This window comes from Amorphoplanes digitatis, assembly GCF_014205335.1.
In the GTDB taxonomy this organism is placed as follows: domain Bacteria; phylum Actinomycetota; class Actinomycetes; order Mycobacteriales; family Micromonosporaceae; genus Actinoplanes; species Actinoplanes digitatus.
In genome coordinates this window covers 3712159-3938390 of the sequence record NZ_JACHNH010000001.1, presented here as the reverse complement: position 1 = coordinate 3938390, position 226232 = coordinate 3712159, and the positions used below count along the sequence as shown (strand labels likewise).

General features: G+C 71.4%; 216 protein-coding genes, 1 tRNA gene, 3 pseudogenes and 1 riboswitch (1 of these 221 running past the window's edge). Of the genes and pseudogenes, 125 read left to right on the top strand and 95 right to left on the bottom strand.

The genetic code is table 11. The features are described from left to right. The first annotated feature begins 144 nt into the window (after positions 1-144). Positions 145-1005 (top strand): poly(ethylene terephthalate) hydrolase family protein, encoded by an 861-nt coding sequence (locus BJ971_RS17070; protein WP_184994255.1) that lies wholly within the window; start codon positions 145-147, stop codon positions 1003-1005. A 50-nt stretch (positions 1006-1055) separates the two neighbouring features. On the opposite strand, the gene BJ971_RS17065 is transcribed toward BJ971_RS17070, so the two are convergent. The 3 genes from BJ971_RS17065 to BJ971_RS41335 all read right to left on the bottom strand — a co-directional run bounded on the left by BJ971_RS17065 (position 1056) and on the right by BJ971_RS41335 (position 3092). Next, on the bottom strand, positions 1056-1397 hold the full coding sequence (locus tag BJ971_RS17065) for an MmcQ/YjbR family DNA-binding protein (RefSeq protein WP_307837345.1): 342 nt from the start codon (positions 1395-1397) through the stop codon (positions 1056-1058). Next, positions 1390-1869, bottom strand: coding sequence for a GNAT family N-acetyltransferase (locus tag BJ971_RS17060; RefSeq protein ID WP_184994254.1), 480 nt, complete (start codon positions 1867-1869; stop codon positions 1390-1392). The genes BJ971_RS17065 and BJ971_RS17060 overlap by 8 nt, the downstream gene beginning before the upstream one ends. A gap of 842 nt (positions 1870-2711) precedes the next feature. Then, positions 2712-3092 (bottom strand): hypothetical protein, encoded by a 381-nt coding sequence (locus BJ971_RS41335; RefSeq protein ID WP_239087193.1) that lies wholly within the window; start codon positions 3090-3092, stop codon positions 2712-2714. Here BJ971_RS41335 and BJ971_RS41330 point away from each other — a divergent pair. Then, positions 3085-3726: a pectate lyase gene (locus tag BJ971_RS41330; protein ID WP_239087194.1), complete on the top strand. Its 642-nt coding sequence runs from the start codon at positions 3085-3087 to the stop codon at positions 3724-3726. The genes BJ971_RS41335 and BJ971_RS41330 overlap by 8 nt on opposite strands. Before the next feature lie 55 nt (positions 3727-3781). Here BJ971_RS41330 and BJ971_RS17050 read toward each other — a convergent pair whose 3' ends face one another. Next, positions 3782-4792 (bottom strand): NADP-dependent oxidoreductase, encoded by a 1011-nt coding sequence (locus tag BJ971_RS17050; RefSeq protein ID WP_184994252.1) that lies wholly within the window; start codon positions 4790-4792, stop codon positions 3782-3784. Positions 4793-4851: 59 nt separating this feature from the next. On the opposite strand from BJ971_RS17050, the gene BJ971_RS17045 reads away from it, so the two are divergent. Beyond that, the gene (locus BJ971_RS17045) at positions 4852-5367 is read left to right on the top strand and encodes a TetR/AcrR family transcriptional regulator (RefSeq protein ID WP_184994251.1); all 516 of its coding nucleotides are present in this window, start codon (positions 4852-4854) and stop codon (positions 5365-5367) included. On the opposite strand, the gene htpG is transcribed toward BJ971_RS17045, so the two are convergent. After that, positions 5364-7229 carry a molecular chaperone HtpG gene (htpG, locus tag BJ971_RS17040; RefSeq protein WP_184994250.1) on the bottom strand — a complete coding sequence of 622 codons (1866 nt, stop codon included), beginning with the start codon at positions 7227-7229 and terminating at the stop codon, positions 5364-5366. The genes BJ971_RS17045 and htpG overlap by 4 nt on opposite strands. A 163-nt stretch (positions 7230-7392) precedes the next feature. Here htpG and BJ971_RS17035 point away from each other — a divergent pair, with 163 nt between their 5' ends. Together BJ971_RS17035 and BJ971_RS17030 are read left to right on the top strand one after the other, a co-directional pair. Next, on the top strand, positions 7393-9558 hold the full coding sequence (locus tag BJ971_RS17035; protein ID WP_184994249.1) for a discoidin domain-containing protein: 2166 nt from the start codon (positions 7393-7395) through the stop codon (positions 9556-9558). Between the two features lie 176 nt (positions 9559-9734). Beyond that, on the top strand, positions 9735-11093 hold the full coding sequence (locus BJ971_RS17030) for a ferredoxin reductase family protein (RefSeq protein ID WP_184994248.1): 1359 nt from the start codon (positions 9735-9737) through the stop codon (positions 11091-11093). A 3-nt stretch (positions 11094-11096) separates the two neighbouring features. On the opposite strand, the gene BJ971_RS17025 is transcribed toward BJ971_RS17030, so the two are convergent. Then, positions 11097-11297, bottom strand: coding sequence for a hypothetical protein (locus tag BJ971_RS17025; RefSeq protein WP_239087195.1), 201 nt, complete (start codon positions 11295-11297; stop codon positions 11097-11099). Between the two features lie 291 nt (positions 11298-11588). Between BJ971_RS17025 and BJ971_RS17020 the strand changes: the two genes are divergently transcribed. Beyond that, positions 11589-11957, top strand: a complete 369-nt coding sequence (locus tag BJ971_RS17020; protein ID WP_184994247.1) for a hypothetical protein — start codon at positions 11589-11591, stop codon at positions 11955-11957. Here BJ971_RS17020 and BJ971_RS17015 read toward each other — a convergent pair. Continuing rightward, positions 11923-12297 (bottom strand): polysaccharide deacetylase family protein, encoded by a 375-nt coding sequence (locus BJ971_RS17015; protein ID WP_184994246.1) that lies wholly within the window; start codon positions 12295-12297, stop codon positions 11923-11925. The two genes, BJ971_RS17020 and BJ971_RS17015, sit on opposite strands and share 35 nt — an antisense overlap. A gap of 98 nt (positions 12298-12395) precedes the next feature. Between BJ971_RS17015 and BJ971_RS17010 the strand changes: the two genes are divergently transcribed. Beyond that, a complete protein-coding gene (locus BJ971_RS17010) occupies positions 12396-13280 on the top strand; it encodes an ABC transporter substrate-binding protein (protein WP_184994245.1) in 885 nt (294 codons plus the stop codon). A 269-nt stretch (positions 13281-13549) separates the two neighbouring features. Here the strand turns inward: BJ971_RS17010 and BJ971_RS17005 are convergent, their stop codons facing one another. Continuing rightward, entirely contained in the window at positions 13550-14329 is a 780-nt protein-coding gene (locus tag BJ971_RS17005) for a CDP-alcohol phosphatidyltransferase family protein (RefSeq protein ID WP_184994244.1), read from the bottom strand. 126 nt (positions 14330-14455) lie between these two features. Here BJ971_RS17005 and BJ971_RS17000 point away from each other — a divergent pair, with 126 nt between their 5' ends. The 7 genes from BJ971_RS17000 to BJ971_RS16970 all read left to right on the top strand — a co-directional run bounded on the left by BJ971_RS17000 (position 14456) and on the right by BJ971_RS16970 (position 20282). Beyond that, positions 14456-15439, top strand: coding sequence for a zinc-dependent alcohol dehydrogenase (locus BJ971_RS17000; protein WP_184994243.1), 984 nt, complete (start codon positions 14456-14458; stop codon positions 15437-15439). Next, positions 15440-15838, top strand: a complete 399-nt coding sequence (locus BJ971_RS16995) for a 6-pyruvoyl trahydropterin synthase family protein (protein ID WP_184994242.1) — start codon at positions 15440-15442, stop codon at positions 15836-15838. Next, a complete protein-coding gene (locus BJ971_RS16990; RefSeq protein WP_203709122.1) occupies positions 15835-16899 on the top strand; it encodes a glycosyltransferase family 4 protein in 1065 nt (354 codons plus the stop codon). Before BJ971_RS16995 ends, BJ971_RS16990 begins: the two co-directional genes overlap by 4 nt. Further along, positions 16896-17699, top strand: coding sequence for a methyltransferase domain-containing protein (locus BJ971_RS16985; protein WP_184994241.1), 804 nt, complete (start codon positions 16896-16898; stop codon positions 17697-17699). The genes BJ971_RS16990 and BJ971_RS16985 overlap by 4 nt, the downstream gene beginning before the upstream one ends. Positions 17700-17760: 61 nt before the next feature. Continuing rightward, a complete protein-coding gene (locus tag BJ971_RS16980; RefSeq protein ID WP_184994240.1) occupies positions 17761-18831 on the top strand; it encodes a lysylphosphatidylglycerol synthase transmembrane domain-containing protein in 1071 nt (356 codons plus the stop codon). A gap of 73 nt (positions 18832-18904) precedes the next feature. Next, positions 18905-19594 (top strand): RibD family protein, encoded by a 690-nt coding sequence (locus BJ971_RS16975; protein WP_184994239.1) that lies wholly within the window; start codon positions 18905-18907, stop codon positions 19592-19594. A 40-nt stretch (positions 19595-19634) separates the two neighbouring features. Beyond that, positions 19635-20282 carry a GTP cyclohydrolase II gene (locus BJ971_RS16970; RefSeq protein WP_184994238.1) on the top strand — a complete coding sequence of 216 codons (648 nt, stop codon included), beginning with the start codon at positions 19635-19637 and terminating at the stop codon, positions 20280-20282. Positions 20283-20286: 4 nt separating this feature from the next. Here BJ971_RS16970 and BJ971_RS16965 read toward each other — a convergent pair whose 3' ends face one another. Both BJ971_RS16965 and BJ971_RS16960 read right to left on the bottom strand, forming a co-directional pair. Further along, positions 20287-20784 (bottom strand): hypothetical protein, encoded by a 498-nt coding sequence (locus BJ971_RS16965; protein WP_184994237.1) that lies wholly within the window; start codon positions 20782-20784, stop codon positions 20287-20289. A 52-nt stretch (positions 20785-20836) separates the two neighbouring features. Further along, a complete protein-coding gene (locus BJ971_RS16960) occupies positions 20837-22348 on the bottom strand; it encodes a carboxylesterase/lipase family protein (RefSeq protein WP_184994236.1) in 1512 nt (503 codons plus the stop codon). Between the two features lie 199 nt (positions 22349-22547). Here BJ971_RS16960 and recQ point away from each other — a divergent pair, with 199 nt between their 5' ends. From recQ to BJ971_RS16930, 6 genes are all read left to right on the top strand, one after another. Next, positions 22548-24386 (top strand): DNA helicase RecQ, encoded by a 1839-nt coding sequence (gene recQ / locus BJ971_RS16955; protein ID WP_184994235.1) that lies wholly within the window; start codon positions 22548-22550, stop codon positions 24384-24386. A gap of 527 nt (positions 24387-24913) precedes the next feature. Then, entirely contained in the window at positions 24914-26146 is a 1233-nt protein-coding gene (locus BJ971_RS16950; RefSeq protein ID WP_184994234.1) for an EAL and HDOD domain-containing protein, read from the top strand. A gap of 66 nt (positions 26147-26212) precedes the next feature. Further along, complete coding sequence (locus BJ971_RS16945; protein ID WP_184994233.1) at positions 26213-27094, top strand: glutathione S-transferase C-terminal domain-containing protein; 882 nt, start codon at positions 26213-26215, stop codon at positions 27092-27094. A 231-nt stretch (positions 27095-27325) separates the two neighbouring features. Continuing rightward, positions 27326-28426, top strand: coding sequence for a hypothetical protein (locus tag BJ971_RS16940; RefSeq protein WP_184998911.1), 1101 nt, complete (start codon positions 27326-27328; stop codon positions 28424-28426). A 104-nt stretch (positions 28427-28530) separates the two neighbouring features. Further along, a complete protein-coding gene (locus BJ971_RS16935; protein ID WP_184994232.1) occupies positions 28531-28794 on the top strand; it encodes a hypothetical protein in 264 nt (87 codons plus the stop codon). Positions 28795-29009: 215 nt separating this feature from the next. Next, a complete protein-coding gene (locus BJ971_RS16930) occupies positions 29010-29831 on the top strand; it encodes a dioxygenase family protein (protein WP_184994231.1) in 822 nt (273 codons plus the stop codon). A 2658-nt stretch (positions 29832-32489) separates the two neighbouring features. Here BJ971_RS16930 and BJ971_RS16925 read toward each other — a convergent pair. Together BJ971_RS16925 and BJ971_RS16920 are read right to left on the bottom strand one after the other, a co-directional pair. Beyond that, a complete protein-coding gene (locus BJ971_RS16925; RefSeq protein WP_184994230.1) occupies positions 32490-32759 on the bottom strand; it encodes a GNAT family N-acetyltransferase in 270 nt (89 codons plus the stop codon). 72 nt (positions 32760-32831) lie between these two features. After that, complete coding sequence (locus tag BJ971_RS16920; RefSeq protein WP_184994229.1) at positions 32832-35702, bottom strand: M36 family metallopeptidase; 2871 nt, start codon at positions 35700-35702, stop codon at positions 32832-32834. A 142-nt stretch (positions 35703-35844) separates the two neighbouring features. Between BJ971_RS16920 and BJ971_RS16915 the strand changes: the two genes are divergently transcribed. From BJ971_RS16915 to BJ971_RS16905, 3 genes are read left to right on the top strand one after another with little or no spacing between them, the layout of a single operon-like run. After that, complete coding sequence (locus BJ971_RS16915) at positions 35845-37293, top strand: FAD-linked oxidase C-terminal domain-containing protein (protein WP_184994228.1); 1449 nt, start codon at positions 35845-35847, stop codon at positions 37291-37293. Further along, positions 37293-38432 (top strand): FAD-binding oxidoreductase, encoded by a 1140-nt coding sequence (locus BJ971_RS16910; protein ID WP_184994227.1) that lies wholly within the window; start codon positions 37293-37295, stop codon positions 38430-38432. Before BJ971_RS16915 ends, BJ971_RS16910 begins: the two co-directional genes overlap by 1 nt. Further along, the gene (locus tag BJ971_RS16905) at positions 38432-39775 is read left to right on the top strand and encodes a (Fe-S)-binding protein (protein WP_184994226.1); all 1344 of its coding nucleotides are present in this window, start codon (positions 38432-38434) and stop codon (positions 39773-39775) included. Before BJ971_RS16910 ends, BJ971_RS16905 begins: the two co-directional genes overlap by 1 nt. A gap of 117 nt (positions 39776-39892) precedes the next feature. On the opposite strand, the gene BJ971_RS42520 is transcribed toward BJ971_RS16905, so the two are convergent. Continuing rightward, on the bottom strand, positions 39893-39985 hold the full coding sequence (locus BJ971_RS42520; protein ID WP_369076791.1) for a rhamnogalacturonan lyase family protein: 93 nt from the start codon (positions 39983-39985) through the stop codon (positions 39893-39895). Between the two features lie 654 nt (positions 39986-40639). On the opposite strand from BJ971_RS42520, the gene BJ971_RS16900 reads away from it, so the two are divergent. Continuing rightward, positions 40640-41359, top strand: a complete 720-nt coding sequence (locus BJ971_RS16900) for a hypothetical protein (protein ID WP_184994225.1) — start codon at positions 40640-40642, stop codon at positions 41357-41359. 582 nt (positions 41360-41941) lie between these two features. Here the strand turns inward: BJ971_RS16900 and BJ971_RS16895 are convergent. The 7 genes from BJ971_RS16895 to BJ971_RS16870 form a co-directional block, all read right to left on the bottom strand. Continuing rightward, positions 41942-43147: a hypothetical protein gene (locus BJ971_RS16895; protein WP_184994224.1), complete on the bottom strand. Its 1206-nt coding sequence runs from the start codon at positions 43145-43147 to the stop codon at positions 41942-41944. A gap of 456 nt (positions 43148-43603) precedes the next feature. Further along, a complete protein-coding gene (locus BJ971_RS42515; RefSeq protein ID WP_369076792.1) occupies positions 43604-44302 on the bottom strand; it encodes a GIY-YIG nuclease family protein in 699 nt (232 codons plus the stop codon). Between the two features lie 113 nt (positions 44303-44415). Next, entirely contained in the window at positions 44416-45447 is a 1032-nt protein-coding gene (locus tag BJ971_RS16890; RefSeq protein WP_184994223.1) for a hypothetical protein, read from the bottom strand. Further along, a complete protein-coding gene (locus BJ971_RS16885) occupies positions 45444-45641 on the bottom strand; it encodes a hypothetical protein (protein WP_184994222.1) in 198 nt (65 codons plus the stop codon). Before BJ971_RS16885 ends, BJ971_RS16890 begins: the two co-directional genes overlap by 4 nt. A gap of 52 nt (positions 45642-45693) precedes the next feature. Next, a complete protein-coding gene (locus tag BJ971_RS16880) occupies positions 45694-46167 on the bottom strand; it encodes a PPC domain-containing DNA-binding protein (RefSeq protein ID WP_184994221.1) in 474 nt (157 codons plus the stop codon). A gap of 50 nt (positions 46168-46217) precedes the next feature. Then, positions 46218-47207: an asparaginase gene (locus BJ971_RS16875; protein ID WP_275411349.1), complete on the bottom strand. Its 990-nt coding sequence runs from the start codon at positions 47205-47207 to the stop codon at positions 46218-46220. Between the two features lie 44 nt (positions 47208-47251). Further along, complete coding sequence (locus tag BJ971_RS16870) at positions 47252-47656, bottom strand: hypothetical protein (protein ID WP_184994220.1); 405 nt, start codon at positions 47654-47656, stop codon at positions 47252-47254. Positions 47657-47723: 67 nt separating this feature from the next. On the opposite strand from BJ971_RS16870, the gene BJ971_RS16865 reads away from it, so the two are divergent. From BJ971_RS16865 to BJ971_RS16825, 9 genes are all read left to right on the top strand, one after another. Beyond that, a complete protein-coding gene (locus BJ971_RS16865) occupies positions 47724-48251 on the top strand; it encodes a DUF6197 family protein (protein ID WP_184994219.1) in 528 nt (175 codons plus the stop codon). After that, positions 48248-48925, top strand: a complete 678-nt coding sequence (locus BJ971_RS42165) for a hypothetical protein (protein WP_307837347.1) — start codon at positions 48248-48250, stop codon at positions 48923-48925. Before BJ971_RS16865 ends, BJ971_RS42165 begins: the two co-directional genes overlap by 4 nt. Further along, positions 48922-50304: a hypothetical protein gene (locus BJ971_RS16855; RefSeq protein WP_184994218.1), complete on the top strand. Its 1383-nt coding sequence runs from the start codon at positions 48922-48924 to the stop codon at positions 50302-50304. Before BJ971_RS42165 ends, BJ971_RS16855 begins: the two co-directional genes overlap by 4 nt. A gap of 94 nt (positions 50305-50398) precedes the next feature. Beyond that, on the top strand, positions 50399-50728 hold the full coding sequence (locus tag BJ971_RS16850) for a DUF4031 domain-containing protein (RefSeq protein ID WP_184994217.1): 330 nt from the start codon (positions 50399-50401) through the stop codon (positions 50726-50728). Continuing rightward, positions 50725-52473, top strand: a complete 1749-nt coding sequence (locus BJ971_RS16845; RefSeq protein WP_184994216.1) for a DNA cytosine methyltransferase — start codon at positions 50725-50727, stop codon at positions 52471-52473. Before BJ971_RS16850 ends, BJ971_RS16845 begins: the two co-directional genes overlap by 4 nt. A gap of 68 nt (positions 52474-52541) precedes the next feature. After that, positions 52542-52811: a hypothetical protein gene (locus BJ971_RS16840; RefSeq protein WP_184994214.1), complete on the top strand. Its 270-nt coding sequence runs from the start codon at positions 52542-52544 to the stop codon at positions 52809-52811. Then, on the top strand, positions 52808-54580 hold the full coding sequence (locus tag BJ971_RS16835; RefSeq protein ID WP_184994212.1) for a replication initiator: 1773 nt from the start codon (positions 52808-52810) through the stop codon (positions 54578-54580). The genes BJ971_RS16840 and BJ971_RS16835 overlap by 4 nt, the downstream gene beginning before the upstream one ends. 52 nt (positions 54581-54632) lie before the next feature. Beyond that, a complete protein-coding gene (locus tag BJ971_RS16830) occupies positions 54633-54821 on the top strand; it encodes a helix-turn-helix domain-containing protein (protein WP_184994210.1) in 189 nt (62 codons plus the stop codon). Positions 54822-54823: 2 nt separating this feature from the next. Further along, entirely contained in the window at positions 54824-56047 is a 1224-nt protein-coding gene (locus BJ971_RS16825) for a tyrosine-type recombinase/integrase (protein ID WP_184994208.1), read from the top strand. Between the two features lie 151 nt (positions 56048-56198). On the opposite strand, the gene BJ971_RS16820 is transcribed toward BJ971_RS16825, so the two are convergent. Continuing rightward, positions 56199-58421: a rhamnogalacturonan lyase family protein gene (locus BJ971_RS16820; protein WP_184994206.1), complete on the bottom strand. Its 2223-nt coding sequence runs from the start codon at positions 58419-58421 to the stop codon at positions 56199-56201. Between the two features lie 189 nt (positions 58422-58610). Here BJ971_RS16820 and BJ971_RS16815 point away from each other — a divergent pair, with 189 nt between their 5' ends. Then, positions 58611-59711: a cellulose binding domain-containing protein gene (locus BJ971_RS16815; protein ID WP_184994204.1), complete on the top strand. Its 1101-nt coding sequence runs from the start codon at positions 58611-58613 to the stop codon at positions 59709-59711. 73 nt (positions 59712-59784) lie between these two features. Here the strand turns inward: BJ971_RS16815 and BJ971_RS16810 are convergent, their stop codons facing one another. Further along, the gene (locus BJ971_RS16810; protein ID WP_184994202.1) at positions 59785-60114 is read right to left on the bottom strand and encodes a putative quinol monooxygenase; all 330 of its coding nucleotides are present in this window, start codon (positions 60112-60114) and stop codon (positions 59785-59787) included. 204 nt (positions 60115-60318) lie between these two features. Between BJ971_RS16810 and BJ971_RS16805 the strand changes: the two genes are divergently transcribed. The 5 genes from BJ971_RS16805 to smpB are packed head-to-tail and all read left to right on the top strand — an operon-like array spanning position 60319 to position 65088. Then, the gene (locus BJ971_RS16805; RefSeq protein ID WP_239087198.1) at positions 60319-61569 is read left to right on the top strand and encodes an ABC transporter substrate-binding protein; all 1251 of its coding nucleotides are present in this window, start codon (positions 60319-60321) and stop codon (positions 61567-61569) included. Next, on the top strand, positions 61566-62519 hold the full coding sequence (locus tag BJ971_RS16800; protein WP_184994200.1) for a carbohydrate ABC transporter permease: 954 nt from the start codon (positions 61566-61568) through the stop codon (positions 62517-62519). Before BJ971_RS16805 ends, BJ971_RS16800 begins: the two co-directional genes overlap by 4 nt. A gap of 2 nt (positions 62520-62521) precedes the next feature. Continuing rightward, on the top strand, positions 62522-63355 hold the full coding sequence (locus BJ971_RS16795; RefSeq protein WP_184994198.1) for a carbohydrate ABC transporter permease: 834 nt from the start codon (positions 62522-62524) through the stop codon (positions 63353-63355). 20 nt (positions 63356-63375) lie between these two features. Next, positions 63376-64548 (top strand): ABC transporter ATP-binding protein, encoded by a 1173-nt coding sequence (locus BJ971_RS16790; protein ID WP_184994196.1) that lies wholly within the window; start codon positions 63376-63378, stop codon positions 64546-64548. A 30-nt stretch (positions 64549-64578) separates the two neighbouring features. Further along, entirely contained in the window at positions 64579-65088 is a 510-nt protein-coding gene (smpB, locus tag BJ971_RS16785) for an SsrA-binding protein SmpB (protein ID WP_184994194.1), read from the top strand. Positions 65089-65100: 12 nt separating this feature from the next. Here the strand turns inward: smpB and BJ971_RS16780 are convergent, their stop codons facing one another. The 4 genes from BJ971_RS16780 to BJ971_RS16765 all read right to left on the bottom strand — a co-directional run bounded on the left by BJ971_RS16780 (position 65101) and on the right by BJ971_RS16765 (position 68179). After that, positions 65101-65436, bottom strand: a complete 336-nt coding sequence (locus tag BJ971_RS16780; RefSeq protein ID WP_184994185.1) for a hypothetical protein — start codon at positions 65434-65436, stop codon at positions 65101-65103. Between the two features lie 78 nt (positions 65437-65514). Beyond that, entirely contained in the window at positions 65515-66009 is a 495-nt protein-coding gene (locus tag BJ971_RS16775) for a hypothetical protein (RefSeq protein ID WP_184994183.1), read from the bottom strand. 34 nt (positions 66010-66043) lie between these two features. Beyond that, positions 66044-67501: an FAD-dependent monooxygenase gene (locus tag BJ971_RS16770; RefSeq protein WP_184994181.1), complete on the bottom strand. Its 1458-nt coding sequence runs from the start codon at positions 67499-67501 to the stop codon at positions 66044-66046. Between the two features lie 69 nt (positions 67502-67570). Beyond that, the gene (locus BJ971_RS16765) at positions 67571-68179 is read right to left on the bottom strand and encodes an acyl-CoA-like ligand-binding transcription factor (protein ID WP_184994179.1); all 609 of its coding nucleotides are present in this window, start codon (positions 68177-68179) and stop codon (positions 67571-67573) included. Between the two features lie 123 nt (positions 68180-68302). Here BJ971_RS16765 and BJ971_RS16760 point away from each other — a divergent pair, with 123 nt between their 5' ends. The 6 genes from BJ971_RS16760 (at position 68303) to BJ971_RS16735 (ending at position 72886) form a co-directional block, all read left to right on the top strand. Then, the gene (locus BJ971_RS16760; RefSeq protein ID WP_184994177.1) at positions 68303-69349 is read left to right on the top strand and encodes a hypothetical protein; all 1047 of its coding nucleotides are present in this window, start codon (positions 68303-68305) and stop codon (positions 69347-69349) included. A 23-nt stretch (positions 69350-69372) separates the two neighbouring features. Beyond that, complete coding sequence (locus BJ971_RS16755; protein WP_184994176.1) at positions 69373-70227, top strand: SCO6745 family protein; 855 nt, start codon at positions 69373-69375, stop codon at positions 70225-70227. Positions 70228-70327: 100 nt separating this feature from the next. After that, the gene (locus BJ971_RS16750) at positions 70328-71044 is read left to right on the top strand and encodes an energy-coupling factor ABC transporter permease (RefSeq protein ID WP_184994174.1); all 717 of its coding nucleotides are present in this window, start codon (positions 70328-70330) and stop codon (positions 71042-71044) included. Next, positions 71041-71388: a PDGLE domain-containing protein gene (locus BJ971_RS16745; protein WP_184994172.1), complete on the top strand. Its 348-nt coding sequence runs from the start codon at positions 71041-71043 to the stop codon at positions 71386-71388. The genes BJ971_RS16750 and BJ971_RS16745 overlap by 4 nt, the downstream gene beginning before the upstream one ends. Next, complete coding sequence (gene cbiQ, locus BJ971_RS16740; RefSeq protein WP_184994170.1) at positions 71388-72149, top strand: cobalt ECF transporter T component CbiQ; 762 nt, start codon at positions 71388-71390, stop codon at positions 72147-72149. The genes BJ971_RS16745 and cbiQ overlap by 1 nt, the downstream gene beginning before the upstream one ends. Beyond that, positions 72146-72886 (top strand): energy-coupling factor ABC transporter ATP-binding protein, encoded by a 741-nt coding sequence (locus tag BJ971_RS16735; protein ID WP_184994167.1) that lies wholly within the window; start codon positions 72146-72148, stop codon positions 72884-72886. Before cbiQ ends, BJ971_RS16735 begins: the two co-directional genes overlap by 4 nt. 19 nt (positions 72887-72905) lie before the next feature. Here the strand turns inward: BJ971_RS16735 and BJ971_RS16730 are convergent, their stop codons facing one another. Both BJ971_RS16730 and BJ971_RS16725 read right to left on the bottom strand, forming a co-directional pair. Next, a complete protein-coding gene (locus BJ971_RS16730) occupies positions 72906-73475 on the bottom strand; it encodes a hypothetical protein (RefSeq protein WP_184994165.1) in 570 nt (189 codons plus the stop codon). A 44-nt stretch (positions 73476-73519) separates the two neighbouring features. Beyond that, a complete protein-coding gene (locus BJ971_RS16725; protein ID WP_184994163.1) occupies positions 73520-74764 on the bottom strand; it encodes a GAF domain-containing protein in 1245 nt (414 codons plus the stop codon). A gap of 190 nt (positions 74765-74954) precedes the next feature. Between BJ971_RS16725 and larE the strand changes: the two genes are divergently transcribed. The 6 genes from larE to BJ971_RS16695 all read left to right on the top strand — a co-directional run bounded on the left by larE (position 74955) and on the right by BJ971_RS16695 (position 79901). Further along, a complete protein-coding gene (gene larE / locus BJ971_RS16720) occupies positions 74955-75758 on the top strand; it encodes an ATP-dependent sacrificial sulfur transferase LarE (protein ID WP_184994160.1) in 804 nt (267 codons plus the stop codon). Continuing rightward, entirely contained in the window at positions 75751-76413 is a 663-nt protein-coding gene (gene larB, locus BJ971_RS16715; protein WP_184994158.1) for a nickel pincer cofactor biosynthesis protein LarB, read from the top strand. Before larE ends, larB begins: the two co-directional genes overlap by 8 nt. Beyond that, entirely contained in the window at positions 76410-77585 is a 1176-nt protein-coding gene (gene larC, locus BJ971_RS16710) for a nickel pincer cofactor biosynthesis protein LarC (protein WP_239087199.1), read from the top strand. The genes larB and larC overlap by 4 nt, the downstream gene beginning before the upstream one ends. Before the next feature lie 67 nt (positions 77586-77652). Next, positions 77653-77988, top strand: a complete 336-nt coding sequence (locus BJ971_RS16705; RefSeq protein WP_184994156.1) for a PadR family transcriptional regulator — start codon at positions 77653-77655, stop codon at positions 77986-77988. Next, the gene (locus BJ971_RS16700; RefSeq protein WP_184994153.1) at positions 77985-78926 is read left to right on the top strand and encodes a permease prefix domain 1-containing protein; all 942 of its coding nucleotides are present in this window, start codon (positions 77985-77987) and stop codon (positions 78924-78926) included. Before BJ971_RS16705 ends, BJ971_RS16700 begins: the two co-directional genes overlap by 4 nt. 9 nt (positions 78927-78935) lie before the next feature. Then, positions 78936-79901, top strand: a complete 966-nt coding sequence (locus BJ971_RS16695; RefSeq protein WP_184994151.1) for an NAD(P)-dependent alcohol dehydrogenase — start codon at positions 78936-78938, stop codon at positions 79899-79901. On the opposite strand, the gene BJ971_RS16690 is transcribed toward BJ971_RS16695, so the two are convergent. From BJ971_RS16690 to BJ971_RS16680, 3 genes are read right to left on the bottom strand one after another with little or no spacing between them, the layout of a single operon-like run. Then, the gene (locus tag BJ971_RS16690) at positions 79891-80736 is read right to left on the bottom strand and encodes a sugar ABC transporter permease (protein WP_184994149.1); all 846 of its coding nucleotides are present in this window, start codon (positions 80734-80736) and stop codon (positions 79891-79893) included. The two genes, BJ971_RS16695 and BJ971_RS16690, sit on opposite strands and share 11 nt — an antisense overlap. Continuing rightward, positions 80733-82322 carry an ABC transporter permease subunit gene (locus BJ971_RS16685; protein WP_184994147.1) on the bottom strand — a complete coding sequence of 530 codons (1590 nt, stop codon included), beginning with the start codon at positions 82320-82322 and terminating at the stop codon, positions 80733-80735. Before BJ971_RS16685 ends, BJ971_RS16690 begins: the two co-directional genes overlap by 4 nt. Then, a complete protein-coding gene (locus BJ971_RS16680) occupies positions 82322-83578 on the bottom strand; it encodes a sugar ABC transporter substrate-binding protein (RefSeq protein WP_184994145.1) in 1257 nt (418 codons plus the stop codon). The genes BJ971_RS16685 and BJ971_RS16680 overlap by 1 nt, the downstream gene beginning before the upstream one ends. A 182-nt stretch (positions 83579-83760) precedes the next feature. Between BJ971_RS16680 and BJ971_RS16675 the strand changes: the two genes are divergently transcribed. Both BJ971_RS16675 and BJ971_RS16670 read left to right on the top strand, forming a co-directional pair. Beyond that, on the top strand, positions 83761-84813 hold the full coding sequence (locus BJ971_RS16675; RefSeq protein WP_184994143.1) for a LacI family DNA-binding transcriptional regulator: 1053 nt from the start codon (positions 83761-83763) through the stop codon (positions 84811-84813). Positions 84814-85067: 254 nt separating this feature from the next. After that, a complete protein-coding gene (locus tag BJ971_RS16670; protein ID WP_184994140.1) occupies positions 85068-86864 on the top strand; it encodes a carbohydrate-binding module family 20 domain-containing protein in 1797 nt (598 codons plus the stop codon). Between the two features lie 24 nt (positions 86865-86888). On the opposite strand, the gene BJ971_RS16665 is transcribed toward BJ971_RS16670, so the two are convergent. Continuing rightward, positions 86889-87812, bottom strand: a complete 924-nt coding sequence (locus tag BJ971_RS16665; RefSeq protein ID WP_184994138.1) for a 2-hydroxyacid dehydrogenase — start codon at positions 87810-87812, stop codon at positions 86889-86891. A 135-nt stretch (positions 87813-87947) separates the two neighbouring features. Here BJ971_RS16665 and BJ971_RS16660 point away from each other — a divergent pair, with 135 nt between their 5' ends. After that, the gene (locus tag BJ971_RS16660) at positions 87948-89552 is read left to right on the top strand and encodes a methyl-accepting chemotaxis protein (protein ID WP_184994136.1); all 1605 of its coding nucleotides are present in this window, start codon (positions 87948-87950) and stop codon (positions 89550-89552) included. Between the two features lie 9 nt (positions 89553-89561). Further along, the gene (locus BJ971_RS16655) at positions 89562-90602 is read left to right on the top strand and encodes a BMP family lipoprotein (RefSeq protein ID WP_184994134.1); all 1041 of its coding nucleotides are present in this window, start codon (positions 89562-89564) and stop codon (positions 90600-90602) included. On the opposite strand, the gene BJ971_RS16650 is transcribed toward BJ971_RS16655, so the two are convergent. Continuing rightward, a complete protein-coding gene (locus BJ971_RS16650) occupies positions 90557-91519 on the bottom strand; it encodes a helix-turn-helix transcriptional regulator (protein ID WP_184994131.1) in 963 nt (320 codons plus the stop codon). The two genes, BJ971_RS16655 and BJ971_RS16650, sit on opposite strands and share 46 nt — an antisense overlap. Positions 91520-91716: 197 nt before the next feature. On the opposite strand from BJ971_RS16650, the gene BJ971_RS16645 reads away from it, so the two are divergent. From BJ971_RS16645 to BJ971_RS16630, 4 genes are all read left to right on the top strand, one after another. Then, entirely contained in the window at positions 91717-94497 is a 2781-nt protein-coding gene (locus tag BJ971_RS16645; RefSeq protein ID WP_184994128.1) for a family 78 glycoside hydrolase catalytic domain, read from the top strand. A 26-nt stretch (positions 94498-94523) separates the two neighbouring features. Next, positions 94524-95828, top strand: coding sequence for an ABC transporter substrate-binding protein (locus BJ971_RS16640; protein ID WP_184994126.1), 1305 nt, complete (start codon positions 94524-94526; stop codon positions 95826-95828). A 67-nt stretch (positions 95829-95895) separates the two neighbouring features. After that, positions 95896-96822 (top strand): carbohydrate ABC transporter permease, encoded by a 927-nt coding sequence (locus BJ971_RS16635; protein ID WP_184994124.1) that lies wholly within the window; start codon positions 95896-95898, stop codon positions 96820-96822. After that, positions 96819-97664: a carbohydrate ABC transporter permease gene (locus tag BJ971_RS16630; RefSeq protein ID WP_184994122.1), complete on the top strand. Its 846-nt coding sequence runs from the start codon at positions 96819-96821 to the stop codon at positions 97662-97664. The genes BJ971_RS16635 and BJ971_RS16630 overlap by 4 nt, the downstream gene beginning before the upstream one ends. Here the strand turns inward: BJ971_RS16630 and BJ971_RS16625 are convergent. Next, positions 97654-98232: a TIGR03086 family metal-binding protein gene (locus BJ971_RS16625; protein WP_184994120.1), complete on the bottom strand. Its 579-nt coding sequence runs from the start codon at positions 98230-98232 to the stop codon at positions 97654-97656. The two genes, BJ971_RS16630 and BJ971_RS16625, sit on opposite strands and share 11 nt — an antisense overlap. A 177-nt stretch (positions 98233-98409) precedes the next feature. Here BJ971_RS16625 and BJ971_RS16620 point away from each other — a divergent pair, with 177 nt between their 5' ends. Next, entirely contained in the window at positions 98410-99870 is a 1461-nt protein-coding gene (locus tag BJ971_RS16620; protein WP_184994118.1) for an aldehyde dehydrogenase family protein, read from the top strand. Here the strand turns inward: BJ971_RS16620 and BJ971_RS16615 are convergent. The 4 genes from BJ971_RS16615 to BJ971_RS16600 are packed head-to-tail and all read right to left on the bottom strand — an operon-like array spanning position 99815 to position 103177. After that, positions 99815-100648 carry an ABC transporter ATP-binding protein gene (locus tag BJ971_RS16615; RefSeq protein ID WP_307837348.1) on the bottom strand — a complete coding sequence of 278 codons (834 nt, stop codon included), beginning with the start codon at positions 100646-100648 and terminating at the stop codon, positions 99815-99817. The genes BJ971_RS16620 and BJ971_RS16615 overlap by 56 nt on opposite strands. Continuing rightward, positions 100645-101412 carry an ABC transporter permease gene (locus BJ971_RS16610; RefSeq protein ID WP_184994116.1) on the bottom strand — a complete coding sequence of 256 codons (768 nt, stop codon included), beginning with the start codon at positions 101410-101412 and terminating at the stop codon, positions 100645-100647. Before BJ971_RS16610 ends, BJ971_RS16615 begins: the two co-directional genes overlap by 4 nt. Continuing rightward, positions 101409-102215: an ABC transporter permease gene (locus tag BJ971_RS16605; RefSeq protein WP_203709131.1), complete on the bottom strand. Its 807-nt coding sequence runs from the start codon at positions 102213-102215 to the stop codon at positions 101409-101411. Before BJ971_RS16605 ends, BJ971_RS16610 begins: the two co-directional genes overlap by 4 nt. Further along, positions 102212-103177, bottom strand: a complete 966-nt coding sequence (locus BJ971_RS16600) for an ABC transporter substrate-binding protein (RefSeq protein ID WP_184994114.1) — start codon at positions 103175-103177, stop codon at positions 102212-102214. The genes BJ971_RS16605 and BJ971_RS16600 overlap by 4 nt, the downstream gene beginning before the upstream one ends. Before the next feature lie 140 nt (positions 103178-103317). Here BJ971_RS16600 and BJ971_RS16595 point away from each other — a divergent pair, with 140 nt between their 5' ends. From BJ971_RS16595 to BJ971_RS16555, 9 genes are read left to right on the top strand one after another with little or no spacing between them, the layout of a single operon-like run. After that, positions 103318-104457, top strand: a complete 1140-nt coding sequence (locus BJ971_RS16595; RefSeq protein ID WP_184994112.1) for a 4-hydroxybenzoate 3-monooxygenase — start codon at positions 103318-103320, stop codon at positions 104455-104457. Further along, complete coding sequence (locus BJ971_RS16590) at positions 104454-105257, top strand: CoA transferase subunit A (protein ID WP_184994109.1); 804 nt, start codon at positions 104454-104456, stop codon at positions 105255-105257. The genes BJ971_RS16595 and BJ971_RS16590 overlap by 4 nt, the downstream gene beginning before the upstream one ends. Next, the gene (locus BJ971_RS16585; protein ID WP_184994107.1) at positions 105254-106012 is read left to right on the top strand and encodes a CoA-transferase subunit beta; all 759 of its coding nucleotides are present in this window, start codon (positions 105254-105256) and stop codon (positions 106010-106012) included. Before BJ971_RS16590 ends, BJ971_RS16585 begins: the two co-directional genes overlap by 4 nt. Continuing rightward, a complete protein-coding gene (pcaH, locus tag BJ971_RS16580) occupies positions 106009-106680 on the top strand; it encodes a protocatechuate 3,4-dioxygenase subunit beta (protein WP_184994105.1) in 672 nt (223 codons plus the stop codon). The genes BJ971_RS16585 and pcaH overlap by 4 nt, the downstream gene beginning before the upstream one ends. Further along, the gene (gene pcaG, locus BJ971_RS16575; protein WP_184994103.1) at positions 106677-107192 is read left to right on the top strand and encodes a protocatechuate 3,4-dioxygenase subunit alpha; all 516 of its coding nucleotides are present in this window, start codon (positions 106677-106679) and stop codon (positions 107190-107192) included. The genes pcaH and pcaG overlap by 4 nt, the downstream gene beginning before the upstream one ends. After that, a complete protein-coding gene (locus BJ971_RS16570; RefSeq protein ID WP_184994101.1) occupies positions 107167-108507 on the top strand; it encodes a lyase family protein in 1341 nt (446 codons plus the stop codon). Before pcaG ends, BJ971_RS16570 begins: the two co-directional genes overlap by 26 nt. After that, positions 108504-109274 (top strand): 3-oxoadipate enol-lactonase, encoded by a 771-nt coding sequence (pcaD, locus tag BJ971_RS16565; RefSeq protein ID WP_184994099.1) that lies wholly within the window; start codon positions 108504-108506, stop codon positions 109272-109274. Before BJ971_RS16570 ends, pcaD begins: the two co-directional genes overlap by 4 nt. Next, entirely contained in the window at positions 109267-109647 is a 381-nt protein-coding gene (gene pcaC, locus BJ971_RS16560) for a 4-carboxymuconolactone decarboxylase (RefSeq protein ID WP_184994097.1), read from the top strand. The genes pcaD and pcaC overlap by 8 nt, the downstream gene beginning before the upstream one ends. Before the next feature lie 16 nt (positions 109648-109663). Continuing rightward, the gene (locus BJ971_RS16555; protein ID WP_184994095.1) at positions 109664-110449 is read left to right on the top strand and encodes an IclR family transcriptional regulator domain-containing protein; all 786 of its coding nucleotides are present in this window, start codon (positions 109664-109666) and stop codon (positions 110447-110449) included. On the opposite strand, the gene BJ971_RS16550 is transcribed toward BJ971_RS16555, so the two are convergent. Together BJ971_RS16550 and pdxR are read right to left on the bottom strand one after the other, a co-directional pair. Continuing rightward, entirely contained in the window at positions 110430-111485 is a 1056-nt protein-coding gene (locus BJ971_RS16550) for a GGDEF domain-containing protein (RefSeq protein ID WP_184994093.1), read from the bottom strand. The genes BJ971_RS16555 and BJ971_RS16550 overlap by 20 nt on opposite strands. Before the next feature lie 142 nt (positions 111486-111627). Further along, positions 111628-113055 (bottom strand): MocR-like pyridoxine biosynthesis transcription factor PdxR, encoded by a 1428-nt coding sequence (gene pdxR, locus BJ971_RS16545; RefSeq protein WP_184994084.1) that lies wholly within the window; start codon positions 113053-113055, stop codon positions 111628-111630. A 59-nt stretch (positions 113056-113114) separates the two neighbouring features. Between pdxR and BJ971_RS16540 the strand changes: the two genes are divergently transcribed. The 3 genes from BJ971_RS16540 to BJ971_RS16530 all read left to right on the top strand — a co-directional run bounded on the left by BJ971_RS16540 (position 113115) and on the right by BJ971_RS16530 (position 117311). After that, a complete protein-coding gene (locus tag BJ971_RS16540) occupies positions 113115-114008 on the top strand; it encodes a DMT family transporter (RefSeq protein ID WP_377885305.1) in 894 nt (297 codons plus the stop codon). 174 nt (positions 114009-114182) lie between these two features. Beyond that, positions 114183-115052, top strand: a complete 870-nt coding sequence (locus BJ971_RS16535; protein WP_184994080.1) for a SemiSWEET transporter — start codon at positions 114183-114185, stop codon at positions 115050-115052. Positions 115053-115076: 24 nt separating this feature from the next. Beyond that, positions 115077-117311 (top strand): putative bifunctional diguanylate cyclase/phosphodiesterase, encoded by a 2235-nt coding sequence (locus BJ971_RS16530; protein ID WP_184994078.1) that lies wholly within the window; start codon positions 115077-115079, stop codon positions 117309-117311. On the opposite strand, the gene BJ971_RS16525 is transcribed toward BJ971_RS16530, so the two are convergent. From BJ971_RS16525 to BJ971_RS16515, 3 genes are read right to left on the bottom strand one after another with little or no spacing between them, the layout of a single operon-like run. Further along, the gene (locus BJ971_RS16525) at positions 117292-117894 is read right to left on the bottom strand and encodes a DUF305 domain-containing protein (protein ID WP_184994076.1); all 603 of its coding nucleotides are present in this window, start codon (positions 117892-117894) and stop codon (positions 117292-117294) included. The two genes, BJ971_RS16530 and BJ971_RS16525, sit on opposite strands and share 20 nt — an antisense overlap. Position 117895: 1 nt before the next feature. Beyond that, a complete protein-coding gene (locus BJ971_RS16520; RefSeq protein WP_184994075.1) occupies positions 117896-119173 on the bottom strand; it encodes a copper amine oxidase in 1278 nt (425 codons plus the stop codon). A gap of 13 nt (positions 119174-119186) precedes the next feature. After that, positions 119187-119933 carry a hypothetical protein gene (locus tag BJ971_RS16515; protein ID WP_184994073.1) on the bottom strand — a complete coding sequence of 249 codons (747 nt, stop codon included), beginning with the start codon at positions 119931-119933 and terminating at the stop codon, positions 119187-119189. A gap of 108 nt (positions 119934-120041) precedes the next feature. Between BJ971_RS16515 and BJ971_RS16510 the strand changes: the two genes are divergently transcribed. From BJ971_RS16510 to BJ971_RS41325, 4 genes and pseudogenes are all read left to right on the top strand, one after another. Continuing rightward, entirely contained in the window at positions 120042-121094 is a 1053-nt protein-coding gene (locus BJ971_RS16510) for an LLM class flavin-dependent oxidoreductase (RefSeq protein WP_184994071.1), read from the top strand. A 22-nt stretch (positions 121095-121116) separates the two neighbouring features. Beyond that, complete coding sequence (locus BJ971_RS16505; protein WP_184994069.1) at positions 121117-121926, top strand: YdcF family protein; 810 nt, start codon at positions 121117-121119, stop codon at positions 121924-121926. Between the two features lie 40 nt (positions 121927-121966). Continuing rightward, a complete protein-coding gene (locus BJ971_RS16500; protein WP_184994067.1) occupies positions 121967-122716 on the top strand; it encodes a DinB family protein in 750 nt (249 codons plus the stop codon). Positions 122717-122921: 205 nt separating this feature from the next. Further along, positions 122922-123113, top strand: a pseudogene (locus BJ971_RS41325) (IS982 family transposase); the annotation flags it as partial. 29 nt (positions 123114-123142) lie between these two features. Here the strand turns inward: BJ971_RS41325 and BJ971_RS16495 are convergent. The 4 genes from BJ971_RS16495 to BJ971_RS16480 all read right to left on the bottom strand — a co-directional run bounded on the left by BJ971_RS16495 (position 123143) and on the right by BJ971_RS16480 (position 127078). Beyond that, on the bottom strand, positions 123143-123934 hold the full coding sequence (locus tag BJ971_RS16495; RefSeq protein ID WP_184994065.1) for an SAM-dependent methyltransferase: 792 nt from the start codon (positions 123932-123934) through the stop codon (positions 123143-123145). 29 nt (positions 123935-123963) lie between these two features. Next, positions 123964-126066: an EAL domain-containing protein gene (locus tag BJ971_RS16490; RefSeq protein WP_184994063.1), complete on the bottom strand. Its 2103-nt coding sequence runs from the start codon at positions 126064-126066 to the stop codon at positions 123964-123966. After that, positions 126066-126668: an RNA polymerase sigma factor gene (locus BJ971_RS42160; protein WP_184994061.1), complete on the bottom strand. Its 603-nt coding sequence runs from the start codon at positions 126666-126668 to the stop codon at positions 126066-126068. Before BJ971_RS42160 ends, BJ971_RS16490 begins: the two co-directional genes overlap by 1 nt. Positions 126669-126769: 101 nt before the next feature. Then, positions 126770-127078 (bottom strand): hypothetical protein, encoded by a 309-nt coding sequence (locus BJ971_RS16480; protein WP_184994060.1) that lies wholly within the window; start codon positions 127076-127078, stop codon positions 126770-126772. Positions 127079-127161: 83 nt separating this feature from the next. Between BJ971_RS16480 and BJ971_RS16475 the strand changes: the two genes are divergently transcribed. Then, positions 127162-127983: a metallophosphoesterase family protein gene (locus BJ971_RS16475; RefSeq protein ID WP_184994058.1), complete on the top strand. Its 822-nt coding sequence runs from the start codon at positions 127162-127164 to the stop codon at positions 127981-127983. Here BJ971_RS16475 and BJ971_RS16470 read toward each other — a convergent pair. Continuing rightward, a complete protein-coding gene (locus tag BJ971_RS16470) occupies positions 127980-128933 on the bottom strand; it encodes a GlxA family transcriptional regulator (protein ID WP_184994055.1) in 954 nt (317 codons plus the stop codon). The genes BJ971_RS16475 and BJ971_RS16470 overlap by 4 nt on opposite strands. A gap of 144 nt (positions 128934-129077) precedes the next feature. On the opposite strand from BJ971_RS16470, the gene BJ971_RS41315 reads away from it, so the two are divergent. Beyond that, positions 129078-129203, top strand: a complete 126-nt coding sequence (locus BJ971_RS41315) for a hypothetical protein (protein ID WP_260415011.1) — start codon at positions 129078-129080, stop codon at positions 129201-129203. A gap of 61 nt (positions 129204-129264) precedes the next feature. On the opposite strand, the gene BJ971_RS16465 is transcribed toward BJ971_RS41315, so the two are convergent. Continuing rightward, complete coding sequence (locus tag BJ971_RS16465) at positions 129265-130095, bottom strand: hypothetical protein (protein ID WP_184994053.1); 831 nt, start codon at positions 130093-130095, stop codon at positions 129265-129267. A 381-nt stretch (positions 130096-130476) separates the two neighbouring features. On the opposite strand from BJ971_RS16465, the gene BJ971_RS16460 reads away from it, so the two are divergent. Continuing rightward, entirely contained in the window at positions 130477-131808 is a 1332-nt protein-coding gene (locus BJ971_RS16460) for a UDP-glucose dehydrogenase family protein (RefSeq protein ID WP_184994051.1), read from the top strand. Positions 131809-131813: 5 nt separating this feature from the next. On the opposite strand, the gene BJ971_RS16455 is transcribed toward BJ971_RS16460, so the two are convergent. After that, positions 131814-132293: a hypothetical protein gene (locus BJ971_RS16455; protein WP_184994049.1), complete on the bottom strand. Its 480-nt coding sequence runs from the start codon at positions 132291-132293 to the stop codon at positions 131814-131816. Positions 132294-132496: 203 nt separating this feature from the next. Here BJ971_RS16455 and BJ971_RS16450 point away from each other — a divergent pair, with 203 nt between their 5' ends. From BJ971_RS16450 to BJ971_RS16435, 4 genes are all read left to right on the top strand, one after another. Continuing rightward, entirely contained in the window at positions 132497-133645 is a 1149-nt protein-coding gene (locus BJ971_RS16450) for a molybdopterin molybdotransferase MoeA (RefSeq protein WP_184994047.1), read from the top strand. A gap of 50 nt (positions 133646-133695) precedes the next feature. After that, positions 133696-134658: an alpha/beta hydrolase gene (locus BJ971_RS16445; RefSeq protein ID WP_203709132.1), complete on the top strand. Its 963-nt coding sequence runs from the start codon at positions 133696-133698 to the stop codon at positions 134656-134658. Continuing rightward, a complete protein-coding gene (locus BJ971_RS16440; protein WP_203709133.1) occupies positions 134655-135866 on the top strand; it encodes an APC family permease in 1212 nt (403 codons plus the stop codon). Before BJ971_RS16445 ends, BJ971_RS16440 begins: the two co-directional genes overlap by 4 nt. A 95-nt stretch (positions 135867-135961) precedes the next feature. Beyond that, entirely contained in the window at positions 135962-136630 is a 669-nt protein-coding gene (locus BJ971_RS16435) for a response regulator transcription factor (RefSeq protein ID WP_184994045.1), read from the top strand. Positions 136631-136654: 24 nt separating this feature from the next. Here BJ971_RS16435 and BJ971_RS16430 read toward each other — a convergent pair whose 3' ends face one another. Continuing rightward, entirely contained in the window at positions 136655-138481 is a 1827-nt protein-coding gene (locus tag BJ971_RS16430; protein WP_184994043.1) for a sensor domain-containing diguanylate cyclase, read from the bottom strand. A gap of 314 nt (positions 138482-138795) precedes the next feature. Here BJ971_RS16430 and BJ971_RS16425 point away from each other — a divergent pair, with 314 nt between their 5' ends. The 3 genes from BJ971_RS16425 to BJ971_RS16415 all read left to right on the top strand — a co-directional run bounded on the left by BJ971_RS16425 (position 138796) and on the right by BJ971_RS16415 (position 142117). Then, complete coding sequence (locus BJ971_RS16425) at positions 138796-140148, top strand: ABC transporter substrate-binding protein (protein WP_239087201.1); 1353 nt, start codon at positions 138796-138798, stop codon at positions 140146-140148. 116 nt (positions 140149-140264) lie between these two features. Then, on the top strand, positions 140265-141206 hold the full coding sequence (locus BJ971_RS16420; RefSeq protein WP_184998903.1) for a carbohydrate ABC transporter permease: 942 nt from the start codon (positions 140265-140267) through the stop codon (positions 141204-141206). Next, on the top strand, positions 141203-142117 hold the full coding sequence (locus BJ971_RS16415; RefSeq protein WP_184994038.1) for a carbohydrate ABC transporter permease: 915 nt from the start codon (positions 141203-141205) through the stop codon (positions 142115-142117). The genes BJ971_RS16420 and BJ971_RS16415 overlap by 4 nt, the downstream gene beginning before the upstream one ends. A 39-nt stretch (positions 142118-142156) precedes the next feature. Here the strand turns inward: BJ971_RS16415 and BJ971_RS16410 are convergent, their stop codons facing one another. The 4 genes from BJ971_RS16410 to BJ971_RS16395 form a co-directional block, all read right to left on the bottom strand. After that, positions 142157-144583 carry a glycogen/starch/alpha-glucan phosphorylase gene (locus tag BJ971_RS16410; protein WP_184994036.1) on the bottom strand — a complete coding sequence of 809 codons (2427 nt, stop codon included), beginning with the start codon at positions 144581-144583 and terminating at the stop codon, positions 142157-142159. 180 nt (positions 144584-144763) lie between these two features. Then, entirely contained in the window at positions 144764-145534 is a 771-nt protein-coding gene (locus tag BJ971_RS16405) for a sensor histidine kinase (RefSeq protein WP_184994034.1), read from the bottom strand. After that, positions 145521-146702 carry a sensor histidine kinase gene (locus BJ971_RS16400; protein ID WP_184994032.1) on the bottom strand — a complete coding sequence of 394 codons (1182 nt, stop codon included), beginning with the start codon at positions 146700-146702 and terminating at the stop codon, positions 145521-145523. The genes BJ971_RS16405 and BJ971_RS16400 overlap by 14 nt, the downstream gene beginning before the upstream one ends. 139 nt (positions 146703-146841) lie before the next feature. Then, positions 146842-147444, bottom strand: coding sequence for a hypothetical protein (locus BJ971_RS16395; protein WP_184994030.1), 603 nt, complete (start codon positions 147442-147444; stop codon positions 146842-146844). Positions 147445-147945: 501 nt separating this feature from the next. Between BJ971_RS16395 and BJ971_RS16390 the strand changes: the two genes are divergently transcribed. Both BJ971_RS16390 and BJ971_RS16385 read left to right on the top strand, forming a co-directional pair. Further along, positions 147946-148578 (top strand): DUF6230 family protein, encoded by a 633-nt coding sequence (locus tag BJ971_RS16390; protein WP_184994028.1) that lies wholly within the window; start codon positions 147946-147948, stop codon positions 148576-148578. 82 nt (positions 148579-148660) lie between these two features. Next, a complete protein-coding gene (locus tag BJ971_RS16385) occupies positions 148661-150235 on the top strand; it encodes a DUF6114 domain-containing protein (protein WP_184994026.1) in 1575 nt (524 codons plus the stop codon). A 24-nt stretch (positions 150236-150259) separates the two neighbouring features. On the opposite strand, the gene BJ971_RS16380 is transcribed toward BJ971_RS16385, so the two are convergent. Both BJ971_RS16380 and BJ971_RS16375 read right to left on the bottom strand, forming a co-directional pair. Beyond that, a complete protein-coding gene (locus BJ971_RS16380; protein ID WP_184994024.1) occupies positions 150260-150649 on the bottom strand; it encodes a DnaJ family domain-containing protein in 390 nt (129 codons plus the stop codon). Between the two features lie 10 nt (positions 150650-150659). Continuing rightward, positions 150660-151436: an isocitrate lyase/PEP mutase family protein gene (locus BJ971_RS16375; RefSeq protein WP_184994022.1), complete on the bottom strand. Its 777-nt coding sequence runs from the start codon at positions 151434-151436 to the stop codon at positions 150660-150662. 140 nt (positions 151437-151576) lie between these two features. Here BJ971_RS16375 and BJ971_RS16370 point away from each other — a divergent pair, with 140 nt between their 5' ends. From BJ971_RS16370 to BJ971_RS16360, 3 genes are all read left to right on the top strand, one after another. Then, positions 151577-153790 carry a carbohydrate-binding protein gene (locus BJ971_RS16370; RefSeq protein WP_184994020.1) on the top strand — a complete coding sequence of 738 codons (2214 nt, stop codon included), beginning with the start codon at positions 151577-151579 and terminating at the stop codon, positions 153788-153790. Positions 153791-153854: 64 nt separating this feature from the next. Further along, complete coding sequence (locus BJ971_RS16365) at positions 153855-154364, top strand: SigE family RNA polymerase sigma factor (protein ID WP_184994018.1); 510 nt, start codon at positions 153855-153857, stop codon at positions 154362-154364. Positions 154365-154378: 14 nt separating this feature from the next. After that, positions 154379-155476, top strand: a complete 1098-nt coding sequence (locus tag BJ971_RS16360; RefSeq protein ID WP_184994016.1) for a hypothetical protein — start codon at positions 154379-154381, stop codon at positions 155474-155476. A 98-nt stretch (positions 155477-155574) separates the two neighbouring features. On the opposite strand, the pseudogene BJ971_RS16355 reads toward BJ971_RS16360, so the two are convergent. From BJ971_RS16355 to BJ971_RS16345, 3 genes and pseudogenes are all read right to left on the bottom strand, one after another. Beyond that, a pseudogene (locus tag BJ971_RS16355) lies at positions 155575-156248 on the bottom strand (helix-turn-helix domain-containing protein); the annotation flags it as partial. Between the two features lie 20 nt (positions 156249-156268). Beyond that, positions 156269-157045, bottom strand: a complete 777-nt coding sequence (locus BJ971_RS16350; RefSeq protein WP_184998902.1) for an SAM-dependent methyltransferase — start codon at positions 157043-157045, stop codon at positions 156269-156271. A 157-nt stretch (positions 157046-157202) separates the two neighbouring features. Next, positions 157203-158930, bottom strand: a complete 1728-nt coding sequence (locus tag BJ971_RS16345) for an L-lactate permease (RefSeq protein WP_184994014.1) — start codon at positions 158928-158930, stop codon at positions 157203-157205. 348 nt (positions 158931-159278) lie between these two features. Here BJ971_RS16345 and BJ971_RS16340 point away from each other — a divergent pair, with 348 nt between their 5' ends. After that, positions 159279-159836, top strand: a complete 558-nt coding sequence (locus tag BJ971_RS16340) for a hypothetical protein (protein ID WP_184994012.1) — start codon at positions 159279-159281, stop codon at positions 159834-159836. 103 nt (positions 159837-159939) lie between these two features. Continuing rightward, positions 159940-160335, top strand: coding sequence for a hypothetical protein (locus BJ971_RS16335; RefSeq protein ID WP_184994010.1), 396 nt, complete (start codon positions 159940-159942; stop codon positions 160333-160335). On the opposite strand, the gene BJ971_RS16330 is transcribed toward BJ971_RS16335, so the two are convergent. Both BJ971_RS16330 and BJ971_RS16325 read right to left on the bottom strand, forming a co-directional pair. Further along, positions 160332-161864 (bottom strand): APC family permease, encoded by a 1533-nt coding sequence (locus tag BJ971_RS16330; RefSeq protein WP_184994009.1) that lies wholly within the window; start codon positions 161862-161864, stop codon positions 160332-160334. The two genes, BJ971_RS16335 and BJ971_RS16330, sit on opposite strands and share 4 nt — an antisense overlap. Positions 161865-161926: 62 nt before the next feature. Beyond that, entirely contained in the window at positions 161927-162565 is a 639-nt protein-coding gene (locus BJ971_RS16325) for a GOLPH3/VPS74 family protein (RefSeq protein WP_184994006.1), read from the bottom strand. 170 nt (positions 162566-162735) lie between these two features. Between BJ971_RS16325 and BJ971_RS16320 the strand changes: the two genes are divergently transcribed. From BJ971_RS16320 to BJ971_RS16310, 3 genes are all read left to right on the top strand, one after another. Beyond that, positions 162736-163623, top strand: coding sequence for a helix-turn-helix domain-containing protein (locus BJ971_RS16320; RefSeq protein WP_239087202.1), 888 nt, complete (start codon positions 162736-162738; stop codon positions 163621-163623). A 59-nt stretch (positions 163624-163682) separates the two neighbouring features. After that, positions 163683-163898, top strand: a complete 216-nt coding sequence (locus tag BJ971_RS16315; RefSeq protein ID WP_184994005.1) for a DUF397 domain-containing protein — start codon at positions 163683-163685, stop codon at positions 163896-163898. A gap of 372 nt (positions 163899-164270) precedes the next feature. Further along, positions 164271-165323 (top strand): type III PLP-dependent enzyme, encoded by a 1053-nt coding sequence (locus tag BJ971_RS16310; protein WP_239087204.1) that lies wholly within the window; start codon positions 164271-164273, stop codon positions 165321-165323. A gap of 166 nt (positions 165324-165489) precedes the next feature. Here the strand turns inward: BJ971_RS16310 and BJ971_RS16305 are convergent, their stop codons facing one another. The 3 genes from BJ971_RS16305 to BJ971_RS16295 form a co-directional block, all read right to left on the bottom strand. Beyond that, positions 165490-165858, bottom strand: coding sequence for a hypothetical protein (locus BJ971_RS16305; RefSeq protein WP_184994001.1), 369 nt, complete (start codon positions 165856-165858; stop codon positions 165490-165492). Between the two features lie 273 nt (positions 165859-166131). Continuing rightward, positions 166132-166803, bottom strand: a complete 672-nt coding sequence (locus BJ971_RS16300; protein ID WP_184993999.1) for a hypothetical protein — start codon at positions 166801-166803, stop codon at positions 166132-166134. Between the two features lie 2 nt (positions 166804-166805). Continuing rightward, entirely contained in the window at positions 166806-167897 is a 1092-nt protein-coding gene (locus tag BJ971_RS16295) for a sugar ABC transporter substrate-binding protein (protein ID WP_184993997.1), read from the bottom strand. A 180-nt stretch (positions 167898-168077) separates the two neighbouring features. Here BJ971_RS16295 and BJ971_RS16290 point away from each other — a divergent pair, with 180 nt between their 5' ends. Both BJ971_RS16290 and BJ971_RS16285 read left to right on the top strand, forming a co-directional pair. Next, the gene (locus tag BJ971_RS16290; protein WP_184993995.1) at positions 168078-169139 is read left to right on the top strand and encodes a glutamate-cysteine ligase family protein; all 1062 of its coding nucleotides are present in this window, start codon (positions 168078-168080) and stop codon (positions 169137-169139) included. 56 nt (positions 169140-169195) lie between these two features. Then, a complete protein-coding gene (locus BJ971_RS16285; protein ID WP_184993993.1) occupies positions 169196-170674 on the top strand; it encodes an IMP dehydrogenase in 1479 nt (492 codons plus the stop codon). A gap of 16 nt (positions 170675-170690) precedes the next feature. Here the strand turns inward: BJ971_RS16285 and BJ971_RS16280 are convergent, their stop codons facing one another. Both BJ971_RS16280 and BJ971_RS16275 read right to left on the bottom strand, forming a co-directional pair. Beyond that, on the bottom strand, positions 170691-171941 hold the full coding sequence (locus BJ971_RS16280; RefSeq protein ID WP_184993991.1) for an MFS transporter: 1251 nt from the start codon (positions 171939-171941) through the stop codon (positions 170691-170693). Continuing rightward, on the bottom strand, positions 171938-172423 hold the full coding sequence (locus BJ971_RS16275; protein WP_184993989.1) for a MarR family winged helix-turn-helix transcriptional regulator: 486 nt from the start codon (positions 172421-172423) through the stop codon (positions 171938-171940). Before BJ971_RS16275 ends, BJ971_RS16280 begins: the two co-directional genes overlap by 4 nt. A 52-nt stretch (positions 172424-172475) precedes the next feature. Between BJ971_RS16275 and BJ971_RS16270 the strand changes: the two genes are divergently transcribed. Together BJ971_RS16270 and BJ971_RS16265 are read left to right on the top strand one after the other, a co-directional pair. Continuing rightward, complete coding sequence (locus BJ971_RS16270) at positions 172476-173396, top strand: LysR family transcriptional regulator (RefSeq protein ID WP_184993987.1); 921 nt, start codon at positions 172476-172478, stop codon at positions 173394-173396. A gap of 58 nt (positions 173397-173454) precedes the next feature. Then, positions 173455-174396 (top strand): DMT family transporter, encoded by a 942-nt coding sequence (locus BJ971_RS16265; RefSeq protein WP_184993985.1) that lies wholly within the window; start codon positions 173455-173457, stop codon positions 174394-174396. Here the strand turns inward: BJ971_RS16265 and BJ971_RS16260 are convergent. Beyond that, on the bottom strand, positions 174326-174940 hold the full coding sequence (locus BJ971_RS16260; protein ID WP_184993983.1) for a redoxin domain-containing protein: 615 nt from the start codon (positions 174938-174940) through the stop codon (positions 174326-174328). The two genes, BJ971_RS16265 and BJ971_RS16260, sit on opposite strands and share 71 nt — an antisense overlap. A 127-nt stretch (positions 174941-175067) precedes the next feature. On the opposite strand from BJ971_RS16260, the gene BJ971_RS16255 reads away from it, so the two are divergent. Then, a complete protein-coding gene (locus tag BJ971_RS16255; RefSeq protein ID WP_184993981.1) occupies positions 175068-175559 on the top strand; it encodes a beta-class carbonic anhydrase in 492 nt (163 codons plus the stop codon). A 46-nt stretch (positions 175560-175605) separates the two neighbouring features. Here the strand turns inward: BJ971_RS16255 and BJ971_RS16250 are convergent, their stop codons facing one another. Genes BJ971_RS16250 through BJ971_RS41305 form a run of 3 tightly spaced genes read right to left on the bottom strand, consistent with a single transcriptional unit; the run spans position 175606 to position 178077 of the window. Then, positions 175606-176418, bottom strand: coding sequence for a MetQ/NlpA family ABC transporter substrate-binding protein (locus BJ971_RS16250; protein WP_184993979.1), 813 nt, complete (start codon positions 176416-176418; stop codon positions 175606-175608). 22 nt (positions 176419-176440) lie between these two features. Further along, complete coding sequence (locus BJ971_RS16245; protein ID WP_184993977.1) at positions 176441-177097, bottom strand: methionine ABC transporter permease; 657 nt, start codon at positions 177095-177097, stop codon at positions 176441-176443. Next, a complete protein-coding gene (locus tag BJ971_RS41305) occupies positions 177094-178077 on the bottom strand; it encodes a methionine ABC transporter ATP-binding protein (protein ID WP_184993975.1) in 984 nt (327 codons plus the stop codon). Before BJ971_RS41305 ends, BJ971_RS16245 begins: the two co-directional genes overlap by 4 nt. Before the next feature lie 141 nt (positions 178078-178218). Further along, a riboswitch (SAM riboswitch) is annotated at positions 178219-178335 on the top strand. A 34-nt stretch (positions 178336-178369) separates the two neighbouring features. Between BJ971_RS41305 and BJ971_RS16235 the strand changes: the two genes are divergently transcribed. Further along, on the top strand, positions 178370-179647 hold the full coding sequence (locus BJ971_RS16235) for an aminotransferase class V-fold PLP-dependent enzyme (RefSeq protein WP_184993973.1): 1278 nt from the start codon (positions 178370-178372) through the stop codon (positions 179645-179647). Positions 179648-179649: 2 nt separating this feature from the next. Here the strand turns inward: BJ971_RS16235 and BJ971_RS16230 are convergent, their stop codons facing one another. Then, complete coding sequence (locus tag BJ971_RS16230; RefSeq protein WP_184993971.1) at positions 179650-181605, bottom strand: putative bifunctional diguanylate cyclase/phosphodiesterase; 1956 nt, start codon at positions 181603-181605, stop codon at positions 179650-179652. Between the two features lie 162 nt (positions 181606-181767). On the opposite strand from BJ971_RS16230, the gene BJ971_RS16225 reads away from it, so the two are divergent. After that, positions 181768-182889: a branched-chain amino acid ABC transporter substrate-binding protein gene (locus tag BJ971_RS16225; protein WP_184993970.1), complete on the top strand. Its 1122-nt coding sequence runs from the start codon at positions 181768-181770 to the stop codon at positions 182887-182889. Here BJ971_RS16225 and BJ971_RS16220 read toward each other — a convergent pair. Together BJ971_RS16220 and BJ971_RS16215 are read right to left on the bottom strand one after the other, a co-directional pair. Continuing rightward, entirely contained in the window at positions 182886-183932 is a 1047-nt protein-coding gene (locus tag BJ971_RS16220) for a sugar phosphate isomerase/epimerase family protein (RefSeq protein WP_184993968.1), read from the bottom strand. The two genes, BJ971_RS16225 and BJ971_RS16220, sit on opposite strands and share 4 nt — an antisense overlap. Before the next feature lie 24 nt (positions 183933-183956). Then, positions 183957-185576, bottom strand: coding sequence for an ArnT family glycosyltransferase (locus tag BJ971_RS16215; RefSeq protein WP_239087203.1), 1620 nt, complete (start codon positions 185574-185576; stop codon positions 183957-183959). Positions 185577-185636: 60 nt separating this feature from the next. Between BJ971_RS16215 and BJ971_RS16210 the strand changes: the two genes are divergently transcribed. Genes BJ971_RS16210 through BJ971_RS16195 form a run of 4 tightly spaced genes read left to right on the top strand, consistent with a single transcriptional unit; the run spans position 185637 to position 187998 of the window. Further along, entirely contained in the window at positions 185637-185906 is a 270-nt protein-coding gene (locus BJ971_RS16210; protein WP_184993966.1) for a DUF2277 domain-containing protein, read from the top strand. A gap of 47 nt (positions 185907-185953) precedes the next feature. Next, positions 185954-186319 (top strand): ArsR/SmtB family transcription factor, encoded by a 366-nt coding sequence (locus tag BJ971_RS16205; RefSeq protein WP_184993964.1) that lies wholly within the window; start codon positions 185954-185956, stop codon positions 186317-186319. Continuing rightward, positions 186312-186944, top strand: coding sequence for an SRPBCC family protein (locus BJ971_RS16200; RefSeq protein ID WP_184993962.1), 633 nt, complete (start codon positions 186312-186314; stop codon positions 186942-186944). The genes BJ971_RS16205 and BJ971_RS16200 overlap by 8 nt, the downstream gene beginning before the upstream one ends. 1 nt (position 186945) lies before the next feature. Further along, positions 186946-187998: an alpha/beta hydrolase gene (locus tag BJ971_RS16195; RefSeq protein WP_221478789.1), complete on the top strand. Its 1053-nt coding sequence runs from the start codon at positions 186946-186948 to the stop codon at positions 187996-187998. Positions 187999-188167: 169 nt separating this feature from the next. On the opposite strand, the gene BJ971_RS16190 is transcribed toward BJ971_RS16195, so the two are convergent. The 3 genes from BJ971_RS16190 to BJ971_RS16180 form a co-directional block, all read right to left on the bottom strand. Next, on the bottom strand, positions 188168-188881 hold the full coding sequence (locus BJ971_RS16190) for a YcnI family copper-binding membrane protein (protein WP_184993960.1): 714 nt from the start codon (positions 188879-188881) through the stop codon (positions 188168-188170). Positions 188882-188993: 112 nt separating this feature from the next. Next, complete coding sequence (locus tag BJ971_RS42155; protein WP_184993958.1) at positions 188994-189878, bottom strand: L,D-transpeptidase; 885 nt, start codon at positions 189876-189878, stop codon at positions 188994-188996. 69 nt (positions 189879-189947) lie between these two features. Next, complete coding sequence (locus BJ971_RS16180; protein ID WP_184993956.1) at positions 189948-190940, bottom strand: LacI family DNA-binding transcriptional regulator; 993 nt, start codon at positions 190938-190940, stop codon at positions 189948-189950. A gap of 87 nt (positions 190941-191027) precedes the next feature. Here BJ971_RS16180 and BJ971_RS16175 point away from each other — a divergent pair, with 87 nt between their 5' ends. From BJ971_RS16175 to BJ971_RS16145, 7 genes are all read left to right on the top strand, one after another. Further along, complete coding sequence (locus BJ971_RS16175) at positions 191028-192194, top strand: Gfo/Idh/MocA family protein (RefSeq protein ID WP_184993954.1); 1167 nt, start codon at positions 191028-191030, stop codon at positions 192192-192194. Between the two features lie 20 nt (positions 192195-192214). After that, positions 192215-193219 carry a sugar phosphate isomerase/epimerase family protein gene (locus tag BJ971_RS16170; protein ID WP_184993952.1) on the top strand — a complete coding sequence of 335 codons (1005 nt, stop codon included), beginning with the start codon at positions 192215-192217 and terminating at the stop codon, positions 193217-193219. A gap of 928 nt (positions 193220-194147) precedes the next feature. After that, a complete protein-coding gene (locus BJ971_RS16165) occupies positions 194148-195407 on the top strand; it encodes a phosphotransferase enzyme family protein (RefSeq protein ID WP_311772760.1) in 1260 nt (419 codons plus the stop codon). 241 nt (positions 195408-195648) lie between these two features. Further along, the gene (locus BJ971_RS16160; RefSeq protein WP_184993948.1) at positions 195649-196314 is read left to right on the top strand and encodes a hypothetical protein; all 666 of its coding nucleotides are present in this window, start codon (positions 195649-195651) and stop codon (positions 196312-196314) included. Next, positions 196215-197036 (top strand): OmpA family protein, encoded by an 822-nt coding sequence (locus tag BJ971_RS16155; protein WP_184993947.1) that lies wholly within the window; start codon positions 196215-196217, stop codon positions 197034-197036. Before BJ971_RS16160 ends, BJ971_RS16155 begins: the two co-directional genes overlap by 100 nt. Before the next feature lie 289 nt (positions 197037-197325). Then, positions 197326-198063 (top strand): hypothetical protein, encoded by a 738-nt coding sequence (locus BJ971_RS16150; protein ID WP_184993945.1) that lies wholly within the window; start codon positions 197326-197328, stop codon positions 198061-198063. Between the two features lie 733 nt (positions 198064-198796). Continuing rightward, complete coding sequence (locus BJ971_RS16145) at positions 198797-199297, top strand: hypothetical protein (protein WP_184993943.1); 501 nt, start codon at positions 198797-198799, stop codon at positions 199295-199297. Positions 199298-199336: 39 nt separating this feature from the next. Here BJ971_RS16145 and BJ971_RS16140 read toward each other — a convergent pair whose 3' ends face one another. The 12 genes from BJ971_RS16140 to iolC form a co-directional block, all read right to left on the bottom strand. Further along, positions 199337-199579, bottom strand: a complete 243-nt coding sequence (locus tag BJ971_RS16140) for a hypothetical protein (RefSeq protein WP_239087207.1) — start codon at positions 199577-199579, stop codon at positions 199337-199339. Between the two features lie 307 nt (positions 199580-199886). After that, complete coding sequence (locus tag BJ971_RS16135) at positions 199887-200744, bottom strand: sugar phosphate isomerase/epimerase family protein (RefSeq protein WP_184993940.1); 858 nt, start codon at positions 200742-200744, stop codon at positions 199887-199889. Next, a complete protein-coding gene (locus tag BJ971_RS16130) occupies positions 200741-201769 on the bottom strand; it encodes a Gfo/Idh/MocA family oxidoreductase (protein WP_184993938.1) in 1029 nt (342 codons plus the stop codon). Before BJ971_RS16130 ends, BJ971_RS16135 begins: the two co-directional genes overlap by 4 nt. After that, positions 201766-202674 (bottom strand): TIM barrel protein, encoded by a 909-nt coding sequence (locus BJ971_RS16125; protein WP_184993936.1) that lies wholly within the window; start codon positions 202672-202674, stop codon positions 201766-201768. Before BJ971_RS16125 ends, BJ971_RS16130 begins: the two co-directional genes overlap by 4 nt. Further along, a complete protein-coding gene (locus tag BJ971_RS16120) occupies positions 202671-203537 on the bottom strand; it encodes an ATP-binding cassette domain-containing protein (protein ID WP_184993934.1) in 867 nt (288 codons plus the stop codon). Before BJ971_RS16120 ends, BJ971_RS16125 begins: the two co-directional genes overlap by 4 nt. Further along, on the bottom strand, positions 203534-204589 hold the full coding sequence (locus BJ971_RS16115) for an ABC transporter permease (RefSeq protein ID WP_184993932.1): 1056 nt from the start codon (positions 204587-204589) through the stop codon (positions 203534-203536). The genes BJ971_RS16120 and BJ971_RS16115 overlap by 4 nt, the downstream gene beginning before the upstream one ends. A 60-nt stretch (positions 204590-204649) precedes the next feature. Further along, complete coding sequence (locus BJ971_RS16110; protein WP_184993930.1) at positions 204650-205648, bottom strand: substrate-binding domain-containing protein; 999 nt, start codon at positions 205646-205648, stop codon at positions 204650-204652. Between the two features lie 32 nt (positions 205649-205680). Then, positions 205681-207177, bottom strand: coding sequence for a CoA-acylating methylmalonate-semialdehyde dehydrogenase (locus BJ971_RS16105; RefSeq protein ID WP_184993928.1), 1497 nt, complete (start codon positions 207175-207177; stop codon positions 205681-205683). A 13-nt stretch (positions 207178-207190) separates the two neighbouring features. Continuing rightward, positions 207191-209050 carry a 3D-(3,5/4)-trihydroxycyclohexane-1,2-dione acylhydrolase (decyclizing) gene (gene iolD / locus BJ971_RS16100; protein WP_184993926.1) on the bottom strand — a complete coding sequence of 620 codons (1860 nt, stop codon included), beginning with the start codon at positions 209048-209050 and terminating at the stop codon, positions 207191-207193. After that, positions 209047-209922, bottom strand: a complete 876-nt coding sequence (gene iolB / locus BJ971_RS16095) for a 5-deoxy-glucuronate isomerase (RefSeq protein ID WP_184993924.1) — start codon at positions 209920-209922, stop codon at positions 209047-209049. Before iolB ends, iolD begins: the two co-directional genes overlap by 4 nt. Beyond that, entirely contained in the window at positions 209919-210788 is an 870-nt protein-coding gene (locus tag BJ971_RS16090; RefSeq protein WP_184993922.1) for a Cgl0159 family (beta/alpha)8-fold protein, read from the bottom strand. Before BJ971_RS16090 ends, iolB begins: the two co-directional genes overlap by 4 nt. Continuing rightward, positions 210781-211740, bottom strand: a complete 960-nt coding sequence (gene iolC / locus BJ971_RS16085; protein ID WP_184993920.1) for a 5-dehydro-2-deoxygluconokinase — start codon at positions 211738-211740, stop codon at positions 210781-210783. Before iolC ends, BJ971_RS16090 begins: the two co-directional genes overlap by 8 nt. A 189-nt stretch (positions 211741-211929) precedes the next feature. Between iolC and BJ971_RS16080 the strand changes: the two genes are divergently transcribed. From BJ971_RS16080 to BJ971_RS42510, 9 genes are all read left to right on the top strand, one after another. Further along, positions 211930-212676, top strand: coding sequence for a GntR family transcriptional regulator (locus BJ971_RS16080; protein ID WP_184993918.1), 747 nt, complete (start codon positions 211930-211932; stop codon positions 212674-212676). Between the two features lie 16 nt (positions 212677-212692). Further along, positions 212693-213271, top strand: coding sequence for a DinB family protein (locus BJ971_RS16075; protein WP_184993916.1), 579 nt, complete (start codon positions 212693-212695; stop codon positions 213269-213271). A gap of 160 nt (positions 213272-213431) precedes the next feature. After that, entirely contained in the window at positions 213432-215000 is a 1569-nt protein-coding gene (locus BJ971_RS16070) for a sensor histidine kinase (protein WP_184993914.1), read from the top strand. Further along, positions 214976-215086: transfer RNA gene (locus tag BJ971_RS16065), tRNA-Tyr, on the top strand. The genes BJ971_RS16070 and BJ971_RS16065 overlap by 25 nt, the downstream gene beginning before the upstream one ends. Before the next feature lie 902 nt (positions 215087-215988). Then, positions 215989-216840 carry an RHS repeat-associated core domain-containing protein gene (locus tag BJ971_RS16060; RefSeq protein ID WP_184993912.1) on the top strand — a complete coding sequence of 284 codons (852 nt, stop codon included), beginning with the start codon at positions 215989-215991 and terminating at the stop codon, positions 216838-216840. An 82-nt stretch (positions 216841-216922) separates the two neighbouring features. Further along, complete coding sequence (locus BJ971_RS16055) at positions 216923-217198, top strand: hypothetical protein (protein ID WP_184993910.1); 276 nt, start codon at positions 216923-216925, stop codon at positions 217196-217198. A gap of 89 nt (positions 217199-217287) precedes the next feature. Beyond that, a complete protein-coding gene (locus BJ971_RS16050) occupies positions 217288-217716 on the top strand; it encodes a hypothetical protein (protein ID WP_184993908.1) in 429 nt (142 codons plus the stop codon). Positions 217717-217782: 66 nt separating this feature from the next. Further along, positions 217783-218292, top strand: coding sequence for a 3'-5' exonuclease (locus BJ971_RS41285; protein ID WP_239087208.1), 510 nt, complete (start codon positions 217783-217785; stop codon positions 218290-218292). Next, a complete protein-coding gene (locus BJ971_RS42510; RefSeq protein WP_369076799.1) occupies positions 218181-218786 on the top strand; it encodes a TetR/AcrR family transcriptional regulator in 606 nt (201 codons plus the stop codon). Before BJ971_RS41285 ends, BJ971_RS42510 begins: the two co-directional genes overlap by 112 nt. A gap of 95 nt (positions 218787-218881) precedes the next feature. On the opposite strand, the gene BJ971_RS16030 is transcribed toward BJ971_RS42510, so the two are convergent. The 3 genes from BJ971_RS16030 to BJ971_RS16020 are packed head-to-tail and all read right to left on the bottom strand — an operon-like array spanning position 218882 to position 221319. Then, the gene (locus BJ971_RS16030; RefSeq protein ID WP_184993904.1) at positions 218882-219631 is read right to left on the bottom strand and encodes a hypothetical protein; all 750 of its coding nucleotides are present in this window, start codon (positions 219629-219631) and stop codon (positions 218882-218884) included. A gap of 40 nt (positions 219632-219671) precedes the next feature. Next, positions 219672-220760: an SEL1-like repeat protein gene (locus BJ971_RS16025; protein WP_184993902.1), complete on the bottom strand. Its 1089-nt coding sequence runs from the start codon at positions 220758-220760 to the stop codon at positions 219672-219674. Position 220761: 1 nt separating this feature from the next. Continuing rightward, entirely contained in the window at positions 220762-221319 is a 558-nt protein-coding gene (locus tag BJ971_RS16020) for an RNA polymerase sigma factor (RefSeq protein WP_184993900.1), read from the bottom strand. Positions 221320-221784: 465 nt separating this feature from the next. Between BJ971_RS16020 and BJ971_RS16015 the strand changes: the two are divergent. Next, positions 221785-222277 (top strand): annotated as a pseudogene (locus tag BJ971_RS16015) (IS5/IS1182 family transposase); the annotation flags it as partial. A gap of 130 nt (positions 222278-222407) precedes the next feature. Here the strand turns inward: BJ971_RS16015 and BJ971_RS16010 are convergent. The 3 genes from BJ971_RS16010 to BJ971_RS16000 are packed head-to-tail and all read right to left on the bottom strand — an operon-like array spanning position 222408 to position 225164. After that, on the bottom strand, positions 222408-222995 hold the full coding sequence (locus BJ971_RS16010; RefSeq protein ID WP_184993898.1) for a GNAT family N-acetyltransferase: 588 nt from the start codon (positions 222993-222995) through the stop codon (positions 222408-222410). Further along, positions 222992-224497 carry an APC family permease gene (locus tag BJ971_RS16005; protein WP_184993895.1) on the bottom strand — a complete coding sequence of 502 codons (1506 nt, stop codon included), beginning with the start codon at positions 224495-224497 and terminating at the stop codon, positions 222992-222994. The genes BJ971_RS16010 and BJ971_RS16005 overlap by 4 nt, the downstream gene beginning before the upstream one ends. A gap of 19 nt (positions 224498-224516) precedes the next feature. After that, complete coding sequence (locus BJ971_RS16000) at positions 224517-225164, bottom strand: GOLPH3/VPS74 family protein (RefSeq protein WP_239087209.1); 648 nt, start codon at positions 225162-225164, stop codon at positions 224517-224519. A 411-nt stretch (positions 225165-225575) separates the two neighbouring features. Between BJ971_RS16000 and BJ971_RS15995 the strand changes: the two genes are divergently transcribed. Continuing rightward, positions 225576-226232 carry the 5' portion of a dioxygenase family protein gene (locus tag BJ971_RS15995; RefSeq protein WP_239087210.1) on the top strand. Its footprint extends 114 nt past the window's final position, so the window shows 657 of its 771 coding nt (coding positions 1-657); its start codon is at positions 225576-225578; the stop codon falls past the right edge of the window.

Sequence of the window (226232 nt, the reverse complement as noted above, 5' to 3'; positions counted from 1 at the left end):
AACGGGATTACCCACCAGTAGCAATAATGACAGAATATTTACATGCCTCGATCGAGGCCGCCGGACTCGTCCACAACGTGCGGGTCACCCTTCCCGCCTTCCCGGGCGACGACGCGATCCCTTCCACCGTAGGGAGCCCCGGAAATGCGAAATCCCATCCCGCGCCTGCTGGGCGCACTCACCCTGGCCGCCGCGCTGGTCGCCGCCCCGGCGCCCGCCCTGGCCGCCAACCCGTACGAGCGCGGACCCGCACCGACAGTGGCCAGCATCGAGGCCAGCCGCGGCTACTACGCCTTCGCCCAGGTCACCGTGGCGCGCTCCAGCGTCTCGGGCTTCGGCGGCGGCACGATCTACTACCCGACCAGCACGGCCGACGGCACGTTCGGCGCGATCGCGATCTCACCCGGCTTCACGGCGTCGCAGTCCAGCGTCTCCTGGCTCGGCCCGCGCCTGGCCTCCCAGGGCTTCGTGGTCATCACGATCGACACCCTCAGCACCCTCGACCAGCCGGACAGCCGCGGCACGCAGCTGCTGGCCGCGCTCACCTACCTGACCGGCACGAGCTCGGTGCGGACCCGCATCGACGCGACCCGGCTCGGCGTCATGGGCCACTCCATGGGCGGCGGCGGTAGCCTCTCCGCGTCCCGGACCCGGCCCAGCCTCCAGGCGGCGATCCCGCTGACGCCGTGGCACGGCACCAAGAACTGGTCCTCGGACACCGTGCCGACCCTGATCATCGGCGCCGAGAACGACACCGTCGCCCCGGTGTCGTCGCACGCCGAGCCGTTCTACACCAGCCTGCCGAGCACCCTCGACAAGGCGTACCTCGAGCTCAACAACGCCTCGCACTCGGCGCCGACCTCGACGAACGTGACCGTGGCGAAGTACAGCATCTCGTGGCTCAAGCGCTTCATCGACAACGACACCCGCTACGAGCAGTTCCTCTGCCCCGCACCGAGCGGCTCGGCCATCCAGGAGTACCGCGACACCTGCCCGCACTCGTAGGAGATCGGAGAACGGGCTCACCACCGGGCGCGGCCCGGTGGTGGGCCTGGCTACCGGTCGATCAGCCCTTTGGGCGCCAGCCGGCGCCAGGCGTCGGTCACCAGCTCGCGCAGCTGCCCGGCGTCGGCACCGGCCAGCCGTACGACGGTCCAGCCCCGCCGGCCCCAGTGGTTCGCCGGCGCCGAGAAGACCGACGGCCGCTCGGCCAGCAGTTCGGCCTGCTCCTCGGGGGTGAGCCGGATCGTCATCCGGTCGCCCTCGGGCGGCAGCGTGCAGAAGATCCGGTTGCGGACCCGGAAGTCGACGACGTCGAAGTGCCCGCGCTGCTCGGCGCCGGGCAGGGAGAGCGCGATGTCGCGGGCCTCGTCGACGGTGACCATGCGCTCAGGCACCGGACCAGACGAAGCGGACGTCCGGCGCCTTCTCCTCGTTGCCCGACCCGTCGGTCCGCTCGGCCACCACGAAGCCGTGGCGCAGGTAGAACCGCTGGGCGGCGGAGTTGGTCTCGAAGGCCCAGAGCTGAAGGCCGCCGGGCCGCAGGGACTTCGCCAGCTCGATCAGGCGCGAGCCGAGTCCCCGTCCGGTCAGGGCGGGGTCGACGTAGAGCTGGCCGACCCAGTCGCCGTCCAGCACCAGCACGGCCAGGGGCTCGCCGCCGGCGCCGTCCAGCAGCCACACCTCCTGCTCGACCAGGACCACCGTGGCGACCCACCCGCGCCACTCGGCGTCGGGGTGCACCGACGGGGGTATCGCCCCGGCGGCGGCCCGGCGGGAGCGGATGAGCAGGTCCGCGACCGCCGGGCCGTCCTCGGCGCCGGCCCGGCGGACCGGCGGGCCCAGCTGCTGAATGTGCCCGGTAGTCATGGCCGCATCATCCGCACCCGCGCGGCCGCCACGCAAAGCAATTTCGGCTACTCAGCGATCCGGACCAGATTCCTGCCGAGTCCGTCGCCCCGCAGCAGCCAGAAACGCCTCCGACGCCCGGGACACCCCTCGAAGATCGTCTCCAGACGCTGAAGGTCGAGGCACCGAACCAGATATTGCCGCCCCGTAGCCCCACAAGGACGCGGCCCCACCCCAAGCCCTATTGGACCCCGCCCGCAACCGGCGCGGTTCGTCCGCCTGACCCACCACCCACCCCGGCCTGCCCGACCGCAACCCCTGCCGCGCCCACAACGCGGCAGCCAGACCCCCACCGCAAGGTGCACACCCAAGCCCCACCAGGCACCCACAGGTGAGCAACCGAGACCCTGGCCCGACAGGCTCCCATGCAAGGTTGGGGCCGGGGGTGACCAAGCACGGCATAGCCGCCTTACAAGCCGTGCTTGGTCACCCCCGGCCCCAACCGTCCCCGCGCAACCAATCCCAAATTTGCGAACAAAATTCACATTCCTGCAAACCTTTGCAACTCCTTGTCATCACATCGACGCTTTTCTATCCTAACCAGGAAAGCGCTTACCTCCCCCACCCCCGAGCGACGGCGCGAAGCACTCCCGACAATGAAGGTGAGACCAGATGAGGCGACCAGTCGCCCTACGGTGGATAGCCGGAGGCGCCACCGCGATCACAACCGCCGCAATACTGCTGACGCTGCCGCAGCCCAACGCCCTGGCCGCCGACAACCTGAGCATCGGCGCCGGCGCCGACGGCTCCAGCAAGGCCAGCGGCACCAGCTACGGCAACGTCATCGACGGCAGCACCAGCACCTATTGGTCGCCGAACAGCACAACCGGATACGTCTCGGTCAAGTGGAGCAGCGCGAAGACGGTGTCCTCGGCCGTCATCGTCCAGGCCTCGGGCGGCGGCTCGATCAGCGCCTGGCGAGTGCTCAACGCAGACTCAGGCTCCGTCCTGACCAGCGGCAGCGGCAGCCCGAGCACCATCTCCTTCGCCTCGACCTCGCTGAAGAAGCTCACCTTCGAGATCACCAGCGCATCCAGCGCGCCGCGAATCGCCGAATTCGAGACGTATTCCAGCGGCGGCTCGACCCCGACCACCAGCCCGACCACCGCTCCGACGCCCACACCGACCGGCGGTAGCGGCACCCCGACCGGCGCGTGGCCGTCCTCGGCCGGCTCGGTGAGCATCAGTAGCACCGTCAACGTCTCCGGGACCTTCGACGGCGGCATGAAGACGTATTGCTGCATCGGTGACGGCTCGCAGAGCGAGTCCCAGGATCCGATGTTCAAGATAGCCAACGGCGGCACCCTGCAGAACGTCATCCTGGGCTCCCCTGCCGGCGACGGCGTGCACTGCGAGGGGACCTGCACCATCAGAAACGTGTGGTGGAACGACATCGGCGAGGACGCCGCGACCTTCAAGGGCACCGGCGGCGGCACCAGCTACGTCATCGGCGGCGGCGCGAGGTCCGGCAGCGACAAGACGTTCCAGCACAACGGAAATGGAACGGTCAGCATCTCCGGCTTCTACCTCAGCGGCTCCGGAAAGCTGTACCGAGCCTGCGGCAACTGCACCACGTCTTACCAGCGCCACGTCAAGGTCGACAACGTCCTGCTGAACGACATCGACATGGTCACCGGGATCAACAGCAACTGGGGCGACACCGCCACCATCACCCGAGTCACCATCAGCAACAGCTCCAGCCCTGTGGTCTGCGGGAAGTACAAGGGCGTCGCCAAGGGCAGCGAGCCGACCTACCTCGGCGAGGGATGGGACGACAGCAACTGCAGGGTCAGCAGAAGCGACATCACCTACAGGTAAGGCCGAGCGGGGCGCTCACCGCAAGGTGGGCGCCCCGTCATCGCGCTGAGCGGCGCTACTCCGCGATGCGGACCAGGTTCTTGCCGAGGCCGTCGCCGCGCAGCATGGCCAGGAAGGCCTCCGGCGCCCGCGACAGGCCCTCGAAGATCGTCTCCTGGTTCTTGATGCTGCCGTCCGCCACCCACGGCGCCATGTCCGCGATGAAGGCCTCGCGCAGGTCGCTGTGGTCGCCGACCAGCATGCCGCGCATCGTCAGGCGCTTGCCGATCAGCGTGGCCAGGTTGCGCGGCGCCGGGGTCGGCTCGGTGGCGTTGTAGACGCTGATCATGCCGCAGACGGTGATCCGGCCGTGGACGTTCAGCGAGGAGATGGCCGCCTCGAGGTGCTCGCCGCCGACGTTGTCGAAGTAGACGTCGACGCCGTCCGGCGCGGCCCGCTTGAGCTGCTCGGCGACCGGCCCGTCGTGATAGTCGAACGCCGCGTCGAAGCCGAGCTCGTCCTTGAGGAACGCGACCTTCGCCGCGGAGCCGGCGCTACCGATCACCCGGGCGGCGCCCTTGAGCCGCGCCAGCTGGCCGACGACCTGGCCGACCGCGCCGGCGGCGCTGGAGACGAAGACGACGTCGCCCGGCTTGAACTCCGCGGTGCGCAGCAGCCCCGCGTACGCGGTGAGCCCGGTCATGCCGAGCACCCCGAGGTACGCGCCCAGCGGTGCGGCCGACGGGTCGACCTTGGCCGCGGAGCGCGCGTTGACCAGGGCGTACTCGCGCCAGCCGAGGCCGTGCAGGACGATGTCGCCGGGCTTGAGGCCGTCGGCGGCCGACTCGACGACCTCTCCGATCGCGCCGCCCTCCAGGGCGTGGCCGACCTGGAACGGCGGCACGTAGGACTTGCGGTCGTCCATCCGGCCGCGCATGTACGGGTCGACGCTCATGAGCAGGTTGCGCACCAGCACCTGGCCGGGCGCGGGGTCCCCCAGCTCGGCGTGTGCGATCTCGAACGTCTCAGCGGTGGGCCAGCCCTGCGGACGGGCCGCGAGGCGGACCTCGGTCGATCGTACGGACACGTGCACTCCCGGTGATCGCGAATGTATACACTGCGCACATTAGGAAGGCGGTGTGTGCAGTGTCAACATCACAGGCGGGTCGGTCGTATCACCATGGCGATCTGCGGACGGCACTGCTCGATGCCGCCCTCGGCCTGCTGGACGACGGTGAGACCTTCTCACTGCGGGCGGTGGCGCGCCGGGCCGGCGTCTCGCCCAACGCGCCGTACCGGCACTACGAGGACAAGGAAGCCCTGCTCTCGGCCCTGGCGGGGTGCGGCTTCGACCGCCTGGCGGACCGCCTGGAGGCGGCACCGGACCTGGCGGCCATGGCCGGGGTCTACGTGGCGTTCGCGCTGGAGCGCCCCGGGCTGTTCCGCCTGATGTACGGCCGCCCGACCGCCAACGCGGCGTGGGCCCGCACCGCCGAGATCCTGGCGAGCCGGGTCGCCACCCCGGCCCTCCGGGTGGGCGCGTGGGCGCTGGTGCACGGCCTCGCCGTGCTGCTGCTCGACGGCAAGCTCGAGTGCGCCGACCCGGACGCGCTGGTCAGGACGACGGTGGCCGCCGTCCTGACCCCCGCGGTGGGCGCCTAGACCGTCCGGGCCAGGCGGTCGGCGAGCAGCTTGGCGAAGCGCGCCGGGTCGGCCAGGTCGCCGCCCTCGGCCAGCAGCGCGGTGCCGTAGAGCAGCTCGGCGGTCTCCGGCAGGTTCGGGTCGTCGGCCCGCTGCTCGTGCGCCGCCCGCAGCCCGCTCACCAGCGGGTGCTCCGGGTTCAGCTCGAGGATCCGCTTGACCGGGGGCACCTCCTGGCCCATCGCCCGGTACATCTTCTCCAGCGTGGGCGTGATGTCGTCGGCGTCGCTGACCAGGCAGGCCGGCGAGGTCGTCAGCCGGGTGGAGAGCCGGACCTCCTTGACCTCGTCGGTGAGCGTCTCGCCGAGCCAGGTGAGCAACGGCGCGAACTCGCCCGTCTTCTCCTCCGAGGCCGGCTCGCTGTCGAGGTCGACGGAGCCGCGCGCGATCGACTGGAGCTTCTTGCCCTCGTACTCCGGCACCGCGTCGACCCAGATCTCGTCGACCGGGTCGGTGAGCAGCAGCACCTCGTAGCCCTTGGCCTTGAACGCCTCCAGGTGCGGCGAGTTCTCCACCTGCACCCGGGTCTCGCCGGTCATGAAGTAGATCTCGTCCTGACCCTCCTTCATCCGCTCCACGTACGCGGTGAGGGTGGTCGGCTCGTCGCCTGCGGTCGAGGCGAACGAGGCGATGTCCAGGATCGCCTTCTGGTCGCCGGGGTCGCCCAGCAGGCCCTCCTTGACCGCCCGGCCGAACTCGCGCCAGAACGTGCGGTACTTCTCCGGGTCGCTGGTCATCAGGTCCTTGACGGTGGAGAGGACCTTCTTGGCGAGGCGGCGGCGGATCAGCTGGATGTGGCGGTCCTGCTGGAGGATCTCCCGGGAGATGTTCAGCGACAGGTCGGCCGCGTCCACCACGCCCTTGACGAAGCGCAGGTGGTCGGGCATCAGCTCACGGCTGTCGTCCATGATGAACACGCGCTTGACGTAGAGCTGGATGCCGCGGCGGCCGTCGCGCTGGAACAGGTCGTGCGGCGCGCGGGACGGGATGAAGAGCAGCGCCTCGTACTCGAAGGTGCCCTCGGCGCGCATCTGGATGGTCTCGAGCGGGTCGGTCCAGTCGTGGCTGATGTGCCGGTAGAACTCGGTGTACTCCTCGTCCTTGACCTCGGAGCGCGGCCGGGCCCACAGCGCCTTCATCGAGTTCAGCGTCGCCGGCTCGCCCTCGGCGGCGGCCAGGCGGATCGGGAAGGAGATGAAGTCGGAGTACCGCTTGACGATCTCCCTGATCTTGCGCTCGTCCGCGTAGTCGAAGAGCGCGTCCTCCTCGTCCTTGGGCCGCAGGTGCACGGTCACCGCGGTGCCCTGCGGCGCGTCGGCGACGGACTCGATCGTGTAAGTGCCCTCGCCGGCCGACTCCCAGCGCGTACCGGAGTCCTCGCCCACCCGGCGGGTGACCAGGGTGACCTTGTCGGCGACCATGAAGGTCGAGTAGAAACCGACGCCGAACTGGCCGATCAGCTCGGCCGACTCCTTCTCCTTGCCGTCCTTGTCCTTGCTGTCCTTGAGCCGGCGCAGCAGCTCGGCGGTGCCGGACTTGGCGATCGTGCCGATCAGCGAGACGACCTCGTCGCGCGACATGCCGATGCCGTTGTCCCGCACGGTGAGCGTCCGCGCCTCGGTGTCGGCGGCGATCTCGATGTGCAGGTCCTCGGGGCTGGCGCCGTCCTCGGCCAGGGCCACGAGGCGGCGCTTGTCCAAGGCGTCGGAGGCGTTCGAGATCAGCTCGCGCAGGAAGATGTCCTTGTTCGAATAGATCGAATGGACCATCAACTGCAACAGCTGCCGCGCCTCGGCCTGAAACTCCAGCGTCTCCGTCATCAAACCCTCCGTGCTGTGTCCGCCATTTCCCGTGGCGATCGTATGACCTCACGGTGACGGTGCGCGCACGGGCACGGCTGACCATCGAACTATTGACATATTTCGAGGCTCGGCTCACGCTCAGAGAGCGCTCTCACGTAACAATTCTGAAACCCGAGGAGTGCTCATGGAAGTAGCTCCCGTCCCCCGCCTCCGCCACCGCGGCGCCCTGATCGGCCTCGTCCTCGCGCTGATCGCCGCACTCACCCTCGCCACACCGCGGGCCGCGCTCGCCGCCGATCCCCTCGTCTCGCAGGGCCGGCCCGCCACCGCGTCGTCGACCGAGAACGGCACCTTCCCCGCCTCCGCCGCCGTCGACGGCAACACCGGCACCCGCTGGTCCAGCGCCTTCAGCGATCCCCAGTGGATCCAGATCGACCTCGGCGCCTCGTACACGATCAGCCAGGTCGTCCTGAACTGGGAGGCCGCGTACGCGACCTCGTACCAGGTGCAGACCTCGGCGAACGGCACCACCTGGACCACCGTCGCCTCGACCACCACCGGCACGGGCGGCGTGCAGACCCTCGCGGTGTCCGGCACCGGCCGCTACGTGCGGATGAACGGCACCGCCCGCGCGACGCCCTACGGCTACTCGCTCTGGGAGTTCCAGGTCTTCGGCGTACCCGTCGGCGGGCCGACCATCCCCGGCGGCGGCGCGCTCGGGCCGAACGTGCTCGTCTTCGACCCGTCGATGTCGACCGCGTCCATCCAGGCGCAGCTCAACAGCGTGTTCAGCCAGTCGGAGACGCAGCAGTTCGGCAACCAGCGCTACGAGCTGCTCTTCAAGCCCGGCACCTACAACAACCTGACCGCGAACATCGGCTTCTACACCTCCATCGCCGGGCTCGGCCGCAACCCGACGGACGTGCACCTCAACAGCAGCAACCTGACCGTCGACGCCGGATGGTTCGGCGGCAACGCGACCCAGAACTTCTGGCGCTCCACCGAGAACTTCTCGGTGACCCCGCCGGCCGGCACCGCGTACGAGCGCTGGGCGGTCGCGCAGGCCGCGCCGATGCGCCGGATGAACATCAACACCCACCTGAGCCTGACCCCGACCGGATTCGGCTGGGCCAGCGGCGGATACATCGCCGACACCCGGATCAGCGGGCAGCTCCAGCCGTTCTCGCAGCAGCAGTGGTACACCCGCAACAGCAGCATCCAGATGAATCTCAACGCGGTGTGGAACAACGTCTTCACCGGCGTCGCCGGCGCGCCGGCGACCTCGTTCCCGAGCCCGCCGATCACCACGCTGGCCACCACGCCGATCAGCCGGGAGAAGCCCTACCTGTACCTGGACGGCGCGAACTACGCCGTGTGGGTGCCGAGCCTCGCGACGAACTCGTCGAACGTCACCTGGCCGAACACGCCGGGCGGCTCCATCCCGCTGACCCAGTTCTACGTCGCGCACCCCGGCGACTCGGCGGCGACGATCAACGCGGCCCTCGCGCAGGGCCTGAACCTGCTCTTCACCCCCGGCATCTACCACGTCAACCAGACGATCAACGTGACCCGGGCGAACACCGTGGTGATGGGCCTCGGCTACGCCACGATCATCCCGGACGGCGGGGTCACCCCGATGGCGGTCGCGGACGTCGACGGGGTGAAGATCTCCAGCCTGCTCTTCGACGCCGGCACCACCAACTCCCCCAACCTGCTCACGATCGGGCCGGCCGGCTCGAGCGCCAACCACGCCGCGAACCCGACCTCGGTGCAGGACGTGTTCTTCCGGATCGGCGGCGCCGGTCCCGGCGCGGCCACCAACAGCCTGCTGGTCAACAGCAACAACACGCTGCTCGACCACATCTGGGCCTGGCGCGCCGACCACGGCGCCGGTGTCGGCTGGACGACCAACCCCGCCGCCAGCGGGCTCATCGTCAACGGCGCCAACGTGCTCGCGCTCGGCCTGTTCGTCGAGCACTACCAGAACTACCAGGTGCAGTGGAACGGCAACGGCGGGCGGACGATCTTCTTCCAGAACGAGATGCCGTACGACCCGCCGACCCAGGCCGCGTGGCGCACCGGCGCCAACGGGTACGCCGCCTACAAGGTCGCGGACTCGGTCACCACGCACGAGGCGTGGGGCGTGGGCAGCTACTGCTACTTCAACGTGAACCCCTCGATCGTCGCGGCCCGCGGCTTCGAGGCGCCCAACCGGTCCGGCGTCCGGTTCCACAGCCTGCTGACGGTGTCACTCGGCGGCGTCGGCTCGATCACCAATGTCATCAACACCACAGGCAACGTCGCGCAGGGCGCGGACACCGTGCCGAGCTACGTCGTCAACTATCCCTGATCCTTCTAAAGCGGTCATCACTCGAAAGGCGTGCGTCGGGATTCCGGCGCACGCTTTCGGTGTCGCTGCCCACTGTGCTGAACTGTCGTCGCCAGGGTGCTGTACAACGTCGCAGTGAACCGGATCGCCGACCGGGCCGTGTGTGACGCAAGGCCCTGCGAACAGGAGATATATCGATGACGGCTGCGAACGAACGGCTGCACGGTGTGCCCGCGCGCACGGCGCTCCCACCGGGCATCCTGGCCCGGCTCGTACTCTGGACCGTCGTCGGCGTGAACGTGCTGATCGTCGAGACCGTGTTCCTCACCGCCGAGCCCGCCAAGAACGCCATCCTCGGCTTCGGCAAGTGGCTGGGCCTGCACCTGGCCCTGATCATGATCCTGCAGCTGATCCTGGTGGCCCGCCTGCCGTGGCTGGACCGGCGCATCGGCATGGACCGGCTCACCTCGTGGCACCGGTGGACCGGCTTCACCCTGTTCTGGCTGGTGCTGCTGCACCCGACGTTCATCCTGCTCGGCTACGCGAGCGAGTACAACAGCACGCCGCTCACCGAGTTCAACAACCTCAAGGGCCAGATGCCGGTCCTGCTGGGCATGCTCGCCGCCGGCATCGTGCTGGTCGCGGCCGGCCTTTCGGTACGCGCGGCGCGGCGCCGCCTGTCGTACGAGGCGTGGCACGCGGTGCACGTCTGCCTGTACGTCGCCGTGGTCTTCGGCCTGATCCACCAGCTCACCGAGGTGTCGACGTTCACGTCCTCGGCGTTCGCGCGGGCGTACTGGTGGGGGCTGTGGGCGTTCGCGCTGGTGTCGCTGGTCGTCGGCCGGATGGTCATGCCGCTGTGGCGCAACGCCCGCCACCAGTTCCGGGTCGCCGCGGTGGTGCCCGAGGCCGACAACGTGGTGTCGGTGCACGTCACGGGCCGCAACCTGGACAAGCTGCCGGCCCGCGCGGGCCAGTTCATGATCTGGCGCTTCCTGGGACACGGACACTGGTGGGAGGCGAACCCGTTCTCGCTGTCGGCGGCCCCCGACGGCCGCAGCCTGCGTCTGACGGCGAAGGCGGTCGGGTCGGGCAGCGCCCGGCTGCGCGACATCCCGGTCGGCACGCGCGTCTTCGCCGAGGGCCCGTACGGCGCGTTCACCTCGCTGAGCCGGGTCCGCGACTCGACGCTGCTGATCGCGGGCGGCGTCGGCATCACCCCGATCCGCGCCCTGCTGGAGGAGCTGACCGGCCCGGTGGTCGTGCTGTACCGCGCGCACACCACCAAGGACGCCGTGCTGCTCGGCGAGCTGCAGAACCTGGCCCGCTCCCGCGGCGCCCAGCTGCACGTCCTGACCGGGCGCACCGGCGCGGGCAACCCGCCGAACAACCCGTTCGAGCCGCAGAACCTCGCCGCCATGGTCCCGGACATCCTGGACCGCGACGTCTACGTCTGCGGACCGGCGGCGATGACGAACGCGGTGCTGCGCAGCCTGCGCTCGCTGCGGGTCCCGTCCAGCCAGGTGCACTCGGAGCGCTTCAGCCTCGCGAGCTGAGCGTCAGCAGCCCGGCCCCGCGGCCCGGCCCCCGACGATCCGGTACGCGGAGATGTCGCCCTTCACGTACGGGCTGAGCTGCTTGATCGTCGTCGGGGCCGTGCCGTGCTGCGCCACGAAGGCGACGACGGCGCCGTCGACGGTGTGGCACGAGGCCTGGTCGGCGACCGTCCGGGTCGAGCCGGAGATTCCGTCGACGTTCAACGCAGCGTAAGAAACGCCGCCAACACTGACAGTGATAGCGGCCGCCATGGCGACTTCGCTCAGGTTCACGGATATCTCCTGCTCACTCCGTCGACGCACGCCGACCCGGCCACCCTAGGCGACGTTACCCGAAGTAGCCAAGTGGCCAAGATCCTTCGTCTGGCCAACTCTCAGTGAGGACGTCACGCACGCGAGTGACAGGAGTGAATCGTTTGAGGGCTTTACGGCCCTCCTGGGGCCTCCGTACCGTGATTACCCAGTGCAACGGCTCAGTAACACCCGGAGGAAGCCATGCGTCGTGCCGCTGTCATCGCCGGATCCGTCCTCGCCGCCCTGTGGATCGCGTCGCCCGCGCAGGCGTTCGCGCACAATGCCGTACACAACGCCAACCTGCACGCCCTGCTCGACGGCCTGACCCTGCTGGTGGCGTCCGCACCGATCTGGACCGCCGTGCTCTGGCGCGGCTCCCGGGCCTGGCTGCTCGCCGCGCTCATCGCGGTGGTCCAGGTGCCGGTCGCCGTCATCGGCTTCGTGCCGATCGTCGACCCCGCCCTGCACCTGACCCTGTTCGGCCTGGCGCTGGCGCTCACCGGGTTCTCGCTCTGGCTGGTACGCCGCTCCCCCGCTACCGCGACGGCACCCGCGCCCGATCGGTCGTGACCCACTGGCCGGTGGGCGTGCGGATCGCCAGCGCGGTCACCGGCGCGTCCGGCTCCTCACCGTCCCGGATGATCTCCACCACCGGGCAGCCCGGCGTCTCCGGATGCCAGAAGCCCTCGGGATCACGGACCGACGAGAAGCGACAGTGCTCCTCGTCGGCCCACCCCCAGGCGAGCAGCAGTTCCCGGCCGTTCATCGAGTAACGGCCGGCGGTCGCCGTCCGCTCGCCCTCGACACGGCGGAAGAACTCGGCGCACAGGCCCGGCACGACGACGCCCTCGAACGTGGCATCGGTGATCGTGCGGTCCGACGTGTAGGTATCAAGATCCGGCAGTGGCACTCGCCGAGGGTGACACGGCCACGACCGGCGCGCCGCCAACAACGCGCACATGAACCTGATCGGGCGACAACGCCCGGCACACGGCAGACTTCAGGACCATGCGCCTCGTCTCGCTCCTGCCCTCGGCCACCGAGATCGTGTACGCCCTCGGCCTCGGCGACGATCTCGTCGGCGTGACGTTCGAGTGCGACGAGCCGCCGTCGGCCCGCGCGGACAAGACGGTGGTGGTCGGCGGGCGCGACACCCGCGGCATGACCCCGGCCGAGATCGACGCGTACGTGCGGGAGCGTATGGCCGCGGGCGACGACCTCTACACGCTGCACGCCGGCGCCCTCGCCGCGCTCGATCCGGAGCTGATCCTCACCCAGGACCTGTGCCGGGTGTGCGCGCTGCCGTCCGGGCAGGTCTCGGACGCGCTCGGCCACCTGGGCTGCCGCGCCGACGTGCTGACGCTGGACCCGTACACCCTCGACGAGGTGCTCGAGACCTTCACCCTGGTCGGCGCCCGCGCCGGCGTGCCGGACCGGGCACGTGACCTGGTCGCGGCGCTGCGCGCGCGGCTGGACGCGGTGGCCGCCGCGGTCGCAGGGCGGCCCCGGCCCCGGGTGGCGATCGTCGAGTGGGTCGACCCGCCGTTCACGGCCGGTCACTGGGTGCCGGACCTGGTGACGGCCGCCGGCGGCACGCCGGTCGCGGCGCGCCCGGGCGCCCGGTCGGTGGAGACCACCTGGGCGGAACTGGCCGCCGCCGGACCCGACATCGTCCTGGTCACGCCCTGCGGATTCCACCTCGACGGCGCCGCCGCACAGGCCGCCGCGGTGGTACCGCACTTCCCGGACGCCGCGATCTGGGCGATCGACGGCGACGCCCTGGTGGTCCGCCCCGGCCCCCGCCTGGTCGACGGCGTCGAGGCGATCGCCGCGATCCTGCACCCGAGCGCGGTACCGCCCGCCCCGCCGGGCACGATCGCCCGGGTGGCCTGACCCGGAAGACGCGCCGCCCCACCACCGCGACCCGGCCAAGGTGGACGAACGCCCAATTCACCAAGATCTACTACGATTCGCCCGGCAGCGTCCCCCGACGGCTCCGACGGCGTCCTCGGCCGTGCCTGCGAGTTCGTCCCCGCCACCGCCGGTAATCGGCTGACCGTCGGGATGTGACGACCGCACGCACGGCGGAGGCCCCGGCTCGATCCCGAGCAGGGGCCTCCGTCCGTCACGAACCACCCGGCGACCGCCCGGGTGGCCTGAGCTCAGGCGCCGGCCGGTGCCGGCGCGGTGCGGGGCCGGGCGACGGCGCGGCGGGCCACGACGCCGGCCCGGACCTCGGCGAAGCGGCGGCGCTGCTCGGTGTCCCAGAGCCAGAGCACGTCGCGGCCGAAGGACCAGATCAGCGACGCCAGGGCGCCGGCTACGGCGGCGAAGGACACGGCGTCCGGCAGCAGGCTCGCGGTCGCGACCACCAGCACCACGCCCTGCACCGCGGCGACGACCTTGCGGGAGAACTTCGGCGGCAGCGCGGCGTTCATCCAGGGCAGGGCCCAGGAGGCGGCGACGAAGACGTAGCGGAACGCGCCGATCGCGATCGTCCACCAGCCGAACGGGCCGGCCACGAAGACGCTCAGCACCAGGATCAGGAACGCGTCGACCTCCATGTCGAAGCGCGCGCCCAGCCGCGACGTCGAGTTGGTGCGGCGGGCCACCTGGCCGTCCACCCCGTCCAGGGCGAGCGCGACGCCGATCAGCGGCACCAGCACCGACAGCGGAACCGGCGTCTGGAACGACGTGACGACCAGGGCGACCACGCCGCCGACCAGCGTCGCGCGGGCCAGGGTCACGGCGTTCGCCGGCCCGAGGGCGCGCATCCCGGTGCGGCGCAGGCCGGTGCCGAGGGCCACGGCCAGGACCACGGCGTACGCCGTGCCGGCCAGCGCGCCGGCGACGCTGATCCCGGTCGTGGCGGCCAGGGCCGTCAGCAGGATCAGGTTCGCGGCCAGGCCGACGATCGGTCCCCGGCTCTCGCGAGCCGTCATCGTGGCGATACTGATAGTCACCGTGCCTCCGGGAGGGCAAGATCGAGTTGCCGCGTATGGTTGCCGCTTGTCGTCACTGAACACGCTAGATCCGCGCGTTCGGTTCAGCTCGGAGGGGAAATACCGATGTCGGGTGACGCACACGCGTTCTGGCTCGCCGAGCCCGGCCGCGGCGAGATCCGTCCGGTCACGGTCGGTGACCCCGGTCCGGGCGAGGTTCTGGTCCGGACCCTGCACTCCGGCGTGAGCCGCGGCACGGAGACCCTCGTGTTCCGCGGCGGCGTGCCGGACAGCCAGCACGCGGCGATGCGGGCGCCGTTCCAGGAGGGCGACTTCCCGGCACCGGTGAAGTACGGCTACCTCAGCGTCGGCCTGGTCGAGCAGGGCCCGCCCGAGCTGCTCGGCCGCACGGTCTTCGCCCTGTACCCGCACCAGACCCGCTACGTCGTGCCGGCCGCCGCGGTGACCGTGATCCCGGACACCGTTCCCGCCGGCCGGGCCGTCCTGGCCGGCACGGTGGAGACCGCCGTCAACGCGCTCTGGGACGCCGCGCCGCTGGTCGGCGACCGGATCGCCGTGGTCGGCGCGGGCATGGTCGGCGCGAGCGTCGCCGCCGTGCTGGCCCGCTTCCCCGCCGCGAAGGTGCAGCTCGTGGACGCCGACCCGGCGAAGGCCGCCGTCGCGGACGCGCTCGGGGTCGGCTTCGCGCTGCCCGGCGACGCGGCCGGGGACTGCGACCTGGTGGTGCACGCCAGCGCCACCTCGGCCGGGCTGACCCGGGCGCTGGAGCTGCTCGCGGCGGAGGCTACGGTCATCGAGCTCAGCTGGTACGGGGATCGCGAGGTCAGCGTCCCGCTCGGCGAGTTCTTCCACTCCCGCCGCCTGGTGGTCAAGAGCAGCCAGGTGGGCGGGATCGCGCCGGCGCGGCGCGGGCGGCGCAGCTACGCCGACCGGCTCGCGATCGCGCTGGACCTGCTCGCCGACCCGATCTTCGACGCCCTGATCACCGGGGAGTCGGACTTCGCGCAGCTGCCCGAGGTCATGCCCCGGCTGACCGACGGCTCGCTGCCCGCACTGTGTCATCTGATCAACTACCCGGCAGGAGAGTGAATGTTCAGCGTCACCGTCCGTGACCACATCATGATCGCGCACAGCTTCTCGGGAGAGGTCTTCGGACCCGCCCAGAAGTTGCACGGCGCCACTTTCGTGGTCGACGCCACGTTCAAGCGGCCCGAGCTGGACGCGGACAACATCGTCGTCGACATCGGCCGGGCGAGCGAGGAGCTGCACACCATCTGCGGCACGCTCAGTTACCGCAACCTGGACGACGAGGCCGACTTCGCCGGGCAGAACACCTCGACGGAGTTCCTCGCCAAGGTGATCGCCGACCGGCTCGCCGGAAAGGCGGAGTCGGGCGACCTCGGCGTGGGCGCGCGCGGCCTGACCGGCATCGCGGTCACGCTGCACGAGTCGCACATCGCCTGGGCGAGCTACGAGCGGAACCTGTGACCGAAGCGCTCCACGTGGTGCTGCCGGGCGCCATCGACGACCCGGCGGCACCGAGCGGCGGGAACACGTACGACCGCCGGGTGCTGACCGGCCTGGCCGCCGGCCGCGACGTGCACGAGATCGCGGTGCCGGCGGCCTGGCCGCACCCGCGGGAGGCCGACGCCGCGGTCCTGGGCCGGGCGCTCGCCGAGATACCCGACGGCGCCGTGGTGCTGCTCGACGGCCTGGTCGGCTGCGCCGTGCCGGAGCTGCTCGAACCGCACCGCGACCGGGTACGGCTGGTGGTGCTCGTGCACCTGCCGCTCGGCGACGAGACCGGCCTGGCACCCGCCGAGGCGGCGGAGCTGACCGCGCGGGAGCGGCGCACGCTGCGCGCCGCCGCGGCGGTCGTGGCGACCAGCTCCGGCGCCGCCCGGCGCCTGGAGACCCTGCACGACCTGCCCGCCGGCAGCGTGCGCGTGGCCGAGCCGGGCGTCGACCCCGCGCCGCCGGCCGCGCCGTCGCCCGCGGGCGGCCGGTTGCTGTGCGTGGCCGCGCTGACCCCGCGCAAGGCGCAGGACGTCCTGGTCACGGCCCTGCGGTCGGTCGCCGACCTGCCCTGGACCTGCACCCTTGTCGGCGCGCTGGACCGCGCACCGGCCTTCACCGACCGGGTCCGCGACCTGATCGCGGCCGCGCCAGAACCCGGCCGGATCCGGCTGGCGGGCACCCGCGGCGGTTCGGAGCTGGCCCGCAGCTACGCCGAGGCCGACCTGCTGGTGCTCCCGTCGCTGGCCGAGACGTACGGCATGGTGGTGACCGAGGCCCTGGCGCGCGGCGTGCCGGTGCTCGGCACCCGGGTCGACGGCGTGCCCGAGGCGCTCGGCGCCGCCGCCGACGGCACCACCCCCGGGGACCTGGTGCCCCCGGGAGACCCCGAAGCCCTGGCCGCGGCGCTGCGCCGCTGGCTGACCGACCCGCGGCTGCGGCAGTCCTGGCGGGCCTCCGCCCGGGACCGCCGCACCGGCCTGCGGGGCTGGGACGAGACGACCCGACGATTGAGCGAGGTGCTGGACGCATGACCGGAGAGTTCAGCTCGACGTGGCTGACGCTGCGCGAGCCCGCGGACGCGGCGGCCCGCGCCGACGACCTGATCGAGGCGCTGCGCCTGCCCACCGGCGGCGAGCTGGTCATCCGCGACCTCGGCTGCGGCACCGGCTCGCTGGGCCGGTGGCTGGCGCCGCGGCTGCCCGGGCCGCAGCGCTGGGTGCTGCAGGACCGTGACCCCGCGCTGCTCGCGCACGCCGCCGCCCACCTGCCGCCGGCGGCCGCCGACGGCAGCGCGGTGACGGTCGAGACCGCGCAGGGCGACGTCACCGCGCTGACCGCGGCGGACCTGGCCGGCACCACGCTCGTCACCTGCTCGGCGCTGCTCGACCTGTTCACCGTCGACGAGGTGACCGCGCTCGCCGAGGTCTGCGTCGCGTCGGACACCCCCGCCCTGTTCACCCTTTCGGTGGTCGGCGAGGTCACCCTCGAACCGGCGGATCCGCTCGACGCCGAGGTCGCCGCCGCGTTCAACGAACACCAGCGGCGGGTCGTCGGCGACCGGATGCTGCTCGGGCCGGAGGCGGTCGGCGCCGCGGCGGAGGCCTTCGCCAGTGCCGGCGCGACGGTCACCGTGCGGGACAGCCCGTGGCGGCTCGGGCCGGAGCAGGCCGAACTCACCGCCGAGTGGCTACGCGGCTGGGTCGGCGCCGCCGCCGAGCAGCGTCCCGAGCTGGCCCTGGAGGAGTATCTGAAGAGCCGGATCGAGGCCGCCGAGGCCGGCCGGCTCCAGGTAACGGTCGGGCATCAAGATCTTCTTGCGCAGAAATTCTGAACCACCTGCCATCGCCCGGACGTATTAGTCGCAAGAGGGTGGAACCTGAGGGGGCGGCGGGATGAACCGATCGATCTGGGCATGGGTGCGGGTACTCGGCGGGGTGGGGATCCTCGCCGTGCTGCTCTGGCGCCTGGGAACCGGTGCCTTCGTCGACGGACTGCGGGTGATAGACGGCCCGGCGCTGGTCGCCGCGTTCGCGATCGGCGTCGCCACCACGGTGTTCTCGGCCTGGCGGTGGTGCCTGGTGGCCCGCGGCCTGGGCATGACCCTCTCCCTGCGGGGCGCGATCGCGGACTACTACAAGGCGCTGTTCATCAACGCGGCGCTGCCCGGCGGGGTGCTCGGCGACGTCGACCGCGCGGTGCAGCACGGCCGCGAGGAGGGTGACGTCGGCAAGAGCGTGCGGGCCGTCGTGCTCGAGCGTACGGCGGGACAGGTGGTGCTGGTGTCGGTCGGCGTGACGGTGCTGCTGACCGTACCGTCGCCGGTCCTGTCGCACCTCGAGGCGCACGCCCGCGGCATCGCCGTCGCGGCCGCGACCACCGCCGGCCTCGCGGCCCTGCTGTTCTTCGCCTTCTCCCGGCTGCGCGGCGGCGCGTCCCGGTGGGCCCGCGCGGCCCGGACCGGTGCCGCGGAGGTGCGGTCCGGCCTGCTCGCCCGCCGCAGCTGGCCGGGCATCGTGCTCGCCTCGACGGTGGTCCTTGCCGGGCACCTGGCGACGTTCGTCGTCGCCGCCCGCGCCGCCGGCTCGGACGCCTCGCTGCTGCGCCTCGCGCCGCTGATGCTGCTCGCGCTGCTGGCCATGACCCTGCCGGTCAACGTCGGCGGCTGGGGCCCCCGCGAGGGCGTCACCGCCTGGGCGTTCGGCGCGGCCGGGCTCAGCGCCACCCAGGGCCTGACCATCGCCGTGGTCTACGGCCTCTTCGCCTTCGTCGCCGCGCTGCCGGGCCTGGTCGTGATCATCGCCCGGGCTCTGGCCGGCGCGCGGGCCAGGTCCGCCACCCGGGCCGCGACCCGGGCCGTCGCCGCGGCGCCCGCGGTCGAGGCGATCACGTACGCCCGGCCGGTGGCCATCCCTGCGCAGATGATCGTGCTGCCGGTGCGGGAGCTGGTCGGAAGCGGTGCATGAAAGTGCCATGCCCTCACGTTCGGATTATGTTGGACGGCGGGGTGACGGTGGTCGCTCGGTAGGAGGGCCATCAGTGCTTGAGCGACCGTACGTGCTGCTCAGCTGCGGAATGTCCATCGACGGATACGTGGACAGCCCCAGCGACGAGCGGTTGCTGCTCTCCAACAGCGCCGATTTCGACCGGGTCGACGAGGTCCGGGCCGGCTGCGACGCGATCCTGGTCGGCGCCGGCACCATCCGGCGGGACAACCCGCGGCTGCTGGTCCGCGACGAGACCCGCCGCAAGGCCCGGGTGGCCCGCGGCGAGCGGCCGGACCCCGTCAAGGTGACCGTCACCAACAGCTGCCGCCTGGACCCGGAGGCGAGCTTCTTCGCCGTCGGCGACGCCGACAAGCTCGTCTACTGCGCGAGCCCGTCGATCCCGAACGCGCGGCGCCGGCTCGGCGAGGTCGCTACCGTGATCGACGGCGGCGACCCGGTCGACCTGTGCCGGGTCATCACCGACCTGCACGGGCGCGGCGTCGACCGCCTCATGGTCGAGGGCGGCGGCACCATACACACCGGCTTCCTCACCGCGGGCCTGGCCGACGAGCTGCAACTGGTGGTCGCGCCGTTCTTCGTCGGCGACTCGCGGGCGCCACGCTTCGTCGGCGACGGCACGTTCCCGTGGGGGCCGGAGCGCCGCGCGAACCTCACCGCGGTCCGTCAGATCGGCGACGTGGTGCTGCTGCGGTACGCGCTCTCCGACCGCTACCGGGACTGACCGGGTGGCCGAGTTGTCTGAAGATCGAAATGGGGGGCGGATGTCCGAGGCGCTGGGCTTGGGGACGATTCCGAAGGCCACGGTACGGACGCGCGTCACCGTCCCGCTGCGCTACGCCGACGGCTACACGACGACGGCGCAGGTGCTGACCTTCGACGGGCTGGTCGACGGCGGGGAGCACCTCGCGCTCGGGCTGGGCGACTGGGAGCGGGCGCTGTCCGCGGCGCCGCTGGTCCGCCCGCACAGCGAATGCCTGACCGGCGACGTGTTCGGCAGCCAGCGCTGCGACTGCGGCCCGCAGCTGCGCGAGGCGGTCGAGCGCATCGCCGAGACCGGCGGCCTGCTGCTCTACCTGCGCCAGGAGGGCCGGGGCATCGGCCTGTACGCGAAGCTGGACGCGTACGCGCTCCAGGACGCCGGGCTGGACACCTACGAGGCCAACGTGGCGCTGGGCCGGGGCGAGGACGAGCGCGACTACACGGCGGCGGCGCAGATGCTGCTGGCGCTGGGCGCGGACCGGATCCGGCTGCTGAGCAACAACCCGGACAAGGCGGCCCAGCTGGAGGCGCGCGGCGTCCGGATCGCGGAGCGGATACCGACCGGCGTGCACCTGTCCTCGGCCAACCTGCGCTACCTGAGCACGAAGGCGTCGCACACCTCGCACACCCTGGAACTGCCGGGCCTCTGACCCGCTATTTCCCCTCCGGGAGCGACGGCGTCGGCGCGAGGACGGCGTACGCGGACACGTCCGATTGGTCTCCGCTCAGGTAGACGGCGACCGACTCCGCGGGCAGTTCGCCGGCGCCGTTGACCGTCGGCGTCCCGTCGCAGGGAATCTCGAAGGCGACGAGCGCGTCGGCGGAGGCGCCGGGCTCGGCGCCGCGCACCTCGACCGACAGCGTCTTCCCGGACGTCGGCGAGGTGCAGGCGGCGTGGACCCAGTACTCCTGTCCGGCACGGGCGCCGCGCCTCACGGTGGTCGTGCCTTGAGGGTGGCCGTCCTTCTCCACGAGCACTCTGCGGGCCACCTCGCCGGCGACGGCCGGGGGCACCTTCAGGCGCACCGGTGGTGTGCTGGTGGCCGAGGCCGAGGGAGCCTGGGACGGCGCGGCCGGCCTCGGTTGCGGTGCCGGGTCGTCCGTGCATCCTGCGAGGGTGACGGTCGCCAGTACGGCGAGAAGCGTGGCCACGCACGATGATCTTGGCATGAGCGCATGATCGCACGCCGGGTTCGCCCACCGGTTATCGAGCGTCCCAGAAGGCGCACTGGTGCTCGGCGGCCAGGGCCGCGTCGCCGATCAGCCGGCTCTCGCCGCCGGCGCGCAGCGACTGCACGCCCCGCGGCGGCCAGCCCGGCGAGCCGGTCCGGACGAACGCGCCCCAGGCCCGCTTCATCTCGGCGGCCAGCCGGCGCTCGTCGCGGTCGAAGGTCGGCGCGATCGGCGTGCCGTTGTCGAAGGACGGGAACAGGTAGGCGAGCTCGGCCGCGTGGCCCGCGCCCCAGACGTACCCCGGTATCGGGGTCAGGCCGGGGCCGGTGCGGTGTGCGAACTCGTAGGCGTACGTCGTGGTCCAGCGGGCGAAATCGTGTGTCAGCGCGCGGTTGGCGCAGCCGCCGATGCCGGCCAGCATCCCGGAGTCGGTCATGATCGCGCCGATCAGGTACGCCGCGGTGAACCGGTCGGGGTTGGCCGGCCACGGGTACCGGGCGAGCACCTCGGCGCCGCCGTTGGCCTGCACCCAGGCCTCGTACTGCTCCCGGGTGGCGCCGATGAAGCCCTGCGCGAACGTCCGGCCCTCGTCCAGGTTGGCGCCGATCACGACCGGCACCCGCGCGAAGTCGCCGGCGGCCACCGCCTGCGCCGGATCGGCCGGCAGCGTCGGCGTGCCGCGGACCAGCGCGAAGCCGCCGGACGGCGCGTCGATCAGCCGGGCCACCGGCGTGGCCCGCAGGCAGGCGACGTTGGTGCAGCCCACGGCCGTCGCCACGGCGGCGCCCGCGCTCTCGGCCGCCGGCTGGGTACGGGTGAGACAGGACCCGCTCTGGATCATCGCCCCGGCCAGCAGCCCGCGGGAACCGGGCGCGACCAGGTGACCGCAGACCGACCAGCCGCCCGCCGACTCGCCGCCGACCGTGACCCGCGCCGGGTCGCCGCCGAACGCCGCGATGTTGCGGCGTACCCAGGCCAGCGCGGCCTGCTGGTCCTGGAAGCCGTAGTTGCCCGACTCGCCGCTCTCGGCGGTCAGCCCGGCCAGGCCGAGGAAGCCGAGCACGCCGAGGCGGTAGTTGAAGGACACCCCGATCACGCCGGTGGCGCGCACCATCGCCGCCATGTCGGCCTGGTTCGAGCTGCCGTTGACCAGGCCGCCGCCGTGGATGAAGACGTAGACGGGGCGGCGCTCGCGGGCCCGCAGGCCGGCCGGGCGCTGCACGTTGACGAACAGGCAGTCCTCGGCCTCGCTGCGGGGGCCGTTCGATCCGGCCGCGGCGGCGCAGCGGGCGCCGTACGCGATCGCGGGCGCGACGCCGGGCCAGGCGGTGGCGGGCAGCGGGGCGCGCCAGCGCAGGCCGCCGACTGGCGGGGACGCGTACCGGACGCCCAGGAAGCTGTCCACGCCGCCGGCGCGCACGCCCTGCACGAGGCCCTTGTCGGTGTTCACCACCGGTCCGCCGCCGCCGTGCGCCACGGCGGCACCCGGCACGGCGAGGACGGCGGCGAGGGTAGCGCCGATCAACGCGGATACGGGTCGCATGTGGACAGCCCACTCCCCGTGACGCATCCATGTCAATGGAATGGCCGAAATGTTTCCCCTTGCGCGGTTTTGGCGGCTCGATGTCCGCGTCCCCGGATCGGGTGACAACCGTGCCGGTTACGGCACCTCACGGGGCGGCCGTTCCCGCGTTGTCCACAGGGCCCGGGCCGGGCCCGGGCGGGGTCACTACTATCGCGGGGTGACTTCCGCCCCCGAGCTCGACCGGTCCGCGGCCACCGAGGTGCTCAACCGGGTCTTCGGCTACTCCGGATTCCGCGGCGAGCAACGCGAGATCATCGAGCATGTCATCGCCGGCGGCGACGCCCTGGTGCTGATGCCGACCGGCGGCGGCAAGTCGCTGTGCTACCAGATCCCCGCGCTGGTGCGCGACGGGGTCGCGGTGGTGATCTCCCCGCTGATCGCCCTCATGCAGGACCAGGTCGACGCGCTGCGCACCCTCGGGGTGCGGGCCGGCTTCCTCAACTCGACGCAGGATTCCGGCGAGCGCCGCCTGGTCGAGCAGGCCTTCCTCGACGGCAAGCTGGACCTGCTCTACGTCGCGCCCGAGGGCCTCGGCGTCCCGTCCACCCAGCGGCTGCTCGACCGCGGCACGATCGCGCTGTTCGCCATCGACGAGGCGCACTGCGTGTCGCAGTGGGGCCACGACTTCCGCCCCGACTACCTCGCCCTGTCGATGCTGCACGAGCGCTGGCCCGACGTGCCGCGCATCGCGCTCACCGCCACCGCGACCACCGCGACACACGGCGAGATCGCCGCCCGGCTCGACCTGACCGGCGCCCGGCACTTCACCGCCGGCTTCGACCGCCCCAACATCCAGTACCGCATCGTCGCCAAGAACGAGCCCCGCCGCCAGCTGCTCGACCTGCTGCGCACCGAGCACCCCGGCGACGCCGGCATCGTCTACTGCCTGTCCCGCGCCTCGGTGGAGAAGACCGCCGACTTCCTGACGCAGAACGGCATACCCGCCCTGCCCTACCACGCCGGGCTCGACTCGCGGGTCCGCGCGGCCAACCAGTCCCGCTTCCTGCGCGAGGACGGCCTGGTGATGGTCGCCACCATCGCGTTCGGCATGGGCATCGACAAGCCCGACGTGCGCTTCGTCGCCCACCTCGACCTGCCGAAGTCCGTCGAGGGCTACTACCAGGAGACCGGCCGGGCCGGGCGCGACGGCCTGCCGTCCACCGCCTGGCTCGCCTACGGGCTCCAGGACGTGGTGCAGCAGCGCAAGATGATCGAGACCTCGGAGGGCGACTTCGCGCACCGCCGCAACCTCGCCGCCCACCTGGACGCGATGCTGGCGCTCTGCGAGACGGTGCAGTGCCGCCGCGCCCGGCTGCTCGCCTACTTCGGCCAGCAGGGCGCCCCCGACTGCGGCAACTGCGACACCTGCCTCAATCCCCCGGAGTCCTGGGACGGCACGATCGCGGCGCAGAAACTGCTCTCCACGGTGCTGCGCCTGCAACGCGAGCGCGGCCAGAAGTTCGGCGCCGGCCAGTCCATCGACATCCTGCTCGGCAAGACCACCGAGAAGGTCACCCAGTTCCGCCACCACGAGCTGAGCGTCTTCGGCATCGGCGCGGACCTGCGCGAGTCCGAGTGGCGCGGCGTGGTCCGGCAGCTGCTGGCACAGGGCCTGCTCGCGGTCGAGGGCGACTACGGCACGCTCGTGCTCACCGACGCCAGCGGCAGCGTGCTCCGCAAGGAGCTCCAGGTCATGATGCGCCGCGAGCCGGAACGCGCCGCCCGCGCACCGAAGGCCCGCTCGGCCAAGGCGGCCCCGCCGGCCGACCTGCCCCCGGAGGCGACGCCGCTGTTCGAGCGGCTCCGCGCGTGGCGGGCCGCCGCGGCCAAGGAGGCCGGCGTCCCCGCCTACGTGGTCTTCCACGACGCGACCCTGCGGCAGATCGCCATCCAGCGCCCGGGCAGCCTGGCCGAGCTCTCCACGATCAACGGCGTCGGCGAGAACAAGCTCGCCAAATTCGGCGACCAGGTCCTCGCGGCCCTCGCGGAAGCCTGACCACCGCCCCACCCCTCACCCACGCCTGTCCGGCCGGGCGAGCCAGGCGCGCGGCGGGCACGGCCACCGGCGCACAGCCCTTCCCGAGGGCCCGACGGCGGGCCGGCGGCGGGCCCGGCCACCGGTGCGCAGCCCTTCGCGAGGGCCCGACGGCCGGCCGGCGGCGGGCCCGGCCACCGGTGCGCAGCCCTTCGCGAGGGCCCGACGGCGGGCCGGCGGCGGGCCCGGCCACCGGTGCGCAGCCCTTCGCGAGGGCCTGACGGCGGGCCCGGTCGGCGGACCGGTCAGGCTCGACGAGTGGCGACCCTCACGGGCCGCCGGTCCTGCCGCTCACCTGCGCCTGTTCGGTCAGGCAGCCGAGGGCGCGGCGGGTCCGGGCGCCGATTCGGAGCGGCTCGGCCGGACGCTATGTGCCGGCCGTCACGCGCGGCCGCGTGGGTTGCGGCGTGGGTTCCGGCGGGGTCGCGATCGCCGACGAAAAACCTCATACGCTTGCTCCCACGGCCGATGAAACAGCCGTGAACCCAATGCTGCCATTTCCCGTGCCGGGCACCCAGCTCGTGCATGTCGGCCGGCAGCCGATCTTCGATGTCACCGGCGATGTGGTCGCCTATGAGCTGCTCTTCCGCGGCAGCATGGACGCGGTCGAGGCCGACCGCCGCGACACCTACGCGACCAGCCAGGTCATCGTCAACACGTTCACCGAGTTCGGCATCGACGAGGTCGTCGGCGACCGCACCTGCTTCATCAACCTGACCCGCGAGTTCCTCATCGGCGAGCTGGCCCTGCCGTTCGGCCCCGAGCACGTGGTGCTCGAGGTGCTCGAGACCGTCGAGATCGACGACGAGGTCATCGAGGGCGTCTCCGCCCTCGTCGCGCAGGGCTACCGGATCGCGCTCGACGACTTCGTCTGGGGCTCGGGCCACGAGAAGCTGCTGCCGCTGGCTTCGTACGTGAAGCTGGACCTGCTGCTGGGCGACCTCACCCACCTGGACGAGATCGTCGCCGCCTGCCGGGCGCACGAGGGCATCCAGATCATCGCCGAGGGCCTGGAGACCGGCGAGCAGCTGGCCCTGAGCAACCGGTACGGCTTCGAGCTGCGCCAGGGCTACGTCCTGAGCCGGCCGCAGGTGCTGACCGCCACCAGCCTCACGCCCTCGCGACTGCGCCGCCTGGAGCTGCTCGCCGCGCTCAGCGCCGCCGACACCGACCTCGAGCGCGTCCTGACGATCATCGCCGGCGACCCGGCGCTGACCATGCGGGTGCTGCGGGCCAGCAACTCGGCCGCCGTCGGCGCGAGCACCAAGATCTCCTCGGTGCGCCAGGCCGTGGTGATGCTCGGCGTCGCACACATCCGCCACTGGGCCATGCTGATGGTCGTCGACGACGTCGCCGAGGCGACCGAGGAGCAGATGGCGGACGCGCTCACCCGGGCCCGCCTCTGCGAGAACGTCGCGTCGGCCTTCAAGGCGAACCCGGACGCGGCGTTCATGGCCGGGCTGATCGGGGCGGTGGCCGGCATGCTCGGCCTCTCGAACGCCGCGATGGCACACCAGCTGCCGCTGAGCCCGGACATCGCCGGCGCCCTCGAGCGGGGCACCGGCCCGATCGGCCAGGTGCTGCGGGTGGTGAACGCGTACGAGCGGGGCGACCTGGCGGAAGTCGCGGCCGCGTACTCCGGTGACGATCTCGCGGGTACCGTGATGGACGCGATGCGCTGGTCGCGGATGGCCGTGCAGGCCACCCAGGGTGCCATCTGACGTTGCCCATCTCCTATAGGCGGGATAGGCTTTGTCGGCCATCTCGCCGCATCCGAGGAGAGGGTCATGGTCAAGATGTCGCCCGCCACCCGGCTGGCCACCCCCGTCGACACCGCGGCATACGGCGAATACCGGATCCCCGACACCCCCGGGCCGCTGCTGCGCTTCACCGGCCGGATCACCGCCGACGGCGACTTCACCGCACGGCCGTTCCGCTACCACGTGTACGGCGGCTGGTTCTGCCCCTGGTCGCAGCGGGTCGCGATCACCCGCGCCCTGGCCGGGCTCGAGGACATCGTCGGCATGTCGTACGTCGACGGCGCCCGTGACGGCCGCGGCTGGGCGTTCCGGGAGCGCTACGGCCCGGACCCGGTCAACGGCTTCACCCTGCTGCGCGAGGTCTACGAGGCTACCGAGGAGGGCTTCGACGGCCACGTCTGCGTGCCGGCGTTGTGGGATCGCGCGAACACGCGCCTGGTCAGCAACGACTGCGCCACCATCGGCATCGACCTGGCCACCCGCTTCCGGCACCTGGCGGAACCGGTGATCGAGACGTATCCGGAGCGGCTGCGCGACCGGATCGAGGAGCTGGACCGCTGGCTGGGCCCGGCCGTCAACCACGGCGCCGGCGCGGCCGGCGGCCCCGGCCCGGCCCGCACCGCCCTGCTCGAGGCGTTCGAGCAGCTCGACGACCGGCTGTCCCGGTCGCGCTACCTGCTCGGCGACGACCTGACCGAGGCCGACGTCCGGCTCTGGGTGACGCTGGTCCGCTACGACGTCGGCGTGAACGCCGAACGGGCCGTCAACCCCGGACTGCACGTGTACCCGCACCTGTGGTCGTACGCCCGCGCCCTGTACCGGATACCGGCGTTCCACGACACCACCGACTTCGACTCCTTCTCCCGCCCGGGCGCGATCCGCCCGGACTGGGACGAACCCACCCACTAGCCTGGCGCGCGACGCACCCGGGCCGACGCCGCGCGCCGGACCACCGGGTCAGCCCGGCGGCGAATCCCTCGGCCCCGGGGACCGCCCAGATCAAACGCCGTCAGCGGCGAAGCCGGGTACTGGCCGGCGGCGTACCGTAATGATTTCGGTTCTGATCTTGATGGCAAATCCTCGCGGCGCGCCTAGTATCGTCCGGTGCGTTTCAAGATTGCCGCGCTGACGTGCGCGCTCATGCTCACCGGCTGCGGCTCCGCGGGCACCGCCGCCCCGGAACCGGCCGCGTCGCCGGCCGCCCGGGCCGCGCCCGGCGCGTCGACGCCGGTCGCGAGCTCCTCGGTCGCGCCGAGCAAAAGCGCACCCGCGAAGCCCGCGGCGCTGCCCAGCCCCGGCAATCCGGCCGGTAAGGCGGCCGTCCCGGCCGAGGCGAAGGCGGTCGACACCAGCAAGCCCGACCGCGTCGTCGGCACCGGCACGCCCGCGAGCTGCACCTCGGCCGCCGTGGTCAAGGCCGTCGCGGCCGGCGGCAAGATCACCTTCGACTGCGGCCCGGCGCCGGTCACGATCACCATGAAGGCCACCGCCAAGGTACGCAACGACCACGGACCCGACGTGGTCCTCGACGGCGGCGGCCGGGTCACCCTCAGCGGCGCCGGCAAGCGCCGGATCCTGTACCAGAACACGTGCGACCAGGCGCAGCGCTTCACCACGTCGCACTGCCAGGACCAGCCGACGCCCCGGCTGACCGTGCAGAACCTGACGTTCAAGGACGGCGACTCGACCGGCGACACCACCGAGGGCGGCGGCGGGGGCGCGATCTTCGTACGCGGCGGCCGGCTCAAGGTCGTCAACTCACGCTTCACCGGCAACCGCTGCGACGCGACGGGCCCGGACCTCGGCGGGGCGGCGATCCGCGCGCTGTCACAGTCCGGGAACCGCCCGGTCTACGTCGTGCACAGCACCTTCACCGGCGGGATCTGCGCGAACGGCGGCGCGCTGAGCAGCATCGGCGTCTCCTGGGCGGTGCTGAACAGCGTCTTCACCGGCAACAAGGCGATCGGCCGTGGCGCCAACCCGGCCCGCGGCGGCACTCCGGGCGGCGGCTCCGGCGGCGCGATCTACACCGACGGCAACACCTTCACCGTCACCCTCTCCGGCACCGTCGTCCGGGACAACCACGCCAACGAGGGCGGCGGCGCGATCTTCTTCGTGAGCAACGACCGCACCGGCACGCTGACGCTCAAGAGCTCGTCGCTCAAGCGCAACCGCAGCGCCGGCTTCGAGACCGCCGGCCACCCCGGCATCTTCTTCCTCGGCGCCCGAATCAGCGGCTGACCCGACCGTCCTTCGAGGCGGGTCGGCCCTCTTCCCGCGGCCCGGTCGAGGGATCGACCACCGGTACGTGCGTCGCCTCGCCCGCCGGAGTGATAATCACGGCTGTGACCAATTGGGAGTATGCGCGACTCGAATACCGTGCGGCCGGCACCTTCGGAGCGGACCGTTTCATGGACTGGACGGCCACGTTCCACCACCCGGGGGGAACCCTGCGGTGGGGCACCGACGAACGCTTCGACGACCTGCGCCACCTGAACCGGGCCGGCGCCGCAGGCTGGCAGGCGTACGACCGGGCCGCGATCCATGTGATCAACGAGCCGCACCGCCTGCACGGCGTCACGTACTCGATGCGCCGCCCGGTCCCATAGGCCGCACCGGATTCCCCTTGCGTGGCGGTCACCGCAGCGGCGACCGCCACGCTCATGCCGGGCTCCACAGTCGACCGTGCCCGGCCGGAAGACATTCAAAGCCCATTCATAGATAGACATGCTTCACTGCCTGCTCAGGATTTGAGACGACGGACCACGGCCACGCCCCACCGGGCGATCCGGCCGTCCGCCGCCTACCACGAGTAGGAGCATCCATGCCAGAACAGCGCGACGAGACCCCGATCGACAACGACGCCTACGTTCGGGAGGTACACGACAAGGGCTTGCAATTCGACCTCCGGACGATGTCCCGCCGTCGGATGCTGACGGCGCTCGGCGGCGCCGGCGTGCTGAGCGCCGTCGGCGGCAGACTGCTCACCGACCAGAGCCCCGCCGAGGCGGCCTGCGTGGCCGAGGTGGAGTCGGAGACCGCCGGCCCCTACCCGGCCGACGGCAGCAACGGCATCGAGATCCGCACCGTCAGCGGCGTCGTACGCAGCGACATCCGCCCGTCGTTCGGCGGCGCGACGGCCGTCGCCGGCGGCATCGGCCTCAACTTCTCCCTGACCGTGCTCAGCCTGAGCTGCGTCCCGCTGGTCGGCGCGGCGGTGTACGCCTGGCACTGCGATCGCGAGGGCCGGTACTCGCTGTACTCCAGCGGCGTCACCAACCAGAACTACCTGCGCGGCATCCAGGCCACCGACTCCACCGGCACGGTCACCTTCAAGAGCATCTACCCCGGCTGCTACGCGGGCCGGTGGCCGCACATCCACTTCGAGGTCTACTCGTCCCTGGCGAACGCCACCAGCGGCCGCGGCCCGATCGTCAAGACCTCACAGATCGCCCTGCCCAAGGACGTGTCGTCCGCCGTGTACGCGACCTCCGGCTACAGCCAGAGCGTGACCAACCTCAGCCGCGTCACCCTCGCCACCGACATGGTCTTCCGCGACGACCTGGCGGCCCGCGAGATGGCCACCGTCACCGGCAACGTGACGACCGGCTACACCGCCCGGCTGACCATCTCGGTCAGAGCCTGACCGACCGGTACAGGTCCGCGCCCGAGGGACGACGCTCTGCCCAACACAGAGCGGCCGGGCGCGGACCCACCCGACCGACGCACGACACCCCGCACGCCTCCGACGCAGGCAGCCACCCGTTCTCCACCTTCAAGATCAGGCCGCCCACCCCTACCTTCAGACGCAGCGCCGCCGGCACGATTCGGCGTCCCGGTGGCCTCGGCGCGGCATCGGCGAGCACGCCATCAACCTCCAAGCACCGCGAACCGGGCCCTAGAAGATCAGTCCTCCGAGCGCCGCGAAACGGCCCAACGGGATCACCTCCGCGCACCGCGAACCGGCCCTAGGGTTCAGTCTTCCGAGCGCCGCGAACCGGCCCTAGGGTTCAGTCTTCCGAGCGCCGCGAACCGGCCCTACGGGATCACCCTCCGCGCACCGCACACCAAACCCACGAGATCACCCTCCGCGCTCCCGCGCTCCCGCGCTCCCGCGCACCCGCGCACCCGCGCACCCGCGCACCCGCGCACCCGCGTAATCACCCTCCGAGGACCGCGCACCACGGACCAACCCCGCTCGAAACCGACCCCGACCATCACGAACCAATCCGCTCGGGACCAACCACGCCAGACCCGACGACTTCTCAACCCGCCTGAGTTGACGCGCCTCAACCACTCAATCAGTAGTTCAACACACCGAGCACGGGACTGGCAGCCTTAACTACGCGACTCGCGGCTGTAAAGATTCAATGCATTCTCGCCTCCCCGACGACACTCACCAGGTCACTAATCGATTCCTCGCCCAGCGCTGGCCGTCTATAAGTTGGCATGATCGACAGCGGATCGAAAAAGGACAATCGGCGGCCGCTCCGGGATAATGAATACATGCGGCAACTTCAATTCTTCACCACCAGTGAGTTGGCCGCTATGCGTGACCGCACCGCATCCCGCAACTATTCCCCCGAGCGCGACGAGTTCCGCCGCGAGCACGAACGACACCGCGCATGGGGCCTGACCCAACGCCACGCTCGGCGCCTTCGCCAACTCCGCAGCCGACACGCCGAGCACCCCACCGCGGGCCCCGACAAGCCGCACCCAGAACGCCCGCAACCCGCACGCCCCACCGGACTCGTCCACACCGAGCCGACACCAGGCGGTGCGGCGGACCGCACCACCCCGACCCACCACAATCAGTCGCCACGCCCACATCAGCAGGACGGCAACCAGGCCGAACTCCCAGACCTGACCGAACCCGCAAAGGCGAACCGGCCAAGCAGAATCGCCGACCCGGCGAGACCCACCAAGACCCAATCGCCCGGCGGGGCCGCCGGCCAGGTGAACCCGCACGGGTGCGGTCGCCCGGGCGGGGCCACTGGCCAGGTCAAACTCGCACAGATGTGTTCGTCGAGCAGGCCTCCCGGCCACGCGGGGCCTGCACGGACGCGCTCGATCAACAAGCCTCCTGGCCTGGAGAAGCCCGTGCCGGCATACCCGCCAGGCAGACCTCCCAGCCCGCAGAAGCCCGTGCCGGCACACCCGCCAGGCAGACCTCCCAGCCCGCAGAAGCCCGTGCCGGCACACCCGCCAGGCAGACCTCCCAGCCCGGAGAAGCCCGTGCCGGCATACCCGCCAGGCAGACCTCCCAGCCTGGAGAAATCCGCGCGTGTGCGTTCGCTAAGCGGGTCTTCCCCGCCAGGCGGGCCTACACGGACGCGCTCGATCAACCGGCCTCCTGGCCTGGAGAAATCCGCGCGGGTGCGTTCGTCGGGTGGGCGTCCTGGCCTGGAAATCCGCCCAGGCACAAATGCGAACCGGGGCCACCGGCCAGGTTGGACCTGTCAAGAGGTGCAAGCCAGGCGAACCGGCCTCCGGATTGGCACGCCGGCAGGCACCGGCCGCGATTCCTGTGCCTGCCGGACACACCGCGCCGGGTCGGCAACCGGAGCCCAGCCGCAGGCTGCGGTGGCGCTGGCGGAGATCGCCAACAGGGCGACATCGCGCCACCCGCGACACTCGCCCGAACCGCACCGACAACCCGGCACCGCACCGACCCGCACCGCACCGCACCGCACCGCACCGCACCGGGCCGACCCTCACCGCACCGCACCGGGCCGACCCTCACCGCACCGCACCGGGCCGACCCTCACCGCACCGCACCGCACCGCACCGCACCGCACCGCACCGGACCGCACCGCACCGGACCGCACCGCACCGCACCGGGCCGGGCCGGGCCGGGCCGGAGGCTGCTGCGAGGTCATGGCGGCGGCCGAGACGAGGTCGTGTGCAAATCCGGAGAATCAGCAGGTCCCATCGAAATCAGTCGAGACATCAACTGGGAACGCAGGAAATCCACCTGCACGGCGATTCCGAACTCAAGCGTTACCGGGGGCCTGCGGGAGAATCTGCCGTCCGCCGACCCGACACACAAACATTCTGGCGGACCAACAAATACATTCTCACCAGCCGATTAGACGACCACAAACCGAGGTCTGCCCGCGGCACGCTACGGGACAGCAACAAAGGCGACGAGCGACTGCGCGCCCAGCACGCGACACGCGCACGCAGACCACGGCGGACACGCACACGGCCCAAGACGGACGCGCGGCCCGCGCCGAGCGCGACACGGTCACGACAAGCCCACCCGACGCGTGGCCCGTGGCGAGTGCGGGCGTGCGGGGTGGGGTCAGTCAGGCGGTTGTTCGCCGCGGAGCAGGCCGAAGACGACGATGTCGCACCGGGCGCCGTCGCGGAATTCGGCTCCGCGTGGGACGCCCTCCTTGCGGACGCCGATCTTTCGGAGTGCGTGTTGTTCGGGCGCGTTCTCCGGCTGGGTTCCCGCCTCGACGCGGTGCACCGGCGGGTGTGCGAACAGGTACCGGCAGAGGTGGGCCTGCGCCCATGTGCCGAGGTCTGATTCCCGCACCGGACGTGGCTCGACAGTGCGGATGTCCATGCCGGCGACGCCGGCGTGCGGTGGCCAGGGGCCCAGGGGAACGGCAGGTGCCCTTCCCCTGGGCCCGGTGGGTCAGCTGCTGAACACCTCGAACTCGGCGGCGACCACGTTGCCCGCCGCGGCCGAGGCCGTCGCGCAGTCGGTGGTGCTGCGCGGGTCGTTCTCCTGCTCGCCCGCGTAGAGCGGGTTGCCCGTGCACTGGTTGGTGAGCACCCGCAGCCGCACGTGCGTGGCCGGGGTCGGGCGGACCTGGAACGACTTCAGGAGCAGGTTCGGCACCTTGGGGCGGAACTGTGCGGTGTCGAAGGCGTTCGCCGCGCTGGCGTACGCCACCTTGTAGCCCGCGTCCGTCGCGCAGTCCGCGCCCGTCGTCGCGTTGCAGGTCAGGATCTCGAACTGGCGGACCGTGCTGTACATCGCCGAGGTGGCCGCGCCGGCGCCGGGGAAGGCGCTGAGCTGTACCCGGGAGACCAGCTTGGGCGCGTCGGTCGGCAGGTCGACGGTGACCTGCCGGCCGGCCGCGCCGCCGGTGGCGGTCCAGGCGGTGCCCTCGGCGTCGTCGGTGAGGCGGCCCAGGTTCGTGCCGTCGCCGGTGATCGTCGCGCCGGAGGCGGCCGATGCCAGGTTCGCCGGCATGACCACGCCGACGTTGGCGGTGACACCGGGGTAGATGGTCTGCGTGAAGCGCTTGTGGCCGTAGCCCGCGCCGATGGCCAGGAAACGGTAGGTGCCGGGCGCCAGCGTCACCGTGGCCGGCAGGGCCGTCGCCGGGTCGGTGTCGGCGACCGGTACGGAGCCGTAGTCGTAGTCGCCGACATAGAGGCGTACCGGCTTGCCGGAGGCCTCGCCGAGCGCCTTGAACGTCACCTCGACGTTCTCGGAGTACGGCGACGCGAAGCTCGGCACCGGGTCGGTGTCCGAGGGGCCGCTCGACGCGCCGGCGCCCATGCCGCGGGCGGCGAACGCGTTCCACAGCAGGTCGGCGTTGGCGCCGTCGAAGCGCAGCGCGTCCGCGGTGATCATGTTGTCGCGCATGTCGAGCATGCTGATCGCGCCGGTCGCGGCGAGCAGGAACGAGTCGAAGACCAGCTGCGCCCAGCGGCGGTTGCCGGGGCATTCGGTGGCCGGCGTGGTGCCGGCCGCGCAGCTCTCCTGGAGCGCCCGGGTGCCCGAGCCGTAGCGGGTGATGAAGGCGCGGCGCACGTCGAAGTTCGTCGCGCTCCAGATCTCGCCGTCGGAGTGCACGGCGGCGCCGCGGTCGTAGCCGTAGTTCGTGTAGTTGAGCGGGCTGTTGCTCATGTCGTAGTTGCGGATGCCGGTGGCCAGGTCGCCGGTCACGTACGCGCCGGTGATGTACGGCGTGCTGCCCCGCGGGGTGTACCCGCTCTCGAACAGGTACTCCATCGCCATGAGGTCCGACCAGCTCTCGCCCATCGCACCGCCCTGCGACGAGGTGATGCCGCCGTCCGGTCCGGCGATCATGCGGTTGCTGATCGCGTGGGTGTACTCGTGGCCGATGACGGTCATGTCGAAGTCACCGTCGACGCAGGGCGGGTAGGCGCTGCCGGCGAACGGCTGCCACATGTACATGTTCGACACCGGCTGCATGCCGTCCGGCGGTGTCGCCTGGTTGGCGTTGTTGCGGGTGGTCGCGGTGGCCGCGCCCTGCTGTGCGTTGCCGCGCTCGGCGTCGGCGCCCTTGCCGTACGACAGGGTATTGGCCTTCTGGAGGTTCCAGGTGGCCTCGGTGAAGCCGAGCTTGTAGGACCAGTCGTGCATCCGGTTGTGCATCGCGAACAGGTTCGCGGTGGCCGCGTCGGCGTCGGCCTGCTCGGGCGAGGTCAGCGTGTTCGGGTCGCACCGTGCGGTGTTCCACTGGTTCGTGAACGGGTAGACGTATTCGCGGTCGGGCCGGGCGGCGGCGGGCACGGCCGGGTTGCCGTTGCCCCAGAGGCGCACCGAGTCGGCGGAGTTGCCGGCCGTGGTGAAGGTGGGCAGGCCGGTGGCCGGGTCGACGTCCCACGGCCGGCCGGTGGCCGGGTCGAGGACCTGCCGGGAGCAGCCGGTTGCCGTCGTCGCGCACCAGGTCTGGCGGGTGTCGGCGCCGTTGGCCGGCGGGGTGGCCGGGAAGACCTTCCAGTGCGGGTCGTCCTCGGCGAAGTTGACCAGGTTCTCGCGCAGCAGCACCTTGCCGTCGCGGGCGTCGATGTAGGTGGTGTAGCCGAGCGGGTGCTCGGCGTCCGCCGACAGCATCACGACCTCGTACGCGGACCGCGGGTCGGCGCCGGGCATCGGCACCGCGACGGGCCGGACCCGGGAGTCGGCCAGCTGCGCCCGGTCGATGCCGGCGTCGGTGAGGGCCGCGGCGAGGGCGTCGTCGGCGGACAGGGTGGCGGCGGCGGGCTTGGCGGTGCGCGGGCTCAGCGACGAGGTGACCCGCAGGACGTCGCCGTCCTTGACCGCGACCGCGACGAGGCCGTCGTGCGCGGCGGGCAGGCCGCCGAACCGCTGGCGCAGCAGGACGACGGCGCCGCCGCCGACCTCGGTCTCGGCGACGGTCTCCAGGTCGTCGACCGCGGCCGACCGCAGGGAGAACAGCCCCACGCTGCCCTTCAGGTAGTCGCGGGCGACCGTCTCCGCGTCGCCCTTGGTCCCGGCGGCGAGCCGGCCCTTGAGAGGCGCGACGGAGGCCGGGGTGCCGAGCCGGTTCCAGCGGATGGCGAGGTTGTCGTCGCGGACCAGGGCGCGCTGGCCGGTGGTGGGTGCGGCGCTGCCGCCGCGGTTGTCGATGAAGCCGTACTCGTCGTCGAGGTGCTCGCCGGTCAGCGGCGTCGCGGCGTGCGACGGTCCGGCGGGAGCCGCCTCAGCGCCGATGGGCGCGGCGGCGATTATGGTGGTTGCGGCGAGGATTCCGGCGATGGCGGACCGTCTGCGTGTACGCACGCATGCCTCCTGAGGTCGGCCTGAAGGATCTCTCCAGACCGTCGAGACATTACGCTCGCATCGACGTTCATAGATTAACGAATTGTTTCAACGGTGTCGGTGGGCGGCGCGCCGGGTTAAGTTGTCGTTCAGGGGGTCGCCGATGACCGTGCTTGACCGTCTAGCCGACGTGCTGCGCTCCGGGCTGGGCCCCGGCCGGGTGATCAGCGACCGGCAGGAGCTGCGCACCTACGAATGTGACGGCCTGGCCCACTACAAAGTCACCCCCGGCCTGGTGGTGCTGCCCCGCGACGCCGCCGAGTGCGCGCGGACGGTCCGGGCCTGCGTCGAGGCGAACGTGCCGTTCGTGGCGCGCGGCTCCGGCACCGGGCTCTCCGGCGGCGCCCTGCCGCACGCGGACGGTGTGCTGATCGTGACGTCGAAGATGCGCGCCATCGTCGAGGTGGCGCCCGACGACGAGCGCGCGGTGGTCGAGCCCGGCGTGATCAACCTGCACGTCACCCACGCCGCGACCCCGGCCGGCTACTACTACGCCCCCGACCCGTCCAGCCAGCAGATCTGCTCGATCGGCGGCAACGTCGCGGAGAACTCCGGCGGCGCGCACTGCCTCAAGTACGGCTTCACCGCCAACCACGTGATCGGGGCGCAGGTCGTCACGCCCGCCGGCGACCTCGTCGAGCTGGGCGGCCGGGCACCCGACTCACCCGGCTACGACCTGCTCGGCGCGTTCGTCGGCTCCGAGGGCACGCTGGGCATCGCGACCCGGGTGACCGTGCGCCTGACCCGGCTGCCGGAGTCCGTGCGCACGCTGCTCGCCGCCTTCGAGACCACCGACCAGGCCGGCGCGGCCACCTCGGCGATCATCGCCGCCGGTGTGGTCCCGGCGGCGGTCGAGATGATGGACGCCCTCGCCATCGAGGCCGCCGAGGCGGCCGTCGCCTGCGGCTACCCGGCCGGTGCCGGCGCCGTGCTGATCGTCGAGCTGGACGGGCCGCTGGCCGAGGTAGAGGCGCAGTTCGCGCAGGTCACCGCGCTGTGCGAGGGCAACGGCGCGTTCGAGCTGCGTATCGCGGCCGACCCGGCCGAGCGGGCACTGTTCTGGAAGGGGCGCAAGTCGGCGTTCGCCGCGGTCGGCCGGATCAGCCCGGACTACATCGTGCAGGACGGGGTCATCCCGCGGACGGCGCTGCCGGAGGTGCTGCACCGCATCGGCGAGGTCTCCCGCGCGCACGGCGTGCGGGTCGCGAACGTCTTCCACGCCGGCGACGGCAACCTGCACCCGCTCGTGCTCTTCGACGACGCCGTGCCCGGGCAGGCCGAGCGCGCCGAGGAGGTGTCCGGCGCGATCATCGACCTGTGCATCGAGTACGGCGGCTCGATCACCGGCGAGCACGGCGTCGGCATGGACAAGGCGAAGTACATGCCGCGGATGTTCACCGACGACGACCTCGAGACCATGCAGCTGCTGCGCTGCGCGTTCGACCCCGCCGGGCTGGCCAACCCCGGCAAGATATTCCCGACGCCCCGGCTCTGCGGCGAGGTGCCCCGGCGGCACAAGGCGGACGAGCCGCGCCCGGCGGAGCTCTTCTGATGGCGCTCTGGACGGCGGCGACCGAGGCGGACACGGTCGGCGGGGTGCCGGCCCGGTTCGTCGCGGCCCCGGCCGACACCGCGCAGGCCGCCGAGGTGCTGCGGGCGGCCGCCGCGGACGATCTCGCGGTCGTGGTGCGCGGCGGCGGCAGCAAGCTGGACTGGGGCATGCCGCCGCGGCGCCTCGACCTGATCGTGGACACCCGCAACCTGACCGGCGTGGTCGAGCACGCCGCCGGTGACCTGATCGTCGTCGTCCGGGCCGGCACACCCCTGGCCGGGCTCGACCTGGGCGATCAGCAGCTCGCCCTGGACCCGGTCCGGGCGGGCGCGACCGTCGGCGGCACGGTCGCGGCCAACACCAGCGGGCCGCGGCGCCTGGGCTACGGCACCGTCCGCGACCTGCTGATCGGCATCACGGTGGTCCGGCCCGGCGGGATGGTCGCGCGGGCGGGCGGCAAGGTCGTGAAGAACGTCGCCGGGTACGACCTGGGCAAGCTCTTCACCGGCTCGTACGGCACGCTCGGGCTGATCACCGAGTGCGCGTTCCGGCTGCACCCGCGCCCGGCCGCGCACGCGCTGGTGGTCCGCACCGCGCCGGCGGGGCAGATCGGCGCACTGCTGGCCGCCGTCCGCGCCGAGCAGGTGGTGCCGGCGGCGGTCGAGATAGACGCGCCCGCCGAGGGCCCGGTGACGCTCGCGGTGCTGGTGGAGGGCACCGCCGCGGGGGTACGGGACCGGGCGGCCACCCTCGAGAAGGCGCTCGGCGGCCAGGCAACCGACGAGTTCCCGCCGTGGTGGGGCGCGTACCCGTGGACCGGGGCCGGGATGAAGCTGACCGCGCCGCTGTCGCGGGTGCCGGACCTGCTCTCCCACGGCGTCGCGCTGCGCGGCTCGGCCGGCACCGGCGTCCTGTACGCCGACGTGCCCGTCGACGCCGCGCCGGCCGTCGTCGAGCGGCTGCGGGCGGCGGCGATCCGCGCCGGCGGCCACGGCGTGGTGCTCACCGCTCCGCCGCGGGTGCGTGAGCAGGTCGACATGTGGGGCCCGGTGCCGGGCCTCGAGCTGATGCGGCGGGTGAAGGACCAGTTCGATCCGGGACACCTGTTCGCACCGGGCCGTTTCGTGGGAGGGATCTGATGGTCGACGCGCCGCGCGACGTGCTGGGGCCGGTCGCCGGCGAACCCGCCTTCGACGATCATCGCCCGCCCCGGCTCGACATCGTCAACGACTGCGTGCACTGCGGCTTCTGCCTGACCACCTGCCCCACGTACGTGTTGTGGGGCGAGGAGATGGACTCGCCGCGCGGCCGGATCCACCTGATGAAGCAGGGCCTGGACGGCGAGCCGATGACCGACTCGATGGTCCGGCACGTCGACGCCTGCCTGGGCTGCATGGCCTGCGTGACGGCCTGCCCGTCGGGGGTGCGCTACGACTCCCTGATCGAGGACACCCGGGCGCAGGTGGAGCGGCGGCATCCCCGCAAAGGCCGTGACCGGGCGCTGCGGGAGGCGATCTTCGCGCTGTTCCCGTACCCGCGCAGGTTGCGCCTGTTGCGGGGCCCGCTGCGCGCGTACCAGGTGAGCGGGTTGCAGCGGCTGGTCGCCCGCAGCGGCCTGCTGGAGCGCCTCGCGCCGACGCTGGCCACCCTGGACTCGCTGGCGCCGCGGCTGCGGCGGGTGCCGAGGCCGCCGGGCCGGGTGCCGGCCCGCGGGCCGCGCCGCGCGGTCGTGGGGATGCTGACCGGCTGCGTGCAGGACGCGTTCTTCCCGGACGTGAACTCGGCGACCGTCCGGGTGCTGGCGGCCGAGGGCTGCGACGTGGTGATCCCGCCCGGGCAGGGCTGCTGCGGCGCGCTGAGCGTCCACAACGGGCGCGAGGAGCAGGCGCGGGGCTTCGCCCGGGCACTCATCGACCGCTTCGAGCGGGCCGGCGTCGAGTACGTGGTCGTCAACGCGGCGGGCTGCGGCTCGTCGATGAAGGAGTACGCGGAGCTGCTGCGCGACGACCCGTACGCCGAGCGGGCGGCCGCCTTCGCCGCGAAGGTCCGCGACCTGTCGGAGCTCCTGGCCGCGCTGGGCCCGGTGGCCCGCCGCCACCCGCTGCCGCTGACCGTGGCGTACCACGACGCCTGCCACCTCGCGCACGCACAGGGCGTACGGGCGCAGCCCCGCGCGCTGCTGGGCGGCATTCCCGGCCTGGAGGTCCGCGAGATCGCGGACCCGGAGATCTGCTGCGGCTCGGCGGGCGTCTGGAACATCCTGAACCCGGGCCCGGCCGCGGAGCTCGGCGACCGCAAGGCGGGCAACGTGCTGGCCACCGGCGCGAGCCTGCTGGTGACGGCGAACCCGGGCTGCCTGATGCAGGTGGCCGCCGCGGTGCGCCGCCAGGGCGGCGCGATCGCGCTCGCGCACACGGCCCAGGTGCTGGACGCGTCGATCCGCGGCCTGCCGGCGTCGGCGCTGCTCACGCCGGCCGGGTAGGTCGCGGGCGGGCCCGCACCGGTACACCCCACCGCGTACCGTGCGGGCCCACCCGCCCGCGGGCGCCGGCGGCGGGCGGACGTCTGCCCAGCTCTCGCCCGCCGCCGCGCCCGCCGATCAGGGCTGGCGAATGTTCGGCCTCGGCGGGGTGGCCATGTTCGCCCCGATGAAGAAGCTCGGGTGCGGCGGCTGGTTGTAGGCGGTGTTCACCCACACATCCTGATCGGTGTGCTGATGGTGGCGCTGCCATGGCCCATTCACCAGGCAATTAGAACGGCAGTGCTAGTCGTCGGCGGTCGACGTTGGTCGTCGTTTGGAGGCCCGGTGACGGCCCAGACGGCCCAGAGACGGCCCCAGATCGACCGTCGAATGAACCGACAACGTCTTGACCCCCAGCATGGTCAACACGATTCGTTGACCAGGACAAGCGTGCGAAAGTCCTGGCTAAACGTGGCTGTGTTAGTTGGTGCTGTGTGGGCTCTTGCGGTATTGATCGCAAGATCGTCTCCCAGACTTCGCCCAATTAGAGGGTGCCGACCAGCGGTAGTGGCATCCCGTCGCGTATGCCTCGCCTTGCCGGGCCGCGCCCGGGTGGTGAAGGTGGAGCGCCCTACTGGACGAACGACCTTCGCCACCCGGGCGCGGTCTGGTCGCCTCTGGTGCGCGAAGGGTCGCGGAGGTGGGGTGGACATCCCAGAGCGGCCGGGGCCCAGGGGCGGAGCCCCGGCCGCCGGAGGCCACAGCCGGGTCGTAGGGCCGGAGGCCCTACCCGCCGGAGGCAAGGTTCTCCGGGCCGGGGAACGGCAACCTTCAGGCACTGACCCGCTTGCTTCTGAGGTGGCGGGGCTCCGGGACAATGAGACTATGAGCGAAATTGGGGATCGTGCCGCCGCGATCGTCCAGCGTGCGGCCGGCAACACCGTCTCACCCGCAGTAGCCGCTCTGATGACTGCAGCTGGTGTCGTCACCGGCCATCTGGAACTCGCAGCTTGGGCCGTGCCGGTCAGTGCACTCGCCGGCTCGGCGACCGAGGAGAGTGTGGCGCTAGTCCGGCGCTTGTGGGTCACAGAGGGCGTTGAGGACTTCGCCGATGCGGTCGAAGCCGAGACCGGGAAACCAATCGAGGATCTACTCGCCGAGGAAGGCGTAACACGGAAGGCACGCCAACTCCTAGGAGAGGCTGTGGCCTCGGCCGCGACCACCGCGGACGAGTGGAAGGTCCGGACTCTCGCCCGCGCGTTCGTTGTCGGCGCGACGGATGGTACGAAGGTTGACGAAATGAGGATCCTCGTACGGCTACTCGAAGACTTCGAGGGCGCTGACGCCCGTTTCCTGGCTGCGGCATTCAACGGCGGCGAAGGCGGTTCTTCATTCACCGCATCGGACCTCAACAAGCGTGACGAAGGGCTCGGGCTTAGCACGCCATTTATCCTTCAGAAGTTGCGAGGTATCCAGCTCATCGAGCTAGTGAAGAGCGGCGCGAACAGGAGCGACAGGCAAGAAACCTTCGGGCTAACGCACAGTGGGCGATGCTGCGCGCTAATGCTGATGCACATCGATGGCCATACCCAGGCGGCCAGCTAGGCGTTCCTCCAACATCAGCATTTGGATCTGCGGATCGGCGCGGCTTCCTAGCCGTTCAGATCAGCTGCCGGGTCGCGCCGTGAGCGCAGCGGCAAGGCGCGACCGGCCGGCAGACTTGCCACGCGCGGCCCGCAGGGCCGCCTTGAAGATGTATAGAAAGTTCTCACACCAGATTCGGCTGTTCAAAATTTCTATACGAGTTCAAGGCGGCCCGCTTCGCAGGCCGCTCGCGCCGCCCAGCAGGGCCGGGCCGGAGGCCCGCCGCTCGGGGACCCCGCGCCCCAGCCTTCGGCGGGCGCACCCCGGCGGTTCCAGCCCGGCGGCAGGCGCGACACACAAAGAAGCCCCGGGCCGCCGAAGTAGCCGGCAGTTCCGGGGCTTACTAGTCCGCGGTGACATGACGCCTCCGGCGGGGAATCTGACCTCTGGGATGGGTGGCGTCATCCCGCCAACCTTCGTCCAGGCGAAGCCGAGCAGACAGGGCCTGCCTGGTCAAGGTCGGTCAGACGTACGGTGCTCCACCTTGACCAGGCAGGCCCTGTCTGCCCCACGGTGTGTGGACCGAAGGCCGACGGGATGGTGCTAACGCGTTCCGGTGCTGGAGGCCGCGGGAGCGCTAGGCACTGACGAATTCGGCGGCGCAGTTGGTTGGCTCGGCTCTGCCGACGCACTTGCAGACGGTGACGGCAAGGTTGCAGGAGCTTTCACAGCTGGAGCCGGCAAATCGGGACAACGCTCATAGAGTGGCTTGAGGTCTGCCCCAACGCGCCAAAGAGTCCTTACTGGAGTCAGGCTAGCCCCATCGGGAGTGCAGATTATCCGCGCACGGATCTGCTTACCGTCAATGGAGATGACAGCCCTATCTTTATCTCGCAACAGCACAAGGGCACGCTCATCATGGCTTAAAACGTATCCCACCCAGCGATCATTGTTTTGTCCGTATACCACCTCAGCGGGCATCCAGGGGCGATCATTATTTACGAGGTGAATGACAATGGGGACCAGTGCTGCGGCAACAACCCCCATGGCGGCAGCCTCAAGCGGTGATCTGCCCGCCTTTACTATTTCCCGTACTCGCTCGCTATATTGCTCTTGCACGCGCTGTGTTTGAGCTGAAATTGCTGATAGCTGTATATGGTCGCCGACTCGCTCGGCCTCTGACTTCGCGCTTGAAAGACTCTTATGCTGCGTGATCAACGAGCGTTGCTCAATGTCGTCGGGTGGATTGGCATAAAGATGCTGCCATGTCACAGTGGTTTGCTTGCGCTTGTCTGGCTTCCGCCTCCACTTGCGCCAGAGCGTGGGCACAGCAAAGAATAGGACAACAATAGTTGCAACACCTAGAAGACTGCTCCAGGAGACGATGTAGGACAACCACACAAGAACGATCGCAAGATTAGCGTACAGCCAACGCTTCTCCCAGCTTAAGAGATCGTCCTGGTTTCTAACGTGAATCATGGCGGCGGTTATGCCAACAGTAAGCAGGGGGGCCGAAGCCAAGATGGATCCTACAACAACTTGGACAACACTCGCCCGCCCCAGCAAGGCGAGTGTAGTGTTGGCGTCGCCATTGGCGATCAAGTTTATCTTAAGAATCATGAACGAGAAAAGAATAAGCGTCACCGCTGCCGGTGCATTGTCGATAACGCGATTTGTAACTGACTCCCGCCTTTGAAATTCCTCAACAAGGTCTAAGGGGGCAGTCGTCGGACGCGCTGACGAGCGAGATGGCGTTGTCGATTGTTTTTGTCTATGCTTATTACGCCCTCTAAATAGCACCGCGGTCACTTACTACTAGTCCGATAGTATCCAGTGTCATTATACGGCTCGCACGCAAGACGAAAATATACCCGTCCATGCTCAAGACGACGGCTTAATGGGGGCAAGTGTTGACCGCCGACAATCCATCTGGCAGCAGGCCAAGCCACTTACTGCCTCCTTCGACCCAGTGCGCATGCATGGCGGCATCCATAGGTCCAGGGTCGCCGGCTGGGCGGGCGTCTGCGATAGGCCCAAGATCATGCCGTTTCCATGCCGTGCGACGTAGACCAGCGGTGACTAGCTTCGACCACCAGTCACCGCTATAAGGGCAGCTCAAGGTCCGTATGGTCCGCTTAGGCTCCGATACGCCCAGGCCCTTGATCAATGCAACGCCAAGTGTGCTGTGCCACGTCAGGGCCTCCCCCACGGTCGTGACCTTGAGGGCGACGGATGAGTCGACCTGTACGCCGGATGTCGGTCGATTCACTGTCGGGCAGGCGTCGCCGTCAGCACGGGAAGACTGCGGGCACCTGCACGTTGGTCGGCGCGCGCTGCCGAGAGATGTTGGTGGAACGCGCAATGCCGATTCTGATCGAGGTTCAAAGGCAGCACCCGTTGCTTGATCATTGTCGCCTCGGCAGTCCAGGGCTCCGCCGTCGTGACCCATGCCACGCGTGCGTGGCCGGCCATCCAGTCTGTCAGCCGGCGCTCTCCCATAGGTCCGAAGGTCATACGGGTTCCGCTCCCCACCCGGCGTAGCTGAATGTCTAGCTCGGTCGCCAGCAGACATCCAAGTGTCAGACGGAGTGTCGAGCCGTAGGCGTTGCCTCGGTAGTGGTACCGAATCCTCTTCCGAATGGTCTGTCGGCTGGGCTGAGTACCGTTAGATGGAGGCGCCTTTGGCGAGATGCCGACATAAAGGAGCGTCCATCCGTCGACCGTGTGACAGCCGTCAATCGGCACGCTGGTCGGAGGTGGGGCGAAGTACCAGGCGTACACACCGGCTGCTGCTGGCACTGGACAGCTGCGGCCCAGCACTTCCGAGGAACTCACAAGGTGGGCCGGCCGCAACAGGGCGTCTTCTATGCTCGACAAGTCGTCCGTCCCTCCCGATAGAGGGGTCAGGCTAACGTCTGTGGTGGTGAGTACAGCACGGAAGTACAGCAACCGACCCGCCCTCATACAGCCGCCCTGAACCAGAGGACCACACCTGGCCTCGCACGAAGCTCCATCCGACCGTCCGGCGTCAACTTGACACGGAGGCGGTCACTCGGCGGCGAGGGTCGAGTCGGATGTCACGCCCGCGGACGCTGGTCCCCGCTTTGGCCGTCAGCGGACCTGCGGTCGGAGGCGATCAAGACCTTGGTACCGGACACCGTGCCGGCGGTGAAGTCACCGCGAGGGTAGCCAGCGACCCAGATCGGACGGTGTTCGCTGATGCTTGGGTGCCACTGATTCTTCCAGTGGCCCCGGACCCAGTGGCCGCGAGGCGGGCCACCTGCGTGGGAATCGCGAGCGGCGTCGAGTTCGTGCTTCCCGTGTTCGGGCCGGCGTAAATAGATCCGGCGAATGGGTGGGTCGGTAAGCCCTGCGCGGGTCGCCTCCCGGCGGGCAGCCTTGGACGCTGGTGCGATTTGATCACGTACCAGCGTGGTGTGGCACAGTGCCGTAAGGGTTTGCAGAAGGCGATGCGGCCCTGCGGCGTCGGCATCAGGGAATACGGCTCCGTATGGGCTTATGGCGTTGCTTGCTGGCCGCAGCCCGGTGTAGCGAACGGCAAACCTGGGCTGGTCGAATTGGTAGACCCCGGCAGCGCGCTGCCAGCCGGTAATGCCCAGCAGTGGCTGGCCGTCCCGTGTCGACCGGCCTTCGGCCCACGAGATGGCGCTTAGCTGTTGGTCAGTTGGATGACCGGCTTCGTCATGCCAGATAACTGGCAGGGTTTTCGCAAAGATGACAATGCCGTCGGGTTGGAGCAGATGATGGTGCTCGATCGCCTCGATGGGGTAGGTGTCGGCGGCTGCGGCTAACAAGTCGACCATGGGCGGATCGCACCAGACAGGGTCGGCCTGGCGCAGCGCTGTCGCGCTGTCGGCGGCTGTCGTTTCGGCGTGCTGCCATCTAGTCGGTTCGTCCGGCAGGCTGGCGGGCCAGTCGCCGTGATAGAAGTCCTGGTAGAACCGGTAGACGCCGCGGACGCCGTCGCCGGTGTCGAACCAGCGGATCAGCTTGACGTATTCGCGGAGCGCGTCATCAACGCTCCAGGTACGGTCTTCGTTTGGTCGGCGGCGAGGGCTGGGCGGTCGGTACTTCCCGGCGCGGCTCATCGGTCGCGGCCGTCTGGCTGGCGGATTGCGGAGGCTCCGTCGAGCATCGCCCGGGCGATAACCAGGTTACGGCTGTCGAAGGATCGCCAGCGAGTGAATTGGTCGTCACCGACGTTGGCAAACGAGTCAGTCGCATCGCCGCCGCAGAACTGACGCACGGCGACGATGCGACCGGTCAGCGTTACGGGGTCCATAGGCTCATCGTGCCCTATCGGGGCAGGGACCGGGTCGTACGTGGCCGTCCATCTACCGCGGCCCTGGGTGGTCGAACGTCAACAAGGGAATGTCGTACAGCTCCGGGTTGGCCGGGCGGGTCATGCTGGGGCTGATGACTTCGACGACCAACATTTCGACGAGGAATTGCACCCTTGCGGAAAGGAGGTGGCTGGTGTAACCAGTCGCGGAGCGGGCCTTCTCGCCCAGTGTGGTGTGAATGTGCGGGACGATGTCGTCGCGTTCATGGTCATAAGCGATGGTCCCGCACCCGAATGCCTCGACGTTGGTCAGATGGACGCGGCTCCACACTGGGGCGTTGGGGTCGTCGATCTTGTCGCATGCGCCCACGATCGTGGCTTCGCTGAGGGCGGCGAGGAACATCGGGATGTAACCCTGCCGGATGTTCCGTGTCCTGCAGAACGTCGACAGCGTGGGAAAGAAGTCTTCGCCGGGGTCGAAAGTGACGCCGAGGGTACGGCCGATGGTCAACTCGGCACTGTGCACAGAATTCTCCCTGAGTGGTATCGGCGATCTGAATGACCTTCGCGACCTACTTAAGCCTGCGTGAAAGCGGTGGCGATGTCGGCGCGGCTGGCGTTTCCGGCCAGCAGCAGGCTCAGCAGGATGCGGGCTTTGTACGGGTCGAGGGCGCCGGCGGAGATGAGCCCTCGGGCAAGGAGATCCTTCTCTGACCCGGGGAACCCGTAGGTGTTGGTATGTACTGATCCGGCACCGGTGCGGGACGCCAGGACGACGGGGATCCGGGCCGCGGTTTCGGCAAGCGTCGGCACCCACGCGGCTGGGACGTGGCCAACGCCGAACGCGGCCACGACCAGTCCATCGACTCGCTCGGCCACGGTGCCCAACAGGTGTCCATCGTCGCTGAGGATGGCTGGGACGACCGCCACCCGCGGCAGCCGATCCTGATCGACGATGGTCGGCTTCGGGCCAGGCTCGGGTCGCAGGAGAATGTGGGCCTCGTCTTCAGCGACGTAGCCGATGGGCCCGGGCCGTGACGTGAAGGCCGTGAGGCTGCTCGCATGGGTCTTGCGGACGTACCTGGCTGCATGGATCTCGTCGGCGAAGACGACAAGGCAGCCCAGACGGCGGGCGCTCGGGCTGGCCGCCACTCGGAGAGCTGCGAGTAGGTTCGCCGGGCCGTCTGCGCTGGCGGCGGTCGCGCTGCGCATCGCGCCGGTGACGATGATGGGGGCGTCGGCGGTGTGCAGCAGGTCGAGCAGGTAGGCGGTTTCTTCGATGGTGTCGGTGCCCTGGGTGACGACGACTCCGTCCACACCATCGCTGATCTGGCGGTCAATATGGTGGGCGAGCTCTATGAGGTCGTGAAATGTGAGAGAGGCGCCGGGCAGCCGACGGAAGTCGTGCACGTCGACCTGGATGCCTGTCTCCGCGAGCCCCGGTATTGCCCCGAGCAGCTCGCTGGCGGAGAGGGCCGGGGCTACTCCCCCACTGGGCTGCGGCGTCATCGCGATCGTGCCGCCGAGCGAGTACAGGGCCACCCGGTCGCGGTGCGCTGAGTTCACGTGGGCCGTTCCTTCCGGAGAGTGCCGGTCATTCGGCGGTCAGGTCAGTGTTCGTTCGACAGCGAGCCGACAAAGGCGCAAGCGGCATCCAGGCCAGCCGGTGAAACCAGGCGGCTTCGTGTGCGGACTAGGCGTGTGGATCCGTGCTGGCTGAGCGCCGCGCACCGGCGGGTCAGCCAGGACCAGTCCAGCTCAAGGTAATGCGCCAACGCCTGGAGCCGAACCGTCGGGCTCAGGCCCTGGATGATCGAGTGGGCGGCTACATCGCCGGCCACTTCGGTGTACTGGCGTACCGCTGTCGCGCGGCCCGTGACATCGACGTGCCACATGCCGTCGCCGCGGACCCAGTTCGCGATGATCGCCTGCTGCGTCGGGGCCACAACGAAGCCTTCCACCGACTCGTACTCGGGATCGGTGGTGATCTGGACGTGGATTCCGAATGACTCCATGAGTGCGATAGCCAGGAAGAGCAGAACGCGCTCGAAGCGCGGCGATTGGCGAACGGCGTTCTCCGGAATGCAGAACGCACGCGAGGCGCAGGCGCTGGAGGAAGCCACCCCGGGTGAGGCACCCGGCACGGTCGCACGCGTCCTGCGCTCCGCCGCCCAGTATCTGGAGCGGCACGGCTGGATCCAGGGCGCCTACTACGACGCCACGTCGGGTAGCTTCACGCCGCCCGCGTGCCTGGTCGGCGCGATCGGCATGGTCTGCTACGGCGGCCCGGTCGACGCCCCGGCGCAACACTTCGACGACCCCGGCTTCCTGGACTTCGAAGAGGCCGTGCTGCACCTCGACCGGTACCTGCTGGCCGAGGACGGCAGCGAGTCGTATGAGTTCAACGACGCCCGCGGTCGTCGGGTCGAGGACGTCTGTCGCGTGCTGCGCGACGCGGCGTCACGATCGGCCGACGAGCTGATCGACGCCCTCCGGGCCATCGACGCGAAAAACGCCGACATGGCTGCGATCGCCGCGCTGCTCACGCCCTGCGGCATCTGGGGCGAGACCGCGACCGCCGTGCCCTCGCAGGGCGGTGACGTCGAATGAGCAAGAACACCGTCAAGCCCGCCTTGACGCCGAAACCACGCACGAAGCGGTCGCGGCGTGAGGTGGAGACTGCCCAGTTCGACGCGTTCGTGCGGCGCATCCTGCGGGCCTACGCCCGTCGGGTCGCCACCGGGGACGTCGAAGCTCTCGCATCGCTGACCGCGTTGTCGGCTGAGGTGGACGCGATGACGCGTCTGGCCGTGGCCGGTCTGCGCGGCAAGCCCTACTCCTACTCATGGTCCGAGATCGCCGACCGGCTTGGCGTGTCCAAGCAGGCGGCACAGATGCGCTACGGCGAGCGGACCGACCGCGGCGCTCTGGACCGCCGGCTTCTCGAAGCCGGGATCGGCGTCACGGTGGCGACCCTCGTGCAGGTGTTCGCCGACCACCACCCCGGTATCCCGGCCGCTTCGGTGTGCCCGGGATGCGGCTACCGCTACCCCGAACAGGTTCTCGACTGTCCCACGAACGCCACCGTGCGTCCGCTGCTGCTGCGGCGGCGTGGAGAGGACCGCGACGCGCTAGCCCGGCTCACCCCTGTGCAGTTCGAAGACCTGCACAAGGCCAACCACACGAAGGTCACCCGCGCGGCCCGACGCGCGAGGCCCGAACCGCCGACATCCGCCTACCGGGCGACGTCGCTGTTCGACCTCGCCGGAAAGGACGCGCTATGAACCTCCACCGCATGATCCCCGGCTGGCTGGCTCCGCTGGCCGAACACCGGGAGTACCTACTGATCGGGCTGCTGATCACCGCAGCGCTGCTGCTGCTGTGGATAGCCCGCAAGGTCCGCAAGATCGCGCAGAGCGACCGGCCGGACGATGCCCTGTCCAACCTGGTCATGCTGATCGGCCTGGGTTGGTCCTCGGAAGCGGTATGGGAGATCACCCGTAACCGGCTGCACTTCCCGCTTGGCCTGACCCTTCTGCTGTTCTTCGTGTTCGAGGCCCTGCTGACCCTGGCCATGATCCGCGCCAAGCGCCACATGCGCGCGTTCGGCTGGCCCGGCCGGTTCGGCACCACCGCCTGGACCGTGGCCGCCTGCATGTCCAGCGTCGCCGCGGTGGCATCACACTCCCTCGCGGAGGCCGTGCTCCGGATCGTCATCCCGCTGCTGGTGGTCAAGCAGTGGTGGGACGGTCTGGTCGGCGGTGCCGCCAAGCGGCCCGTAGGCGTGTCCACCTGGCGGTGGACCCCCCGGCGGCTGTTGCTGGCCATCGGGGCGATCGAACCCGGAGAACGAGACGTCGAGACCGTTCACCGTGAACGGCTCACCCAACAGATGACCGCTCTCTACTACAAGATTCAGCGCGGCTCCGCCCGGCTCCGCGACCGCCGCGCCGCGCGGCTGGCCCGGATGAGCCTGACCGCCGACGACACCATCATCGATGAGGTCCGGCGCCGGGGGGACCGTGCCCTGTGGTTCGAAACCGCGAACCACGTCAAGACCACTCCGAAATCACAATCCCTGTCCGCCCTGGCCCCGACCCCCATCACGGTCCAGGCCCTGACCCCGCCCGCCGTCCCGACGCCGAGCATCACCGCGCGGCGACCGGCGGACAACCCCGCGTCGAGACAGGAACCGGCAGCGACGCCGGAACCCGTGTCGGCCACCCGGACTGACCCCGTGCCGACCCCGGCCGAGGTTGCCGCCCGGCTCACCCCGAGCACGACGAGCATCCCGCCGCGACCGACCGCCACCCGGCCGGCTGCTGGCACCTCGAAGCCCCGGCCCCGCAAGCCGCAGCCGACGACACCGGCCGGATCGCTGGCCGCTTCCGCCACCGACACCCCTGTCACTGAGCCGGAGCCCGCACAGCTGTCCCTGCCGATGCCCGTCGACGCCGGTCTGCTGGTCAAGGCCCGTGAGATCGCCGAGCAGTACCGCACCGAACACGGCTTGCCGATCACCGCGAACCAGCTCGCCGCCCGCGCACGGGTGAACACCGCAGAGGCAGCTCAGGCCCTGGCCGTTCTCGACCTCGCCCCGGACAGCCCGACCACACCGATTCCGACCGTCAACGGCAACCGCCCGAACACGGCGGCCCGGTGACCGTCTCGCCGATTGAGCGTCGTGCCCGAAACACCTGTTTCGGGCACGGCCCCGGCCGACGAGCCGACCCCCAATCTCGACAGGAGAGTTACCCGTGACCGTGTACGTCGACAACTACCGCTGCCCTACTACGGTCGGCCGCCTCACCGGCCGCTGGTCCCACCTCACCGCCGACACCCCCGAAGAACTACAAACCTTCGCCGCACGGCTCGGCCTGCGCCTGGCCTGGTTCCAGGCCCGCTGCCGCTATGCCACCTGCCCTGCCCCTGACGGCGTCTGCGTGCACTTCCACTACGACGTCGTCGACATCATGCGCACCCGCGCCATTCAGGCCGGCGCGATCCCGATCGACATCCGCGACTTCGGCCAGCTCATCAGGATCCGCCGGCTTGCCCGGCAGCGAATGTCGGAGGCTGCGCGATGAGCCTGCGGGTCTACGACGAGTTCTCCGGTGTCGGCGGAACAAGCCACGGCTGGTCGCTGATCCCCGGAGTGTCCATCTCGGCCGGCGCCAACCACATGGAGGACGCGATCGAGTCGTTCGCGCTGCACCACCCGGACGCGCAGGTCTTCCAGGAGGACATCACCAAGCTGCCGGTCGACAAGATGCCGTATGCGGAGATCTTCGTCGCGTCCCCGGCCTGCCCGGCGTGGACGACCGCGAACGGCGTGCGCCGCGAGTTCGACCGGGCCAACGCCGAACAACCGGCCCTGTTCGACCTCGCCCGCCCGCTGACCGCCGCGCAGGTCAAGCGGCAGGAGGACTACCGCCGTTCCCGGCTGCTCATGCGCGAGATTCCCCGCTACCTGGCGGCGATGGCCGAGCGGGGACACCCGGTGCTGGCCGGGATGGTGGAGAACGTCATCCAGGTCCGGCTGTGGCATGAGTGGGACGCCTGGCTCGGCGAGATCCGCAAGCTCGGCTACGACACGCGGGTCATCGCGTTCAACTCGATGCACGCCCAACCGGTCCGGGCACGCCGCGCACCGCAGTCGCGGAACCGGGCGTTCGTCGGCTACTGGCACCGCAGCCTGGGCCGTACCCCGGACTGGGACAAGTGGCTACGCCCGGCCGCGTGGTGCCCGTCCTGCGACCGGCAAGTCCTTGCGGTCCAGGTATGGAAGAAGCCGGGCCGTGACATGGGCAGCTACGGCACCCAGTACATCTACCAGTGCCCGCAAGCCTCCTGCCGGGGCCGCGAGGTACACCCCGAGGTGCTACCCGCCTTGGCCGCCATCGACCCGACCCTGCCGGGGATCCGGATCGGCGACCGGCAACAGCACGGACTCGACCCGCTCGAAGAGGCCACTCTGGGCCGGATCCGGGCCGGGATCCGCCGCTACTGGATGCCGCTGCTGGTGCCGGTGGAAGGACGCGACGGCAAACAGGCCGCCCCCGCCGACCTGCCGCTACGCACCCAGACCTGCCGCAACGAGACCGGATACGCGGTGCCGCCGTTCCTCGTCCCGGCCGGCGGGACCTGGCGTACCCGCCCGCACGCCGGGACCGAGCCGATGCCCGCCCGGACCACACGCGAATGCGACGGCGTGGCCGCCCTGCCGTTCATCACCCCGATGCGCGGCGGCGGCGACCGCGAACGCGCCCGCCCGATCACCGACCCGCTCTCCGCGGTGACCGCGTCGGGTAACCACCACGGCCTCGCCCTGCCACCCCTGATCACCCGGCAGAACACCGCCCGCGACGACGCCGCGTACCTGTCGACCCCCGCCACAGAACCCGTCCGCACCGTCACGGCGCAAGGCAACACATCGGTGACGTTCCCCTCGGGACACGAGCAAATGCTGCTCGTGCCCTACTACGGCACCGCCACCACGGCCCACCCGGCGACCGAACCGGTCGGCACGCTGCCCGCCCGCGACCGGTACGGCCTGGCCCACCCCGACCACCGGCCCGCGGCCGACCGGATCGACATCGACGACGTGCTGTTCCGCATGCTCGAACCCCACGAGATCGCCGCCGCGATGGCCTTCGACCCCGACTACCGCACCGCCGCCCGCTCCAAGCGCGCCAAGGTCCGCCTGTTCGGCAACGCCGTCACCCCACCCGTGGCAGAACTGATCGGCTCCGCCCTGGTCGAGTGCATCACCGGCGAAGACCTGCCCAGGCACGCAACCACCGCCCGCCAGGCGTCGGAGGCGGTCCGATGAACCCGCCTACATCGACCGGCTTGCCTGCGACGTCACCGGCCGCCCCGGACCTGACCGAGGCGAAACGCATGCGTGATCTGCTGAAGCCACTCGCCGGCGACCCGAACGTCTACTGGCACACCATCGTGATGCTGGCGGAGCAAGACCTCGGCGTCCTGGACGAGGTCCACCGCGCCGAATGCGACCGGCCGCCCGGCTCGTGCCGCACCTGCGCCGAGCTCGACCGCGCCTGGGTCATGTACGACGCCCACGACCTCATTCAGCCCTCCGGCTGCGGGTGCCCCGACTGCATCGAGATCCCATACCGGTCCCCGGCCGTCGGAGTGCGCCAGCAATGACTGTCTCGACGCTGCCCGTCACACCCGACGCCGCCACGGCCTCGGGTGCGGCGGCGTGCGCCGAGCCGGTCACCGTCCCGGCCTGGTGGCGCCGCTCCGCCGACCTGGACAAGCAGGCTGTCGCCCGCGCGGCCCGGCCCGACTACGAGGCGTGGCTCGCCCACGTCAAGACCGCCTCCGCGTGCACGCGGCCGGTCCGGCTGGCCGGAACCATCGCCACCATCGAAGCCACCACCGGTCGCCTGCTCGCCGAACGCTCCACCGCGGACATGCCGGACGGGGTCATCTACAAGCCCTGCGGCAACCGCCGCGCCTCGGTCTGCCCGTCCTGCTCCAAGCTCTACCAGAACGACGCCTACCAGATCGTCCGCGCCGGCCTGGCCGGCGGCAAAGGCGTCCCCGAACAGGTGGCCGAGCACCCGGCGGTGTTCCCGACCTTCACCGCACCCTCGTTCGGCCCGGTCCACACCCGCGTCGTCAAGCGGCACACCTGCGCCCGGCGCGCCGACTGCGACTGCCGCCCGGAACCCTGCCACGCCCGCCGCGACTTCACCGTCTGCGTCCACGGCACCCGCCTGGTCTGCTTCGCCCGCCACGGCGCCGACGATCGCAACCTCGGCGCGCCGCTATGCCTGGACTGCTACGACTACGACGCGCACGCGGTGTGGAACCTGATGTCCGGCGAACTGTGGCGACGCACCACCATCGCCGTCGACCGCTACCTGCACCGCCTCGCCCGGGAACGCGGCATCCCCGACGTCGAGATCGTGACCGACAGCAAGGACGGCCGTACCCGTATCCACCGCCGGTCACCGGCCCGGGCGGAGTTCGACAAGGGCGCCGAGATGCAGCGCCGCGCCGCCATCCACTTCCATGTCATCGTCCGCCTCGACGGCCGTGACCCGGACCGGCCCGACACCATCGTCGCGCCGCCGCCCGGCCTGACCGCTCACGACCTCAAGGCCGCCGTCGACCACGCCGCCGCCACTGTCTCATTGACCACCGAACCACACCCGACCCGGCCCGAGGGCTGGCGGATCGCCTGGGGCGAGCAGGTCAAGATGAAGGTGATCACCGCGGACGGCCGTGGCCCGGACGAGATCACCATGGGCCAGGTCTCCTCCTACCTGGCCAAGTACGCCACCAAGTCCACCGACGTCTTCGGCCACATCTCACCCCGGATGACCGAGGAACTGATCGACGTCTACGCCGACCCCGACGGCACCCACACCGAACGCCTCGTCTCCGCCTGCTGGCAACTCGGGGCCCCGCACCGTGACCCCGGCCCGATCCCGGACCGGCCCCGCCCGGACCTGCCCGCGGAGCCGTTCGGCCGGCCGTGGACCTGCCCTGACTGCGGCACTCGCACCCGCTACCGCGCCTGCCCCGTCTGCGTCGCCCGGAACCTGGCCCAGTCGGAACCCCAGCGGCCGCGCCGCAGGCCCGGACGGCGTGACCCGTCGGCCCGGATGCGCCGCTGGGCGCACATGCTCGGCTTCGGCGGCCACTGCTTCACCAAGTCCCGCCGCTACTCGATCACCTTCGCCCTGCTCCGCGGTGAACGTGTCGTCTTCCGCCGGGCACAGAGCAGCGGCCCGGAGACGACCGAACGGGCGGCGGAGCCGACCACGCTGGTCGTCAACTTCCTGCAATTCGTCGGCGTCGGCTGGCAGACACCGGCCGACGCGATGCTCGCCAACACCTCCGCCGCGATGGCCCGAGAACACGCCGAAACCGCCAGGCAGTACCTGGACACCCTGGCCGCGTGAACGGCCGTCAACCGTCAAGCCCGCCTTGACGCCGAATCGACGGAGAGGACCGATGGCAACACCGATAGAGGATCCGCGCTGGACCGTCGAGGACGTGGCGGTCTTCCTGCGTATTCCGGTGGAGACGCTCTACACCTGGCGCAAGCGGCGCTACGGGCCGCCCGCCGCTCGCGTCGGCCGGCACCTGCGCTACGACCCGGCGAAGGTCCGAGCCTGGTACCACGACCAGGAGGCGGCGTAGCCATGGGGCATGTCGAGGACCGCTGGTACAAGACCGTCACCGGGCCGGATGACAAGCTCGTTCGTGTACGGACAAGCCGCTACGGGCAGGGCCTGCGTTATCGGGTTCGCTACATCGCGCCCGACGGCTACGAGCGCAGCAAGTCCTTCCCGGACCGTGCGAAGAAGGTGGCGGAGGAGTTCCTCAACGGAGTGGAGGCGGACAAGAGCCGGGGCAGCTACGTCGACCCGGCAGCGGGGAGAAAGCCGTTCGACGAGTTCGCTAAGCACTGGCTACGCACTCATCGGATGGACGAGTCGAGCCGGGTAGGGGTGCGATCGCGGGTCCGTAATCACCTGATCCCCTTCTTCGGGCAACGGGCGGTCGCCTCGATCCGGCCCAGCACGGTCCGGGAATGGGCCGTGTGGCTGGCCTCCCGGGATCTGGCGGACAACACCCGGGTAGTGCTGTTCGCCCACCTGAGCGCGATCCTGACCGCAGCCGCCGATGACGGTCTCATCGCCAAGAACCCCTGCTCGGCTCGCTCCGTCACGGCACCGACTCGTACGCTGCCCAGGGTGGTGCCGTGGACGGTCGGAGCCGTCGCCGCCGTCCGAGCTGCCGTCTCGCGGCGGTATCGGCCGGTGGTCGACCTCGGCGCGGGCTGCGGCGCTCGCCAGGGTGAGATTTTCGGCTTGTCCGCCGACGACTTCGACGCCGCCGGCGGCTGGCTGACGATTCGTCGTCAGGTCAAGCGGGTCGGATCTCGGCTGGTTTTCGGTCTGCCGAAGAACGACACGGAACGCCGGGTGCCACTGCCGGACTCCGTGGCCCACGCCGTCCAGGCACACGTGCGGGAGTTCCCGCCCCGTGCTGTGGTTCTGCCGTGGGAGGATCCTGTACACGGCCGGGAAGTCACAGTGCCGTTGCTGTTCACCACGCAGCGCCAGACCGCACTGCGTCAGCAGGTCATCGCCGAGCAGATCTGGCATCCGGCGCTCAAGGCTGCCGGGATCGCGCGAAGCCGGGCCAACGGGATGCATGCGCTGCGCCATTTCTATGCGTCCGCGCTCCTGGACGCCGGTGAGAGCGTCAAGGCGGTCGCCGAGTGGCTCGGGCACGCCGACCCGGCGTTCACGCTGCGGGTGTACGCCCACCTCATGCCCGACAGTCCCCGCCGTGCGCGGCTTACGTTGGATGCGCTGCTCGGCGGAGACGGCCCAGAGACGGCCCAGCGCCATGGTTGATCTAAGGCTGGGTGGCGCCGGAGGTTTGTCGGCGGGTGGGCCCGCGGTACACCCCACCGCGTACCGTGCGGGCCCACCCGCCCGCGAGCTCCGGCGGCGGGTGTGCGTCTGCCCAGCTCACGCCCACCGCCGTGCTCGCCGTCCATACCGGTCAGGGCTGGCGGATGCTCGGCCGCGGCGGGGTGGCCATGTTCGCCCCGATGAAGAAGCTCGGGTGCGGCGGCTGGTTGTAGGCGGTGTTCTGCCAGGCCAGCGCCATCCGGTACTGGGAGTCCTGCAACAGGGTGGTGATCCGGCGGTCCGTCGGGGTCGGCGTCGCGTAGACGCGCAGCGCCGTGTTGGCGGTGTTCGGCCAGATCACCTCCTCGCGCCAGTCGCCCCACAGGTCGCCGGAGAGCGACGGTGTCGACTTGGTGCCGTTGTTCGAGTGCACGTCCGCGGCGGTCAGCAGCCGGGTGTCCGACGACGTGCCGTACTTGTCGATGTGGTTGCCGTCCAGCAGCTCACGGACCGGGTCGCCGTCCCACCAGGCCAGGAAGTTCGTCGAGCCGGGCTTGCGGCTCGACACGACCGAGCCGGAGGGGCCGCGCACGCCGTCCGCGGCCGACGACCAGGACTCCGCGCCGGCGCTGCCGGACCAGACGTCGCCGGAGACCCCGCGGCCGTTGTCGCCGTTCGCCGGGGTCGACCAGATCACCTGGCCGGTACGGGCGTCGGCGAACCAGGAGGACGGCTTGCTGGAGTCCTCGTCGACCTTGAACACCTCGATGCCGGACCGGGACGGGTCCAGGTCGCCGACGTGCAGGGCGTCGCCGTGTCCGAGGCCGGTGTTCCAGAGCTTGGCGCCGTTGTCGTCGATGGCGAGCGAGCCGTAGACGATCTCGTCGCGGCCGTCGGCGTCCACGTCCGCGACCGACAGCTGGTGGTTGCCCTGCCCGGCGGTGCCGGAGTTGGTGGAGCTGTTGCTGTCGAAGGTCCAGCGCCGGGTGAGCGTCCCGTTGCGGAAGTCCCAGGCGACGACGACGGTGCGGGTGTAGTAGCCGCGGGCCATGATGACGCTGGGCCGGGCGCCGTCGAGGTAGGCGGTGCCGGCCAGGAAGCGGTCGACCCGGTTGCCGTACGAGTCGCCCCAGGAGGAGACGGTGCCGCGCGGCGGGACGTAGTCGACGGTGGACAGGGCGGCGCCGGTGCGGCCGTCGAACATGGTCAGGAACTCGGGGCCGGTGAGGACGTAGCCGCTGGAGTTGCGGTAGTCGGCGCCCGAGTCGCCGATCACCTGGCCGGTGCCGGAGACGGTCGCGTCGGCGGTCTTCATGGCCACCTCGGCGTCGCCGTCGCCGTCGTAGTCGTACGCCTGGAACTGGGTGTAGTGCGCTCCCGCCCGGATGTTGCGGCCCAGGTTGATCCGCCACAGCCTGGTGCCGTTGAGCTCGTAGGCGTCGACGTAGACCGGGTCGGTGACGCCGGACTGCGAGTTGTCCTTGGAGTTCAGCGGGTCCCACTTGAGGATGATCTCCAACTGGCCGTCGCCGTCGAGGTCGGCGACGCTCGCGTCGTTCGCCGCGTACGCGGAGCTGTTGGGGTTCTGGATCGGCACGTCGAGGTAGCCGGCGGCGAAGTTCAGCGACCCGGCGGACGCGGCCTGCTCGGTGCCGCCGACGACGGCCCGCACCGTGTACGCGGACCCGGCCGCGGCACCGGCGTCGAGGTAGTTGGTCGACGCGGTGATCGGCGTGGCGTTCACCTTCGTCGTGCCGCGGTAGACGTTGAAGCCCACGTCGGCCGGGTCGGCGGCGAGCCAGCGCCAGCTGACCAGGTTGCCGCTGCCGGAGCGGACGCTGATCAGCCCGCGGTCGAGCCGCTCCATCTGCCGGCCGGTGCCGGTGGTCGGCGGCGCGGAGGTCGGCGGTGTCGTCGGTGGCGTGGTCGGCGGTGTCGTCGGCGGTGTCGTCGGCGGCGAGGTGGTCGGGGTGGTGGCGCCGGTGCAGGCCACGCCGTTCAGGGTGAACGCCGTCGGGTCGGCGTTGGCGCCGGTGGTCGCGCCGTTGAAGCCGAACGACGTGGACGCGTTCGTGGCCAGCGCGGCGTTGTAGCCGGCGTCCTTGACGCTCACCGAGGAGCCGGACTGGGTGACGACCCCGTTCCAGAGCTGGGTCACCGTCTGGCCCGAGGCGAAGGTCCAGCCCAGGGTCCAGCCGTTCAGCGGGTCGCCGAGGTTGGTGATCTCGACTGACGCGCCGAAGCCGCCCTGCCAGGTGTTGGTGACCGCGTAGGCGACCCGGCAGCCGGCGGCCGCCTGCGCGTCAACGCCCGTCAGCAGCGCGGCGCCGAGGGCCACGACGCCGAGCCCGGCGATCTTTCCGATGGCCGCCATGGGATCTCCTCACAGTGATACGTATCAATTGGGAGCGCTCCCAAGAGTGCCGCCACGAAATAGTTACGTCAACCCCCCGAAATTTTTATGAAATTAACCTTGGTGAATGTTTCGACTGTTGCTGGGAGCGCTCCCATGACATGATGCCGTCAACTCCCCCTTTCGCGGTTCAGTACCTGAGGTGAGGCGATGTCCCCCAGAAAACTGCTCGCCTGCGTGGCCGCGGCCGCGCTCATCGGAGTCGGCCTGCTGGCCGCGCCGGCGTCCGCCGCGGTCGGCTGCCGCGTCGCCTACACGGTCACCAGCCAGTGGCCGGGCGGCTTCGGCGCGTCCGTCGCGATCACCAACCTCGGCGACCCGCTGAACGGCTGGACGCTGGCCTTCTCGTTCCCCAACGGCCAGACGGTCACCCAGCTGTGGAACGGCGCGGTCAGCCAGTCCGGCGCGGCGGTGTCGGTGCGCGACGCCGGCTACAACGCCGCCGTCGCCACCGGCGCGACCACGTCGTTCGGCTTCAACGGTGCCTGGACCGGCACCAACGGCGTGCCGTCGTCGTTCACCGTCAACGGCGTGACCTGTACCGGCGGCGTCACCACTCCCCCGACCACCCCGACGACCACGCCACCCACCACGCCGGGCACCACGCCACCGCCGACCACGCCCCCGCCGACCGGCGGGACGGTCCGCGTGATGCCGCTTGGCGACTCGATCACCGGATCGCCGGGCTGCTGGCGCGCGCTGCTCTGGCAGCGGCTGCAACAGGCCGGGCTGACCCGGGTGGACTTCGTCGGGACGCTGCCCGCGCAGGGCTGCGGCTTCACCTACGACGGCGAGAACGAGGGGCACGGCGGCTTCCTGGCCACCAACGTCGCCGACCAGAACCAGCTGCCCGGCTGGCTCGCGGCCACCGACCCCGACGTGGTGATGATGCACTTCGGCACCAACGACGTGTGGAACAACCGCTCGCCCGCCACCATCCTGGCGGCGTTCACGAAGCTGGTCGGGCAGATGCGCGCCTCGAACCCGGCGATGAAGATCCTGGTCGCCCAGATCCTGCCGATGGCGCCGAGCAACTGCGCGGACTGCGGCCAGCGGGTGATCAACTTCAACGCGGCGATCCCGGCCTGGGCCGCGTCGACCAGCACGGCGGCCTCCCCGGTCACCGTCGTCGACCAGTGGACCGGCTTCAACACGGCGACCGACACCCCGGACGGCGTGCACCCGAACGACAGCGGCAACCAGAAGATCTCGAACCGCTGGTACCCGGCCCTGAGCGCGGTGGTCTCCTGACCGTGCCCGACTGAACACGACCGGGTGAACGCGGCGGCCCCGGACCTCGCCCGAGGTCCGGGGCCGCGGCGCGTCAGCTGCCCGGCACCGCCATCTCGCCCAGCTCCGACCAGTCGTCCTGGTCGACCGTCTGGCTGACGATCTTCGGCGTCGCCACCAGGTGCGCGGGCAGATCCTGCTGCGCCTGCTTGAAGTGCGCCGAACCGACGTGCGCCGCGCCCGCCGCGCCGTCGCGGAACGCCTCCACCAGGACGTACTCGTCCGGGTTGTCGACGCCGCGGAACCAGTCGAACCACAGGCAGCCCGGCTCGGCGCGGGTCGCGGCCGTGAAGCCGCCCGCGATCTCCGGCCAGCGGTCGGCGTCCGCCGAATTGATCAGGAACTTCGCGGTAATAAAGATCATCGCTGCGCCCTCTCTTGCTAAATCGACACAGTGGGAACGTCCGTCCTGTCACGTTTTCACGGCCGACTTGCCACGGGAAGCACATCGATCACCGCGGAATCAGATTCCCCAGCGGTCGCGCACCTCCCCGATATCTGGCAATGTCGACGTCAGGGCTGTGAGGTGGGCCACAATCTGCCACCAGTCTGCCCGAACGGAGGATCGATGATGATTCAACGACGGTGGACCTCGATCATCGGCGTCCTTGCGCTGTTGACCCCGGTCGCGGCCTGCTCCAGCGCCCCCGACGGCACGGTGATCAACCTCTACGGCGGTGCGAGCGGGCTCGGATTCGACAAGATCATTGACGACTGCAACCAGCAGGCGGCCGGCCGGTACACCATCGTGGGCAACCTGTTGCCAAGCGATGCCGACGGTCAGCGCGACCAGTTCGTGCGCCGGCTCGCCGCCAAGGACGACGGCATGGACCTGCTCGGCATGGACGTCACCTGGACCGCCGAGTTCGCCGAGGCCAAGTGGATCCGGGAGCTGACCGGGGACCAGAAGGCGCAGGCGACCAAGGACACCCTCCAGCCGCCGATCGACACGGCCACGTGGAAGGACAAGCTCTACGGCGTACCACGCACGACAAACGTCCAGCTGCTCTGGTACCGCAAGTCGCTGGTGCCGACGCCGCCGAAGACGATCGACGAGATGATCTCGATGGCCCAGCAGCTCAAGGCGCAGGGCAAGCCCTACGAGATCGGCTTCACCGCGGCCCAGTACGAGGGATACGTGGTGAACGTCAACAACCTGATCACCGCGTACGGCGGGACGCTCGTCAACGAGGACAGCTCGGCGCCCACCATCGACGACAAGACCGTGCAGGCGCTCACCCTGCTGCACAAGCTCTCCACCTCGGGCGTGACCAGCGCGTCGCTGTCGAACGCGCAGGAGCCGGAGGTCTTCGCGGACCTGCAGGCCGGCCGGTCCGCGTTCTCGCTCAACTGGCCGTACGTGCTGAGCTCCATGCGCGAGGCGAACCCGGAGCTGGTCGACGACCTCGGCTACGCGCCGTACCCCTCGGTGGACGGCAGCCCGCCGAAGGTGACCCTCGGCGGGATGAACTACGCCATCAGCACCTACAGCAAGCACCCGGAGGAGTCCTTCGAGGCCGCGATGTGCATGCGCAACGAGAAGAACGCGCTCAGCGCCGCGCTCGACGGCGGCGACGTGCCGGCCCTGGCCACCGTCTTCGAGCTGCCGGAGTTCAAGAAGGCGTACCCGATGGCGGACGTCATGATGACCGAGCTGGAGGCGGCCGTGCCGCGACCGGTCTCGCCGGTGTACCAGAACATCTCGACGCTCGTGTCGACCACCCTCTCGCCACCGCAGAGCATCAACCCGCAGAAGGCGGCCGACAAGCTGCGCGACTCCATCCGGGACGCGATCGACGGCAAGGGGATCGTGCCATGACCATCACCCCGACCTCGGCCGCCGTGGCGGCCGAGGACCAGTTCGAAGACGGCACCCTCCAGATCGCCCGCCAGCGCCACACCGATGCCAAGCGGGCCGAGCGCAAGCTGGGCCTGATGCTGGTCGCGCCGGCCGTGGTGATCATGACCGCGGTGGCCGCCTATCCGATCCTGTACGCGTTCTGGCTCTCGCTGAACAAGGCGGACCTGCGCCGGCCGGACGCCAACGAGTTCATCTGGTTCGACAACTACATCACCGTGCTCTCCAGCCCCATCTGGTGGACCGCGTTCGGTGTCACCATGCTGCTCACGGTGGTCGGCGCGACCCTCGAGCTGGCACTGGGGATGCTGCTGGCGATCGTCATGCACCGCACGATCGTGGGGCGCGGGCTCGTGCGCACCTCGGCACTGGTGCCGTACGCGATCGTGACCGTCGTCGCGGCCTTCTCCTGGCGCTTCGCCTGGACACAGGGCATCGGCTGGCTCGCACCTTCCGACTCGGCACCGCTGACCGAGTTCTGGCCGTCGATCGGGATCATCATCCTGGCCGAGGTCTGGAAGACCGTTCCGTTCATGGCCCTGCTGCTGATGGCCGGCCTGGCCCTGGTGCCGGAGGACCTGCTCAAGGCGGCCTCGATGGACGGCGCGAACGCGTGGAAGCGGTTCTGGATGGTGACCGTGCCGCTGATCAAGCCGGCCATCCTGGTGGCGCTGCTGTTCCGCACCCTTGACGCGTTCCGGGTGTTCGACAACATCTTCGTGCTCACCAGCGGGTCGAACAAGACCAGCTCGGTGTCGATGGTGGCCTACAGCAACCTGATCCGGGGCCTGAACCTCGGCATCGGATCGGCGATGTCGGTGCTGATCTTCCTCACCGTCGGGATCATCGCCTTCCTGTTCATCAAGCTCTTCGGGGCGGCGGCGCCCGGATCCGACGCGGGGAGGCGGTAGCCATGCAACCCGAGACCACCAACCGCAAGCTGATGTGGTGGGGCGTCAACGCGATCGTCCTGCTGTACGCGTTCGTTCCGGTGATCTGGATCGTGTCGCTGTCGGTGAAGGACGACGCGACGCTCAACGACGGGAAGTACCTACCCACCTCGCCGAGCGACGACAGCTACACCGCGATCTTCAGCAACCAGGACTTCCTCAGGGCGCTGTTCAACTCGATCGGCATCTGCATCATCGCCACCGCGATCGCCATCGCGTTCGGGACGATGGCCGCGTACGCCATCGCACGCCTCCAGTTCCCCGGCAAGATGCTGATCGTGGCGGCGGCGCTGCTCGTCTCGATGTTCCCGCAGATCGCACTTGTCACGCCGCTGTTCAAGATCGAGACCTCGATCGGGCTGTTCGACACCTGGGCCGGCCTGATCATCCCGTACGTCGCCTTCGCGCTCCCACTCGCGATCTACACGCTGTCGGCGTTCTTCCGGGAGATCCCCTGGGACCTGGAGAAGGCGGCGAAGATGGACGGCGCGACGCCATACCAGGCGTTCCGCCAGGTCATCACCCCGCTGGCCATGCCCGGCATCTTCACCACCGCAATCCTCGTCTTCATCTCCTGCTGGAACGACTTCCTGTTCGCACTCTCGCTCACCTCGACCTCGAACGCGCGCACCGTGCCGGCGGCGATGAGCTACTTCACCGGCGCCACCACGTTCGAGAAACCGACCGGACCGATCGCGGCCGCCGCCGTGGTCATCACCATCCCCATCGTGATCTTCGTGCTGGTGTTCCAGCGGCGGATCGTCGCGGGGCTCACCTCGGGCGCCGTCAAGGGCTGACCCATACCGAAGGAGCTGACATGGCCGAGATCGTGCTGGAACATGTGGTCAAGCGCTACCCCGACGGTGCCCTGGCGGTCGACGACTTCAATCTCGAGATCGCCGACGGCGAGTTCATCATCCTGGTCGGCCCGTCCGGCTGCGGGAAGTCGACGACGCTGAACATGGTGGCGGGCCTGGAGGACATCACCGCGGGCAAGCTGATCATCGACGGCCAGGTGGTGAACGACAAGGCGCCCAAGGACCGCGACATCGCCATGGTGTTCCAGTCCTACGCGCTATACCCGCACATGACGGTCGGCGAGAACATGGGCTTCCCGCTCCGGCTCGCCGGCATGGACAAGGAGACGATCAAGAAGAAGGTCGCGCAGGCGGCCGACATGCTGGAGCTGGGCCAGCACCTGGACCGCAAGCCCGCCAATCTGTCCGGCGGGCAGCGCCAGCGGGTGGCGATGGGCCGGGCCATCGTCCGGTCGCCGAAGGCGTTCCTGATGGACGAGCCGCTGTCGAACCTGGACGCCAAGCTGCGGGTGCAGATGCGTACCCAGATCGCCCGGATCCAGAAGAACCTCGCCACGACGACCCTCTACGTGACCCACGACCAGACCGAGGCGATGACCCTCGGCGACCGCGTGGTGGTCATGCGCGGCGGCATCGTCCAGCAGGTCGGCGCGCCGGCGCACCTGTACGCGCACCCGGCCAACCTGTTCGTGGCGGGCTTCATCGGCAGCCCGTCGATGAACTTCTTCCCGGGCCGGCTGCGCGGGGACTCCGTGGTGACCGCCCTCGGCGAGGCGCGGCTGCCGGACAAGGTCCGCCAGGCCCTGGAGAGCGGGGAGGGCGAGCGCGAGGTCATCGTCGGCATCCGCCCGGAGCACTTCGAGGACGCCACCCTGGTCGGCGACAAGCCCGGCGCCACGTTCGACGCGGAGGTCGACATCGTGGAGGCGATGGGGTCGGACGTCTACGCCTACTTCACGATCAAGGGCGAGGGCGCGCACTCCAAGGACCTCGACGACCTGGCCAAGGACACCGGCAACGACCTGCGCAGCGGAGGGGTCGACGTGACGGCCCGCCTGGACGCCTCGGCCGAGGTCCAGCGCGGCCGGACGGCCCGCATCTGGTACGACGTCGCGAAGATCCAGGTGTTCGACGTGGCGAGCGGCAAGAACCTGATCGCGGCGACCGACTGAGTCCTCGTTTGCGAAGATGTCGGCGGACGAATGTCCGCCGACATCGAGGGGGCTGCCACGGCCAGGGAGAGCGGGCGCAAGGTCATCGCGTCCAACAAGAAGGCGCGGCACGACTACGCGATCCTGAAGACCTACGAGGCCGGCCTCGTGCTGGCCGGCACCGAGGTGAAGTCGCTGCGCGCGGGCTACGCGTCGATCGTGGACGCGTTCGCACAGGAGCACGAGGGCGAGCTCATGCTCTACAACCTGCACATCGCGGAGTACGGCTTCGGATCGTGGACCAACCACGCGCCGCGGCGTACCCGCAAGCTCCTGCTGCACCGGGTGGAGATCGCCCGGATCCTCGACAAGCTGCGCGAGCCCGGCAACGCCCTCGTCCCGCTGTCGCTGTACTTCAACGACGGCTGGGCCAAGGTCGAGCTGGCCCTGGCCCGGGGCAAGAAGGAGTACGACAAGCGCCAGGCGCTCGCCGAGCGGGACGCCAACCGGGAGATCTCCCGGGCCATGGGCCGGCACCTGAAGGGCCGCACCCGAGGCTGACCGCCGAGGCGCTCAGCCCGGCAGGAGATGCTTGAAGCACTGGAAGTTCTCGGCGTGGTGCATGGTGCGCCAGTACGTGACCTCGACGGAGTTCTGCAGGCAGCCGTCGTGGAAGCAGCGCACCCGCAGCCTGGTGCCGTCCGGCACGAAGTCGGTCTGGCCGGGATGGCGCCGGCAGGTGTGCTCCGGCGTCAGGTCGTTCAGGAAGTTGCGCCAGGAGCAGCCCTCGGCCTGGCACCGCGCCAGCTTGCCGCGGGGGAACAGGGGGCGACGCAGGCCTGGCATGGGCGGTGCGAGCGGAATCGGATCCGGGATGAGGTGCACGGGACCCGGTAGGGACGAGCTCATATCGGCCACCTTCCGGTCAGGGGCTCTGCCCTGGACGCTACGCCGCCCCGGCGCCGGTCACAATCGGATCGCGGCGGTTCATGTCACGTCCTGATCCGGCAGCGGCAGCTCGATCACCTCGCCCGCCGCGGCCGCCTGCGGCGAGTGCGCCGGCGCGGGGCGCTCCGGCTCGGTGCGCCGGGCGTAGCGGCCCTGGTGGCGGGTCACCGGCAGCGGGATCATCCGGATCGGGGCGGGCGGCTCGGCGAGGCGCCCCGGCCCCCAGCGCACCCAGACGGCCACCCGGCCCGCGCCGGCCTCGGCCAGCAGCTTGTCGATGGTGCGCCTGCGGTCGGTGTGGTCCACCTCCACCACGACCGGCGGCGCCCCGGGGCGGGCCAGCGCGACGTCGAGCACCGAGTGCTGCCGGTCCATCGGCGGCGGCAGGGTGACGACGCTGGGAGCCCGCCGGTAGACCCGCCAGCCCTGCGCGTCGCCCCAGGCCGCCACCGCGTCGATGATCCGGGCGGTCACCTCGTCCTGCGTGAGGTCCGCGAAGGTCAGTCGCGCCAGCCAGGCCGCCAGGTCTTCCATTGCGGCAGATTAGCCGCACCCTGCGACAAGGCCGTCAGGGCTTGCCGAACCACCGGCTCAGCGCCTCCTCGAGCCCGTCGGCGGAGGTGCCCTCCCAGGCGACGTAGCAGTCCGGCCGCAGCAGCAGCGCGGTGCCGGTCCCCTCGGTCCGGGCGACGTCCACGCGGTCGGCCCAGGAGCCGGCGTCGAGCCGTCCGGTGGGGTCGAGCAGCAGCGGCCGCCCGGTACGGGTCAGCGCCGCCAGACCCGGCACGTCCGGCGCCCAGCGGCCGACGTGCGGTCCGGTCGCCGTACCCATGTCATAGGTGATGTCGGCGCCCGCCATCAGGGCGGCGATATGCCGCCGGGTCTGCGGCGACTCGAGCAGCTCGCCGAAGAGCTGCCGCAGGGCGGTGATCTCGCCGCCCGGCCCGACCAGCACCGACTGCGCGCGGGTGTGCATGTTCACCCGCTCGCCGACCGGCCGCCGCTCCGACTCGTAGGTGTCCAGCAGCCCGTCCGGCGCGTGGCCGCGCACCTCGGCGGCGAGCTTCCAGCCGAGGTTGATCGCGTCCTGTAGCCCGAGGTTGAGCCCGGGACCGCCGATCGCGGAGTGCACGTGCGCGGCGTCGCCGACCAGCAGCACCCGCCCGGCCCGGTACCGGTCGGCCAGGCGGGTGTTGCCGCCCGCCGTCCGGCGCAGCAGGTGCGGACCGGCTCCGGTCGGCGCGGCGATCGGCAGGTCCGCGCCGAGCACCCGGGCGGCCGCGGCGCGCAGCTCGCCGACGGTCATCTCGGCGTCGCCGGCCTCGGCCCGCTCCGCGACGCTGACCAGGGCGGGCCGGCCTCCGGGGAACGGCGCCCAGGTGATCAGGCCGCGCTCGGTGCGTGTGTGCTGGAACGGCGGCAGCACCCCGAAACCGGGCACGTGCAGCGCGCCGTGCGGGTCGACCAGGTCCGCCGGCACGCTGACGTGCCCGGTGCGCGAGACGGTGTCGTCGGTGGTGACCCCCGGGAAGCCGATCCCGGCGAACCCGCGGACCCGGCTGCGCCCGCCGTCGGCACCGACCAGGTAGGACGCCTCGATCGGCGCCCGGCCGGCGACCTCGATCGTCACCGACGTCCCGTTCTGGGTGACGCCCAGCACCTCGTGCCCGCGGCGGACCTCGACGCCCAGCTCGGCGGCGCGCTCGGCGAGCATCGCCTCGATCCGCGACTGCGGCACCATCAGCGTGTACAGCGGGTTGTCCGGCAGGTCGTGCAGCGGCAGCGGGAACGCGCCGAACATGAAGCGGGGCACGGGCACCGGCGGATCGGGGGTGCCGGTGAGGCGTTCGTAGAGCCCGCGCCGGTCGAGCATGCGCACGACCTGGCCGACCAGGCCGTTGGCCCGCTGCTCGGTGGTCGGCCCGGTCAGCTTCTCCAGGACCAGCGGCCGGATGCCGGCCAGGGCCAGCTCGCAGGCGAGCATGAGGCCGTTGGGCCCGGCACCGGCGATCACTACATCGAACATGGTGGAACCTTCTTTCGGGTACGGGCCATCGGCCCGGCGCCCGCCGGGCTGTCGATGGTCGCGGAGGGGCTAGGGCGGCGGCAGGCCCGCGGCGATCCGGGCGAACGCCTCCGTGAGCAGTGCCTCCATCGAGGCCGTGCCGTCGCCGCGCAGGTAGTGGTTCTGCGCGACGTTGTTCGCGGCCGCGACGGCGGCGGCCACCAGGTGCGGATAGAGGTCGGTCTCGAGATCCGTGCCGGTGCGCTGCGCCACCGCGGCGGCGAACACCGCCTCGGCCCGCGCGCCGGCGCGCAGCCACTCGCCCTGCAACGCGGGCTCGGCGACCATGGTCCGCAGGCCGGCGACCCAGGCACCCCGGTCGGTGACCGGGTGCAACGCCAGCTCGGGGCCGGGCTCGAGCTGGCTCAGCGCGACCTGGGTGATCGACTCCCAGAGCGGTTCGCCGGCGGGCCGCGCCAGCAGCTCGTCGGCGGCGCGCTGGAGGCGGTTGAGGTGGCGGGACGCGATGGCCTCGCCCTTGCTGGAGAAGTAGTTGTTGAACGTGCGGGGCGAGACGCCCGCGGCGGCGGCGATGTCCTCCACCCTGACGTTGTCGAAACCGCGCTCGACGGTGAGGCGGATCGCGGCCCAGCTGAGCGCGCTGCGTGTCTCGGCCTTCTTGCGCTCGCGGAGTCCCATGCGCCCACCGTAGCTCAACTTGCGCGGTACGCAAATATGCGGGCCACGCAAGTTTCGGTCGGCTTCCGATCCGCGGGGCGCCGCGCCGCGTACCGGTCGATGTCACCGACACGGAGGTGCACCATGCCCGGAATTCCCGACTGGCCCGAGCCCGGCACTCCCCTGCCGGAGGAGGAGCCGACGATCGAGCTGCCGGTCATCACCGCGGACCCGCCGGCCGCGGGCCCGCACACCTCGACGCCGAGGATGGCGCAGGCCGCACTCTCCCTGGCGCTGACCAGGCCGGCGCGGCGGATCCCGGCGCTGGCCCGGCGTGGCCGGCCGGCACCGGCGGCCGCGCCGGCGCACCCGGAGCCGGAGCCGGAGCCGGAGCCGGAGCCGGAGCCGGAGCCGGTTGCGGTGGACGAGCCCGAGGCGGCGCCCCCGCCGGAGCCGGACCGGCGCTGGCTGATCGGTGCGGGCATCGCCGCCGGCGCCCTGCTGCTGACCGGCACCGCGGTCTTCGTGCTGGGCCGCGACGGCGGCGTCCCGGGCCCCGGAGACTGGGCCCCACCGGCCGCCGCGGCGGCCGGTGGGCACACCGCCACCGCCGCGCGCGAGGGACGCACCACCGCCGGCTTCGACCTGGTCGACGGGGCGCGGCAGGTGACCGTGCGGGCCGCCGACCTCGGCGACGCCCTCTACCGGATCAGCACGCCGGACTCCGGCGACGCGGTGCCGCGCACCGAGGAACGCGACGGCCGCATCCTGCTGCGCCTGGACGGCGACGCCCAGTCGGTCGACATCGCGCTGAACTCGTCCGTGCGCTGGGACCTGCGGATGGCCGGCGGCGCCGACCTGAGCACCATCGATCTGAGCTCGGGGCGGGTCGGCGGCGTCGACCTGACCGGCGGCGCGAGCCGGATCAACCTGACGCTGCCCCGGCCGGACGGGACGCTCGGCGTCCGGATGAGCGGCGGGGTCAGCCTCTTCGACGTGCGGACCGCCGGCGGGGTACCGGTGCGGATCCGGGTCGGCGCCGGTGCCGGCCAGGTGACGGTGGACGGTCTGCGCCACGCCGGGGTGGCCGCCGGGAAGATCTTCACCCCGGCCGCCTGGGCCGGCGCCGTCGACCGCGTCGACGTGGACGCGGCGGCCGGTATGTCGGCGCTCACCGTCGCACCCTACTAGCGGGTAATGACAGGATGGCGCGCATGACCGAGGTGACCCCCGCCCTTGCCCGCGAGGCCTGGCGGCTCGCTGAGCCGCTGCACGCCATGATCTATTTCGTACCCGAGTCCCGGGAGCGCTTCGAGGCGCTCGGCATCAGCGCCTCGAACGGCTACTTCGCCTCCCGGGGCGGCGTCTTCGGGCCGGTCGGGCCGGAGCTCGTCGTCGCGACCTTCTACAACTTCCACCCCGGCCGGGTGGCCCGTGCGCTGCCCGCGGCCTGGCAGCACACCACGCCGGCGGCCGCCCTCGCGGCCCGGCTGGACGCGGCCGACGCGGCCCTGACCCGCGGCCTCGGCGACGCGATCAAGAGCCCGGAGGTGGCCGAGGCGGCGGAGCTGGCCCGGCTCGCGGCCGAGTCGGCCACCGCGCACACCGCGGGCCGGCCGCTGTTCGCCGCGCACGCCTCCCTCGACTGGCCGGACCAGCCGCACCTGGTGCTCTGGCACGCCGTGACCGTGCTGCGCGAGTTCCGCGGCGACGGGCACGTGGCCGCGCTGCTGGTCGCGGGCCTCACCGGCCTGCAGTCGATGGTCCTGCACACCGCCTCCGGCCAGGCCAACGGCGAGTTCCTGCGCAGGAGCCGCGGCTGGAGCCAGGAGGAGTGGGCAGCGGAGGCGGAGGCGCTGCGCGAGCGCGGCCTGCTCGACGGGGACGAGCTCAGCGACCAGGGCCGGGAACTGCGCGCCCGGATCGAGACCGAGACCGACCGGCTGGCCGTCCCGGCGTACCAGGCGCTCGGCGCGGACCGCTGCGGCCGGCTCGCGGAGCTGGCCCGGCCGCTGAGCCGGACCCTGGTCAAGGCCGGATTCCTCGCCGCGGTGGCGCCCCGGAAGTGATCAACATCCCAGACCTGACAAACCTTGTTGCCAAGACTTTGCAACTACAACTCCCTCCTCATATGCTGATCCGTACGTTGCGGCCTGGGGAGGGGTTTCCATGCAGATCGAGGCGATGCACATCGCCAACGGGATCGTGAACGGACCGGTGTCGGCACTCTTCGCCGTCTTCTCCGCTCTCGCCCTCGCCTTCTGCGTCTGGCGCGCCCGCGCCGACCTCGACGACCGCCTCGCGCCGATGGCCGGGCTCGTCGCGGCGTTCATCTTCGCGGTGCAGATGCTCAACTTCCAGGTGCTGCCCGGCATCTCAGGCCACCTGCTCGGCGGCACCCTCGCCGTCGTCCTGGTCGGACCGTGGGTCGGCGCGCTCTGCGTCTCCACCGTCCTGATCATCCAGTGCCTGCTCTTCGCCGACGGCGGCCTCACCGCCCTCGGCCTGAACATCACCAACATGGCGATCATCGGAACGGCGGCGGGCTACCTGCTGGTGGCGGGCCTCATGCGGGTGCTGCCGAAGACGCCGGCGGGACTCGGGGTCACCGCCCTGATCGCGTCGATCATCGGCGTCGTGGCGGCCTCGATGGGCTTCGTGTTCGAGTACTGGCTCGGCGGCACGACCCAGCTGTCGCTGCCCTGGGTCGCCGGAACGATGGCCGGCACGCACGTGCTCATCGGCATCGGCGAGGGCCTGATCGCGGCGACGACGGTGGCGACCGTCGCCCGCGTACGCCCGGACCTGGTCTACGCGATGCGTCGCTTCCGCAAGCCGCCGGTCGCGGCGCCCGCGCCCGCCATGGTGTCGGGAGGTGCCGCGTGAGCAGGCGACTCGGCTGGTTCCTGGCCGGCGGCCTGCTGGTGGCGCTGCTGCTGGCCGGGGTGGTCAGCAACTTCGCCTCCGGCAGCCCCGACGGCCTCGACGCGACCGCCCGCGAGGGCTGCACGTTCGGCGCCGACGGCGAGATCACCGGCGGCACCTGCATGCTCCGGCGGGAACAGGACCACCAGCTGGCGGACAGCCCGCTCGCCGACTACGGCATCAAGGGCATCGACAACCAGTACGTGTCGACCGGCCTCTCCGGCGTACTCGGCGTCCTGATCACCTTCGCCATCGGCGGCGGCCTCTTCCGGCTCGTGCGACGGCGCGCGCCCGAGAAGGCCTGATGGGCGCGGGCCACGCGCATCCGCTGCACCTGGACCACCGCAGCCCGGTGCACGCGCTCGCACCCGAGGTGAAGATCGTCGCCACCCTGCTGTTCACCATCGTCGTGGTGGCCACGCCGCGGACCGAGTTCGCCGCGTTCGCCGGCTACGCCCTGCTGCTCGCGGCCGTGACCGCGCTGGCCCGGGTGCCGCTGCCGTGGCTGGCCAGGCGCGCCACCATCGAGCTGCCGTTCGTCCTGCTCGCCGTCACGCTGCCGTTCGCGGGCCACGGCGAGCGGATCACCTGGCTCGGCATGTCCCTGTCGGTCGACGGCCTGTACGGCGCGTGGAACATCTTCGTCAAGGGCACGCTCGGCGTGGTCGCCTCGCTGCTGCTGGCCGCCAGCACCACGATGCGCGACCTGCTGATCGGCCTGGACCGGCTGCGCTGCCCGCGCTCCTTCACCCAGATCGCCACGTTCATGCTGCGCTACCTGGACATCCTCGCCGACGACGCGCGGCGCATGCGGATCGCCCGGCTCTCGCGCGGCTACGACCCGCGGTTCCTGTGGCAGGTCAAGGCGTTCGCGGTCGGCGTCGGCGCGCTGTTCCTGCGGGCGTACGAGCGCGGCGAACGGGTCTACCTGGCGATGGTCTCGCGCGGCTACGACGGGCGGCTCCCCCGCCCCGAGACCGGCGGCGCGACGACCGCCGACTGGGCGGCCGCGGCGGCGCTGCCCGCGGCGGCGACGGCCATCGCGATCGCGGCGGTGCTGCGATGAGCCTCGACATCGCCGGGCTGACCTTCGCCTACCCGGACGGCAGCGTGGCGCTGCACGGCGTCGACCTGAGCGTCGCGCAGGGCGAGCGCGTCGCGCTGCTCGGCCCGAACGGCGCCGGCAAGACCACCCTGGTCCTGCACCTGAACGGGATCCTGCACGGCGGCGCCGGCACGGTCACCGTCGGCGGCCTGCGGGTGGACCCGGCCGACCGGGCCCGGCTGGCCGAGATCCGCCGCCGCGTGGGCATCGTCTTCCAGGACCCCGACGACCAGCTGTTCATGCCGACGGTCGCCGAGGACGTCGCCTTCGGCCCGGCCAACCTCGGCCTGCGCGGCGCGGAGCTACGCACCCGCGTCGACGAGGCCCTGGCCGCCGTCGACATGACCGCACACCGCGACCAGGTGCCGCAGCACCTCTCGTTCGGCCAGCGCCGCCGGGTCGCGGTCGCCACCGTGCTGGCGATGCGACCCGAGCTGCTGGTCCTCGACGAGCCCTCGTCCAACCTGGACCCGGCGAGCCGGCGCGAGCTCGCCGAGATCCTCGAACGGCTCCCGGTGACGGTCCTGATGGTGACCCACGACCTGCCGTACGCCCTACAGCTGTGCCCCCGCTCGGTGATCCTCGACGCCGGCCGCATCGTCGCCGACGGCAAGACCCCCAACCTGCTCGCCGACGAGCCCCTCCTGCACGCCCACCGCCTCGAACTACCGTTCGGCTTCCACCCGGCCCGCCCCTGACCCACCGGCCGGACCTCGGCTACCGCGGCAGGTAGGCCAGCAGCCCGGTGTCCGGGTGGTCGATGCCCGGCTGGCCGAGTGCGAGCAGGTCGGCCTCGACGTCGGCACGGTTCAGAACGCCCGCCCGGACCGCCTCGTATCGCACGATCGCGTAGAGGAACACGTCCAGGTTGTCGAACCTGGTGTCCGCCTCGATGACCTGCTCCTCGTGGAACCAGACCGCGACCTGACCATTGGTCAGCACCACGTAATAGTTGCCGCCTCCGTCGAAACCGATCGACCACACGTCGTCGTCGGTGAGGGCGGTCTCGTAGTCGCTGTCGAGAATGTCGCATTCGTTCGCGGCGAATTCGAAGCCGTACGAGTCGTCGCTGACATCGAGAACCCTTGGCAGGGTGCCTGACCGAACCTTGCGGTCGAAGCCTTCCAACGCCGCCGCCGCATCTCCCGGCAGTCTCTCCAGGAACGGCGCGACCGGGCGGATCTGGTTGCTCAGCGTGACCAAGGAGCGGTCAGGAAACCATCGGGCCAGGTCGGCGTCAAAATCACGCTCGCCGTATCCGGCCAGTCTTTCGACAGTCACAGACATCCGTCCAACGTAGGGGGTCAATGATGGGCGCGGCGCACCGGCTGTCAGCGGTTGACGTAGGCGGCCAGGCCACCCAGCGCTTCGCTGGCGATGAACACCGAGCGCACGTTGATGATCGCTTCCTCGACGTGGGCGGCGCAGCCCCAGGCCGCGTCGCCCCAGGAGTCGGCGACCTTGATCTCTGCCGGTTCGGCGCAGCGGGCGGCGCCGCCGAGCTGGCAGCGTTCCGGGTGTGGCACGGCCGACTGGGCCGCGGCGGCGGCGCGCATCTGGGTGGCGAGCTCCGCCGCGGCGGTGGCGCGCTGCTCGGCCTCGGCACGTAGCTCCCGCTCCGCACGGACCGCCTCGGCCAACTCGTCGTGCGCCGTCCTGGCGCGGGCCTCGGCGGCCGCCTTCGCCTGCTCGATGTGGTGGCGCTCGATCGCCAGGGCCGCGGTGTCGGCGAAGACCCGGGCGAGGGCGAAGTCGGCGTCCTGCGGTACCCGCGGGGCACGGTGATACATGGCGAACGTGCCCAGCAGGCCACCGTCGCGGGCCAGGATCGGCGTGGACCAGCACGCGCCGAGCCCGGCCCGGCCCGCCAGGTCCCGGAAGTCGGCCCAGAACGGGTCGGTGGCGATGTCGGTGACGATCACCGGTTCCCGCCGGTGTGCGGCCGTGCCGCACGACCCGACGCCGTCGCCGGTGGCGATCCCGTCGATCGCCTCGTTGTAGAAGTCGGGCAGGCTGGGGGCCGCGCCGTGGCGCAGATGCCGGCCGTCGGGATCGGCCAGCAGAACGGAGACGAGCACCTCCTGCGGGGCGAGGTTCTCGATGCACCGGGCCATGCCGTCCAGCACCTCGGGCAGCGGCGCCTGACGGGCGATCTGCTCCAGCAGCGCACGATGCTCGGCCATCAACCGCTGGGCGTGCTCGACCTGGGTGGTCTCCACCCCGATCAGGTGGAGGCCGGTGACCTCACCGCCGGCATCGCGGCGCGGCTCGTAGGTGAAGTCGAAGGACGCCTCACCGAGAACGACCCGGGCATAGCGGCCGGTGTCCGGATCCGCGGCGCGAAAGACCTGATCGAGCCGGGTGATGAGGCCCTGATCCGCCAGTTCGGGCGCGAGGTCCGCGAGCCGGGCTCCGGGAACGCCGGGCCGTGCACCGATGGCGGCGAAGAACGCGGGGTTCGCCGTCGTCACCAGGTGCTCCGGGCCGGCCAGCGACGCGAAGACGACCGAGGACTCCCCGAACAACGGGCGCAGATCCTCGGCCGTGGCCGACCGATCGCTGGAAACCGGCGTCATGCTGGTGATCCGCCTCTCGCCTGTGAATGCGCCTGTAGATGCCGGTCGATGAGCGCGGCCCGGGGCCGCCGGGGCAGCCTATCCGGGTGGCGGCCGAGCCGCTCGGCTTGTCAATACCTCGTCGGGCTTGTCCCGGCCTGGGGGCAGATGTCCGGCAGATGCTTGCCAGTCCGCCGTCGCCGGTTCTTACATGTTCACCATGGACCTCTTCTCCGGCATCGGCCGGCTCGGTGTCGCCTTCTCCGGTGGCGTGGACTCTTCGGTGCTGCTCGCCCTGGCGGTGCGGGAGCTCGGGCCGGATCGGGTGGTGGCGATCCTCGGGGTCTCGCCGAGCCTGGCCGCGGACGAGCGCGAGGGCGCGCACGCGGTGGCCCGGTTCATCGGGGTCGCCGTGGCCGAGGTGAACACGTTCGAGGGCGAGCGGGACGCGTACCGGGCGAACGGGCCGGACCGGTGTTTCCACTGCAAGGACGAGTTGTTCACCCGGATCGCGGACGAGGTCGTCACCGCGTACCGGCTGGACGCCGTCGCCTACGGCGAGAATGCCGACGACGCGCGGCGCGCGGACCGGCCCGGCGGGCGGGCCGCGGCGGCGCACCGGGTGCTGCGGCCGCTCGCGGACGCGGGCCTGGACAAGGCCGCGGTCCGGCGCCTGGCCCGGGAGTTCGGGCTGCCCTGCGCCGACAAGCCGGCGGCGCCGTGCCTGGCCTCGCGCATACCGCATTTCGAGCCGGTCAGCCCGGAGAAGCTGGCCCAGGTCGAACGGGCCGAGGCCGCGCTGCGCGGCCTGGGCTTCGGTGATCTCCGGGTACGCCATCACGGCGACGTCGCGCGGATAGAGCTGCCGCCCGACGATCTCGAGCGGGCGGTCCGCGATCCGCTGCGCTCGCGGCTGCGCGCGGCCGTGCTGGCGGCGGGCTTCCGGTTCGCGGCGCTCGACGTGGCGGGCGTGCAGTCCGGTGCGTTCACCCTGCCGCTGGTGCGGCGTGGCTGACCTGTCGTCCTACGCGGACCTCGATCTGGATCGGGCCCGCCGTCGCGGTTACCCCGAGGCGGTCTACTGCGCGGGCAAGACCTCGGCGCAGGTGGCGGGCATCGCCGCCGCCCTCGCCGGCCGGCCCGGCGCGGTCACGTTGTTCACCCGGGCCGCGCCCGCGCACGCGGCGGCGGTGCTCGACGTGCTCCCGTCGGCGTTCCACGATCCGGAGTCGGGGCTGCTCGCGTGGCCGCCCGCGGTTCCGCCGGCCGAGGGCGGCCGGGTCGTGGTGCTGGCGGCCGGCACCTCGGACCTGCCGTACGCGCGGGAGGCCCTGTTCACGGCCCGCTACCTGGGCCGCGAGGCGTCGCTGACCGTGGACGTCGGCGTCGCCGGCCTGCACCGGGTCCTGTCCCACCTCGACGAGCTGCGGGCGGCCCGGGCGATCGTGGTCGCCGCGGGCATGGACGGCGCGCTGCCGAGCGTGGTCGCCGGGCTGGTCAGCGCGCCGGTCGTCGCGCTGCCGACCTCGGTCGGCTACGGCGCGGCGTTCGAGGGCCTCGCGGCGCTGCTGGCGATGCTCAACGCGTGCGCGCCGGGCGTGGCGGTGGTCAACATCGACAACGGGTACGGCGCCGGCCACCTCGCCGCGCAGATCGCCGCTCCCCGGTGAGCCGGCACGCGTGGATCGACGCGTCCGCCGGGGTGGCCGGTGACATGCTGCTCGGCGCGCTGCTCGACGCGGGCGCCGGGCTCGAGGTGGTGCGGCGCGCGATCGACGAGGTGTTGCCCGGCTCGGTCGCGTTGTCCGTGACGCAGGTGACCCGGGCCGGGCTGCGCGCGCTGAAGGCCGACGTGGATCCGCTGGTGGCGGCGCCGCCGCACCGGACCTGGCGTGACATCCGGCCGCTGCTGGAGGGCAACGACGACGCCCTGGCGGTGTTCGGGCGGCTGGCCGGCGCGGAGGCCCGGGTGCACGGCACCGAGCCCGAGGAGGTGCACTTCCACGAGGTGGGCGCGCTCGACTCGATCGCCGACGTCGTCGGGGTCTGCGCGGCCCTGCGGGATCTGGGCGTGACGTCGGTCAGCGCGGGCGAGGTGGCGCTGGGCTCGGGCCGGGTCCGCACCGCGCACGGCGAGCTGCCGGTGCCCGCGCCGGCGGTGCTGGAGCTGGCCCGGGGCTGGCGGGTCAGCGGCGGGGGCGGCCACGAGCTGGCCACCCCGACCGGCCTGGCGGTGATCCGGGCGCTGGCCACGCGGTGCGAGGACCTGCCGCCGATGACGGTCGACGCGGTCGGCGTCGGTGCGGGCGGCCGGGACACGCCGGGCCGGGCCAACGTCGTGCGGGTGGTGATCGGCGCGCCGGAGCCGGGCACCGCGGAGGCGGTAGTGCTGGAGGCCAACGTGGACGACCTGGATCCGCGGCTGTGGCCGGGCGTACTGGCCGGGCTGCTGTCCGCCGGCGCCGACGACGCGTGGCTGGTGCCGATCCTGATGAAGAAGGGCCGGCCGGCGCACACGCTCACGGTGCTGTGCCGCCCGGACCGGGCCGCCGCGCTGCGGGCCAGGATCTTCCGGGACACCAGCACGCTGGGTGTGCGGGAGGGCCGGCGGAGCAAGACGGCGCTGCCCCGTACGTCCCGCGACGTCACGCTCGCGGGTGGGACGGTCGCCATCAAGATCGGGTACGCGGACGGCGTCATCACCCAGGCGATGCCGGAGTTCGAGGACGTGGCCGCGCTGGCCCGCCGCACCGGCCGCCCCGAGCACGCGGTGCTGCACGAGGCCCTGGCCGCGGCGGCCGCCGCCGGCCTCACTCCCGGATCGGCGGCGCCAAAGAACTGACGCGTCGCCGGAGGACAGATACCCTTCACTGTTACTATATTGTGTGCCACACACTATAGTGTGTCTCATGCCTGAGGATGAACTGCTCTCGACGCACCTGCAGGAGCTGCGGCGCGGGACCGTCGTGCTGGCCTGCCTGCTCATCCTCGAGCGGCCCAACTACGGCTACGCGCTGCTCGACCTGCTGGAGCGGCACGGCTTCGCCGTCGACGCCAACACCCTCTACCCGCTGCTGCGCCGCCTCGAGAAGCAGGGCCTGCTCACCAGCGACTGGAACACCGACGAGGCCCGGCCGCGCAAGTTCTACCGCTCCACCGAGCGCGGCACCGCCCTCGCCGGCGCGCTGGGCCGCGACTGGGATCAGCTCGACACCGCACTGCGCACCCTGAAGGGGGAGTCATGACCAGCCTTTCCGACCGCTACGTCGACACCACCCTGCGCCGCCTGCCGCCGCGGCAGCGCACCGACATCGAACGCGAGCTGCGGGCCGCCATCGCCGACGCCGTCGACGACCGGCTGGCCGCCGGCGCGGACGCGGACGAGGCGGAGGTCGCCGCCCTCACCGAGCTGGGCGACCCGGCCCGGCTCGCCGCCGGCTACGCCGACCGGCCGCTGCACCTCATCGGCCCCGGGCTGTACCTCGACTACACCCGCCTGCTGACCACCCTGCTCGCCACGGTCGTGCCGGCCGTCGCCGGCGTGGTCGGCTTCACCCACGGCGTCCAGGAACTGCCGGTGCTCACCGTCATCGGCGACACCCTGAGCGCCGCGTTCACCACGGCCGTCCAGATCGCCTTCTGGACGACGGTCGTGTTCGCCATGATCGAGCGCACCCCGGCGCTGCGGCTTCCGGACCGGGCCTGGACCCCCGACTCGCTGCCCGCACCGCCGCCGAGCCGGCGCGCGCGGTGGGGCGAGCTGGTCGCCGAGTCGGTGGCGCTGGTCCTGGTGAGCACGTTCGTCCTGCTCGCGCCGGTGGTCAGCCCGGAGACCGACGCCAACGGCGAGCCCATCAACATCTTCGACCCGTGGCTGTGGGACACCGGCTTCGTGTATGTCTTCCTCACGCTCGCCGCCGCGACGCTGGCCTTCTCGTTCGTCCGGTACTACGTCCGCTGGACCCTGCCGCTCGCCATCGCCGGGGCGCTGGTCAACGTCGCCGCCGCGGTCACCCTGATCTGGGCCGCCGCTACCGACCACATGATCAACCCGGCCTTCGTGGCGGCGGCGGGCTGGCCCGCGGAGGCGGCGAACTGGATCAACGTCGGCCTGATCGTTATCGCGATCGGCACGCTCCTGCACACGGTCACCGAATCGTTCCGCCAGGCCCGACTCCACTGAGGAGCGATCATGCTTGCCATCACCTACCACGAGTACGGCACGGCCGACGTGCTGCGCCGCACCGAGCTCGACCGGCCCGAGCCGCGCCCCGGCGAGGTGCTCGTCCGGGTCCGCGCGGCCTCGATCAACCACGCCGACCTGTTCACCCTGCACGGCGCGCCCCGGGTCGGGCGGCTGGCGTTCGGCCTGCGGCGCCCCCGCGCGACGGTGCTCGGCCGCGCCGCCTCCGGCACCGTCGCGGCGGTCGGCGCGGGTGTGGACGACCTGAAGGCCGGCGACGACGTGTTCGGCGAGCTCACCGCGGGCTGCTTCGCCGAGTTCGTCGCCGGCCCGGCGGCGCGGCTGGTCCGCAAGCCCGATGCGGTGACGTTCGAGCAGGCCGCGACGCTGCCGATCGCGGCGACCACCGCACTGCTGGCGGTGCGCGCCGCCGATGCCGGGCCCGGCCGCACGCTGCTCGTCAACGGCGCCTCGGGCGGGGTCGGCACGTTCACCGTCCAGCTCGCCCGGATGCTCGGCGCGCGGGTCACCGGCGTGTGCAGCGCCCGCAACGCCGACCTGGTCCGCTCGCTGGGCGCCGACCGGGTGATCGACTACGCCCGCGAGGACGTCACCCGGGGCACGGACCGTTTCGACGCCGTGATCGACCTGGCCGGCGGCCACCGGGTGAGCGCGATGCGCCGAATCCTCACGCCGCGGGGCGTCTACGTCGCGTCGACGGGCAACGGCGGGCCGGTGCTCGGCCCGATGCCACGCGTCTTCACCGTTCTCGCCACCGGGCCGTTCGTGCGCCATCGGCTGCGCAACCTGGTCGTGCGGCACAGCGCCGCGGACCTCGCCGAGGTCGCCGCGCTGGTGGAGCGGGGCGCGGTGACCCCGGCGATCGAGGCGACCTACCCGCTGAGCGAGGCCGCGGACGCGGTCCGGCGTCTCGAGCGGGACCACGCCCGCGGCAAGATCGTGCTCAGCCCTTGACCGCGCCCGAGGTCAGGCCGTTGACGATGAAGCGCTGGAGGAACTGGAAGACCAGCACCGTCGGGATCGCGGTCAGCAGCGTTGCCGCGCAGAACATCCCGAAGTTGTTGTTGCGCTCCCCCGCGACCAGGCCCCACATGCCCACCGAGAGGGTCTTGGCGTCGGAGTCGGTCAGGAAGACGTTCGCGATCAGGAACTCGTTGATCGTGCCGATGAAGGCCAGCAGGCCGGTCACCGCCAGGATCGGCGCCACCAGCGGCAGCAGAATCCGGAAGAACGTCTGCGCGTGCGACGCGCCGTCCATGGTGGCCGACTCGTCGAGCTCGCGGGGCACCGTGTCGAAGAAGCCCTTCATCAGCCAGGTGTTCACGCCCAGCGCCCCGCCCAGGTAGAGCAGGATCAGGCCCCAGGACTGGTTGAAGCCGATCGCCGGCCACAGGTCGGTGATCCGCGAGAACATCAGGAAGATCGCCACGATCGCCAGGAACTGCGGGAACATCTGGATCAGCAGCAGCGCCATGAGGCCGACCCGGCGGCCGTGGAAGCGCATCCGGCTGAACGCGTACGCCGCGAGCGCCGACAGGAACACCGACGCGGCCGCCGAGACGCCCGCGATCAGCACGGAGTTGCCGAACCAGGTGGTGAACTGAGTCTGGTGCAGCAGGTTGCTGAAGTTGACCGTCGACGCACCAGTCGGTATCGCGGTCGTCGACGACAGCGTGCCCTGCGGGTTCAGCGCCGCCGACACCACGAAGACGATCGGGAAGAGCGAGAAGAGCACGGCCAGCACGGCGACGCCGTGCCGCCAACCCACCCGGGAGATCCATCGGCTCATGAATAGACCTCTTCCTGCGCCCGGGTACGCCGGAAGCTGACGATGGAGATGATCGCGACGATCAGGAAGATGAAGATGGACACCGCCGCGGCGAAGCCGTACTGCGCGCCCGAGCCGCCGAACGCCAGCCGGTAGGTGTACGTGATCAGCAGGTCCGTCGCGCCGTTCAACGGGTTGTCCACCGGGAACGGCGCGCCCTCGGTGGTCAGGTAGATCGCGTTGAAGTTGTTGAAGTTGTACGCGAACGACGAGATCAGCAACGGCGTCAGGGCGATCATCAGCAGCGGCAGGGTGACCTGCCGCAGCGACTGCCACGGCGACGCGCCGTCGAGCCGGGACGCCTCGGACAGCTCGGCCGGGATCGCCTGAAGCGCGCCGGTGGCGACCAGGAACATGTACGGGTAGCCCAGCCACAGCTGCACCAGGATCACCGCGACCCGCGCCGCCCCGGGCGTGCCGAACCAGTCCACCTCCAGGCCGAACAGGTTGTTGATCAGGCCGAAGTCCGTGTTGAACATGTCGCGCCAGACCAGCAGCATCGCGAACGACGGCATCGCGTACGGCAGCACCAGCAGCAGCCGGTAGACGCCGCGGCCGCGCATCCGCGGCGTGTGCATGGCCAGCGCGCAGGCCAGGCCCAGCACGAACGTCCCGCCCGTCGACGCGATCGCGAAGAACAGGTTCCAGACCAGCGTGGTGGCGAACGGGCCGGAGATCGCCGAGTCGCTGAGCAGCCGGGTGAAGTTGCTCAGCCCGACGCCGACCCGCCAGCCCTGCGCCAGGCGCTCGCCGTCGGCGGCGACGAACGCGCCGATCTCCTCGTCGGCGGCCCAGGTCTTGCCGGTGGCCGTGTCCCGGATGCAGTCGCAGACCGCGTCGTACGCCCGGGCGGCCTTGCCCTCGTACGCCCGGGACAGGCCCTGCGACCGGATCGCGCCGCCGGCGGTCGGCACGGCCAGGTCGGTGATCTCCTGGCTGCGCGCGCTGGCCTGCCCGCCGTTGAGCACGGTGTAGCCGGCCGCGGCGGTGACCCGCCCGGAGGCGTTCACCGTTGCGGCGCCGGCCGGCAGCGGCTCCAGGCCGTCGAGGGTGCCGGCCGAGACCGTGCGGGTGGCCGGGTCGGTGACCAGGAACGTGAGCGGGCCGGTGGCCGGGTCGCCGGTGGTGGCCACCGTCAGCGCGTACTCGATGGAGCCCGGCACACGGATGACCGACGAGGTCTGGATGGCCACGACGGCGTCCTGTTTGTCGCCGCGGTGCCCGTCGCCGAAGTTCGTGAAGGCGGTCGCCGCCGTGTACAGCACGGGGAAGAGCTGGAACACGACGAGGAAGAGCGTGCCGGGCACGAGGTACTTCAGCGGCACGTGCCGGGGCGTCAGGTACAGGTAGAAGAGTCCGGCGGTGGTGGCCAGCAGGATCGCCAGGCCGAGCCAGGCCCCGTCGGCGATCAGCGGGAACGCCGCCCAGACGGCGATCCCGGCGACCAGCCCGAGCAGGACGACCTTGAAGAGGGTGCCGGTGATACCGCCCCGGACGGGCTGGCGGGCCTCGTCCGGGGCGGTCTCCCGCTCGAGAAGAGCAGTCATTACTTGATCTGGCCGGAGATCGTCTTGGCGGCGGCGGTCAGGGCCGTCTTGGGGTCGGCGCCACCGATGACGGCGGCCTCGGCCTTGCCGAACGGGTCCCACACGGTCGCCATCTCCGGGATCGCGGGCAGCGGGGCCGCGTTCTTGGCGGCCTCGATCCACTTTGCCAGGTCCGGGTCGGTCCCCTTGACCTGGTCGAACGCGGCGGTGAGCACCGGCGGGCGGGGCTCGGCCTGGTACAGCGCCACGGCGACGTCGGGGGTGGTCACGTAGTTGGTGACGAACTCCTGCGCCAGGGCCTTGTTCTTGCCCTTCGCGGCGACGTAGAACGACTGCACGCCGAGGAACGGCTGGGCCGGCTCGCCGCCGGCGAAGGCGGGCACCGGCGAGATGTCGTAGGCGATGTTCGCCTTCTTGGCGTCGGTGATGGCCCACGGCCCGGAGACCAGGTACGCGCACTTGCCGGCGGCGAAGGTGGCGATGGAGTTCTCCCCGGTGATGGAGCGCTTCAGCGCGCCCTCGCCCTTCTCGCCGAGCTTGCGGATCTTCTCGAAGGCGGCGATGGACTCGGGCTTGCCGACGCCCAGGTCGTTCTTGTCGTAGTCGCCCGCCGCGTTGGTGCCGAACAGGTAGCCGCCGCCCGAGCTGAACAGCGGGTACGAGTGGTAAGCGTCGCCGTTCTGCCCGACCTGGAGGCAGAGGATCTCGCTCGCCTTCTTGTCGGCCTTGAGCTTCTTGCCCGACTTGACGAGGTCCTCGATGGTCGCCGGCGCCTCGGGGGCGAGCTTGGTGTTGCGGATCAGGGCGAGGCTCTCGGTCGCGTACGGGACGCCGAAGACCTGGCCGTTGAACGTGACCGCCTTGAGCGCGTTCGGTGCGAGGCCCGCCTGCTGCTCGGTGGTGAGCTGCACCGGGTCGATCGCGCCGTTCTGCACGAGGTTGCCGATCCAGTCGTGCGCGCCGATCATGACGTCGGGGCCGCTGCCCTGCTGGGACGCGGTCACGAACGTGGTCTGCTGGTCCTTGGAGATCGCCTGCACCTCGACGGTGACGCCGTTCTCGCTGCCGAACTTCTCGGCGAAGGGCTTGAGTGCGGCCGCGCGCTTGTCGTCGCCCCAGATCACGAGCTTGCCGGTGGCGCCGTCGGCCTTGGCCGACGCGGAGGTCTTGGGTTCTTCCCCACCGCCGCCGCAACCCGACGCGACGAGCGTCAGGGCGATGGCGGTCAGGACGACACCCGATGTACGGATGCGCATAATCTTCTCCTATCGGGCATAGAACGACGCCCGAAGAATTTTTAAGGACAGAAAGGGGGGAACCGGAGCAAGACCCCTATAGGTCTCGGCCGGTCTGTTGCGGGGACGTTAGCAAGGGATTTCCTTCGATGGAAGGCCTTGCATCCCCTCCGCAAGAAGTTCCAGGTTCTATAGTGACGCCCATGCGTGCACGACTGTCCGACATCGCGCGCCAGGCCGAGGTCAGCGAGGCGACGGTCTCGCGGGTCCTCAACGACCGGCCCGGCGTGTCCGCCGAAACCCGTCAGGCGGTGCTGACGGCCCTCGACGTCCTCGGCTACGAACGCCCCGAGCGGCTGCGCAAGCGCAGCGCCGGGCTGGTCGGGCTGATCGTGCCGGAGCTGGAGAACCCGATCTTCCCCGCCTTCGCGCAGACCATCGAGTCGGCGCTGTCGCAGAGCGGGTTCACCCCGGTGCTGTGCACGCAGACACCGGGCGGCGTGACCGAGGACGAGTACGTGGAGATGCTGCTCGACCGGCAGGTCTCCGGCATCGTCTTCGTCTCCGGCCTGCACGCGGACACCAGCGCCGACCACGAGCGCTACCAGCGCCTGCTGAGCCGCCCGCTGCCGATCGTGCTCATCAACGGGTACGCCGCGAACCTGAACGCCCCGTTCATCTCCTGCGACGACCGGCTCGCCGGCGAGATGGCCGTCTCGCACCTCGTCGCGCTGGGCCACACCCGGATCGGTTTCGTCTCGGGCCCGGACCGCTTCGTCAACGTGCAGCGCAAGCTCGCCGGCTACCGCGCGGCCATGCGCCGGGAGCTCGACGTCAGCGACCGCGACCTCGAGGAGCTCATCGCGCTGACACTGTTCGGCGTGGAGGGTGGCGAGGTGGCCGCCAACCAGCTGCTCAGCCGCGGCGTCACCGGCATGGTCTGCGGCTCGGACCTGATGGCGCTCGGCGCCATCCGGGCGGCGCGGCGGCGCGACCTGAGCGTGCCGCGCGACATCTCGGTCGTCGGCTTCGACGACTCGCCGCTCATCGCCTTCACCGATCCGCCGCTGACCACGCTGCGCCAGCCGGTCGCGGCCATGGGCAACGCGGCGATCCGGCAGCTGGTCGACGAGATCAACGGGCAGGGCTCGCCCCGGTCGGAGTACGTGTACGCCCCCGAACTGGTGGTCCGTGGCTCCACGGCGATCCACAAGGCCGGCCGCGCCGCGGAGAGCGTGAACGTCACCGCGGCCTGACATCTTTCCGCAACGATTGCCCGACCCGATCAATGAAAGTTCTTGCGCGAGCGGGGCGCCCCCAAACCCGCCTAGCTGGCGCGACTGCCCGACACGCCGGGCGGTTAGGACTCCGTCCTGCAAGTTCAAATGGACAAAGGCGACCAAGCGGGCGCTTGAATAGAGGACCGTCGCTTTACCGCCGGGAAACACCCTGATAACTTCCCCCGCACTTGCGCAAGAAGTTTCAACGGTGTCCCCCTTGGAGGTCCTCCATGCGTACCCGTCAGGTCGTCGCCGTCGCGACGACCGCCGTCCTCTCCGCAGCGCTGCTGGCCGTCGGCGTCATCCGCCACGGCGACCAGGCGGAGGCCTCCACGGCATCGCCCGGCGCCAAGGACGTCATCGTCCACCTCTTCGAATGGCCGTGGGCCTCGATCGCGAGCGAGTGCACGAACACCCTCGGCCCCAAGGGCTTCGGCGGCGTGCAGGTCTCGCCGCCGCAGGAGCACGTGGTGCTGCCGGGCAGCGGCTATCCGTGGTGGCAGGACTATCAGCCGGTCAGCTACCAGCTCACCAGCCGGCGCGGCAACCGCGCGGCCTTCGCGAGCATGGTGCAGACCTGTCACGCCGCGGGCGTGAAGATCTATGTGGACGCGGTGGTCAACCACATGGCCGGCGGCACCTCCACCGGAACCGGCAGCGGCGGCTCCAGCTACAGCCACTACGCGTACCCGGCGGTGCCCTACGGCAACGACGACTTCCACCACTGCGGCCGCAACGGCAACGACGACATCGCCAACTACGGCGACCGGTGGGAGGTGCAGAACTGCGAGCTGGTCGACCTCTCCGACCTCAAGACCGAGTCGACCTACGTGCGGGGCAAGCTCACCGCGTACCTCAACGACCTGGTCGGGCTCGGCGTGGACGGGTTCCGGGTGGACGCGGCCAAGCACATGCCGCCCGGCGACATGTCGGCGTTCATCGAGCCGGTGACCGGCGACCCGTACGTCTTCTCCGAGGTCATCGAGGGCGGCTCCGGCGAGCCCGGCCCGGAGGAGTACCAGGGCTTCGGCGACGTGACCGAGTTCCGCTACGGCGACGTGGTCGGCGGCGCGTTCCAGAACGGCAGCCTGTCCAACCTCAACAACCTGGCCTCCTCGATGCGGCTGGCCAGCGGCGACGCGGTGGCCTTCGTCGACAACCACGACACCCAGCGCAACGGCCGGGCCAAGCTCACCTACAAGAACGGCTCCTCGTACGCGCTTGCCGAGGCGTTCATGATCGCGTGGCCGTACGGCGTGCCCCAGGTCATGTCCAGCTTCACGTTCTCCAACAACGACGCCGGGCCGCCCGCCTCCAGCAACGGCACCACGAACGCGGTGACCTGCGGCAGCGGCTGGCAGTGCGAGCACCGCGCGCGCACCACCGCCAACATGGTCGCCCTGCGCAACGCCGCCGCCGGCGCCGCGGTCACCAACTGGTGGACCAACGGCTCGAACCAGATCGCGTTCGGCCGCGGCAGCGCCGGATACGCCGCCTTCAACCGCTCCGGCTCGGCGCTGACCCGTACCTTCCAGACGTCGCTGCCGGCCGGCACCTACTGCGACGTGATGGCCGGGGACTTCTCCGGCGGCTCGTGCACCGGGCCCTCGTACGCGGTCAACAGCAGCGGCCAGGTGACCGCGACCGTCGCGGCCAACTCGGCGCTCGCGCTGCACATCAACGCCCGCGGCACCGGCACGACCACGCCGCCGACCAACCCGGCCGGCTGCACGACTGCGGCGACGTCGTTCGCGGCGAACGTCACCACCACGTTCGGCCAGAACGTCTTCGTCACCGGTAACACGGCGGCCCTGGGCGACTGGAACCCGGCGAGCGCGGTGGCGCTCTCGTCGGCGACCTACCCGGTGTGGACCGCGACGGTGTCGCTGCCGGGCAACACCGCGGTGCAGTACAAGTACATCAAGAAGGAGGGGTCGACGGTGATCTGGGAAAGCGACCCCAACCGCACCAGGACCACCGCCTCCGCGTCGCCCTGCACGGCGACCTGGAGCGACACCTGGCGCTGATCGCGCGCACGACGGCGGGGCCGGTCAACTTCGGAGCACGACGTTGACCGGCCCGGCGCCGTTCAGGAGCAGGTCGATCTGGCGCCGCACCAGCCGGGCCACCCGCGGCAGCATGGCGCTGGACATCCCGCCCGCGTGCGGGCTGATCAGGACGTTCGGCAGGGTGAACAGCTCGTGGTCGACGGGCAGCGGCTCGGGGTCCGTGACGTCGAGCGCGAAGCGCAGCCGCCCGGTACGGGCCTCGGCCAGGATCGCCCCGGTGTCCGCCACCCGGCCCCGCGCGACGTTCACCACGACCGCGCCGTCCGGCAGCCGGGCCAGGAAGGCCGCGTCGACCAGGTGGACGGTGTCCCCGGTCAGCGGCACCCCGACGACGACCGCCTCGCAGGACGGCAGCAGGTCCGGCAGCTCGGCGATGCCGTGCACCCGCCCGCGCTCGTCGTCGCGGGCCGTCCGCGCCACCCGGACCACGTCCACCTCGAAGGGCGCCAGCCGCGCCTCGATCGCCCGGCCCACCCCGCCCTGGCCCAGCACGAGCACCCGCCGATCCGCCAGGCTCGGGTACCAGGCGGGCTCGGGCACCCGCACCCCGGCGGCGCGGACGAAGTCACCGATCCCCCGCTGCGCCGCGAGCAGCAGCGCCAGCGCCAGCTCGGCGGTCGACGTCTCGTGCACCCCGCGGGCGTTGGCGTAGACGTGCCCCGGCGGCAGCGCCTCGGCCACCCCGTCGTAGCCGAGGTACTGCGCCTGCACCAGCCGGGTGGTCACCCCGTCCAGCAGCCGCAGGTGCGCCGAGCCCGGCACGTACGGGAGCACCACGAGATCGATCCGGGGCGACGGCGCCGGCGCGGTCATGTCCCACCGCAGCAGCTCGACCCCCGGCGGTACGGTGCCGAGCGCTCCGGCGAGCCGGGCACCGGGAAGGCTGACACTCAGCTCGTCGTCCATCTGTTCCTCCGCACCTCGACGTGATGCATTCTTCACCCGGGCCCCTAAGCAAACTCTCAGGTGGCCTACCCGGGAACCGATTACGCAGACCGGACGGCATCCGCCGCCCGGCTCACTCGGGAAAAGGACATCGACGTGCGGCGGTTCACCATCGGCGCCCGGCTCTCCGGAACCTTCGCCGCGGTCCTCCTGCTCCTGCTCGGCGTCGCCGCTATGGCGTTCGCCACGATCGTGGACCAGCGCGCCTCGGCGAACGACGTGCGCCGGCTCGCGGTCGTCACTCGGCAGGCCGAGGAGATCAAGACTCACGCCGCGACGCTGAACGGCTGGCAGGCGGGCTACATCAACGACATCTACCGCCTCGGCGCCGCGCGGGCGCTGGGCGGGGACTCGGTCGCGTACAAGGCCTGGCGGCAGGAGCGGGACAGGTTCCAGCAGTTCCTCGGCCAGGTGGACGCCGGCGCGTTCACCTCCGCTGAGCGCGCCCTGTTCGACCAGGTGCGCACCGAGCTGGACGCCTACGTCAAGGTCGACGCGAAGCTGGTGGCCGCGTACAAGCCGGGCACGCCGCAGGCGCTGTGGCGCGCCGACCAGATCGCCATCTACGACAGCTGGAACAGCTACTACCGGATCATGGTGGCGGCGCAGAAGCTCGCCGGCTCGGTCGACGCGCGCAGCGTGGAGGCCGTCCGGCAGTCCGCCGACGACGCCACCCGGGCGCAGTGGGTGATCGGCGTGGCGAGCGCGCTCGCGCTGCTGCTCGGCGCGGCCTCCGCGTTCGTGGTGACCCGCAGCATCGTCCGGCCGATCGGCGCCGCCCGCGACTCGCTGCGCGAGGTCGCCGGCGGTGACCTGACCGGCGTGCAGGCCGACGACGGGCGCGACGAGGTGGCCCAGATGTCGGTCGCCCTCGGCCAGGCCGTCACCGCGGTGCGCACCATCGTCTCGGACGTCGCCGAGCAGGCGGACGCGCTGGCCCGGACCTCCACGGAGCTGGACGCCGTCTCCGGCGCCTTCGCCCGGGCGATCGGCGACACTTCCGACCAGGCCGGCCTGGTCGCGGTCGCCGCCGACGACGTGAGCCGCAACGTCGACACGATGGCCGCCGGCTCCGAGCAGATGGGTGTCTCGATCGAGGAGATCTCCCGCAACGCCACCGACGCCGCCAACGTGGCCGCCGAGGCCGTCACCGCCGCGGCGGAGGCGAACCGGACCGTCGCGAGCCTCGGCACGTCGTCGTCGGCGATCGGCGACGCGGTACGGCTGATCACCTCGATCGCCGGACAGACCAACCTGCTCGCGCTCAACGCCACCATCGAGGCGGCCCGGGCCGGCGAGATGGGCAAGGGTTTCGCCGTCGTCGCGGGCGAGGTCAAGGACCTGGCGCAGGAGAGCGCCCGGGCGGCCGAGCAGATCGACGCCCTGGTGAAGGCGATCCAGGGCGACACCGAGGCCGCGGTCACCGCGATCGGGCACATCGGCGGGGTCATCGCCCGGATCAGCGACTACCAGACGAGCATCGCCGGCGCGGTGGAGGAGCAGACCGCCACCACCGGCGAGATGAACCGGGGCGCGCTCGCCGCGTCCAGCGGCACCGCGACCATCGCCGAGAACATCCGCTCGGTCGCCGCCGCCACCTCGGCCACCTCCGCCGACATCGTCCGTTCCCGCGAGGCCGCCGCCGAGCTGACCCGCATGTCCACCAAACTGCGCGACGCCGTCGAGCAGTTCCGGTACTGAGGAATGCAGATGCGTAAGAAGATCACCGCAGCACTGGCCGTCCTCGCGATCGCCACCCTGTCGGCGTGCGCCGCCGCACCGGCCGCCGTCTCCACCCAGACGCTGACCGGCCTCGGCAGCGAGAGCATCCGGGTCGGCATCGCCTACGACAGCGCGGGACGCGGCGACAAGAGCTTCAACGACGCCGCCGGCATGGGCATGGACCGGGCGCGCAAGGAGCTGCTGGTCGAGGCGACCGAGCTGACCGCCAAGGCGGAGACCGACGAGGGCCGCACCGCGACCCTGCGCGAGCTGGCGCAGGGCGGCAACAACCCGGTGATCGCCGTCGGCTTCCTCTACGCGGGTGCGATCGGCACCGTCGCCAAGGAGTACCCCGGCACGCTGTTCGCCATCATCGACGACTCCTCCGTCGAGGCCAGGAACGTGGTCTCCCTGCTCTTCTCCGAGGAGCAGGGCTCCTACCTGGTCGGCGTCGCCGCGGCCAAGGCGTCGAAGAAGGGCCGGGTCGGCTTCGTCGGCGGCGTGGCGGTCCCGCTGATCAAGAAGTTCGAGGCGGGCTACATCGCCGGCGCGCGCAGCGTCGACCCCGGCGTCCGCGTCGACGTGCGCTACCTGAGCGCGCCGCCCGACTTCAGCGGCTTCGGCTCACCCGACAAGGGCAAGGCGGCCGCCGAGCGCATGCTCGCGGGCGGCGCGGACGTGGTCTACTCCGCGGCGGGCGGCTCCGGCGCAGGGGTGTTCGAGGCCGTGGCGGCCGCGCCCGGCACCTGGGCCATCGGCGTGGACTCCGACCAGTACGCCAGCGCCGCCGAGGCGGTGAAGCCGCAGATCCTCACGTCGATGCTCAAGCGGGTCGACAACGGCGTGTTCCAGGAGATCCAGGCGTTCATCAAGGGCGACCGGTCGGGCGGCGTGAAGCGCTACGACCTCGAGGTCGACGGCGTCGGGTACGCGACCTCGAACCCGGCCCTCAAGCCGTACCAGGCCACGATGGAGGCGGCGCGTTACCGCATCCTCGCGGGCTCGGTGAAGGTGCCCACGACGCCCTGACGCGGCTTGGGCGCGTCGGCCCAGGACCGTAGGCGCACCGAGTTGTGCGCGAACCGGGTGCGGTACGCCGACGCGCTCAGCCCGTAGTGCGCCCGGAACCGGCGGGCGAAGTAGTTCTGGTCCGGCCAGCCCACCGACTCCCCGATCCGGCTGATCGCGTCGTCGGTGTGCAGCAGCCGCGCCGCCGCAACCTCCACGCGGTGCCGCGACAGGTACGCCATCGGCGGGAGCCCGGTCGCGGACTTGAAGAGCCGGACCAGGTAGCCCGGGGCCAGGTGCAGCGCCTCGGCCAGCTCGGTGAGCGTCCAGTGGTGTGCCGGCCGGGCCTCCATCATCCGCATCGCGTCGACGACCGCCGGGTGTGTCTGGCCGGCGCCGGCCTCCACGCCGCCCGCGACCGCCCGGGCGACGCAGCTGAGGAAGAGCGAGAGCCGGCCGATGATGTCGCCGCGGTGCATGCTGACCGGGCGGAACCGCAGCCGGTCGAGCGCGTCCAGGTGCTCGACGGCCTCGGCGAGGACCGCCGGGCCCAGCCGCGCGGTCAGGATGCCGCGCCGCTGGTCGGAGTACGGCCCGGTCCAGAGCAGGTAGCCCAGCAGCGGATCGGCCCGGGTCCAGGCCAGTTCGCGCTGCAACAGCTCGGTGGAGAAGCAGCAGTTGTAGAGGTCGAGCCGAGCGCAGTCCTCGTAGCCGTGCCACACGCCGGGGCGCAGCAGCACGACGTCGCCGATCTCGAGGTGCTGGCGGCCGGCCAGGCTGTGGTGCACGCCCGAGCCGCCGGTCATCACGGCCACCTCGACGAAGCTGTGCGTGTGCACGGGGTGCATCCCCTCGTGCAGATAATGCCCCGCGTAGGCCAGCGAGCCGTCGGAGAAGTACAGCATCGCGTGCGAGTTCTCCACGGGCGGATCGGCCATCCGCCGACACTACGACACCGCCGGGATTCCAGCCCCAGGTGAATTTCGTGCTACCACCGGTGCACTGCGGGCTATGCCGCGACCGGCGGCGGTCGCAGGATCGGGGTGCGGACGAAATATCCTCGCCACCTCGCCGAAACCTCTGTCCCGGCATTCCGCGGTGCCGCGATTGAATCGTTTCAGCACTGGAGAAGCCCATGTCACCTGCCGCCGCCCCCGTGGGCATCCGCTTCGAACACCACGCCGCCGACGGCACCGTGCTCGGCATCGGCGTCCCCGCGCCGCGCCTGTCCTGGTACGTGCCGGCCGCCGGTGACGACTTCCGGCAGTGCGCGTACCAGGTCGAGATCGTCCGGGCGGGCCGCCCGGTCGAGCTGACCACGGTCGACGGCGACGCGCAGGTCCTGGTGCCCTGGCCCGGCGCGCCGCTGGCACCGCGCGAATCGGCGCGGGTCAGGATCCGGGTCTGCGGGCCCGGCGAGGTGTGGAGCGGATGGAGCGGGCACGCCGTCGTCGAGGCCGGCCCGGACGACTGGGCCGCCCGCTTCATCAGCCCCGCGACCCTCGGCGGGCAGGGCGCGCCGGCGCCCGTGCTGACCGGCACCGTCGTGCTGCCGCGCGACATCGTCCGGGCCCGGCTCTACGCCACCGCGCACGGCGTCTACCTCGCCGAGCTCAACGGCGCGCGGGTCGGCGACCACGAGCTGGCGCCCGGCTGGAGCAGCTACCAGCACCGGCTGCGCTACCAGGCCTACGACGTCACCAGCCTGGTCCGGCCCGGCGAGAACCGCCTCGACGTGCTGCTCGGCAACGGCTGGTGGCGCGGCCGGCTCGGCTTCCAGGGCCGCCGCGGCCTCTACGGCGACCGGCTCGCCCTGCTCGCCCAGCTCGAGGTGACCACCGCGGACGGCGCGGTGCACCGGCTGGTCACCGACGACTCCTGGACCGCGGCCGAGAGCGGCGTGCTCGCCGACGACCTCTACGACGGCCAGCGCACCGACCTGCGGCCGCGCGCGGCCGCCACCGGCCCGGTCGAGGTCATCGACGCCGACCTCGGCCTGCTGGTCGCGCCCGACGGCCCGCCCGTGCGGGTCACCGGCACGGTTCCCGCGGTCCGGGTCTGGACGTCGCCCGCCGGCCGGACCCTCGCGGACTTCGGCCAGAACCTGGTCGGCCGGATCCGGCTGCGGGTACGCGGCCTGTCCGCCGGCGACGAGGTCGTGCTGCGCCACGCCGAGGTGCTCGAGGACGGCGAGCTGGGCGTGCGGCCGCTGCGCACCGCGGAGGCGACCGACGCGTACCTGGTGGCCGGGCCGCAGGAGGTGGTGCTCGAGCCGGCGCTGACCCTGCACGGCTTCCGCTACGCCGAGGTGACCGGCGTGCCCGGCCTGCGCGCCGAGGACCTGCACGCCGTCGTCATCGGCTCGGACCTGCGCCGCACCGGTTGGTTCTCCTCGTCGCACGAGCTGCTCAACCGCTTCCACGAGAACGTCGTGTGGGGCATGCGCGGCAACTTCGTCGACGTGCCGACGGACTGCCCGCAGCGCGACGAGCGGCTCGGCTGGACCGGCGACATCCAGGTCTTCTCCCCCACCGCGGCCTTCCTGTACGACAGCGCCGGCCTGCTGACCGGATGGCTCAAGGACCTCGCCGCCGAGCAGCAGAAGGACGGCTCGGTGCCGTTCGTGATCCCCGACGTGCTGCGCCGGCCCGGCCCGGCGACCGCAGCCTGGGGTGACGCGGCCACCATCGTCCCCTGGGTGCTCTACCGGCGCACCGGCGACCTCGGCCTGCTGGAGCGCCAGCTGCCGAGCATGCGCGCCTGGGTGGACCGGGTCGCCGAGCTGGCCGGGCCGGACCGGATCTGGGCCGGCGGCTTCCAGTTCGGCGACTGGCTGGACCCGGCCGCGCCGCCGGAGTCGCCGTTCCAGGCCCGGGCCGACCCCGACGTCATCGCCACCGCGCACCTGGCCCGGTCGGCCGAGATCGTCGCGCGCGCCGCCGAGCTGCTCGGCGACGCCGCCGGCGCCCGGCGCTACGACCTGCTCGCCGCGCAGGTCCGTGCCGCGTTCGCCCGCGAGTACGTGACCACGTCCGGCCGGGTGCTCGGCGACGCCGCGACGACGTACGCGCTGGCGTTGCAGTGGTCGCTGCTGCCGTCGGAGGCGCAGCGGCGCCGCGCCGGGCGGCGGCTGGCCGACCTCGTGCGGGTGGCCGGCTTCCGGATCGGCACCGGCTTCGTCGGCACGCCGCTGATGACCGACGCGCTGACCGACGCGGGCGAGCCCGAGCTGGCGTACCGGCTGCTGTTGCAGACCGGCTGCCCGTCGTGGCTCTACCCGGTGACGATGGGCGCGACGACCGTCTGGGAACGCTGGGACAGCATGCTGCCGGACGGCTCGGTCAACCCCGGCGAGATGACGTCGTTCAACCACTACGCGCTCGGCGCGGTCGCCGACTGGCTGCACCGCCGGGTCGCCGGGCTGGCACCGGCCGCGCCGGGCTACCGGCGGCTGCTCGTGCGGCCGGTGCCGAACTGCCGGCTCACCTTTGCGCAGGCCCGGCACCTGACGCCGTACGGGGAGGCCGCGGTCTCCTGGCAGCGCGCCGACGGGCGGCTGACGCTGCGGGTGACCGTGCCCGTCGGCGCGCGGGCGGAGGTGCACGTGCCCGGCGCGGACCCCGTCGAGGTGCGGCACGGCGCACACGAGTGGACCGTCGCCGACCCGTGCTCAACGCAACCCGTCCTGTCCACCGAGCCGACGATCCGCGAGGTCATGGACGACGAGGCCGCGTGGGATCAGGTGGTCGCCGCGGCCGGCGCCGCCGGCTTCGGCGACGAGGCGGACCTGGCCGGCCGGCTCGCGGCCTACCTGGACACCCCCGCGACCGGCCTGGCCGACGCCGCTACCGCGGGCGGGTTCGCGCCCGGCACCGCCGAGCTGCGCGCCCGCCTGGAGAACCTGCCCTTCCTGTAAATCGTTTCACTTCCCCGGAGGTCCCCATGAGATTCCGTCAATTGATAATGCTCGCCGCCGCGTCCCTTGTCCTCTCCGCGTGCAGCGCCGGCAGCCTCGGCTCCAGCGACGACGAGGGCGGCGAGGTGTCGCTGTCCTTCCTGGTCGACAACTCCGAGGACGGCGTCCGGATCGGCGAACGGCTCGCCAAGGACTTCACCGCCGCCAACCCGGCCATCACCGTGAAGGTCGAGACCCGGCCGCAGGGCACCGAGGGCGACAACCTGGTCAAGACGCGGCTGTCCACCGGCGACATGACCGACGTGTTCCAGTACAACTCCGGGTCGCTGTTCCAGGCCCTCGCGCCGCAGAAGAACCTGGTGGCCCTCGACGACGCGTGGACCGGACAGCTCGACGAGAACTTCAGGACCACGGTGTCCAGCGACGGCAAGGTGTACGGCGCCCCGTGGGGCGGCTTCATCGCCGGCGCCGTGATGTACAACCGGGCCGTCTACGCCAAGCTCAACCTCCAGGTCCCGAAGACCTGGAGCGAGTTCATGGCGAACAACGCCAAGATCAAGGCGGCCGGGACCGCGCCGGTGATCCAGACCTACCAGGACACCTGGACCTCGCAGCTGTTCGTGCTCGGCGACTTCCACAACGTCTCGGCCGCCGAACCGGACTTCGCCGAGAAGTACACGAAGAACCAGGCCAAGTACGCCACGTCGGCGGCGGCGATCAAGGGCTTCCAGCACCTGCAGGAGGTGCACGACGCCGGCTACCTGAACAAGGACTTCGCGTCGGCCAAGTTCGACGACGGGCTGAAGAAGCTGGCGCAGGGCGAGGGCGCGCACTACCCGATGCTGTCCTCGGCGATCAGCACCATCGTGGCCAACTACCCGGACAAGGCCAAGGACGTCGGCCTGTTCGCCATCCCGAGCGACGACCCGGCCCGCAACGGCCTGACGGTCTGGTCACCGGCCGGCGTCTACATCCCCACCTCCACGCAGGGCGCCAAGCTGGACGCGGCCAAGAAGTTCCTCGCCTTCATCGCCAGCCCCGCCGGCTGCGCGTCCACCGGCGCCGCCAGCCCGCCGGTCGGCCCGTACGCGGTAAAGGGCTGCGCGCTGCCGGCCGACGTCACCCAGGTGGCCAAGGACACCCAGCCGTACCTCGACCGCCAGGGCGGCTCCAGCCTGGCGCTGGAGTTCCTGTCCCCGATCAAGGGCCCGGCGCTCGAGCAGATCACCGTCGAGGTGGGCTCCGGCATCCGCAAGGCCGCCGACGGCGCGGCGCTCTACGACAAGGACGTGCGGAAGCAGGCCCAGCAGCTCGGGCTCGAGGGCTGGTAGGAACCGCCGTGGCGCCCCGGCCCGCCGTCGACGACGACGGGCCGGGTACGCCGCCAGGGAGGAACGCATGGCGACGACAACCATCGACAAGACGCCGGCCACACCCCGGGCCGCGGCCGGGCCGGGACCGCGCCGCCGGGCCCGCAGCCCGTACCCGTACTGGTTCTACCTGCCGGCGGCGGTGATCTACGGCCTGCTGTTCGTCGTCCCGACCGTCACCGCGTTCTACTTCAGCCTGACCCGCTGGACCATCTTCGACTCCCAGTTCATCGGCTTCGACAACTACGTCACGTTCTTCCGCGAGCCGGCGCTGGTCTCCGGCCTGACCCACACGCTGATCTACGCGGTGGTCACCTCAGCCGCCAAGGTCGTGCTCGGCATGCTGCTGGCGCTGCTGCTCACCTCGCGGATCGTGGGGCGCGGCTTCCTGCGCTCGGTGGTGTTCTTCCCGGTGCTGGTCAGCACCATCGGGGTCGGCCTCACGTTCACCGTGCTGATGAATCCGGATCAGGGCCTGATCAACGACGCGCTCGGCGTCGTCGGCATCGACGGGCCCGCCTGGCTCACCGATCCGAGGTACGCCCTGCTCTCGGTCGCCCTCGTCGACGTCTGGAAGGGCGTCGGGCTGGCCACGGTCATCTACATCGCCGGAATCGTGTCCATCCCGACCGAGTACTTCGAGGCCGCCCGGGTCGACGGCGCGGGCGCCTGGGACAACTTCCGGCGGATCATCCTGCCGCTGGCCCGCCCCGCGACGGTCACCGTGATCCTGCTGTCGCTGATCGGCGGCCTGCGCTCGTTCGACCTGATCTGGGCGATGACCCGCGGCGGGCCGGGCTTCACCTCCGACGTCATCGCGTCGGTCATCTACAAGCAGTACCAGGCCGGCTTCTACGGCCTGTCCACCGCGGGCAACGTCGTGCTGTTCCTGGTGGTGACCGCGATCGTGTTCCCGCTGTCGCGGTGGCTCAACCGCAAGGAGGTCGACCTGTGAGCGCCGCGCCGAACCGCAGGCCACGGCCGAACTACCTGCTCAGCGCCGTCGCGATCGTCGCGGCGCTCGTCGTCTTCGTGGTGCCGTTCGTGTTCATCGTGCTGACCGCGGTGAAGGACCGCCGCCAGGCGGCCGAGTTCGACTTCTCCTGGCCGCAAGGGTTCCACCTGGTGCGGAACCTCGTCGACGTGGTGCAGGCCCGCGACTACCTGCTGATCATCGCCTACATCAACAGCACCATCCTGACCGTCGCCAGCGTGACCATCATGGCGGTCACCTCGGCCATGGTCGCGTACGTGCTGCAACGCCGGCGCGGCCGGTGGAACGGCCTGGTCAACTTCCTGGTGCTGTCCGGGCTGATCATCCCGCCGGCGGTGGTGCCGACCATCTGGGTGCTCCAGCGCCTCGGCCTGTTCCGCACGATGTCCGGCCTGATCCTGGTGGAGGTGGCGTTCGGCCTGGCCTTCTGCGTGCTGCTGTTCCGGGCGTTCATCGCGGCGATCCCCCGCGAGCTGGACGAGGCCGCGATCATCGACGGCGCCGGCCCGGTCCGGCTCTTCTTCCAGGTGATCTTCCCGCTGCTGCGCCCGGTCATCGTGACGGTGGTCCTGGTGCAGTCGGTCTTCGTCTACAACGACTTCGTCAACCCGCTGTACTTCCTGCCCGGCGAGCAGAACGCCACAGTGCAGCTGACGCTCTACAACTTCAACAGCCAGTTCAACACCCAGTACAACCTGCTGTTCATGGACATCCTGCTGATCACGATCCCGCCCCTGCTGATGTTCGTGGCCTTCAACCGCCAGATCGTCGCCGGCATGACCGCCGGCGCGATCAAGGGCTGACCCAGTGCGGGTCGCGGCCCAGGTAGCGGAGCAGCTCGGCAGCGGCGCCGCCGGTGCCGTCGGAGGTGAGCTCGGGGGCGTAGGCGCCGTAGCCGCGCAGGGGCTCGACGATCGCGCGGGCCACGGGCAGCAGCAGCGCCGCCAGGTCGTCGCCGAGCGGCGAGGGGCGGCCGGCCGCGGCCGCGACGTCCCAGGCGTGCACGGCCGCGTCGAGTGCGGCGGCGCCGGCCGCCGTCCCGGCCGGCAGCGCGCCCTGCGGCAGCGGGGTCGGCGTCGTGCCGGCCGGGTCGACGGTGGCGAAGGCGGCGGCCGACGCGGCGAGGGCCGGCTCGACCAGGTCGGCCGGGTCGCCCGTCAGCACGCCGGACGGGGCGAACGGGTTCTCCGCCGGGCCGCCCCGGCCGGTGATCGACGCGGCGTAGGCGAGCTGGTCGCCGGCCGCGTGCTGGAGGACCTGGGTGACGTTCCACTGCGAGCAGGGTGTCGGGCGGGCGAGGTCGGCGGCGGTCAGTGCGGCGGTCGCGTCGCGCAGCAGGCTGTGCGCGCTGTCCAGGATCGTCCAGTTCATCGTTCCTCCAAGCGTCCCATCGGAACGGAATAAACCGTTCCGTAACTTGAATCGTAGCGGAACGCTCCGTTCCGCACAAGGAAGTGTTGACCGGGCCATCCGGCGGCACTAGCGTTTCCCCCAGATTCGGGCCGAACATGTGTTCGCATACCGAACATCTCCCCGGGAGGTTGCCCCGTGACCGAGACCAGGAACCTGCTCATCGGTGGCGCGGAGGTAGCCGCCGCGGACGGGCGGACCACCGAGGACCTCAACCCGCACACCGGCGGCGTCGTGGCCCGGGTCGCCGCCGCCGCACCGGTCGACGTGACCCGCGCCGTCGACGCGGCCGCCGACGCCTTCGCCGGCTGGGCCGGCACCGCGCCCACCGAGCGCCGGCGCGTCCTGACCCGCGCCGGCGACCTGCTCGAGGAGCGCGCCGCCGACGCCGCGGCGCTGATGGCGAGCGAGACCGGCGGCACGCTGGGCTGGTCGCTGTTCAACGCCGGCCTCGCCGCCGCCATGTTCCGGGAGGCGGGCGCCCTGGCCACGCTGCCGGTCGGCGAGGTGCTGGCCGGCGCCGATCCGGGCGCGCTGTCGCTGGCGATCCGGCAGCCGGCGGGGGTGGTCGCCGCGTTCGCGCCGTGGAACGCGCCGCTGATCCTCGGCGTCCGCGCGGTCGCCGCGCCGCTCGCCGCCGGGAACTCCGTCGTCCTCAAGGCCAGCGAGGAGGCGCCGCTGGCCTGCGCGCTGTTCGTCGCCGAGGTGCTGCGCGACGCCGGGCTGCCGCCCGGCGTGCTCAACGTGCTGACAAACGACCGCGCCGACGCGGCGGCGGTCGCCGAGGCGCTGATCGGCGACCGGCGGGTGCGCCGGGTCAACTTCACCGGCTCGACCGGCGTCGGCCGGCGCATCGGCCAGCTCGCCGCCCGGTACCTGACGCCGGCGGTCCTCGAGCTCGGCGGCAAGAACTCGGTGCTGGTCCTCGACGACGCCGACCTGGACTACGCGGTCAACGCCGTCGCGTTCGCCGCCTACGCGAACTCGGGGCAGATCTGCATGTCCGCCGACCGGGTGCTGGTGCACCGCTCGATCGCCGACGAGTTCGCCGCGCGGCTCGCCGAGAAGGCCAAGGGCCTGCCCGGCGGCGACCCGACGGACCCGCACACCGTGATCGGGCCGCTGATCAACGCCGAGGCGGCGAGCCGGGTGGCCGGGCTGGTCGACCAGGCCGCGGCGAGCGGCGCCCGGGTGCTCACCGGCGGCGGCACGCCGGACGGCGCGCACTACCCGGCGACCGTGCTCGCCGGCGTGACCCCGGACATGCTCATACACACCGAGGAGATCTTCGGCCCGGTTGCCACCGTGCTGACTGTTGAGGACGAGGACCACGCGATCGAGATCGCCAACGACAGCCCGTACGGGCTGACCGCCGGGGTGCTGACCCGGGACCTCAACCGCGGCTTCGGCGTCGCCCGGCGGCTGCGGACCGGCATCGCGCACGTCAACGACCAGTGCGTCGACGACGACCCGACCGCGCCCTTCGGCGGCGTCGGCGACTCCGGCTACGGCCGGTTCGGCGGCCGCGCCGGCGTCGAGGCCTTCACCGATCTGCGCTGGATAACTCTCCAGCAGCGCCCGAAGCAGTTCCCGTTCTAGCCTTCGCGGCCTGAATTTGCGCGTAGACGTGGGCGCGCTGTGCGGTGAAGCGCGGGTCGGCGCGGGTGTGCAGCTGGTCGCGCTCGGCCGGGAGGTCGACGGTCAGCTCGTCCTGCACGACCGTCGGCGAGGCCGACAGCATCAGGACCCGCTGTCCGAGGTAGACGGCCTCGTCGATGTCGTGCGTGACGAACAGGATGGTCACCCCGAGCCGCCGCCACAGCGACCGGACCAGGTCCTCCAGGTCAGCCCGGGTCTGCGCGTCGACCGCCGCGAACGGCTCGTCCATGAGCAGGATCGTCGGCTCGTACGCCACCGCACGGGCGATCGCGACGCGCTGCTGCATGCCGCCGGAGAGCTGCCACGGGTACGCGGACTCGGTGCCGTCCAGGCCGACCGAGGCCAGCGCCTCGGCCACCAGTTCGCGCCGCCGGGACCGGGGCATCTTCTTGCGCCGCAGCGGCAGCTCCACGTTGTCGCGCACGCTCATCCACGGGAACAGGCTGCGGCCGTACTCCTGGAAGACGACCGCCATGCCCGGCGGCGGGCCGGCGACCGGGCCGCCGTCGACGAACACCTCGCCGCCGGTCGGCTCCAGCAGGCCCGCGACGCACCGCAGCAGGGTGGTCTTGCCGCAGCCGGACGGGCCGACCAGGCAGACCAGCTCACCGGCCTCGACGGTGAACGTGAGGTCGCGCAGCGCCTCCACCTCTCGGCTGCCGGAGCGGTAGACCTTGCGCAGGCCGTCGACCTTGAGCATCGCGTCGTCCTTTCTCACGACCGGCGCTGCGCGTCGCGCAGGCCGTGATACCAGGCAAGTGTGTAACGCTCGCCGAGCCGGAACAACTCGGCCAGCAGGAAGCCCAGGAGCCCGAGCAGGATGATTCCGCTCCACATCTCCGGGATCGCGAAGCTGCGCTGGAACTGCACGATGGTGAAGCCCAGGCCGTTGCTGGCGGCGAACATCTCGCTGATCACCATCAGGATGATCGCGATGGACAGCGCCTGGCGCAGCCCCGCGAAGATCTGCGGCGACGCCGACGGAAGCACCAGGTACCGCAGGCGCGCCGCGCCGGTGACGCCGTACGCGCGGGTGGTGTCGCTGAGCACGCCGTCGATGGCCCGGACGCCCTCGACGGTGTTGAGCAGCACCGGCCAGACACAGCCGGTGACGATCACGATGACCTTCATGCCGTTGCCGATGCCGGCGAACAGCATGATCACCGGGACCAGCACGGGCGGCGGGATGGCCCGGAAGAACTCCAGCACCGGCTCGAAGGCGGCGCGCAGCCGCGGGTTCATGCCGATCGCGACGCCCAGCGCGATGCCGAGCACCGCCGCCAGCAGGTAGCCGGCGCCGAGGCGGGCCAGGCTGGGCAGCACGTCGGTGCGCAGCCGCTCGGGCGTCCAGGTGTCCGCGAACGCGACCATGATCTGGCGCAGCGGCGGCGCGTAGAAGTTCTCGCTGTTCGCGCTGGCCGCGTACCAGGTGGCGAAGAGGACGACCGGCAGGCCGAGGACGAGCAGGAGCCGTTTGATCATGCCGGGATCTCCCCGCGTACGGACTGGTGCCAGGACAGGAAGTGCCGCTCGGCGGCGCGGGCGCCGATGTTGATGGTGACGCCGAGCAGGCCGGTCACCACGATCAGGGCGTACATCGTGGGGATCGCGTTGGAGGTCTGTGCGACCGCGATGACCGCGCCGAGGCCGGGCGCGCCGATGATCATCTCGGCGGTGACCGCGAGCACCAGGGCGACCGCGGCGGCGAGCCGGACGCCGGTGAAGACGTACGGCAGCGCGGTCGGCCAGAGCACGTGGCGTACCCGGGCGAACGCGCCGAGGCGGAAGCTGCGGGCGGTCTCGTCGGCGACCGGGTCGACGTCGGCCACGCCGTACAGGACCTGGACGAGGACCTGCCAGAACGCCGCGTAGACGACGAGCAGCAGGCTGGAGCCGAGGTCCGAGCCGTACAGCAGGACGGCGAGCGGGATCAGCGCGACCGACGGGATCGGCCGCAGGAACTCCACCGTCGAGGCGGTGACGGCGCGCAGCACGGGCACCGCGCCGATCAGGATGCCGACGGCGACGCCGGCCGCGACCGCGATGGCCAGGCCGGCCGCCCACGCGGTCAGGGTGTCTCCGACGGCCACCCAGAACGGGCCGGTCGCCGCCTCGTCGGCGAGCGCGGCGAGGATGCGGCTGGTCGGCGGCAGGTAGTCCGCGGACACCAGGCCGGTCCGGGGCAGCACCTCGACGAGCACGAGCAGCCCGGCAAGGCCGGAGAGGCCGAGCAGCGCCCGGCCTCCCCTGAACGTCCGCGGCGCTGCCGCGTCCGGTGCGGTCACGGCAGGATCTTGGACAGGTCGGGGGTCGCGCTGCCGAAGATACCGTCCTTGGCGCCCAGGTCGGCGAGGGTCTGCACGGACGGCTTGTTGATCTCGGTAGGCCACTTCGGCAGGGTGAGCGACGCGATGACCTTCGGATCGATCTTCGTGTATGTCGCCAGCACGGCCCGCACCTCGTCGGGGTGCGCGTCGGCGTAGGCGAGCGACTCGTTGACACCCTCGGTGAAGCGCTTGACCAGGTCGGGGTCGTCGGCGATGAGCTTGGTCGAGGCGAAGTACCCGGCCACGGTCAGGTTCGGCGCGGCGTCGACGAAGTTCCACGCCACGGCCCGGCCGCCCGCGGCGGTCACGACCGACAGCCACGGCTCGACCACCCAGGCGGCGTCGACCTGCCCGTTCTCGACGGCGGCCGGCATGTTGGGCAGCGGCATCTCGACGAAGTTGATCCCGCTCGGATCGCCGCCTGCCTTGCGCACCGACTCGCGCACGGTGGTGTCGCCGATGTTCTTCAGGGTGTTGACGGCGATCTTCTTGCCGGCCAGGTCGGCGGCCTTGGTGATCGGGCTGTCCTTGCGCACCGCCACGGCGCCGAAGTCCTTGCCGGCCTCGCCGGTCGACGCGACGCCGTTGGCCACGACCTTGACCGGCACGTTCTTGGTCTGCGCGATCATCAGCGAGGTCATGTTGCTGAAGCCGAACTGGAACTGGCCGCTGACCACGCCGGGCACGATGGCCGCGCCGCCCTGGCCGCTCTCCATGGTCAGCTCGATGTTGCGGGTCTTGAAGAAACCCTTCTGCTGTCCGAGGTAGATCGGCGCGACGTCGACGATCGGGATGACCCCGACCTTGACCTGCGTGATCCCCCCGGCGGCCGGGGTGTCGCCGTCGTCGGACGAGCCGCAGCCCGCCGCCCCGCCTGCGACCAGGGCGAGCACGGCCATCCCCGCGATGAACCGGCGCATATCAGGACCTCCTAATGGAAGCTGTAAATCATGGGGGTGTTGTTGTGCGCTCTCCGCACGTAAGTTCTCATGGAGAACGTAGGCGCGGGCCCCGGCCCGAGTCAACGATCGAGATCGATCCGCTACCTGGGAGGTCGGACGTGCGTACCCAAGTCGGCATCGTGGGGGCCGGCCCGGCGGGTCTGGTGCTGGCCCGGCTGCTGGAGCGGGAGGGCATCGACTCCGTCGTGCTGGAGCGACGCTCTCGATCCTATGTGGAGGGCCGGGTCCGCGCGGGTGTCCTCGAACACGGCACCGCCGACCTGCTCGACGAGCTCGGCGTCGGCGCCCGGATGCGCCGCGAGGGCATGGTGCACCGCGGCATCGAGCTGCGCTTCGACGGCGTCGGCCACCGCATCGACCTGGAGGGGCTGACCGGCAGGACCATCACCGTGTACGGCCAGCAGGAGGTCGTCAAGGACCTGATCGCCGCCCGGATACCCACCGGGCCGCTGCACTTCGAGGCCGAGGTCACCGGCGTCGACGGCACCGTCGTCGCGTACAAGCACGACGGGGTGGAGCGGCGGCTGGAGTGCGACTTCGTGGCCGGCTGCGACGGCTCGCACGGCGTCGCCCGGGCCGCCGCGCCGCCCGGTGCGCTGACCGCCGCCGAGCGCGTGCACCCGTACGCGTGGCTGGGCATCCTGGCCCGCGCGCCCGCCGCCGCGCAGGAGCTGGTCTACGCGTACCACGAACGGGGTTTCGCCCTGCACAGCATGCGGACCCCCGGCATAGTGCGGCTGTATCTACAGGTGGAACCCGGCACCGACCTGGCCGACTGGCCCGACGCCCGTATCTGGGACGAGCTGCGGACCCGGCTCGGGCTGCCGCTCGAGGAGGGCGAAGTGCTGGAACGGGGGGTGACGCCGATGCGCAGCATCGTGGTCGAGCCGATGCGCGCGGGCCGGCTGTTCCTGGCCGGCGACGCGGCGCACATCGTCCCGCCCACCGGCGCCAAGGGGCTCAACCTGGCCGTCGCCGACGTACGGGTGCTGGCCGAGGCGCTGACGGCGTACTACCGCGACGGCTCGCAGGAGCTGCTCGACGCGTACTCGGCGACCTGCCTGAAGCGGGTGTGGCAGGTGCAGCGCTTCTCCAACTGGATGACCACGATGCTGCACCGCCACGCCGGCGACGACCGGTTCGGCCACCGGGTGCAGCTCGCCGAGCTGGCGTACGTGACGGGCTCGACGGCCGCGGCGACCACCCTGGCCGAGAACTACGTCGGGCTGCCGCGTTGACCGCCCGCATCGTCCCGCTCGCCGAGGCGGTCGCCGAGCTCGTCCACGACGGCGACACCGTCGCCCTCGAGGGCTTCACCCACCTCATCCCGGTCGCCGCCGGACAGGAGATCATCCGGCAGGGCCTCCGCGGGCTGACCCTGGTGCGGATGACCCCGGACATCGTCTACGACCAGCTCATCGGCGCCGGCTGCGCGGCGAGGCTGGTCTTCTCCTGGGCCGGCAACCCCGGCGTCGGGTCGCTGCACCGCTTCCGCGACGCCGTGCAGAACTCCTGGCCGGCGCCGCTGGAGATCGAGGAGCACAGCCACGCGGGGATGGCCAACCGCTACGTCGCCGGCGCGTCCGGGCTGCCCTTCGCGGTGCTGCGCGGCTACCTCGGCACCGACCTGAGCGAGCACACGGCCACCATCGCGCCGATCCGGTGTCCGTTCACCGGCGAGACGCTCACCGCCGTGCCGGCGCTCAACCCGGACGTCGGCATCGTGCACGCCCAGCGCGCCGACCGGCACGGCAACGTGCAGTACTGGGGCATCACCGGGGTGCACAAGGAGGTCGTGCTCGCCTCCGCCCGCTCCCTGGTCACGGTCGAGGAGCTGGTCGACGAGCTGACCCCGGTGCCGGGCGCGGTCGTGCTGCCCGGCTGGGCGCTCACCCGGGTCTCGGTGGTGCCCGGCGGCGCGCACCCCTCGTACGCGATGGGCTACAGCGACCGCGACAACGACTACTACCAGGCCTGGGACGCCATCAGCCGGGACCGGCAGTCGTTCCAGGAGTGGCTTGCGGGGGTCAAGGCATGACGTGGAGTGCGGACGAGATGATGACGGTCGCCGCGGCACGGGTGCTGCGGGGCGACAGCCGCTGCTTCGTCGGTATCGGCCTGCCCAGCACCGCCGCGAACCTGGCCCGCCGCACCCACGCGCCGGACCTGGTCCTGGTCTACGAGTCCGGCACCATCGGCGCCAAGCCGGACCGGCTGCCGCTCTCCATCGGCGACGGCGTGCTCGCGGAGACCGCCGACGCCGTGGTCAGCGTCCCGGAGATGTTCAACTACTGGTTGCAGCCCGGCCGGATCGGCATCGGCTTCCTCGGCGCCGCGCAGATCGACCGCTACGCCAACATCAACACCACGGTGATCGGCGACGACTACGCCGGCCCCCGGGTGCGGCTGCCCGGCGCGGGCGGCGCACCCGAGATCGCCGCGTCCTGCGGCGAGGTCATCGTGGTGGTGCGCCAGAGCGCCCGGACGTTCGTCGACCGGGTCGACTTCGTCACCTCGGTCGGGCACGGCAAGGGACCGGGCGACCGGGAACGCCTCGGCCTGCGCGGCCGCGGGCCGGTCCTGGTCATCACCGACCTCGGCGTCCTGGAGCCGGACCCGGACGACCGGGAGCTGACCCTCACCCGGGTGCACCCGGGCGTGACCGCCGAGCAGGCCGTCGCGGCGACGGGCTGGCCGCTGCGGGTCGCCGCCACGATGACCACCACCGAGCCGCCGAGCGAGGCGGAGCTGACCGCGCTGCGCGCGCTGACCGGATCGCAGGAGACGACATGAACCCACACCCACCGCTGCTCTCCCCCGGATACGGGTCGACGCTGCTGCGCGCGCCGCGGCAGGAGCCGATCCTGCTGCCGCACCCGCTCGCCGACCTGACCGGCCCGGCGCTGGGCGAGGGCCCGGTCGCGGCCGCCGACGCGGACCTGACCGCCGGCCCGGACGGCGAGGCGCAGGGCCAGCGGATCGTGGTGCACGGGCAGGTCCGCGACGCGGACGGCAGGCCGGTGCGCGACACGCTGCTGGAGGTGTGGCAGGCCAACGCGGCCGGCCGCTACCGGCACCGGTGGGACCGGCACGACGCGCCGCTGGACCCGCACTTCACCGGGGTCGGGCGGGCCCTGACCGACGCGCAGGGCCGGTACCGCTTCGTGACGGTCAAGCCGGGCGCATACCCGTGGGGCAACCACGCCAACGCGTGGCGGCCCGCGCACATCCACTTCTCGGTCTTCGGGCGCGCGTTCACCCAGCGCCTGGTCACCCAGATGTACTTCCCCGACGACCCGCTCTTCGCCTACGACCCCATCTACAACTCGGTGCCCGAGTTCGCCCGGGACCGGCTCGTCGCGGGCTTCGACCTGTCCGCGACGGTCGAGTCGTGGGCGCTGGGCTACCGCTTCGACATCGTCCTGGCCGGAACGGGCGCGACCCCGATGGAGACCCCGTGAGCGGGCCCGAGACGCCGTCGCAGACCGTCGGCCCGTACCTGTCGATCGGGCTGTCCTGGGACGAGGGGCCGCTGGTGGTGCCGGACGACGCGCCCGGCGCGGTGTGGTTGCGCGGCGAGATCCGCGACGGCGGCGGCGAGGTGGTACAGGATGCGCTGGTGGAGACCTGGCAGGCCGGCCCGGACGGCGAGTTCCACGCGCCCGGGTTCCGCGGCTTCGGCCGCTGCCCGACCGACGACGACGGCCGGTACGCGATACGCACCGTCAAGCCCGGCGCGGTCGCCGGGCACGCGCCGCGCATCGACGTGACCGTCTTCGCCCGCGGGCTGCTGCACCGGGTGATGACCCGCGTCTACTTCGCCGACGAGCCGTCGGCGAACGCGGCCGACCCGGTCCTCGCGGCCGTGCCCGCCGAGCGGCGCGCCACCCTGGTCGCCGAGCGCACCGAGGACGGCTACCGCTTCGACATCACCCTCCAGGGCCCCGATGAGACCGTCTTCTTCGCCGTCTGAGCACGCCGGGCTCTTCGACGGCGTGCTCGCGGCCGGCGGCGTCCGGGCCGAGGTCGGCGACGCCGCCTGGGTGCGCGCCCTGCTCGACGCCGAGGCGGCCCTGGCCCGGGCGGCGGCGCGGGCCGGGCTGGCGTCCGGCGCCGACGCCGAGGCCGTCGCCGCGGCCTGCGCGGTGCTCGTCGTGGACCCCGGCGAGCTGGGCGCCGAGGCCGCCGCCACCGGCAACCCGGTCGTCGCGCTGATCACGCGGCTGCGCGCGGCCGTGCCGGGCGACGCCGCCGGCCTCGTGCACCGCGGTGCCACCAGCCAGGACATCGTGGACACCGCCGCGATGCTCGTCGCCAAGCGCGCGCTGGAGCCGCTGCTTGCCGACCTGGCCGCCGCGGCCGGCCTCACCGCCGCGCTGGCGCGGGAGCACCGGCACACCCTCGTCGCCGGCCGCACGCTGCTCCAGCAGGCGCTGCCGACCACGTTCGGCCTGATCGCCGCGGGCTGGCTGACCGGCCTGGACACCGCACGCCGGCGGCTCGCCGAGGTCCGCGACCACCGCCTCGCGGCCCAGCTCGGCGGCGCGGCCGGCACCCTCGCCGCCTACGCGCCGGACCCCGGCGCCGTCGACGCCGGTACCGCGATGCTGGCCGCCTACAGCGCCGAGCTGGGCCTGGCCGAGCCGGAGCTGCCCTGGCACACCGAGCGGACCCGCATCGCCGACCTCGCCGCCGCCCTGGGCACCGCGGCGGGCGCGATCGCCAAGGTCGCCCGCGACCTCGTCCTGCACGCGCAGACCGAGGTCGGCGAGGTCACCGAGGGCGGCGACGCCGGCGGCTCCTCGACGCTGCCGCACAAGCACAACCCGATCCGGGCGATCAGCGCGTGCGCCGCCGCGGCGCAGGCGCCCGGACTGGTGGCGACCCTGCTCTCCGCCATGGCGCACGAACACCAGCGCGCCGCCGGCAGCTGGCACGCCGAGTGGCTGCCGCTGCGCGCGCTGCTCACCCGCACCGGCTCCGCCGCGTTCCAGCTCCGCGCGGCCCTGGAGGGCCTGCGGGTCGACCCCGGGCGGATGCGCGCCAACCTCGAGCTCACCCACGGCGCGCTGCTTGCCGAGCGGGTCGCCGCCGCGCTGGGCCCGGCGCTGGGCGACCGGGCACCCGCCGTGGTCCGCGCGGCGGCCGCCCGCGGCGACCTGGCCGGCGACCCCGAGATCACCGCGCACCTGGAACCGGCCCGGCTGGCCGCGCTGCTCGATCCCGCCACCTATGTGGGCAGCGCCGACGCCCTGATCGACCGCGCGCTGCGTGCGGCGGCACGATGAGCGCGGCGGTGACGGTGCACCACCGCGAGGACGGGCCGCGGGACGCGCCCGCGCTGCTTCTGATCAATTCGCTCGGCGCGGACCTGTCCATGTGGGAGCCGCAGATCCCCGCGCTGTCGCGGCGGTTCCGGGTCATCCGGTACGACGCCCGCGGGCACGGGCGCTCACCCGTACCCCCGGGCCGTTACGCCCTGGCCGACCTCGGGCGCGACGCGCTCGACCTGCTGGACCGCCTCGGCGTCGCGCGGGCGCACGTCTGCGGGCTGTCGCTGGGCGGAATGACCGCCATGTGGCTCGCCGCGCACGCGGGCGAACGGGTCGACCGGCTGGTCCTGTTCTGCACGTCCGCCCTGCTCGGGCCGGGCTCGGCGTGGGCCGAGCGCGCCGCGCTGGTCCGGGCCGAGGGCACCGCCGCGGTCGCCGGCGCGGTCGTCGCCCGCTGGGTGACACCCGGCTACGCGGCGGAACACCCCGCGGTGGCCGGCCGGCTGCGGGACATGGTCGCGGCCACCCCGGCGATCGGGTACGCGGGCGCGTGCGCCGCGATCGAGGAGATGGACCTGCGCGCCGACCTGCCCGGCATCCACGCGCCGACCCTGGTGGTCGCCGGCGCCGACGATCCGGCGACGCCGCCCGCGCACGGTGCGGCCATCGCCGCGGCCGTGCCCGGCGCCCGCCTCGAGGTGCTGGCCGGCGCCGCGCACCTGGCCAGCTTCGAGCAGGCCGACACCGCGAACCGACTGATCCTGGAGGCGCTGGATGGATGATCTTCACGAGGGCGGCATGTCGGTGCGCCGCGAGGTGCTCGGCGACGCGCACGTGGACCGCGCCGTCGCCGGGACCACGGACTTCACCGCGACGTTCCAGGACTTCATCACCCGGTACGCCTGGGGCTCGGTCTGGGCCCGCGACGGCCTGGACCGGCGCACCCGCAGCTGCGTCACCCTGGCCGTGCTCACGGCGCTGCACTGCCACGAGGAGCTGGCAATGCACGTGCGCGCCGCCCGCCGCATCGGCCTGACACCCGAGGAGATCGGCGAGGTGCTGCTGCACACCGCGGTCTACGCCGGGGTGCCCGCCGCCAACGCCGCGTTCAAGATCGCCCAGGGTGCCCTGGCCGACGACGAAGCCACCGCGTGACGCTATGGTGCAAACAATGACTGACCAGGTCCGCGAGCCGCACTTCGTGCAGTCGCTGGAGCGCGGGCTCGCCGTCATCCGGGCCTTCGACGCCCACCATGCCGAGCTCACGCTCAGCGAGGTCGCGCGCATCTGCGACCTGACCCGGGCCGCGGCCCGGCGCTTCCTGCTCACCCTCACCGACCTCGGCTACGTGCGCACCGACGGGCGGCTCTTCTCGCTGACGCCGCGCGTGCTCGAGCTCGGCTACTCGTTCCTGTCCAGCCTGTCGCTGCCCGAGGTGGCCCTGCCGCACCTGGAGCGGCTCGTCGAACAGGTGCACGAGTCGTCGTCGGTGTCGGTGCTCGACGGCGACGACATCGTCTACGTGGCCCGGGTGCCCACCCGGCGGATCATGACGGTGGCGATCAACGTGGGCACGCGGTTCCCGGCGTACGCGACGTCGATGGGCCGGGTGCTGATCGCCAACCTGCCCGGTGACCAGGTCGGCGCGTACCTCGAACGGATCCGGCTGGAACGGCTCACCGACCGCACCGTCGCGTCGGTGGGTGCGCTGAAGTCCGAGCTCGAGCGGGTCCGCGAGCAGGGCTACGCGATCGTGGATCAGGAGCTGGAGCAGGGGCTGCGGTCGATGGCGGCGCCGCTGCGCGACCGCTCCGGTGCGGTGAGCGCCGCCGTGAACGTCTCCGTGCACGCCAGCCGCACGTCTGTCGCCGCGATGCGGGCCGACCTGCTGCCGCCGCTGCTGGCGGCGGCCGAGCGGATCACCGCCGACCTGCGGATCACGGCACCGGGGCGTTAGCGCGCCGCTTCTCGGTGTACATCGCCACGTCCGCGGCCGCGACGAGCCGGGAGAAGTCCTCACCGGCCCGCCCGATGGCGTAACCGATGCTGGCGCCGACGCGGTGCACGCCGGTGTCGCCGCAGATCGGCTCGGCGATCGCCGCGCGCAGCCGCCGCGCGGTCGCCGGTAGGACGTCCTCGAGGTCGTCGCCGGCCAGCACCGCGACGAACTCGTCCCCGCCGGTCCGGGCGAGCACGTCGGCGCCGCGCAGGTGGTGCCGCAGGCGCTCGGCCACGACCCGCAGCACCTCGTCGCCCGCCTCGTGGCCGGCCGCGTCGTTGACCTTCTTGAAGCCGTCCAGGTCGACCACGAGCACACCCGCCTGCCGCGCGCCGAGACCCGGCAGCGCGGCGATGCGGGACATGAGCAGGGCGCGGTTGGCCAGCCCGGTGAGGCTGTCGTGCGTCGCCGCGTACTCCGCCGCGGCCTGGCTGCGCTCGAGCCGGGAGTGCAGGCGGGCGTGCTGGATGGCGATGGCCGCGTGCTCGGCGAAGAACTCCAGGATCTCCTGCTGCTGCGGCCCGGGCCGCAGACCGCCCCGCGGCAGGTCGACGCTGAGCACGCCCAGCCACTCACCCGACGGCGCCATCAGCGGCGCGAAGAGGCAGTCCAGCGGGTGCCACCGCGCCGGGTCGTCGCTGGCCTCGATGTCGGGCACCCAGACGTAGAGCGACTCCGGCACCCCGAAGCGGTGGTCGACGAAGTAGAGCGAGCCCCAGCGCTCGGCCCGGCGGAACAGCTCGGCCCAGTTCTCCGCCGAGCCGCTCTTGCCGAGCAGCTCCCGGCGCACGTCGTCGCTGCCGGCGACCGCGACGGTGGTGTAGTCGCCGTTCTGCTCGGCCAGGTTGACCGCCGCGAGGCCGAAGCCGGCCGCCTCGACGACTCCACACACGACCGCGTCGAGGGTCTCGGTCAGGTCAAGGCTGGCGTGCACGCGCTTGGTGACCGCGTGCAGCGCCCGCAGGGCCTGCAACTGCGGATCGGAGGGGGTCAAACCTGGCTCCCTTCACCGCCATCGTGATCAACCGACCGTAGTGCATGTACCTACAGCTCGTGGAGCCCCGGATCGCGCCGCCGGCACGCGGGCTCAGCTCAGGCGGGACAAGACCGCCGCCCGTCCGGGCGTGTCGCGCGCCTCACGGCGCCCGGTGCCCGCGCCTGAGCGCGGCGGCGATCCGGCGGGCGGCCTCCTGGAGGCGGTCCGGCGGCAGCGCGGCGTAGCCGAGGACCAGGCCCGGCGGGCCGTCGAGCTGCCGGTGCCAGGACAGCGGATGCACCCGTACGCCGGTGCGCTCGATCCGCCGCGCGAGTTCCGTGTCGTCGCCGGTACCCGGCAATGTGATCAGCAGGTGCAGCCCGGCGGCGACGCCCTCGACCCGCGCCGAGGGCAGGTGCTCGGCCAGGCCGCTCAGCAGGGCGTCGCGGCGGGCGCGCTGGCGGCGGCGGACCGTGCGCAGGTGCCGCTCGTAGTCGCCGGCCGCGAGCAGGTGCGCGAAGATCAGCTGCGGCAGGGCGGGGTTGCCGAGGTCGCTGGCGTGCTTGGCGGTGACCAGCTCGGCGTGCAGCCGGCGCGGCGCGATCAGCCAGCCCAGGCGCATGCCCGGTGCGAGGGACTTGGAGACGCTGCCGGCGTACGCGACCCGCTCGGGCCCCGAGCCCTGTAGCGCGGCCACCGGGGCGCGGTCGTAGCGGTGCTCGGCGTCGTAGTCGTCCTCGATGATCAGGCCGGACCCGTCGCGCAGGGCGGGCCGGTCCAGCAGCGCGCGGCGGCGGGCCGGGCTCAGCACCACACCGGTCGGGAACTGGTGCGCCGGGGTGAGCAGGACGTTCTCCAGGCCGCCCGCGTCGAGTTCGTCCACGCGGATGCCCTGGTCGTCGACCGGGATCGGCACGGTCCGCAGCCCCCAGTGCTCGAGCTCCTCGCGGGTGCCGCGCGACCCGGGGTCCTCGACCGCGACCGCGGCGACCCCCCGCGACCGCAGCGACTGCGACAGCAGCGCCAGGGCCTGCGCGACCCCGCCGGTGACGATGAGATCGTCGGCGGCCGCCCGCACTCCGCGGGTCCGGGCGAGCCAGCTCGCGAGCTCACCGCGCAGTCGCGGGCTGCCGCGCGGGTCGCCGTAGCCGAGATCGGCGTTGCTGGCGCCCGCGAGCACGATCCGCTCGGCGCGCAGCCAGGCCGCCCGGGGAAACGCCGACAGGTCCGGCACGCCCGGTGAGAGGTCCAGCTCGATGTCGGCCGACGGCGGCAGCGGCAGCCACATCCCGGAGGCGTCCCGCGGGCGGCTCTCCCCGCGCGGCATGCCCGCGGGCGCGATCACCACGGTGCCGGCGCCGGTGCGCCCGCTGAGCAGCCCCTCGTCGGTGAGCCGCTGGTATGCCTCGACGACGACGCCGCGGGAGAGGCCGAGCTCGGCGGCGAGCACGCGGGTGGCGGGCAGCCGGGCCCCGGCCGGGAGGCTGCCGCCGGCGATCGCGGCCCGCAGCACGTCCACCAGCCAGGTGGTGACGCCCTTGGCCGGGGCGGCACCGGCGTAGAGCTCCAGGAAGTCGACTTGGTCCACCTCCCTGTCCCCAGATTGGTTCTTCTGGAGGGACCATATCGCCCCGGAGCATGGTCCGCGTGTCCCGATTACTTCCCGTCGCCGCCGGCGCGGCCGGCATGGTCTGCGTCGGCGGCAGCGTCGCCGTCTCCGGGGTCCTCGCCGACGCGCCCCTGTTCACCACCCAGGCGGCGCGCTACGCCCTGGCCTGCCTGCTGCTTGTCGCCTTCGCCCGGCTCAGCCGGTCCGGGCTGGTACGGCCGCGCGGCGCGGAGTGGCTCTGGCTCGCCGGCATCGCCGCGACCGGGCTCGTCGTCTTCAACCTGGCGCTGGTGCAGGGCGCCAAGCACGCCGAGCCGGCCGTCCTCGGCGTCGCGGTCGCCTGCGTGCCGCTGCTGCTGGCGGCGGCCGGGCCGGTGCTGGAGGGCCACGGCCCGCGCCGGCCGGTCCTGGCCGGCGCGCTCGTGGTGACCCTCGGCGCGGCGCTGGTGCAGGGCCTGGGCCGCACCGACGGGACCGGCGTGGCGTGGGCGGCGGTGGCGTTCGGCTGCGAGGCCGCGTTCACGCTGCTCGCCGTTCCGGTGCTGGGACGGCACGGCCCGGTCGGGGTGTCCGTGCACACCACCTGGCTGGCGGTGGCGATGCTGGCGGTGCTCGGCCCGCTGCACGAGGGTCCGGCCGCGATAACCCGGCTGAGCCGGACGGACCTGCTGGCCGGCGCCTATCTCGCGGTCGCGGTGACGGCGGTGGCGTTCGTGCTCTGGTACGCGTGCGTGTCCCGGATCGGCGCGGGACGGGCGGGCCTGCTGACCGGCATCGCCCCGATCGCGGCGGCGCTGGCCGGGGTGGCCCTCGGCGGGCCCGCGCCGCGGGCCGGGGTCTGGATGGGCATCGCCGTGGTGTCGGCGGGGCTCGTGATCGGCCTGCACGGCACCCCGGCTCCGCGCCCGGCGGTCCTGGTCACGGCCGATTGAGCGGAGTCGCCACAACGTCGGCTCGATCCGACCGGACTTAGGTGCGAAACGGTGGTTTCCGCCCGTGTCACCCATCACGGAGGGATCTCGTCAGGCCGGCCGTGCCGGGGGCGATGGGGAGGGTGGCCGCGGGTCGACCGGCCGATACCGCACACCCTCTACCGGAAACGGATTATGCACTCCTCTGCTGTTCTCGGCTGGCTCGGCGCCGCCCTGTCCATGACCCTCCTCTGGCCCCAGGTCTGGCGTTCGGTCGCCAAGGGCCACACGAACGGTCTCTGCGCCGTCGCCTGCTGGCAGGGCGTCGCGATGCCGGTCGGCTGGATCGTCTACGGGCTGCTGACCGGTGAGGCCGTCCAGGTGGTCACGAACACGGTGACCGGGCTCGCCGGGCTGTTGATCCTGGCGGTGCTGCTGGTCAAGCGGGGTGAGCTGCGTAGCGGGCGCAGGCTGCTGACCGGCGCGGCCGGCGCGGCGGCCGTGGTCTGCGCCGCGGCGCTCAGCGCGGCGCTGGCCGCGACCACGCACCTCGGCACCCCGCGGGTCGCGACGGCCCTCGGCCTGGTGCTCGCGGTCGCCGCGACGCTCTCGGCGGTGCCGCAGCCGCTGTCGCTGCTGCGCGACCGCACCCAGGACCTGGCGGGCCTGTCGCCGCTGCGCTGGCGGCTCTCGGCGGCCTGTACCGCCTGCTGGTCCGCGTACGGCGTGGCCACCGGCCAGGTGGCGGTCTGGCTGTCCGCGTCCGTCGGCCTGGCCGCCGCGCTGATCGTGTGCTGGATCATCACGACCGCCGGCCGGACCACGGCGACGCGCACGGCCACCGCGCCCGCCGGTGCCCCGGCGATCCGGCCGCACTCCACCGGCACCCGCATCGTCCACCCGGCCGCCGCCTTCGCGGGCGCGGCCCGTCCCGCCCCGGCGATGCGCCCGCGCGCCGCCACGAGGAACCCGCTCCGTCCGCCCGGGCGACCGGTCCGGCCACAACCAGGTGGCAACCGCCCGTTCACTCAGGCCGGTGCAGGGCACGCCGATCTTGCCCATTAACGGCCGAGGGACGGGAGTTCGACTATGCGTGGTTGGCTTCCGGCCGGTGGCGGGCTTCGCGACGAGGACTGGACGCGTCGTCATCGGCTGTTGACGCTGCTGCTCGCGGTAATCGTGCTCGCCCTGACCGTCTACGGCTACACGCAGGACCGGCTCGACTCGGCCTGGCTGTTCACCGTCGGCCTGATCCTGCCGTGCGTGGTCGGCGCGGTGCTGCTGCGCCCGCGGCGGCTGCCCTCGATCTTCGTCGCCGTCGGCCTGACCATCGCGTGTGGCGGATTCGTCGCCATGTCCGGCGGGCAGACCGAGGCGCACTTCGCGTTCTTCATCGCCATCGCCGCGCTGGCGCTGTACCGCGACTGGACGCCCTTCTGCGTGTTCCTGGTCGGCACCACCCTGCACCACGCCGTCTTCGGCGCCCTGGTCGCCGAGCGCACCTACGACCACCACAGCGCCGTGGCGCGCCCCTGGCTCTGGGCGGTGGTGCACGGCTGCGCCGTGCTGGCGGCGGCGACGTTCCAGGTGGTGGCCTGGCGGCTGACCGAGGCCGAGGAGCGGCGGGCTCAGGACAGCCTCGCGGCGAGCCAGGCCCAGCTGAGCGTGGCGTTCGACGAGACACCCGTGCCGATGGCCATGATCGCGCCCGACGGCGGGTTACTGCGCGTCAACTCGGCGTTCCGGGGCTGGCTCGGCCTGCCCGAGCAGCTCGCGCCGGGCTACTCCCTGGCCGACCTGCCCGTCACCCCGGAGGGCACCGAGACCGGCACGCTCATCAGGCAACTGATGAGCGCGCCCGACGCCACCACAACGATCACCCAGGCGTACCGGCGTCACGACGACGGCTCGCTGATGTGGGTCGAGACGCACAGCAACGGCCTGCGCGACCGCCGCGGCCGGATCCAGTCGGTCTTCCTGCACTGCCTGGACGTCACCCGGCAGCAGGAGCACGAGGCCGCGCTGCGCCGCCAGGTGCGACAGGACTCGCTCACCGGGCTGCTGTCGCGGTCGGCGTTCGAGGTCGACCTTGTCGAGCTGCTCGGCGCGAGCGACGGCCCGGTGTCGGTGCTCTACCTCGACGTGGACCGGTTCAAGGCGATAAACGACGGATCCGGCCACTCCGCCGGCGACGACGTGCTGCGCGCCCTGGCCGCCCGGCTGGAGCTGACCGTGCCGCGCGGCTCGGTGATCGCCCGGCTCGGCGGCGACGAGTTCGTGGTCGCGCACCCCGGCCCGGTGGCGTCCGGACTCGAGACCGGCCGGGCGGTGCTGGCGTCGCTGGCGCAGCCGCTGCCGGTCACCGGCGGGCGGCTCCAGCTGGCGGTGAGCATCGGCCTCGCCCTCGCGCACCGCCCCGAGCAGGCGGAGCAGGCCGTGCTGGCCGCCGACACCGCCATGTACGCGGCCAAGCGCGCCGGCGGCAACCGCCTGGAGATCTTCAACGACGAGATGCGGGTGGCGGTGCAGCAGCGCATCACCGCGGAGTCGCGACTGCGGCAGGCGCTGGACGGCGACCGGGTGGCGACCCTGCCGGTCTGGTTCCAGCCCATCGTCTCCCCCGCCACCGGACTCATCGTCGGCGCCGAGGCCCTGGTCCGGATGTGGACCACCGAGGGCGAGCTGCTCGCGCCGGGCCACTTCATCCCGACCGCCGAGGAGACCGGGCTGGTGGTGCCGCTCGGCGAGCACGTGCTCGCGGAGGCGCTGCGCCACCTGCACCGGTGGCGCCACGAGCTGGGCTACGTCTCGGTGAACGTCAGCCCGCGGCAGCTGTCCGAGCCGGACTTCGTCCCGAAGCTCGCCCGGATGCTGGCCGTCAGCGGCCTGGACGACCCGTCGCGGCTGGTCCTGGAGATCACCGAGACCGCGCTGCTGTCCAACTCCCTCGACCTGCGCAACCGGCTGCACGCCATCAAGGCGCTGGGCGTACGCATCGCCCTCGACGACTTCGGCACCGGGTACAGCTCGCTGACCTGGCTCCAGTCCGTACCCGCGGACATCGTGAAGCTGGACCGCTCGTTCGTCGCCGGCCTGGCCGACGACACCCGCAAGGCGTCGATCATCTCCGCCGTGCTCTGGCTGGCACACTCGCTGAACATGTCCGTGGTCGCCGAGGGCGTCGAGGACCTGGCGGACTGGGAGGCGCTGCGCGCCGCCGAATGCCCGGCCATCCAGGGCTACTTCTTCAGCCCGCCGGTCACCGCCGACGACTTCCACCAGATGCTCACCCCGGCACGCGGGGTCACCCTGGAAGCGGCGTAACGAGCAGGGCGCGCATGGCGTCGTTCTCCGCCGTCTGCTCGTTGACGACGTGCGCCGCCAGGGACCTGATGTAGCGGTTCCCGCCGGTCTCCAGCACCGAGCGGGCCATGGTGATCGCGCCGGTGTGGTGCGCGATCATCTGCCGCAGGAACGACCGGGCCGCCGCCGCGGGCGCCGCGGTCCCGACCTCGCGCAGCTGGTCCTCGGTCAGCATGCCGTGCGCCGCGGCGTCACCGCCGTGCATCCGCAGCATGGCCGGGTCCGCCGGGTCGGCGGCCGGGCGGCCCCAGGCGATCAGCCAGGCGTTGATCTCGTCGATCTCGCGCTGCTGGTCCTGTGCGATGAAGCCGGCGACGTGGTGCACGCGCTCGGGCACGCCAGGCCTCGCGAGCAGGATCCGGCTCAGCCGGACCGCCTGCGCGTGGTGCGCGACCATCATCCGGGCGAACAGCACGTCGATCGCGCGCGGCGCGGCGACGGTCGCGGCGACGGCGACCGGTTCGGGCCGGGGCGCCTCGGCGGCACAGCCCGCCAAGGCCGCCATGGCCAGGAACAGGGTCAGAACCGATCCGGGTACGGACACGTCAGTTCCGGCCGTTGACGCGGTCGAGCGCGTCCGGCGCGAGCCGGTTGATCTCGGTGAAGTCCCGGGGCACGAGGTCGAAACCCTGCCAGTGCAGCGGCATCGGGCTCTGGTCCTCGTCGCGCGGCACGTGGTGGAAGCCGACCCGGACCCACATCACCGGGTTCGTCATGGTCTCGGCGTTGCGCGCGTAGTCCAGGATGGACCGGCGCCCGGCGCACTGCGGGTCGGTGTTGTCCGTCGCGTACCGCTCGCACCCATGGTGCTGGGTGAAGGTCACGTCCGGCCGGGTCTCCGGGTGTGCCTCGTAGACGTCGCTCTCGGCGGTGACCAGCTCGTACGAGCGGGCGTGCCCGTCGGCGTTGCGCGCGGCCCGGCTCACGACCCGCCACCAGCGGCGGTTGGCCTTCGTGAAGCTGCCCTCCCGGGCGATGACCTTGCGGCTGGTCCGGAGCACCGCGACCTTCCTGCCCCGGCCCGCCACCCGGGTGTCGTACTGCTCGACCCGCTCGCCGCCGCGGCCGGCGAGGTCGAAGTCGACACGCCAGAAGGCGCTGTGGAAGTGGCTGGTCGCGAAGTCGTGCGTGCCCTTGCCGACCGGCCAGCCGTCGTCGGCGGAGCCGTAGCCCTGCGGCGACAGATCGCCGGTTGCGCCGAGGCGCACCGAGATCTCGCCGTCGTCGTGCAGGCGGTACTCGGTGACGTACTCGTAGGAGTCCACCTTGCTCACCGCGCGCAGCACCAGGTCGTGGCCCTGCCGGGCGTACGGTGTCGTCGGCGCCCGCTCGTTGCGCAGCCGGTAGGCGAGCCCGGACGCCTCCGCGCTCACGCAGAGCACCTTGCGGCGCCGCGGCTCGGCGCCGCCGTCGGAGCCGACCCGGGCGGAGCCGCCCTTGCAGTCGTCGCCGGCCAGGGTCTGCAGGTACTGGCCGCCGAAGCCGTAGTCGGTGATGTCGTTGTACTCGATCACCCCGGAGTCGTACGGCACGTTGAGCTGGGCCAGGGTCACGGATCTGAGGACGCGCACCGGCTCCGGGTCGCGCCGGGAGGAGACCCGCACGTCCTCCAGGACGAGCCCGGTCTGGCGGTGCATGCGCCAGCAGAGCTGCCAGGTGGTGCCGTTCGGCAGCGTCTCCCGGACGGTGGACGCGGCCGCGCACCGCGCCGCGGACGGCGCCGCGCCCGCCGGCGCGGCCGTCACGGGGACGAGGCCGCCGGCGGGGATCAGGACGGCCGCGGCGGCCGCGGCGGCCGCGCCGATGGTTCTGGTGGTTCTCATCGCCGGGTACCCGTCAGCTCAGCCGGGCGATCGAGCGCCCGGAAAGGTCGATGATGAGGTGGTCGAGGTCGATGAACGGGCCGTCACCCGCCTGCGCGACGAGTTGCAGGCAGCGGTGCACGCCGCACGCGCGGGCACCGGTGGTGTCGGCGGGGCGGGCACGGTAGACGTGCGCGGTGACGACGACGTCGGCCGCGCCGGCGAACGGGCGCCCGGTCGCCGCGGCGTAGCCGTCGCGCAGGTCGGCGGCGAACGGCCCGGCGAGCAGGAGGCCGAGCGCGGCGTCGACCTCGCGGCGTGCGGCGGGCGGCTGCATCCCGGTGGCCGAGTACGAGCCGGTCACCCTGCCGGTGGCGAGGTCGACGACCTGCTTGACGAGCCGGTCGGCCCGGTAGTCGTAGTAGTAGACCTCGGCCTGGCGTGTGGCGCCGTCGGCCGCCGTCTCGGCCGACAGGTACTCGGGGCCGGCGGCGCCGGTGACATCCCGCGCACCGGCCGCCAGCCTCGGCGTCAGCGCGGCCGCGCGCGCCCGGGCGAGTTCGCCGGTGGTGAGCGGGTCGCCGCCCGTACCCGCGGCGGGCTCGGGCGGGGGGCTCGGGTCGGATACCCGGGCCGGCTCGGCGGTCGCCGCGGCCGGCGGGGTGCCGGGCAGCGGCGGCGCCGCGTTCGCCTGCCACTCGACCAGGCCGAACGCCGCCAGTGCCGTGGCCGCCGGGACGACCAGCCGCCAGGACGATCTTTTTACCACGACGCCGCCCATTTGTCCGATAAAGCACCAATACCGACGCTTACCATTCAATGCCCAGATTCGCGCCGAAACAAGATGCCGCCCGAAAGGGTGCGGCGGCGGCCCGGCATGATCGACGGCATGCTGCCCGTGGAATTCGGACTGGACACCTTCGGCGACGTCACCGCCGGGCCGGACGGCGCGCCGCTGCCGTACGCGCAGGTCATCCGCGACGTCGTCGAGCAGGCCGTGCTCGCCGACGAGGTCGGGGTCGACGTCTTCGGCATCGGCGAGCACCACCGCGACGACTTCGCGGTGTCGGCGCCGGAGATCGTGCTCGCCACGATCGCCGGCCGCACCCGGCGGATCCGGCTCGGCACCGCCGTGACGGTCCTCAGCTCCGACGACCCGGTCCGCGTCTTCGAGCGCTTCGCCACCCTCGACGCGGTCTCGCGGGGCCGGGCCGAGCTCACCCTGGGCCGCGGCTCCTTCACCGAGTCGTTCCCGCTGTTCGGCTACGACCTCGCCGACTACGACCGGCTCTTCGCGGAGAAGGTGGGCCTGATGGCGGAGCTGCTCACCGAGGAGGCGGTGACCTGGCTCGGCACCGTCCGGGCACCGCTGACCGACCAGCAGGTCTATCCGAAGACCGAGTCCGGCCGCATACCCGCCTGGATCGGCGTCGGCGGCACCCCCGAGTCGGTGGTCCGCGCGGCCCGCCACGGCTTCCCGCTGGTGCTTGCCGTCATCGGCGGCGACCCGGCCCGCTTCGCGCCCTACGTGGAGCTGTACCACCGGGCCCTGGACCAGTACGAACGCGAGCAGCTGCCGATCGCCGTGCACGCGCCGGGCTTCGTCGCCGCCACCGACGAGGAGGCGATCGAGACGCTGTGGCCGCACGCGCGGGCGGCGATGACGCGGATCGGCGCGGAGCGCGGCTGGCCGCCGCTGACCCGCGAGGCCTTCGAGGCGGACATCGCGGACGGCGCCTGGCACGTCGGCTCGCCGGAGACGGTCGCCCGCAAGATCGCCCGTACCCTCGGCGTGCTCGACGCGCAGCGCTTCGACCTCAAGTACTCGGCGGGCACGCTGCCGCACGAGGCGATGATGACGGCGATCCGCCTCTACGGCACCGAGGTGATCCCCCGGGTCCGCGAGCTGCTCGAGGCCGACCTGCTGGAGCCCGGGGACTGACCCCGCGGCTACCCTCGGGTCCGTGACCGGGCCGGATGTCGTCGCGCACCTGAACACCCTCGTCGGATTCTGCGCCCAGCGCGACGTCGAGGTGCTCGGCCGCGACGCCGTCGAGGAGGCCGCCGGTGGCCGGGTGGACGTCGCCGTCCTGTTCGGCGGCAGCATCCTGGCCGGCGGCGACCTGTTCGCACAGGCGATCAGGGACGACATCGCCGCCCGCTACCTGATCGTCGGTGGTCAAGGCCATTCCACCGACGTACTGCGCGCGGCGATGCGGCGCCATCTTGGCGGAGACGACGTGGCCGGCGCGACGGAGGCCGCCCTCTTCGACCGCTACCTCGGCGAGCGGCACGGCATCCGGGCGGACCTGCTCGAGCACGAGTCGACGAACTGTGGCAGCAACGTACGGCACGCGCTGGCCCTGCTCGCCGCCGAGCGGGTTCCGCATCGGCGGATCCTGATCATCCAGGATGCCTCGATGCAGCGGCGCATGGATGCCGCCTTCCGCCTGTTCGCGCCCGCCGTGCGGGTGGTGAACTTCGCCGCACACCGCACGCCTGTCGAGCTGATCGACGGTGAGCTCGGGTTCCGGTCGCCGCCCGCGGGAATGTGGCCGGTGGATCGCTACGTCTCCCTGCTGATGGGCGAGATTCCCCGGCTCACCGACGACCGGGACGGGTACGGGCCGGCGGGGCGGGGCTTCATCGCCCACGTGGACGTGCCGGCCGAGGTGGCCCGGGCCTACTCGGCCCTGCGGACGACGGGGGTGGGTGCGCCCCGGGTCGCCGATCGGCGGTGGGCGGACGCACCGTCGACGAGTCGCCGGCCCTAGATTTGGTGGTCTTGTCGTACCGGGCCCCTACGATGTGCCGATGACGCGATTCGTGCAGCAGCCCGACTACGAGGATGCGGAGTTCATCGACCTGTCAATGGCCAGCGCGACCTTCCGCGAGGTGGATCTCAGCGGCGCCCGGATGCGTGGCGTGCTGCTGTTGGACGCAGACATCGACGGGGCGATCGACGGCCTGCGCGTCAACGGCGTGGAGGTCATGCCATTGATCGAGGCCGAGCTGGATCGCCTGCACCCCGAACGGCTGCGACTGCAGCCAACCACACCCGAGACGATGCGCGACGCGGTGGATGTGATCGAGGAGCTTTGGCAAGCGACGCTCCGACGCGCAAGCGTGCTGCCAGAGGAAGCCGTCCACAGATCAGTGAACGACGAGTGGTCGCTTGCCCAAACCCTGCGCCACACGATCTTCGTCGTGGACGCGTGGTATGGCCACGCGGCGGCCCTTCGCCCGAACCCGTTTCATCCGATCGGTGTGCCCGCATCGTTTACCACCAATGGCGCCGAGTTGGGCATCGACGAGTCGGCCGCGCCCACCCTCGGCGAAATCCTCGCCGTGCGCGCCGAGCGGATCGCCGATCTGCGCGCATATCTGGCCGAGGTTACGCAGGAGGAGCTGGACCGCGTGCGGGGGCCGAACAACGCGATCGGCTGCCCGCCGCCCGCCGAACGGACGGCGGTCAAGTGCCTGCAAGTCATCTTCAGCGACGAGTGGAAGCACGTGCAGTTCGCCGACCGCGACCTGGCCATCCTGGAACAGGAGTATGCGTGATGCTCCGGGAGGTCCACTGCTACACCGTCCGCGTACTCGATTGATAGGCCAAACGCAGAATTCGCCGGTGGTGTTGATGTGGTCGGTGTGACACGTCGCGGTGGTTGCGGGACAGACGGATGAAGGGTGTCCAGGATCGACGTTTCCACACACGTCGACCGTGAGGCCTACATGATCGCCGACCTGGACACCCTTCCCGAACTGGCTACGCCAACGCATCGAAGCGATCATCTGGACGTCGAAGAACCAACTCGGCCTGGAACAACACGGCGGGCGGGTACCGGCCGGCCTATGGACCCGTGTCCTGCAACGCCTGCTCGCCCTCAACGCCGCGATCTGGCACAACTGGACCATCGAGGCACCCGTCAAACGCTCCTTGATCGCCTACGACCATTGATGACCTGCCCAGAATTACCGGTCAACGATCTAGGACTTACGGCCGATCGCGGCCACCACGGCCATGTCGCATGGTTCGGCGTCGTCCTGCGGGCCGTCCGGCCACTCGTTCACCCAGACCAGGCCGGGCGGCACCAGCTCCGCGTCGCCGAAGAAGCGCAGGATCTGGTCGCGGCTGCGGCCGGTCGCCGTCGACACGTCCGTACGCTGGTAGAGCTGCGCCACGCCCTCGCCCGCCGCGTCGGCGGGTGTCTCGGAGACGCCGTGCGAGACCACGACGTAGGAACCGGCCGGCAGCGCCTCCCGCAGCCGGTCGACGGCCACGAACGCGTCGTCGTCGGGCACGAAGTGCAGCATCGACACCAGCAGCAGCCCGACCGGCCGGTCCAGGTCGATCAGCTTGCGCACCTCCGCGTGGTCGAGGATCGCCTGCGGGAAACGCATGTCGGCCTGCACTGCCGTGGCGAGGGGATTGTCGCGCAGGATCTCGCCGGCGTGCGCGACCGCGACCGGGTCGATGTCGACGTAGACCACCCGGGCGCCGGGCTCCCGGCTCTGCGCGATCTCGTGCACGTTGCCGACCGTCGGGATGCCGCTGCCGATGTCGAGGAACTGGCGCACCCCGGCGTCGAGCAGGAACCGCACGGCCCGGTTGAGGAACGCGCGGTTGGCGCGGGCCATCTCGCCCGCTGCCGGGATCATCGAGAGCAGCCGCTTGGCGGCCTCGCGGTCCACCTCGAAGTTGTGGTTGCCGCCGAGCAGGGCGTCGTAGATCCGGGCACTGCTGGGCCGGCCGGAGTAGTCGGCGTCCGCGTTCACCATGGCGGGGAAGCCTACTCCACTGTGGTCGGTCACGACGCCACCAGCCGGTCCGGTACGACGACGAGCTTCACCGGCGGCGGCCGCAGCAGCGCCGGCACCTGGTGCGGCGTGCTCGGCGGACCGAAGCGCAGGCCCTGCGCGCGGTCGCAGCCCGTTCCGGTCAGCGCGGCGGCGCCGCGCTCGTCGTCGACGCCGTGCACGGTCAGGGTCAGGCCGAGCGCGTGCGCCACCCGGGCCATGCCGCCGAGCAGCTCGCGGTCGGCGTCGAGGCCGCCCGGCGAGCCCCGCAGCAGCGATGCCGGGGTGCGCAGGCCGTGCACCGGCAGGTCCCGCAGGTAGGCGATGCTGCTGTTGCCCGTGCCGAAGTCGTCGAGGACCAGCCGCACGCCCAGCGCGGCGAGCGCGGCCAGCACGGTGTGGCTGTGCGTGCCGGCGGGCACAGCGTCGAGCCCGGACAGGTGCAGGTGCAGCCGCTTCGGCGGCAGTCCGCTCTCGGTGAGCCCCTCGCGGACCAGCTCGACGATGTCGGGGTAGCCGATCTGGTGCACCGGCAGGTCGAGGCCGATGAACGGGCCCTTCTTCCCGCCGTCCCAGCTCATCGCCGACCGGCAGGCCTGCCGGAGCAGGCTGCCGGCGAGCCGGGTGATGGTGTCGCGGTCGCCGGTGAGCTGTCCGATCCGGCTCAGGTCGAGGGCGCCCAGGTGCGGGTGCCGCCAGGCCGTCCGGGTGTGCAGGCCGGCGACCCGGCCGGTGCCGACCTCGACGATCGGCTGGTACGACGGCGGGCCGGTGACCAGGCCGGAGACGCTTGTCGCGGCCCGCGCCCGGCCGGGGCGCGCCGGCTGCGGGTCGTAGCTGGCCCAGCCGGTCGTGCCGGCCCGCGCCTGCCGCAGGGCGATCTCCGCGTCCACCAGCACGCGGGCGACGTCGAGGCCGCCGGTCGGCACGTCGACGACGCCGACGGCGGCCCGCAGCGCCGCGGTCAGGCCGGTGCCGGGCAGCGACGCCGGCTCGGCCAGCCCGGCGGTGATGCGCTCGGCGAGCTCGGCGAGGTGCGCGAGGCCGGCGCTGTCCTGCACCAGCACCACGAAGGTGCGGCCGCCGTGCCGGGCGAGCAGGTAGTCGGGGTGCCGGGCGACCTGGCGCAGCCGCCGGGCCACCTCGGTCAGGACGTGGTCGCCGGCGCCGGCGCCGAACTGCTCGCAGACGGCCGGGTGGCCGCCGACGTCGACGAGGCAGAGCCCGACGTGCCGGCCCGGGTCGCCGCCGTTGGCGGCCTGCCGCAGCCGCTGCACCAGGCGGGTCTTGTTGGCCAGGCCGGTGACCGGGTCGTAGTAGGCGAGCCGGCGGTACCGGGCCTCGCTGTCCTGGAGGGCGGCCTGGAACTCGCGGGCGGCGCGCTGCGCGGCCCGGTGCAGCGACTCCTGCTGCGCCAGCGTGCGTGCCTGGAGCGCGGCGGCGAAGCCGGCGGCGAACGCGCCGGCGACCTGCCGGGCCGGGCGGCGGATGACCTCGCCGTCGCCGACGTGGTCGAGGACCACGCCCATCGTGGCGGGCAGGGCCTCGTGGCGGCTGACGCCGAGGGCGACCAGCTCCACGCCGACCCGGTAGGCGGCCTCCAGGTCGGGCGGGCGGGCGTGTGCCGCGTCGTGCAGGCAGGCCGCGAACAGGTCGAGGGTCCGCACCGCCACCTGATCGGCGATCGGCAGATAGACGCCGGCCGCCTTGGCGGCCGCGAACCAGGCGGCGCCGACGGTGCTGCCGCCGGGCGCGTCGGCGGGCATCGGGGCCAGCTCGACCGGCGCGGCCGCGCCGGGCGGGAGCGCGCGCCGTGCGCTGATCACCATCTGGGCCGCCTGGTCCAGGGCCGCGTCGGTGTACTGCACCGCGGTCTCGAGCGCCGCGGCAACGATCCCGTCGGCGCGCTGCCGGGCGTCCTCGATCAGCCGGTCCGCCGCGGGGGTGCCGGCCGGCCACGCGGGCGGCTCCACCTTGTCCTCGGCGACCGGGTCGTAGCCGCACTCCCAGAGAATCTGGTTGAGCGCGGCGATCATCATGGCGTGGGTCAGCGTGTGGTCGTCGGAGTCGGACGGGTCGTCGTGCGGACCGGGCCGCGGTTCGGAGTGTGTCATCAGCGCTCCCCCGCCTCGGGTTCCGCGGCCGGCGACGGCTGGCGCTGCTCGGGCGCCTGCCGCCACATCTCCACGGCCTGGCGGCGGCCGAGCTTGAGCGCCGTGCGGACGGCCTCCGGCGTCTTGCCGACCAGACCGGCGATCTCGGCCGGGGTCAGCCCCTCCGCGGACAGCTCGAGCGCCTCCCGCCGGGCGGGCGGCAGCTGGGCGAGCACACCGGCGAACCACTCCGCCAGCTCGTAGGCGACCAGGTCGGGGTCGGCCTGCGCCTCGCCGAGCTCGGCGACGTCGGCGACCAGCACCTCGGCGTCCGCCTGCCCGGCACCGCGGCGCTGCTTGAGCCAGTGCGACCGGGCCGCGGTGCGCACCCAGGCGACCGGGTGGGTCAGCTCGGGCCAGCGGCGCAGCGCCTCACGGATGGCCTCGGCGACGGCGTCCTGCGCCTCCCAGCGGTTGGCGCCCTCGCGCAGCAGGCTGCGCACGAGGCCCTCCCAGTAACGCCGGAAGAACTCCTCGATCTCCGCGGCGGGCGGCGGATTCGCGATGACCGCCGGGGGCGGGGCGGGCGTGATCGACTTGTCCACGTCGCCCGCTTCGACCACCGGTGTCTCCGTTCGCCGTTGAACTCCCACCTAAGTTAGGTCTCGGGGAGCCCCTCGGCGTGACAGCGGGGACCAAGATTTTTTCGGCGGCGCCGGCGCGGTTACTCCGCCATCATCCGGATGATCGCGTTTCCGCCGAGCATCAGCACGTCCGCGCCGGCGACCAGCGCCATCGAGAGGTGCATCCGGCGGCTGGTCAGCTCCGGGTCGGGGCCGCCCCGCATGCCGAGGACGGCGATGAACAGGCCGAGCAGCACGAGCGGGATGCCGAAGATGAGCAGGACCCCGACCGAGCCGGGCGTGCGGCCCTGCGCGACGAGCATGCTGAGCATCACCGCCGGCACGATGCCGAAGACCAGCACGGCGAACCCGCCGAACCACCGCAACGACCGCGTCGGGTCCTCCGTCACGTTTCCCACCTTCCGCCCGGGAGATAGTAACGACCGGGCGCGCCCGGCACGGCGCCGGACACGGGCTGGCATGCTCGTCACCGATGTCCACTCTCTATGCGGTCAGCGACCTGCACGTCTCCTACGCCGAGAACCGGCGGATCGTCGACGGCCTGCGCCCCGGCTCGCCGGACGACTGGCTCATCGTCGCCGGTGACGTCGCCGAGCTGCTCGGGTCCGTCGAGGCGACGCTGCGGCTGCTGCGCGAGCGGTTCGCCAAGGTGATCTGGGCGCCCGGCAACCACGAGCTGTGGACCCACCGCGACGACCCCGTCCAGCTGCGCGGCGTGCGGCGCTACGAGCGGCTGGTCGAGATGTGCCGGGAGATCGACGTGCTCACCCCCGAGGACGACTACGCGGTGTGGCACGGCGCGGGCGGCCCGGCGGCGGTCGCGCCGCTGTTCCTGCTCTACGACTACTCGTTCCGGGCGCCCGGCACCACCACGAAGCAGGAGTCGCTGGCCTACGCGTACCGGACCGGCGTGGTCTGCACCGACGAGCAGCTGCTGCATCCCGACCCGTACCCGGACCGGGAGTCGTGGTGCTGGGACCGCGTCGCGCTGACCGAGCGGCGGCTGGCCGCGATCGATCCGGCGCTGCCCACCGTGCTGGTCTCGCACTGGCCGCTGCACCGGCACCCGACCGAGGTCCTCTGGTACCCGGAGTTCGCGCAGTGGTGCGGCACCGAGCGCACCGCCGACTGGCACCTGCGTTTCCGGGCCGCCGCCGCGGTATACGGCCACCTGCACATCCCCCGGACCACCTGGCAGGACGGCGTGCGCTTCGAGGAGGTCTCGCTGGGCTACCCGCGCGAGTGGGGCGCTCGGCCGGAGCCGCCCGCGCTGCCGAGGCCGATCCTCGGCTAGCCGGCCCGGTTCCGGAACACCGACCGGTAGGCCTGCGGCGTCGTGTGCAGCCGGAGTCCGAAGTGGTGCCGCATGGTGGCGGCGCTGCCGAAGCCGGCCCGCACGGCGATCGCGTCGACGCCCAGGTCGGAATCCTCGAGCAGGCGCCGGGCGAGCAGCACCCGCTGGCCGGTCAGCCAGTCGTGCGGGGTCGCGCCGGTCTCGGCCCGGAACCTGCGGGCGAAGGTGCGCGGCGCCATGTGCGCGCGCAGGGCCAGGGTGTCCACGGTGTGCGGCCGGTCCAGGCTCTGCAGGACCTCGGCCAGCAGCGGCTGCAACGTCTCGCAATCGATCGGCGGCACCGGCCGCTCGATGAACTGCGCCTGGCCGCCCTCGCGGTGCGGCGGGACGACCATCCGGCGGGCGAGCTGGGTGGCCACGGCGGAGCCCTGCTCCTCGCGGATCAGGTGCAGTCCGCAGTCGACGGCGGCGGAGGTGCCGGCGCTGGTGATGAGGTTGCCGTCCGCGACGTAGAGCACGTTCGGGTCGACCTTGGCGGCCGGGAACCGGGCGGCGAGTGCGTCGGTGTGCCGCCAGTGCGTGGTGCAGCGGCGGTCGTCTAGCAGCCCGGCCGCGCCGAGCGCGAACGCGCCGGTGCAGACGCTCATCACCCACGCGCCCCGCGCGTGCGCGCGCCGCAGCACGTCGAGGACGGCGGCGGGCGGCTCCAGCGCGATGTTGCTCGGCACGACCGCGACCAGATCGGCCTCGTCGGCCGGCCCCAGGTCGTGGTCGGGCGAGATCGAGAAGCCCGCGTGGGTACGGACGCCGGCTCCGTCCACGCTGCACACATTGAACTCGTACCCGGGCAGCCCCTCCGCGGTGCGGTCGTAGCCGAACAGCTCGCAGAGCACGCCGAGCTCGAAGACGGCGACCTCGGGCAGGGCGATGACGGCGACGCTTCTCAGCATGTCCGCCAGCCTACGACGAACTGGCAGGATTTTGAAGATGTATGGCATCTCTGCCACTGTCCGCGGCCGCGCGGCCGGTTCATGCTGGTACCAGCAACCCGGTGCGCACCGGCCAGAAATCGCCGGATCAAGGGTGTGAACGTCATGGGAATCGCCGTACTGCTGTTCTTCGTCGCCATCGCCATCGCGTCCGGCCTCGGCCTGACCGCCGACAGCCGCGACAGCGCCGACTGGAAGCCCACCACCGACGGCCTGCGCGGCCGGTGCTGACCTCGGCCGCCACGCACCGGCCCCGCCCACGGGAGTCGCGGGCGGGGCCGGTGCGGCGCGGCTACTTCTTCGCGGGAGCCTGCTGCTCCTCGGCGGCACCGGCCTCGTCGGCGGCCTCGTCCTGACCGCCGGCCTGCTCCTCGGCACCGGCCTGCTCGTCCGCGCCGGCCTGCTCGTCGGCACCGGCCTGCTCGTCGGCACCGGCCTCTTCACCAGCGCCCGCGGCCCCGGCGGCGGCGGCCTTCTTGCCGGCCAGGTCGAGGCAGGCGACCAGCAGCGCCGCCCGGGCGTCGGTCACCGCGGCGTCCAGCTCCTCCTGAGCGGCGGCGCCCTCCTCAGCGGCGGCGCCCTCCTCAGCGGCGGCACCTTCCTCAGCGGCGGCGGCGCCCTTCTCCTTGCCCTTGGCCTGGCCCTTGCCCATGGCCTTGGCCCACTTCTTGGCCGCGGCCTTCTTGGCCCGCTTGGACATGTGCGCCGCGGCGGCGGCAGCCTCCTCCTCCTGGGCGGCGGCGTCCTCCTGCTCGGCGGCACCGGCCGCCTCGGCGGCGGCCGCGGCCTGGTCGATCGCGAACTGGTCGCACGATTCCTCGAGGGCCTGCGCCGATACGGCGGCGGCCTCGGCGGCACCGATCTCCTGTTCCGGCGCCAATGGTTCGCCGTCGCAGATAACGGCGCCGGCGTTGATTTCCAATTTCTCGCAACCGGCGATGTCGAAATTCTGACCGTCGACCACGACGATCTCCGCGGCCTGCGCCTGCTCACCGGCCGACGCCAATTGCAGGCCCGTGACACCCCCGACCACCAGCACACCAGCGATGACTGCGCCGCCGATCGCCTTGCGGTTGACCCCGGTGCTCCTGCCCCCGGTGCGTCGTCGCTGTCGCAGTCTCATCACCACTCCTAGTCGTCGGACGTCAATGTCGTACGAGAGCCAGTACGCGACCGCCCGGCGGGATGGTTCAGATCTGCGCCGAATTCATCCGGTTCAAAATTCCTTGGAATTTCTTATGCCAATTTCGCCGGGCGCGGTTCCGCGGCCCGCTCAACCGGTTGCGCGACCGGCGGCGGGCCGCGCATGCCGGGAATCCTGACTGGTCAGGTGAGGTCAGGCCGGTGCCGGGATGGCAGTATCCCCCGGTACGGCTCGCACCGAGCCGTGGGCGAGGTGTTGATCCGCCGGGCGAGTTGGTCGCCCATGTCCGGCGGGGAGCCAGCGGCGAAACCGGCGTCCTTGGTACAGCAACGACCGCTGACTTCCGAGGATCTTCGTCTGATGAGCACCACCCTGCGCCCCCGACTCACGGTCATCGGCACCGGCTACCTCGGCGCCACCCACGCCATCTGCATGGCCGTGCTGGGCTTCGACGTGATCGGTGTCGACGTCGACGCGGACAAGGTCGCGCGGCTCAACTCCGGCGAGGTGCCGTTCTTCGAGCCCGGCCTGCCCGAGCTGCTCACCAAGGCCCTCGAGACCGGCCGGCTGCGCTTCACCACCTCGTTCCGGGAGGCCGGCGAGTTCGGCGACGTGCACTTCATCTGCGTCGGCACGCCGCAGCGCGGCGACTCCGGCGCCGCCGACCTGACCTACGTCGACGCGTCGGTCACCGCCCTGTCGCGGCACCTGCACCGCCGCGCCCTCGTGGTCGGCAAGTCGACGGTGCCGGTCGGCACCGCCGCCCGCCTCGCCGAGCTGATCCGCGCCACCGCGCCCGCCGGCGACCAGGTCGAGCTGGCCTGGAACCCGGAGTTCCTGCGCGAGGGCTTCGCGGTCGACGACACCATGCGGCCAGATCGGCTGGTCTTCGGCGTCACCTCGGCGTGGTCCGAGGAGCGGTTGCGGGCCGCGTTCGAGCCGGTGCTCGCGCAGGGCGTTCCGGTCAAGGTCACCGACCTGCAGACCGCCGAGCTGGTCAAGGTCGCGGCGAACTCGTTCCTGGCCACCAAGATCTCCTATATCAACGCGATGGCCGAGGTCTGCGAGGCCACCGGCGCCGACGTGCGGGACCTGGCCGAGGCCCTGGCGTACGACGAGCGGATCGGGGGCAGGTTCCTGCGCCCCGGCCTCGGCTTCGGCGGCGGCTGCCTGCCCAAGGACATCCGGGCTTTCGCGCACCGGGCCGAGGAGCTGGGTGTCGGCCAGGCCGTCGGCTTCCTGCGCGAGATCGACGGCATCAACAAGCGCCGCCGGTCGCGGACGGTCGACCTGGTGGTCGAGCTGTGCGGCGGCGACGTGGCCGGCAAGAAGATCGCCGCGCTGGGCGCGTCGTTCAAGCCCGACTCCGACGACATCCGCGACGCGCCCGCACTCGAGGTGGCGAGCACGCTCGCCGGCCTGGGCGCGCACGTGCACGTCTTCGACCCGGCCGCGATGGAGAACGCCCGCCGGGCGCACCCCGAGCTCAGCTACGGCACCGGCGCACTGGACGTGGCCCGCGGCGCCGACGTGGTCGTGCTGCTGACGGAGTGGACCGAGTTCCGCGAGATCGCCCCCGAGGCCATGGCCCAGGTCGTCGGCGCCCGGCGAATCTTCGACGGGCGGCACGCGCTGGACTCCGGCGCGTGGCGCGCGGCGGGCTGGGAGTACCGGGCCCTCGGCCGCCCCTGACCGACTCAGTCCTCGGCCGGGTGCCGCTGCCGGGGCGGGTGCCCGGCGGCCAGGGCGGCCACCACCGCGGCGGCGAAGGCCTCCCGGTCTCGCGGCGGGTGGCCGCGGCAGGTCGCGGCGTCGACGGCGGACGACCAGGCCAGGCGCAGCTGCTCCGCCTCGAACGCGGGCACCGGCGCGTCCGGCACGTTCGCGAGCTCGCCGGTGCGCGACCGGCGCCGGCGGGTCAGCATCGTCCTCAGCCGGCCCCGGCCCTGCGCCGCCGGCTCCGTGGCGACCACGGTCTCGGCGACGAAGCCGAGCACGAAGGCCGACCAGGCCGAGACCTGGTCGACCGGGACGCCGGCCCGGCGCCCGTCGAGGGTCCAGGGATCGATCCGGTACGCCTCCAGCACCGACTCCAGGAACGGCAGCTCGGCGGGGGCCAGCGCGGCCAGCACCTCCCGGACGACATCCGCACCGGTACGCGGGTACCCGTCGCGCACAGCCGAACCCCTCCCGCTCGCCGCCTGCGCTCGACCCTAGGCACGCACGGCCGCGATCAACCACGCCGTCACGCGAACGGATGAGGGCCGGCCGCTCACATTCGCGCCGGCGCCGCGGTGAGGTTCTCGTCGCCGCGCGGAAGCAGTACCGGCACGCGGACGTGACGGTGCCGCGATGCAGTGCTGATGTGACACTGACAGCGATGCGATCCGTCGACAGCCCCGTACCGTGGCGCACCGCACTGAAGATCGCCGGCGCGGCCGCCACCGCCCTGCCGCCGGAGCGCGTGCCGCTCGGCGCGGCCGTCGGCCGGGTGCTCGCGGAGCCGGTGCACGCCGGCGCCGACCTGCCGGGCGCCGACGCCGCCGCCATGGACGGGTACGCGGTGGCCGGCACCGGGCCCTGGCGGGTCGTCGGCCGGGTCCTGGCCGGCGGGCCGGCGTGGGCCGGCGCCCTCGGACCGGGCCAGGCGGTCGAGATCATGACCGGCGCCGTGGTGCCGCCCGGCGCGGTCGCGGTGCTGCCGTACGAGACCGCCGACCTGACCGGCGCGACCGGCTGGACGAAGGCGCACATCCGCCGCGCCGGCGAGGACGCGCGCGCCGGCGACGAGCTGTTGCGGCCCGGGCGGGTCGTGACCCCGGCCGTTGCGGGCCTGCTCGCGCAGGCCGGCGCGGACGACGTGCCGGTGCGCCGGCGCCCGGCGGTCCGGCTGGTCGTGACCGGCGACGAGGTGGTCGCGGCCGGGGTGCCGCGTGCCGGGCAGGTCCGTGACGTGTTCGCCCCGATGGTGTCGGCGCTGGTCACCGCGGCCGGCGGCGTGGTCGCCGACCGTGTGCTGCTGCCCGACGACGCGGGCCTGCTCGCCGGGTGCCTGGCCGCGACGGACGCGGACGTGGTCGTGGTGACCGGCTCGTCGTCGGCCGGCGCCGCGGACCACCTGCACCGGGTGCTGGACGAGCTCGGCGCGCGGCGCCTGGTGGACCGGGTGGCGTGCCGGCCGGGCCGCCCGCAGTCGCTGGCGGCGCTGCCGGGCGGGCGGTGGGTCGTCGGCCTGCCGGGCAACCCGTACGCCGGGCTGGTCGCCTGCGTGACCCTGCTCCAGCCGCTGCTGCACGGCCTGACCGGCGCCGCCCGGCCGCCGGCGCCGCGGCTGAGCGTCGTCGGTGACGTGACCCTCACGCCGCCGGCGACGCTGCTCGTGCCCGTGCGGCTCGCCGGCGATCACGCCACGGTCGTGCCCGGCAGCCGCCCGGCGAGCCTGGCCGGCGCCGCGCTCGCCGACGCCCTGGCCGTGCTCGAGGAGGGCTGGCACAGCGGCGATCCCGCGGATCTGATGATGTTGACCTGACCCGATCGCGCACCTGTGCCGGCGCGCCCCGGCTGTGGTTCACTGCCCCGGTGACCCAGCGCGCACCCGGCGACCAGCCGCTGATGATCTTCGTGCACGGCTGGCCCGAGCTGGGCCTGGTCTGGCGCGCCCAGGTCGAGCACTTCACCGCGGCCGGCTGGCGCTGCGTGGCGCCGGACCTGCGCGGCTACGGCACGGCGGCCGTGCCGGACCGGGCCGGCGCCTACGCGCTCGAGCACATCGTCGGCGACATGCTGGAGCTGCACGACAGCCTGGGCGGCGAGCCCGCGGTCTGGGTCGGCCACGACTGGGGCAGCCCGGTGGTGTGGTCGCTGGCCACGCACCATCCCGAGCGGGTCCGGGCGGCCGCCAGCCTCTGCGTGCCGTACCTGCCGGCGGGTTTCGCCCTGGAGACGCTCGTCGAGCTCGTCGACCGCGACCTCTATCCGGCCGAGCGGTTCCCGTACGGCCAGTGGGACTACTACCGCTTCTACGCCGAGGACTTCGACACCGCGGTCGCGGACTTCGACGCGGACGTCGCCGCCACCGTGTCGCTGCTCTACCGCGGCGGCCGCCCCGACGCGGTGGGCAGGCCGACCCGCAGCTCCCGGGTGCGGGCCAACGGCGGCTGGTTCGGCCCGGCCCGGCGCGCGCCGGCCCTGCCGCGCGACGAGTCGATGCTCTCCGCCGCCGACCACGCCACGCTGGTGGCGGCGCTGAGCGCGACGGGCTTCCGCGGCCCCTGCTCCTGGTACGCCAACGACGACGCCAACCTCGCGTACGCGGCCCGCGCGCCGCACCCGCGACTGGAGATGCCGGTGCTGTTCGTGCACGCGGCCTGGGACGGCATCTGCGAGACCCGGCACAGCCGCCTGGCCGACCCGATGCGGGCCGCCTGCGCCAACCTCACGCAGGCCACGGTGGACGCCGGACACGAGGTGATGCTCCAGGCGCCGGCGCAGACCAACGCGGCGATCGCCGCCTGGCTGGCCGCGCAGCGGCTGGCACCGTGACCGGGCTGGCCCGCCGCCTGGGCACGACGGACGCGGTGGTGGTCGGCCTGAGCGCGATGATCGGTGCCGGCGTCTTCGCCGCCTTCGGCCCGGCGACGGCCGCCGCCGGCGCCTGGCTGCCGCTCGCACTCGCGCTGGCCGCGCTCGTCGCCTACTGCAACGCGGTGTCCTCCGCCCGGCTCGCGGCCGTTTACCCGGCCTCCGGCGGCACCTATGTGTACGGCCGGGAGCGCCTCGGCGGCCCGTGGGGCTTCCTCGCGGGCTGGGGCTTCGTGGTCGGCAAGACGGCGTCCTGCGCGGCGATGGCGCTGACCTTCGGCGCGTACGTCGCGCCGGGGCACGAGCGGCTGCCGGCCCTCGCCGCGGTGGCCGCGCTGACCGCGCTCAACCTGCTGGGGGTGCAGCGGTCGGCGCTGGCGGCCCGGATCCTGGTCGTCGCGGTCGTCGCCGTGCTGCTCGCCGTGGTGGTCGCCGGCGCGGCGGGCGGGCTGCACCGGTTCGGCGGCGGCCCCGACGTCGCGCCGTGGGACGTGCTGCGCGGCGCCGGGCTGCTGTTCTTCGCGTTCGCCGGTTACGCGCGGATCGCCACCCTCGGCGAGGAGGTCCGCGACCCGGCCCGGACCATCCCCCGGGCGATCCCGGTCGCGCTGACGATCACCCTGGTCCTGTACTCCGCGGTGGCCCTGGTCCTGCTGGGCACGCTCGGCCCGGCCCGCCTCGCCGCCGCGACGGCGCCGCTGGCCGAGGTGGGCCCGGGGTGGCTCGCCCCGGTCGTCCGGGCGGGCGCGGCCGCCGCGGCGCTCGGCTCGCTGCTCGCGCTGATCCTTGGCGTGTCCCGGACGACGTTCGCGATGGCCCGCGACCGGCACCTGCCCGCCGCGCTGGACGCGGTGAGCGACCGGGCCGGGGTGCCGCACCGCGCCGAGGCGGCCGTCGGCGTCGCCGTGGCGCTGCTGGTGCTGACCGTCGACCTGCGCGGCGCGATCGGGTTCTCGTCGTTCGGCGTCCTTGTCTACTACGCGATCGCGAACGCCTCCGCGCTGACCCTGCGCCCCGACGAGGGCGCGCCGTGGCGCGCCGTACCGGTCGTCGGGCTGGCCGGCTGCCTGCTGCTGGCGGCGGCCCTGCCGCTGCCGGCGGTGGCCGCCGGTCTGGGGGTCTTCGCGGTCGGCGCGGCGGTGTGGATCATCCGCCGGAACCGGCGCTGAGCAGGACCGACGTCCTGCCATGTGGACCGCCCCTTTCCGGCGGTGGCCGCAGGGAGCACCGTCGGGTTATCACGCCGCGTCTGCACGGGGGCAATATGACGGACAATGCCCGAATCCTGGTCGTCGACGACCAGCCCATCGTCGTCGACATGATCGCCACGGTGCTCGCCTACCACGGCTTCGCGGTGGACACCGCCGGCACCGCCGAGCAGGCGCTGCGCAAGGCCGCCGAGGGCCATCCCGATCTCGTGCTGCTCGACGCGAAACTGCCCGACGGCGACGGCATGGACGTCCGGCGGCGGCTGCGCGCGGACGGCTCCGGCGCCGGCATCGTCTTCCTCGCCTCCCGCGACGCCGGCGAGGACCTGGTCAACGGCATCGCGTACGGCGGCGACGACTGGATCACCAAGCCGTTCGACGCCGACGTGCTGCTCACCCGGGTCCGGGCGCTGCTGAGCCGCGACGGTGCGACGGCGTGCGAGCGGGTCCTGCGCTATGGCGACGTCGAGCTGGACCAGGACACCCACGAGGTCCGGCGCGCGGGCGAGCCGGTGCCGCTGTCCCGGACCGAGTTCGAGGTGCTGCGCTGCCTGCTGCGCAACCCCGGGCGGGTGCTGTCCCGGGCGCAGATCGAGGCGGCGACCGGCGCCGCGGACGCCGACGCCGTGGTCCGCTCGCTACGGTGCGAGCTGGACCGGCTCGGCGCGCCGCTGATCGTCACCCAGCGGGGGTTCGGCTACGCGCTGCGCGCCGGCCTGCCGTGAGCCACCCGGCGGCCGCCGCGCGGTTCACGCCGCGTTCTCGCGCGCGGCGTGCTTGACCCGGTACATCGCCGCGTCGGCCTCGCGCAGCAGGGCGTGCGGGTCGACTCCGGCGCCGGCGACCACGCCGACGCTGGCGGCGATCCTCAGGCTGTGCCCGTCCAGCTCGATCGGCTGGGCGAGGGCCGCCCGGAACCGCTCCGCGATCTGCTCGGCGGCGGGCCGGCCGGCGCCGGGCAGCAGGACGGCGAACTCGTCGCCGCCCAGCCGGGCCGGCATCGCGTCCGGCGGCAGGACCGCGCGCAGCCGCTCGGCGACCCGGGTCAGGACGACGTCGCCGGCGTGGTGCCCGTACGTGTCGTTGATCGGCTTGAAGCCGTCCAGGTCGACGTGGAGCAGGGCGACGCCGGTGCCGACCGTTTCGGCGAGGCGCTCGCCGAAGAGCACCCGGTTGGCGAGCCCGGTCAGCTCGTCGTGGGTGGCCTGGTGGCGCAGCCGGTCCTGTAGCTCGCGGGACTCGGTGACGTCGCGCGAGTTGCTGACCACGGCGGCGACGCTGGGCAGGTGCATCAGGTTGCGGCTGGTGACCTCGAGCCAGCGCCACGAGCCGTCCGCGTGCTGGTAACGCGCCTGGTAGGTGAGGTTCGCACCCGGCGTCACCATCAGGCGCTGCATGTCCGGCAGCAGGCCCGGCAGGTCCTCGGGGTGGATCATCGTGACGATCCGCGTGCCGAGCAGCTCCGCGGGCTCGTAGCCCAGCGCCCGGCTGCCCGGGGTCAGGTAGGACATGGCGCCGTTCCCGTCGATGAGCGTCGTGATGTCGGTGGAGTACTCGAGCATCAGGCGTACCCGCTCCTCCTGGCGGCTCAGCCGCTGCACCAGGGCGGAGTTCTCGCGGAAGGCGACCCACTGGCGCGCGACGACGATGCCGGTGATGACGAACAGGCCGCCGAAGACCACCATCGCCGTGCCGCTCAGACCCTCCGGCAGCGACGCCGGGAGGATCAACAGAACGACGCCGAGCATCGCGTACGGCAGCGTGCTCCACGCCCGCCGCGCGGGGAGCGGGCGGTCGGCCCGCAGCCGGTCCATCAGCTCCTGCAGCCGCGGCCCGAGGCTGACCAGGGCGACGGTGGCGAGCTGAAGGGACAGCTGCGCCGCGGGTCCGGCCGTGGCGCGCACCACCGCGACACTGAGGCACTGCAACAGCGCCGCGGCGAACACCGGCGCGGCCGCGACCGCGTTCATCGGGTTGAGCCCGCTGATCGTGAGCCGGGTCATGGTGAACGCGACGGCCATCGCGATGACGGTCGCCGCCGCGGGCCCCACGGGTCCGGCGCCGAGCCCCGTGGTGCGGTCGACCATGAACCAGATGACCACGGCGGAGGCCGTCATCACGGCGCTCGCGTCCAGCCAGTACCTCAGCCGGGCCTGACGGGTGGACTTCGGGTGGGGGTGCACGAGCGCGGTGACCATCAGGATCGCGACGCCGGTCAGGATGCAGACGGTCTGGAACCGGCCGACGGCGACGGCGCTGACGTCCGGGTCCCACAGCGTGGTGAGGAGCCGGCTGACGTTGCCGACCAGCAGCAGCGTGATCATCGCCGTCAGCGAGCGCCAGAAGCGGCGGACCGCGGGCACCAGGCCGGGGCGGCGGGCCAGGCGGATCGCGGACACCACCCCGACGACGTTCAGGAACACGCCGGCGAACGCACGGACGAGCACGTCCGCGGTGATGTTTCCCGGGCCGTAGAGGAGCCAGAGGATGGCCGCCACCGCAACGCCGACGACCGCGCGTACCCACGGGTCGGCGGCGGCCGTGCGTGCGAGCGAGGCGGGCCGGGCGGGCTGCATCAGACTCCTCGGTGAACGGGCATCAGCACGGCCACGCCGCACGTCATCCAATACACCCGGCGAACGTTGCCGATGAGGTGCCGCCCAGGGGCGTCCGAGGATCACCTCGAACGGCACCCTCAGCGGTTAAGTTTCTTAACCGTTTCAGATCTGCGCTGGCCCGGTGCCGAATCGTTACTCGGCCGATCATTCGGAAACGTTGCGGAACATCGTTTCGACCAACTTGACTGGCACGCGGGGGAACCGGAGACGGTGACGGTGTTGTCACGCCCCGGCGTGATGTGACCATAGGGAGAAGGATGTTCGGTCAATCCATGAGTCCGCGCTTCAGGAGCGCGCTCGCCGGCACGCTGGGCGCGGGCCTGGTGCTCGGTCTCGCCGCATGCGGCGGCAGTGACGACTCGAACGACGATTCCAACACGGCTGCTCAGTCGTCGATCGACTGCAACCTCTACAAGGAGTTCGGCGATCTCAAGGGCAAGACGGTGACCGTCTTCGCGAGCATCGTGACCCCGGAGGACAAGGCGTACAAGGACTCCTACAAGCCCTTCGAGCAGTGCACCGGTGTGACGATCAAGTACGAGGGCGACAAGTCCTTCGAGACCCAGATCCTGGTCCGTGCCAAGGCCGGCAACCCGCCGGACATCGCGATCGTGCCGCAGCCCGGCCTGCTCCAGCAGCTGGTGGCCACCGGCAAGGCCGTCGAGGCTCCGGCCACCGTCTCCGCGAACGTCGACAAGTGGTGGGGAAAGGACTGGAAGGCCTACGCCACCGTCGACGGCAAGTTCTACGGCGCGCCGTCGGGCGCCAACGTCAAGTCGCTGGTCTGGTACTCGCCGAGCGAGTTCAAGGAGTCCGGCTACGCGATCCCCAACACGCTCGACGAGCTCAAGGCGCTGAGCGACAAGATGGTCGCGGACAAGAAGAAGCCGTGGTGCGCGGGCATCGCCAGCGGTGAGGCCACCGGTTGGCCGATCACCGACTGGCAGGAGGACTTCATGCTCCGGCTCTACGGGCCGGAGACCTACGACAAGTGGGTCAAGCACGAGATCCCGTTCAACGGCCCCGAGTCGACGGCGGCGCTGGACGCGGTCGGCGCGTACCTGAAGAACCCCGCCTACGTGAACGGCGGCCTGGGCGACGTCAAGAGCATCGCCACGACCGCGTTCCAGGACGCCGGCCTGCCGATCCTGGAGGGCACCTGCTCGATGCACCGCCAGGCCAGCTTCTACGCGGCGAACTTCGACAAGGGCACCAAGGTGGCCGAGGACGGCGACGTGTTCGCCTTCTACCTGCCCGGCAAGGACGGCACGTCCAAGCCGGTCCTCGGCGGCGGCGAGTTCAACCTGGCGTTCGCGGACCGGCCGGAGGTCAAGGCCTTCCAGACCTACCTGTCCACCGACACCTGGGCGAACATCAAGGCGAAGGCGTCGCAGGGCTGGGTCAGCGCCAACAAGGGTCTCGACCCGAACAACCTGAGCAACCCGGTCGACAAGCTGGCCGCGGTCATTCTGCTGGACCCGAAGGCCACGTTCCGCTTCGACGGCTCGGACATGATGCCGGCCGCCGTCGGCTCGAACGCGTACTGGAAGCAGGCGACGAGCTGGATCACCGGCCAGGACACCGTCACGACGGTGAACAACATCGAAAAGGCCTGGCCCAAGTGATCTGAGTCTTCACCTCGGGGCCGGTCGCCGTCTGGCGACCGGCCTCACCGCTCTCCTGAGGAGGTACGGGTCGAGTGTTCGACACCGCCGACACCACCGCCGAGAAGTTCACGCAGATGTTCGCTGCGATCCTTCTCTTCGCCGCGGTCGTGGGCATCATCCTGTTCATCGCGGGGCGCTTCGGCGGCCGCCGCGGTGACCGGGTCGTCGCCTATTCCTATCTCGCCCCGACGCTGCTGATGCTGCTCGTGGGCCTCGTCTATCCCGGCATCCGCACCATCTACGAGTCCTTCTTCGACGCCGCGGGCGACGTGTTCATCGGCCTGGACAACTACCAGACGATCTTCACGGACAAGGACCAGCTGACGGTGCTGACAAACACCGCCGTGTGGGTCCTGCTGACGCCGTTCGTGGCCACCGCCATCGGCCTGCTCTACGCCGTCCTGGTCGACAAGGCCCGGTTGGAGTCGTTCGCCAAGGCGCTGATCTTCATGCCGATGGCGATCTCGTTCGTCGGCGCCTCGATCATCTGGAAGTTCGTCTACGCGTACCGCCCCGACCAGGCCAACGTGAAGCAGATCGGCCTGCTCAACCAGATCGTGGTCTGGATGGGCGGCACGCCGCAGCTGTGGCTGCTGGACTGGCCGCTGAACACGCTGCTGCTGATCGTGGTCATGATCTGGATCCAGGCCGGCTTCGCGATGACCGTGCTGTCGGCGGCCATCAAGGCGATCCCGGGTGACATCATCGAGGCCGCCCGCCTCGACGGCGTCAGCCCGTGGGGCATGTTCCGGTTCGTCACCCTGCCGTCCATCCGCCCGGCAGTGGTGGTCGTGCTGACCACCATCGGCATCGGCACGCTGAAGGTCTTCGACATCGTGCGCACGATGACCGGCGGCCAGTACGACACCAGCGTCATCGCGAACGAGTTCTACAGCCAGAGCTTCCGCAGCGACAACCAGGGGCTCGGCTCCGCCCTCGCGGTGCTGCTCTTCGTGCTGGTGATCCCGATCGTCGCCTACAACGTCCGGCACATCCGCCGATCGGAGTCGCTATGACCACCGCCGCACCGCCGAGCGCCCTCGACGCGCTCGAGGCCGAGAAGCCCACCGCCGCGGCCATCGCCACGAGGAAGCTCACCTCTCCCTGGGCCTCGCTCGCGGCGATCGTCATCGCGGTGCTCTGGACCGTGCCGACGTTCGGCCTGCTGATCTCCTCGTTCCGCCCCGAGCGGCAGATCAAGACGACGGGCTGGTGGACGGCGTTCAGCGACCCGCAGTTCACCTTGGACAACTACCGCGCCGTGCTGGACTCGGAGGACGGAGCCGGCCTCGGCGCCTTCTTCATCAACTCGCTGGTGATCACGATCCCCTCGGTGATCATCCCGCTGAGCCTGGCCTGCCTGGCCGCGTACGTGTTCGCCTGGATCAAGTTCCCGGGCCGCAACATCCTGTTCCTGAGCATCTTCGCGCTACAGATCGTGCCGCTGCAGGTGACCCTGATCCCGCTGCTCACGCTCTATGTGAAGGCGGACCTGGCGAACACGTTCTGGACGATCTGGCTGTCGCACTCGATCTTCGGCCTGCCGCTGGCGATCTACCTGCTGCACAACTTCATGAAGGAGATCCCGGCCGGACTGCTCGAGGCGGCCCGGGTGGACGGCGCCGGTCATGTGTCGATCTTCTTCCGGGTGTTGCTGCCACTGCTGCGGCCGGCGCTGGCGGCGTTCGCCATCTTCCAGTTCCTCTGGGTGTGGAACGACCTGCTTGTCGCGCTCACCTTCGCCGGCGGCGGCGACACCGTCGCCCCGATCACCGTCGCGCTGGCCAACCTCAGCGGCACGCGCGACTCGGCGTGGCACCTGCTCTCCGCGGGCGCGTTCGTCTCGATCATCGTGCCGGTGACGATCTTCCTGCTGTTGCAGCGCTACTTCGTCCGCGGCCTGCTCGCGGGCAGTGTCAAGGGCTGAGGCGCACGGCGGCGGGCCCGTCACGGGCCCGCCGCCGTCTCACCGCGGCACGTACACCGGCGTGACGTGCCAGATGTCGCGGCAGTAGTCGCGCACCGTGCGGTCGGCGGAGAAGAAGCCGCTGCGCGCGGTGTTCAGGATGGACATGCGGGTCCAGTCCTCCGGATCGCGCCAGGCCCGGGCCACCCGGTCCTGGCAGTCCACATAGGCCCGGAAGTCGGCGAGCGTCAGGTACTCGTCGCGGTGCATCAGGTCGTCGGCGAGCTCGCCGTCCCACCCGGCGACCGCGTCCACCACCTCACGCAGCTCCGCGTCGCGCTCGTAGTGGTCCCGCGGCCGGTAGCCCCGCCCGCGGAGCGCGGCCACCTCTGCGGTGTCCAGGCCGAAGAGGAAGAAGTTCTCCCCGCCCACCCGGTCGCGGATCTCGACGTTCGCGCCGTCCAGCGTGCCGATGGTCAGCGCACCGTTGAGGGCCAGCTTCATGTTGCTGGTGCCCGAGGCCTCCTTGCCCGCCAGCGAGATCTGCTCGGAGAGGTCAGCGGCCGGGATGATCAGCTGCGCCCGGGACACGTTGTAGTCGGGCAGGAAGACCATCTTCAGGTACGGCGAGACGGCCGGGTCCGCGTTGACCACCTCGGCGACCCGGTTCGCCAGCTTCATGATCCGCTTGGCCACGTAGTAACCGGGCGCCGCCTTGCCCCCGAAGACGATCGAGCGCGGCACCACGTCCGCGACCTCGCCCCGCCGGATCCGGTGGTAGAGCGTCACCACGTGCAGCACCCGCAGCAGCTGGCGCTTGTACTCGTGGAACCGCTTGATCATCACGTCGCAGAGCGCGTCCGGGTCCAGGACCACCCCGGTCGTGGCCAGCGTCTGCTCGGCCAGGTCCTCCCGGTTGAGCCGCTTGACCTCGCGCCACCGCCGCCGGAACTCCGGATCGGCGGCGGCCGGCTCGAGGCGGCTCAGCTGGTCCAGGTCCGTCAGCCAGCCGCCGTCGCCGAGCCGCTCGGTGATCAGCTCGGCGAGCCGCGGGTTGGCGAGCCGGACGAAGCGGCGCGGCGAGACGCCGTTGGTGACGTTGTGGAAGCGGCCCGGCCACAGGTTGGCGAACCCGTGCAGGGTCGTGGCGGCGAGCAGCCGCGAGTGCAGCTCCGCGACGCCGTTGACCGCCGAGCTGCCGACCACGGCCAGGTGCGCCATCCGGACCCGCTGCTCCGCGCCCTCCGCGATGATCGAGAGCTCGCGCAGCTTCGCGTCGTCGCCGGGGTAGCGGTCCGCGACCTCCTGCAGGAACAGGTGGTTGATCAGGAAGATGATCTCCAGGTGCCGCGGCAGCAGCCGCCGCATCAGCTCGACCGGCCAGGTCTCCAGCGCCTCGGGCAGCAGCGTGTGGCAGGTGTACGCGAACGTGCGCCGGGTGATCGACCAGGCCCGGTCCCAGTCGAGACCCTCCTCGTCGACGAGCATCCGCATCAGCTCGGCGATCGCCATGACCGGGTGGGTGTCGTTGAGCTGGATCACCACCTTGTCGGCGAAGTGGTCCCAGTCGCTGTTGCACAGCCGGAAGCGCCGCACGATGTCGCGCAGCGCGCAGGTGACCAGGAAGTGCTGCTGCTTGAGGCGCAGCTCGCGGCCGAGCTCGGTGCTGTCGTCCGGGTACAGGACCTTGCTGATGTTCTCCGAGCGGACGATCTCCTCGACCGCCTCGCCGTACTGGCCGGCGCCGAAGTGCGACAGGTTGAAGGACTGCGGGCTGGCGCGGGCCTTCCACAGCCGGATGATGTTGACCGTGGTGGTCCCGTAGCCGGGCACCAGCATGTGGCTCGGCTCGCCCAGGACGATCTCGCCCGGCACCCATTTCCGGCGCACCCCGTCGAGCGCCTCGGTGTGGCCGTAGAAGCCGACCTTCTGCTGGTCGTCGGAGGCGTGGAACTCCCACGGATTGCCGTAGAAGGTCCAGTCGTCCGGGTGCTCGACCTGTGCGCCGTCCTGGAACTCCTGCTGGAAGATGCCGTAGTCGTAGCGGATGCCGTAGCCGACCGCCGGGATGTCCTGGGTGGCCATGGCGTCCAGCAGGCAGGCGGCGAGCCGGCCCAAGCCGCCGTTGCCGAGGCCCGGCTCGACGTCGAGGGCGTCCAGCTCGTCGCCGGACAGGCCGAGCGCCGCCAGCGCGCTGTGCGCGCACTCCTGCGTACCGGAGTAGAGCAGGTTCTGGTCGAGCTGCCGGCCGAGCATGTACTCGGCGGACAGGTAGTAGATGAACCTCGGGTTCTCCTGGTAATGCGCCGCCGCCGTCCGGATGTAGCGGTCGACCAGGCGGTTCCGGACGGTCAGCGCCAGCGAGTGGTACGCGTCCTGCGCGCTCGCCGACTCCAGCGTCGTACCGCGCTGGTAATAGAGGTTGCTGAGCAGCTCGCGCCCGAAGTCTCCGGGCGTGGTGCCGGAGTGTGTCGTTGCGTAGGTCACGGCGGTGTTCCCTCCCGGGCGCTCCGGTACGCCATTGCTTGACGGTCTCACGGGGAACGTCGACGGTGATCGTAAACGCCCCGCTCCGGGGCGCGGAACGAGGCGGGTTTGGTCGAGAGTGGAACCGGTGCCCGGCGGGGCTGGGGGTGAGGCTGGGGCGCCGGGGAACGGTGGGGCCGATCAGGCCGCCGGGGCGAGCGGCAGCGTGACGGTGAACGTGCTGCCGTGTCCCGGCCGGGACCGCGCCGTCACCGTGCCGCCGTGTTCAGTCACGATGCCGCGGACGATCGCCAGGCCGAGGCCCGGGCCCGGCACGGCCTGGTCGATCGCGTTCGACGCCCGGTGGAACGGCGTGAAGAGGCCGGCCAGGTCGCCCGCCGGGATGCCGATGCCCGTGTCGGTCACCGTCAGCACCGCGCCGGCGCCCTCGGCGCGCAGCCGGTAGCGGACCTCGCCGCGGCGGGTGAACTTCACCGCGTTGTCCAGCAGGTTGCGCAGCGCCCGCGCCAGTTGGCGTGCGTCGCCGTCGACCCGGACCGGCTCGGCCTCGCCCGCCAGCGCGATACCGCGGTCGCGGGCGAGCGGCGCGAACTCCGCGTGCAGCGCCGCGGTCACTGTGGACAGGTCGACGGGTGCGGCGCGGGCCGGGCCGTTCGCGCGGTCGAGCAGCAGCAGGTCCGACACCGTGTCGTGCAGGCGGCGGGCGTTGCGCAGGATCGCGGCGACGCCGCGCCGCTGCGCCGGCGACAGCTCGCCGCCGTCGCCGTCGGCGAGCATCTCGGCGTACCCGAGGATGTTCGTCAGCGGCGTGCGCAGCTCGTGCGTCACCGTCGTCACCAGGGCGTCCCTGCGCTCCTCGAACGCCGTCAGCTCGCCGTCCGGCCGGGTACGGCGGCGGCGGAGCGCGGCGCGGAGGCGGGCGTTGTCCGCGTACACGTCAGGCGCCCGCAAGGGTGAAGGAGATGGTGGTGCCCGCGCCGCCGGGCGCGGCGCCGGCCCAGATCCGGCCGCCGTGGCGTTCGACGATGCGCCGGCAGGTGGACAGGCCGATGCCGTGCCCGGTACGGCTGCGCGGGTCGACCCGGGCGAACATCTCGAAGACGCGGTCGCGCTGGTCCGGCGGGATGCCGATGCCGTTGTCCGTCACGGTCACGAGCCAGTCGCGGCCGCAGCGCTCGGCGGCGACCTCGATGCGGCACGGCCGGGCCGGGTCGCGGTACTTGATCCCGTTGCCGATGAGGTTCTGCAACAGCTGGCGCAGCAGGGTCGGGTCGCACGCCAGGGTGGCGGACGCCGAGGCGCTCCCGATGGTGGCGCCGCTCTCCCGGATCAGGTCGCCGAGGTCCAGCAGCGCCTGGTCCACGGCCTCGCCCAGCTCGGCGTGTCCGCGCACCCGCGACTCGCCGCCCACCCGGGCGTAGGTCAGCAGCGCCTCGATCAGGCCCTGCATGCGGCCGACCGCCCGGGACGCGCCGGCGATCCACCCGCCGGCCCGCTCGTCGAGCGCACCGTCGCGGTCGTCGGCGAGCAGGTCCAGGTAGCCGCCGATCACGCTCAGCGGCGCGGCGAGATCGTGGCTGACCACGGCGGCGAACTGCTCCAGCTCGCCGTTGGAGCGCAGCAGCTCGCCGTGTACCCGGGCCTGCCGGCGGCGCTCGAACAGCGCGAGCACCACCCGGGCGAGGTCCTTGAGCCGGTCGATCTGCTCGTCGCTGAGCTCGCGCGGCCGGGAGTCGAAGACGCAGAGGGTGCCGAGCGCGTGGCCCTGTGGTGTGACCAGCGGGGCGGAGGCGTAGAAGCGGATGTCGCCACGCCGGCCGTCGACCCACGGGTTGCCCTTGTACGCGGGATCCGCGGCGGCGTCCGCGACCCAGACGAACTCGCCCTCGCGGAAGTGGACGGCGCACAGGGAGTCGGCGCGGGGTGAGACGGTGCCCGCGAGGCCCGCGGGAGCGAGCTGGCACTGCCGGTCCTCGTCGATCAGGTTGAGCGTCGCGGTCCGCACGCCGGCGACCGTCGCGGCGACCCGGACCACGGCCTCCAGCTCGTCGTCGGCGGGGGCGTCGAGCACGCGGTACCCGCGCAACGCCGCCAGGCGCTGCCGCTCGTCTGTGCCCACCCGGCCCGCCTCCATCCCCCACGCCCGACTCGCCGACGAGAGGTATTTCGGCACCGGGAACGACGACTTGAAAGATGCGTCCCGTGCCACAGATGGTAAGCCCGGCCGGCGACCCCGCCGGCCGGGCTTCCCGCTGCTACTACTGGTCGTCCGGGTCCGCGCTGGGGCTCACCGAGGGGGTGGGGGCGGCGCTGCCGGTCGGGCTCGGGGTGACGTCGGTGCTGGGCGTGACGCTGGGGCTCGGGCTGACGTCGGTGCTGGGCGTGACGCTGGGGCTCGGCGTGACGGGAGGCTTCGCCGGCTTCGGCCGGTTGGCGTTGATCACCACGGCGGTGTAGACGCCGTCGACGCGCAGGCCGGTCACGGTGATCTTGGCGCCGGCCAGGATGCCCGCGACGGTCGCGCGCCTGCCGTTGACCCTGATCCGCGCGCCCTCGGGCACCTTCACGGTGATCGTCTTCCTGCGGACGTCCTTGGTGCCGCCGTGCGCCGCCAGCGTCACGGTGCCGGCCTCGGCGTCGACGGCGGTGACCTTGCCGTTGGCGGCGAACGGGATCCGGACGGGCTTGCGCGGCTTGTGGGGCTTGCCGGGCTTCTCCGACCCACCCGGCTCGTGCCCGTGCTTGGTGGCCACGACGCTGTGCGACGAGGGCGAGGCCAGGGCCACGGCGGCCCCGGAAACGGCGGGAACGATGATCCCGGCGGCCAGCACGGCGGCGGCAGCGGTACGGGGCAGACGCATCTGAGCGATCTCCTTGCTCGGGGGAGCCCACAGCCTGCGGATGCCGGGGTGCAAACGGTGTCGCGACCGGTTGCCGAACGGTTGCGACCGCCGGCGCCTCCGGAAATGGCGGGAGTACCGCGGATACATCACTCTCCGCGCAATATCTTTCGGCGACTCGAAACGATTCGTTGAAGGTGCGATTCCGGGATTTCCAAAAGTTGTTACCGATCCGTAACTATGGCCGAACGCACACGTGTGGTGACCGTCACACGCCAATATCTCGCCCGAAGTGTCCATTGGTGACGCATCTTCAGGGATTCACCGCGGCCATTGCTCACTATCCGTCATGATCGATGTTTCCTCATGGTTACCGGCCGGTAGCCAACGCTCTTGTCCCAGCCCTCAGGTAGCGGCAACATTCCCGGCACATCAGGACTGCCGCATCGACGTGTCCGCATGCGATGGGAGCCGCATGGCGGGCGCGGCCGCGGCCGTTCCCACTTCCCGCAAGGAGGATCCGTGAAGGATGCGCAAGGCGATCCGGCGTACGGACGCACCGACTGGCGCCGTTTCGCCGTAGCGGTGGCGGTGCCGGCCGCCGTCGCCGGCGCCCTGGTCTTCGGCATGGCCAACGGCGCGTTCGCCGCCACGTTCGCGGTGTCGGGCCAGTCGTTCAAGATCTCGGCCGACCGGCTGGAGGGCACCGGCTTCGCCCAGTACGGCGACTCGGTACACAAGAAGAACGACGACGCGATCCCGGTGGCGATCTCCGGCATCTCCTCGGCGACGCTCTACAACCTGTGCCAGTCGGTGAAGACCCCGGGCGTCCCGATCACCCTCACCATCCGCGCGGGCCGGGACGAGGACAACCCGGCGAAGGCCACCAACCTGCTGATCGGCCTCAACGAGCTCAGCGGCGAGGCGGAGTTCACCGACATCAACATCGGCCAGGACGCCTCGACCCTCGGACTCGGCGGCGAGGACGCGCACGGCAAGGCGGGCGACTTCGGCCAGGAGGCGAAGCACGTCACGATCAGGGGGCTGCGGCAGACCGCCGTTTCCACCTCGGCCGGCACGTTCACGCTTACCGGTCTGAACATGAAGGTCAACTGGCCCGGCGGCGGCGACGGCAGGCCGACCGAATGTTTCTGACGTAATTGCCGGAGGCCCGCGGGAACGCACCACCCGCGGGCCTCCATCCTGCCGGGGTAAGGCACCATTTCTGGAGGAGCAAGTGGCAACGACAAGTACGTCGGGCGGCGGATTCCGCCGCTGGCGGCGAGCCCGGCCGTTCTGGGGCGGGCTCCTGCTCCTCATCGCCGGACTGGAGCTGTTCCTCAGCGCGAACCTGTCGCTGGGCGACCTGCAGCTGCATTTCGGCCCTGAGGGTTACCTGTCCTATCTACTCCCGCTGATGCTCGTCCTCTGCGGCGTGCTCAGCTGGGTCACACCCGGGCAGCGACTCTTCTACGGCATCCTCGGCCTGCTCACCGCGGTGTACTCGCTGATCGGCCTGAACCTCGGCGGCTTCTTCGCCGGCATGCTGCTCGGCATCGTCGGCGGCGCCCTCGTCCTGGCCTGGTCACCGAGGCAGCCGCGGCCGGGCACCACCGACACCGCGCCGGAGGATCCCGAGGGGCCGCACGGCGAGCCCGAGCCCGAGGGCACGCGGGAGGACGAGCGCCACGACGCCCGGGACCCGGCCCCCGCCGGCACGATCCTGCCGGGGTTCGGCGACGGGCCGGGCGACGGCCGGCACCGGTCGGCGTTCCGGCCGCGGGCGGAGTGGTACCCGGCGGGCGCACCGGAACCGCGTACGCCGTCCGGCGGCGTACCCCGCAAGATGCTGGCCATCGCGCTGGTGCCGCTGGCGGTGACGGCGGCGGTCCTGGCCGCCGCCGCACCCGCCCCGGCCCGGGCCGAGCCCGAGTGCCCCGAGGGCCTGCCGTCCCGGCCCGCCGCCGCGGCGAAGAAGGCGCCGTCGCGGCAGCCGTCGCCCAAGCCCTCGCGGAAGAAGATCCCCGGCAAGCCGGCGCCCGCCAAGCCGGGCACCGGCGCCCCGGCCTCGTCCTCGCCGTCCCCCACGCCCACCGAGGACGGCGAGGACTCCGGCAACCCCCTCGTCGACGGCCTGCACGACTTCGTCGAGGGCGTCGGCGACCTGTTCGGCATCGGCGGGGAGGAAGAGGAACCGACCCCCGGCCCGTCGGCGACACCGTCACCGACCGCGAGCCCCGGGCCGACCGGGTCCGCCGCACCCACCGCGGCGCCGTCCGGCGATCCGGCCGGGTCCGGCTCCCCCGCACCCGGCACCTCGCCGACACCGTCGACGACGCCGAGCCTGCCGGACGTGCCCTGCCTGGGCCCACGGGTCGTCAAGGAGGCCGGCCCGGACGACGTACCTACCGTCTCGCTCCGGGGCGGAAAGCTGGAGACCGCGTCGCTGACGATGTACGACTCCACCTACGACGGCGTGACCCGGCTGCAAACCACCGGAGGCACGATCCAGGCCCTGAAGTTCAGCATGCGCAAGGCCGTGAACAAGCCGTTCAAGCTGACCGTCCCCGAGCGTGGCACCGCACGCACCGTGATCGACAGCAAGGAGCTGATCACCGAGGGGGACGTCCGGTTCTACACGCCCCGGTTCAAGGGCAAGCTCTTCGGCGTCATCCCGGTCACCTTCACCCCGGAGTCCCCGCCGCCGCTCACGCTGCCCGTCCTGTGGTTCACCGACGTGGAGATCGACCTTGCGTTCGTGCGCTGCGACACCCTGACCGGCGTACCCCTGACCCTGACCGAGCGTTCCTGAGCGACGGCGCCGGCGCGGCCCGGGTCAGCCGGCGCGGCGGGCACGCCAGCCGCGAACCGCCTCGTCCGCGTCGATCGGGGGCAGCAGCACCGGCGGGCCCTCCAGCAGCCCGGCCCGGGCCTTGCGCAGCTGCTCGTTCAGCCTCGCCACGTAGGCACGCACGTCGGCCTCCGAGGTGCACCGGTCGATGGTCTCGCGCAGGTCCTGCGCCTCGCGGCGCAGCGCGAGGGTCGGCGGCAGCGCCCCCGAGCTCGCGCCCTCGCGCCGCAGCCAGTCCTTGACCCACCAGTCCTCGTCGTACTCCCGGCCGTGGTCGCTGAGCGGTCTGCCCGTGCCCGGCAGGTCGTCGAACTGACCCTGCTCCTGCGCCTCACGGATCTTGCGCTCGATGTGCGACTCGTATCGGCTCGCCATGTTCGCCAGTCTAGTTCCGGCCGTCGCTCGCCAGAGCGTTGACCTCGGCGTACGGGGGGATGCCGGTGGGGGCGGGCTCGCCGGCGGCGACCGCGCGGGCGGCGGCGACCGCGGCGCCGAGCGCGGTCCGGAAGAGCATCGAGCCGGTGCTGATGCGGGCGACGCCCAGCTTCGCCAGCGCCGGCACCGTCAACCCGGGCAGCAGCAGCACGTTCAGCGGGGCGTCCACGCCGGAGACGACCGCCCGGATGTCGTCCTCGTCCGCGAGGCCCGGCACGAAGACGCCGTCCGCGCCCGCGGCCGCGTAGGCGCGCGTGCGGGCCAGCGTCTCGTCGAGGTCGCCCGCGTCGAGCCAGCGCGTGTCCGTACGCGCGTTCACGAAGAGCCCGGGCACCCGGGCCTTGACGGCCTCGATGAGAGCGACCTGGTCCGCGACCGGGGCGAGCGTCCCGTCGGCGTGGCCGTCCTCGAGGTTGATGCCCACCGCGCCGGCCTCGGCGAGGTCGGCGGCGAGGTCGGCGACCGCCGCCGGTCCGCCGCCGAAGCCGCCCTCGACGTCCACTGTGACCAGCACCGGCAGCCGCCCCAGCCGCCGCATCAGGGCGATGGTCTCCGTGCGGCCCTCGCCCCGGCCGTCGGGCAGGCCGTGCGCGGCGGCGACGCCGAGGCTTGTCGTGCCGATCGCCGCGAAGCCGGCCCGCGCCAGCGCGGCGGCGGAGGCGACGTCCCAGGCGTTCGGGAGCACGAGCGGGTCGCCGGGAACGTGCAGGGCTCGAAAGTCGTTCATGGGCCCCACTTTACGGCCATCGTCGCCGCGGACATCCGACCACTTTGTTTACGGTTTCCGCAAAACATCGGCGGCCATGGATGCGCTGCGGGACCCGGAAACAGTAAGGTCTCCTCTCGGTAGCGACCACAGGAGGCACCGTGAGGCGATCCATCACCGCGGCGGTCGTCGCCGCGACGGCGGCCGGCGGGGTGCTCGCCGCCGTCGGGCCGGCCGCGACCGCCGGCGGTGCCGGGCGCGGCGCCGCCGTCACCGGCACCTACTCGGCGGGCGCCGCCCGGGCCTGGCAGCCGCTGCCGACCACCCACATCGGACCCGCGCGGGGCCCGGCGACCGACGCGACCGTCGTCATCGATCCGAGCGCGCCGCGGCAGCGCTACGCCGGCGTCGGCTTCTCGCTGGACGAGACGAGCGTCTCCAACCTGTGGAAGCTGACACCGGCCGAGCGCGACCGGGCCGTCCGGCTGCTCGTCGACCCGCGCACCGGTGCCGGGCTCGATCGCTTCCGGCTGACCATCGGCAGCCCCGACCTCATCGAGCACCTGCCGTTCTGGTCGTACGACGAGCTTCCCGCCGGGGTGAACGAGGACTTCGGCCTGCGGCACTTCTCCATCCGGCGCGACGTCTCCGCGCACATCATCGACACGATCAAGCTGATCCAGCGCCACAACCCGCGGGCGACCTTCTTCGCCTCGGCGTGGAGCGCGCCGGCCTGGATGAAGACCAACAACCGGTTCACCGGCGAGGTCGCGCTCCGGCCCGGCAGCACCTCCTCGTACGAGCAGGTGGGCCGGCTGCGCGACGACTGCATCGACGTGTTCGCGCGCTACTACGTGAAGTACCTGCGGGCGTACGCGGAGCACGGTGTGCGGATCGACGCGCTGACCCTGCTCAACGAGCCCGGCATCGACGTGGTCTACCCGGCGATGGACCTCAGCATCGCCCAGCAGCAGCGGCTCGCGGTGGCCGTCGCGCGCGAGGTGAAGCGCGCGGGCCTCGACACCGACCTGTACGTGCACGACTTCAACTTCTGGGACTGGCGCGACCCGAACAGCACGGAGACGAAGAACTATCACCGCATCCTCGACGATGCGCCGGCCCGTGCGGCCGCCGACGGGATCGCGTTCCACCCGTACTGGGGCGACCCGGCCGTCATGCGGGACGCGTACGAGCAGACCGGCAAGCCGGTGCACATGACCGAGACCAGCGACCTGTCCCCCGCCACGATCCTGAGCTACCTGCGGCTGGACGCCTCGTCCTACGTGATGTGGGCGCAGACCACCGACCAGGACGGCGGCACGCTGCACTGGACGCCGTCGCGGGACAACGACGTCGACTGGGCGGAGATCGGCCGCACCACCAAGTGGCCCGACCGCCTGGTCAAGGTCGACACCGCCGCCCGCACGTTCACCGTCCGCGACGAGCTCTACGCGATGGGCCAGTTCGCCCGGTACCTGGGCCCGGAGCACGTCCGGGTCGCGTCGAGCGCGGCGAACGGCGGGATCAGCAACGTGATCTTCAAGGACGGCCGGGACCGCTTCGTCGCGATCCTGGGCAACGGCACCGCCGAGGACAGGACCGTGCGGGTCGTGCTGGCCGGCGGGTCGTTCACCACGACGGTGCCGGCGAACTCGTACGCCACCTACCGCTGGCGCGGCGACGTACCGTCCCCGCGCCACAACCGCCCGCCGGTCCTGCGCGCGGTGCCGGACGTCGTCGCCGACCAGTACGCCACGACCGAGGTGCGCCTGTCGGCGGACGACCCCGACGGCGACCGGCTCGCCTACTACGCCACCGACCTGCCGGACGGCGTCGGCGTCGACGCCGCCACCGGAACCGTGCGGATCCGCCCGGCCGTGTCCGGCGAACGGGACCTGACGTTCCGGGTCACCGACGGCGCCGCGCACGACGAGGTGACGGTCCACCTGGCGGTGCGCCCGCGCGGCGCGCCGGTGGGCGAGAGGATAGAGGCCGAGTCGTACGTCGCCCAGCACGGCTGGACCGAGGGCGGCGCGAACTTCGTGGAGAACACCCCGGCGGCCAGCGGCGGCCGGAACGTCGGCTGGACCGCGGCGGGCAACTGGCTGCGCTACCGGGTGGACGTGGCCCGGGCCGGCACCTACGACCTGGAGCTGCGGGTCGCCAACGGCACGGGCGCGGACGCGCCGGACGCGGTGTCACTGCGCGACGCGGCGGGCGCCGTGCTGGCCACGGTCTCGGTGCCGGACACCGGCGGGTGGGCGGCGTACCGGTCGGTGCACGCCCAGGTCACCTTGCCGGCGGGCGATCAGCTGGTGACCCTCTACTGCGAGACCGGCGGCTTCAACGTGGACTACCTGCGCCTGACCGGATAGCGCGCCCGCGGCGGTAGGGTCGCCGTGGGTACAACCTCACCGTTCCGGAGCGCGTTTAAGGCCTATGACGAACTCGGACGCCGACTACGTGGCCTACGTGCAGGGGCGGTTACCGGCGCTGCGGCGCCTGGCGTACCACCTCAGCGGGGACTCGCACCAGGCCGACGACCTGGTCCAGGAGACCATCGCCAAGCTGTACGCGGTCTGGGGACGGATCAGCCTGACGGACGGTCTCGACACCTACACCCGTACCACGCTGGTCCGCGTGTTCCTCGACGAGAAGCGGCGGGGCTGGTGGCGGGTGCGCCTGTTCGGCGCCATCCCCGAGCGGGCCGGCGCCCCGCCACCCGGCGTCGAGGAGCGGGTGCTGCTCAGCGCCGCGCTCCGCACGGTGCCGCCCCGGCAGCAGGCCACCCTGGTGCTGCGGTTCCTGCACGACCTGCCGGTCGCCGAGGTCGCCAGGATCCTCGGCTGTTCCGAGGGCACGGTGAAGAGCCAGACCGCACACGGCCTGGCGGCGCTGCGCCGCGTCCTCACCGAATGGTCGTCGCCGTCCACCACCGTGATCCGCTGAGGAGGGACCCAGCCATGTCGTACCACGAGAAGAGCGGCACGGAACTCCTCGCGCCCCTGAACGTAGATCCCGACCGGCCGTCCCGGGTGGACATCGCCGCCGCGATGACGACGGGACGCCGCAAGCGCCGCCTCGGCCTGGCCGCCGCCGGCGCCGCCGTCGTCGCGCTGGCCGGGGGTACCGCGGTCGGCGGGACCCTGGCCTTCGACGGGCCCGGCCCGGACCCCGCACCGGAGCGGCTGCCGGCCTGCGTCGCCACCCCCCTGCCCATGGGTGGCTACAAGACGATCCAGGTCACCGGGTCCGACCCCACCGGCCGCTACGTCGCCGGCCGGGCCAACCCGGTCGCCGACATGAGGTCCACCGTGGTCGTCTGGCACGACAACAGGATCGCCAGGATCGTGAAGAAGGACAGGCTCGAGCTCACCGACTTCACCACCAAGGGCGTCGGCGTCGGGTACGAGGTCGACGGAACCCGCGCCTACGTCTACACCGACGGCACGCTGACGCCGCTCAAGGGCGACCGGCTCACGGCCGACGCGATAAACGAGGCCGGTGTCATCGTCGGCACGTCCGCCGGCCGGCCCGTGCGCTGGGCCTCCGCGACCGCCGATCCCGAACCGCTTCCCCTGCCGGCCGGCACGGCCCAGGGCGTCGTCTCGGGTCTCGCCGAGGACGGGACGATCGTCGGCCGGGTCGATCTCGACATCGGATACCTGTGGCTGCCGGACGGCACACACCGGCCCATCGCGGCCCCCGAGATCGACGGGGTGCCGGCCCGCGGCTTCGTGCCGGTCGAGCTGCGCAACGGCTGGATCTACGGCGATGCCATGGTTCCCGTCGACACGGGCGGCATCGAAGCGACCGCCATGCGGCCGTTCCGCTACCAGCTCGCCACCGGCAGGTACGAAAGGCTGGCGAAGCAGGACGGCACGCCGAGCTTCTACCTCGGCAGCCGGCTGGTCCCCCTGCCGGGCGACCCTTCCGTGTCCGGGCGGACCTCGTACGCCGTGACCGCGGTCAGCGACGACAACCGGGCCCTCGCGGGCGACAGCAACGCCTCCAGCGGCGGAGCATTCCTCCCGGTGAGCTGGCGCTGCGAGGAGGAGTGACCGCCCTAGTGATCGTCGTCGAGGTCGCGCAGCGCCGCGCGCAGGAGCTCGGGGGTGCGGGCCGGCGGTTCCGCCTCGATGGTCAGCCGGCCCATCGCCGCGGCGTAGTGGTCCACCTCCTCGGGCTTGTCGAGGTAGAGCCCGCTGGTGAGGTGCTCGATGTAGACCACGTCGGGCATGTCCGGGTGCGGGAAGCGCAGGATGCTGAAGGCGCCACCGGCCGCGGGCGGCGCAGCACCGCCTCGTCGAGCACCGCCCACAGCCGCGGCTGGTCGTCGTCCGCCAGCATCTGCTTGCGGGCCATCCGCAGCTCGGCGCGCCGGCCGATCTCCGCGGGCGTGGCGCTGCCGTGACCGAGCATGATCACCGCCCGGGCGTACGCGTCGGTCTGCAGCAGCCCCGGCACGAACTGGATCTCGTAGGTGCGGATCAGCTCCGCCGCCTGCTCCAGATCCAGGTAGTTCTGGAACCAGCTGCTGAGCACGTCACCGTACGAGTGCCACCAGCCGGGCGTGTTGGCCTCGCGGGCCAGGGTGAGCAGCCGCTCGTGCTCGCCCTCGTCGTCGACGCCGTACAGCTTGAGCAGGTCGGTGACGTCACGTTCCTTGAAGCTGACCCGGCCGAGCTCCATCCGGCTGATCTTCGACTCCGAGGCGCGGATCTCGTAGCCCGCCCGGTCCCGGGTGACGCCCTTGGCCAGTCGCAGGCTGCGCAGGCGCGCACCGAGCTGCAGACGACGGACCGTCGGCCCGTCGTTCTGCTGTCCCGTCACCACCGGAGGTCCCGTCGTCGCTACGGCTTACGCCCCACGGCGCCGTACTGGTCGATCTCGGGGGCGTCCTCCGCGCCGGCCTCCGGCCGCCATCGGGTCACCGAGATCACGCCCGGCTCGACCAGCTCCAGGCCGTCGAAGAGGGCGGTCAGCCGGGCCGCGCTGCGCAGGTGGTACTTCGGGTTGGCCGAGATGTTCCAGATCCGCACGGCCTCGTTGTTGGCCTCGCTGGTGTCGCTGCCGTCGTACATCGCCAGGTAGCTGCCCGGTGCGAGCCGGCCCATGATGCGATCGATGATCGACTTGGCCTCCGCGTCGTCCTCGATGTGACCGAGGATGCCCATCAGGAACAGCGCCACCGGCCGGGCCAGGTCGAGGGTCTTCGCGGCCTCGTCCAGGATCCGCTCCGGGTCGCGCAGGTCGGCGTCGATGTAGTCGGTGGCGCCCTCGGGGCTGGTGGTCAGCAGGGCGCGGGCGTGCGCGAGGACCAGCGGGTCGTTGTCCACGTAGACCACGCGGGACTCCGGGGCCACCCGCTGCGCGACCTCGTGGGTGTTGTTCGCGGTTGGCAGGCCCGTGCCGATGTCGAGGAACTGCCGCACCCCGGCCTCGCCGGCCAGATACGCCGCCACCCGGGCGAGGTAGGCCCGGGAGAGCCGGGCGTTCTCGGCGAGCTGGGGCAGCGACGCGAGGATCTGATCGCCGACGGCGCGGTCGACGGCGAAGTTGTCCTTGCCGCCGAGCAGGTGGTTCCAGATCCTGGCCGTCTGCGGGACGGTGGTGTCCAGTTTGGGCATCTCCTGCTGACCGTCTGCCACTCGCACATCCTTGCTCGACGCGGTACCGGGCGAATATCGGCGCAAGCATAAACCGGTTATCGATCGCACGGAGGCGCCGAACGGTCATAATAGGCGCGCCCAAACGATGATCATCGGCGCCCCCGGCCGCGGCCGGTCAGGGGACCATCCAGCTGAGCAACGGGGTGCCCTGGAGGGTGACGAGCACGCACATCACCAGCAGCAGGAGCAGGCTCCAGCCCACCACCCGGCGGAAGATGTCGCCCTCCCGGCCGGCCATGCCGACGGCCGAGGCCGCGATGGCCAGGTTCTGCGGGCTGATCATCTTGCCGAGCACGCCGCCCGAGGAGTTGGCCGCGGCCAGCAGCACCGGGTCGAGGCCGGCCTGGGTCGCGGTCTGCACCTGTAGCGCGCCGAACAGCGCGTTCGATGAGGTGTCCGAGCCGGTCACGGCGACACCGGTCCAGCCGAGGATGGAGGACAGGAAGATGAAGAAGCCGCCGGCCGCGGCCAGGAACACGCCGAGCGTGTTTGTCTGTCCTGACTGGTTGAGGACGTACGCGAGCGCCAGCACCGCCATCACGGTGACGATGGCGTGCCGCAGCTCGACGTACGTGTCGAGGTAGGCCCGCAGCGCGCGGGCCGGGCGGATCCGCAGCACCAGGGCCGTCAGGATGCCGGCCAGGATCATCAGGGTGCCGGCGGCCGGCAGCCAGCCGAGGGTGAAGGTGGTCGAGGCGAGCGGCTCGCCGTTGGCGCCCAGCACCTCCAGGCCCGGCCAGGGGAACTTGACCGTCCACGGCTCCTGCGCCAGGGCGTCCTTGACGACGCCGATGTTGGCGATCGAGAAGATGGCGATGATGATCAGGTACGGCGCGTACGCGCGCGCGACCTCCACTCCGCTGTCGCGCCGCTCCAGCATCCCCACCGGCCGTCCGCCCCCGGGTGCCGCCGCCGCGTCGCCGGGGCCGGGCGGGTCCGCCGCGGCGTCGCCGGCGCCGGACGGCGCGGGCTCGCGCAGGTCGGGCGACTCCACCGGCCGCCAGAACCGCAGCAGCAGCACGACGGCGGCCGCGGCGAGCAGCGCCGCGACGATGTCGGTGAGCGGCACCGAGATGTAGTTCGAGGCCACGAACTGCCCGACGGCGAACACCCCGCCGGCCACGATCGCGGCCGGCCAGGTCTGCCGGACGCCGCGGCGCCCGTCGACCACGGCCACCAGCACCAGCGGCACGACGACCGCCAGCAGCGGGGTCTGCCGGCCCACCATCGCGCCGAGCGTGTCGGTGGTGAGCCGGGGGTCGTCGACGGCGCCCGATGTCACCGTCGAGAGGGTGACGATCGGGGTGGCGAGCGCGCCGAACGCGACCGGCGCGGTGTTGGCGATGAGCGCGACCGCGGCGGCGCGGATCGGCGGGAAGCCCAGCGCCATCAGCATCACCACGGTGATCGCCACCGGGGTGCCGAAGCCGGCGAGGGCCTCCAGCAGCGCGCCGAAGCAGAAGGCGACGATGATCGCCATGATCCTCATGTCGGGACTGACCCGCTCCATCGAGCGGCGCAGCACGTCGAAGTGCCCGCTGGCGACGGTGAGGTTGTAGACCCAGATGGCGTTCAGCACGATCCAGAGGATGGGGAAGAAGCCGAACGCGGCGCCCTCGCTCGCGGAGAGCAGCGCGAGCCCGACCGGCATCGAGTAGACGGCCACGGCCACGATCAGCGCGACCGCGAGCGCGATCAGGCCGGCGAGCCAGGCACGCATCCGCAGGACGCCGAGCAGAACGAAGAGGGTCACCAGCGGCAGGACCGCGAAGAGGGCGGAGAGCGCTACGGAGCCGGCGACGGGGTCGGTCACGATCGTGAACTGATCCGACATGACAGCCATCCATAATTCTCGATGGTTCGTGACCGTCAATCTAACGCCTGGGCAGCCGGGGCGACATTCGGCGGAGACAGTCCAGCGCGGGCCGCCGCCTCCGTCCTACTAAGACTCGGCGACGGCCCGGCGCTCGGGGGGAACCCTGATTTCGTGCAACTTGCACCGAGTACATGACCATGGCATGCCAAATTCGTCCATGAGGCGCGTGGACGCCGCTCAAGACCAATAAACCCCTTCTCACAGGCTGTTGTTCTTGAGTCACTCTCCGTACGCTGTTGGTCAATAAGCCATCGATCAACTTCAGTCGCAGACGCGGATCGGTGGAACGACCAGCAGCATTGCGGGGAGCAGAGCATGGTCATCAAGGTTGTCGATCAGATCAATGACGACGAGATCCTCGAATCGGCGTGGGACCTTTACCTCCACGCGTTCCGCGAACTGAACGCCATGGCGGTGCAGCGACACCTCATGTACCGCCACGAGTTCGACGAGGTCATGAACGATCAGCGCGTCCAGAAGTACCTGTGCATGGACGATGACGGGACCCTCTGCGGATTGTCCACGTACACGAACGATCTCGACGCGGTGCCACTGATCGCTCCGGAGTACTTCGAGCGGCACTGGCCCGAGCATTATGCGGCACGCAAGATCTGGTACATCGGCTTCGTCGCGGTGCACCCTCAGGCCCAGGGTCGGCACATGTTCCGTCAACTGTGCGAAGAGATGTACGTCGTCGCCGCCACCCAGAACGGCCTCGTCGGCATCGACATCTGCAGCTACAACGACGAGGTGCTGAACTTCTCGCGCATCTTCCGGGCGCAGGCGGAGCGTCTCACCGCCAACATGCGTTTCCAGCGGATCGACCAGCAGTCGTACTGGCTCTATCAATTCCACAGTGAGGACGCGGCCTGAGTGTGATCACCCGACCTCATGCCATAGGCAACCTCCGCTTCGACCACAACGACGAGCCGCCCGGCATCTGGTTGACAGGCCGGCTCGAATGACCATGCCGGAGATGAAGATCGCGATTGTGGTGGTCATTCGCCTCCTGGTGTGCCGGGAGTCCGGCTCGGTCGAGCCGGGCGTGGTGGCGGTTCAGCAGGGCGCTGCCGATACCCCGATTCTGCGGATCGGGGCGCGCCGCGCGAAACGCCAGGCAGTGGCGCGGGTCGGGCGGGTAGCGCGTATCGAACGCCGCGGGAAGCTCACCCGCGCGGTCGTACGCCGGCCCGGCCACTCCCTTCGTCCGCCGCCCTGGGCGGGGCGACGGCAGGAACATCCGTCCCGGATCGACGGCTGCCGCGGCGCCGGCGGTACCGTTCGTGCCGACAACGACGTCGTCACGGATCGCCGGTTCCGGTGTGGCGTTCGCCATCGGGATCCTCTCTCGGGTTGCGGGTTGGCGTACTAGTAGTGATAGCCCCGGGCGCCGACGGGTTCATGCGACCCTTTGGTCAACGGCGGGCCCTCCGGTAACGCCACGACCCCGCCGTCGGCGCCGCGGCCGATCGCCGCGTATGCCTCCGGCCGCGCGGCGCGCATGCCCAGCGCCCAGATGACGCCGATCAGAGCGACACCGATGTAGAGCACCGGGACCAGCCACTGGAACGGCGAGTCCCCGTCGACCTGAAGCAGCTCGCCGAAGCCGATCACGGTGATCCCGAGCACGGCGCTGAGCAGCAGGAACGCGATCATCGGGGCGATCATGGATCGCCAGATGTTCTCCAGGCCGCGGTTTCGCATGAAGAACACGAGCACCGCGAAGGACGCGCTCCACATCAGGAGCAGCACGCCGAGCCCACCGATGGTGGTCAGCCAGGCGAAGACGTACAACAGCGGATCGACGTGTGCCACGGCGAAGGCGATCAGCACACCGAGCGCGAGCACGCTCTGGGTGATCGAACCCATCAGCGGCGCTCCGGTACGCGGATGGGTGTGCCCCCAGACCGACGGCAGCACGCCCTCGCGGCCCAGCGCGAACTGGTAGCGGGCCACGGCCGCGTGGAACGCGAGCAGCGCCGCGAACACGCTGGTCATGAAGAGGATGTAGCCGACATCGACGAGCACCCTCGGCACGTGCGGTGCGACGAGCGCGAACACCAGGTCCGTCCGGTGCTCCTGCGCGGTCGCCACGATCTGGTTCGCGCCCGTGTTCACCGCCATCGCCCAGGCGGAGAGTCCGCACAGGAGCCCGGCCAGGATCACCGCGAGATGGGTGGCCCGGGCGACCGTCTTCTTCGGGTCCTTGGCCTCCTCGGAGAGCACGACCGTCGCCTCGAAGCCGACGAACCCGGCGACCGCGAGAACCAGCATCGGGCCGACGTCCGGGGTGAACAGCTGCGCCGGTGCGAGCGTCTCGAAGCTGATGACCCCGCCGGCCGGGTTGGCGACCATCACCAGGTCGTAGAAGACCACCACGCTGATCTCGGCGATCAGCAGCACGGCGAGGACCTTGCCGCTGAGGTCGACCCAGAGCAGGCCGAGCACCGCGACGAGCGCCCAGGCGATCAGGGCGCAGGTGAACCAGCCGACCGTCACGCCGAGCGCGGCGAGGATCTCGGACGCCGCCGCGCCGAAGAGACCGAACAGTCCGATCTGCATCAACGCGTACGCCGGCAGGGCCACGAAGGCCGCACCGACGCCGGTCACCCGTCCGAGCCCGTGGCTGATGTACGCGTAGAAGGCACCGGAGTTGACGATGTGCCGGCTCATCGCCACGAACCCGACCGTGAAGACGGACAGGATCCCGGCCACCACCAGGTAGATCACCGGAACGGCGGTGCTGCCGATGAGGGCGTAGATGGCCGAGATCGAGCCGATGATGACGGTCAGCGGTGCGGCACCCGCCACGCCGAAGAAGACCACGGAGGGCACGCCGAGCCGGTTTCTGGCGAGTGCGGTGGAGATGATGTCCGGCTCGGCGATTTCCTTACGCGCCATCAACAGCCTCCCGGCCCATTGATCGAAGTTGTCCGGTCGGCGGTGGTGCCGCCCGCGAGAGCTCACCGACGGCCGACGGCCAGCACCGAGCCGACGCTGGACTCGGTGTACTCGATGAGCTGTCGCAGGTCCTCTGGTAGTGACGCCACCGTGTTGGGCAACACGGTGAGCGCGGAACGATGCGCCTCGAAGTCCCACAGCACGTGGCGGGTGAGTCCGGTCGCGGCGACGAGGCCGGCCAGCACCCGGTCGCCGAGCGACATGTCCATGCCGCGGACCAGGATGTTCGCCAGCCGCATGGGCGCCCAGGCCGCCGCGTTGCGCTGCAGCTCGTTGTTGGGCATGTAGAACGTCTGTGTGCTCAGCATCCGCCGCCGGGTCACCGATTCGACCGCGCCGCAACGCTCCAGCCGCTCGCCCACCCGGACCGCCGCGTCCTGCGACAGATAGGCCAGCCACGTACGCACATCGCGGTGCTGCGGCTGAGCTATCAGCAGGTCGAGAATGGAATGGGTGAGGGCGTCGCGGGGCGGATGGTTGCTCACGATCTCCAAGTCACCCGCGAAGATACGGAGCCGGTTGTCGAGGATAAGCTCGCCGAGTAATGACGCAGCCAGACCGATACCGGTGGCCCGCGGATGCAGCCGCGATCGGCCGGTCCGATCCTCGTGAGCGATCAAGTAGAACTGGTCAGCCAGCACGCCGCCACTCCCTAGACACATCGACATGAGATACGTCGTGGGCAGCAACAACTGCCCGTATACATCGCACTTACTCCTTGTCTCGCGCATCATGTACCCAGCTCTAAGGTCAACACAAGAAGTACTAGACTCGGAATCCGAGTGTGATGTTCTTGGCGGAGCATGGGACGGTGCTGAACGTGTATCCCTACCCGAGAACCGAGGGGGCCACATTGGCCACTGACGAGGGTCCCACCCTGCGGCGGCGCCGCCTGGGGGCCGAGCTGAAGCGGTGCCGCGAGGCAGCGGGACTGACCCAGGAGATCGTCGGACGCCACTTCGAATGGCACGCGGCGAAGGTGACCAGGATTGAGACCGCGCGCGTGGCCGTGACCGCGCGCGACGTGAAGGACCTGCTCACGCTGTACGGCGTCGAGGACGAGGCCTACCGGGAGGCGCTCATGGCGCTGGCCCGGCTCTCCCGGGAGCGGACATGGTGGACGGACTACCGCGACATCATGCGCCCCGGCAACTTCGTCGGACTCGAGGCGGAGGCGTCCGTCCTGCGCGCGTGGGAGCCCGTGCTGATTCCGGGCCCGCTGCAGACCGAGGCATACATGCGTGCGCTGATGCGCACCGGCCGCGCCTCCGACCCGCCGCACCACATCGATCGCCGGGTCGCGCTGCGCCTGAAGCGGCAGGGCCGGCTGACCGCCCCGAACCCGCTGACCCTGGTCGCCATCATCGACGAATCGGCGGTGCGCCGCGTGGTCGGCGGCCCGGACGTCATGAATGAACAGCTGAGGCATCTGTTAGACACTGCCCAACTACCGACGGTAACTGTGCAGATCTTGCCGTTCGACGCCGGCGAACATCCCTTCCTGGGGGGCTCAGCAGCGCTTTTAGAGTTCCGGGAGACCACTCATTTGGATGTAGTTTACCTAGAGGGTCTTGCGGGAGACTACTACGAAGAGCAACATTCAGAGGTCGCCCGCTACCGAGACGAGTTCGAGCGACTGAGCGCCAAAGCCCTCGACAGTCGTCTGACGATCAAGATGATCGAGGGTCTGCTTCGTTAGGCCTGCGCGGGAGACGCGCAGTGGGAACTACAACCGCATATTGAAGGGAGGTGCTTGGCATGCCTGCGCACCATCTCAACGCTGCCGTGTGGAAGAAAAGCAGTCGCAGCAACGGAAACGGCGGCAACAACTGTGTCGAGGTCGCATTCCTCGACACAGTCGTTGCCGTTCGCGACAGCAAGAACCCTACGGGTCCAGCTCTCATCTTCAACCCGTCAAACTGGACTGAGTTTGTCAACTCAGCCAAGAGCGGCGAGTTTGATCTGAACACGTGAGAGAATACCGATCGGTGCGTGACGATGGGAAGTAGTGAATCAAAATCAACTTCCACCGATGCATGATCCGTTTCAAGATAGTGAAACGACTGTCAGCGGCTTTCGGATTGCGTGCCATCGGATCCGTGCGGTAGTGAAGTTCGGGGCGCCCGGCCGGGCGCCCCGAACCAGCTTTCCGGCCCCTGGGCAGGCAATTCTCGGCACACCGGGGGTATTCACCGGGCCATATACGGGGTGTACGCTCAGGAGTTAACCGATAACCCAGCGTAAAGGGGTCTCCCGTTGCGCACCATATCTCCCCATTCTCCGGAAGCCGATCCGGAGGCCGGAACACCCGGCACCCCTCCCCTGCCCGGGGTGCCACTGCTCGAGATGAGGGCCGCGCGCATCGTCGCCGCCCTTGACGAATTCCGAAACGCATTTCCCCAGGTGCGGCCCTTCTATGCCACGAAATGCAATACCGACCCCGGTGTCCTGCGGGTGCTGCACCGGGCGGGATCGCGTTTCGAGGTCGCATCCATCGAAGAAATCAAGATTCTCAGAACCCTCGGAGTGCGCGGACAGGATCTGATCTTCAGTAATCCGGTACGCGCGCGCGAACAGACCAGGCAGGCGGCCCGCACCGGGGTGTACCGGTTCGCGGTCGACTCCCGGGAGGAACTGCACCGGGTGGCCGAGGAGGCGCCGGGCAGCTGCGTGTACGCCCGGCTCGCCACCGGCGCCGCGGCCAGCGTGGTGCCGAGCGAGGGCAAGTTCGGCGTGGACGCCCGCGGCGCGATCGACCTGCTCGTCCGCGCCCGCGACCTCGGGCTGGTCCCGTACGGGATCACGTTCCACATCGGCTCGCAGTCGCTGCGGCCGTCCGCGCTCGAGGCGCCGCTGGCGGACGTGTACACCGTGCTGTCGAGACTGATCAGCGCGGGCATCCGCCTCCAGATGGTCGACCTCGGCGGCGGCTTCCCCGCGTCCTACGACCGGCCGGTGCCCGCGCTGGCGGTGTTCGGGCGCGCCGCGGCGGCCGGTATCGCCCAGCTGCCGTACCCGGTGGAGGTCTTCGCCGAGCCGGGCCGCTGCATCGTCGCCGAGGCCGGCACGTTCCGGTGCCGGGTGATCGGTATCGCGCAGCGGCCCTCTGGCCACTGGGTACACACCGACCTCGGCGTCTTCAACGGGATGATGGAGGTCCTCGAGTCGGGCGGCGGCCTGCGCTATCCGATCTGGGACAACCGCGGCTCGGCCGACCGGCGCCGGTTCCACGTGACCGGGCCGACCTGTGACGGCCAGGACACGTACGCCCGGGACGTGCCGCTCTCCGCGGACCTGCGCGAGGGCGACGAGGTGCACATCGGCTCGGCCGGCGCGTACACGACGGTCTACGCCTCCCGCTTCAACGGATTCGCCCAGCCGCAGGTCCGGGTGATCTGAGGACCGATCCTGGCAGGCGGCCGGGCCGCGGCACCGGTCCGGTACCGCCAGGACACAGTGGTGGGTGTCAGGGAATCGTCGCCGTTCCCTGACACCCACCACGACCCCCCGCGCCTACTTGTAGGGGTTGTCCATGTAGGACGAGGTGACGCACTTGACGCCGGTCTCACAGATCTCGATGGCGATGTCCATGATCCCGTTGTCGTCCCGGTAGAACAGGGTTGCTCCAGGCGACCGGCTTGCTGCCCTTGCAGCTCTTGTCGTAGTGCCACGGTCCCTTGTACGTGTAGACCTTGTTGCTCGCCGGGCTGTAGCCGTGCGCCTTGATCCGGATCCTGGCGGTGTGCTTCTTCTTGTCGCACCGGGTGTCCCGGACCGATAGCTTCACCCCGGCGCCCGTGGGGCTCGGGCCGCCCCAGGCGATGGTCCCGCTACCGCAGGCTCCGGGGAAGCAGACGTCCCGGCGCGAGGTCGCCGCGGCGTCGGCCGTGCCGGCCAACCCGAGCACCGTGAGCGCGGTGATGCCGAGACTCATCGCGGCACCCCTGGCCATCGTGAGCATGTTCGTCTCCCCTCCCGTTGCGCCGCCGCGATGTGTTCGCGAGGCGTGCCGCAAAGCCTGGCAGCGGCGGGCGGGCCGGTCGTCAGACCGGCGCGGCATCTTGCCGGTAAACCCCGGGCGCACCACGCCGCGTGATACCGGCAATCAATCGACAGACATCGGTGACCGGCGCGGTACCCGCACGGCCCGCTACCGCCCCGGGTGGAGATCCGCCTACCGCGCTGGTTCGAACGGGGGGTGGCGGCGCTATCGGGAGAGGCCGTCGGCGATCAGCCGCAGGGTGGAGCGGCGCAGGCCCCTCGGCATCCGGGCGGCGTGCCGGCGGGCGGGATCGATCTCCGACAGCCGGGCGCGCAAGGGCGCGGGCACCCAGGGCCCGCCCGTGTAGAGCAGGCCGCCCGCTACCGGCTCCGCGGCGAGGTGCGGCCCGGCGAGCCGGGCGTAGGCCCCGCCGAGCCAGCACCAGCTCGGCGGCTCCGGCGGCAACCCCGACCAGTCGCCCATCGGGGCGAGATAGGGCTCCCCACCGCCGTCGGCCGAGGCGGACACGTACACCGTGCCGGGGTGGGTCAGTGCGAGCGCGAATCGGAGCAGGTGGTCGTCGCCGGGGTGCGACGCCGCGTGCAGGGAGTGCACGGCGATCGGGCCATGGCGTCGCGCCGGCGCGGCGGCGAGCGTCGCGTCGTGCACCGGCGGGGTGCCGGCCAGCAGCAGGATCGAGTCCGCGCTCGCGTGTGCCCGCGCGAGCGCCTCGGTGCCGCCCCGGTCGAACCGGCCGCGCAGCGGTTCCGTGTCTCCGAACCGGCGCGGCACCGCCTCCGGAAGGTGCGCCCGGGCGGCGCCGAGCCAGCGGGCGACGATGTCCGGCGAGCGGTCCCGCCGCTCGTACCACCGCACCAGCACGCCGGCCGGGCTCACCGCTATGCGATGCCGTTCGCGGTGCAGAACGCGGCGTAGGCGCCGGTGCAGACGGTCCGCCGGCTGACGAAGCCGTCGGCGATCACCTTGCCGACGTCCTTCTTGAAGATCGCCGTCGGCTTCAGCAGCACCGCGTCCACGTAGCCGCCCGACTCCGGGTCCTTGACCCGGCTGTCGGCGTCGGTGGCCCGCTCGCCCCGGAACAGGCTGATCGCGAGCTTGGCCGCCGCGTCGGCCTCCTTCTTGATCGGCTTGTAGACCGTCATGCACTGGTCGCCGGCGAGGATGTTCTGGAGGCCCTGCGTCTCGGCGTCCTGGCCGGTGACCGGGATCGTGCCGTTCACGCGCTCGCGCTTGAGCACGGTGATGGCGGCGTTGCCGAGGCCGTCGTTGGCGGCGAGAACGCCGTCGATCTTGCCCTCGGTCTGCGACCACATCTGCTCGAAGATGAACCGGCCGTCGTCGTTGTTCCAGCGGGGAACCGACTGCTCCGGGCCCTTGAGGTAGGTGCCCTCGTCGTACTTCGCCTGGAGGATCTCGTCGTAGCCCTCCCGGAAGAGGGTCGCGTTGTTGTCCGTGGGAGCGCCGTTGAGGTAGACGATGCGCGGGTTCTGGACGCCCTTGGCCTTCAGGCACTTGACCAGGCCCTGGCCCTGCAACCGGCCGACCTCGACGTTGTCGAAGCTGACGTGGTAGTCCGCGCCGCCGTTGAGGGTGAGCCGGTCGTAGTCGATGGTCTTGACGCCGGCGGCCTTCGCCTTCTCGAGCACGGCCCGGCCGCTCACCGAGTCCAGGCTCACGATCATCAAGACCTTGGCGCCGCCGGCGATCATCTCGTCGGCGATCTTGGCGAAGTTCGCCACGTCACCCTGCGCGTTGCGGATGTCGACGGGCACGTCGGCGGCCTCGAAGGCGGCCTTGAGCAGCTTCGGATCGTCACTGCCCCAGCGCTGCGACGTCGTGGTGTCCGGCAGGATCACGCCGACCTTGCCCACGCCGCCGGAGGCGGTGGCGGCATCGTCGTCGTCGCAGCCGGCCAGGCCACCCAGGGTCAGCAGACCCGCCGTGGCGACCGCCACCAGCTTCCTACGCATACCGTTTCTCCTCCCGCGACAAAGCCGGGCCAGGGTAACAGCCGGTAAACGCCACCGGAATCCGTGGTGACCAAAATCCCAGCGACCCTGAATTGCCTGGTCGCGGGCCCGGCCAGCGGCGAAACGACAGCGGCACGGCCACGAAACCTACAATTCCTGTCGGATGAGTAGGATGGCGCGATGACCTCGCTGTCCGAGTCGGCCGCGGAGCGCCTCGTCGCCGACACCGCATTCGCACCCGGTATGCCCGGCTTCGTCGGGCTCGCCGTCGACCTGCTCCTCGACGAGCCCGTCCCGTCGGCCGACCCGGGCGGGACGCCGGGTGAGCGCCGGCCGCTGCGGCACGGCTTCCTGACCGCCCGGTCGGCACGGATCGTGACGGTCAGCGGGCCGCCCTCGCCCGGTATCGAGTCGAGCGCCGCGCGGATGACCGAGGACCTGCGGATGTCGCTGCCGCTGATCGGTGCGTCCGCGCCGGACGAGGCCGCCGGTGCGGCCGAACCGGGGACAGCGGGCATCCGGGTCGGGCTCGAGGCCGGCGTCGACGGCGCCGGGCCGTACGGGCTGGGCCGGCGGTGGCAGCTCGCGCACGCGGTCGCGCCGGTGCTGGCCGCGGCGTTCGCCAACGCCCCGCTGCGGCACGGCCGGCCGACCGGCTGGCGCAGCGTCCGCCAGGCCCTGCGCCGCGACCTGCCGTCCGCGCCGCCCGGCGCCGACCCGCGGGCCGCCTGGACGGCACTGGTGCTGGACTCGCCCAGCGGCGGGCACACGTTCCGGGAGTTGACCCGCCGCGCGCCGGCCGACCGGCCGGGCGCCGCGGACCTCGACCGGCACCTCGCGGCGCTGCGGCCGCCGGTCGCCGCCCGGGGACACCTGGAGATCGACGTCGCCGACCGCCAGCCCGGCGACGGCTGGCTGGTGCCGCTCGCGGTCACCGCGGCGCTGCTGGACGACGCGTACGCGGCCGCCGAGGCGGAGCACGCGACCCGGCCGCTGGCCGGCACGCCACGGCTCTGGGAGCGGGCCGCCCGCGACGCGCTGACCGACCCGGAGCTGGCGGCCGCCGCGCGGGAATGCTTCGTCGCCGCGTACGGGGCGCTGGCCCGCCAGGGCGTCTCCCGGGAGATCCGCGACGCGGTCGCCGCCTTCACCGAGCGGTACGTGCTGCGCGGCCGCTGCCCGGCCGACGACGTGCTGGACCGGGTGACCCGGGCCACGGTCATAGAAGCCCACGTTGAATAGGGCTCAATGGTAGGTTCGTACCTTTATGTCGGACCGGCCCACAGCTCAGGAGCCTCGTGAAGATCCTCGACGAAGTGTCGCGCACGCTCAATGAATTCCTGCTCGTCCCGAGCCTCACCACCGCCGCCTGCACCCCGGACAACATCGACCTGAGCGCGCCGCTGGTGCGCCACCGGGTCGGCGAGACCTCCCCGATCCGCATCGCCACCCCGCTGACCAGCGCGATCATGGGCGCGGTCTCCTCGCCGCGGCTCGCCATCGCCCTGGCACAGTGCGGCGGGCTCAGCTTCGTGCACCAGAACCAGCCGTACGCGGAGCAGGCCGCCATGGTCGAGGCGGTCAAGCGGCACAAGGCCGGCTTCCGCTTCTCCGACATCAACATCAAGCCGTCGGCCACCCTCGGCGAGGTGTCGGCGCTGCTGGAGTCCGCCGAGCGCGACGTCGCCGTGGTCACCGACGACGGCAGCCCGCACGGCCTGTTCGTCGGCCTCATCTCCACGGACGACTTCCATCCGCGGCGCCACGGCCTCGACGACTCCGTCGCCTCCCGGATGCGCGCCGCCGCGGACCTGGTGACCGCGCCGCCGAGCGTGACCCTGTCCGAGGCGAACACGCTGATCTGGGACCACCGGCTGGACGTGCTGCCCGTGGTCGACGCCGCCGGCCTGCTGCACTCGATCGTGCTGCGCCGCGACTACGAGCTGCACAAGCGCTTCCGCAACGAGTCGATCGACGCGGACAAGCGCTTCCGGGTCGGCGCCGGGGTGAACACCCACGACTACCGCGAGCGGATCCCCGCGCTCGTCGAGGCCGGCGCGGACCTGCTGTGCATCGACTCGTCCGACGGGTACTCGGTGTGGCAGGCGGAGACGCTCGGTTTCGTCCGCGAGAACTACGGCGACGACGTGCGGATCGGCGCCGGCAACGTCGTCGACGGCCGCGGCTTCCGCTACCTGGCCGAGGCCGGGGCCGACTTCGTCAAGGTGGGCATCGGCGGCGGCTCGATCTGCACCACCCGCGAGCAGAAGGGCATCGGGCGCGGGCAGGCCTCCGCCCTGATCGACGTGGCGGCCGAGCGCGACGCGTACGCCCGGGAGACCGGCGTCTATGTGCCGCTGTGCTGCGACGGCGGCCTGCTCACCGACTCGCACATGGCGATCGCGTTCGCCCTCGGCGCGGACTTCGTCATGCTGGGCCGCTACTTCGCCCGCTTCGACGAGAGCCCGTCGCCGCTGGTGCACCTCGGCGGCCAGTTCCTCAAGGAGTACTGGGGCGAGGGCTCGAGCCGGGCACGCAACGTGTCGCGGTACGAGCACGGCGGCGGCAGCCGGCTCACCTTCGAGGAGGGCGTCGACGGCTACGTCCCGTACGCGGGCAGCCTCTACGACAACGTCGACCTGACCATCGCCAAGCTCAAGGCGACGATGATCAGCTGTGGCGCGACGGACCTGCGCGGCTTCCACGACGGCGCGGTCCTGGTGCCGGTGTCGCAGCAGAGCTTCCTGCAGAACAGCGCCGAGATCCGCCTGCGCTGAGCGCCCGGCGTGCGGGTCACGGCACCGGGGCCCGCACACCGTCGGCGACCTGACCGGTCACCGTGAACCGGCGCAGCGCCGGGGTGGTGACCGCGATCAGGCCGATCGCCGCCGCGGCCAGCAGGCCGCCGCCGGCCAGCGACGCCGCGCTGGAGCTCGTCGCCGCGACCAGGCCCGCGCGCAGGTTTCCCAGCTGCGGGCCGGCCGACCCGACGATGTGCTCCAGCGACGAGACCCGCCCGCGGTATCCTGGCGGCGTCGAGGTCTGCACGACCGTGCCCCGGGAGACGACCGCCCAGGTGTCGGCGGCGCCGGCCACCGCCAGCAGGAGCAGCACGACCGGCAGGTGGCCGCTGAGCCCGACCAGCGCCAGCGCCAGCGACCAGACCGTGCCGCAGGCGAGCAGCACAGTGCCCGGGTGGCGGCGGTGCGTGGCGAGGCCGGACAGCACCGAGGCCAGCACGCCGCCGACCGCGACGGCGGCGGAGAACAGGCCGAGTACCTCCGGCCGGCCGCCGAACCGCTCCTCGTTGATCACCGGGAACAGCGCGAACGGCATAGCCAGCATGGTCGCCGCCAGGTCGGCGAGGAACGCGCCCCGCACCTCCGGCGTACGCGCGGCGAAGCGGAAGCCGTCGGCGACCGCCGCCGCGCCGGGGCGGCCCTGCGCGACCGGCAGGCCGCGGGGCAGCCCGGCGATGCCGATCAGGGCGAAGCCGAAGGTCGCCGCGTCGAGCGCGAAGCACCAGGCCGTACCCCAGCCGGCGGTGACCAGACCGGCCGCGACCGGGCCGAGCAGCAGCGAGAGCTGGAACGACAGGTGGTTGAGCGCGAGGCCGGCGGCGAGCCGCTCGCCGGCGAGCAGCGCCGGGATGAACGTGTGCCGGGCGGGGCCGCCGAGCGCCGCCAGCCCCGACCCGGCGCCGGCGAGGACCAGCATGAGCGGCACGCCGCCGGCGTCGGTCGCGGCGACGCCGGCCATCGCCGCGCTGACCGCGATCTGGCCCCACGCGCAGCCGAGCGCCAGCCGCCGCCGGTCGACGTGGTCGGCGAACGCGCTGCCGGCCAGGGCGAGCACGATCAGCGGCACGGCGGTGACGAGCCCGGCGAGGCCGACCATTGCGGGGTTGTGGGTGCGGTCCCAGACGTAGAAGGTGACCGCGAAGGCGCCGAGCTGCCCGCCGAAGCCCGACGCGGTCGTGCCGAGCCAGAGCCGGCGGAAGACGGGGTTCTCCCGCAGCGGGCGCAGGTCGACGACCGCGCTCACGGCAACCGCCCGGGCAGATTGTCGCGCAGCCGCTGGGCGAACGGGCGGGTGGCGAGCGCGGCGCGCACGTCGGCGACGGCACGCATCAGCGGGTACACCAGCTCGGCGTCGAGCGCGCGGACGGTCGCCTCGGTCGCGCGCCACTCGGCCTCCAGGAACAGGACGAGCTCCCGGGACCGCGCGGTGAGCCGCACCCGGCGGGTCCGGCCGTCGGTGCCGTCGGCGCGCTCCACCAGCCCGGCCTTGCGCATCGCGGCGGCGGTCTGGCTCATCGCCGAGTGGGTCACCCGGCGCGCGTCGGCGAGCTCCTGGATGGTGAGCGGCCCCCGCCGGCCGAGCTCGATGAGCGGCCCGACGAACCGGGTGCGGACCCCCTCGATCCCGGCCTCGGCGTAGAGGCCGGCGATGTCCTGGTCCATCTCTGCGAGCAGCCGGAACAGGTCGCCGTAGTAGCTGCTGTCGAGCAGGTCGGGTTCCGTCATGACGCTAATATAACAGCGCTTATATAAATCCGGTGGGACCTAGGATGCGGCGATGGGACAACTCGACCTGCGACGGCTGCGGCTGCTGCGGGAGCTGCGCGACCGCGGCACGGTGACCGCGGTCGGCGCCGCGCTGCACATGACCTCGTCGGCGGTCTCGCAGCAGCTGGCGCTGCTGGCCAGGGACGTCGGCGCGCCGCTGCTCGAGCCGCACGGCCGGCGGGTCCGGCTCACCGACGCGGCCCGGCTGCTGCTGCGCCACGCGGACCTGCTCTTCGCGCAGCTCGAGGTCGCGCAGACCGAGCTGGACGCGTACGTCTCCGGCGCCGCGGCGACGGTCCGGCTGGACTGCTTCGCCACCTCCGTCGCCGCGCTCGCGGTGCCCGCGATGCGGCGGGTGGCGCTGGACGCGCCGCAGCTCACCCTGCGGCTGCGCGAGGCCGACACCGAGGAGGCCCTCGACCGGCTCGTGCGCGACGAGACCGACGTCGTGGTCGGGCTCGATGGGGAGGTACGCGTGGACGACGCGCGCTTCACCCGTACGCCGTTGCTGGTCGACCCGCTCGACGTGGTGCTGCCGTCCGGGCATCCCCGGGCGGCCGCCGCGGACCTGCGGCTCGCGGACCTGGCCGGCGAGCCGTGGATCGTGCCGCCCGCCGGCCTGTGCCGCGACATCGCCGTACGGGAATGCGCCCTCGCCGGTTTCACGCCGCGGACCGCGCACACGGCCGACAGCTACGTCTCGGTCTTCGCCCTGGTCCGGGCCGGCCACGGCGTCGCGCTGGTACCGCGGATGTGCGCCGCCGACCGGGAGCCGGGCCTGACCGTGCGGACGCCCCGGGCGCAGCAGCCGAGCCGCCAGGTGTCGCTCTTCGTCCGCGCGGCCGGCGACCGGGCGCCGCACATGCGCCTGGTCGCGGAGGCGCTCCGCGAGGCCGCGGACGAGCTGGAGAAATCTTTCAGTTTCGCTTAACGGTAGTGTCCGGAAACTCCTGGTGGACGCCGGAAGGCGGCTCTCCGAGGATCGAAACATGAAGTCACGCTTCCTGATTCTCGCGCTCCTCTGGGGCAGCAGCTTCACCCTGATCAAGGAGGCCCTGGCCGGTCTCGCCCCCGCGCAACTGGTGCTGGCGCGGCTGGCCCTCGGCGCGGCCGTCCTGCTCGCCGTGGCCGCCGCGCGCCGCGCCGTCCTGCCGCGCGACCTCGCGGTGTACGGGCACCTGGCCGCGGCCGCGCTCTTCGGCAACGTGATCCCGTTCCTGCTGCTCTCCTACGGCGAGCGCAGCGCAGGCGCGGGCATCGCCGGCGTGCTCGTCGGCGCGACCCCGCTGCTCACGCTGACGGTCGCGGCGTTCGCCCTGGCCGAGGAGCGCGCCACCGCCCGCAAGCTCGCCGGGCTGCTGGCCGGCTTCGCCGGCCTTGTCGTGGTCGTCGCGCCCTGGCACGGCGCGGGCGGATCGGCCGCCGGCGAGCTGGCATGCTTCGGCGCCGCGGTCAGCTACGCGCTCGGCTTCGTCTACGTGCGGCGCTTCCTGTCGCCGCGCCACCTGGCCCCGATCGCGCTCGCGGCCGGCCAGGTCTCGGCGGCGGTGGTACTCCAGGCGGCCGTGAGCCCGTTCCTGGAGTGGGGTCCGGTCACCGTGACGCCGCGGATCGTGGCAAGCGTCGTGCTGCTCGGCGTCCTGAGCACCGGCCTGGCCTACGTGCTCTACTTCCGGCTCATCGCCGAGGTCGGCGCGACGACGGCCTCGGCGGTCAACTACGTCGTGCCGATCGCGGCGGTCCTGGTCGGCGCCGCGTTCCTGGGCGAGCGGATCACCTGGAACGTGGTCGCCGGCGGGCTGATCGTGCTGCTGGGCATGGGCTACGCGGAGAACCGGCTGCGCCGCCCGGCGGGCGGGGTCAGTCCCGCGTGGACGGTGCGGCCGCGCCGCCGGACGGCGCCGGAACCAGCCGGTCGAGAGCCGCGATGATCCGGGCGGCCGGGGTGGGCGGCGCCGCCTCCGGGCGGACGCTCGCGTAGCGGACCGTTCCCGTGCGGTCGGCCACCACCACGGCCGGGTAGGGCAGCACGGCGCGGCCGGTGCCCAGCACCTCGCTCGCCTCCGGGCCGCGGTAGCCGATCCCGAACGCGTCGATCAGGATGTGCCGGGGGTCCGACGCCACCAGGTAGCCGAGATCGAGCCGGTGCTTGAGCGGTGCCAGCAGGTCCGGGCGCTGCGGGCTCACCGCGACCAGGTGAGCGCCCGCGGAAGTGCAGGGCGGCAGCAGGGTGCGCTGGTAGCCGGCCAGCAGGTCGTCGCAGGACGCCGGACCCGCGTACGGGAAGAAGACCAGCACGATCGGCCCGGTGCGCAGCATCAGGTCCAGGTGGATCGGGCCGAGGTCCACCTCGATCAGGGGCATCGCCGGGACGCGGCCGCCGGGAGCGATCATCCGGCTCCAGACCGCGTCCATCTCGAACTGGCGCCGGAAGGCGGTCTCCTCCGCGCCCCGCAGGCGCACCGGTGTCGTCATGTGCGCCACCATACCTACCGAATTAATAGGCATTGTGGCGCGCAGGTAAACGCTCCGGGCCAATATCCTACTCAGCAGACGGGGATAGTATGCGGTTCCCCGCACCCCCGCGACAGGAGCCGATGCCATGACCGTCACCGATGAACTGCTGGCCAACGCCGAGCGTTACGCCGCCGGCTTCGACAAGGGCGCGCTGCCGCTGCCGCCCGCCCGTCAGGTCGCCGTGGTCGCCTGCATGGACGCCCGGCTCAACCCGTACGGGCTGCTCGGGCTCGCCGAGGGCGACGCGCACGTGATCCGCAACGCGGGCGGCGTCATCACCGCGGACCAGCTGCGCAGCCTGGCGATCAGCCAGCGGCTGCTCGGCACCACCGAGATCATCCTGATCCACCACACCGACTGCGGGATGCTGACCTTCACCGACGACGACTTCAAGGAGAGCATCCGGCAGGAGGTCGGCATCCGGCCGCCGTGGGCGGCGGAGGCCTTCCCCGACCTGGACGAGGACGTACGGCAGTCGGTGCGCCGCGTGCTCGAGGACCCGTTCATCCCGGTGAAGGGCTCGGTCCGGGGCTTCGTCTACGAGGTCGAGACCGGCAGGCTGCGCGAGGTCAAATGAGCCGCTCCCCCGTAGCCCCACCGAGGGCTACGGGGGTACCGGTTGCTCAGAACGCGGCCAGCACCGAGCCCTGGTACTTGTCCTCGATGAACTTCTTCACCTCGGCGGAGTGCAGCAGCTTCTCCAGCTTGACCACCCGGGCGTCGCCCTCGTCGCCGGCGCGGACCACGACCAGGTTCGCGTACGGGTTGTCCTGGCCGGCCTCGAGCGCGAGCGCGTCCTTGGCCGGGCTCAGGCCGGTCTCGATCGCGTAGTTCCCGTTGATCACCGACACCGCGGTGTCCTCGAGGCTGCGCGGCAGCTGGGCGGCCTCGAGCGCCTTGAACTCGAGGTTCTTCGGGTTGGTCGCGATGTCCTTCTCGGTCGCCTTGACGCCGACGCCGTCCTTGAGCGTGATGAGCCCGTTCTTCGCGAGCAGGTTCAGCGCCCGGCCGGAGTTGGACGGGTCGTTGGGGATGGCGACCACGCCGCCGGCCGGCACCTCGGCGAGCGTCTTGACCTTCTTGGAGTAGATGCCGAGCGGCTCGATGTGCACCGGCTTGAGCGCGGTGAACTTGTAGCCCTTCGCCGCGACCTCCTCCTCCAGGTAGGGGATGTGCTGGAAGTAGTTGGCGTCGATCTGCTTCTCCGCAAGCGCGACATTGGGCTGGATGTAGTCGTTGAACTCGACGACGTCGAGCTTGAGGCCCTCGGCCGCGGCCAGGTTGTCCTTGATGTAGTTCAGGATCTCGGCGTGCGGTACCGGGCTGACGCCCACCTTCAGGGTGTCGTCCGCGGCGGATCCGGAGTCGCCGCACGCCGCCAGGGCGAGGACGAGGCCGGTGGCGGCGAGGGCGGCGACGATCGGGCGGCGGCGCATGAGTGGTGCCTTTCGGTAGGGGTTATCGGTGGGACAGGCGCCGGACGACGAGGTCGCCCAGCGTCTGGATGGCTTGCACGAACACGACGAGGAGCACCACTGTCGCGATCATGACCTCGGTCTCGAAGCGCTGGTAGCCGTACCGGATGGCGAGGTCTCCGAGGCCGCCGCCGCCGACGACGCCGGCCATGGCGGAGTAGCCGACGAGCGCGACGACGGTGATGGTGAGGCCGGCGACCAGGCCCGGGCGGGCCTCGCGGAGCAGGACCTTGCCGACGATCTGACGCCGGGACGCGCCCATGGCGACCGCGGCCGAGACGACGTCGCCGGGTACCTCGCGGATCGCCGTCTCGACGATGCGGGCGTAGAACGGGATGGCGCCGATGGTCAGCGGCACGATCGCCGCGGTGGTGCCGATGGTGGTGCCGACCACCGCGCGGGTGAACGGGATGACCGCGACCAGCAGGATGATGAACGGCAGCGACCGTCCGACGTTGACGATCAGGCCGAGCAGCGCGTTGAGCGGCGGCGCGGCGAGCAGCCCGCCGCGGTCGGTCAGCACCAGCAGGATGCCGAGCAGCAGGCCGCCGACGGCGGTGAGCAGGGCGGCGCAGCCGACCATCCAGGCCGTCTCCCGCAGCCCGGCCCAGAGCAGTTCGCTCAATTCCGGCCAGGTCACGCGGCCACCTCCGCCAGGGCGCCCCGCTCGCGCAGATGCCGCAGCGCCGGGGCGTTGTCGTCCGCGCTGCCGGGCAGCGCGATCCGCAGGCGCCCGGCGCGGGTCGCCGCGAGGCTCTGCACGGCGCCGTCGAGAATGCGCACGTCGAGGTCGAGGGCCCGGGCGAGCCCGGCCAGGATCGGCTCGTCGGCCGCCTCGCCGCTGACCGTGACGTCGACGACCGTCTCACCTGGCCGGTGCGGCGCCGGTGGCAGCGGGAAGAGCCCGCGGGCGAGCTCCGAACCGGGGCGGCGCAGCAGGTCGGCGACCTGCCCGGACTCGGCGAAGCGGCCGTCGCGCATGACCGCCGCCGAGTGGCAGATCCGCCTGACCACGTCCATCTCGTGGGTGATCAGCAGGATGGTCAGGCCGAGCCGCCGGTTCAGGTCGAGCAGCAGGTCGAGGATCGAGCCGGTGGTCTCCGGGTCGAGGGCGGAGGTCGCCTCGTCGGAGAGCAGGACCTGCGGCCCGGCGGCGAGCGCGCGGGCGATGCCGACGCGCTGCTTCTGGCCGCCGGAGAGCTGCGCCGGGTACGCGGCGGCGCGCTGCTCGAGCCCGACGAGCTCGAGCAGCTCCGCCACCCGGCGGGCCCGGTCGGCGCGCGGCATGCCGGTCACCTCGAGCGGCAACGCCACGTTGCCGGCGGCCGTGCGCGAGGAGAGCAGCGCGAAGTGCTGGTGCACCATGCCGACCCGGCGCCGGGCCGCGCGCAGCGGCCGCTCGCGCAGCGCCGTCAGCTCGAGGCCGTCGACGACGACCGTTCCCGCGTCGGGCCGCTCCAGCAGGTTGACGCAGCGCAGCAGCGTGCTCTTGCCGGCGCCGCTCTGGCCCAGCACACCGAAGATCTCGCCCTGCCGGACGCCGAGGTCGACGCCGTCGACGGCGACGACGTCGCGGCGCCGCGAGCGGTAGGTCTTGCGGAGATCCTCGATCTGAATCACGGATGCTCTCTCGAATCCTATAAAGCCGATAGGTATGCGAGGGGGAAAGCTAGTCCGTCGACACGGCCCGGACCAACCGGCTGTAACGATCATCACCGGCCTGTGCGGCCACACCGGCCGGAGCTGCTACGGTGCTCACCAGGTCATGAGTGCCAGCGTACAGCCCCGGCTTGCTGGCCGGCAACCCTTGTGTTCGCGATGGGGTGCTCCGGGTGAGGACCGGGCCGGCGTCGACAACGACGCGGGCAAGCGCGGGCCCCGTGGGGTCCCCGACCTCGCGGAGGCGCACGCCATGTCCCTGTTGCCGCAGCACACCGAGCTCGACGTCATCGGCGCCGGGCTCACCGTCCGGCTACCGGGCGGGGACACCGTCCCGTTCGCCCACCTCGACTACGCCGCGTCGGCACCCTGCGTCCGCGCCGCGGCCGACGCCGTCGAGGGCCTGCTGCCCTGGTACGGCAGCGTCCACCGCGGCGCGGGCGTCCGCTCCCGGACCTCGACGCTGGAGTACGAGCGCGCCCGCGACATCGTCGCGGGCTTCGTCGGCGCGCGGCCGGGCGACGCGGTGGTCTTCACCCGCAACACCACCGACGCGCTCAACCTGCTCGCCAGGTGCCTGCCGGCGGACGTCACCACGATCGTCTTCGACGGCGAGCACCACGCGAACCTGCTGCCCTGGCCGGCGACGCTGCGGCTGGCGACGCCGTCGAGCCCGGACGCGGCCGTCGAGGCCCTGGACCGGGCGCTGCGCTCGCTGCGCGGCCCGGCACTGCTCGCCGTCACCGGCGCGAGCAACGTGACCGGGGAGGTCTGGCCGGTCCGGCGCCTCGCCGACGTCGCGCACCGCCACGGTGCCCGCGTCGTCGTCGACGCCGCGCAACTGGCGCCGCACTCCCCCGTCGACCTCGCCGAGCTCGGCGCCGACTATCTGGCGCTGTCCGGCCACAAGCTCTACGCGCCGTTCGGCGCGGGCGTGCTGGCGGGCCGCGCCGACTGGCTGGACACGGCCGCGCCCTACCTGCGCGGCGGCGGCGCCAGCGCGTCCGTCGGCGACGACGCCGTCACGTGGGCCACCGGCCCGGCCCGGCACGAGGGCGGCACGCCGAACCTGCTCGGCGCGGTCTCCCTGGCGGCGGTCTGCGCGGCGCTGGGCCGGGCCGACCGGGCCGCGCTGCACGAGCGGGAGCAGAGCCTGCTGGCCCGGCTGCGCGACGGCCTGGCCGGGGTGCCCGGCGTCGCCGAGGTCAGCGCGTTCGGCGCCGCGCAGCCGCGGGTGGGAATCGTGTCGCTCGCGCTGCCCGGCGGCGACGCCGCGGAGGTCGCCGACCGGCTCGCCGACGAGCACGGCATCGGGGTGCGGGCCGGCCAGTTCTGCGCGCACCCGCTCGCACGCCGGCTCACCGGCGCCGCCGGCGTGACCGGCTGCGACACCGCGACGGCGGCCCTGCTGCGGGTCAGCTTCGGGCTGGGCACCACCGACGGCGACATCGACCGGTTCGTCGCCGCCATCGGCGCGCTGACCTCCGGCGCCGCCGGACGGCAGCTGGTCGGGGTGCGCGCCGGCCGGTGAGGTCAGGCGGGCGAGCCGAGCGGCGCGATAGCCTCCGTGACGACCCGCTGTGCCTGCTCGCAGGCCTGCGGGAGCACGTCGGCGGGCACCGCGTGGCTCAGCGCGTAGCCCTGCGCGAAGTCGCAGCTCATCTCGCGCAGCCGCAGCAGGGCCTGCACGTCCTCGACGCCCTCGGCGACAACGGACAGGCCGAGGTTGTGGCCCAGGTCGATCGCGCTGCGGACCATCACCGCGTCCGGTGTGCCCGTCGTCAGGTCGCGGACGAAGGTGCGGTCGATCTTCAGCTCGTCGGCCGGCACCCGGCGCAGCTGGGCCAGGGAGCTGAAGCCCGTGCCGAAGTCGTCCACCGACACGCTCACGCCGTGCTCGCGGACCTCGTGCAGTGCGCGCACCGCCCGATCCGGGTCGGCCATGATGCTGGTCTCGGTGAGCTCCAGGCGCAGCAGCTTCGGCGGCAGACCGGCCTCGTCAACGGTGCTCAGCACCCGGGCCACGAAGCCCGGGTCGATCAGGCAGCCCGGCGACACGTTCACCGAGACGCTGTGGCGCCGCCCGTCGCACAGCCAGCCGGCCGCCTGGCGCACGGCCACACCGAGCAGGTGGTAGGTGAGGCGCACCTCCAGGCCGCTGCTCTCCGCGATCGGCAGGAACGTGCCGGGCATCAGCAGGCCGCGCGCCGGGTGCTGCCAGCGGACCAGCGCCTCCACCGAGGTGACGGCGCCGTCGCTCAGGCGTACCTGTGGCTGGTAGTAGAGCCGCAGCTGACCGCCCGGGTCGCCGGTCTCGAGCAGGGCCCGCAGGTCCGCGAAGAGCTGCATCCGGTCCGGGGTCTCGGCGTCCGCGGCGGAGTCGTAGACGGCGACGCCGCCGCCGTTGCCCTTCGCCCGGTACATCGCCGCGTCCGCGTGCCGGAACAGCTCGTCGCCGGTGCCGTGCATCGGACCGAGCGCGATGCCGAGGCTGCCGCTGATCGCCGCCGGGCCCTCGTCCAGCACGAAGTCGCGGCGCAGCGCGGCGACCAGCACCTCGGCGAGCTCGGTCGCCGCGGCGGCGCCCGTCACCCGCGGCAGCAGGACCGCGAACTCGTCGCCGCCGAGCCGGGCCACGACGCCGTCGCCGCCGACCCCGGCGGCCAGCCGCCGCCCGGACTCGACGAGTACCCGGTCGCCGGCGTGGTGGCCCATGGTGTCGTTGACGGCCTTGAAGCCGTTGAGGTCGACGACCATGAGGGCGACCTGCCGGTCACCGGCCGCCTCGGCGTCGTCCAGCGCCTCCTGCATCCGCTGGGTGAACAGCGTGCGGTTCGGCAGGCCGGTCAGCGGGTCGTGCAGGGCCTGGTGCCGGCTCACCGCGGCCTGGTCGACCAGCCGGCGCTGGTGGCCCAGGACCAGCCGCAGGATCATGCCGACCAGGATGAGGCCGAGGCCGAAGCCGAGGCAGGTGCCGATCAGCAGCTGCCCCTGCGTCCTGCGCAGCGCCGCGACCTGAAGTTGCGCGGCGTCGTGGTAGGCGCGCGCCACCATGTCGACGTCGTCCTGGAGGGTGTAGAAGGCCGGCGTCACCTCGAGCCGGTCGAGCTGGATGTGGTCGGGGTCGCTGTCGGCGATCAGCAGGATCAGCCGCTCGGCGAGCTCCTGGTAGGCGAGCTGCTCCTGGTGCAGCCGCACCGCGTCGCGCCGGGCCTGGCCGTCGTCGCCGGCGGCGATCTGCGTGAGTGTGTCGTTGGCCGTGCGCACGACCTGGTCGAAGCGCTGCTTCACGGCGACCGACGGCTCCACCTGGTAGTGCCGCAGGTTCACCTCCTGCATCGCGATCGCGATCCGGGCCTCGGCGAAGAGCGAGTCCACCACCAGGGCGTGGCTCTGCTGCTCGGTCGCGCGGGTGGTGTGCACGGTGCCCTGGATCACGTACGCGGCCAGCGCCAGCAGCACGCCGGCAAGGGCAGCGGTCGTCGCCACGCTGCGTCCCCGAATGCGCCTGATCACGGCCCTCAAGTTCGGCAGGCAACGGCAAGGGTGTAGGCGAATGGGCTCAAGTGGCTGCACCCGGTACCGATGAGAGCAGCGAGCGAGAAGGGCGGGTGCTCCATGCGCAGCCGACAGTTGCTTTCCACTGCCGCGGTGGCAGTCGTACTGGCCGCCCTGACCGGGTGCGGTGGCGCGGGGCAGGCCGACGACCCGGCCGCGGCCGCGCCGGAGGTCATCCGCCTCGGCACCCTCGTGCCCCTCAGCGGGCGCAACAGCCCCTCCGGCAAGGCCATGGTCGCCGCGGCGCAGCTCGCGGTCGACGAGGCCAACGCGGCCGGCGGCGTGCTGGGCCGGCAGATCGAGCTGGTCGTCGAGGACGACGCCTGCGACCCGGGCACCGCGGTCACCGCCGCCCGTACCCTGATCGACAAGGGCATCGCGGTCTCGGTCGGCGGCTATTGCAGCAGCGCGACCCTGCCCACCCTGAAGTCCTTCCGGGCGGCGCGGGTGCCGATGGTCGTGGCGCAGTCCAACTCGACGGACCTGATCACGCCGAAGTACGACAACGTCTTCCTGGTCTGCGGCACGGTCGGGGCCGAGGCCGACTTCGCCGTCGAGTGGATGAAGCGGTCCGGCGCCGAGCGGCTGGCGGTCGTGCACGACGGCACCAGCTTCCCGATCACCCTGGCGCAGTCGACCGTCGCCGCGGCGAAGCGCGCCGGCCTCACCGCGGTCAGCGAGCCGGCCCTGAGCCAGGGCGCGCCGAGCTACGCCCGGACCGCGAGGTCGGTGATCGCCGACCGGGCCGACATCGTCTACTACACCGGCTACTACGCCGAGGCCGCCCAGCTGATCAAGGACCTGCGCGCGCAGGGCTTCCGGGGCAAGATCGTCGTCGGTGACGGCGCGACGGACGGCCCGCTGCTCGAGGACCTCACCCGGGCGGAGAGCAAGGAGGTGTACGGCACCGCGATGCTCTACCCGGAGTTCATGCCGGAGCTGGCGCAGTGGTCGGCCCGCTACCTCGCCGCGGTCGGCAACTCGCCCGGCCCCTCGACGGTCGAGCCGTACGACGCCGTGAACGTGGCGCTGGACGCGATCAAACGGGCCGGCAGCCTCGACCCCGAGGCGATCCGCAAGGCGATCAGCACCACGGACATGCCGTCGCTGTCCGGCCGGATGAGCTTCAACGCCGACGGCACCCGCAAGACGGCGAAGTTCCTGCTGCTCAAGGCCGACGGCGAAGGGTTCCGGCTGGAGCCGTCCGCCCGCTAGGCGGTCAGCCCGGACATGGCGCGGTACGACCGGGCCGCGAACTCCAGGGACCGCGCCGGGTCCGCCGCGCCGCCCGGCGCGGTGTCCTGCTCCCAGTTCGGGTGCCGGAAGTCCGGGTCGCCGACGGCGGCGAAGAACGACCGGAAGTCGATGTCCCCCTCGCCGAGCGGGGTCATCACGTGCCCGTCGGCCCGCGTGTCGTCGCGGGCACCGTCCTTGACGTGGAAGAGCGGGAACCGCCGGCTGTTCGCGGCGACGGTCTGGATCGGGTCGAACAGGCCGGTGCGCGCGACGCCGCCGGCGTCGACGTAGCGCCGGTACCTGAACCGGGCCACATACGCCCAGTAGACGTCCAGCTCGAAGAAGACGTAGCGCGGATCGGCCCGGCCGAAGAAGTACTCCAGCCGCCGCGTGCCCGAGGACCGGGTCGGCCGGCCGGCGGCGTCCGGCGGGCCCGCGTCGAGCAGGAACGCGTACGAGCCGGCGTGGTTGTGGGTGTACAGCCGCAGGCCCCGGGTGTGTGCCCGGCGGCCGAGCTCGTTCCAGACGTCGGCCGCCGCGTCCCAGTCCGCCGGGTACGGCGAGCCGGTCGGGTCGCGGCCGGTGCCGATGTTGGGCATGCCCAGCGTCTGCGCGATGTCCAGCTGCCGCTCGAAGGTCCCCGGGTCGATCCGGATGTGCGCGCCGTTGGCGGCCAGCCCGTTGTCATCGAGGATCCGGCGGATCTCCGCGGGCGTGATCTGCCGGCCGAGGATCTCGGTGCTCTGGTCGTAGCCGAAGAACTCGACCTCGCGGTAGCCGAGCTCGGCGACCCGGGCCAGCACCCGCGCGAAGCCGTACGGCACCCCGCTGTCGTCGGGCGCGGCGGCGATCCGGTCCCGCACGCTGTACAGCATGATGCCGCGGCGCCGGGCCGGGATGAGCGGCTCGGCGGCCGTGGGGGCGTCGCCGCGCAGCGCGTTCACGCCGACCACGCCGAGGGCGGCCGCCGACGCCGCCAGGATGCCGCGCCGGGTCAGCCTGCGCCGGGTGGCCGGGTCCATCGACCCACCGTACGGTCGGCGGCGTCAGCGCCGATAGATGGTGATGGAGTGCCCGACCTCGTCGATCGGCTCACCGCTTGAGGCGATCAGCGCCTTGAGCCGGCTGCCGGCCTTCGCCGCCGAGCTGTCCGAGACCACGAGCAACCCGCGGATGTCGGCATCGGGCACGCCGGTGGGGCTCGTCGCGGTGATGCCGTACGCGGCCGGCATCCCGGCGCCCCGGTAGACCAGCCAGACCTTCTCGCCGGGGTAGCGCTCGCGCAGCCGGTCGGCGAGCCGCCCCAGGTCCTGCCCCCAGTCGACGTTCGAGTCGTGCAGCCGCAGGTGGGTGGCGGACGGCCCGCCGAACGCCTCGTTGGAGTACGGCAGGTAGTACGGGAACGTCCGCAGCGAGCTCACCGCGACGAACAGCACCAGCGCCGCGGCCGTGAGCCGCGCCCAGCGCCACTTCACGGCCACCACGGCCGCCGCGATCACCGCGCCGAAGATCGGCACGAAGATCACGTACCGGGTGCCGAAGTCGCGCGAGCCGGTCATCGCGACCGCCATCAGCAGGCCGACCGGCAGCACCAGGTAGAGCGCCGCGATCCGCAGCCGGGGCACGGCGAACAGCGCCGCGGTGCCGGCGAGCCCGAGCACCATCGTCCCGATCGGCGTCTTCACCAGCAGCGCGGCGGGCAGGTAGTACCAGAGCGAGCCCCGGTAGAGCTCGCCGAACAGGAAGCCGCGGAACGCCCGGTCCTCGAAGGCGAACTGGATGCGCATGCCGTCGCGGTACGGCTCCGGCACCGGCAGCACATCGACGAGCAGCCCGCGCAGCCCCGACACGACGGGCATGCCGGTCGGCTCGATCCAGCCCAGCCACGGGTCGACGATCAGGTAGGACACCCAGATGACGGCGAACGCGATGACCGCGACCCCGGCCGCGGCGGCCAGCCCGCGCCAGCGCTTGAGCGCGAGGAAGGCCAGCAGCATCAGCAGCGGGACCGCGGGCAGCGCGTTCATCCGGGTGGCGACGGCCGCGCCGAGCGCGAGCCCGGCGAGCGGGAGATACAGGTACGGGCGCGCCCGCGCCCGCCAGGTCAGCCAGACGGCGGTCAGCAGGAAGCCGACCGCCGGTACGTCGAGCGTGGCGAGCGAGCCGTGCGCGATCACGTCGGGCGAGAGGGTGTAGAGCGCCAGCGCCAGCAGGCCGCCGGCCGGCCCGAAGAGGTCGCGGGCGAACGCGAACACCACGAGCCCGAAGAGCAGCGTGAGGATGATCATCGGCAGCCGGGCCAGGAACATCAGCTCGTACGGGTCGTTGCCCGCCTCGTAGAGCACGTGCCGCCCGAGCTCGGTCTGGTTGCCGCGGAACGCCGGATCGAGCTGCGGATCCGCGAACGCCACCCCGACCGCCATGATCATCTTGCCCAGCGGCGGGTGCTCGGGGTTGTAGCGCAGGCTGCGCTGCTCCAGGTAGGTGATCGCGGCGCCGACGTAGACCGGCTCGTCGATGGTCGGGGTCTGCTGTACCGCCGTGACCACCATGGCGGCACCCATCTGGGCGAGCAGCACGACGACGAGCAGCGGAACCAGCCAGCGGGGGCGGCGGCGCGGGCTCGGCGGCGCGGCGGCCGGGGACTCCACTTGATCAACGGTCACCCCGAAAACCTATCCGGAGCCCGCCGGAGCGCCCAGGCCAGCGCGGTTAGGCTCGATGGCATGTGCCGAAACATTCGCCAGCTGCACAACTTCGAGCCGCCGGCCACGCCGGACGAGGTGCGGGCCGCCGCCCTGCAGTACGTGCGCAAGGTGGCCGGGACGACCCAGCCGTCGCTGCGCAACCAGGAGGCCTTCGACCTGGCGGTAGACGCGGTCGCCGCGGCCACCGCCACGCTGCTCGAGGCGCTGGTGACCACCGCGCCGCCGAAGGACCGCGAGATCGAGGCCGCCAAGGCCAGGGAGCGCGCCGCCAAGCGGTACGCCTCCTGAGTCCTTAAGGCTTTACTTATATAAGGACACACTGATAGCCTACTGCCGTGCATGCGTTCGACGTGCTCGGCGACCCGGTGCGCCGGCGGATCCTGGAGCTGCTCGCCGACGGCGAGCAGCCCTCCGGCGCCGTGACCGAGGTGATCCGGGCCGAGTTCGGCATCTCCCAGCCGGCCGTCTCCCAGCACCTGCGGGTGCTGCGGGAGAACGGCTTCGCCACCGTCCGCCCGGACGGCGCCCGGCGGATCTACGCGGTCGACGACAGCGCGCTGCGCGAGGCCGACGAGTGGCTGGGGCGGTTCCGGCGCTACTGGACACCGCACCTCGCCGCCCTGGCCACCGAGGTGGCCCGCGGTAAACGCCGGCGCCGCCTCGGCGCCGACTCACCCGATCAAGGAGAAGACGATGCCTGACGTGCAACAGCAGATCCATTCGGTACGCCGCACGGTCGGCACCCGGCAGCTCGAGGCCGGCGAGGCCCGGATCTCGACGATCAGCCAGGTCTACGACACCGGCATCGACGACCTGTGGGACGCGGTCACCAGCGCCGAGCGGATCCCCCGCTGGTTCATGCCGATCTCCGGCGAGCTGCGCGAGGGCGGCAAGTACCAGCTCGAGGGCAACGCGGGCGGCACCATCTCGCGCTGCGACGCGCCCAACAGCTACTCCGCGACCTGGGAGTACGGCGGCGAGGTCAGCTGGATCGAGGTGCGCCTGACCCCGGAGGGCGACGGCCGCACCCGCTTCGAGCTCGAGCACGTCGGGCACGTGGCGCAGGAGCTGTGGGACCAGTTCGGCCCGAGCGCGACCGGCATCGGCTGGGACATGGGCCTGCACGGCCTCAACATGCACCTGACGGACCCGGCAACGGCGCTGGACCCGAAGGACGGGATGGCCTGGATGCTCTCCGACGAGGGCAAGCGGTTCTCGCGGCTGAGCAGCGACGCGTGGGCCGAGGTGGCCATCGCGGACGGCACCGACCCGGTGGTCGCCCGCGAGCGCGCGGACCGGTGCTACGCGGCGTACACCGGGGCCTGACTTGCGGTTATCGCTTGACGCGCTGTTCGCCGACGTGCCCGCGGAGCAGGTCGACGAGGCCCGCGACTTCTACCGTACGAGGGTCGCGGGCCGCGGCCCCGGCAACAGGGCGGAGCTGATGGAGGCACGGGCCAAGCGGTCCGCTCCCCGCGCCGCCGATCCGTCCACCACCGCTTCGCCCGCCGCCGCCTCGCCCGCCACCGCCTCGCCCACCGCCGCCTCGCCCGCCGACTCGCCCGCCGCCGCCTCGCCCGCCGCCTCGCCCGCCGCCTCGCCCGCCGCCTCGCCCGCCGCCTCGCCCGCCGCCGAGGAGACGATCGAGGGCGGGCGGGGGCGCGTCCCGATCCGGATCCTGACCCCGGTCGGCGGCCCGCCGCGCGGCGTCTACCTGGACATCCATGGCGGCGGCTTCTACATGGACTCCGCGGCGCGGGGGGACGAACGCAACCGCCGGCTCGCGGAGGCCCTGCGCATCGCCGTCGTCAGCGTCGACTACCGACTGGCGCCCGAGCACCCCTGGCCGGCCGCGCCCGACGACTGCGAGGCGGCGGCGCGCTGGCTCGTCGAGGAGGCCGGCGCCCGCTTCGGCACCACCCGGCTCGCGATCGGCGGCAGCTCCGCGGGAGCCACCCTCGCCCTGGTGACCCTGCTCCGGCTCAGGGACGGCGGGGCCGCCGGCCGGTTCGCCGGCGCGGCGCTCCAGTTCGGCACCTACGACCTGAGCGCGCGGACCCCGGCCGGCCGGCGTATCGCGGACGAGTACTTCATCCAGGCGTACGCCGGCCATGCGCGGGACCGCACCGTTCCCGACATCTCCCCGATCTTCGGCGACCTGCGCGGGCTTCCCCCGACGCTGCTGATCGTCGGGGCAACGGACGTGCTGCTGGAGGACAACCTGGCCATGGCGGGCCGGTTGTCGGCGGCCGGCAACGACGTCGACGTCCGGGTCTACCCCGAGTCGCCGCACGGCTTCACCGGTCACCCGACCGCGATCGCCCGCACGGCGCTCGGCGACGTCGAATCCTGGCTGCGCGACCGCATCACGCAGCCGTAGGACGGCTACGCCTTTCGCCGCGTCCGCGGCGAGGGCGGCTAAACCTTCGCCGCGCCCGCCGCGAAAGGCGGCTAAACCTTCGCCGCGGCCGCCGCGAAGGGCGGCTAAACCTTCGCCGCGGCCGCCGCGAGGGGCGGCAATGCCTTCGCCGCGGCCGCCGCGAGGGCGGTTACGCCTTCTCGGCGCCCGACCCGGCGCGGCGGTAGGCGAGCAGGCCGATCACCAGGGCGGCCAGGCCGAGCGCGATGCCGGCGACGCCGGCCCAGGTCCCGTTGCCGTCGCTCTCGGTCTCCGCGGGGGCGGCGGCGGTCGCGGCCGGCCCGCTGGCCGCGGCGTGCGAGTCGGTGCCGCCGGCGGTGAGCTTCAGGACCGGCGCGGGCTTCTCCGGCTCGGTGCCGTCGGTGGTCGGCTCGTCGATCCAGCGCACCACGGTGCCGTCGGAGTAGGTCTGTAGCGTCTTGAAGACCACCTGCGGCACCTCCGGCAGCGGCCCGAGCGAGACGTCGAACTCCTGGAACTGCCCGGGCTTGATCGCGGCGTCGCCGGTCGCGGTCCAGGTGATCTTCGAGACGGCCTCGGTGAGCTGGGTGCCGTGCGCCTCGATGGGCGTGGCCAGCTTCGTCTTCTCGGCCACCATGGTCCATCCGGCCACCGGCTTGAGCGACACCGACGCGAACGGGGCCTCGGCGGGCAGGTTGACCTCGAGCTTGACGGTGTTGGTGTCGTCGCTCTCGTTCGGCACCCGGAACGTCACCTTGGTGTAGCCGCCCTGGACGGCCGTGTTCGGGTTCACCGTGACATGCGCGGACGCGGGCACCGCGAGGGCGAGGGTGAACGCGGCGACCATCCCGGCCACCACGGCCGAACGCTTCATCAGGGACATCGAAAACCTTCCAGATCAAACCCGGCCGGAGCGCCGGGCACGGTCATTGGTCGCTGACCTCTGCGCAAAAGTTCCCGCCACTTTCGGTACGCGCGGACGAGCGCGGACGGGCTCAGTCGACGACGGTGACCGGGGTGCCCGGTGCGATGTGGCGCAGCAGCTTGCGCTGCCCCGCCGGCGGCATCCGGACGCACCCGTTGGAGACGCTGCGGCCGAACGCGCCGTCGCTGTACCAGCCGTGCACCCCGGTGTGCGCGCCGCGCAGCGACCACGCGACCGTGTCCCGGTCCTCGGGCACCGAGCCAAGCACCAGGGCGTCCAGCCCGGCGTAGGCGCCGCCGCGGGTGCCCGTCCGGCCCAGCACGAACGTGCGCCCCAGCGGGGTCGGCGTCGCGGCCGAGCCGGTGGCGACGGTCCAGCTCTCCTGCCGTACGCCGTCGCGGAACCAGGTCAGCTCGTGCGCGCGGCGCCGCACCACCAGGTGGTCGCGCAGCGTCCGGGCGAACCACCCGTGCGGCGGCAGCCAGCCCATCCGCCGGTTCGCCGTCGGCATCAGCACCGCCACCCAGCCGGAGCGCCGCGAGACCACCGGCAGGACCACCGGCAGCCCGCTGATCACCGGCGGGAGCACGGCCCGCGGCCGGCCGCCCGGTGCGTCGTAGACGACGAGGTTCCCGGCGGGCTGCACGCCCGCCGTGGACCCCGGGCCCGCCATGGACCCCGGGCCCGCCATGGACCCCGGGCCCGCCATGGACCCCGGGCCCGCCATGGACCCCGGGCCCGCCATGGACCCCGGGCCCGCGTCCGCCGGCAGGCCGCGCGGCCCCGTCAGGTAGTCGATCACCGGCAGCCCCGGCGGCGCCGGCGCGGCCGGCGGAATCTCGACGACCGCCGGGCGCGCGACGACCCGCCGCCAGACCGCGGCGGACGGCAGGGGCACGCTCGCCGCCACCACGGACGCGGCGAGCACGGTCAGACAGGTCCACCTCCAGCGCATCCGCACCACGCTAATGACGGTCCTCGCGCCGAACTGTCCGACTTCACCCGCCGTTACCGAATTGAGCCTTCACGCGCCCGCCGTGCTCCCGCGCACGACGAGGCGCGGGTTGAGCACCACCTCCATGCGCTGCCCACGGCCCTCGTCCAGCCGCTGCACCGCGGCGAGCACCGCGTGCCGGGCCTGGGCCGCCGGGTCCTGGTTGACCGTCGTCAGGTCGATGTGCGCGAGGCGTGCGAGCGTGCTGTCGTCGTACCCGATGACCGAGATCTCGCCGGGAACCTCCAGGCCGGCGCGGAGGAACGCGTCCATGAGGCCGACCGCGCAGCGGTCGTTGGAGGCCACGACGGCCGACGGCCGGTCGTGGCCGGCGGTCAGCAGCCGGCCCGCCCGGATCCCGCCCTCCTCGGTGTGGTCGCCGGGCACGATCCTGATCTCATCGGCGAGCCCCGCGCGGCGCATGCCGTCGCGGTAGCCGCGCCGCCGCGCGGCGGCGACCACGCCGCGGCCACCGTCGACGAACGCGATGCGCCGGTGACCGAGACCGATCAGGTGTCCCAGTGCCTCCGACACCCCGACATGATCCGCCGACCGGACCACGTCGACGTCGCCGACCGCGACGCGGCGGCCGATCGACACCACCGGGACCTGCGCGGCGAGCTCGGCCAGCCGGCGATCCGCCGCGTCGGGGCCGAGCAGGAGCAGCGCCTCGCAGCGGAAGTCGAGCAGCGTCTCGACCGCCCGGTTCTCATCGCGATGCCGGGTGAGCGTGGAGAGCACCACCTCGTAGCCGATCGCGTCGGCCTCGGCCTGGATCTCCTCCACCAGCTCGGCGTGGAAGGCGCTGCGGATGTCGAGCATGACGCCGAGCAGATGGCGGCGCCGGCGGGCCAGCAGGCTCGCCGTGCGGTCGGCACGATAGCCCAGCTCGGCGGCCGCCTCGAGCACGCGGCGGCGGGTCTCCGCGCTCGGTCCGGGCGCGCCGCGCAGCACCAGCGAGACCGACGCGGTGGAGACGCCGACGCGGGCGGCGACGTCGTCGAGCCTGGGCCTTTGATCCACTATGGAACCCCCTTGACATCCAACGAGATCGACTCGGATAGTACTCGAAGTTAAAGCGCTTTAAAACGCGTCCGGAGGTTCCCCGACATGGCACATTCGCCCCTCGGCGTAGCCGTCATCGGCGCCGGCATGGTCGGCCGCGCCCACGCCAACGCCTACCGCAACGCCGCCACCGTCTTCGACGCCGGCCCCGCCCCGCGCCTGGTCGCCATCGCCGACCTGCACGAGCCCTTCGCGGCCGACGCCGCCCGGCGCTACGGCTATTCCCGCGCCGAGACCGACTGGCGCGCCGTCATCGACGCGCCCGACATCGACGCCGTCAGCGTCGCCGTCGCCAACGACCTGCACCGCGAGATCGTCGAGGCGGCCCTCGCGGCCGGCAAGCACGTCCTCTGCGAGAAGCCGCTCGCCCCCAGCGTCGGCGACGCGCAGGCCATGGTCGACGCCGCCGCGGCCACCGACCGCATCGCCGCGGTCGGCTTCACCTTCCGCCGCTCCCCCGCCCTCAACGCCCTGCGCGAGCAGGTGCTCGGCGGCGGGCTCGGCCGGGTGCGGCACATCGTCGGCAACTACTGGACCGACTACGGATTCGATCCGCGGCGCCCGATGAGCTGGCGCTACACCGGCGGCCCCGGCTCCGGGGTGCTCGCCGACATCGGCAGCCACATGGTCGACCTCGCCGAGTTCTTCTGCGGCCCGACCACCGGCGTGCAGGGCACCTCGCTCAGCACGCTGATCACCTCCCGCCCGAAACCGCTCGGGGTGGCCGTCGGGCACGCCGGCGGCGTCGAGCTCAGCGACGAGCTGGTCCCGGTGACCAACGAGGACCTCTGCACCTTCACCACGACGTACGGCGGCGGCACGCTCGGCACGTTCTCTCTGTCCCGGGTCGCGTTCGGCCACGCCAACTCGCTGCGCATCGACCTGTTCTGCGAAAACGGCACCGCGTCGTTCGACCTGACCCGCCCGGCCGAGTTCAGCATCATCGACGGCACCCCCGGTCAGGCCGTCAACGGCGCCCGGCAGGTCTACATCGGCCCCTGGCACCCATACGTCTCACGCGGCCTGCCCATGGACTTCCCCACGGTCGGCCACGGCCAGAACGACTTCTTCGTGTTCCAGGCCCGCGCCTTCCTCGACCAGATCGCCGGGATCGAGCAGCTCCCGCCATGCCCCGACCTGGCGCACGGCCTGCACAACCTGCGCGTGCTCGACGCGATCGTGTCCGCCACCGACAAGCCCGCACACCTCTGATCCCGGAAAGGCCTGACCACATGAAGCTCGGCGCCTACACCGCGTGCCTGCACGACCGCCCCCTGGACGAGACCCTCAAGATCCTCGGCGAGCTGGGCCTCACCAGCGCCGAGATCAACGCGGGCGGCTTCGTGCCCGCGCCACACCTGCCGATCGACGACATCCTGGCCAGCCCCGGCGCCCGCGAGGAATACCTCGGCCGCTTCACCCAGGCCGGCATCACCCTGACCGGCCTCAACGTCAACGGCAACCCGCTCAACCCGGACCCCCGAGTCGGCCCGAAACACGCCGCCGACCTGCACCGCGCCATCGACGTCGCCGCCGCCCTCGGCGTGAAGCGGATCGTCGCGATGTCCGGCCTACCGGCCGCACACCCCGGCAGCCCCGTCGCGAACTGGATCGTCAACCCCTGGGACAGCCAGTACCTCGACATCCTCGACTACCAGTGGCAGAAGATCGCCGTCCCGTTCTGGAAGGACATCAACACCCGAGCGGCCGCCGCCGACGTAAAAATCTGCATCGAGATGCACCCTCAGAACCTCGTCTTCAACCCGCCCACCCTGCAACGCCTCGTCGAGCAGACAAACGCCACCCACGTCGGCGCCGAACTGGACCCCAGCCACCTCTTCTGGCAGGGCATGGACCCGATCGCCTGCGTGAACTACTTGGGCGACCTGGTCTTCCACGCCGCCGCCAAGGACACCCGCATCAACCCCGACAACGTCAAGCTCTACGGCGTCCTCGACGACCGCTTCACCCGCACCCCAGCCACCGCCAGCCCTCTGAATCTCGGCGGCGAAAACACCCTCAACCAGTGGCCGCCAAACCCGTCCTGGGAGTTCGTAGCAGTCGGCCGCGGCCACGGCATCGACGACTTCTGGGTCCCCTTCCTACGCGCCCTACACGCCGTAGATCCCGACATGGCAGTAAACATCGAACACGAGGACCAGGAGTTCGACCAGGTCGAGGGCCTACGCCTAGCCGCCGAAAACCTCCTGGCAGCCGGCGCCAAAGCAGGCGTCTAACCACACCCACAGCCCACTCCCTCCCGTCCCACCACAATCGACCCCACCATCACCACAACCAACTCGCGCACCCTCGCCACACCCACCAACCACGACGGCGACAGCCGACCAACCATGGCCAGAGCCCACTAGCAGCAGCCCTCCCCTAACAACCCCAACCGCCCCCAAACCCCAACCCACACCAACCTGGGCCAGCCGGCCGGGCTGGCCGGGCTGGCCGGGCTGGACCAGTCGAGCCAGTCGAGCTGGACCGGGTCAATCCGGTCGGGCTGGGCTGGTTGGGCTGGGCCGGGAAAGGCCGAGCCGGGCCAGGCCGAACCGAGTGGGACCGCAGCGGGCCGAACCAACGCCCGACCAGGCCGAGCCGAACCAGACCGAGCCGAACCGCGCCGAACCAGGTCGGACCGAGCCGAGCCGGGCCATGCCAGGCCGAGCCGGGTCAGTCGGGCCGGGACAGCCCGGGCCGCGCCGGGCCGGGCGACACCGAACCGAACCGAGCCGAGCTAGGCCGCGCCGCGCCGCGCCCAACCAAGGTGGGCCGGGCCGACCACGCCGAACCGGGGCCAGGCCAGGCCGGACCGAGCCGGGCCGGGCCGAGCCGGACCGAGCCGGACCGAGCCGAGCCGGACCGAGCCGGACCGAGCTGGGCCGGGCCGGACCGAGCTGGGCCGGGCCGGACCGAGCTGGGCCGGGCCGGACCGAGCTGGGCCGGGCCGGACCGAGCTGGGCCGGGCCGGACCGGGCCGGGCCGGGCAGAGCCAAGGCGTCGGGCTGCACTGGCGGCAAAGGTTCTTGCGGTCGGTGGGCTGGCGGGAGGTCAGAGGACCGGCCGGGGCCGGGCAGCATTGGCGGCGCGTAGCGCTGGCTGACGGCTGTGCTGTTGTGAAGTCGGTGGCCGGGTGGGCTCGCGGCTGTTTGACTCCCACGTGTGATCGGCGACAGGAGGCTTCGCAGGTGCATCGGGGACTTGTGGGGGCTGACGGGGGCGACGGTTGAGGTACATAACGGCGGCATGAATTCGGCGACTTGGTTTGTCGGGGTGGGGGATCGGCGGTGGGTTGCCAAGGCGGTCGTTTCTGGGTCGCGGCGTTCCTTTGCTGGGGGCCTCGCGGTCGCTTCGGTGCTTGAGGACAGTGGGATTCCGGCGGGGGCTCCGGTGGTGACCCGGCACGGGGACATGGTTGGTGACGTCGATGGGGTTCCGGTGGCGTTGTTGCGGTGGGTGCCGGGTGAGGGTTTGTCGGGGGCGCGGCCGGGCGATCAGCGGCTGATCGGGGTGACCCTCGCGCGGGTGCATCGGGCGCTGCTCGATGTGTCGGTCCCCGACGCGGAGCGGTTTCACTGGGTCGATCCGCGGGGCGAGCACCTGGGCATTCGCCCGTGGATTCGGGGTGCCGTCGCCGGGGCCGTTGCGGCCTACGACGAGCTCGATCCGCGAACGCTGTCGTGGGGGCTGCTGCACACCGATCCGGCTCCGGAGGCGTTCCGCCTGGATCGTGCGCGCGGCGCCTGCGGGCTGATCGACTGGAGTACCGCCTTGTGCGGTCCTCTGCTTTACGACCTGGCGTCGGCGGTCATGTATGTCGGCGGCCCGGGCCACGCCGGATCGCTGATCGAGGCCTATCTCGATCAGGGCGTGGTTTCGGGAGGCGAGGTGGAGCGAGGGCTGCCGGTGATGCTCCGGTTTCGGTGGGCGGTGCAGGCCGACTACTTCGCTCGCCGGATCGCAACGGATGATCTGACCGGCATCGACAGTGCCGCCGGGAATGAAGATGGGCTGGCGGACGCCTATGCCTGGTTCAGCGGCCCGCGCGGGCGGGGCGGCGGCCGGGCGGGGTCGGACGGCCGTCGGGCGGAGTCGGACCGCGGCCAGGCGCAGTCGGACCGCGGCCAGGCGCAGTCGGACCGCGGCCAGGCGCAGTCGGACCGCGGCCAGGCGCAGTCGGACCGCGGCCAGGCGCAGTCGGACCGCGGCCAGGCGCAGTCGGACCGCGGCCAGGCGCAGTCGGACCGCGGCCAGGCGCAGTCGGACCGCGGCCAGGCGCAGTCGGACCGCGGCCAGGCGCAGTCGGACCGCGGCCAGGCACAGTCGGACCGCGGCCAGGCACAGTCGGACCGCGGCCAGGCGCAGTCGGACCGCGGCCAGGCGGGGCCGGACGGATCCGGCCGGATCGGAGATGGACCCTAAGCTTGCCGGGAGTCGCCAATGGATGCGGGAGGGTCAGGTGCGGCGGATGCTTGCGGTGGCCACCGCGGGGCTGGTGATGTTCGCCGGCGGTGGGTGCACGGGCGAAACGTCGACTCCGGGAGGCGCCGACGGGCCGGCAGCGGGTGGGCCGTCGTCGGGCGGGCCGGCAGCGAGTGGGATGTCGACGGGCGGGCCGGTGGCGGGTGGGTTGTCGTCGGGCGGGCCGGTGGGTGGCGGGTCTGTGCAGACGCGGGACGTCGATGCTGCCGGGGACAGGCTTCGGATGAGCGTCGGGCCGCTGATCCGGTCGGGGGACGTGGTCGTTCTGACGGTTCAGACCACGCTTGATCCGGCTGCGGGCGGTGGGGCCGTGGTCAGTCGGCATTTCTCGGCGGTGTTGTCCACGACGTTCGATGCGCCGCGGCTCGTGGACGAGGGCGGGCGGCGGGTCTATCTGGTGTCGAAGAGGCGGGCGGGCGGCGGGTGTGTCTGCACCGGGCGGTTGCGGGTCGAGCCGGGTGAGACGTGGCCGATGCAGGCGGCGTTCGGCGGGGTGCCGGAGGACGTGGATCGGCTCTCCGTGATGCTGCCCTATGCGGGCGTGTTCACCGACGTGCCTGTCGTCGGCGGGACCGTGCCGGTGCCGCCTGCCGGGCCGAGTGCCGGCGGGCGGGTGCAGGGGGCCCTCGATCTGAGCGATGTCGCTCCGCGCATGCTGCGGCGCTTGACGCATATACGCAGCGGCTTGATGTCGGGCTTCGTGCTCGGCGGACGGCGGGGCGGGTCGACATCGATCTGGATAACGACGTGTTGTTCCGCCTTGACAGTGCGGAGCTCACGGCCGGCGCCGCCAGAACCATCGCCGCGGCGGCGGCCGAGGTCACCGCAGGCGGGCCTGGGCCGTTGACGGTTACCGGGCACACCGACAGCACCGGGTCCGGCGCGCACAACCAGGCGCTCTCGCAGCGGCGGGCGCGGGTCGTCGCCGGCGCGCTGCGGGTGCGGCTGGCGGACGGCGGTGACCGGCGCATGACCGTTGTGGCCAAGGGCGAGAGCGAGCCGGTCGTGCCTAACGACTCGGCTGCCAACCGGGCGCTGAATCGCCGGGTCACCATCGCGTTCCGCGAGCGGCGCGCGGCGCCGGCCGCAGCCGCGGGGCCGGCCGTCTTGCCCCGGACAGCGGGCGAGCAGGGCAGGGCGCCGGACGGGGTCGAGGTCGCGCTGCCCCTGAACCGTGGCACGATCCGGTTCGTGCCCGGCACGGCGACCGTACGGGGGCCGTTTCTGCTGGTGAATCTCTTGGCCCGCAACACCGGGGACCGCAAGGCGACGATCCTCGACCTCCTCGGCCAAGGCGTCTTCACGGTCCGCGACGAGTTCGACCCGTACGCGCGGTACGGCGCGGCCGGGGTGCGGCTGCTGCACGGCGACACGGCCGCCTACGGGCTCGACTACGAACTCGAGCCGGGCAGGCACCGCTGCCTCTGCGATCGCCTGCTCAACCAGGCGATCCCACCGGGCAGCGAACAGGTGCTGTCGCTGTGGTTCCCGGCGCCGCCGGCCGGCACCCGGACCGTCACCATCGACGTTCCCGACCGCCTGCGCATCACCGACGTCCCGGTCACCTGACCGCCGGCAAAGCACCGGCCGCATTCGCGACGGACGATTACCCCTTTCGGTTCGACGTGGATGAACGGCCGGGTAGGAATTCGATATTGAATTCTCTGATCAGCCGGGGTCGGCCGCCGCACACTTCACGTGGGCGGTTTTCAGGGTTCCGATCAGGTAAGAGGCGGTATTTTACGTAGCGTCTACGCCACGCGCCCACTGAATCGTGGAAATGTTCGGAATCGGTGCCGCCCCCCGGAGTTGATCCAATTCAACGACCCGCAAGCCGGACACCGTTTACGGTGACCAAATGCGTACATTCACCAAGAGATCAGTCAAGTTGGCCATCGGTCTTCCGGCCGCGATCGCCGTGTCCGCCGGGATAGGCCTGGCGGCCACGACGGTCGACCTCGCGGCATCCCCGCGCGCCGCGGCGGCGGCGACCGGCGCGGCCTCGGACGCCGGACATCGGCGCGACCACATCCCGAAGCGGCTGAAGGACTCGCTGCTCGCCGTGTCCGACCTGTCCTCGGGCTACTCCGCCCTGATGGAACCGAGCCCGAGCGATGCGACTGCGTTCGACGACGCGTGCGCGATGTGGGAGGGCGACTCCGAGGATGCATCGCAGCCCCTGGGCCGGTTGACGGCCGTCAAGAAGGACGACGACTCCGCGATCGTCATGTTCACGAACGACTCGCTGGTCGTGGTCGAGCACATCGCCGTCATCGGCGAGGACAAGGCCCAGGCCGTCGTCGACGGCTTCGCCGAAGCGCCGGAGCGCTGCCCGGTCATCACTACCGGCGAGGGCGATGACAAGGTTCGCGTGACGCAGTCCCCGCTGACGGTGCCGGACCTCGGCGATGCCTCGGCCGGCATCAAGGTGGTCTACAAGACGAGCGAACCGCCCGCCGTTCAGGTCAAGATGATCGCGGTCGCGTGGCAGGACCTGTCCCTCGTCCTCATGTACCTGGGGTCGGACGAACCGGGCCGGGACGAGGTGGAGACGATCGCCGCGGCGGCCGCGGAGAAGCTCCGGCCGAACGACTAGACAGGACCGCCCTGAGCGGTTCACGCCTACTGGATTGAACCAATTTCAACGTGTCCCCGGGCAGCAGTGCCTATCGGAGGTCGGCGACCCTCCGGCCCCGGGGCCACGTTGAGATTGCTCATTGAGCCTTGCCAACGTGGCCCGGACGACAGTTCCCGGCAGCGATCAGCGGCTCGGACACCTCTGACCCGAGGCCAGGCCGAGACTATCCATTGGTGACCGCCACGGATGCTCGCGGACCATCGAGCCGGTCCGACCCGGAGCAGGGTCGTGAGAAGATGTCCGGCCTGGCGGCCTCGACACCGCATTCGAGTTCCTCCCGCACGCCCTTGACGGTGTCGTCGTGGCCGAGCACCGGTACCGGCCACACTTCCCAGGACCAGGGACGAGCAGGGCAGCGCGCCGAGCGGGGTCGAGATCGCGCTGCCCCTGAACCGCGACACGATCCGGTTCGTGGCCGGCCCGGGACCGTTGCTGCTGGCGAACGGCCCGCCACTCGGACCGGGCAGGCACCGCTGCCAACGCGATCACCTGCTCAGGAATTCGATATCTGAATCGCGGATCTGCCGGTGGCGGCGACCCGAGAAGTTTCGCCGCTCACGGAATGAGTGCCGCTGCGCACTTCGCGGGCATTTCACGAGACATGAACAAGTGGACTCGGCATTCCACTTAGCACCTACGCCACACAAATACCAATCGTTGAAATGTTGGGAATCGGTGCGGGCTCCCGGAGATGGTCGAATTCAACGACCCACAGCCAGGCGCCGATTACGGTTACCAAATGCAGATATTCAACCAAAGGCCGGTCGAATTGGGCATCGGTCTTCCGGCCGCGATTGCCGTGTCCGCCGGGATAGGCCTGGCGGCCACAGCGGGTCGACCTCGCCGCATCCCCGCGCGCAGCGGCGGCGGCGCCAGCAGCAGCGACGCCAGTAACAGCGGCGGCAGCGGCAGCGACGACCGGAACAGCGGCGGCAGCGGCAGCGACGACCGGCGCGATCTTGAGGACCGGACATCGGCGCGACGACGTCTCGGAGCGGCTGGAGGCCCCCTTCTCACCGCGTCCGACCTGCCCTCGGGCTACAAGGCCGTGGTGGTGCCGACCACAAGCGACCCGGCGACGTTCGATGACCTGTGCGTGTGGTGGGACCAGCTTGAGCCCACGCCTACGCGTGGCTCGGGCCGGAGTTCCCGGCAGCGGTCGACGGCCCGGGGCCATGGTGAATTGCTGTGACCGGGTCGAGCCGCCGTCCGGGATGGATGGTGTGTCGACCTAGAGCAAGGTTGTGAGCAAGGTGTCCGGCCCGGCGGCCTCGATGCCGAATTCGAGTTCCTCCCGCACGCCCTCGACGGTGTCGTCGTGGCCGAGCACCTCGGGAACATCGTTGCTGAGTTCCAGCTGTTCGAGCATGTCGTACGCCTCGCCCAGCGTCTCCGCACCCATCCCCTGCGCCCAGCGCAGGGTGTTCAGGGCCGCGGTCGACGGGGCGAACTCCTCATCCCATGGGTCGCTCACCGGCCATATCCAACCACTACGCGGCCGGCGACCACGGCGATTCCCGCCGCCGGCGATCCAGAATCAGCCCTCGGAAACGACGAGGAGTACATCCTGCATCCGGGCGGCGCAGACGCGGAACATCGGAGCCCTGAATTCGCGGCGACGGCCGCGGTCGGTCCGTGCGACTCTCTACGGCCCGGCGAAGCCGGCCGTCTCCACCACTCACGCAGCTGGCAGGGAGCGAAGCGACCGGTCTCGGCGGGAGCGACGGTCAGCACCATGCAACCAGGCACGACAGGGTCCTGACCTTGATTTTTATCTTGATCTACGTGTACTTGGACAGGTACTGGTCGACCTGGGTCAGGTTGTAGCGGCAGCTCTCCTCCGCCCGCTCCTCCCAGGCGAAGACGCAGACGGTCGCGATGCCGTCGAATCCCGTCTCGGTCAGGGTCCGGAAGAACAGGTCCCACTCCACCTCGCCCTGGCCGATGTCCAGGTGCTGATGCACGCGGACCGGCGACCCCGGCGGGTTCACGATGTACCGCAGACCGGACGAGCCGCGGTGGTCGAAGCTGTCCGCGATGTGCACGTGCGTCAGCAGCGGCCCCGCGTGCCGTATCACCGCCGCCAGGTCTCCGCCCTGGTGGAAGGTGTGCGGCGCGCAGTACAGGAACGTCACCAGCGGCGAGTTGATCCCCTTCACCAGGTTCACCGCGGCGATGCCGTCCTCCACGAAGTCGTCCGGGTGTGGTTCCAGGACCAGCCGGACGCCCTCGCGTTCGAAGATCGGCAGCAGCTCCTCCAGTGAGCGCCAGAACTGGGCCTCGCTCGCGGCCGGGGCCTCCGGGCGGCCGTTGAACTCGGAGTTCATCACGTCTACGCCGAGGTCCACGGTGATCTCGACGGCGCGTTTCCAGTAGCGGACCGCGGCGCGGCGTTCGTCCTCGTCGGGGCCGGACCACTTGTAGAGGGGCAGCACCGAGGCCACCGTGACCTCCGCCGCGGCCAGTTCCCGGCGGAACGCGGCCACGTCCGCCGAGGAGGCGCGCGGGTGCAGGAAGAACGGCATGAAGTCGTCCCTTGGCGACAGCTCGATGTGGTGGTAGCCGAGGTCGGCGACGACCCGCGGCAGGGAGAGCAGCGGCACCCGGCGCAGCATGTACGGATCCAGCGCGATCCTCATCGGGGCACCTCCACCGCGGCGTCGTACAGGGCGGGGCGAGGAGCTAGGGTCACCGGTACGCGGGTGCCGGTGCGCAGCGCCTCGACCCCGGAGTCGGAGACCGCCGCCGCCGCGTAGCCGTCCCAGGCGCTCGGGCCCAGCGGCACTCCCCCGCCCGCGATCGAGTCGACCCACTCCTGGATCTCCACGTCGTACGCGCGCAGGAACCGTTCCCGCCAGTCCACCGGCACCGGCGTCGCCGCCTGCCCGGCGCTGCGGACCAGCACCGGGCTCAGGTCGCCGAGGGCGGCCGTGCCGTCCTCGCCGACGACCTCGCCGCGGATGTCGTAGCCGTACCGGATGTTGACGGAGATCTCCACGTCGACGAGCGCGCCGCCGGCCATCTCCAGGATCAGCAGGAGCGGGTCCTGGAGCGGGCCGCCGTTTCGGCTCTTGCGCGGGATCAGCACCCGGGCCGCGGTGATCTCCTCGCCGAACATCCAGCGGACCATGTCGATCTCGTGGACCGCGGTGTCGGTGATCGCGCTCTCCTTCTCGTAGAAGGACGGCACGTCGGCGTTGCGGTGCGCGCAGTGCATCATCAGCGGATTGCCGATCTGGCCGCTGTCGACCACCTCCTTGAGCGCCCGGTACGCCGCGTCGTACCGGCGCATGTAGCCGACCTGCACCAGCCGGCGGCCCGCCGCGACCTCGGCCTCGACGATGCGCCGGCAGGCGTCCTGCGTCGTGGCCAGGGGTTTCTCGCAGAAGACCGGCTTGCCTGCCGCGATGGAGCCGAGGACGTACTGCTCGTGGGTGGGTCCCCACGAGCAGACGACTACCGCGTCGACGGCCGGGTCGGCGATCAGGTCCTCGCCGGTGGCGTGCAGGACCGCGCCGGGCAGGCCCTCGGCGACCTTCTTGGCCGTCGCCACGTCGACGTCGGTGACGGCGGTGACCGCCACCCCGGCCAGCACCGTGGTCATCCGGCGGATGTGGTCGCGGCCGATCATGCCGGTGCCGATCACACCCACCCGCAGCGTCATGGCGTTCCTCCGACCCCGGCGTCGCGGAGATAGGCGTACGTGCGGGCCGCGATCGGCGCCGGCACGTCGAACGCGACGGGGTACATGTCCTGCTCGACGATCACGAAGGTGTCCGTGCCTCTCTCCTGTAGCGCGCGGACGACCGAGGGGATGTCCGGGATTCCGGCCGGCGGCTCGCAGCTCGCGCCGAGCGCCACCGCCTGCCCGAACGCGAGGTCCTCGGCCCGCGCTCTCGCCACGATCGCCGGGTCCATCTGCTTGATGTGCAGGTAGCCGATCCGGTCCGGGTGGTCGGCGATCAGCTGCGCGGCGTCGCCTCCCGCGTACGCGAGGTGCCCGGTGTCCAGGCAGATCGACACGTACGCGGGGTCGGTGTCGGCGAGCAGCCGGTCGACCTGCGGCCGGGTCTCGACGTAGCTGTCGGCGTGGTGGTGGAACTGGAGGCGTACCCCGTAGTCCTCCGCGAGCACGCGGCCGAGGTCGTTGGTGGAGCGCACCAGGGTCTTCCACCCGTCGTCGTCGAGGGTGCCGGCCTCCAGGTAGTCGCCGGTGGTGTCGTCGCGGAAGCCCGGGACCGGCACGAAGACCAGGTCGCGGGCGCCCATGGCCGCGGTCAGCTCGGCCACCGCGCGGGTGCGTTCCAGGATCTCCGGGTACGCGTCCGAGCGGTGCAGCCCGCTGTAGCCGTGCATGGTGCCGGCCGAGACCCGCAGCTCCCGGGACGCGAGCTCGTCGGCCAGGCGCGCCGGGTCGGTCGGCAGATATCCGTACGGGCCGAGCTCCAGCCACCGGTAGCCGACGCCGGACAGTTCGTCGAGGAACCGCTGCCACGGCGTCTGGCGCGGGTCGTCGGCGAACCAGACGCCCCACGAGTCGGGGCAGCTGCCGAGGCGCAACTCCGTCACGGCGTCTTCCCCGTGATCCCGAGGTCGTGCACTTCGTCCTCCAGCATCTTGGCCGCGGCGGCCGACACCGCGCCGTCCTGGGCGCTGAGCTCGTGGCTGAGCTCCTCCAGCTCGGCGCCGCCGGCCATCAGCGCGGTCAGCTCGTCGCGGGTGATCTCGTTCTTGCGGTAGTAGCCGAGCGGCCGGCCGCGCTTGAGCAGCAGGAACCGGTCGCCGACGGGGAACGCGTGGTGCGGGTTGTGGGTGATGAAGATGACGCCGAGGCCCCGCTCGCGGGCCTGGAGGATGTACTTGAGAACCACACCGGACTGCTTGACGCCGAGGGCGGCGGTGGGCTCGTCGAGGATCAGCACCTTGGCGCCGAAGTAGACGGCCCGGCTGATGGCGACGCACTGGCGTTCGCCGCCGGAGAGGGTGCCGATGGGCTGGTCGACGTCGCGCAGGTCGATGCCCATGTCGAGCAGTTCCTTCTTGGTGGTCCGCTTCATGAACGCGATGTCCATGCCGAAGCGCCGGCGCACCTCGTTGCCGAGGAAGAAGTTGCGCCAGACCGGCATCAGCGGCACCACGGCGAGGTCCTGGTAGACGGTGGCGATGCCCAGCTCCAGCGCCTCGCGGGGCGAGTTGAAGTGGACCTCGCGGCCGGCCACCTCGTAGGTGCCGGACGAGTGCTGGTGCAGGCCCGCGATGATCTTGATCAGGGTGGACTTGCCGGCGCCGTTGTCACCGAGCACGCAGGTCACCTCGGACGCGCCGACCTCGAGGTCGATGCCGCCGAGCGCGTTGATGTGGCCGTAGTTCTTGCCCGCGCCGGTGAGTTTGACGAGCGGCGTGGTGGTGTCGGCTTGCGTTTCCGTGGTCATAGCCTGGTCTCCGCCCGTTGCCGGATGTACACGTTGAGCAGGGTCGCGCCCAGGAGCATCGCGCCGAGGAAGAACTTGAACCAGTCGGCCTCCCAGCCGGCCAGCACGATGCCCTGCTCGGTCATGCCGAAGATGAAGGCGCCGATCGCGGCGCCGACGGCCGAGCCGTACCCGCCGGTGAGCAGGCAGCCGCCGACGACCGCCGCGATGATGTAGAGGAACTCGTTGCCGGGACCCTGGCCGGACTGCACGGTGTTGAACGAGAAGAGGATGTGCATGCCGGTGAACCAGCAGACGAACGACACCGTCATGAACAGGCCGATCTTGACCTTTCTCACCGGTACGCCCACCGCACGCGCGCTGGCGTCGGCGCCGCCGACGGCGAAGATCCAGTTTCCGGTACGGCTGCGCAGCAGCACCCAGGTCGCCACGCCGACGAAGACGGCCCACCAGAAGAGCGTGATCCGCAGGTTCATGCCGCCGATCACGACGTCCGAGGCGAAGAACGCGTGCGCGCTGTCGAAGCCGTCGATGTCGGAGATGTCCTTGGTGGCCACGCCACCGGAGACGATCTTGGTGACGGCCAGGTTGAGGCCGGTGAGCATGAAGAACGTGGCGAGGGTGACCAGGAAGCTGGGCAGTCGCGTCTTCACCAGCAGATAGCCGTTGAGCAGCCCGATGCCGAGCGCCACGACCAGCGAGACCAGCACGCCGACCCAGACGTTCACGCTGAGCTGGTACGCCGTCATGGAGGCCACCAGCGAGGACGTGATGACCGCGACGCCGGCCGACAGGTCGAACTCGCCGCCGATCATCAGCAGGGCCACGCCGACCGCGGGGATGCCGTACAGGGAGCTCTGGTAGAGGACGGTCGCCAGCGAGGGTGCCTCGCGGAAGGGCGGCGCGACGACGAAGAACAGCACGTAGATGACGATCGCGCCCGCCAGCGCCCCGACCTCGGGTCTGGCCATCAGCCGCCCGAGCATCGACTTGCGCACGAGCCGTTCGTCGGTCTGGGGCGCCGGGGGCGGCGCCACCAAGGTCTGACTCATCCCAATCTCCTTCGGGGGGTGGCGGAGCCGCCGGGTCGCACCGGCGGCTCCGCCGGCGAGCTAGCGGGTGCCCGCCTTGGCGTACTTGCTCACGGCGGCGATGTTGCTCTTGTCGATGAAGGCCGGCCCGGTGAGGACCTCTTTTCCGCCGCCGAGCACGTTGCCGTTGCGGATGTAGAACGCCGCGGCGTCGACGGACATGTAGCCCTGCAGGTACGGCTGCTGATCGACCGCCCAGGCGATGTCCCCGGACTCGATCTTGCCGACCAGCTCGGAGTTGGTGTCGAACGTGACGATGGTGGCCTTGCTGTTCGAGGCCTGCTTGGCCTGCAACGCGGTAAGGGCGAACGGCGCGCCGAGGGTGATGACGTGGGTGATCGCCGGGTCCTGGCGCAGCTTCGACTCGAGCGTCGAGCGCACGGAGGTCAGGTCGGTGCCGTTGACGTTGATGTTCTCGACCTCGCCGCCGAAGCCGGCCTTCACCCCGTTGCAGCGCGCCTCGAGCTGCGACTGGCCCTGCGCCTGGATCACGCACAGCACCTTGCCGGCGCTCTCCTCCTTGAGCCGGACGCCGGCCGCGTTGCCCGCGATGCCCTCGTCCTGGCCGAAGTACATGATCGCGCCCCAGTCCTGGTAGGCCTCCCGGCCGGCGTTGAAGCCGATGACCGGGATGCCGGCCGCGACGGCCTTCTGGATCGAGGCCCGCAGCGCGGTCGGCGCCGGCACGGAGACCAGCAGCGCGTCCGGCTTGGAGTTGACCGCGTTCTCGATCAGAGTGGCCTGGCGGGTCGGGTCGCCGTCGTTGGAGTACGTGTACTCGACGTTGTCGTTGGCGGCGGCGGCGTCGGCGCCCTTGCGGATGATGTCGAAGAAGGTGTCGCCGGCCGGCGCGTGGGTGACCATCGCCATCTTCAGCCGGGGGCCGGCCGCGGTGTTGGTCCCGCCCCCGCCGGAGTTCTTCTCCTCCTCCTGCGCGCCGCCCTGGCTGCTACAGGCGGTGGCCACCGCGAGACAGGCGACGAGCGCGATGCTTACCGTTCGAACGGATCTCCTGGACATTGGGGCCTCCGGTTGGGGGACGCTGCGTTGGATCAGGAAGCGGTCGGGAAATGCATGCTGGCGCCGTGCGCCGCGTCGACGTGCGGCCAGCGGGAGGTGACGACCTTGCCGCGGGTGTAGAACGAGACGCCCTCGGGGCCGTGTATGTGCCGTTCGCCGAAGAGCGAGTCCTTCCAGCCGCCGAAGGAGTAGTAGGCCATCGGGACCGGGACCGGGACGTTGATCCCGATCATGCCGACGCGGACTCCGCGCTGGAATCGCCGCGCCGCCTCGCCGCTGTTGGTGAACAGGGCGGTGCCGTTGCCGTACGGGTTGGCGTTGATCAGGTCGATCGCCGCCTCGACGCTGTCGCTGCGTACCACCGAGAGCACCGGCCCGAAGATCTCCTCGGTGTACACGTCCATCGAGGTACGCACCTGGTCGATGACGGTCGGGCCGACGAAGAAGCCGTCGTCGAAGCCGGGCACCTTGAGGCCGCGGCCGTCGACGAGCACCTTGGCGCCCTGCCGCTCGCCGGTGCCGATGAGGCCCTCGATGCGGTCGCGGGCCGCGGCCGTGACCACCGGGCCCATCTCGCTCTTCGGGTCGCGACCCGAGCCGACCACGACCTCGCCCGCCTTGCGGGTCAGGATGTCCGTCAGCGGGTCGCCGGCGGCGCCGACCGCGACGGCCGCGGAGATCGCCATGCAGCGCTCGCCGGCCGAGCCGAAGGCGGCCGCCGCCAGGTGGTTGGCGGCGTAGTCCAGGTCGGCGTCCGGCAGGATGACCGCGTGGTTCTTCGCGCCGCCGAGGGCCTGCACCCGCTTGCCCGCGGCCGAGGCCTTCCCGTGCAGGTAGCGGGCGATCGGCGTGGAGCCGACGAACGAGACCGCCGCGACGTCCGGGTGCTCCAGCAGCGCGTCGACCGCGACCTTGTCGCCGTGCACCACGTTGAAGACCCCGTCGGGCAGGCCGGCACGGCGCCAGAGTTCGGCGATGTGGTTCGACGCCGACGGGTCGCGCTCGCTGGGCTTGAGCACGAACGTGTTGCCGCAGGCGATCGCGACCGGGTACATCCACATCGGCACCATCACCGGGAAGTTGAACGGGGTGATGCCGGCGCAGACGCCGAGCGGCTCGCGGAAGCTGAACACGTCCACGCCGGTCGAGGCCTGGTCCGAGTAGTCGCCCTTGAGCAGCTGCGGTATGCCGCAGGCGAACTCGACGACCTCCAGGCCACGCTGCACCTCGCCGGCCGCGTCGCTGAGCACCTTGCCGTGCTCGTCGGAGATCAGCTCCGCGAGCCGCCCGATGTCGGCGTTTACCAGCTCCCGGAAGTTAAACAGGATCTTCGTGCGGGCGCTCAGCGACGCCTGGCTCCAGGCCGGGAACGCCGCCTTCGCCGCCGCGACGGCCGCGTCGACGTCGCCGGGCCCGGCCAGCACCACCTCGTGCTGCGGCCGCCCGGTCGCGGGGTTGTACACCGCGGCGCGGCGGGTCGCCGCCCCGGCGGTGCTGCTGCCGCCGATCCAGTGCTCGATGGTTGTCAACTGGGGGTCCCTTCTACAGGTACGAACGCTGGCCCTGCTTGGCGGCGTCGTACGCGGTGCGCGCGGCGCGCGTGCTGTCGAGCTCGGAGACCTCGGAGACGGGCACGTCCCACCAGCTCTCGCTCGACGGCACCGGGGAGAGCGGGTCGGTCTCGATGTGCACGACCGTGAGCCGTTCGGCCTCCCGGGCCCGCTTGAGGCCCTCGGTCAGGTCGGCGATCGTGCGGCAGCGGATGACCGCGGCGCCGAGGCTCTCGGCGTTGGCCGCCAGGTCGACCGGCAGCCGGGCGCCGTCGTAGTCGTCGCCGTCGCCGCGGTAGCGGTAGCTGGTGCCGAAGCGCTGCGAGCCGAGCGACTCCGACAGCGCGCCAATGGAGGCGAAGCCGTGGTTCTGCACCAGGACGACGACGAGCTTGACGCCCTCGGCGACGGCGGTGACGATCTCCTGCGCCATCATCAGGTACGAGCCGTCGCCGACCAGGGCGAAGACCTCGCGGTCCGGGTCGGCGAGCTTGATGCCGAGCGCGCCGGCGATCTCGAAGCCCATGCAGGAGTAGCCGTACTCGACGTGGTACTGCTTCGGGTCGCGGGCACGCCAGAGCAGCTGGAGGTCGCCGGGCATGCTGCCGGCCGCCTGCACCACGACGTCGCGCTCGCCGCAGGCGTCGTTGACCGCGCCGATCACCTCGCTCTGCGCCGGCAGCGGTCCGTGCCCGAGGTGGTACGCCTCGTCGACGGTGCGCTGCCAGGCGGCGACGTCGCCGGCGAAGGCGACGTCCGCGCGGTAGCCGTCGAGCGCCGCGGTAAGTGCCGGCAGCGCCTCCCGGGCGTCGGCCACCAGCGGCACGGCCGCCTGCTTGGCGGCGTCGAAGGAGGCGATGTTGACGTTGACGAAGCGGACCGCCGGGTTCGCGAAGGCCGTCCGCGAGGCGGTGGTGAAGTCGCTGTAGCGGGTGCCGACGCCGATGACCACGTCCGCCTCCCGGGCCAGCCGGTTGGCGACCGGCGTGCCGGTCGAGCCGACCCCGCCGACCGAGTTCGGGTGATCCCAGCGCAGCGCGCCCTTGCCGGCCTGCGTGTCGGCGACCGGTATCCCGGTGGCGCGGGCCAGGGCGTCCAGCTCCGCCGTGGCCCGCGAGTAGATCACCCCGCCGCCGGCGATGATCAGCGGCCGCCGGGCGGACCGGATCACCTCGGCGGCCCGCGCGACCGCGACCGGCTCCGGCACCGGCCGGGCCACGTGCCACACCCGCCGGGCGAACAGCGCGTCCGGGAAGTCGAAGGCCTCCGCCTGCACGTCCTGCGGCAGGCAGAGCGTGACCGCGCCGGTCTCCACCGGATCGGTCAGCACCCGCATCGCGGCCAGCAGCGCCGACGGCAGCTGCTCGGGCCGCCAGACCCGGTCGAAGAAGCGCGACAGCGGCCGGAACGCGTCGTTGACGGACACGTCGTAGGAGCGCGGATCCTCCAGCTCCTGCAACACCGGGGACGCGACCCGGGTGGCGAAGACGTCGCTCGGCAGCAGCAGTACCGGAATCCGGTTCACGGTGGCCAGGGCCGCGCCGGTCAGCATGTTGGTGGAGCCGGGACCGATCGAGGCGGTGCAGGCCATCGTGGACAGCCGGTCGCGCATCCGGGCGTACCCGACCGCGGCGTGCACCATGGCCTGCTCGTTGCGGGCCAGGTGATAGGGCAGGCCCGGGCCGTCCCGGCCGGTCCGCTGCGCCTGCAACAGGGCCTGGCCGATCCCCGCGACGTTGCCGTGGCCGAAGATGCCGAAGCAGCCCGCGATCGTGCGCTGCTCCACGCCGTCGCGTTCGGTCCACTGGTTGGACAGGAACCTGACGACGGCCTGCGCGACGGTGAGCCTCACGGGCGTCTCCTCTCCCTGGTCGAGGTGAGCGGCAGCCGGGGATCCGGCTCCTGGTGGTTCCACGAGCCGCGGACCCAGGCGTGCTCCGGGTCGTCGGAGAAGAGCCACCGGCGCTCCCCCGCACCCGCCATGACGTTGAGGTAGTAGAGGTCGTAGCCGGGCGCGGCCATCGACGGGCCGTGCCATCCGTACGGGATCAGCACGACGTCGCCGCTGCGCACCTCGGCGCAGACGTCGATCTCCCGGCCCGGATGCCCGTACACGCGCTGGTAGCCGACGCCCGGCGCGCCGACCGGTGACCCGGCGACCTCGTAGTAGTAGATCTCCTCGAGCGCGCACTCGTCCGCGCCCGGCGTGTCGTGCTTGTGCGGCGGGTACGACGACCAGTTCCCGCCGGGGGTGAGCACCTCGACCGCGATCAAACGGTCGGCGTCGAACGACTCCGGCGTACAGAAATTGTTGACCTGGCGGCTGGCCTGGCCGGCGCCGCGCAGCTCGACCGGCACCGCGTCGGCCGGCCCGTAGCGGAACGGCAGCCGGCGCTCGGCGCGGGCGGCGGGCAGCGCGAACCGGCCGCCGTTGGGGGTGCGGATGATGACCGCCGAGTCGCGCGGCAGGTAGGCGAAGTCGGTGACCCGGGAGAAGACCGAGCGCCGCCCGGTCAGGGTGACCCGCTCGTCGTCGCAGGTGACGTCGCAGCCGCCGGTCAGCGGCAGGACGATCATCTCCGCGTCCCCGGTGTGGAACGTGGCCCGGGTGCCGATGGCCAGGTCAAGGATCCGCAGCCCGCTGAAGCCCCAGCCGGCGCTCTCCGGCGTCACCACCGTCTCGAACGGTTTCTCCCCGGCGGTTCCCCTGCGCAGGTGCGTCATAGCAGGCTCACCGCCCGGTCGACCGCGGCCGCGACGTCCCCGCCCGGCGGGTACAGCAGGCTGCGCCCGATCACCAGGCCCTGCACGGTCGGCAGGACCAGGGCCTTGCCCCACTGCACGTACGTGGCGTCGGCGTCGTCGGACACCTCGCCGCCGAGGATCAGCGCGGGCAGCGTCGTGGCGGCCATGACCCGCTCCATCTCGTCGACGACGGGCACCTTGAGCCACGTGTACGCCGAGGTCGGGCCGAGCCCCGCGGCCACGGTCATGGCCCGGATCATGGCGTCGGCGGTGAGCTCGTTGCGGACCCGCCCGTCGAAGCGGTGCGAGATGAACGGCTCGACCATCGCCATCAGCCGGTGCGCGGCGAGGTCGCCGACGGCCCGCCCGCAGCTCTCCAGCGTGGCGACGGTTCCGGCGTCGTCCGGGTCGATGCGCAGCAGCATCTTGCCGCCGGAGAACCCGGCCGAGGCGAGACTCCCCCCGTCGTACGCGGTGAACCGGTCGTCCATCTCGAAGCTGGTGCCGGCCAGGCCGCCACGGTTCATCGACCCGATGACGACCTTGTCGTCGAGGGCGCCGAGCAGCAGCAGGTCCTCGAGGATGTCCGGGGTGCCGAGCACGCCGTTGACGCCGGGCCGCCCGAGGGCGGTGCAGATGCGCCGCAGCAGGTCGGCCCGGTTGCCCATGGCGAGCGGGTCAGGCCCGGCGCGCAGCGCGCCGCGGGCCGGGTGATCGGCCGCGATGATCATCATCCGGCCGTGCTCGCCGCGCCACGAGACCGGCCGGCGGCGCTTGGCCGCGGCGGCCGCGATCGCGCCGGGCCGGTCGGCGCGGGCGGCGACGAGCTCTCCGACGTCAAGCACGGGCGCTCTCACCGCCGATCAGGTCGCGGACCTCCGCCTCGGTGGGCATGGCGTCCGCGCAGGACAGCCGGGTGGCGACGATGGCGCCGGCGGCGTTGCAGAAGCGCATCACCGTCTCGAGATCCCAGCCGGCGAGCAGCCCATGGCAGAGCGCGCCGCCGAAGGCGTCGCCCGCGCCCAGCCCGTTGACCACCTCGACCGGCACGGGCGGCACCTGCACCTCCTCCTTGCCGTGGTCGCCCGAGGCGAGCACGCCGAGCGGGCCCTGCTTGACGACGGCGAGGCCGACGCCCGCGTCGTGCAGCGCCCGGACCGCGCCGCGCGGATCGCGGACGCCGACCGCGGTCTCGCACTCGTCGAGGTTGCCGACGGCGACGCTCACGTGCGGCAGTGCCTGCCGCACCCAGTGCCGGGCCTCCTCCCTCGACTGCCAGAACATCGGCCGGTAGTCGAGGTCGAGGACGGTGATGCCGGCGCCGCCGCGGGCCCGCAGCGCGGCGAGGGTCGCCTCCCGCGAGGGCGAGCGGCACAGCCCGGTGCCGGTGACCCAGAAGATGTCCGCGGCGCGGATCGCGTCCATGTCCAGTTCGGACTCGGAGATCTCCAGGTCCGGCGCCTTGGGGAAGCGGTAGAAGTAGAGCGGGAAGTCGTCCGGGGGAAAGATCTCGCAGAACGTCACCGGCGTGGGCAGGCCGGTCACGGAGGTCACGAAGCGGTCGTCCACGTGGAAGCCGCGCAGCGCGTCGTGGAGGAACTCGCCGAACGGGTCGGCGCCGGTGCGGCTGATGACGGCGCTGCGGCGTCCGTAACGGGCGGCGGCGACGGCGACGTTGGTGGGGCTGCCGCCGAGGAACTTCGCGAACGTCCGGACCTCGCGAAGCGACACGCCGATCTGTTGTGGATACAGGTCGACGCCGATACGTCCCATGGTCAGTACCTCGTCTGCGGGCATGCGCCCCCCAAGCGGTAGACAGATGGGCGGTACTCGAGATTTCGGGCGCGCGGCGGCGCCGCGGATGCCGTGCTGGTTACGGCGCGGTAAAAGACCTTGTGGCCGGTATCTCGGTTCGTTTCGATGTAATAACGTGAGTGCTTCTACGTCAATAGTTTGTCCTAACAAACTCAAATCCCGGGGGTCGCAGTGTCACCTGATCTCTACCGTCCGGTCGAGGTGGACCGGACCAGCCCCGTGCCCCTCTACTTCCAGGTGGCGAGCCGCCTACAGGAGCTCATCGAGCGAGGCGAGATCGGGGTCGGCGCCCGCATCGAGAACGAGGTCGACCTCGCCGAACGCCTCGGCGTCTCCCGGCCGACGACCCGCCGCGCCATCCAGTACCTGGTGGAGCGCGGCATGCTGGTGCGCAAGCGCGGCGTCGGCACGCAGGTCGTGCACCCCAAGGTCCGCCGCCCGGTGGAACTGTCCAGCCTGTACGACGACCTGGTCGGCTCGGGCCGCGAACCGCGCACCGAGGTCCTCGACCTGCGGGTGATCCCGGCACCGGCCGACGCCGCGGCGGCGCTCGGGCTGGACCCGGGCACGGAGGTGACGTGGATCGAGCGGCTGCGCTACGCCGGCGGCGAGCCGCTCGCCCTGATGCACAACGCGATCCCGGTCGACCTGATCCGGCTCGACCCGCAGGACCTGGCCGTGCACGGCCTCTACGAGCTGCTGCGCCGCGCGGGCTTCGTGCCGCGCATCGCGACGCAGGTCATCGGGGCCCGGTCGGCGAGCGCGGCGGAGGCGCGGACCCTGCAGGAGAAGCGCGGGGCGTCGCTGCTGACCATGACCCGGACCGCCTGGGACGCCGGCGGCCGGACGCTGGAGTACGGCTCACACCTGTACCGGGCGAGCCGCTACAGCTTCGAGATCAACCTCTCGGCGGGGTGATGGCATCCTCAGTGGCATGACTGAACTGGATGCCAAGGCCAACCTTCACCGGTACCTGCGTGAGGCGCGCGACGCCCTGCTGGGCAAGCTCGACGGCGTGTCGGAGTACGACGTGCGGCGGCCGCACGTGCCGACCGGGACGAACCTGCTCGGGCTGGTCAAACACGTGGCATCGGTGACCGCCGGATATTTCGGTGAGGTGTTCGACCGGCCCTTCCCGGAGCCTGTCCCGGCCCTGACCGAGACGGCTGAGCCGAACGCGGACATGTGGGCGACGGCCGACGAGTCCCGCGACGACATCATCGGCTTCTGGCACCGGGCGTGGGCACACGCGGACGCGACGATCGAGGCGCTCCCGGTCGACGCGCCCGGCTCGGTCCGGTGGTGGGGCGACACACCGGTGACCCTGCACCACATCCTCGTGCACATGCTCGCCGAGCTGAACCGGCACGCCGGGCACGCCGACCTCGTGCGCGAACTGATCGACGGCCGGGTCGGCTGGCGCTCGCCGGGCGACAACGTGGTCGAGGGCGACGCGGCGTGGTGGTCGGCCTACCGCGAGCGGCTGGAGTCCACCGCGCGCACGTTCGCCTGAGCAGGCCGGCCGTCCTCGCATTCCGGCAAGTACGGCGGCGACCCCGAGTAGCCTCTAGCTCTGTGATGGTTTGGGGGTTTATGGCGTGAAACCGGGTAGCGTTGTGGGACGGCCTGCAGAGGCCCCGGTAAGCCGGAGTTTGTGGGTGTGCGTGGTCGCGGTGATCACAGCTACCCTGCTCGTCGTACCGATCGCCGACTACCGCCCGGCTGTTTACCCGAACCTGGTACTCGCGGTCTACGTCCTCATGGCGGGTGCAGATCTGCTGACCATGCATCTGCTGGTGCAGCAGTTCCTGGCCGGTGGCCGGCTGGCGACGCTGGGCCTGTCCTCGGCCTATCTCTACTCCACCCTGATGATGCTGCCGTACGCCGTCGTCGTCACCCGGCTGCAGCGCTGGGGTCCCAGCTCGATCTGGGGAGAGGTCTGCTCACCGTGGCTGGCGGTGATCATTTTCGCCGGGTTCCCGGTGCTGGTGGCGGTGCAACAGCGGGTCGTGGCCGCGCTACCGGCCCGGCTGACCGAGCAGGCCCGGACCCGGCGGCGGGCCGCCACCGCGATCGCGGCCGCCGTGATACTCACGCTGGTGGCCACGGTGACAGGCGTCATCTTCGGTGCCGCGGACCGGCTGCCCCGCCTCTACCACGACGGAACGCCGACCGCGACCGGCCTATGGGCGGTGGGCGTGGGGCTCCTGGCCACGGCCGTCAGCCTGCTGGCGGTGACCAGGGACCTACGCCACCGGCCACCGGTGGAACGGTGGGTCGTGGTGGCGATCAGCGCATCCCTGGCCTGCGCGACCCTCTACATGTTCGCCCCGCAGCGCTACACGCTCGGCTGGTATGCGGGACGGGTCGCCCTGCTGGTCTCCTCCACGGTGGTACTGCTGGCACTGCTCGCCGAAACCGCGAGCCTCTACCGCCAGCTCTCGGCAGCCCACCACGAACTGAGCCGACGGGCCGAACACCTCGCCGCCGCCAATCTCGAACTGGAAGCCACGGGCGCCTGGAAGAGCGACATCATCGCCACCCTCACCCACGAGATCAACCAGCCCCTCGCCGTGATCTCGGCCTACTCCGAGGAACTGACCCACGAGTGGGACACCACCACCGACGACGAACGCCGCACCGCCGTCCAAGCCCTGGGCAAGCGGGTCAACCAGCTGCTCGACATGGCCGCGCACCTGCTCGCGCTCTGCCGCGCCGAGCCGGGCCACATCCACACCCAGCCTATTTCCCTGCCGGTCCGGCAGGTACTGACCCGAGTCACCGACAACCTGACCAGACGCGCCCGCAAGCGGGTCACCGTCAACTACGGCCCACCCGGCACGACCGCGTGGGCCGACCCCGTGCACACCCACGAAGTCCTGACCAACTTCGTCACCAACGCCGTCAAGTACAGCCCCGGCGACATCCACATCTCGGTAACCCTCGACGACACCGGCGACGACATCCTGTTCGCCGTCAGCGACGAAGGCAACGGCGTACCGCCGGACTTCGTCGGGCACCTGTTCGACCGCTTCACCCAGGCCGAGTCCGCCGGGGCGAGGACCGGCGCCGGCTTCGGGCTCTACCTGTCCAAACTGCTCGCCGAGGCGAACCACGGCCACGTCTGGTACGAGGACGTCGTCCCGCACGGCAGCCGGTTCATGCTGCGCCTGCCCCGCGCCCAGCGGAACCCGCACATGACGGCTTCACTGAACCCGGCGGACGGCGCGGCGACCACCTGAACCCGGGCAGCCCCGGACCGCCCGCGGGTGCGGACTGTAAATCCGTCGTCAAAGCTACAGAGGTTCGCATCCTCTACCCGCCACCACAGGCACAAAGAAGCCCATCACCTGCTATAACAGCAGCGAGGGGCTTCTTTCGTCGGTCTCACAGGGTCTCACCTAGGACCGCTGGATCTCTCTCGTCACGGCGAATGCGCGGCAAAGTTTGGTCACGGGCCTTCTGGGTCGGCGCGCCCTCCCCAGAACCCTTCAAAGGTGCGCCGCTGTGGTCTGTTCACTCGGCGACCCGCGGAGCGGATCTCCGCACGCAGCTAAAACGAGACGACGGTGCACCGTAAGTCGTAAGGGCTTAGCCATGGGCGCCCGTTGCTGCGCTTGGGTGAGGACGCCATGCAAGATCACCTCGATCGTGAGGCTGACCGCTAGGGGCGCGCCGGTGCCGGTGACCATCCTTTGCCTGCTACCCACCCTGGCTGGCGTAGCCGGCTGATCTACCGCACTCTGCTCTAACGCGGGCACATCTAGGTGGGCTGGCTGACGGCGCATGGGATGACCCAAGGTCGGTAGCCCTGCGTTTGCAGGTGAGAGTCAAACGCAAGGGTCTACCTGCGTAGGTCCAGGGCACCTGCGCTGGCTGCCACTCGGGCGGACCAGTTGGGTCTAAGGCGAACAGTCGACCCTCGCCGAGCGTCAGCTCGATCGGCTTGGCAGTTCTTCCGTCAGGAGCGCCGCCATCGACACCGCGCCTAAAGCGATATGGCCCCCAGATATGCGCATTCACCTCTTCTGCCGAGCGGCCGCCAACCGAGGCGGGGCGCTTCTTGTCGTTGCGGATCGAGCGGCAGATCTCCGACAGCACCGTCGGCCTGGCCGCCGACACGCAGTGCTACCGCTTCGACTATCTGCGCAGGCTGAGCGAGGCCTGGACGCCCGGTGCGGCCGACTGCGCGGCCGACCCCAGCGAGGCGGCCCTGGGCATGTCACCTCCGTGGTGGCGGGCAGCAAGACCAGCACCTACGTGTACGACGCGGACGGCAATCGCCTCGTGGCGAAGGACTCCGCTGGCTTCACCGTCTACCTGCCCGGCGGCATCGAACTGAGGTCTCCGGCCTCCGGCACCGCCACCGCCACGCACTACTACGCGCATCTCGACATTCCGATCGCGGTTCGCACCGCGGCAGGGCTCTCGCTCCTGGTGAACGACCACCACGACACCGGCGAGGTCCAGCTGTCGTCGACGACGCTGGCGATGGAGCGCCGGCGGACGCTGCCCTTCGGGGAGCTTCGCACCGCCGCCTCTGGTTGGCGCGGTGACCATGCATTCCTCAACGGCCGCAGCGACGAGACGGGATTGACCCACCTGGGAGCTCGTGAATACGACCCCACGCTGGGGCGCTTCATTTCCGTCGACCCCATCATCGACCATTCCGATCCGCAGCAGTTGAACGGCTACTCCTACAGCAATAACAATCCGTCGACGCTGACGGACCCCACCGGGCTCCGCTTCCCGGAGGAAACCGGACTGGAATACACGCAGCGTACTCAGCAGCGCGCCGCCAAGCAGCAGAAGGAAAAGGCGAGCCGCAAGTATCCGGTCTCCAAGAAGACGTCCTCGGGCGGACGCACGTTCCTCTGGAATCCGATGCTGAAGATGAGCACCGCGGAAATCGATGACCGGGCGAAGGTGATCAACCACATGACGTGGTGGTTGCTCGGCGCCAAGTGGGCGCTCAACGAGCATGATCGGGGGTCGGAGACCTTCTATCAGATCGACGAGATCACGCGGGGGTGCGCGGCACCGGTCACGTGGCCGCCAAGCGCAACAAGCTGGCCGCGATGATCGCGACCGGCAACTACAACCCTGACGGTGCCGGCGGGAGTGGGATTATGACCTGCCAAAGGGCAAGGAGGCCGCAGCCCGCATGGCCGCCGACGCGTACAGTGGCGCCTTCGGCACAGGCGAGTCCAGGTCGGTGAGCATGATTGGCTCCTTCGACATGGACTATCAGGTAACGGCGGTCGACGGGACGAGCGGTAAGGCTGTCGTCTCATTCCACGTCCAGAACGTAATGGACCAGAAATCGCTCCTCCGTAACCCTCTCGCGGACAGGAAGAGCGCGAAGAGAAATGGCCCCAAGACTGGTAGGACTTCACCGATAACTATGCATGTATACTGGACCGAAGTGATCGACTTCTAACTCGTCAGAAGGCCCGCGTGACTATCAGTAGAGTTCACAGGAAATACATTCTCAGGTGTGCTGTAGGCGCGGGCCTTCTCGGCGTGGTAATGGGTATCTCGGGCTGTGGGATCGGCGATCGGCAGCCCGAGATACCCTTCGCCGAGCAGGATTTCCTTGGATCATGGTGTGGCGAGGAAGGTGAGCGCTTCACCTTCCTCTCGGACAGTAGCTTCACGGTTACCGGCATCGGGTCGGCCTATCGCGACGATCTGCTTGGCGATGATCGCTATGTCGATGGCTATCGAGTGAAGACCGAGTTCAACGGCGTGCCGCCCACCTCGGGGGTGGGGAACTGGTCTTTCGAGGGCGGCGATCACCGTCTGTTTCTGAACTACGAAAAGCTGGATCAGACGCCGTTCACTGAGGGATCAACCCTTGACCTTGGTGGAACAGGGGAGAACGTAACGCTTGCCATCTATCTGGGAGATCGCGACTCGGATGACGTGCGCGAGTTCGAGCGCTGCAAGGACTCGTGACCTCCGCACACCCGGTAAACCAATATCGAATGCGTGGTCCAAAAGCGACCATTAGAGTTCTCACCCGTGCATGAAGCCTTCGAACGGTTCCTCAACGTCGTCGACGTGGAGGCGACCTGTTGGGCCGACGGTCCGCCGCGTGGTGAGTCGAGCGAGATCATCGAGATCGGGATCTGTGTGGTCGACACCGCCGATTGGCGGCGGGTCGAGAAGCGGCGAATTCTGGTACGGCCGCGCCGGTCGCGGGTCAGCGAGTTCTGCACCGAGCTGACCGGGCTCACCCAGGCCGACGTCGACGGCGCGGCGGACTTCGCGGCGGCCTGCGCCCAGGTCCGGGACGAGCTGCGCGGGCGCTTCCGCACCTGGGCGAGCTGGGGCGAGTACGACCGGCGCCAGTTCGAACGCCAGTGCGTGCCCGCGACCAGTTCGCCCAGCACGGCTACACGCGAGCATCACTGCGATCGATCGCCGCAGCGGCCGGCGTGCACCCCGCCCTTCTGCACCACTACTTCGGCAGCAAGCAACAGCTCTACCGGGAGGTTCTCGACCTGCCGGTCGACCCCTGGGAAGTCCTGAGCCGACTACTCACTCAGACTCCCCGAGACCAGCTCCCGGAAGCGCTCGTGCGCCATTTCGTATCCACCTGGCGCCAACCCGAATCCGGGGCACGCCTACGAGCGATGGCCCGAAGCAGCTTCGGCGACCCCGACGGAGCCACCCTTGCCCGAGCACACCTCGAAACGGTGCTCATCCCGCGCCTCGCTCAGGCACTCGACGTCCCCGAAGTCAACGTCGCCGTAGCCATCACACACCTGATAGGCCTGACGCTCGCCGACCAAATCCTCGGCCTCCGCCAGATCAACAACGCCAGCGAGGACGAACCTGGTAACCCTCATAACACCGAACCTGGCCCGCTACCTGCAACCTGTACATCGGTGAGAGCAACCGACAGAACAGTACGTGCCACCCCGGCGAAGACACGCTCGTCGCCAACGGGCCGTTGCCGTCTCCGTATCACCAGAAGCAACCCCCTTCACTACGCACCTCGAGGCGGCTACTCCACGTTCTAAATCACCCACACAAACCCGAGTAGTCGCACATATGTTTGACTCGACCAGTAGGTACCTCACCTTCGATTGCGAGCGAGCTTCGCAGCTGGATTCAACTAACTTGTGCTTGATCGCGCTCCGGTCCTAGCTGGACGTGAAATAGCATTGTGGCCGAAGAAGTAGCCCAGGATAATCAAGAAACTGTTAGAGATAATGTCAGTTACAGGCTCGTTGAGAAACATCGCCGAGACGAGCGCGACGGCAAGGCCGACCAGGAGAAATCCACCGATGATCGTCGCAACATATTCTCGTGAGAGCACTCGTCCCCACAGTGCCCAGCGGCGTTCCATGATTTCTACACCTTGCAGAGGATCCGCGTCGTGCCTCTCATGCTTCGCACATGGCGGTTCCACTGCGAGATCCCGATTTCGGAGTTCGAGAAGCGCTGCCTCGACGCGAAGCAGCCCTTTGTGAAGTTCCGAGCCGGCATCGGCGTGACGAGGCATCTCTGGACCGGTAGAAATCGAGGATGAATCTGTAGCTGTAACCAACATCGAGTAACGCTCTTGCGCAATTTTCAAACGCTCATTCAACATCGCAACAGCGCCTTCTCGGTGTGATTCCAAACCACTGCTTTCCCAGAGCTCGCCCGGCACTGCCGTCGCGGGGTCTCCAACCAGTTCGCCTAGGCGCACAAGTTGACTTCCCAGCAGGTCCAGGCTGGACTGGTCGAGGGAATCGATCGACAAGCCGGCCCTGGAAAGCCACACGTCGTAAAGCGCAACCGGCGAGACAATTCCGATACTCAGGTCGTGCTCACCAAATCGCCTCAGAATTCGCGTTATCGAATCCTGCGATGCCCTCATCGTTACCTCGTCTGTAGATCATTCAACGACAGAGTGGAACTCAATAATGCGGGGAGCCGACAAGCTCATCCGCCAGATCGGGTTGACTTCTTCGCGATCGGCAGCCTTCCCCTGCTGCCGTGCTCGACTTTCTGCGTACACGACCCGAACCTGATGCGGTTGCATCCACCCACGAGGGTCCGGCATGATCAATCCTGAAGAGGAAAGAGAACATGGCCATGACAACACGACGCATGAAGGCGTGTGCTCGAACGGTAACCCTGGTGGAAGGCTTCAAGAGGCCCGAGTGTGGTGGGATGAGTGAAGCACGGGACAGGGTGTCCCAATAAACGGCTCGCACTCTTCCCAAATGAGATCGAGTAACCGGGCTGAACCAACTGGCTACGATCATCAACCAGAGATATGGTAAGGCAACCAAGGGCCGGCCAGAAAATGTCCGGAATATATTCAGCGTTTTCCGATGTTCGACCACCTCAGCCGTCAGGCGTTGGTGCTCCAAGGATAGATCCCTGATCTCCGTTCTGGCCATTCTGATGGTGGTGCAGACATCCTCCCGCGCGTCACGGATCATCCGCTCGGCGTTCAGCCGCGAATCCAAAAGCAGCCGTGCAGCCGCCTCTTCGGACGATACGGCCCGCACGCCACTACAGCAATCGAGAGACAGCACGGGATCATCTAACGCTTCGCCGCCGGGAAAGCTCTGCCTCGCGTAGCCGGCAGACGCAGCCTTATGGTACCAATAGTATGCCTCGCTGAACTTCTCCTCGGTATCGGCAATGAGAGGATCATCGAAGTCGAACTGGCGGTTGAAGTCGGTAACCGCCTGCGTTTCATATATCTTTGCCAAGCGAAACGCAGAATCGCCGATATCCCTCTCGGCCGCTTCCTTCAACCACGTAGCAGCTTCCTCCAGATGTCCACACGCCGCCAAGTGGACCCCGACGAAGTAAGCTGCGATCCCGTACCTCGCGGACGTTGCGGTACTCGCTTCTCCAGATCTGCAAGCGGGCGCTTCAGACCTCTTCTTTCGCTCACTCTCGAAATCTTCAAACTGCTTCTTGGTCGTGTTTCGCGATTCCTCCCCCATTTCTTTTTCGAAAGCCATCTTTAGTTGGTGCTCAATATTCACGTTATGATCCTCCAACGGATTGTCCAGCTCCAGAGCCCGACGTTCCCGCCTGGCTTGTAAGGAGCGTTTCGAGGCGTGACAGTCCTCTCTTCTTATGGGTACTCACGGATGACTCACTGATGCCGAGAATCTCGGCGGTGGTTTGATGATCCAAATCGCAAAGGACGGTCAGGACGATCACTTCCTTCTGCCTATCGGGCAACCCTCGAACGGCTTTCATGATCGAGCCGCTGAGATCCAGGCTGCCGAGCTGGGCGTCGGCGGCCGGGTATTGCGTCCGAGCGTTCACCTCCTCAATTCGATCATCGAGTGGATCGATCTGGTTGGGCAGGAGCTTCTTCTTCCGCCGGCTCAGCTCCTGCTTAGCCATCTGGATCATAAGAATCTCGGGACGCTGGTATCGCCCCCAGCACCGCTGCAGATTGATCATTACCTCTTGAGTGATGTCTTCCGCCAGGTCGCGATCGCCGCTGAGTCCGGTCACTACGCGAACTAGGCGATGCCGGTTCGCCAAGAAGAATGCAGTGAATTCCTTCTCGTATTCGAGCTCTTGGTTCACCGTCCGCTCTCCCACCGTCCGACTTGGACGGTGTCCCTATGTGGCTGGAATCGTTTCACGGCCTTGGCGGCAGATTTCCGTCTGCGCTCAGCACGTACCACGACGCCCGGTGACGGTAGCGTCATGATCCTTTGTCCCATGTTTCATGAACCTTTCACATACTGCGCATCATCGAGCAGAAGTTGAGGGCGACGGTAACCGCCAGTGCGCGCCCTCATGATCCATCGATCGGCACCCCCAATGCCTGATCTTTGGCCAGTGCTAAGCACTCCTGTAGGAGTCGCCCTAGTAGAGGTGGAAGAGCTCGTCGCAGCGCTACAAAAGACACAAACTCTTCTTCTGAGCTAGGTAATTCGGGTGTTACAGCAGTTCAAGCCATTGATCAACTTGTCCACGATCTGAGAAATATCCATACATGCCGCTGAAGGTGATTCCCCGTGGCGGTGAGGCAGGAGAGCCGTCGCGATGATCAATGTGCCTTGTTCCCACCTGATCGTTCAGGTCAGGGCGGCACGTGGGCCCCGGAGTTCGATGTGGGCGAGGCTCCAGACAAGGCAGCAGTCGACCAAGATCCGCACCCGCCTCGCCGCCGGGTTCGAGGTCGGTGTCGGCACTGCCCGGCGCTACGTCCAGGAGGTGATCGCCCTGCTCACGGCGGCCGCCGACGACCTGGCCACCGTGATGAGGAAGGTCCGGGTGAAGGCGTACGTGATCCTGGACGGCACGCTGATCCCGATCGACCAGGTCGATGACCAGAAGCCCTACTACTGCCCGGCTCGACCCACGCCATCATCGACGCCAAGGGCTACCAAGGTGCCCGCGGCAGCGTGCGCACCCCGTTCAAACGGCGCCGTTTCCGACCGAAGCTGTCACGCCGGGAGAAGGCCGCCACCCGGACGCACGCGAAGATCCGCGTCCGCGGCGAGCGAGCGCCACCCTCAAGACCTGGAAGATCCTGGTACATCCGCCGCCGGTTCGACGGGCGTCTCGTACATCGGCGGTTGTCATCGGGTCCACGTGGGCGATGAGGTGCCGCCGAGGCCCGCGGGCGCGGCCGGAGAACGGCGCCGCGCCCGTGGGCCGGTGGTTCAGGCTCGCCACATGCGGTAGAACGGGGTGCCGTCCGGTAGGCGGATGTCGAACGGTTCCAGCTCCGTGTAGCCGTGCCGGCGGTACAGCCGGATGTTGGCGTCGTTCGTCGCCTCCAGGTAGGCCGGGGTGCGGCCCAGGTCCTCGTGGGTGCTGTCCATCAGGGCGCTGCCGAGGCCGTGGCTCTGCCGCGCCGGGTGTACCGCCAGGAAGGCCAGGTGCCAGTGCGGGTCGGCCGGGTGGTGCTTCTCGAAGATCTCGTCGAGTGCCTGGAAGTTGGGCAGCCACTCCCCCGCCAGCTCGGCCAGGCGCTCCTCGTAGCCGACGAGCTCCGGCTGCTCGGCGGTGCGGTCGAACCAGACCGCGGCCGCGGCGAGGCCGCCGTCCGGGTCGTCGATCACGTCGACCTTGCCGCAGAGGGGTGCGTGCACGGTCAGCATCGTGAAGAAGTCGCCCATCACCCGCAGGCGGGCCGCCGGGTCCGGCACCAGGGAGGCGTTCTGGTCCAGGTGGTCGAAGGACAGGGCGATCAGCTGTCCGACCGCCGGCAGCTCGGCCTCGGTCGCGGGGCGGATGAGCGGCGTCACTGCTGTGCCTCCGAGGCGGATTCGCGGAAGGAGACGCCGGTCGAGGCGCTGCGCGCGCCCATGCCGATGCCCTGGTAGATCTCGGGCTTGCTGCCGCGCAGGATCAGCGCCCAGACGACGCCCGCCACGGCCAGCACCCCGTACGCGAGCGGCACCGCCCACGTCGGCGTGGAGCCCGACTCGACGCCGAAGAGTATGGCGATGTTCGTCAGCGCCAGGTACGTCATCACCAGCAGCAGCACCGTGCCGAGCACGGGTGCGCCGACGCGGTGCCAGAAGTCCTCGCCCTCGCGGTGGCGGGCGAAGTAGCCGACGACCGCGGCGGAGGTGACCGTGATGAGCAGCAGCACGCCGATGCCGCCGGTCGTGCCGCCCCAGAAGAAGAGCTGGACCAGGGGGTCCCAGCCGGCGATCGCGTACACCAGGATGACGATCAGGCCGAACGCGGACTGCGCGAGCGAGCCGTTCTTCGGCGCGCCGGTGCCGGGTACCGTGCGGCCGAAGGCCCGCGGCAGGACGCCCTCGCGGCCGAGGGAGAACGTGTACCGGGCGATGATGTTGTGGAACGAGATCATCGCGGCGACCAGGGACGTCAGGAACAGGGCGTGGCCCAGGTGCAGGGCCGTGGCGCCGAGGCGCTCGGACGCCAGGTTGAAGAAGAGCTCGGGGCCCTCGGCCTGCGCACGGGCGACCGCGTCGCCGCCGGTCGCGGAGATCATCGCCCAGGACGAGAACGCGTAGAGCACGGCGATCAGCGCGACCGCGATGTAGGTGGCCCGCGGCACGGTGCGGCGCGGGTCGCGGGACTCCTCGCTGAACACCACGGACTGTTCGAAGCCGACGAAGCCGGTGACGGCCATGACCAGCAGGGCGCCCGCGCCGGCACCGACCAGGCTGCTCGGGTCGAGCGCCGCCGACGAGGGCACGAAGCCGTCGGTGGTCAGGTCGACGATGCTGAAGACGACGACGAGCACGATCTCGGCGACCAGCAGGGTGGCGAGCACCTTGCCGTTGACGGCGACGTCGAGGACGCCGAGCACGGCGACGAGCGCCCACGCCGCGAGCGCGATGATCCACCACTCGAGCTCGATGCCGAACCAGTCGGCGAACAGCGGCGCCGCGATGGCGCCGAAGCCGCCGTACGAGGCGACCTGGAAGCTGTTGTACGCCAGCAGCGCGACCCACGCCGCGCCGACGCCGGCCGGCCGCCCGATGCCGCGGGCGACGTACGCGTAGAAGGCACCCGCGTTGGCGATGTGCCGGGCCATGGCGACGTAGCCGACCGAGAAGACGGCGAGCACGATCGCGACGGCGAGGAAGGCGATGGAGATGGCGGTCAGCCCGGTGACGGCGAGGCCGGTGGGCACGACGCCCGCGACGACGGTCAGGGGCGCCGCCGCCGACATGACGAAGAAGACGACTGCCGCGACGCCCAGCCGGTCGCGGGCGAGGGCGGTCGACAGTTGACTCGGTCCGGCGGGTTTGGTGGAGGTGGTGGACACGGGGGTCTCCAAGGGGGTGTCAGGCGCGGCGGGCCATCACGGCGTCGCCGACTGCGGCCTCTGCGTGGCCGATGAGGTGCTGCAGCTCGGCCGGCAACCGCCGGCGTAGCTGGTCGAACAGGTACTCACGCTCATTCGCCTCGAGCGTGACGAGCATGTGCTGGTCGAGGCCGGTGGCGAGGACCAGCCCGGTCAGCACGAGGTCGGGGCGGTCGAGCAGCTCGCCCCGGCTGGTGGCGATGCGGATGCGGGTGCCGGGCCAGCCGGCGACGGAGGTGTCGGTGGGCACGAACCGCACCTTGGTGCCGAGCAGGCGGCGCTTCTCCTCGCGCCGCACGTGCCCGGCGCGGGCGAGCCGGCGCTCGACGAGCTCGGTGGAGACGCCGGTGGCCAGGAACGAGATCCACTCACGGACCAGCCGGTGGTGGCTCTCGCGCAGCAGTTGCTCGAGGACCGCGGAGGTGGCCGGCTCCGCGGTCGGCCGCTCGTCGATCACGACCAGCTTGGCGTCCTGCACCTCGAGGCGGCGCCACAGTACGAGCTCGGCGAGCAGGCCGGCGGCGAGGCCGAGGCCGAGGGTCGCCGGGCTGAGCAGGCACCGGCCGCGGGCCGTGTCGTGTGCGGCGAGGTAAAGGTCGTCGGCGAGCGGCAGCTGGCTTGACGCCACTCGAAAGTCTCCCTTCCCCCGTGTGATGACCCGCGGTGACAGGTGCCGCGTCGGCGTCGCGGAACCGCCGCTGACTGTCACGGTGAGCGGCGTCCGCGCAACCCCGCGTAGCTTGCCAGCGCCTCGCACGCCGCGCAATGTCCAGAGTGGCCGGACCTTGAATGCATCGTGGACAAAGCCGCTGAGCTGCCATTTAACAGTCAACAGAATCGACATAGTTAACACAGCCGTCACGTAGGCCGGTCCTCGGACGCGGGCCGAGCGCCGCCCTTACCGAACGCGTGCACGCCCGCCTCGGCGGCACCGCCGTGACGGACCGTGCAACGGTGTCCCGCGCGACTTTAGTTGACGTTTCAATTAAATCGGCGTACCGTCGACTCCAGTAGTTGAAGCGTCAACCGGAGGCCCGCCATGAGCACCATGCCCGCCCTGTTCCTCAGCCACGGCGCACCACCGCTTGTCGATGACCCGGCCTGGGTCGCCCAGCTCCAGGAGCTCGCCGCCGGCCTGCCCCGGCCGAAGGCGATCCTGATGGCCTCCGCGCACTGGGAGTCGGCGCCGCTGATGCTCGGCGCCACCGAGACCGTGCCGCTGGTCTACGACTTCGGCGGCTTCGCACCCCACTACTACGAGGTGCGGTACCCGGCGCCCGGCGCGCCCGAGCTGGCCGCGCGCGTCGAGAAGCTGATGCCCGACCACGAGCACGTCACCCGGACCGAGCGCGGCCTGGACCACGGCGCCTACGTGCCGCTGACGGTCATGTATCCGGACGCGGACATCCCGGTGCTCCAGATGTCGCTGCCCACCCTCGAACCCGACCGCCTGCTGGAGATCGGCCGCCGGCTGGCCCCGCTGCGCGACGAGGGCGTGCTCATCGTCGGCTCCGGCTTCACCACGCACGGGCTGCCGTTCCTGCGCGACTTCCGCGCCGACGCGCAGGCGCCGGGCTGGTCCCGCGAGTTCGACGCCTGGGCGGCCGAGACCCTCGCCCGTGGCGCGGTCGACGAGCTCGCCGACTTCCGCGACCGGGCGCCCGGCATGCCGTACGCACACCCGACGATCGAGCAC

Coding starts and splice junctions, on each gene's coding strand:
- BJ971_RS16330 (WP_184994009.1), bottom strand. CDS start 161,864: ATGGCGCGTAAGGAAATCGCCGAGCCGGACATCATCTCCACCGCACTC.
- BJ971_RS16255 (WP_184993981.1), top strand. CDS start 175,068: ATGACCGTCACCGATGAACTGCTGGCCAACGCCGAGCGTTACGCCGCC.
- BJ971_RS16825 (WP_184994208.1), top strand. CDS start 54,824: ATGGGGCATGTCGAGGACCGCTGGTACAAGACCGTCACCGGGCCGGAT.
- cbiQ (WP_184994170.1), top strand. CDS start 71,388: ATGGGCGCGGGCCACGCGCATCCGCTGCACCTGGACCACCGCAGCCCG.
- BJ971_RS16520 (WP_184994075.1), bottom strand. CDS start 119,173: ATGAGAACCACCAGAACCATCGGCGCGGCCGCCGCGGCCGCCGCGGCC.
- BJ971_RS16820 (WP_184994206.1), bottom strand. CDS start 58,421: ATGGCGGCCATCGGAAAGATCGCCGGGCTCGGCGTCGTGGCCCTCGGC.
- BJ971_RS16960 (WP_184994236.1), bottom strand. CDS start 22,348: ATGCGACCCGTATCCGCGTTGATCGGCGCTACCCTCGCCGCCGTCCTC.
- BJ971_RS16210 (WP_184993966.1), top strand. CDS start 185,637: ATGTGCCGAAACATTCGCCAGCTGCACAACTTCGAGCCGCCGGCCACG.
- BJ971_RS16340 (WP_184994012.1), top strand. CDS start 159,279: ATGGTCATCAAGGTTGTCGATCAGATCAATGACGACGAGATCCTCGAA.
- BJ971_RS16235 (WP_184993973.1), top strand. CDS start 178,370: ATGTCCCTGTTGCCGCAGCACACCGAGCTCGACGTCATCGGCGCCGGG.
- BJ971_RS16315 (WP_184994005.1), top strand. CDS start 163,683: ATGCCTGCGCACCATCTCAACGCTGCCGTGTGGAAGAAAAGCAGTCGC.
- BJ971_RS16135 (WP_184993940.1), bottom strand. CDS start 200,744: ATGAGGATCGCGCTGGATCCGTACATGCTGCGCCGGGTGCCGCTGCTC.
- BJ971_RS16940 (WP_184998911.1), top strand. CDS start 27,326: ATGCTCACCGGCTGCGGCTCCGCGGGCACCGCCGCCCCGGAACCGGCC.
- BJ971_RS16500 (WP_184994067.1), top strand. CDS start 121,967: ATGACGCGATTCGTGCAGCAGCCCGACTACGAGGATGCGGAGTTCATC.
- BJ971_RS16845 (WP_184994216.1), top strand. CDS start 50,725: ATGAGCCTGCGGGTCTACGACGAGTTCTCCGGTGTCGGCGGAACAAGC.
- BJ971_RS17060 (WP_184994254.1), bottom strand. CDS start 1,869: ATGACTACCGGGCACATTCAGCAGCTGGGCCCGCCGGTCCGCCGGGCC.
- pcaC (WP_184994097.1), top strand. CDS start 109,267: ATGGATGATCTTCACGAGGGCGGCATGTCGGTGCGCCGCGAGGTGCTC.
- BJ971_RS17010 (WP_184994245.1), top strand. CDS start 12,396: ATGCGCCTCGTCTCGCTCCTGCCCTCGGCCACCGAGATCGTGTACGCC.
- iolC (WP_184993920.1), bottom strand. CDS start 211,740: ATGCCCGCAGACGAGGTACTGACCATGGGACGTATCGGCGTCGACCTG.
- BJ971_RS17070 (WP_184994255.1), top strand. CDS start 145: ATGCGAAATCCCATCCCGCGCCTGCTGGGCGCACTCACCCTGGCCGCC.
- BJ971_RS16670 (WP_184994140.1), top strand. CDS start 85,068: ATGCGTACCCGTCAGGTCGTCGCCGTCGCGACGACCGCCGTCCTCTCC.
- BJ971_RS16030 (WP_184993904.1), bottom strand. CDS start 219,631: ATGAGGGCATCGCAGGATTCGATAACGCGAATTCTGAGGCGATTTGGT.
- BJ971_RS16200 (WP_184993962.1), top strand. CDS start 186,312: ATGCCTGACGTGCAACAGCAGATCCATTCGGTACGCCGCACGGTCGGC.
- BJ971_RS16375 (WP_184994022.1), bottom strand. CDS start 151,436: ATGAACGACTTTCGAGCCCTGCACGTTCCCGGCGACCCGCTCGTGCTC.
- BJ971_RS17000 (WP_184994243.1), top strand. CDS start 14,456: ATGTCGGGTGACGCACACGCGTTCTGGCTCGCCGAGCCCGGCCGCGGC.
- BJ971_RS16115 (WP_184993932.1), bottom strand. CDS start 204,589: ATGAGTCAGACCTTGGTGGCGCCGCCCCCGGCGCCCCAGACCGACGAA.
- BJ971_RS42165 (WP_307837347.1), top strand. CDS start 48,248: ATGAGCAAGAACACCGTCAAGCCCGCCTTGACGCCGAAACCACGCACG.
- BJ971_RS16925 (WP_184994230.1), bottom strand. CDS start 32,759: ATGGACATCCGCACTGTCGAGCCACGTCCGGTGCGGGAATCAGACCTC.
- BJ971_RS16495 (WP_184994065.1), bottom strand. CDS start 123,934: ATGGTGAACGCGGACGCCGACTACTCCGGCCGGCCCAGCAGTGCCCGG.
- BJ971_RS16815 (WP_184994204.1), top strand. CDS start 58,611: ATGTCCCCCAGAAAACTGCTCGCCTGCGTGGCCGCGGCCGCGCTCATC.
- BJ971_RS16775 (WP_184994183.1), bottom strand. CDS start 66,009: ATGGAAGACCTGGCGGCCTGGCTGGCGCGACTGACCTTCGCGGACCTC.
- BJ971_RS16395 (WP_184994030.1), bottom strand. CDS start 147,444: ATGCGTCTGCCCCGTACCGCTGCCGCCGCCGTGCTGGCCGCCGGGATC.
- BJ971_RS16735 (WP_184994167.1), top strand. CDS start 72,146: ATGAGCCTCGACATCGCCGGGCTGACCTTCGCCTACCCGGACGGCAGC.
- BJ971_RS16515 (WP_184994073.1), bottom strand. CDS start 119,933: ATGGGCGGCGTCGTGGTAAAAAGATCGTCCTGGCGGCTGGTCGTCCCG.
- BJ971_RS16490 (WP_184994063.1), bottom strand. CDS start 126,066: ATGACACACTCCGAACCGCGGCCCGGTCCGCACGACGACCCGTCCGAC.
- BJ971_RS16985 (WP_184994241.1), top strand. CDS start 16,896: ATGACCGGAGAGTTCAGCTCGACGTGGCTGACGCTGCGCGAGCCCGCG.
- BJ971_RS16120 (WP_184993934.1), bottom strand. CDS start 203,537: ATGACCACGGAAACGCAAGCCGACACCACCACGCCGCTCGTCAAACTC.
- BJ971_RS16995 (WP_184994242.1), top strand. CDS start 15,440: ATGTTCAGCGTCACCGTCCGTGACCACATCATGATCGCGCACAGCTTC.
- BJ971_RS42155 (WP_184993958.1), bottom strand. CDS start 189,878: ATGCGCTGGAGGTGGACCTGTCTGACCGTGCTCGCCGCGTCCGTGGTG.
- BJ971_RS16665 (WP_184994138.1), bottom strand. CDS start 87,812: ATGGACGACGAGCTGAGTGTCAGCCTTCCCGGTGCCCGGCTCGCCGGA.
- BJ971_RS17035 (WP_184994249.1), top strand. CDS start 7,393: ATGGAAGTAGCTCCCGTCCCCCGCCTCCGCCACCGCGGCGCCCTGATC.
- BJ971_RS16350 (WP_184998902.1), bottom strand. CDS start 157,045: ATGCCCAAACTGGACACCACCGTCCCGCAGACGGCCAGGATCTGGAAC.
- BJ971_RS17020 (WP_184994247.1), top strand. CDS start 11,589: ATGCGTCGTGCCGCTGTCATCGCCGGATCCGTCCTCGCCGCCCTGTGG.
- BJ971_RS16265 (WP_184993985.1), top strand. CDS start 173,455: ATGAAGTCACGCTTCCTGATTCTCGCGCTCCTCTGGGGCAGCAGCTTC.
- BJ971_RS16705 (WP_184994156.1), top strand. CDS start 77,653: ATGCCTGAGGATGAACTGCTCTCGACGCACCTGCAGGAGCTGCGGCGC.
- BJ971_RS16905 (WP_184994226.1), top strand. CDS start 38,432: ATGGTCGACGCGCCGCGCGACGTGCTGGGGCCGGTCGCCGGCGAACCC.
- BJ971_RS16625 (WP_184994120.1), bottom strand. CDS start 98,232: ATGAACTGGACGATCCTGGACAGCGCGCACAGCCTGCTGCGCGACGCG.
- BJ971_RS41315 (WP_260415011.1), top strand. CDS start 129,078: ATGGGAATCGCCGTACTGCTGTTCTTCGTCGCCATCGCCATCGCGTCC.
- BJ971_RS16755 (WP_184994176.1), top strand. CDS start 69,373: ATGACCGAGGTGACCCCCGCCCTTGCCCGCGAGGCCTGGCGGCTCGCT.
- BJ971_RS16610 (WP_184994116.1), bottom strand. CDS start 101,412: ATGATCAAACGGCTCCTGCTCGTCCTCGGCCTGCCGGTCGTCCTCTTC.
- BJ971_RS16270 (WP_184993987.1), top strand. CDS start 172,476: ATGGGACAACTCGACCTGCGACGGCTGCGGCTGCTGCGGGAGCTGCGC.
- BJ971_RS16050 (WP_184993908.1), top strand. CDS start 217,288: ATGGGTATCTCGGGCTGTGGGATCGGCGATCGGCAGCCCGAGATACCC.
- BJ971_RS16365 (WP_184994018.1), top strand. CDS start 153,855: ATGACGAACTCGGACGCCGACTACGTGGCCTACGTGCAGGGGCGGTTA.
- BJ971_RS16360 (WP_184994016.1), top strand. CDS start 154,379: ATGTCGTACCACGAGAAGAGCGGCACGGAACTCCTCGCGCCCCTGAAC.
- BJ971_RS16310 (WP_239087204.1), top strand. CDS start 164,271: ATGAGGGCCGCGCGCATCGTCGCCGCCCTTGACGAATTCCGAAACGCA.
- BJ971_RS16890 (WP_184994223.1), bottom strand. CDS start 45,447: ATGAGCCGCGCCGGGAAGTACCGACCGCCCAGCCCTCGCCGCCGACCA.
- BJ971_RS16250 (WP_184993979.1), bottom strand. CDS start 176,418: ATGCGCCGCCGCCCGATCGTCGCCGCCCTCGCCGCCACCGGCCTCGTC.
- BJ971_RS42515 (WP_369076792.1), bottom strand. CDS start 44,302: ATGAGGGCGGGTCGGTTGCTGTACTTCCGTGCTGTACTCACCACCACA.
- BJ971_RS16690 (WP_184994149.1), bottom strand. CDS start 80,736: ATGAGCCGATGGATCTCCCGGGTGGGTTGGCGGCACGGCGTCGCCGTG.
- BJ971_RS16190 (WP_184993960.1), bottom strand. CDS start 188,881: ATGTCCCTGATGAAGCGTTCGGCCGTGGTGGCCGGGATGGTCGCCGCG.
- BJ971_RS16700 (WP_184994153.1), top strand. CDS start 77,985: ATGACCAGCCTTTCCGACCGCTACGTCGACACCACCCTGCGCCGCCTG.
- BJ971_RS16110 (WP_184993930.1), bottom strand. CDS start 205,648: ATGTCCAGGAGATCCGTTCGAACGGTAAGCATCGCGCTCGTCGCCTGT.
- BJ971_RS16780 (WP_184994185.1), bottom strand. CDS start 65,436: ATGAGCTCGTCCCTACCGGGTCCCGTGCACCTCATCCCGGATCCGATT.
- BJ971_RS16970 (WP_184994238.1), top strand. CDS start 19,635: ATGTCCGAGGCGCTGGGCTTGGGGACGATTCCGAAGGCCACGGTACGG.
- BJ971_RS16675 (WP_184994143.1), top strand. CDS start 83,761: ATGCGTGCACGACTGTCCGACATCGCGCGCCAGGCCGAGGTCAGCGAG.
- BJ971_RS16930 (WP_184994231.1), top strand. CDS start 29,010: ATGCCAGAACAGCGCGACGAGACCCCGATCGACAACGACGCCTACGTT.
- BJ971_RS16760 (WP_184994177.1), top strand. CDS start 68,303: ATGCCCGGAATTCCCGACTGGCCCGAGCCCGGCACTCCCCTGCCGGAG.
- BJ971_RS16730 (WP_184994165.1), bottom strand. CDS start 73,475: ATGTCTGTGACTGTCGAAAGACTGGCCGGATACGGCGAGCGTGATTTT.
- BJ971_RS16175 (WP_184993954.1), top strand. CDS start 191,028: ATGGCACATTCGCCCCTCGGCGTAGCCGTCATCGGCGCCGGCATGGTC.
- BJ971_RS16130 (WP_184993938.1), bottom strand. CDS start 201,769: ATGACGCTGCGGGTGGGTGTGATCGGCACCGGCATGATCGGCCGCGAC.
- pcaH (WP_184994105.1), top strand. CDS start 106,009: ATGAACCCACACCCACCGCTGCTCTCCCCCGGATACGGGTCGACGCTG.
- BJ971_RS16305 (WP_184994001.1), bottom strand. CDS start 165,858: ATGAGTCTCGGCATCACCGCGCTCACGGTGCTCGGGTTGGCCGGCACG.
- BJ971_RS16840 (WP_184994214.1), top strand. CDS start 52,542: ATGCGTGATCTGCTGAAGCCACTCGCCGGCGACCCGAACGTCTACTGG.
- BJ971_RS16380 (WP_184994024.1), bottom strand. CDS start 150,649: ATGGCGAGCCGATACGAGTCGCACATCGAGCGCAAGATCCGTGAGGCG.
- BJ971_RS16465 (WP_184994053.1), bottom strand. CDS start 130,095: ATGAGACTGCGACAGCGACGACGCACCGGGGGCAGGAGCACCGGGGTC.
- BJ971_RS16695 (WP_184994151.1), top strand. CDS start 78,936: ATGCTTGCCATCACCTACCACGAGTACGGCACGGCCGACGTGCTGCGC.
- BJ971_RS16535 (WP_184994080.1), top strand. CDS start 114,183: ATGCACTCCTCTGCTGTTCTCGGCTGGCTCGGCGCCGCCCTGTCCATG.
- BJ971_RS16635 (WP_184994124.1), top strand. CDS start 95,896: ATGGCGACGACAACCATCGACAAGACGCCGGCCACACCCCGGGCCGCG.
- BJ971_RS16810 (WP_184994202.1), bottom strand. CDS start 60,114: ATGATCTTTATTACCGCGAAGTTCCTGATCAATTCGGCGGACGCCGAC.
- pcaD (WP_184994099.1), top strand. CDS start 108,504: ATGAGCGCGGCGGTGACGGTGCACCACCGCGAGGACGGGCCGCGGGAC.
- BJ971_RS16680 (WP_184994145.1), bottom strand. CDS start 83,578: ATGCGCATCCGTACATCGGGTGTCGTCCTGACCGCCATCGCCCTGACG.
- BJ971_RS16530 (WP_184994078.1), top strand. CDS start 115,077: ATGCGTGGTTGGCTTCCGGCCGGTGGCGGGCTTCGCGACGAGGACTGG.
- BJ971_RS16830 (WP_184994210.1), top strand. CDS start 54,633: ATGGCAACACCGATAGAGGATCCGCGCTGGACCGTCGAGGACGTGGCG.
- BJ971_RS16425 (WP_239087201.1), top strand. CDS start 138,796: ATGAGTCCGCGCTTCAGGAGCGCGCTCGCCGGCACGCTGGGCGCGGGC.
- BJ971_RS16460 (WP_184994051.1), top strand. CDS start 130,477: ATGAGCACCACCCTGCGCCCCCGACTCACGGTCATCGGCACCGGCTAC.
- BJ971_RS16950 (WP_184994234.1), top strand. CDS start 24,914: ATGCTGCCATTTCCCGTGCCGGGCACCCAGCTCGTGCATGTCGGCCGG.
- BJ971_RS16855 (WP_184994218.1), top strand. CDS start 48,922: ATGAACCTCCACCGCATGATCCCCGGCTGGCTGGCTCCGCTGGCCGAA.
- smpB (WP_184994194.1), top strand. CDS start 64,579: ATGTCCGCCGACATCGAGGGGGCTGCCACGGCCAGGGAGAGCGGGCGC.
- BJ971_RS16765 (WP_184994179.1), bottom strand. CDS start 68,179: ATGGGACTCCGCGAGCGCAAGAAGGCCGAGACACGCAGCGCGCTCAGC.
- BJ971_RS16640 (WP_184994126.1), top strand. CDS start 94,524: ATGAGATTCCGTCAATTGATAATGCTCGCCGCCGCGTCCCTTGTCCTC.
- BJ971_RS16260 (WP_184993983.1), bottom strand. CDS start 174,940: ATGACGACACCGGTGCGCCTGCGGGGCGCGGAGGAGACCGCCTTCCGG.
- BJ971_RS16295 (WP_184993997.1), bottom strand. CDS start 167,897: ATGCGTAGGAAGCTGGTGGCGGTCGCCACGGCGGGTCTGCTGACCCTG.
- BJ971_RS17005 (WP_184994244.1), bottom strand. CDS start 14,329: ATGACGGCTCGCGAGAGCCGGGGACCGATCGTCGGCCTGGCCGCGAAC.
- BJ971_RS16450 (WP_184994047.1), top strand. CDS start 132,497: ATGCGATCCGTCGACAGCCCCGTACCGTGGCGCACCGCACTGAAGATC.
- BJ971_RS16795 (WP_184994198.1), top strand. CDS start 62,522: ATGCAACCCGAGACCACCAACCGCAAGCTGATGTGGTGGGGCGTCAAC.
- larE (WP_184994160.1), top strand. CDS start 74,955: ATGTTCACCATGGACCTCTTCTCCGGCATCGGCCGGCTCGGTGTCGCC.
- BJ971_RS16470 (WP_184994055.1), bottom strand. CDS start 128,933: ATGCTGAGAAGCGTCGCCGTCATCGCCCTGCCCGAGGTCGCCGTCTTC.
- BJ971_RS16420 (WP_184998903.1), top strand. CDS start 140,265: ATGTTCGCTGCGATCCTTCTCTTCGCCGCGGTCGTGGGCATCATCCTG.
- BJ971_RS16805 (WP_239087198.1), top strand. CDS start 60,319: ATGATGATTCAACGACGGTGGACCTCGATCATCGGCGTCCTTGCGCTG.
- BJ971_RS16770 (WP_184994181.1), bottom strand. CDS start 67,501: ATGTTCGATGTAGTGATCGCCGGTGCCGGGCCCAACGGCCTCATGCTC.
- BJ971_RS16435 (WP_184994045.1), top strand. CDS start 135,962: ATGACGGACAATGCCCGAATCCTGGTCGTCGACGACCAGCCCATCGTC.
- BJ971_RS16645 (WP_184994128.1), top strand. CDS start 91,717: ATGTCACCTGCCGCCGCCCCCGTGGGCATCCGCTTCGAACACCACGCC.
- BJ971_RS16415 (WP_184994038.1), top strand. CDS start 141,203: ATGACCACCGCCGCACCGCCGAGCGCCCTCGACGCGCTCGAGGCCGAG.
- BJ971_RS16945 (WP_184994233.1), top strand. CDS start 26,213: ATGGTCAAGATGTCGCCCGCCACCCGGCTGGCCACCCCCGTCGACACC.
- BJ971_RS16075 (WP_184993916.1), top strand. CDS start 212,693: ATGACTGAACTGGATGCCAAGGCCAACCTTCACCGGTACCTGCGTGAG.
- BJ971_RS16725 (WP_184994163.1), bottom strand. CDS start 74,764: ATGACGCCGGTTTCCAGCGATCGGTCGGCCACGGCCGAGGATCTGCGC.
- BJ971_RS16800 (WP_184994200.1), top strand. CDS start 61,566: ATGACCATCACCCCGACCTCGGCCGCCGTGGCGGCCGAGGACCAGTTC.
- BJ971_RS16510 (WP_184994071.1), top strand. CDS start 120,042: ATGCTGCCCGTGGAATTCGGACTGGACACCTTCGGCGACGTCACCGCC.
- BJ971_RS16275 (WP_184993989.1), bottom strand. CDS start 172,423: ATGACGGAACCCGACCTGCTCGACAGCAGCTACTACGGCGACCTGTTC.
- BJ971_RS16430 (WP_184994043.1), bottom strand. CDS start 138,481: ATGCAGCCCGCCCGGCCCGCCTCGCTCGCACGCACGGCCGCCGCCGAC.
- BJ971_RS16055 (WP_184993910.1), top strand. CDS start 216,923: ATGGCCGCCGACGCGTACAGTGGCGCCTTCGGCACAGGCGAGTCCAGG.
- BJ971_RS16600 (WP_184994114.1), bottom strand. CDS start 103,177: ATGCGCCGGTTCATCGCGGGGATGGCCGTGCTCGCCCTGGTCGCAGGC.
- BJ971_RS41335 (WP_239087193.1), bottom strand. CDS start 3,092: ATGCTCACCGAGCCGGCCGAGGACGGCCACGCGCCGGTCGGGGTGCCG.
- BJ971_RS16220 (WP_184993968.1), bottom strand. CDS start 183,932: ATGGACCCGGCCACCCGGCGCAGGCTGACCCGGCGCGGCATCCTGGCG.
- BJ971_RS16335 (WP_184994010.1), top strand. CDS start 159,940: ATGAAGATCGCGATTGTGGTGGTCATTCGCCTCCTGGTGTGCCGGGAG.
- BJ971_RS16145 (WP_184993943.1), top strand. CDS start 198,797: ATGGTCGAATTCAACGACCCACAGCCAGGCGCCGATTACGGTTACCAA.
- BJ971_RS16585 (WP_184994107.1), top strand. CDS start 105,254: ATGACGTGGAGTGCGGACGAGATGATGACGGTCGCCGCGGCACGGGTG.
- BJ971_RS16685 (WP_184994147.1), bottom strand. CDS start 82,322: ATGACTGCTCTTCTCGAGCGGGAGACCGCCCCGGACGAGGCCCGCCAG.
- BJ971_RS17030 (WP_184994248.1), top strand. CDS start 9,735: ATGACGGCTGCGAACGAACGGCTGCACGGTGTGCCCGCGCGCACGGCG.
- BJ971_RS16345 (WP_184994014.1), bottom strand. CDS start 158,930: ATGGCTGTCATGTCGGATCAGTTCACGATCGTGACCGACCCCGTCGCC.
- BJ971_RS16910 (WP_184994227.1), top strand. CDS start 37,293: ATGGCGCTCTGGACGGCGGCGACCGAGGCGGACACGGTCGGCGGGGTG.
- BJ971_RS16475 (WP_184994058.1), top strand. CDS start 127,162: ATGTCCACTCTCTATGCGGTCAGCGACCTGCACGTCTCCTACGCCGAG.
- BJ971_RS16750 (WP_184994174.1), top strand. CDS start 70,328: ATGCAGATCGAGGCGATGCACATCGCCAACGGGATCGTGAACGGACCG.
- BJ971_RS16865 (WP_184994219.1), top strand. CDS start 47,724: ATGCAGAACGCACGCGAGGCGCAGGCGCTGGAGGAAGCCACCCCGGGT.
- BJ971_RS16835 (WP_184994212.1), top strand. CDS start 52,808: ATGACTGTCTCGACGCTGCCCGTCACACCCGACGCCGCCACGGCCTCG.
- BJ971_RS16150 (WP_184993945.1), top strand. CDS start 197,326: ATGCGTACATTCACCAAGAGATCAGTCAAGTTGGCCATCGGTCTTCCG.
- BJ971_RS16290 (WP_184993995.1), top strand. CDS start 168,078: ATGACCTCGCTGTCCGAGTCGGCCGCGGAGCGCCTCGTCGCCGACACC.
- BJ971_RS16555 (WP_184994095.1), top strand. CDS start 109,664: ATGACTGACCAGGTCCGCGAGCCGCACTTCGTGCAGTCGCTGGAGCGC.
- BJ971_RS16870 (WP_184994220.1), bottom strand. CDS start 47,656: ATGGAGTCATTCGGAATCCACGTCCAGATCACCACCGATCCCGAGTAC.
- iolB (WP_184993924.1), bottom strand. CDS start 209,922: ATGACGCACCTGCGCAGGGGAACCGCCGGGGAGAAACCGTTCGAGACG.
- BJ971_RS16790 (WP_184994196.1), top strand. CDS start 63,376: ATGGCCGAGATCGTGCTGGAACATGTGGTCAAGCGCTACCCCGACGGT.
- BJ971_RS16980 (WP_184994240.1), top strand. CDS start 17,761: ATGAACCGATCGATCTGGGCATGGGTGCGGGTACTCGGCGGGGTGGGG.
- BJ971_RS16655 (WP_184994134.1), top strand. CDS start 89,562: ATGCGTAAGAAGATCACCGCAGCACTGGCCGTCCTCGCGATCGCCACC.
- BJ971_RS16900 (WP_184994225.1), top strand. CDS start 40,640: ATGAGCGAAATTGGGGATCGTGCCGCCGCGATCGTCCAGCGTGCGGCC.
- BJ971_RS16885 (WP_184994222.1), bottom strand. CDS start 45,641: ATGGACCCCGTAACGCTGACCGGTCGCATCGTCGCCGTGCGTCAGTTC.
- BJ971_RS16915 (WP_184994228.1), top strand. CDS start 35,845: ATGACCGTGCTTGACCGTCTAGCCGACGTGCTGCGCTCCGGGCTGGGC.
- BJ971_RS16650 (WP_184994131.1), bottom strand. CDS start 91,519: ATGGCCGATCCGCCCGTGGAGAACTCGCACGCGATGCTGTACTTCTCC.
- BJ971_RS16170 (WP_184993952.1), top strand. CDS start 192,215: ATGAAGCTCGGCGCCTACACCGCGTGCCTGCACGACCGCCCCCTGGAC.
- BJ971_RS16570 (WP_184994101.1), top strand. CDS start 107,167: ATGAGACCGTCTTCTTCGCCGTCTGAGCACGCCGGGCTCTTCGACGGC.